This is a genomic window from Alkalisalibacterium limincola (genome assembly GCF_008017755.1).
GTDB lineage: Bacteria > Pseudomonadota > Gammaproteobacteria > Xanthomonadales > Xanthomonadaceae > Alkalisalibacterium > Alkalisalibacterium limincola.
The window spans coordinates 398,820-613,806 of record NZ_VRTS01000001.1 but is presented as its reverse complement, the minus strand read 5'-3'; the positions used below and the strand labels follow the sequence as shown (position 1 = coordinate 613,806).

The window sequence follows — 214,987 nt, the reverse complement described above, 5'->3', positions numbered from 1 at the left end:
GCCGACGGCGCGCAGCGCCGGCAGCCGGCGCCGCCCCCTCGACGGGCTTCGCGGTGCAGCTGGGTGCATTCCGCTCCGAGGGCGATGCCGCGGCACTGGCGCCGCAGCGCGCGTCGGGCGGGTCGTCCGCGCCGACGGCGCGCAGCGCCGGCAGCCGGCGCCGCCCCCTCGACGGGCTTCGCGGTGCAGCTGGGTGCATTCCGCTCCGAGGGCGATGCCGCGGCACTGGTGAACCAGTTGCGTGGGGCCGGCTTCACCGTCTTCAGTGAACGCGTGCAGACCGCCAATGGCACGTTGCACCGGGTGCGCGTGGGGCCGGAGCTCGACCGGGCTGCGGCCGAGCGCCTGAAGTCCCGCCTGCCGGCGCCGCATTCGGCGAACGGCATGATCGTTTCGCACCCGTGAGCCGTGGGGTCGCGGTAGCGGACCGCGCCCCGGAGAACCGCCAGCGATGCTGAACTGGGCCGACCTCGTACTGCTGGGCATCCTGGCGATATCCACGCTGGTCGGGCTGTGGCGCGGCTTCATCGTCGAGGTCCTCTCGCTGGTCGTCTGGGTCGCGGCGTTCTGGCTCGCCTTCCAGTTCGGCGCCGCCGCCGCGGCGATGTTCGATACTGTCGTGGAGACGCCCTCGGCGAGGCTGTTCCTGGGCTACGGCCTGGTGTTCATCGCGGCACTGGTGGTCGGTGGCCTGGTCACCTGGCTGGTGTCCAGGCTGGTGTCCTCGACAGGCCTGTCGGGCACCGACCGCATGCTGGGCCTGGGCTTCGGCCTGCTGCGCGGCGCCGCGCTGTGTTCCGTGCTGGTGCTGCTGCTGGGCTTCACGCCGTTGCCGCAGGACGCGTGGTGGCAGGAATCCCGGCTGATGCCCGGTTTCCAGGGCTCGGCGGAATGGATGCGTGGATTGCTGCCGGATTCGGCGGCGGAATACCTGAATTACAAACCGGTCTTCCCGGCCCCGGCGATGTCCGCCGATGCGGTCGACGCGACGACCCGAGGAGAGTAGGTCCATGTGTGGAATCATCGGCATCGTCAGCACGACCGAAGTCGCGGCATCGCTTTATGACGGCCTGACCGTGCTGCAGCACCGGGGGCAGGACGCGGCCGGCATCGCCACGGTCGACGGACGTCGCATCGTTACCCAGAAGGGCAACGGGCTGGTCAAGGATGTGTTCGGCGAGGCGCAGATGCGGCTGCTGACCGGACGCATCGGCATCGGCCATTGCCGCTACCCGACCGCAGGCTCGGAAGGGTCCGACGAGGCGCAGCCGTTCTACGTCAATTCGCCCTACGGCATCGCGCTGGCGCACAACGGCAACCTGATCAACACCGACGCGCTGCGCCAGCAGGTGTTCGAGACCGACCGCCGCAACATCAACACCGAGTCGGACTCCGAGGTGATGCTCAACGTGTTCGCGCACGAGCTGCAGCACCAGAAGGAGCTGACGCCGGCTGCTGCGATGGAGGCGGTGCGCGGCGTGAACCGGCGCTGCATCGGCGGCTACGCGGTGGTTGGCGTGGTGCTGGGCCTGGGCCTGGTGGCCTTCCGCGATCCGCACGGCATCCGTCCTCTGGTGATCGGCCGGCGCGAGGCGGTCGACGGCGTGGAGTACGCGGTGGCCTCGGAAAGCGTCGCCCTCGACATCCTCGGCTTCCAGCGCGTGCGCGACGTGGCCCCGGGCGAGTGCGTGGTGGTGACCGCGCGCGGCGACCTGTACGCCGAGCCCTGCGCCGAGCCGGCTGCGCACACCCCGTGCATCTTCGAGTACGTCTACATGGCCCGCCCGGACTCGATGATCGAGAACATTTCCGTGCACAAGGCGCGCATGCGCATGGGCGTCGCGCTGGGCGAGAAGATCAAGCGGATGCGGCCCGACCACGACATCGACGTGGTGATCCCGATCCCCGACACCTCGCGCACCTCGGCGCTGGAGATGGCCCATGTGCTCGACGTGAAGTACCGCGAGGGCTTCATCAAGAACCGCTACATCGGCCGCACCTTCATCATGCCGGGGCAGGGTGAGCGGGTGAAGTCGGTGCGCCGCAAGCTCAATCCGATCCCGCTGGAGTTCAAGGACCGCGTGGTGCTGCTGGTCGACGACTCGATCGTGCGCGGCACCACCAGCCGGCAGATCATCCAGATGGCACGCGAGGCCGGTGCGCGCAAGGTCTACGTGGCTTCGGCCGCGCCTCCGGTGCGGCACCCGAACATCTACGGCATCGACATGCCGGCGCCGGACGAGCTCGTCGCCCACGGGCGCACCGACGAGGAGGTCCAGGACCTGCTGGGCTGCGACTGGCTCATCTACCAGGACCTCGAGGACCTCGAGGAGGCCGTGGCGGGTTCGAAGAAGTACGTCAGCCGCTTCGACTCCTCGTGCTTCAGCGGTGAATACGTGACCCGCGTGGAGCCCGACTACTTCGAACGCATCCGCCAGCAGCGCTCGGACGACGCCAAGTCCACGCGGCGCCAGGCGTCCTGAGGCCGGTGGCGGGGAGCCTGTTCGACGCGGCACTCGCCTGCCTGCGGGCGGCGTCCCCCGAGGACAAGCTGGCCGCGACCGCGCAGGCGGGCGAGGCGTTCGCGGGGGGGGCTGCTGCACGTGCCCGCCGACGCCGCGGCCCCCTTGCCGATCACCCAGCCCGGCCGCCCCCCACGGCCCCGGCTGGTCGAGCCGCGCGCATTGCCTCGGCGCGGCCTGGGCAGTGACGAGGGACGGGCCGCCTTCCTGCATGCCATCGCCCATATCGAGTTCAATGCGATCGACCTGGCCTGGGACGCGGTGTACCGGTTCCGCGGCATGCCCGATGCCTATTACGCCGACTGGGTCGGCGTGGCCGTCGACGAGGCCCGCCACTTCCGGCTGCTGCAGGAGCGCATGGCGCTGCTGGGCCATCGTTACGGCGACTTCGACGCCCACAACGGACTCTGGGACATGGCGGAGAAGACCGCCGGCAGCTGCCTGCAGCGCATGGCCCTGGTGCCGCGGGTGCTCGAGGCACGTGGGCTGGATGTCACGCCGGGCATGATCGCGAAGCTCAGGGGCTTGGGCGACGAGGCGTCGGTGGCGGTGCTGGAGGTGATCCTGGCCGAGGAAGTGGCGCACGTGGCCGCCGGGTCGCGCTGGTTCCGGCATTGCTGTGCACTCCAGGGTGTCGATCCCGGCCTGACCTTCCGCGAGTTGCTCCGTCTGCATGCCGGCCCCGTGCTTCGCGGTCCGTTCAATACCGAGGCGCGGGTGGCGGCCGGATTCGACGAGGGCGAGCTGGAGATGCTTTTCGCGTTCGATGAGGTACGCTGATCAGCTGTTAATGGGCTGCACGCCCCGCTAACATCCACCGCAGCCAGGATCCGGTCACTTCCGGAACGGCCCCCGAAATGAAGCAACAAGGAGATCCCTGCATGTCCCGATACATTGCCCCGAGCCTGTTGGCTGCGAGCATCGCACTGACCCTCGTTGCCTGCGGACCATCCGAGCAGGAGCGCCAGCAGGCCGCCCAGCAGCAGGCCGCACAGGCAGCCGAGACGCAGGCCGCCGAGCAGTACGCGCTGTACGAAGAGGCGCGTGCGGACGGCAACTGGGAGGTTGCGCTCTCCTACGCCGAGTTCATCCGCCAGACCTACCCCGAGAGCAGCATCGCCGCCCAGGTCGAGGCCACCTACGACGAGGTGGCCGCACAGGCCGCCGGCATTCGCGAGACGCGGCGACTCGAGGGCCTGTGGGTCTATCACGCGGTGGAAGAGGAAGGCGCGCTGGCGCGCACCGCCTACATCTACTCCGAGGCGCCCGGTCGCGGCATCTCCCCGGTGCGCCTGGTGCTGCGTGCCCATCCCGAGTGGGGCGACAGCGTCTACCTGTTGCCCGAGGGCGAGACGCCGCGCTTCAGCTGCGACAACCCCTGCGAGGTGCCGGTGCGCTTCGACGACGCCGACGCCCGCGACTTCGAGGCGGTGGTGTCGGAGCCGACCGAGAACCATGCGATGTTCATCGACGACTTCGACGCATTCGTGGAGGCCATGGATTCCGCCAGCCGCGTGGTCGTGACGACCCAAACCGAGGATGGCGAGGGTGTGGAGCTGACCTACGAAGTGGGTGGCTTCAGCCGTGAGAGGTTCGAAAGCGAGGGCGAGGCGGACGGCGCGACCGAGTAAGGTTCGCGACGCCACGAGGGGGCATCCGGTTCGCCGGCATGTTTCCAGGAGCGGGGCGGGGTGCCAGGCATCCCGCCCCGTTTTTGTTTCAGGATGCGCCTATCGCCAGTCGATCGAGCGACCAGCCGCCGGCGCCGACCCGCAGCACCGAGCCCTGGTCGTACCAGTCGCCCAGGACGACGCGCGTGCGTCCCCTGCCACCCGCGTGCAGCTCATGGACCGCCGGGCGGTGGGTGTGGCCGTGGATCATCCGCTGCACCCCGAAGCGCACGAAGGTGGCCTCCACCGTGTCGGGGCTGACATCGGTGATCTCCTCGGCCTGGCCGGCGGACACGACCGTGGCGTGGTGCGCACGGCTGGCCTCGCGCGCCTTGGCGGCAAAGGCGTGGCGGGCGGCCAGTGGCTGGGCGAGGAACTGGCGTTGCCACGCCGGATCGTGCACCTGCCGACGGAAGTCCTGGTAGGCCAGGTCGTCGGTGCACAGCAGGTCGCCGTGCGTCAGCAGGACCGGTTCGCCCTGCAGGCGCACCACGCACGGGTCGGCGAGCAGCCGCATGCCGCAGCGCCCGGCGTACGCCTCGCCGAGCAGGAAGTCGCGATTGCCGCGCATGAAATGGACCGCGACCCCGGAAGCCGAGAGCCGCGCGAGGGCACTGGCGACGCTGGCGCCGGGCTCGGAGGTGTCATCGTCGCCGACCCAGGCCTCGAAGAGATCGCCCAGGATGTACAACGCATCGGCCTGGCTGGCTTCCCCGGCGAGGAAGGCGAGGAAGGCCGCGGTCGCCTGGGGTCGGGAGGCATCGAGGTGAAGGTCTGAAACGAAGAGTGTCGTTGGCTTCGCAGTGCGGGGCGACTCACTCGGCATCGCTTTCGTCCGCGCCGTCGTCCAGGACGTCCACCCGCTCGATCAGCACCGGCACCCGCGGCACGTCGCGCGGCAGGCTGCCCTGCGCGCTGGTCTCCACCGCCCGGATGCGGTCGACCACGTCCATGCCCGACACCACGCGACCGAACACCGTGTAGCCCTGCCCGAAGGGACTTTCGGCGTCGCGATAGTCGAACCGGGGGTTGTCGACGACATTGATGAAGAACTGGGTGGTGTGCGAACCCGGGTCGCTGGGCGTGCGGGCCGCCGCCACCGTGCCGCGCAGGTTCGACATGCTGGCTTCGGCTTCATGGGCGACCGGCGACCGCGTCGGTTTGGCTTGCAGGTCGGGAGTGAGTGCTCCGCCCTGGATGAGCATGTTCTCGATGACACGATGGAAGATCGTGCCGTTGTAGAACCCCTCGCGGGCGTACTCCAGGAAGTTCGCGACCGTGCCTGGCGCCCGGTTGATGTCCAGCGCCAGGGTGATGTCGCCCATGCTGGTGCGCAGCACCACCCGCGGTTCGACCAGGTCCTCCTCCGCGGCGGCTCCTCGCCGGGCTGTCCTGCCGGAACCGGCGGTGCCTGGCCGGACGCAGGAACGGGCTGGAAGGCCAGCAGGGTGGCGGCGAGAAGGGCAAGGATTCGGTTCATCTGGCGGGCCCACAGCCTTCGTCCGACGGGGGCGCCATCTTAGCAGGCCGGCCGCGGCCTGCGCCGCGCGCCCGCGCGCGTTAAAATCGCCGCCCCGTCTCCCCCTATGGCCCCTGCATGAGCTGTCGCACCCGCTTCGCCCCGAGTCCCACCGGTTTCCTGCACATCGGCGGCGCCCGCACCGCGCTGTACTGCTGGCTGGAGGCACGCCGCCGCGGCGGGCAGTTCGTGCTGCGCGTGGAGGACACCGATCGCGAGCGCAGCACCCAGGAAGCCGTCCAGGCGATCCTCGACGGCATGTCCTGGCTGGGCCTGACGCACGACGAGGGGCCGTTCTACCAGACCCTGCGCCAGGACCGGTACCGCGAAGTCGCCGAGCAGTTGCTGCGCGCCGGCAAGGCCTACTACGCCTACGAGACCCGCGAGGAGATCGAGGCGATGCGCAACCAGGCCATGGCCGAGGGGCGCAAGCCGCGCTACAACGGCCACTATCGCGACCGCGACGAGCCGTTCCGGGAGGACCCCAACCGCGTCGTCCGCTTCAAGAACCCGACCAGTGGCAGCGTCGTGTTCCACGACAAGGTCAAGGGGCGCATCGAGTGGAGCAACGAGGAGCTCGACGACCTCGTGCTGATCCGTTCCGACGGGTTCCCGACCTACAACTTCGCCGTTGTCGTCGACGACCTCGACATGAAGATCACCGACGTGATCCGCGGCGACGACCATGTCAACAACACCCCGCGCCAGGTCAACATCTACGAGGCCCTGGGCGCCACCGTGCCGGCCTTCTCGCACCTGCCGATGATCCTCGGCCCGGACGGCACCAAGCTGTCCAAGCGCCATGGCGCGGTCAGCGTCATGCAGTACCGCGATGACGGTTTCCTGCCGCAGGCGCTGCTGAACTACCTGGTGCGGCTGGGCTGGTCGCATGGTGACCAGGAGATCTTCTCGCGCCAGGAGATGATCGAGTTGTTCTCGGTCGGGGACGTCAACCAGTCCGCATCGCGATTCGATTTGGACAAGCTGAGCTGGCTCAACCAGCACTACTTCCGCCATGCCGACCCCGGCGAGGTGGTGCCGGAACTGGAGTGGCACCTTCGTCGTGCCGGGCTGGACCCGGAGCAGGGCCCCGCGCCGGCCGACGTGCTGGTGGCGCTGGCCGACCGGGTCAAGACGCTGGACGAGATGGCCGCGCGTGCCGCGGTCTGGTACCGGCCGCTCAGGGAATACGACGATGCCGCGGTGCGCAAGCACCTCGTGCCCGCCGCGGAGGCCCCGCTACGCGAAGCGCGGCGCGTGCTGGCCGGGCTGGCGGGCTGGAGCCCGGAGCTGATCGACCAGGCGCTCAAGGACGCGGCCGCGGCGCTCGAGGTGGGCATGGGCAAGGTGGCCCAGCCGCTCCGGGTGGCGATGACCGGCACCCAGGTGTCCCCGGGGATCGACCAGACCGTGTACCTGGCCGGGCGCGAGGAGGCGCTGCGACGCATCGACGCGGCACTCTCGCGCATCGACGCTGCCTGAACGTGTCGTGGCACCGGGAGCGGGGCGCGCTGCCCCGGACCCCGGGCGCTGGTAGGATCATTCGATGAGCGAGACACACGACTGCACCCACCCCGAGCACCATGTGCACAGTACCGAGGGTTTCGTCTCCGAGGTCGAGGCCGCCTGCGTCGAGCGCGGGCTGCGCCTCACCCCGCTTCGCGCCGAGGTGCTGCAACTGGTGGCCGAGGCCGATGGCCCGGTCAAGGCCTATGACCTGCTGGACCGGATGAAGTCATCGCGTGGTGGCAACGCCGCGCCGCCGACGGTCTACCGGGCACTGGATTTCCTGCTCGAGCACGGCTTCATCCACAAGCTCGCCTCGGTCAATGCCTTCATCAGTTGCCACCACCCGCGCTCGCGCCAGCACCAGGTGCCGTTCCTGATCTGCGACGGCTGCCACATGGCGGTCGAGCTCGAGGACGAGCAAACCGCACTGCAGCTCGAAGCGCAGGCCCGGGCGCTGGGTTTCCAGCCCCAGGGGCATACGCTGGAAGTGCACGGACTGTGCGCGAAATGCGTCGCCTCCGGGAAATGAGCACCTGCCGGTTCGCGGCTGTCGTCGCGCTCGCCCTCGGGCTGGGTTCACCGGCGCTGGCGCTGGATGCCGCCGAAGACGTCATCGCGCCGCCGGAGGACGCCGGGCGCCTGCCGATGCAGCGCGAGCCGGTCGAGACCGATCCGGCCCGGCTGGACCTGCCGCCACCGCCGGAGGCCGGCGAGGCGGGCCAGGTCGAACCGTTGGTGATGCTCGACGATATCGTCCTGCCCGGCACGCGGGCCATGCTGTCGTGGAACAGCAGCCAGAACTTCGCCGGCAACGACGTGTCCGTGCCGGTGATCGTCGCCCACGGCGCCCGCACCGGCCCTGCCCTGTGCCTCACTGCAGGGATCCACGGCGACGAGATCAACGGCATCGAGATCGTGCGCCGCGTGGTCAACGCGGTGCATCCCGAGCGGCTGTCGGGCACCGTGATCGGCGTGCCGGTGGTCAACCTGTTCGGATACCAGCGCAATTCGCGCTATCTGCCCGATCGCCGCGACCTCAACCGCTTCTTCCCGGGCTCGGCCACCGGCAGCATCGCCTCGCGCATCGCCCACAGCTTCTTCCAGAACGTCGTCGAACACTGCGACGTGCTCATCGACTTCCATACCGGTTCGTTCGACCGGGCGAACCTGCCCCAGGTGCGGTCGGACCTGCGAAATGCGCGCGTACTGGAGTTCACTCGCGCCTTCGGGGCGACGGTGGTGCTGCACAGCCGTGGTTCGCCGGGCATGCTCAGGCACGCCGCGACCCAGGCCGGCGTGCCGGCGGTGACCTTCGAGGTCGGTGCCCCCACGCGGCTGGAGCCTGAGGAGATCGATGTCGCGGTGCGTTCGGTGAAGGCCTTGCTGCACAACCTCGGCATGGAGGACATCGATGCCGGCGAACTCGAGCCGCAACCGGTGTTCCTGGTATCGCGCTGGATCCGCGCCGATTCCGGTGGCCTGCTGGTCAGCCAGGTGCAGCTGGGCGACCAGGTGGAGAAGGGCCAGGAACTGGGACGCGTGGTCGACCCTCTGCGCAATACCGAGGACCCGATCGTGTCCCCCGTGCGCGGCCGCGTGATCGGCCAGGCCCAGAACCAGCAGGTGCTTCCGGGCTTCGCCGTGTACCACCTGGGCGAGGAGACCAGCGAGCAGCGCGCCGTCCACGACGCCGCCGCCGGGCGCAACGAAACCCCGCCGAGCGAGAGGGTGCGGTGCCCGAGGACACGGGTGCCGACTGAAGGTCGTCGGCACGGTTCGGCGGCGCGCGTGAGTCAACGCAAAAGGGGCCCTCTCGGGCCCCTTTTGCGTTCCAGACCGACTGGATGGGTCAGAAGTGCATGCGCAGGCCGAAGGCCAGGGAACGGCCCGGCAGCGGCGCCAGGTCACGCAGGAAGGACGTGTGCGGGCGAGCCTCGGTATTGGTCAGGTTGCGACCGTCGAGGAACACTTCCCAGCCCATGTTGCGCATGTCCCAGTGGTAGGCGAGGTTGGCATTGACCAGCGTGTAGCTGTCGCTCGGGTCTTCGAACTGGGCCACGCGGTCCTGGCTGGTGTAGTGCACGGCACCCACGCCTGCGCGCCAGTGGTCACGGTCCCAGTCCAGGCCCACGCCGACGCGGCCCGCGGGAATGCGTGGCAGGGCACCATTGAGGTCGAGGTCGACCGTGTGGTTGTGGAAGTGGTTGCCGTGCGGGATGGCGATGTCCACGGTGCGGCTCTGGTCACCCTTGAAGCTGGCGCGCACGTAGTCGCCGAACACGCGACCCTGCCAGCGGCCGGCCTGGTTCTCGAGCAGGGTGAACCGAGCCTCGATCTCCGCGCCGGTGAAGCGCGTGTCGGCCTGCGTCCACAGGCGCACCGGCAGGTCATCCTCGACCACGCCGGTGTCGGCGAGATAGATGAAGTCGCTGAAATCGGTGTGGTAGACCGCACCGGTCAGGTCGAAGCGCTGGCCGTGCCAGTGGAAGCCGAGCTCGGCGCGGTTCGCCTTCTCCCGGCCCAGGTTCCAGTCGCCGAGTTCATAGCTGCGGGTGGCCACATGCACGCCATTGGACAGCAGCTCCTCGGCCGCCGGTGCACGCTGCACGTGGTCGAGTCCACCCAGAAGGTGGAAATCGTCCGTGAGCTTGAAGCGGCCGGCGACCGAAGCACTGCCGGTGGTGAAGCCGCGGCTGACCGTGTCCTCCGGCTTCACGCGGGTGCGATCGACCCGGCCACCCAGCTCGAGCTTCAGGCGGTCGAAGGTCTTCTCTTCCAGCACGAACACGCCGAGGTCGCGGGTGATGCTCGCCGGCACGAAGGCCTCGTCGCCGAAGGCATTGAAGTCCCGGCGCCCGTACTGCAGGCCCCAGGCGCCGCGCCAGCCGGCGAATTCATGGTGGGTCGCTTCGAGACGGGCCTCGAGGCCCTCGTTCTCGAACACCGTTTCCGGGTGGCCGTCTTCGAACTCGGTATGCGTGTAGTCGGCGCGCGACACGCGGAAGGTCAGCGAGTCGTGGCCGGCGAACGGGTCGTACACGCCCGCCTTGAGGTCGACGCGGCGCTGGCGAAGGTCGGCGTAGACCTCCTCGCCGTCGTGGTCGTCGTGGTGGTCGTCGTCGTCATCGTCGTGGTGGTCGTCATGCCCATGCCCATGCCCGTGGCCGTGGTCATCATGGTCATCGTGGAAGTGGCCGGGGAGGCCGAATCGGGTATCGAACATGCTGAATGCCGTTCCGACGAAGCCGCGCTCGCCGATCAGCGACGCGCCAAAGCTTGCCGCCCGGGTGCGCAGTGCACTGTTCTCGAGTCGACCGTGGCCATGGTCGTCGTGATGGTCATCGTCGTGATCGTCGTCGCCGTGGTCGTCGTCATGGTCATCGTGATGACGCTCCGCCTCGCCGGGGATCTTGAAGTCGCTCGTGTCGCGGCTGAGCAGGTTCACGTTGAACGCGAAGTTGCCGCCGCCGCCGTCGAGCCGGACCATGCCGGTGCGCTCGTCGTTGACCGTGTTGCCGCGCAGCTCGGCGCGCCCGGTCAGCCCGGAATCGGCATCTGGCACCTGCTCCGGGATCCGGCCGTCCACCACGTTCACCGCGCCGCCAAGCGCGCCGCTGCCGTACAGCAGGGTGCCGGGACCCTTGAGCACCTCGATCTGGTCGGCCAGGAACGGCTCGATGGAGGTGGCGTGATCCACGCCGATCGTCGACACGTCCAGCGCGGACATACCGCCGGCCAGGACCTGGACGCGGCCGCCTTCGAGGCCACGGATGATCGGCCGGCCCACGCCGGGGCCGAAGTAGCCCGCGTGCACGCCCGGGATCGAGTCCAGCGTCTCACCCAGCGTCACCGACTTGCTGCGCTCCAGCTCGGCGCCGGTGAGCACTTCCCAGGGCCGGGCCAGGTCCTCCGCGCTCTGCTGCAGTGGCGTACCGGTCACGATCAGCGTGTCCAGGCGGACGGCCTGTTCGGGCGGATCAGCCAGGGCGGTGCCCGGCAGTACCAGGGCAATGGCGAGGGCGAGGGGTCGTGCGGCGAACGGGCGTGAATTCATTGTTATGATGTAACCATATCGGATCAGAGTCGGGAATGTTATACTGTTTCGGCAATACCGCAACCCAACCGATGGCACCCATCACCCATGTCGACCCCGAACCCCACCGCCAGGCCTGCCCTGCTGACCCGCGCAGCCGATCGCATCGGCATGACCGGGTCGGTGCTGTGTGCAGTGCACTGTGCCGCGATACCCGTCGCCATCGCGCTCGTGCCGGGAGTGGGGCTGGGGCTGTTTGCGTCCGAGGGCCTGGAAGCGGGGTTCGTTGTATTCGCCACCGTCCTCGCGCTGGCTAGCCTGTGGATGGGCTACAAGCGCCACCGCAGCTTCCGTGGATGGCTGTTCCTGGTGCCCGGACTGGCTGCGGTGTGGGCGGCGATCCTTTACCCACCCCTGCACGATTCCATCGTGCGCATGCGGTGACGATGGCCATTGGCGGCACGCTGATCGCCGTCGCACACGTGCTCAACCTGCGCCTGACCCACAGCCATGTGCAGGACGCCTGTTGTCACCACCACTGCCCATCGGCGGACGGAGCGGGGCACCACCACCACTGAGTGCTGTGGTTCCGATCGCCCGCGGTGGTATTCTGGTCGGTCACGACATCAAATTATCTGGAGACATCATGGGCAAGGGCGATCGCAAGACCGCGCGCGGCAAGCGCAACATCAGCAGCTACGGCAATTCCCGCCGTCATTCGGCCAGCAAGGCCGCTGCCGCCACGGCACCGGTGGCGAAGAAGACCGCGACGCGCAAGAAGGCCTGAGCCTTCCTGCGGTCGGGAACAAGCCCCGCAGCGCGGGGCTTTTTCGTGCCTGCGGTTCAGCTTCGCGGGTGCAGTTCACGTCCTGCGGCCCACACGCCGACGTTGAGCCCGCCACCCAGCCAATAGGCCAGCTCCGCCGGCTGCGCCACGTTCCAGGCCGCCAGGTCGGCGCGCAGGCGACTTCCAGTCGGCCCCGGTCGTGGAGTCCGAGCGCGCGCGCAGCGTGCACGGTGCAGCCACGGAGGGCTTCTTCGGGCGTCAAACGGAACTGGGCACAGGCCATGGCCAGTCCCAGCCGGAGTGAGCGCAGCGGCGAGGTGCCCGGGTTCAGGTCGGTCGCCACGGCCATCGCCACGCCATGGCGGCGGAACGCATCGATCGGCGGCAGGCGGGTCTCGCGCAGGCAGAAGAAGGCACCCGGCAGCAGCACCGCGACGGTGCCGTTCGCAGCCATCGCCGCCACGCCCTCTTCGGAGGTGTACTCGACATGGTCGGCGCTCAGCGCGCCAAAGCCTGCGGCCAGCGCGGCGCCGCCGAGGTCGCTGAGCTGGTCGGCGTGCAGCTTGACCGGCAGGCCGAGGTCGCGGGCGCGCTCGAACACGCGCCGCGTCTGCTCCGGGCTGAAGCCGATGCCCTCGCAGTAGGCGTCCACCGCATCGGCCAGGCCCTCCGCGGCGATGGCGGGGAGCATGTGCCCGCACACCTCGTCGATATAGGCGTCGCTTCGACCGGCGAACTCCGGCGGCAGCGCATGGGCACCCAGGAAGCTGGTGCGCACCTGGATGCCAAGTGCCGGCGCCAGCCGGCGTGCGGCACGCAACATCCGCAGCTCGCTCTGCGTGTCCAGGCCGTAGCCGGACTTCACCTCCAAAGTCGTCACGCCGTCGGCCACCAGGTCGCGGGCACGGGGCAGGGCGGAAGCCAGCAGCTCGTCCTCGCTGGCGGCGCGGGTGGCGCGCACGCTGGAGACGATGCCTCCGCCGGCCCGGGCGATGTCCTCGTAGCTGGCGCCACCCAGGCGCTGCTCGAACTCACCGGCCCGGCTGCCGCCGAACACCAGGTGGGTGTGGCAATCGACCAGTCCAGGGGTCAGCAGCGCGCCATCCAGCGAACGGGTTGCCGCCGCGGTCAGGCCGGAGGGCAGTGCCGCGCGCGCGCCGACGTGGCTTATGCGCCCATCGCTGACGGCCAGCGCGCCGTCCTCCACCAGTCCGTAGCCGGACTCGCCGGCGAGCGTGCACAGGGTCAGGTCGGTCAGCAGAAGATCGCAACGGGTGTCGTCCATGGCGGCCACGATACCAGCGTCGCCGCAAGACCGGTTCCCGCCCGCCGGCCAAAAGGGGACAATCACCGCATGGGCATCATCAACGCAGACCACGCCTGGTCGGAAGGCGAATGGACCGCGCCCGCTGCGGTCGCGATCGGTCCGGGAGGGCGCCTGACGCAGCCCGTGGACGCGGCCCCCGCGGGAGGCTCGCGCATCCTGCTGCCCGGCATGCACAACCTGCATTCGCACGCGTTCCAGCGCGCGATGGCCGGCCGCGCCGAGCGCCGGTCGCAGGCGGGTGGAGGCGACAGCTTCTGGACCTGGCGCGAGCAGATGTACGCCGTGGCCGGACGCATCGATCCCGACGCGTTGCGCGTCGTGGCCACGCAGCTGTATGCCGAAATGCTGGAAGCGGGCTACACCAGCGTGTGCGAGTTCCACTACCTGCACCACGACCCGCGGGGCGACCAATACGAGGACCCCGCCGAGATGTCCCGGGCGATCATCGACGCCGCGCGCGAGGCCGGCATCGGCCTGCTGCTGTTGCCGGTGCTTTACATGAGCGGGGGCTTCGACGGCCGGCCACTGGCCAGCCACCAGCGCCGCTTCGGCCACGAGGTCGATGACTACCTTCGTTTGCTGCAATCCCTGGGGGGGGGAATGCGATGCCCAGGTGGCGCTCGGGATCGCGTTCCACAGCCTGCGCGCCGTGCCTGAAGCCGCGATGCGCGAAGTGCTCGAGGCCACGTCGGGGGCGCTGCTGCCGGTGCATGTGCATATCGCCGAGCAGCTGGCCGAAGTGGAAGACTGTGTCGCGACCCGCGGCCGGCGACCCGTGCGCTGGCTGCTCGACGAGATGCCGGTGGATGATCGTTGGACGCTGGTGCACGCCACCCACCTGGAGGCGGGTGAGGTCGAGGGTATCGCCCGTTCCGGCGCCACGGTCGCGCTTTGTCCAACCACGGAGGGCAACCTCGGCGATGGCCTGTTCCCGCTGCGCGAATTCATCGACGCCGGGGGCTGCTGGGGCATCGGTTCGGACAGCCACGTCTCGGTGTCGCCGGTGGAGGAGCTGCGCTGGCTGGAGTACGGGCAGCGCCTGACACGGCACGGTCGCAACATCGCCGCCACGAAGGCGCAGGCGTCCACCGGCGAGTCGCTCTATGCGCAGGCGCTGGCGGGCGGTGAGCGCTCGTCGCGGCGTGGAGCGGGCCACCTGCGCCCGGGGGCGCTGGCCGACCTGGTGGTGCTCGATGGTGCGCACCCGCAGCTCGTGCCCTGCGGCCCGGAGGGCTGGATCGACGGCTGGCTCTTCAGTGGCAACCAGCCGGTGGTGGCGGAAGCCTGGGTGGCTGGCCAGCAGCAGGTGGGCGACGGCGGCCATCGCCATCGCGAGCGCTACCGGCAGGACTTCGCCCGCGTGCTGGCCGCGCTGCTGGACTGAGGGCCGGGTTCATCGGCGCCTGCGACCCGCCAGCGCCGGGTCGAGCACCGCCGCGTCCCCATCCACGTCCGCCAGCGGCGCGATGCCCAGCAGGCGCAGCAGGAAGGGTTGCACGTGGATGGCCTCGAAGGGCTCGACCACGCGTCGCTCGGCGATGTCCGGGCCGGCGGCAATGAACAGTGCGCGCATGCTCGGATCGGCCGGGTCGAAGCCATGCGAGCCGAGGTTGAAGCCGGCCTCCCAACCGCCGGGCCGGCGCGCGGCGCGCTCCCGCGAAATGAAGCGCCAGCCGGTGTCGGCCTGGCACATCAGCGCGGGCACCCGCGGGTGGCTGCCGAAGTGCCAGCGCGCAGGCATGTCCTCGCGCCGCCAGCACTCGAAACGCTCGTGCCGCCCCAGCAGCGCCGCCTCGAGCTCTTCGGCGCGGCCCTCGCGCGGGTTCAGGCCCAGCGCGCTGCCGATGCTGACGATGCTTGCACTGCCCGGTGGAATCAGCTCGTCGACGAAGACCACCCGTTCCGGACTGGTCTGCGCCATGCCGTGATCGGACACGAACACGAGGTTGACCTCGTCCTCCAGACCGCGCGCGGCAATGCCCTGCAGCAGGTTTCCCACCGCGGCGTCTACATCGCGCACCGCGGCCTCGATCCTTTCATCCTCGGGGCCGACGGCGTGTCCCACCGAGTCGACGTGCTCGAAGTACAGCGTCATGAAGTGTGGGCGCTCGCCGGCAGGCAGGTCCAGCCATGCCAGGAGCTGCCCGACCCGGTCGTCCTTCGCCACGCTGCCGTCGTAGGGATGCCAATGGTCGGGGTGGCGGCCGGCGATGTCGGCCTCCGAGCCCGGCCAGAACATCGTCGCGGAGCGCAGGCCGTGGGCGTTCGCCGTGATCCACACCGGCTCGCCGTCGCTCCACCAGCGACCGTCGCCGACTGCGTCGCGGTTGGACAGCCAGAAGCCACCCAGTTCCGGGTCCTGCATCGTGTTGTCGACGATGCCGTGCCGGTCAGGACGCAGGCCGGTGACCAGCGTGTAGTGGTTCGGGAAGGTCAGCGTCGGGTAGGCCGGCTGCATCCACCGGGCGCGAACGCCCCGTTCGGCCAGGGCATCCAGATGTGGGCTGTTGCCGCGAAACAGGTAGTCGGGGTGGAATCCGTCCAGCGACACCAGCACGACGGCGGGCTGTCCGAGGGGAGGTTCGTCGACGATGGGCGGCGGTGCGGCGGTGCAGGCGGCCAGCAGTGGGGCCAGTGCCAGGCTGAAGGCGAACATGCGTGGATTCATGGGTGGCAATGATGCCACGTGCCTGCCTACGACCCGATGACAGTCCGCCAGGCTCAGCCCCGCGCCGCGCTCCGCGCCGCGCTGGCGCGTCGTCCTCGCCAGCGCGCATGCCACGAGGGCTGCTGCATGAAGAACCGGTACAGCGTCGGGATGACGAACAGGGTCAGCAGGGCCGAGAAGCCCAGTCCCCACACGATCGCCGAGGCCACCGGCCCCCACAGCAGCGACTTCCCACCCAGTCCCACGGCCAGCGAGAACAGGCCGGCGATCGTCGTCGCGGTGGTCATCATCACCGCGATGACGCGACGGCGGGCGGCATAGATCGTGGCGTGCAGGGTGCGCATGCCGGCCGCGCGACGGTCGTTGGCCGCGCTGATCAGGACGATGGCGGCGTTGACGGAGATGCCGGTCAGCGCCACCGCACCGTACAGCGTGTACAGCGATACCGGTTGGCGCGACACCATCACGCCGATCACGACGCCGATGAAGGCCAGCACCACCGACACCAGGATCAGCAGGGGCTGGAAATAGCTTCGGAACTGGGCGGCGAGGATCAGGTAGATCAGGCCGATTCCGAGCAGGAACAGCCCCCCCATCGCGTTGAGCGATTCCTCGATGTCGTCGAGCTGGCCGGAGAAGTCCAGGTCCGTGCCCGGGAACTGGCCGCGAATCGCTTCCCATTCATTCACCAGGATCCGGTTCGCGGCCACCGCGTCGATGCCGTCGGGCGCGAGGTCGGCCTCCACGGTGATCGCCCGGCGAAGGTTCCAGTGGCGGATCTGCCCCGGGCTGCGCAGCTCCTCGGCCTCCACCAGCGCGCCCAGCCGGGTCATGCTGCCATCGGGCAGGGCGACCGGGTCGGAAAGCAGGCCACGCACCTGGTCCAGTGTCCGTGGCTCCGCCCGCACCCGCAGTTCCAGCTTCTCGCCGCGGTCGCGCATGTCGGCCACCACCTCGCCGTCGGCATGCAGCCGCACCAGGCGCGCCACCGCCCCCGGGTCCAGTCCGGCATTGCGTGCGGCCAGCACATCCACGCGCAGGCGCAGCTCGTCGCGCCCCGGGTCGTCGTCGTCGGTGATGTCGAGCGCGTCGGGGATGCCGGCGACGATCTGCTTGACCGCCTCGGCGGCACGGCGCAACTCGTCGAAGTCATCGGCTCGCACCTTCACGCTGACCGCCTTCCCGGCTGGCGGCCCACCGGACATGCGCAGGAACGAGATCTCCGCGCGCCCAGGCGTGGCCTCCACGGCCTCGCGCATGCCATCGATGATCTCGTCGTACCCGCGCATGCCGCGCGCATCGGGGCTCAGCGACACGGCGATCTGCCCGTAGCGGTCGCCATAGACCGGCTCGACGTCGGTGAACTTGATGCCCGCCATCGACACGACCGAACGCACCTCCTCGTCGCGGAGGTGGCTGCGCACCACCTGCTCGACGGCCAGCGTCTGCCGCAACGTGTCCTCGATCGGCGCGTCGGGTGGCATGTCGACGTTGACGTAGTAGATGCGCAGCGGGTCGAAGGAGAAGAACTGGAACTTCACCACCCCGCTGCCCAGCGCCATGACCGCGGCCAGGAACAGGCCCAGCGCCACCAGCAGGTACCGCCCGGGCGAGCGCATCACGCGGATCAGCGCGCGCGTGTAGTTGATGCGCACCCAGTGCGTGTACTTCTCACGCAGGACCTGGCTGCGCGAGCGGCTGATGGCATGGCGGCCCAGCGTGCCCACGTGTGCGGGCAGCATCCAGTAGGCCTCGACCAGGCTGACCAGCAGCCCGATCGTGACCACGAACGGGATCACGAACATGAACTTCCCGACGATGCCCGGCAACAGCATCAGCGGCAGGAAGGCCGCGATCGTGGTCGATACCGCGGCCAGCACCGGAAGGCCCACTTCGCGCAGCGCCTGCATCGACGCCTCCAGCGCCTCCATGCCGCGCTGCATCCGGTAGTAGATGCCCTCGACCACCACCACCGCATCGTCGACCAGCATGCCCAGAACGATGACGATGCCCAGCAGCACCGAGATGTTGAGCGTGGAGCCGGTCATCGACAGGATCCAGAACGTGCCGGCGATCGAGAACACCACGCCGAGCGCCACCAGGCTGGCGATGCGCGAGCCCAGGAACACCCAGCACACCGCCAGCACCAGCAGCAGGCCGATCAGCGCGTTGTTCTGCATCACGCCCAGCGCGGTGCGCGTGGGGATGGTCTGGTCGTCGCTGAGCAACAAGTGCAGGCCGGTACCCTCGAGCACCGTGTTCTGCTGGTCGATGTAGGCGCGGATGTCGTCGACCAGGTCGAGCGTATTGATGCCGCTGGCCTTGGTGACGCTCATCAGGACTGCCGGCTGGCCGTCCATGCCTGCCAGCTGGCGGGGGATCTCCCTGCCGCGACGGACCGTCGCCACCGCATCCAGCGGCACGCGGGCCTGCGCGCTTCCCGGCGCCTGCAGATGGAAGCCGGCCACGGCTTCCGGGTCGGCGGTGGTGCCGACCACGCGCACCAGCCATTCGCCGCCGCTGGTGCGCACCTTGCCGGCGAACGTGTCCTGGAACCAGGCACGCAGGCCGTCGGCCACGTCGACGCGGTCAGGCCGCGCGAGGCCAGTGCACCCGGGTCGAATTCGACCTGCAACTCGGGCTCCTGGAAGCCCAGTGCCAGCACGTTGTCCACGCCCGGGATCTGTTCCAGGTCGTCGCGCACCGTGCGCGCGGCATAGCGCAGGTGTTCGTCGTCGGCCTGCCCGGTCAGCACCACCATCGCGGTGGGAAAGCCGTTGGACGTCGTGATCTCGAGGATGTTGGGGTCGATCACCTCGACCGGCAGTTCGGTGTTGGCCTTGTTCTGGATTTCCCGGCGCAGGTCGTTGACGCGCTTGTCGAAGGTGCGCTCGTTGATGTCGAAGAAGCGCACCAGGATGTTGCTGACGCCCTCGCGCGAGGAGCTGACCACCCAGCGCACGTCCTGCACGGTGCGGATCGCGTCCTCCAGCGGGTTGGTGACGCGCTCCTCGACATCCTCGGCGCTGGCACCGGGCAGCACCGTGGTGATGTTGACCCAGTTGAAGTTGATCTCCGGGTCCTGCTCGCGCGGCATCGACAGGTAGGCCATGAGGCCCATCGCGATGACCACGACGAAGAAGATGTTGGCCAGCGGATGGTTGCTGATCAACGCACGCAGCAGCCCCATCTCAGCCGGCCTCGCCCTGCGGTCGCGTCGACACGGCCTGGCCGTCGTTGAGACCTTGCTGGCCGCTGGTCACCACCTGCGCGCCCGACGGCAGCTCGGCACGGAACGGTCGACCCTCGCTCGCCCCCGGCACAGGCACGAAGCGGGCGCTGTCGTCCTCGACGATGAACACCCCCAGCTCGGCACCCCGGCGCACCAGCAGCGAAGCCGGCAGCTGCGTGGCCGGTAGCTGCCAGCGAAGTGTGCCGGTGCTGCCGGTCGGTGCGCCGGCGCCGTCGAAGCCGAAGCGGGCCACGCGGGTGCGGGCACTGCGCTCGACCACGCTTGTGACCCGCAGCAGGTGCACCGGGTGCTGGCGACCTTCGCTTTCGAACACCAGATCGTGCGCCTGCGCCAGGCTGTCGGCATCCTCCGCCTGCAGGCTGGCCTCGACCTCGGCCTCGGCCAGGTCGACCAGGCGCAGCAGTGGCGATCCGGCCGGGGCCAGGTTGCCGACCTGGGCGATGCGCTCGAGCACGACGCCATCGAACGGCGCGGTGACCCGGCACTTCTCGACATTGCGCGCGGCCACACGCCGGTCGGCCTGCGCGACGGCCAGGTCGGCCTGCGCCGCCTGCAGCTCGGTATCGAGCGCAGCACTTCGTCCTGGGAGATGAACTGGCGTTCGACCAGGGCCAGGCCACGCTCGTGCCGCTGCCGCGCCAGGGCGACCCGGGAGCGTGCCGAGGCCACGCGGGCATCGGCCTGCGCCAGGGCCAGGCGGTAGTCGGTGTCGTCGAGTTGCAGCAGCAGGTCGCCCTCGGCCACCGTCGCCCCGACATCGGCATGGATGCGCTGGACACGTGCGCTGATGTCGGAGGACAGTTCGCTCTCGTTGCGGGCCTCGACGCTGGCAGGTGCGCTGACGCGCCGCGGCTGCAGCACCTGCTTCAGCGCCTGGACCTCGACTTCGGCGGGACCCGGTGCGTCCTGCCCGGTTTCATTGCCACCCCGCTCGCCACAGGCGACCAGCAATACGACGAGAAGTACGCACGCAACGCGGCGGTGGTTCGACATGGGCGCGTCCGGAGGGGGTGTCGGATCGAGAGTCCGGAACTTTAACCCACCGCGGCGTGACGTGGTGTGCGTCGTTTGCGCTCGGGTGTGGACACTGTGTCCCACGACGCCGGCCCGGGCGAAGGCTCAACCCGGCTGCAGGTGGGCGTAGGGCCCCCGCTGCCGACGCCCCGAGCCGGGACGGCTGGAGCGGGAGAAGCCATCGGGATAGGGCATGGGCGGACTGGCAGAGGCGTCCTTGCGGGAGGGGGATGCATGAAGGCGCCCGCCGGTTTGCCGGCAGGCGCGCCCGCGGCGCTGCCAGATGGCCTCGAGGCCTTCGAAGGATGGCGATGCGAACGTTTCGACCCCATCGCCTGCGTCGGCACGGGTCACCAGGATCGCCTTGAGCCGCGGAAGCCTGCCCACCACCGCCGCCAGCAGGGCCCGGTGGCGTTCCAGGTTGCGCTCGCCGATCCGCACTGCGATGACCCTTGGGGCGGGCAGGGCGTCGAACACGCCGAGCACGCTACGGCGTGAATTGCCACAGACCGGCAGCGGGCGATCCAGGTCGAGCACGATGCCGCAGTCCGCGGCCTGCGCCACTTCGCAAAGGAACTGTCCGTCGTTGAGTTCCCCCGGCCGCGGCGCACGGGGACTCGCGGTGTTCTCCACGGCGACCAGGAAACGGTTGCCCTCGCGCAAGCGCAGCAGGTGCCCGGCGGCGATCATCGCGATGCCGCGCGACTGCACCGGAGGGAGCGCCAACCCCTGCAACTGCCTGACCGGCTCCGGGTCGATGCGGTGGAAATCCAGGGCAACGGAATGCCACGGTAGCGGGCGTGGACCCGAGGCCGAAAGCATGAGGCCCGGCGATGCCGCGCACACGGCGACGACTCCCAGTTCGGGAAGGTCGTGCAGGTCGCCGTGGTTGGCATCGAGCATTGCATCGCCTCCGTGGCATGCCGGACCTTCAGCATGGTCCGCTGCCAAGCCGGGCGGCATCGGCCGGCGACCCGGGTTCGTGTAGGACCAGGCTGGATGGGCGTGTAGGAAAACTCCTACCCCCGAGCCGACCCGGGACGTGCCGCCGGCTGGCCCTTGCCCGGTCCGTGGCGTCCGGGCAGGGCGAGGGGCGGGTCCTTATACTGATGGGCTGATTCGATGTCCTTGCCGGAGCACCCATGTCCCTGATCGACGAAACCTGCATCACCCGGGCGGACGCGGCCGACCCGCGCCACGACGCCTCGCGCCGCATCAGCGCGCCGCGTGGCAGCGAGCGCAGTTGCAAGTCCTGGCTCACCGAAGCGGCGTTCCGGATGATCCAGAACAACCTCGATGCCGAGGTGGCCGAGCGGCCGGAGGACCTGGTCGTCTACGGTGGCATCGGCCGCGCGGCCCGCGACTGGGCCAGCTATGACGCGATCCTGGACGCGCTGCGCAGCCTGGACGACGACCAGACCCTGCTGGTGCAGTCGGGCAAGCCGGTCGGCGTGTTCCCCACCCACCCCGATGCGCCGCGCGTGCTGATCGCGAACTCGAACCTGGTGCCGGCCTGGGCCAACTGGGAGCACTTCCACGAGCTCGACCGCAAGGGCCTGATGATGTACGGCCAGATGACCGCCGGCAGCTGGATCTACATCGGCAGCCAGGGCATCGTGCAGGGCACCTACGAGACCTTTGTCGAGATGGGCCGCCAGCACTACGCCGGCAACCTCGCGGGCCGGTGGATCCTCACCGCCGGACTGGGCGGCATGGGGGGGGCGCAGCCCCTGGCGGCCAGCCTGGCGGGTGCCTGCAGCCTGAACATCGAATGCCAGCAAAGCCGCATCGATTTCCGTCTCAAGACCCGCTACGTCGACGAGCAGGCCGACGACCTCGACGACGCGCTGGCGCGGATCGAGCGCTACACGAGCGCCGGGGAGGCGAAGTCGATCGCGTTGCTGGGCAACGCCGCCGACGTGCTGCCGGAGCTGGTCAGGCGCGGCGTGCGGCCCGACGCGGTGACCGACCAGACCTCCGCCCACGACCCCGTCCACGGCTACCTGCCCGCGGGCTGGAGCGTGGAGCAGTGGCTCCAGGCGCAGAAGGACAGCCCGGAGCAGGTGCGCGATGCCGCGAAGCGCTCGATGCGGGTCCATGTCGAGGCGATGCTGGCCTTCCACCAGATGGGCGTGCCGACCTTCGACTACGGCAACAACATCCGGCAGATGGCGAAGGACGAGGGTTGCGCGAACGCGTTCGATTTCCCCGGCTTCGTGCCGGCCTACGTGCGCCCGCTGTTCTGCCGCGGCGTTGGCCCGTTCCGGTGGGTGGCGCTGTCCGGGGACCCCGAGGACATCTACAGGACCGACGCCAAGGTCAAGGAGATCATCCCCGACGATCCCCACCTGCACCGCTGGCTGGACATGGCGCGCGAGCGCATCGCCTTCCAGGGGCTGCCCTCGCGCATCTGCTGGGTGGGCCTGGGCCTGCGCCACAAGCTGGGCCTGGCGTTCAACGAGATGGTGCGCAACGGCGAACTCAAGGCCCCGGTGGTGATCGGGCGCGACCATCTCGATTCGGGCTCTGTCGCCAGTCCAAACCGCGAGACCGAGGCAATGAAGGACGGCTCCGACGCCGTGTCGGACTGGCCGCTACTCAACGCGATGCTGAACGTGGCCGGCGGCGCCACCTGGGTCAGCCTGCACCACGGCGGGGGCGTGGGCATGGGTTACAGCCAGCATTCCGGCGTGGTGATCGTGGCCGATGGCTCCGAGGCCGCCGACCGCCGCCTGGCGCGGGTGCTGTGGAACGATCCGGGCACCGGCGTGATGCGGCATGCCGACGCCGGCTATCCGGAGGCGCAGGCTTGCGCGCGCGAGCAGGGGCTGGATCTGCCGATGCTGCGCGACTGACGCCCCGGGTCCAAAGATGAAGCCTGGCTGACACCGCGGCGCGGCTTGACGGCATGCATGCGCCAGCCGTGATAAGTATTGGTGTAGGTCCGACTGGAGGAAACCGCCATGAAACGCATCGTTTGCACGCTCGTACCCGCCGTGGCGCTCGCCTGGGCGGCAGCAGCCATGGCGCAGCCCCAGGTGCAGCCGCAGGCGCCGATCCAGTCCGCCTCGGAGCGTGACGAGGCCGACAGCAAGGACAAGGACGCCGCGAAGGCGGGTGGCTGTGTCCGCGAAACCGGTACCCGCCTGCGCAACCATGCACGTCTGGAGCAGGAACGCTGCCTGTCGGGTCGCGCGTTCGACCGTGACGACATCGACCGCACCGGCGAGATGGACCTGGCCCGCGCGATCCGCAAGCTGGATCCGTCGATCCGCTGAGGCAGGGGCCTTTCCGATCCAGGCTTCCAAACCCTGACCAGGGTCGAGGGGCGCATCCGGGAGGGTGCGCCTCCTGCTTTTCGGGAGACTGGTTTCCGCCTGTGGAGGCGGCGATCCATCATCGCGTCGATTAAACTTCCGCGATGAAACCACCCTCCCAGATTCCGGCCCCGGGCCGCTGGCGCGATCTCATCATCGCGGCCGAATTCACCTTGCTCGGCATCATCTGGGGCGGCTCCTTCCTGCTGATGCGCATCGCCTCGCCCGAGATCGGCTCGGCGTCCCTGGCCTTCATCCGCGTGGCCTGTGGCGCGCTGGTGCTGTTGCCGTTCCTGTGGCTGGGGCGCCGCCAGATCGCTCCCCACTGGTGGCGACTCGGGGCCATCGGCATCCTCAACTCCGCGCTGCCGTTCGTGCTCTTCGCCTGGGCGACCGCGCGCGCGCCGGCGGGCATCAGCGCGATCGCCAACGCGACCACGGTCATGCTCACCGCCGTCGTGGCCTTCGTGATGTTCGGCGAGAAGATCGGGCTCAGGAAAGGCATCGGCCTGCTGTCGGGCTTCGCCGGCGTGGTCGTGCTGGCCGGCGGCAATGCGGCGGGCATGGACGTGACCACGGCGGCGCTGGCCGGCGTGGCGGCGTCGCTGTGCTACGCGGTCGCGGCGAACCTGGTGCGGGTCTACCTGGCCGGCCTGCCGCCGATCGCGGTGGCCGCCGCGACTTTGCTGGGCGCGACCGTGTTCCTCGCGCCCTTCGCGCTGTGGCACTGGCCCCAGGCACCGGTGTCGCTGCCGGCGTGGGGCGCTGCAGCACTGCTGGGCTTCGTCTGCACCGGCATCGCCTATGCGTTCCTGTTCCGCCTGATCGGCAAGGTCGGGCCCTCGCGCGCGGTCATGGTGACCTACCTGGTGCCGCTGTTCGGCGTGGCCTGGGCCTGGCTGGTGCTCGACGAGGCCCTGACCGTGCCGATGGCGATCGCCGGCGCGCTGATCCTGGGCGGCGTGGCGGTGGCGCAACAGCGCCGCGCGCCCTCCGGTGCCCCGGTCCGGGCCACCGAAGCCCCATGCGAAACCGGTCGCGATGCCGCAGCCGCCGAGCAGGGGCTGCCGCCGCCTGAGGACGACAGCCCGCGCTTCAGCCGCCCCAGGCCTTGAAGTTCAGGAACTCGCGGCGGGTCTTCGGCCCATAGGTCAGGAAGCTGGGGTCGGGTCGCTGGCGGTACTCCGCTCGCGCCCGGGCGATCGCATCGCCGGGCAGGTGCTCGCGCAGCACCGACTCCTCGACCGGATAGATGCCGAGCGCATTGAGGCCGAAGATCTTCGCTCGGATCTCCGGCGTGATCGCCGGGTAGCCGTAGCGCTCCTGGAACTCGTCGGAGATCTGGAACGTGCGGAAGGCCTGGATCTGGTCCTGCGGGCTGCCGTACCAGATCGAGTCGGTGCCCCACAGGATGTTGTCCGGGCCCAGGTGCTTGAGCAATTTGCCCATCGTATGCGCGGCAGAATCCGGGTCGCGCATCAGGAAGCGCCAGGTCGAGCCCAGCTCCGCGTACACGTTGCTGCCCGGGCCCAGGCCGGCTTCCAGCACCGAGGTGATCAGCGAATCCACGCCGTCGCTGCGCTGCGGGTCGTAGGGCCCCTCGGCCTGGTCGGTGACGAAGCCGGAGTGGTAGATCAGGAAGTTCACGTCCGGGAAGCGCTTCGCCACCCGGCCGACGTCGGCGCAGGTGCTGTGTTCATAGCTGCGCCGGCCGAAGGGCAGGCCCTTGTGGATGGCGATGTTCTTCACGTCCAGCGCCCGGGCGCGCTCGATCATCGCCAGGCCGACATCGTCGTCCATCCAGAAGCCGCTGGCCCCGTCCGGACCCCACTGGGTGTAGGTCTTCCACGCGCTGATGCCGAACTCGCGCGCCAGCCGTTCCATGTCCTCCAGGTCGCCGGGCTGGTTCGGGTTCACGCGGCCGTGCAGGAACATCCGGTGCGTGCCCTTCATGCCCTCGACGATCGCCGCGGTCGCTGCGGCTTCCTCGATCGTCAGGGGCTCGCCCTCGCGCGTGGACGGCACGAACGACAGCACCATCAGCGAGGTGTCGGAATCCATGAAGATGTCGCGCAGGAAGGCGTCGGGGCCGAAGCACTGCAGCCGATCGAGGTTGCCGGGGAGTTCGGCGGCCGCACAGAATTCGGTTTCGAAACTCGACAGCGGCGTGGCGCCTTCGGGCAGCCGGCGCGTCCAGGTACCGGTCGGGTTCACGAAGTGGCCTTGCACGTCGAAGATGAACTCGTTCCCGTTGACCGACGCCGCCGCGGCATCGGCGTCCAGGCTCGCCTCGCCGGCAAGCTGGAAGAAGCCGCCGCGCTTGCCGACCGCCGCGTAGGCGGTGTTCATCGCCAGCAGCGTGGTGGCCGCACCGCAGGCCGACACCAGGAAGCCTCGGCGTGACAGGCCAAGCCGTTGTGCGTTGGCCTCGGCCGCTTCCCGCGCCAGCCGGTTGGCGTGGTGGTGTTCCGGGGCCAGCGGCACCGGCGTGAACTCGCCATTGCTGGTCGTGTCGATCTTGATCGGCAGGCGGGTGCCGTCGGGGTCGTTGGCATAGCGCATGGGGCCTCCACAGGGTCTGGCTCACGAACCCCGATGCTAGCGCCCGTCGGTCGGCGATGCGTTAGCCGGTCTTCACGGTTTCCCGGCGATCGCCGGCCCCAGTTCATCGCGGCGGAAGTCCCTCGCAGCCAGGCTGCGGGTCAGCCTGAACACGCCACTGCGCACGATGCGCTGCAGGTGGATGTCGATGATCGTGGTCTGGTTGGGCTGGATCCATTGCAGCAGGCCACCCATGTCCGAGGTGTAGGCGGCCTGCCAGGTCTCCACGAAGCGCTCCTGCACGCGCGGATCCAGGCGCAGGCCATAGGGCGGGCGCGGGATCAGTTCGCCCCGCGCCACGCGGCCATCCGGGCGCAGGATCGGCTCGCAGCCGGCCAGCACGGCATGGTTGAACTGGAAGCACACCGCGCCGCTGCGCCGGTTGCCCTGGCGGTCGCGCAGGAAGCCCGACGGCAGCTGGTTGGGGTCGTCGGCCGGTCCGGCGGTCAGCAGCAGGTCGACGTCGTCCACGCGTGCGCCCTCCTGGTCGAACAGGCGGAAGATCACCATCGCGTGCGGGTCGGTGATGTGCGCCCGGTCTGGCAGCACCGGGATGCGCTCCATCTCGACGCGGCGCTGGGGCGTCTGGTGCAGTTCGTTCTCGGCGTCGAATTCGTTGCACAGCGCCTGGTAGGTGGCGTGGTCGCGCACGGCCAGGCAGCGCAGGATCGCATCCACGGTGGGGTGCGGGCGGTCGTCGTTGGCGACGCTGCGCATGATGCCCATCGCGTCGCCGGAGTGCGCGGTGCCGGGGATGATGCGGAACGCGGTGCGTTCGGCGCGGGCGTCGTCGACCGGTTCAAGCGAGCGCAGGCGCTTGCGCGCGCTGGGCAGCGCCTCGCCTTCGCGGGTTCCGGGCTGCCTGAGCACCAGGTGGCAGGCGTTGAGGTTGGCCGAGGACACGCGCACCACGCCATCCGAACCCGGCTCGCCGGTGTAGGAGTTCACGTGGTCGTAGAGCTTGCGGTCGATCGCGTCGCCGGTCAGCACGAACTGGAACAGCGGGTTCGCGCTGCGGGTGAGCTTGAGTTTGGGATAGTCGTGGATCCAGCGCAGGTTGAGCGCGTTCGCCTCGGAGCTGCCCAGTTCCAGCCAGTCGAGCACGCCCTGTCCGGGTTCGATGCCCTGGAACCACGACTTCAGCGAGGCGATGCGGGTCTTGCCCAGCTGGGCGAGGGCGGAGCCGAAGTTGGCCGGTGCCAGCATGACCAGGTGGCTCATCGGACAGGTGTCGAGGCGCTTGGGCTGGACGAAGAAGCGCTCGACCCATTCGCGCAGCACCGGGCCGCCGGTGGAGTGGGTGATGCACACGAAGCGGCGGTTTCCGCCGGCCTCGGCCAGCACCGGGGCCAGCGCGGCATCGAAGGCGCGGGCGATGTCGGCCACGCGGACTTCGTCGCGAAAGCTCACGTACTGGCCCAGGTAGACGTGGTGGATGTCGAGCGCAGGGCCGCCGCGACGCTCGGACTCGGCGCGCAGCCGCGCGGGCAGCTGGCCGTAGGTATCGGTGCTGGTCACGCTCCAGCCATGGACGAAGATCACGAGTGCTCGGGACATCGGGGACTCCCTTCGGTTCGGACGTTCGCGGCGTGGACGCGCATTCAAGGGTACCCAAACGCCGCTGTCGGGGTTTGCCGGCCACCGCCTTGGGCTGCGGTTCAAGCATCGGCACGCCGGATCGGCGACAATGTCGGCCTGCAAGCGGCCCGGGGCGATACCCAAGAGACTTCGACCTGCCGCGATCCTGCCGACCGAGCGTCGGCCTGTGACGGAGTGTCCATGTCTACTCAAGCCCCCACGTCCGGCGACGCGCCGGTGCGTTTCGCCGATCTCGAACTGTCCGCGCCGCTGATCCAGGCGCTGAGCGACGTGGGCTATGAAAGCCCCTCACCGATCCAGGCGGCCACCATCCCGCAGCTGCTGTCGGGCCGCGACGTGCTGGGCCAGGCCCAGACCGGCACCGGCAAGACCGCGGCCTTCGCGCTGCCGGTGCTTTCCCGCCTGCGCCTGGATGGCAGCAAGGCACCGCAGGCACTGGTGCTGTGCCCTACGCGTGAACTGGCCCTGCAGGTGGCCGAGGCGTTCCAGCGCTACGCCGCGCACATCCCCGGTTTCCACGTGCTGCCGATCTATGGCGGCCAGAGCTATGGCCCGCAGCTGGCGGCGCTGCGTCGCGGCGTTCACGTCGTGGTGGGCACGCCGGGGCGTGTGATCGACCACCTCACCCGCGGCTCGCTCGACATCTCGGCGCTGACCACGCTGGTGCTCGACGAGGCCGACGAGATGCTGCGCATGGGTTTCATCGACGATGTCGAGACGGTGCTGGCGAAAACGCCGCCGGGCCGCCAGGTGGCATTGTTCTCGGCCACGATGCCGGCGCCGATCCGGCGCATCGCCCAGACCCACCTCAAGGATCCTGTCGAGGTCACGATCAAGAACAAGACCACCACCGCGGCGAACATCCGCCAGCGCTTCTGGTGGGTGTCGGGCGTGCACAAGCTCGATGCGCTCACGCGGATCCTGGAGGCGGAGCCGTTCGACGCGATGCTGATCTTCTCGCGCACCCGGCAGTCCACCGAGGAGCTGGCCGAGAAGCTGACCGCGCGTGGCTTCGCCGCCTCGGCCATCCACGGGGACGTGCAGCAGCAACAGCGCGAGAAGATGGTGCAGCGCCTGCGCGACGGGCAGCTGGACATCCTGGTGGCCACCGACGTGGCCGCGCGCGGACTGGACGTGGAGCGCATCAGCCACGTGCTCAACTACGACATCCCCTACGACACCGAGAGCTACGTGCATCGCATCGGCCGCACCGGCCGTGCCGGGCGCAGCGGCGAGGCGATCGTGTTCGTGACCCCGCGCGAGAAGGGCATGCTGCGCGCGATCGAGCGCGCCACCCGGCAGCCGATCGAAGAAATGCAGCTGCCCAGCGTGGACGTGGTCAACGACCAGCGCGTGGCGAAGTTCCTCGAGCGCATCGACCAGGCCCTGGCCAGCACCGACCTGACCCTGTTCCGTGGCCTGGTGGAGCGCTACCAGAACGAGCGCAACGTGCCGGCGCTGGACATCGCCGCGGCACTCGCCCAGCTGGTGCAGGGCGATTCGCCGCTGCTGCTCAAGCCCGAGCCCAAGCGCGCGCCGATGGAACGTGGCGAGCGGCCCGAGCGGGCGCCGCGCCACGACGGCCCGCGCCACGAGGGCTCTGCGCGCGAACCGCGTGCACCTCGCGCGAACAAGCCGCCGATGCAGCCGGCTGCACCGGGCTTCACCACCTACCGGCTGGAGGTCGGCTACGCGCACGGCGTGAAGCCGGGCAACATCGTCGGAGCGATCGCCAACGAGGCCGACATCGAGAGCCGCTACATCGGCCGCATCGACATCCGCGACGACTACAGCCTCATCGACCTGCCCGAGGGCATGCCCGCACCGGTGATGCAGCACCTCAAGAAGGTGTGGGTGGCCGGACAGATGCTGCGCATCCGCGAGGCCGATGCCGCCGACATGGATGGCAGCGCCGAGACGTCGCCGCGGCCGGCAGGTGCGTTCCGCAAGGGCCCGGGCTTCAAGCCGCCGGGCGCGCGCAAGGGAGGCAAGTTCGCCGCCAAGCCGCACCGCAAGGGCCCGCCGAAGGAGTGAGTCCGGGATGGCCGCCGACGATCCGGCCCCGGCCGGAGCGGGACGGCGCCCTGCGCTAACATCGGAGCGTGCCGCCCGCGGGTGGCCTCGACCTTTCCTTCAAGGTGCGCCCGATGACCAAGACGCTCAAACCCTTCCTCGCCCTGGTCGCCTTGCTTGCGATCGCGCTGGCGCTGACCGCCTGCGGTCCCGCACGCACGACCGGCGCCGACGAGCCCCGGATCGCCGGCCCCGGCCAGCCGCAGGACTTCGCGGCATTCTCCGAAGACCTGATGATGCGCATGCTCGCGCGCAGTCCGGAATGGTCGATCTTTGCCGGCCGCTACGACGACGCCGGGGAGGTCACGATTCCCGATGCGGCGCAGCGGCAGGACGAGCTCGCCTTCGTCGAGGCGTCGCTGCAAGCCCTCGCGGCCTGGGATCCCGAGGCATTGACGCCCGACCAGCGCATCGACCACATGCTGCTGGTCAACCGGCTGGAATCCACGCGCTGGTACCAGACCACGTTCCTGGGATGGCAGTGGATGCCGTCGAGCTACAACGTGGCCGGCCCGATCGGCTTGCTGCTCAACACGCCCTATGCCTCGGAGGAGGAGCGTCTGCGCACGGTGATGTCGCGCCTGCGGCAGGTGCCGGCGTACTACGCTGCCGCCCGGGCGAACATCGACGGCCCGACGCTGGAGCACACGCGCCTGGCGATCACCCAGAACCGTGGTGCGCTGGGCCTGCTGGGCGATTCACTGAGCGAACGGGTCCAGGCTTCCGGGCTGGACCCGTCGGAGGTCGGCGAATTCGAGGGCGTGCGCACGGCGGCCGTCGCGGCGATCGAAGGCTTCGTGTCGCACCTCGAGCAGCTCGCCGATCGTCTCGAGGGCCGCGACGACGTGCGCTCCTTCCGCATCGGTGCCGAGCTGTACGAGCCCAAGTTCAAGTACGACATCCAGTCGGGCTTCAGCGCGCGCGAACTCCACGAGCGCGCACTGGCCGAGAAGGACCGCCTGCACGGTGACATGGACGCGGTGGCAGTGCAGTTGTGGCCGAAGTATTTCCCCGACGCACCGATGCCCGGGGATCGCCTGGACCGCATCGGCCGGCTGATCGACCACCTGTCCAACCGGCACGTGGCGCGCGAGGAGTTCATTCCCGAGATCAAGCGGCAGATTCCGCTGCTGGCGGCGTTCGTCGACGAGCACGGACTCGTCGAGCAGGACCCGAGCCGCCCGCTGGTGGTGCGGGAGACGCCGGAGTACATGCGCGGCGGCGGCGCCGGCGCCTCGATCAGCGCGCCCGGGCCGTTCAACCCGACCGCCGACACCTACTACAACGTCACGCCGCTGGACGGCTACAGCGACGAAGAGGCGGCGAGCTACCTGCGCGAGTACAACCACTGGGTGCTGCAGATCCTCAACATCCACGAGGCGATCCCGGGGCACTACACCCAGCTGCTGCACGCCAACAAGTCACCCAGCCTGATCAAGAGCCTGCTGCGCAACGGCGCGATGATCGAGGGCTGGGCGGTGTACTCCGAGCGGATGATGCTCGAGGAGGGCTGGGGCAACGACGAGCCGGAGATGTGGCTGATGTACGGCAAGTGGAACTTGCGCGTGGTGACCAATGCGATCCTCGACTACGCCGTCCACGTGGAGGGCATGGAGCGCGAGGCGGCGATGGACCTGCTGATGCGCCAGGCGTTCCAGGAGCGCACCGAGGCGGAGAACAAGTGGCGCCGGGTGACGCTCTCGCAGGTGCAGCTCACGTCCTACTTCAGTGGCTACGCCGAGATCTACGACTTCCGCGAGCGGGTGAAGCAACAGCAGGGCGACGACTTCGACCTGCGCGCGTTCCATGATCGCTTCCTGAGCTTCGGCAATGCGCCGGTGCCGGCGATCATCGAACTCATGGCCGAGTGAGCAGAAGCCGCGGCGTGGAGGGCCCCACGCCGCGGTTGTTTTCGCGATACGGATCGAGCAGTACGACGTTACTTCGGACCGAAGATCGCCCACAGGATCAGGCCGAGCAACGGAAGCAACAGGATCAGGACGATCCACAACACCTTGGCGCCCGTGCCTGCCGAGGAGCCGACGATCTTCACGATCGCGTAGATCGCCAGGATCAGCCAGAGCAGGCCGAGGATGCCACCGACTTCGATGCCCATGCAGTTCTCCTTTTTCCGTTCGAATGGAAACAGTGGTGCCTCGAAACGCTAGCACGACGGAACGAGAAGGGTAGAGGAGGCGAACGATGACCCCAGTGGACGTGCTGTTCGCGGGCGCCACGGGGCTGGTGGGGGCGCAGGCCTTGCCGGTCTTGCTGCGACGCGCCGACGCCGAGGGCTTCCGGGTGTTCACCGTGGGGCGCCGGCCCCCGCTGGTGACCCACGACCGACTGGTGGCCCTGGAATGGGTCGCGCAGGCGGGCGCGGCGGGCCACCGGGTATCGGCGGAGCTGGAGCGGCATGGCGCGCGACTTGGCAGTTTCGTCTGCGCCCTGGGCACCACGATCAGCCAGGCGGGTTCACGCGAAGCCTTCGCAAGGGTCGACCATGACCTCGTCGTGTCGCTGGCCCGTGCTGCCCGCGGGCGGGGTGCCACGCAGGCCGTGGTGGTGTCCTCGGTCGGTGCCGATGCCGCCGCATCGAACTTCTATCTATCGGTGAAGGGGGACATGGAATGCAGCGTGCTCGGGCTCGGCTTCATGCGCTGCGATTTCCTCCACCCGGGGCTGTTGCTGGGCCAGCGCGATGGTCCCTCCCGGCCCGCGGAATGGCTGGGGCAGCGCGTTTTCCCGATGCTGCGGCCGCTGCTTCGGGGTGGTCTTCGGCGTTACCGGGCCATCGATGCGGCACAGGTGGCGGCCGCCCTGGCAGCGCTGGTGGGACGCCAGGCGCATGGGGTGTTCGTCCACAACAACGGCGCGATCGAGGAGATCGCGCAGTCGCACGGCCACGGTTCCGGAAACCATCACCCCGAATGATCACGAGCATGGCTAGACTCCTTCCATGAGCGATCACCACTCCAGCGACAGGTCCCGGGGCCCCACCACCGGGGCACGCCGGCCCATCGAATGGGGCCTGGCGGGGCTGCTGCTGGTGCTACTGGTGGTGACGCTGGCCTGGGACTGGAACTGGCTGAAGCGACCGATCGAGCGACGCGTGGAGGCGCTGACCGAGCGCAGCTTCGACATCGACGGCGATATCGAGGGGCGATTCGGCTGGCGTGTCTCGCTGGTGGCGCATGACCTGCGCCTGGGCAATCCGGAGTGGGCGCGGCGTGACCACATGGGCCTGGCCGACAGCCTGCGGCTGGAGTTCACGCTTGGGCAACTGATGCGGCGCGAGGTCGACATCGTCGAATTGCAGCGGCCGCGGCTTTCACTGCAGCGCAGCGAGGACGGCGAGGCGAACTGGATCTTCCCCGAGCGGAGGAGTCGCGGCTGGAACATCCGCGACCTGCTGGTTGAGGACGGCCGCATGGAGCTGCGCGAACCCAAGCTGGAGACCGACCTGCGGGTCGGACTGCGCAGCGGCAGGCCGCGCGAGGAGCTCGAGCGCAGGCCGCTGCTGGTCGACGGCGAAGGGACCTACCGTGGCGTACCCTTCAGCGTCGAGGGCGGCGTGGAGTCGCCGCTGGAGCTGCGCGACCAGGACCGTTCCTTCCGCGTTGCGCTGCGCATCGTGGCCGGTGACACCCGGGCGGACATCCGCGGCCAGCTACACAGCTGGATCGACCTGCGGGCCTTCGACCTGGCGCTGGAGATGGAGGGCCAAGACATGGCCGACCTGTATCCGCTGTTGGGCATCGCCTTCCCGACCACCGCGCCGTACGAACTGGAGGGACGTCTGGTGCGCGAGCGCGACTACTGGGAATACACGGAGATCGAGGGCAACGTCGGACGCAGCGACATTGCCGGCCAGGCGACGGTGGACGCCGGGCGCGAACGGACGCTTTTCACCGCCGACCTGGAGTCGGAATCGATGCACTTCGGTGATCTGTCCGGCTTCATCGGCATGCGTCCGGGCGGTGGTGCAGAGCAGGCCCGGCAGCAGGGGCGGCTGTTCCCCACCGTCGAACTCTCCGGCGATGGTCTGCGCGCGATGGACGCCGAAGTGAGGTTGCGTGCGCGCAGCCTCACGGGCGCACCCTTCGATGCCGAGCACATGGACGCCAGCCTGCTGCTGGAGGCCGGCGAACTCACCCTGGACCCGCTGGTGTTCGGCATCGCCGGCGGCGAGGTCGATGCGGTCGTGCTGATGGACGCGCGGGAACTGCCCGCGACGGGATCGATCAGCGCCGAGCTGTCGGGCCTGCAACTGGAGCGCCTGATGGGCCAGGACCTGGGCGATGGCACCCGCGGGCCGATCGTCGGGCGGGTGGTGATGGAAGGGCGCGGCAACTCGGTGGCCGGGCTTATGGGCGGCTCCACCGGCGAGATCCAGCTGGTCCTGGGGCGTGGGCACGTCGGGCGCGCCCGGCTGGAGGCCTGGGGCCTGGATGGCGGCCTGCAGCGGCGCGCGCTGGGCGTCGAAGAGGGTGGCCTGACGATCAATTGTGGCGTCGCCGATTTCGCCGTCAACGGCGGGGTGGCCGAGGCGCGCTCACTGGGCGTGGATACGCCCAGCACGGTGGTCGTGGGCGAAGGACGCATCCACATGGGCGAGGAGCGGTTCGAACTGCGCATCGACACCAAGCCCAAGTCCACCGGCCTGATGGCACTGCGTGCGCCGGTGGAGATCAGGGGCACGTTCCTGGACCCGGATGTGGGTATCGACGCCGGACCCTTGTTGCTTCGCGGCATCGCCGCGGCGGCGCTGTACGCGTTGACGCCTCCGGCGGCCCTGCTGGCGCTGGTTGAGACCGGCGATGAAAACGGCGAGGGTTGCCTGGGCGACCGTTAGGCGGTCAGCGCCGGAGAGGGCAGGGGCCAGGGACGCAGGCCTGCGGCGATCTGCCGCTTGGCCGGTGGTGCCAGCCGCTTGATCGCAGCCTCCACCCGCAACGCATCGCCATGCCCACCCACCTGCACGGTCGCCAGCAGGCGCAGCGGGGGGGTGGGCGCGTGTGAAACGGGCGCCGGTCCCGGCGGCATGCGCGCGCAGGCGCTGCTCCACGTCACGGGCGACACCGGTGTAGATGCGGCCGCCCCGGCACTCCAGCAGGTACACCCACCAGCCCGTGGCGGCTTCAGCCGCCATGCGTGCGCACCGGCAGCGGCACGTTGCACAGTTCCACGCGGCCGACCGGGTCGATGAACCAGTCCTCGTTCCGGTGGCGCCGCGCACGGATCAGTTGCTCGAAGGTTTCGGTGTCGGTGCGCAGCACCTGCAGCCCGAGGCGCTCGGATGCGGGAAGATCGGCGGCCATCACCACGCGCGTGATCGGTACCCGCTGCCCGGGTTCCTCGTAGAAGCCCAAGGCCCCGGTGCCACGCGGCAGGGCGCTGAGGTGTTCAATGCCGCTCAGCACGCGGCCGACGACGGTGATGTTGCGGTCCAGGTGGCGCGGCGAGTGCCCGGTGACCGCGTACAACTGGCTGCCATCGCTGCTGTCGGCGGCCATGCCGCGACCGGCTCCGACCATGCCGTAGCAGTGCGCCAGCCAGGCACGCCCGGTGGCGGGGTCGCGCGCGGCCGGGAAGCCATCGACCCAGCCCACCTGCGGGGCGTAAACGTCGCCATCCTCCAGGCTGGTCCAGCCCAGCCCGTCCAGGGCACGGTCGAACTCGGCGGGGACATGGTCCAGCGCTTCGCCGCGATCGCCGGCCTCGACATCGTCCGGCCGACCCCACTGGGCGACGTAGTTGTCCTGCGAGCGGGTGATGAGGGCGCCGTCGAACCAGCCTGCGCGCACCAGCGCCTGGATGTTGGCGGCATGCCGCGGGGCGAAGCCCGGGGCCAGTTCGATCACCACCCGGGCCCCGTCTGCGAAGTCCATGTACAGCGTGTGCCCCGGATCCACGCCGCGCCAGTCGGCCTCACTGGCGGCGGCCAGTACGCTGGCGGTGGTAGGCAATTGCTCGCTGGATTGCCGCTCCGGCGTGTCGGCATGGGAGCACCCGGTGGCGCCCAGGGCCAACACGAGGGCGGCAGCCCCGCATGCGCTTGCGACGTTGAACCTGGATGCCATCGAACCGCCCCGTGGCCGAGTGAAGTGCTGCCACTCTACAACGGCCCAGGGCCGCGGTTTCGTCCTGCCGGCCTCAATCGGCGTGCCGCTGGCGCTCCATCTCCTGCTGGTAGCTGTGGGCCAGTCCCGACTTCTTCGCATCGGAAAGCACCTTGCCTGCCATCTGGAACAGCTCGTGCTCCTCTTCCTCGAGATGGTGCTCGACCTTGTCCTTGAGTTCGCGTGCGGTCTGCAGCCAGGCCGGCGCATCCCATTCGTACTGCTCGAGTTTCTTTAGCAGGCAATCGATCTGGAAGTGCTCGGCCACGCCGTGGCGCGACTTGTCCTGGGTGAGGTCCTCGTGCATCAGCGGGGCGTAGAACTCGCGTTCCTCGGCCGCTGCATGCGCTTCGAGCTCGGTCTTGAGCCTCGAGAACAGCGCCTTGCGTTCATCGCTGGCGCCTTGGGTCGCCACCAGCTTTTCGAGGAGGTCGCGCTGGACCTCGTGGTCTGCGCGCAGGGCCTGGAAGATGTCCATCGGGTCACTCCTGTTGACGGGGTTCAGCGTTCCTGAAGCACCGACAGCTGCTCCTGCAGCTGGCCGATCAGGGATTCGAAATGTCGCGGTGAATCAAACCAGCCGAACGCCGCCGGGAAGGCAGGGTCCGCCCAGCGGCGTGCGATCCACGCGTTGAAGTGCAGCATGCGCAGGGTCCGCAGGGGCTCCACCAGGGCCAGCTCCGCGCGATCGAACGCGCGGAAGGTTTCATAGCCCTCCAGCAGCCAGTCCCGTTCGGGCGCCTGCGGATCGGCTGGCATCAGCATCCACAGGTCCTGGATGGCTGGGCCGGAAAGCGCATCATCGAGGTCGACGAAGTGTGCCTCGCCGGGCTGGCCAGGCGGCTCGCGCCACAGGATGTTGCCGGGATGGCAATCGCCGTGGAGCCGCAGCGTGCGGGGTTCCACGTCCTCCCAGGCGTCTTCCACCAGATCAAGCAGGCGCTCGCCCAGGCGCTCGAAGTTCTCCTCGATGTCGGGGGGGATCCAGTGTCCGTCGAGCAGCGTGTCGAGCGCGTCATGGCCGTAGCTTTCGACATCGATGCGGATCCGGTGCTGGAAGGCTGACGCGGCCCCGACGTTGTGCATGCGTGCCAGCGCCTGGCCGAGGCGTCGGAGCGTCTCGCGCTGGCCAAGCTCCGGCGCGCGGCCGCCGCGAAGTGGGAACAGCGCAAAGCGGAAGCCACCGAAGTGGTGCAGCGTGTGGGCGTTGAATTCCAGCGGTGCGACCACCGACACACCGCCATCCAGGAGCTCCCGGGTGAAGTGGTGCTCCTCCTCGATGGCCGCGTCGCTCCAGCGGCCGGGTCGGTAGAACTTCGCAACCACCGGCGCCTGGTCCTCCAGTCCGATCCGATAGACCCGGTTCTCGTAGCTGTTGAGCGCGAGCACGTGGCCATCGCAGCGGCAGCCAAGCGACTCGAGCGCGGCCAGCACGGTGTCATGGCCCAGCCCCGCGTAGGGCTCGTCCGGGCGCGCGGGGCGGGGGTCCCCGGTGTCGGTCTGGATCTCGTGGTCGTTCATCGGCGCACTCCGTCGCGGCGCCGTCGATGCTACGGCAAAGCCGATCGCGCGCCCACGCGGCTCGCTCCAGTGGGGCGGACGGGGCCGCGCAAACGAAGGGAGCGGACCCGAAGGCCCGCTCCCGACGTGCGGCTTGCGCAGGAACCGGAGTTCCGGTGCGCTTACTCGGCCGGCTCGCTGTCGACGTGGTCCTCGCCGGCATAAAGCTCGAACTCGGCACGGCTCAGGCGGCCGTCGCCATCGAGGTCATACTGCGCGAAGAGGTTCGACAGTTCGTGGTCGGCCGGGACATCGGCCTGGTGGATATAGCCGTCACCATTCACGTCAAGCTCCTCGAAGCTCACGTCGGCGCCGGTGTCGGTCTCGCCGTGATAGCTCGGCTCCGGGTCCTGCAGCCAGTCGTCATCGGCGGCGATCGCGGTGGCCGAAAGGCCCAGGGCGAAGGTGGCGGCGATCATCGAGGCGGAAAGCTTGTTCATCTTCATCGTCAGTATCCTTTGTGGAACAGGGGGGGTGGGGCCGTGGGGGCGACCCGCAATGGATGCACCTGCACACTCCGTGCCACACCCGGTCCAGGCCCTTTTCCAGCCGCAAGTCACTGATCCCTGGCCCGCGCTAACGATTCGATTACGGGATCTTGCACGGCCTTTGCGTGCCTCTACTGCAGGCTGCACGTGTGCGCGGCAGAGGGCGATAATCCGGGGTTTGCAGACAGAGGAAGCCACCCCATGAGCGTGTTCGTCCTCGACCACCCCCTGGCCCGCCACAAACTGGGCCTGATGCGCGACGCCGCCGTGGGGCACCGCGAGATGCGGGCCCTGGCCGCCGAGCTGTCCGCGATGCTGGCGCATGAGGCTACCCGCGACCTGCCCGTGGGCAGGACAACGGTGAAGGGCTGGGCAGGGCCCCTCGAGGTGCCTCGCGTGGACGAAGCGGCGGTCACCGTGGTGCCGATCCTGCGGGCCGGTCTGGGCATGCTGTCGGGGGTGCTGGGCCTGCTGCCCGGGGCGCGTGTGGGCGTGGTCGGCCTGCAACGCGACGAGCACACGCTCCAGGCGCAGGCCTACTGCAGCAAGCTCGGTGAACGACTCGACGGGCAGGTGGCCCTGGTCATCGACCCGATGCTGGCGACCGCAGGCACCGCCATCGCGACGATCGACATGGTCAAGGCGCGCGGCTGCACGCGAATCAAGACGCTGTTCCTTGTTGCCGCCCCGGAAGGCCTGGAGCGCTTGCGCCAGGCCCACCCGGAAATCGCGGTGCATGTCGCCGCGATCGACGAGCGGCTCAACGGGGCCGGCTACATCCTGCCCGGCCTGGGGGATGCCGGCGACCGGATCTTCGGCGTGCGCGGGTAAGGCCCGCGCGGGAGCTGCTATTTCGCGCCGCGGATGAAGGCCTTGACCTCGGGATAGACCTTGTCGCGCCAACGGCGGCCGCTGAAGATGCCGTAGTGGCCGGCGCCCTTCACCTCGAAGTGGCGCTTGCGCGCCGGCTTCACGCCGCTGCACAGGTCCAGCGCCGCCCGGGTCTGGCCCAGGCCGGAGATGTCGTCGAGCTCGCCTTCGATGGTCAGGATGGACGTGTTCGTGATGTCCTGCGGACGCACCCGCTCGCCCGCCACGTCCCACTCGCCCCGCGGCAGCAGGTGGCGCTGGAAGACCACCTCGATCGTGTCCAGATAGTAGGTCTCGGGCATGTCGAGCACGGCGTTGTACTCATCGTAGAAGCGCCGGTGACCGTCGGCGTCCTCGAGATCGCCGCGCACCAGGTGACCGTAGAAATCCCAGTGCGACTCGAAGTGGCGGCTCGGGTTCATCGCGATGAAGCCCATGTGCTGCAGGAAGCCCGGGTACACGCGGCGCCCGTGGCCGGGGTAGTTCGACGGCACGATGTGGATGAGCTGGCTGCGGAACCACTGCAGCGGCTTCGTCGTCGCGAGGCTGTTGACCTGGGTCGGGTTGTTGCGCGGGTCGACCGGGCCACCCATCAGCACGAGGCTGCGTGGCGTGGTCTCGCCGGCCGAGGCCATCAGCGACACCGCCGCCAGCACCGGGACGGTCGGCTGGCAGACCGCGATGACGTTGAGGTCCTTGGCGCCGATCTCGGCGATGAAGCGCCGGATCGTGGCGATGTAGTCGTCCAGCCCGAAATCGCCAGCCTGCAGCGGCACCATGCGCGCATCGCGCCAGTCGGTGACATAGACCTTGTGGTCCTGCAGCAGCGTGCGCACGGTGTCGCGCAGCAAGGTGGAGTGGTGGCCCGACAGCGGCGCCACGACCAGCACCACCGGGTCGTTCTTCATTGCATCGATCGTGGACGGGTCGTCGCTGTAGCGCTTGAAGCGCAGCAGCCGGCAGAACGGGTCGTCGACCACGGTCTGCTCGATCACGGCGATCTGCTGGCCGTGCGCGGTGGCCTGGTGCAATTCGAATTCGGGCTTCTCGTAGTCCTTGCCCAGCCGATGCATCAATTCGTAGCTGGCCGCCACGCGCTCGGCGCCGGGCAGCCGCGACATCCAGCTGCCGGATTCGGAGAACATGCGTGCGTTGGCCTGCGACCAGTACACGAACGGGCTCAGCAGGGAGCGGGTGGTCTCATGGAATTGGTAGAGCATTGGCGTGGACGCCTCTATTGGTGCACCGCAACAAGTCTAGCCCAGCGCCGTCCCCGGCGTGTGACCGCCCGCACAATTCACGAATCCCGCGGGAAGCGCTCCAGTGCCGCCGTTACGCCCTCGATGGCGGGGCTGAGGTAGGCGTGGCTGCCGCAGGCCACCAGGCCGTATTCACTGAACACCTTCCTGTACCAGCCTGCGGGCCGGGCGTGGAAGCCCTCGGTATCGCCGCTGAATCCGTCACCGCGGCAGAACAGGTCGATGAACGCGACGCCGCGGCACAGTTCCCCGAAACCCGACAGTCCCCGACGCAGTTCCCGGGCGTCGAGGTAGTGCACCACGTCGGAGCACACCAGCAGGTCCACCGGTTCGCCCGGCCGCAGCACCTCGAAATCACCGAAGTGGGCAAAGCGGATGTTGCGCGTGAGTCCATGGCGGGCGACCACATACTCGCTGCTGTCGAAGCCCAGGTAGTCGACATCGGGTCGGAGCCTGCGCAGGGGCTTGCGCCACGCGCCTTCGCCACAGCCGATGTCGAGCACGTTGCGCAGGGGTCGGTCGAGGTGGTACTCGGCCATGGCCACCGCCAGCGCGACTTTCCTCTCCAGACGCTCGCGCGCCTTGCGTGGCTGGCTTTGCTGGCGGTACCAGCGCTGGAAATAGTCGCGGTCGTAGTTCTTCATCGGGTCGATCATAGCCGCCGGTCGCCTGCCCAGGACGCCGGGGGGTCGGCAGTCAGCTTCCAGGTGCGTGAAGACGCTAGACTTCAGCGGGCCGATGGGCTGCATGGAGAACGGACTCACGCATGGCGAAGGCGAGACGCAGCATTCAATTCGTGGGCGGTGGCGACGAGGAGACCGCGCTGCTGAGGCTCCTGCTTCGCCAGGGTCGCTCCAGGCTGGAGGCGCAGTGGCGGCTGGACGATGAAGGTGGCGAGCCCGATCTCGTCGTCGTCGACCCCTCGACCCTGTCCGGCGATGCGGCGATCACCCAGGCGCGCCAGGCCGGCCGCCCCTTCGTGTGCGTGGTGGACACGGGTACACCCGACAGCGGCGACTGGCAGCTGCGCCGCCCGCTCAAGCTCGACGCGGTGGTGCGGGTGTTCAATGCGCTCACGCCCTCCCAGGAGCCGGCGCCCGGGTCCTGAGCCACGGCGAGGACTTCTTCACCGCCGACCTCGACGAAGGCGAGGCCCCCGAACTGCTCGACATGGACGTGCTCGCGTCGATCCCGACCGGAGCGGCGCGCAGCCGCGATGAAGGAGAGCGCTACCGCTGGGAGGAAGAGGACGACGCACTGTTCCGGCGCGACCCCGATGCCGACGATGTCGATCGCATCGTCGACATCAAGCTCGATGCCGACACCTCGTTCGAGCGCGTGGACGCGCGTTCGGCCCGAAGCGAGTCGCGCTTGCAAGCCGCCGAGGACCGGGTGGGCCAGGGGACGGCCGGGGATGGATCGCGCCAGCTCCGCTCGGGCGAGACCGCACGCCGCGACCTGCGCGTGCTTCCACTGATCGACTATCTGCGGCACGACATCCTCGGCGGACCGTGCCGAACCACCCATGGCGGGGTGCACCCGCTGGTGCTGGACCCGAAGCTGCGCGTCTTCCACGCCGACGTGGATCTCGCCGAGTTGGAACTGCACTGCCTGCAGTCATTCCCGGTGGAGTCCTTCGAGCAGCTGACGATGGCCGAGATCGAAGCCGTGCGCGCCAGCCAGCCGGCACGGCCGATGGTGAAGCTGCAATGGCTGTGTGCCCTGGTGAACGGGAACGGGCGCCTCGCCGACCACCTGGACCCGGGGGGGCGCTACTGGCTGAGCCGCTTCCTGGAACTGGCCAAGGACTACCCGCAGCAGTACAAGGTCGCGGCCAAGCTCTCGCAGCCGCGCAAGATCAACGAACTGGCCGAGCTGACGAACTCGCGCATCGAGGAGATCTACAACGTCCTCAATGCGTTTGATGCCATCGGCTACCTGGAATGGGAGCTTCGCGACCGCCTGCGTGGTGTCGAGTCGCCGGCGCGGGCCGCGGACGAGGTCCCCGGGCCGGACGGGGAGGCGCCGGAACCCAAGGAGCCTGGCGGCGATTGACCCAAGTGCCGGTCGGCACGGTCCACAGCCGCTAAACTGCGCGGCTCCGTCTACTGCAATCGTGTCGTGAACGCCGTCTCTTCCGCCTCCACCACCAAGGTCGCACCGCCCGTGCGGCGGGCCGCGCTGGTCTTCATCTTCTTCACCGTGATGCTGGACATGCTGGCCTTCGGCGTGATCATCCCGGTGCTGCCGCAGCTCATCGAGGCCTTCCTCGGTGGCGACCTGGGCCGGGCCGCGTTGTGGGTGGGTTTGTTCGGCACCGTGTTCGCGCTGGGCCAGTTCCTGTTCGCGCCGGTGCAGGGCGCCCTCTCGGATCGTTTCGGCAGGCGGCCGGTCATCCTGATCTCGTGCCTGGGCCTGGGCCTGGACTTCATCCTGCTGGCGGTGGTGAACACGCTGCCGCTGCTGATGATCGGACGCGTCATCGCCGGCATCACCTCGGCCAGCGTGTCCACCGCACACGCCTACATCGCCGATACCACCGCGCCTGAGAAGCGCGCGGCCGCATTCGGGCTGCTGGGTGCGGCTTTCGGCCTGGGATTCATCCTCGGCCCGGCACTGGGCGGCTTCCTGGGCGAGATCTCGTTGCGTGCGCCATTCTGGGCCGCCGCTACGCTGGTACTGGCGAACTTCTGCTACGGCCTGTTCGTCCTGCCCGAATCGCTGCCCGCGGAGCGACGCGCCGCGCGCTTCGATGCGCGGCGCGCGAACCCGCTGGGCGGCATCGCCCTGCTGCGCTCGCGGCCGGGCCTGATGGGCCTGGCGCTGGTGCAGATCACCTCGCAGCTGGCGCACTACGTGCTGCCGGCGGTGTACGTGCTGTACGTCGGCTCCCGCTATGGATGGAGCTCGCAGACCATCGGCCTGGTGCTGGCGGCGGTTGGCGTGTGCAGCGTCATCGTGCAGGCCGGGCTGGTGCGCGTGGTGGTGCCGCGCATCGGCGAGCGCCGCGCGATGCTGATCGGACTGGTGTGCGGTGCGGCGGGCTTCATCATCTACGGCCTGGCGCCCACTGGCGCCGTGTTCGTCGCCGGCATCCCGATCATGGCGCTGTGGGGCATGGTCAGCCCCTCGGTCCAGTCACTGGCCACGCGTCGGGTGGATCCGGGGCACCAGGGGCGGCTGCAGGGCGCATTGACCAGCCTGGGCAGCCTGGCCGGCGTCTTCGGCCCGGCGATGTTCGCTGCGGTGTTCGCGTTCTTCATCTCCGACCTCGCGCCGGTCCACCTGCCGGGTGCCGCGTTTCTCCTGGCCGGAGCGCTGCTGCTGGCTGGCGCGGTGCTGGCGGAGCGGGTGACTCGCTGACATAGTGCGTGGCGATGAGCGATGCCGCGCCCACCACCCGTCCCGCCCTGCATCAACGCGTCGGCCTGTGGCTGGGGCCGCTGCTGGCCGTGCTGGCATGGTGGCTGCTGCCGGCGGGCGAGGGCGCCGGCGACGGGCTGACCCATGCCGGCCGCGTCACCGCCGGCATCGGCGTATGCATGGCCACGTGGTGGATGACCGAGGCGCTGCCGCTTCCGGCCACCGCGCTGCTTCCCATCGTCGCCTTCCCGCTGCTGGGCGTGGCGCCACTCGCCGACACGCTGCGGCCCTTTGCCAGCGACATCATCTTCCTGTTCATGGGCGGCTTCATGCTGGGCCTGGCGATGCAGCGCTGGGGCCTGCACAAGCGCCTGGCGCTGTGGATCATCCTGGCCGTCGGCACGCGGCCACTGCGGCTGGTGGCCGGCTTCATGCTGGCCACGGCCTTCCTGTCGATGTGGATCTCCAATACCGCGGCCACGATCATCCTGTTGCCGGTGGGCGTGTCGATCATCGCCATGGTGAAGCGCGAGGGAAGCGGCGTGCCGAGGGAGGCCGCGGCCGCATTCGGCACCTGTCTGATGCTGGCCATCGCCTACGCCGCTTCGATCGGAGGCAGCGGCACGCTGATTGGCTCGCCTCCCAACCTGGTGGCCGCCAGCTTCATCCGCAACCAGTACGGCTGCGAGGTGTCGATGCTGGACTGGATGCGCTTCGGCGTGCCGATCGTGGCGGTGTTCCTGCCGATCGCCTGGCTTTACCTGACGCGCCTGGCCCATCCGATCCGCATAGAGGAACTGCCGGGTGGCCGCGAGGCGATCCGTGGTGAAATGCACGCGCTGGGAGCGATGCAGCGCCCCGAGCGGCTGGTGGCGATTGTATTCGGCAGTGCCGCCATGGCGTGGATCCTGCGACCCCAGCTGGTGGCGTGGACGGGGCTGGCCGGCCTGAGCGACGCCGTCATTGCCGTGGCTGCCCCCTTGCTGTTGTTCATGCTGCCCACCGGCGACGGTCGCCGCGTGCTGGACTGGGAAACGGCGGTGAAGCTGCCCTGGGGCATCCTGCTGCTGTTCGGCGGCGGGTTGAGCCTGGCGATGGCGGTGTCGCTGCACGACGTGGACGCGTTCATCGCCGGTGGCCTCGGCGGCCTGGCCGGCATGCCGATGCTGCTGGTGGCGTTCGCCGTGGCTGTGCTGGTGGTCTTCCTGACCGAACTGACGTCGAACACGGCGATGGCCACCGCCTTCGTGCCGGTGGTTGCCGCCGTGGCGCTGGGCCTGGGCGTCGACCCGATCCCGCTGCTGCTCGCCGTGGGCCTGGGAGCCAGCTATGCGTTCATGCTGCCGGTGGCCACGCCGCCCAATGCGATCGTGTTCGGTTCGGGAGCGATCACGATCGGGCAAATGGTGCGGGCGGGGATCGTGTTGAACCTCGTGGGCATCGTGCTGGTGACGGTGGCGGTGAGCCTGGTGCCGGCAGGGATTTGCGGGGGTGGGGCGGGGTGATGGAAACTGCAGGCGGTCGGGGTCGAAGTCGGGCACCAAGAGGGAGGTCGTCCGCAATCATGAAGCGCGGCAACCTATTCGCCGACACCCAGGCGCCGCCCACCGGCGAGCGCTTCGACAGCTTGCTGGCTCACCGCAATCTTGTCGTCGAGCGCATTGTCAGCTCTTCGAGCTCGTCTCCCGCCGAGTTGGTCCAAGCCCAGGACGAATGGGTGGTCCTCCTGCGCGGCGAGGCGACTATCGAGGTCGCCGACGAGCGCGTTGCACTCGCTTCCGGCGATTATGTCTTCCTGCCTGCCGGTGTCCGCCACACCGTCACGTCCACGTCCGATGGCGCACTTTGGCTTGCCGTGCATCTGCACCCGCAGGTGCCGGGTGGCGACGCTGGCCGTCGAACCTGATCCCTTGTCCGGAGATCAAGAAGTTGAAATGCACCGCATGCAAGACCGGTCGTTTGGTTCCAAGCTTCCTGGAGGCACAGTTCAGGTGCCACACGTGCGAAGAGTGCGGAGGAAACTGGATACTGATCGAAGATTACGTCAGCTGGAAAGAGCGCAATCCAACGTTCGAATTCAAGGCGGGTTGTGTCGAGGAAATCGTTGCCGACGATACGAGGGAGGCCTTGCTGTGTCCTGTTACCGGCGGTCTGATGAGGAAGTTTCGTATATCGAAGGATATCCCTCACCGCATGGATTACAGCGCACGGGTGGGTGGCGTGTGGCTGGACAAGGGGGAGTGGGAGCTTCTGGTGGCGGAGGGGTTGGCTGGGAGCTTGAACGCCGTACTCACCGAGCAGTGGCAGCAGAAGGTAAAACTCGACAGCTCCAGGGCCGCTTTGACGCAGATGTATCGCAACAAGTTTGGCGATGACGATTACGAAAGAGCCAAGGAAGTGAGGGACTGGATAAACAACAACGCGAACAGCGAGGAGTTGCGTCGATTCATCTTGCTCGATCCTGAAGCCGCCTGACTCGCATACGCAACCACAACCTGCCCAATCGAGCAGATTTGCCCGCGATCTCCAGCTGCTGGGGTCTGCTTGGTCACTACGAGGACATCGTGGACATTCGAGGTCGAACGGTGGGGTCGAGCGTAGCGTTGGTTGCGCTGGCCGCCTTCTTCTGGGGCGTCTCCGGCGGTATCGGCGGCATCCTCATGGCCGATGGCTGGGATGCGTTCGTGGTTTCGTTCTACCGTGGTGCGGTCGGGCTGCTGTTCGTGCTCGGCTGGCTCGTGCTGCGCCCGCACGGCAGCGGACTGGCAAGTGGTCGGCTGTGGTTCTGGTCAGCGGTTGCCGGCCTCGGTGTGGCAGGCAACTTCACCTTCTATTTCCTCAGCATCGCCGAGGGTAGCGTCGCCGTGGCGGCCACGTTGATGTACTGCGCGCCGGTGTTCGTCTACCTGGTCTCGTTCACGCTCCGGCTCGAGAAACCTACGGCGGCGAAATGGGTGGCCATCGCACTGGTGATGCTCGGCATCGTGTTGCTCACCCGCATCCACGACATCGGCGCGGGCAGCGTCACGATGGTCGGGCTGGGTGCCGGGCTGCTGGCCGGTCTGTGCTACGCGATCTTCATCTTCGGCTTCAAGTATGCGGCGCCGCATGGCAGCCCACAGGCGATCCTGGTGATCGCTTTCGCGGTCCTGGTCCTCCTGCTGGCCTGGCCGGGCGACGACGAGCAGAGGCTGTCCGTCCTCGGTGCGCCGGATTGGCCACTGTTCGCAGCGCTGGGGGTGCTTGGTGCCGGGCTGTCGTTCGTGCTCTATGTCACCGGTTTGAAGCATACGACGCCGGCCCTGGCCTCGATCGTTGCCATGGTCGAGCCGGTCACCGCATCGCTGTTCGGCATCGTGGTGTTGAACGAGTATCTGGCGGGTTCGCAGATCTTCGGCATGGGGCTGGTATTGATCACCGTGACCGCGTTGAGCGTCCATTCGAGCGCCGGCCGCTGGCGAGGTGCGCGTGGGTGATGCACGACATGCGCTTCGGGGCCCTGATGCAAGTCCGCTTCCTGGACTGAGCTGCCGTCGCCGGACAGGGCTATGATCGTGGTGGACCCGGGAGGGCCAGATGGCATTGTTTCGTACTGGCGATTCTCCGTTTCTCCGAATTCGTGTACTCGCGTTCGCCGCGCTTGTGCCGATCGCCGCGGCATGGTCGTCCACTGCCAGCCACGACGTGGATGCCCGGTCGGCCACGGCTTTCGGGGAACGCCAGCTCCCCGGCCTGGCCATCACGGTCCTGCGGGGCGACGAAGTCCTGTTCGCGAAGGGCTACGGGCGCGTCGACACGGCACGCGGGGGGACAGTGGACGGCGCGACGGTGTTCCAGCTCGGCTCGATCAGCAAGCAGTTCCTCGCGGTGCTGGTGCTGTCGTTGGCCGAGGAGGAGAGGCTGTCGCTCGACGATTCGGTACTCGACCATCTCCCGGACCATGCGCAGCTGCCGCCGGGTCTGACCGTGAGGCACCTCTTGAACCATACTTCCGGCCTACGGGAACTGCTCACCGTTCCCGAGGCGCACGCGGGATTCGACGACCTGACGCGGAGCCGCGCCGAGCTCGTGGCGCTGGTGCGCCAGCTCCCGGTTGATTTTCCTCCCGGGACGCGATGGTCCTACAGCAACACCAACTACACGCTGCTTGCGCTCATCGTGGAGCAGGTCACCAGGGAGCCTTACGAGGACGCGCTGGCCGAGCGCTTCTTCCGGCCGCTGCAGCTGTCATCCATGCGCCAGTGCCTGTCGCGACCCAGGCCACCTGCAGACGCAGTTGGACACGAATGGCACGAGGGCGGCAACGTCGAGGCAGCGGCAGAGAACATGAACTGGATCCGCGGCGATGGCGGACTGTGCGGCAGTGCAATCGACGTGGCGCGCTGGACGCGTTTGCTCGCGACCGGCCGGGTGGTGCCAGCTGCTGTGTACGAAGGAATGACTGCACCGACCCAGCTGCTGGGCGGTAGCCTTGCGGAATACGGCTTTGGCCTGTCGCTGGTTGACCTCGAGGGCCGGCAGCGGGTGGGCCACAACGGTGCGATGCGGGGCTTTTCCGCCACGGCTGCCTACTATCCGGACGCCGCGATCACCATCGTGGTCCTCGCCAACCGCGGGGACGTGAGGACCGAATCGATCGAACGGCCGATCGCGCGCCAGCTGCTCGGCCTGCCCGAGGCCAGGGTCCGCGAAGCGCCACTCTCCCCGGAGCAGCGGCACAGGTACCTGGGCGAGTACGACATCGGCATCTTCGACGTGCAGGTGCTGGAACGCGATGGCCAGCTGTGGCTCGAGATGCCGCGACCCGGCCCGACGACCTCACTCACCCACCTCGGGAACCACACGTTCGCGGGGGATGCGGACCCGGACGCGTACAGCGTGACCTTCGACGGCACGGACGGGGCGGCGCAGTCGCTGCGGTTGCTGATGGGCGGCATGCGCTGGCATGGACTTCGCAGTGTGGGCGACGAACCCGTGGCCACACCGGAGGACGATTCGCGCACTCGTTGAGATCAAAACCCGCCTTTCTCTGGCGGGGCCTCCCAGGTCGCAGGCTGCGGCGCCCAGGCTTCGGGAGCGTCTGCGTCCAGGATCGATGCGACATACGTACCCAGGTCGATGCCAAAGGCCCGGCGCGCTGCCGCGGCGCCCGCGTCGTCCCGTCGAGCAGCCAGGACGAACTCCTCGAACCGGGGCCACTCGCTTCCCATGGCCTCGACCAGGATGCGGCCGAGGTCGTAGGACAGTTCGCTGCCTTCGTCCGGCCTCAGGTAGGCGCGTCCCGACCAGAAGCCCTGGATGCGTTCAGGGCACCAGAAGGCCCGATGCCGGCCCATCAACTCGCGCTGCTCCGGGGCATCCGGCGCGCCACCGGCGAGGCGCTGCTCGGCGTTGACCGCCATCCCCTCGTTCACCCAGGCGGGAAGCGGCAGGTGGGCCACCATCGCATGGCTCATCTCGTGGACGATGACCGGCTCGACGGCACCCAGGTCCCTGTCCACCGCAACGAAATGACCGCAGCCGTGGTTGATGAACATGCCAGAGCTTGCGGTGATGTCCTCGCCCGGGGGTTCGAAGGCGCTGACGTAGCGGTAGTAGCTGTCGGTGTCTTCGAGCAGCATGAGGATTTCCCTGCCCCATTCCGGCACCCGGGCGATGCGGCCCAGGACCCGTTGCACGCGCTGGCTGGTGCGGGCGATGAACGCCAGCGTCAGGTCGGCGCGCCGGTCGTCCTGGCAGGTCAGCAGCAGCGCGACGCCGGATTCCACGAGCCGGTAGTTCCCGCCCAGGGCATCGCGAAGGTGCAACAGCCAGGCGCGTTCGCAGGCCAGCCACGCCTCGCCGCCGTGCACCGGATCCGCAAACGCCTCGCACCAGTCGTGCACCTGCTCCCAGTCGACATGTGGCAGTCCATCGACGAGGTGGATGAGTACGTGGAAGTCCAGCGTTCGGCCGGCCAACTCGATCGTGGCCGGCGGCGCGCCTTCCACCAGCGTGCCCGGCCGCGGCGCTTGTGCGCTGCGGCGCGTGAACAGCGATGACAGGGTTCGGATCACGGGCATTCCACGAGTGTCGCGAATCCGGGATTATCGCCTGCCGATCGGGCCGCGCGTCCCCCTGGAACGGGTGCAACGTTTCCTTGATGCAGCGTTTTGCAAAGGTAAGCTGGGCCGGTGAAAAACGGGCGGAGGACCGAACATGGGCGAGCAGGGTTATCGGCGGCATCCGGACCAGATCGACATGGCGCGCGCGGAGCGTTGCATTCGCCAAGCCGGGCTTGTCAGCCTCGTGCTCCTGGCCGCCGCGGTGCCGATCGGCTATTTCGTGTTGCCACTGGTCTTCACGTTTCCCGAGGCGCTCGCCGAGCGGATGGCGTTCGCGGCCCAGGCCAGCGTCTTCGTGCTGCTGTGCGTGGTGGTGGCCATTGGCATGGTGTCCACCGGGCGCCGGTTCTCCGCCGCGACATCGGTGGGTCCGCGGCGGGCCCTGCCAGCGCGAAGATCGCCGTGCGGGTGGCCTTCCTCGACAACACCATCGAGCAGGCGGTGATCGCGGTGGGCCTGTACCTGGCCCTCTCGACACTGGTCAGCGGTGCCTGGCTGTCGCTGATCCCCGTCGGCGTCCTCTTCTTCCTCGTCGGCCGGGTGCTTTTCCTTCGGGGTTATCCGAAGGGCGTGGAGGGGCGGGCGCTTGGCATGACGTTGACGATGATGCCGACGGTGCTCGGCTACGTCCTGGTGCTGGTGCTTCTTGCGGTTCGATGGCTCTAACCGGGTAGAGCAGGCCGCTCGGGGGCCGGCACTGCGTTGTTCAGATCGCGACCCTGGGGAATTTTCGATGAACCTACGATTGGCCGATTTCATTCGAGCGCAGATAGAACCGATCCTGCAGAATTGGGAGGAGTTTGCCGAAACCCTCCTCAGCGCCGGGGACATGAACACGCCCCAGCTTCGCGACCACGCCCGGGAGATGCTCCTGGCGATTGCCGATGATCTCGAGCGCGATCAGAGCGAGTCCGAGCAGACGGCCAAATCGAAAGGCCATGGGCCGCATGCGGACGAGGCGGACGAGGCGGGCCAGGGGGATTCGAAATCCTGGGCGGAAGTACACGGTGGCGACCGGCAGACCAGCGGCTTCAGCGTCATGGAGGCCGTTTCCGAGTTCCGGGCATTGCGCGCGAGCGTGGTGTCGCTGTGGACGCAAGCCCATTCAACGCTCACCGGGCAACAGCTCGAGGACCTGACCCGATTCCACGAGGCGATCGACCAGGCTGTCGCTGAATCGCTGGAGCGCTACGCGGACGCCAAGGAGATGGACACCCGGCTTTTTGGCGCCGTTCTCCTCGCATCGCCCGACCCGATCCATGTGCTGGACCTGGAAGGCCGGTTCGTTTACGCGAACAAAGCCACATGCGACCTGTTTGGCCTGGCGTCCAGCGAGATCATTGGAAAATCCACTTTCGACCTCGGCTTCCCCTACGCGTCGGACTTCCAGCGCAACCTCGAGAAGGTGATCGCGGAGCGGTCCAGCTATCGGGGCAGGTTCGTGCACACGTTCGCCTCCGGCCAGGGGGATCGGTTCGAGTACCTGCTCGCGCCTGTGCTGGGCGAGGACGAAAGGACCGAGGCGGTGGTCTGCATCTGCCGGGACGTGACCACGCAGGCGCTCGCCGAAGAGGAGGCGTGGCACAACGCCCACCACGACCTGTTGACCGGGCTGCCCAATCGACGGCTGTTCATGGACCGTCTCGAGCAGGAGATCAAGCACGCGAATCGCAGCAGCCTGCCGCTCGCCGTGCTGTTCATGGACCTGGACGGGTTCAAGGACGTTAACGATTCGCAAGGCCATGAAGCGGGCGACCGCTTGCTGTCCGACGTGGCGCAGCGCCTGGCCGATTGCGTGCGCGATGACGATACGGTGGCCCGTCTGGGCGGCGACGAGTTCTGCGTGATCCTTGTCGACGCCAAGCAGCGCAGCGGTGTGGAGCTTGTCGCCCAGACAATCATCGAGGCACTCGCGATGCCCTTCGACATCGGGCCGAAGCCGGTCCACGTTTCCGTCAGCGTCGGCATCGCGTTCTATCCAGGGGACGCGGCCTGTCCGAACGCGTTGCTGGAGGCCGCGGACCGGGCCATGTACAGCGCCAAGAAGGCGGGTTCAAGCCGGATGTGCTTCCTTGACGAGGTCGATCCGAGGCATGCGCCTTCCAGGAAGCGGGCTTGAGCGGCTCACGTCGCCGGGGCGGTGGCGCGGCCTTCCCGACATCGCAACTTCACGCCATAGACGCCAGACTGGCGGAATGGACGTCAAGGTCAGCGGGCTGACGAAGCGCTACGGTGGGCAGGCGGTGTTCGACCGGCTGGCGCTGGACGTGGCCGAGGGCGAGTTCGTCGCGCTGGTGGGTCGCAGTGGTGCCGGCAAGTCGACGCTGCTGCACCTGCTCTCGGGCATCGATGCACCCGACGCCGGACGCGTGCAGCTGGGGGACACCGATATCACCGCCCTTGACGAGCCTTCGCGCACCGCGTTCCGCCGTCGCCATCTGGGCCTGGTGTTCCAGGCCTACAACCTGGTGCCCAGCCTCAGCGCGATCGACAATGTCCGCCTGCCGATGGAACTGGTCGGCATGTCGCCGGCACAGGCACGAAGCGATGCGCAGGCCACATTGGAGGCGCTGGGACTGGCCGCGCTGGCACAGCGTTTCCCCGAGCAGCTCTCCGGTGGCGAGCAGCAACGCATCGGCGTGGCACGTGCCCTGGCGCATTCGCCGGGGCTGGTGCTGGCCGACGAGCCCACCGGCAGCCTGGACCTGGACAACGCGGTGGCGGTGATCGACCTGCTGGCCGCGGCCTGCCGACAGCGTGGCGCCACGTTGCTGCTGGTGACCCATTCGCAGGACGTGATGGACCGAGCCGACCGGCTGCTGCGGCTGGTGGAGGGCCGGCTGGTGCCGGGCTGACATGGGCCGCCTGTGGCGCAGCCTGTTCAACGCGCACCGCCAGCACCCTTCGCAGGCGCTCCTGGTGCTGGCCGGCCTGGCCTTGAGCATCGCGGTCGTCGTGGCGATCGACCTGACGATTGCCAGTGCGCGTTCCGCTTTCGAGTTGTCGCGGCAGGCGCTGGGCGGGCAGGCCAGCCACCAGTTGCTGGCCGAGGGCGGGTTCGTGGCCGAGTCCGATTACGCACGACTGAAGCTGGCGCACGACCTGCGCCAGGCCGCCCCCGTGCTGGAGGGAAGCGCGGTGGTGGCCGACGGGGAAAGACGCGTGCAGGTGTTGGGCGTGGATCCTGTGGCCGAAGCCGGGGTGCGGCCCTGGGTCGGACAGGCGCTGGGCGCCCCGGGGGGCGGCGCGGATGGCGACGCGGGCGGCGGTGCACTGCCTCGGCTGCTGGGCCGGGCCGACGTGGCGATGCTGCCCGAGGCGCTGGCCATCGCGCTGGGCGTGGGCGAGGGCGATGTGCTGACACTGCGTAGTGGTGGCAAGTCCACGAGGCTGGAGGTGGTGGCGGTGCTCCCTGCAGGCCGTACACCGCAGGGTGCGGAGGATCTGGTGCTCATGGACATCCCGGCCGCACAGCGGGTCCTGGGTCGACCGGGGCAACTGTCCCGCGTGGACCTGGTGGTCGACGATGCCGGTGCGGCCAGGCTCGCTGCGGCACTGCCGGTGGGGCTGGAGGTGGCCGCCACACTGGAGCGCGATGCGGCGCTGGGGGCGATCAGCGCAGCGTTTGAAACCAATCTGCGGGCGCTGAGCCTGCTGGCCCTGCTGGTGGGCGTGTTCCTGGTGTTCCAGACGCTGGGATTCATGGCACTGCGCCGGCGCGGGCTGATCGGGCTGTGGCGGGCCATGGGCGTGTCGCGTGGCGAGCTCGCGCGGTTGTTCCTCGCCGAGGCGCTGTTGCTGGGCCTGGTGGCCGGGCTCATGGGCATGGCCCTGGGCGTGCTGATCGCGGGGCAGTTGCTGGAAACGGTGACGCGCACCTACAACGACCTCTACTACCGCGTGGCGGTGGGCCAGCTGGCGCTGTCGCCGGGGGTGTTCCTCAAGGCCGGGCTGCTGGCGCTTGGCGGGGCGCTGGTGGGCGCGGCCTGGCCCTTGCGCGACGCGCTGGCGGTGCCGCCACTGGCGAACCTGCGCCGTGCCGGGCAGGCGCTGTCCACGGCGCGACGGGTGCGGCGCGGTCTGTGGCCGGCGCTGGGCTTGATGCTGGTCGCGGCGCTGGTGCTGTGGCTGGCGCCGCCGACGCTGGGCGTGGCCTTCGTGGCGATCTTCGCGATGCTGATGGCGGCACTTGGGTTGGTGCCGGCGCTGGCGCTGGGGCTGCTGGTCTTTGCGGAGCGCGTGCTGGGCCCGAGGTTGCCGGTGCTGGGACGGCTGTTGATCTCCGGCACCCGTCTTGGATTGGACCGCACCGGAATCGCGTTGGCCGCGCTGGCGCTGGCGATCGCCACGCTGATCGGCATGAGCACGATGATCCACAGCTTCCGCGAGGGGGTGTCGGACTGGATTTCGCTCAGCCTGCAGGCCGACCTGTACCTGTCGCACCCGTCGGGCGAGGATGGACTGCCCTCCGGGTTGCCCGAGCGGCTCCTCGCGATCGACGGCGTGGAAGCCCTCACCCTGAACCGGCGCCGCAGCGTCATGGCGGAGGACGGACCGATGGCGGTGCTCGCGGTGGACATGCCCGCGCGCGGCATCGACGGCTACGATTTCGTGGAAGGATCGCCCGAGGCGGCGTGGGCCGGGTTCCAGGCGGGGGAACTGCTGGTCAGCGAACCGCTGGCGACGCGCCTGGGACTGGCGGTGGGCGACCGCTTCGCGCTGCCCACGCCGGGCGGGCCGGTGTCGCGCCGGGTGGCGGCGGTGTATCGCGACTACACCAGTAGCCAGGGCGTGGCGACGCTGTCGCGCGCGCAGTACCTGCAGTTGTATGACGACCCCCGGATCAATGCGATCGGCGTGTACGCCGAGGCCGGGCGAGCCGAAGCGCTGGCCGTTGCGGTACGCGCCGAGGTGGGCAGCGGCGAGGGCGTCTCGCTGGTCACCGCCGAGGCCATCCGCGAGGAGACCCTGCGCGTGTTCCAGCGCACGTTCGCGGTCACCGACCTGCTGCGCTTGCTGGCCGGGGTGATCGCGGTGGTGGCGGTGCTGGGCGCGTTGCTGGCCTTGCAGCTCGAGCGCCTGCGCGAGGTGGTGCTGATGCGCGCGATCGGTGTGGGCGCAGCGGCGCTGGCACGCTTGCAGCTGTGGCAGGCGATGTTGCTGGGCGCGCTGGCCGGGGTGCTGGCGATTCCGCTGGGGGTGATGCTGGCCGCGCTGCTGATCCGTGTCATCAACCGTCGCTCGTTCGGCTGGAGCATGCCGCTTGAACTGCCGCTGGGACAGATCGCTTTCGCGGTGGGCCTGGCGTTGGCGGCATCGCTGGTCGCGGGCCTGCTGCCTGCGCGTCGTGCGGCACGCATGCCACTGGCGCCAACGCTGCGGGAGCAGGCGCTGTGAGCGGGATGACCCAGTGGTCGCGCGGGCGCGGGGCCCTGCTGTCCGCGCTGGTCGCGCTGTCCGCGCTGGCGCTCGCCGGCTGCGTGGGCGACGACGCGAGCCCGCGCAATGGTGGCCAGGACCTGTCGCAGTTGCTGGCCGCCGAGGCCGCCACCGCCTTCGCCCCGGTGACACGGCCGGCACGCCTCGAATTCCCGCGCGACCACGGCCCCCACCCCGCGCACCGCATCGAGTGGTGGTACTACACCGCCAACCTGCGCGGCCCCGGGGACGAGGCGTTCGGCGTGCAGGTGGCGTTGTTCCGCTTCGCGCTGCGCTCCGGAACCGAAGCGACGGGCTGGGAGGCGGGCCAGCTCTACATGGCGCACGTGGCGATCAGCGAACTGGATGGTGGGCGCTTCCACGTGGACGAGCGACTGGCGCGACCCGCCGCCGGGCTGGCGGGAGCCCAGTCCGAGCCATTCGCGGCGTGGGTGGAAACCTGCAGCGCGCGCGGGCTGTCGGCCGGCGGAATGTTCCCGCTTCGGCTGTCGTGCCCGGGCCGCAACGCCGATGGCGAGGCCTTCGGGCTGGAGCTGGAACTGGTGGCGGACAAGCCCAGGGTGCTGCATGGCGAGGACGGTTACAGCGAAAAATCCGATGTGCCCGGTGGCGCCTCGTACTACTACGCCTATACGCGACTGGCAGCACGAGGGGAGCTGCAACTGCCGGGGCGCGACGCCCCGGTGCCGGTGAGCGGTTCGGCCTGGTACGACCACGAGTGGGGCAGCATCGGCCTTGGCGACGAACAGGCGGGTTGGGACTGGTTTTCGCTGCAGCTCGACGACGGCCATGAGCTGATGTTCTTCCACATCCGCGACCGCGATGGCCGCCCCGTGTCGCAGCGCGGCAGCCTGGTGGCCCCGGACGGGGCCGTGCGGGCGTTCGCCGAGGGCGTGGTCGATGCGCGGCCGCTGCGCACCTGGCGCAGCCCGCACAGCGGGGCACAGTACCCGGTGGCGTGGAGGCTGCAATCGGACGCCCTGGACTTTTCGCTGGAAGTGCACGCGCGAATGGACGACCAGGAGATGCGCACCGCGGTGCAGTACTGGGAAGGCAGCATCCGCGCCGAGGGGCATCACCGCGGTCGGCCCGTGGCGGGAGAAGGCTTCCTGGAGCTGACCGGTTACCGCTGAACCTCGGCAAGCCTCAGCCCATGGCGCCGAACAGCCCGCCGGCGAAGTGCGTCACCGTCATCGCCAGGGCGCCCCAGAACGCCACGCGCGCCGAGCCGTGCCACGCCGGCGCACCGCCGATGCGTGCCGCAAGTGCTCCCATGCCGCCGAGCGCGGCGATGCACGCGCCGAACAGCCCCCAGGGCAGCATCGTTGCCGGAGCGAAGACGAGGAGGGCCAGCGGGAAGCCGGCACCGAGCGAGAAGGCGATCGCCGACGCGACCGCGGCCTGCAGCGGCCGCGCGCGCTGCAGGCGGTGCAGGCCGAGTTCGTCCCGGGCGTGCGCCTCCAGCGCGTCGTGCCGGGTCAGTGCCTCGGCGGCCTGGCGGGCCAGTGCCGGCGGCAGCCCCCGCTGCACCTGAAGCTGGGTCAGTTCCTCGAGCTCGAGTTCCGGTTCGGCATCGAGGGCGCGTTGCTCGCGCTCCAGGTCGGCGCGCTCGCTGTCGGCCTGTGAGCTCACCGACACGTATTCACCGGCCGCCATCGACAACGCACCGGCCACCAGCCGGCGAACCCGGCCACGACGGCGGCGTCGTGGCCGGTCGCCGCCGCCACGCCCAGGATCAGGCTGGCGGTGGAGATCATCCCGTCGTTGGCGCCCAGTACCGCGGCGCGCAGCCATCCCAGCCGGTTGACGTGGTGGTGTTCGCGCGAGGGCATGGGCTGGCCTGGTGCAGCGCCGCGATGGCGGCCTTGATGCAAGGGTAGCGCCGATGCCCATGTACAGGTGGGTGTGCGCGTGGGCATGGGCTAAAGTGCGCCTTGCCCTTCGACCCGTCCCGCCATGCCCCCGACGCCCGACCGCCCGCGCACCGTCTTCCTTATGCTGTGGGGCTTGCTGTTGTTGCTCAAGCTGGTGGTGGTGCTGCGCTTGCCGCTGTTCGGCGACGAGGCGTTCTATTGGTGGGAGTCGACTGCGCTGGACTGGGCCTACGCCGAGATCCCGGCCGGCACGCCGTGGCTGATCTGGCTGGGCACGCTGGTGGGCGGGGATACGTTGCTGGGGGTGCGCTGGCCGTTCCTGGTGATGGGCGCGGCGATGCCGTGGCTGGTATGGCGCATCGCGCGACGCTGGTTCGGCGACACGGTGGCGTGGCAGGCGGGAACGCTGGCGCTGGCGATGCCGTTGCTGGCGACGATGGGCGCGTTGGCGCTCCCGGACGTGCCGCTGACGTTCGCGACACTGGTCTGCCTGGATGCGGGCGCGATGCTGCTTGGGCGGGTATCCCGGCGTGGATTCGCCTGGCTGGCCTTCGGTCTGGTGCTGGGGGCGCTGGCGCACTATCGATTCCCTGCGGTCATCGCGGCGGGATTCGTCGGCCTGATGCTCGAGCCCCGTGGCCGTGCGCTGTTGCGCGAGCCGGGCCTGTGGCTGGCACTGCTGGCCGGCGCGCTGGCCTGGTTGCCGCTGCTTTGGTGGAACATGGAGCATGCCCACGCGGGATTGAGCTTCCAGCTGGTGGACCGGCATCCGTGGCGGCCGCAGCTCAAGGGGGCGCTGCTGCCGCTGGTGCAGTTCGTGTTCGTGACCCCGCTGCTGTTGGTGCTGCTGCTGGGAACGCTGGTGCACGCGTGGCGGCGATGGCGCGCAGGCGATGATGCGATGCCCTGGGGCTATGTGCTGGGGACCGCCGCGGTGCCGCTGCTCGGGCTGGCGGTGCTGGGGGTGTTCGCCGATACCCAGCGCGTCAGCTTTCACTGGATGCTGCCGGGCTACCTGCCGTTGCTGGCAGTGGCGCCAGTGCTGATGGCCGGCTGGCGGAAGGTCTGGCGCGTGCTGCTCCATGTACTCGCCGCGGGCGGCGTCCTGCTGGCCCTGGGTTACCTGGTGGTGGCGCAGTCGCCGGCACTGCGCGAGCGCGCGGTGGCCGGCGCGCTGCCTTACCCGACCAACTTCGCCGGCTGGGATGAGATCGGAGTGCACGTGCGCGGGCGCCTGGCGGAGTTGCCGCCCGATACCCGGGTGGTGGCCGACAATTTCATGCTGGCCGCGCAGCTGGCCTTCGCACTGGACCGCCACGACGTGGGGGTGCTCGACCACCCGCTCAACCACAAGCACGGCCGTGCGATGCAGCTGGATGTGTGGGATGCGATCACCACGCCTCGCGATGCCACTCGCCCGACACTGCTGGTCCTGGCCGAGGACGCGACACCGCCACGCGAGGCACTGGGCTGGCACCGTGAGATTTGCATGCTTGCCGGAGGGCTGCCACCGGCCGAGGTCTTCAGTGTGGATCGTGGCCGTTTGCGCTTCCTGCTCTTTCCGATCATGGGCGGCGAGCCTCCGCGCGTGGCGGCCGAGGACTGCGCCCTGCCGGCACTGCTCGATGTGTACGCGCCGCGCGATGGCGAGCACGTGGGGTCGACCTTCGAGCTGCGTGGCTGGGCGTTCAAGGACGGTGCGGGAATCGCGCGCATCGAGGTCCTGCTCGATGGCGACGTGGTCGGGGACGCCCACTACGGCCTCGAAGCGGGGCACGTGGGGACGTTCTGGCAGAACTCGCTCGACCCCGCGCACCCGTACGTCGACTTCGCGCACACGTTGCAGCTGCCGCCGGGCCAGGGCGGTTGGCACTGGCTGGGCCTGCGCGTGCATGGGCGCGACGGCAGCGTGGAGGACCAGCGCCAGTGGCGCATCCACGTCCGCGAATGAGCCGTCGCGCCAGCGCCATTCACCCGGCACGGGCGGCGTGGCATGCTGCGGCGACCGCCCATGGAGTCAAACCGTGATCTATCTCTGGACCAAGACCTTCCACCTGCTGTTCGTGATCGCCTGGATGGCGGCGGTGTTCTACCTGCCGCGGATCCTGGTGAACCTGTCGGAATCACGTGGCGAGGCTGCGGTGCAGCAGCGGCTGGTGCTCATGGGACGGCGGCTGTACGGCTTTGGACACGTGATGTTCGGACTCGTTTTCGTGCTCGGAGCGCTGTTGTGGTTCGGCTTCCGGGTGATGCCGGCGGTGTATCCGCCGGTGACGGCCGGCAGCGGCTGGATGCATGTGAAGTTCCTGCTGGTGCTGCTGCTGCTGGGTTTCTTCATCTGGAGCGGGAAACTGCTCAAGCGCGCTGCCGCCGGGGGTGCGCTCCCCTCGGCCAAGGCGCTGCGCTGGTTCAACGAGCTGCCGATCCTGCTGGCGCTGGGCGCGATCTTCCTGGTCGTCGGCAAGCCGTTCTGACCCCGTTTCCGCGCGAGGCCTGAGCCAGGATGGAGCAGAACCCGCTGATCTCGATCGGCCTGCCGATCGCACTGATCATCATCATGGCCGGCATCGGCCTGAGCCTGCGGCCACGCGATTTCCTCCAGGTGGCCCACCGTCCGCGCGGCCTGGTATGGGGCAGCGTGGCGCAACTGGTGCTGATGCCGGCGGCGGCGTTCGCGCTGGCCTGGGCGCTGTCGTTGCCGCCGCTGGTGGCGGTCGGCCTGGTCATCCTGGCCGCGTGCCCGGGTGGCACGTCCTCGAACCTGATCACCTACCTGGCGCGGGGACACCTGGCCCTGTCGATCTCGCTGACGGTCACCGCCAGCCTGGTGACCATCGTGAGCTTGCCCTTGTTGACCAACCTGGCCCTGCGTGGCTTCGTCGGCGAGGGCCAGCAAGTCGAGCTTCCCGTGCTGCGCACGGTGGCGATGCTGGCGGTGATCACCGTGATCCCGGTGGCGGTCGGCATGCTGGTGCGCTGGCGTTCGCCCGGGGTGGCAGCGCGTGCGGAGCGCGCGGTGGGACTGTTCGGGGCCATGGTGCTGGCCGCGCTGATCGTTGCGATCGCGGTGCGGATCGGAGACAGGCTGCCGGAGTTGTTGCTGCAGGCCGGGCCGGCCTGCGTGGCACTCAACCTGCTCGGCATCGGCCTGGGCTTGTTCGCCACGCGCGGGCTTGGGCTGTCGCCGGTCGACGCACTGACCGTGGCCGTCGAACTGGGGATCAAGAACGGCACGCTGGGCCTGCTGGTGGCGATGACGCTGCTGGATTCGCCGGAGATGGGCGTGCCGTCGGCCGTGTACGGACTCTTGATGTACTTCTTCGGCGTCGGCCTCATCTGGCTGGGGCGGCGACGCTTCGCAGCCTGATGCGCAGGCTCAACAGCGATTGACCGACCACGACACCAGCTGCCCGTCGCGGTAGGGCATGACGCCGTGGAAAGGCCGCGGATCGGCGTCGAAGACCAGGGGCAGGAAATGCCGGTCGCCCTCCCACAAGGGCAGGTCCCCGAGCCGGTCGATGCGCTCCCAGGACAGCTCGCCCTCGGGGTTGGTTGCATGCGGCTCGCCCTCGAATGCGGTGACCAGGAACACGAACCCGAACCAGTCCTCGCCGCCCTTGCCGAAGCCGGGCCAGCTGATGGTGCCGCGCAACTGCAGTTGCGTGCAGTCGATGCCCGCTTCCTCTTGGATCTCGCGGCGCATGCCGGCGACGATGTCCTCGTCGGGCTCGAGCTTGCCGCCCAGGCCGTTGTACTTGCCCAGGTGCTGGTCGCCGGGGCGGGCGTTGCGGTGGACCATCAGCACGCGGCCGCGGTCGGGGCTCAGTACGTAGCCGAGCGTGGCGAGGATCGGGGTGTAGGGCATGGGCGTGGCGCGTGCCTTCGGGAACCGCGTCAGGATAGCCGGAGCCGGCCGCACGGTGCTGGTGGTGCCGGGCGTGCCGCGCTTGGAACACAGTGTCGCGTCGGCTCCGCTTCCCCGGCGCGGGCGAGTGGTTACCCTGCGTGATTGAAACTCGGATGGTCGATCATGACTTGGGTCCAGGCTTGGCTTCGCATCCCGTTCTGGAAGCGGGTCATGGGCGCGTTCGTGCTGGGCGCGTTGGTGGGCTGGCTGTGGGGCGAGCCCGCGGCCACCTGGCTGCAACCGCTGGGCGACCTCTACATCACGCTGATCCGCATGATCGCAACGCCGCTGGTGTTCTTCGCGGTCATCAATGCGGTGGCCAGCCTGCACGGGCAGAAGTCGATCGCGCGCCTGGGTGGGCGCACCTTCGGATGGTTCGCGTTGACCGCGGTGCTGGCGGTGCTGGTGGGCCTGGGCGTGGCCTGGGTGACGAATCCGGGCGCGGGGGTCGGTGAGTTGCCCATCGCCGAGGACTACGTGGTGCGCGAGGTGCCCACGCCTGTCGAGGTGGTGCTGGACGTGGTGCCGGCGAATCCGTTCATGGCTCTGGCCGAGGGCCGCATCCTGCAGGTGATCTTCTTCGCCGGGCTGCTGGGGTTCGCGCTGGTGAAGCTGGGCGAGCGCACCGCGGGGTTGCGTCGGCTGGCCGGCGAGGCCAGCGATGTGATGATCCAGGTGACCCGCTTCGTGCTGGAATTCACGCCCCTGGGAACGTTCGGGCTGATCGCGGCCCTGGTGGGCAGCTATGGGTTCGAGCGCCTGTTGCCGCTGGGGAACTTCGTGTTCGCGCTCTACCTGGCCTGTGCCCTGCACATCGTCTTCGTCTACGGCGGGTTGCTGCTTGCGCACGGACTCAATCCGCTGAAGTTCCTCCGTGGCGCCGCACCGGGCATGCAGGTGGCTTTCGTGAGCTCGTCGAGCTTCGCCTCGATGCCGGTGGCGCTGCGCAGCGTGACCCACAACCTCGGCGTGGACCGCGACTACGCGGCGTTCGCCGTGCCCCTGGGTGCCAGCATCAAGATGGACGGTTGCGGCGCGATCTACCCGGCACTCGCAGCGGTGTTCATCGCGCAGTACTACGGCATCGACCTGAGCTTCGCCCAGTACGCCGCCATCATGATGGCGTCGGTCCTGGGCAGTTTCGGCACCGCCGGCGTGCCGGGAACCGCCGTGGTCATGGCGACGGTGGTGCTGTCGGCGGCGGGGGTGCCGCTGGAGGGGCTGGGCCTGCTGCTGGCGATCGACCGGGTGCTGGACATGATGCGTACGATGACCAACGTGACCGGGCAGATGCTGGTGCCGGTGCTGGTGGCGCGCGAGGAAGGATTGCTGGACCTGGAGACCTACCAGGCGGCCTCGAGCAACGTGGGGATCGAGTCGGACGACGCCCGGCCGGTGGCCTAGGACGCTCGCTCAGTCCGACGTGGCGTGGGCCCGCGGGCTGCGCACCAGGCGCAGGCTGCCATCCTCCACCAGCGCCGCGGGATCCTGCGCCAGCATCCGTGCCAGATGGTCCTCGTCCGCGTCGGCTGCCGGCTCGAACGTCGCCCAGTCGTTTCGATTGTCACGCTTGACCTCGTAAAGTGCGCGATCGGCCAGGTCCACCAGGCCTTCCCACTCCACTGGCCCGGTCTTGCCGCCCTGCAGCGGAAAACGCGTGAAGCCGATCGAGCAGGTGACGGGGAGCGAGGTGCCGTTGCCCAGGTGGAACGGCTCGTCGGCGACGGCGCGGCGCAGGCGCTCGATGAGGCGCGGGGCCTGCTCGTGCGGCATCGGACGCATCACCAGCAGGAACTCCTCGCCGCCCCAGCGCACCACGTAGTCCCCATGGCGGACCTGCGCCAGCAGCCGGGCCGAGAACTCGCAAAGCACCTCGTCGCCGGCGAGGTGGCCGTGGCGGTCGTTGATCGCCTTGAAGTGATCGATGTCGATGATCGCCAGCACCATCGCCTGTCCATCGGCTGCGGTCGTACCGCGCTCGCGGGCATAGAAGGCGAGGTCGTGCGGCAACTGTTCACGGAGATAGCGACGGTTGTGCAGCCCGGTGAGTGCGTCGGTGAGGCTGGCGGTCGCCAGCCGCGCGTTGGCGGCCTCCAGGTCGGCGGTGCGCACGTCGATCAAGCGCTCCAGTTCGCGTTGTCGCTGCCGCAGCAGCCGGTTGCGCACCCGCGACACGCCTCCGCCCAGACCCGCGCCCGCGAGGATGATCAAGGCATAGAACCAGAAGGTTTCATGGAAGCGTGGCCGGACGGCGAACCCGACCCAGGCGGTCTCGTCGCTCCACCGGCCGGAATTGTTGGCCGCACTGACTTCGAACAGATATTCGCCGGGCGGCAGGTTGGTGTAGGACACGCTGCGCCGGGAGAGGTCCTCCAAGGTGTGCCAGGCGTCGTCGTAGCCGGCCAGGCGGTAGCGGATCTCGACGCTGTCGGGCTGTTGCAGGCTGGTGGTGGTGAACTCGATCGATACGTCCCGGTTGCGACCGGGCAGCTGGCCCAGCGTCTCGCCCGAAGCCACGCGCAGGACCTCTCCGCCGTGCGAAATCCGTTCCACCACGGCCTGGGGTGGCACCTCGTTGTGGTGCACGTCCTCGGCCGCGATCGACACCAGGCCATCGCGTGAAGGCAGCCACAGGCGGTCCTCGTGCATGAAGCCCTTGGCCAGGCCGGCGCCGTTGCAGCAATACCCCTTCTGTCCACCGCGGTAGATGCCGCGTTCGTTCATCAGCATTTCCGAAGCCAGCCCCCGGCTCGGATCTTCGCGGAAACGGCGCAGGTCCGAGGCCTGGAAGCGGTAGATGCCGCGGATTCCGGCCACCCAGATCCAACCGTGGGAGTCCTCCGCCATGAAGAACGCGGCATTGTCGGGGAGGTCGCCCGCCTGGCTGATCTCAAGCCAGCTGAGCCCGTCGAAGTGGAAGAGCCGCTCCGAGATGGTGCCCAGCAACAGGCCGCCGTCGTCCAGTCGTGCCACGGCGGTGATGTCGAGATTGGCGGGGAGGCCCTGGTCGGTGCCTTCGTCTTGGCCGACGCCGTCACGAAAGCGCACCAGGCCGGACTGCGTGCCCAGCAGCAGCCCTTCGGGGCCTTCGTCGACGATGATGCGCACACGCGGATCGCCCAGGCCGTCGGCGGCCCCGAACCGTGTCAGCGCGTCGCCGTCGAAGCTGAACAGCCCGCCGGTCGTGGCGATCCACAGGGGGCCTGCGCCGCTGCGCAGGAAGGCGTTGATCTGCAGGCCCTGCAACTCGCGAAAGGCGCGCGGAGTGGACAGGGCGTCCCCCTCCATGAGCACGGCGCCACCTCGCGTGCCGATCCAGGTGCGCTCACCTTCCGCCAGCAACGTGTAGACGTGCGGATGGGGCAGGTCCGAACCGGCCAGAACGGGTGTGATGCGGCCCTCCCGCATGACGCTCAGGCCGTCGCTGCTGCCCATCAGGATGCGACCATCCGCTGCGCGCGTCACCGACCACAGCACCGGGTCATGCAGTCCCTCGGGCTGGCTGTAGCGGTAGGTCCAGCCGTCCCACAGCCTGAAGAGACCCTGCGATTGGCTGCCCAGCCAGAGGTTGCCTTCGGTATCCTCGAACAGCGAACGCACGTTGGCGGGCACATTCGGATGGCCCGGGCCCGCCAGCTCGACCTGCTCGCCGTCGCGAAGGCGTACGAGATGGTCGATCGTCGACACCCAGAGGCTTCCGTCGCGGTCCTCGAGCAGGTCGCCCACGGGCTGTCGGAACACGGCATCGGCCGGGGCGTGGGGTACGAGGTTGCCCGCTTCCAGCCGGAACAGGCCACGCGCGGTGCCGGCCCAGAACCGCCCATCGGAGTCGCGCAGCAGGCGGGTGACCGCTGCTCCCGAGGCCGCGTCCGGCAGCGGCATCCACGTGGCGAACGCGCCGTGGTGTCGCCAGATGCCACCCGCGACACCGACCCAGAGCGCGTCTTCCTCGCGCAACACCGCGTGGCTGGGCTCGGCTTGCGTGCCGTGAATGCGCTGGAGCTCGCCGTCGCGGACTTCCAGGGTGCCCAGCGAAGTGGCCGCTTCCACGGTATCGCCATGGGGCGTGAGCGAAAGCACGTCGACTACGGGGTGGCTTCCTTCGCCCATCTCCGCGGACAGGGGCACGGCCCTCAGTCGCCCCTGCTCCCAGACCGAAAGGCCCTTGTAGGTTCCGACCCAGATGCGCCCGTCGGCGGTGGCCGCAAGGGCCTGCACCATGGCGCCCTGCAGCTCGGGGTGGTCCTGGAGCACGTAGGGAGTGAACCGGTTGCCGTCGAACCGGGCCAGGCCCGCCTGGGTCCCGACCCACAGGTAGCCCTGCGCGTCCTGGGTGATCGCGCTGACGGTGATCTGCGGCAGGCCGCGCTCGATCGACCAACCGTCGTTGACGTACTGGTGCAGCCGCTTGCTTGGGTCCAGGGCGTGCGCGGGCGCGGCCAGCACCAGGACGGCGCACACCGCGACCCACGACCAACCCGGGCGCAGGCCTTCGCTCACGAACGCATCCGTTCGAGGGTGTCTTGGAAGCTCAAATTCGCACCGGATCTACTGCGTGGACCCCGATCTTCTCAGGATGCCGCGCACGAAGGTGAGACACACGGCGCACAACCGCGCACAGCCTCGTGCACCCCGCCCCGACGCATGGGGACGATACACTCGGGCTCACCCGACCAATCCCGAGGACCCCATCGTGAAAGTTCGAGCTGCAGTCGCATTCAAGGCCGGCGCGCCCCTGAGCATCGAGACGGTGGACCTGGAGGGCCCGCGGCAGGGCGAGGTGCTGGTCGAGATCAAGGCCACCGGCATCTGCCACACCGACGAGTTCACCCGCTCGGGTGCGACCCCGAGGGCCTGTTCCCGGCCATCCTCGGGCACGAGGGCGCTGGCGTGGTGGTCGACGTGGGGCCGGGAGTGGGCTCCCTGAAGAAGGGCGACCACGTCATCCCGCTCTACACGCCCGAATGCCGGGGTTGCGAGTACTGCCTCAATCCCAAGACCAACCTCTGCCAGGCCATCCGCGGCACCCAGGGGCAGGGATTGATGCCCGACGGCAGCAGCCGTTTCTCGCTCGATGGCGAGAGGATCCACCATTACATGGGCACCTCCACGTTCGCCAACTACACGGTGGTTCCGGAGATCGCGCTGGCGAAGATCCGCGAGGACGCGCCGTTCGACAAGGTCTGCTACATCGGCTGTGGCGTCACCACCGGCATCGGTGCGGTCATCTACACCGCCAAGGTCGAGGTCGGCTCGAAGGTTGTCGTGTTCGGCCTCGGGGGGATCGGTCTCAACGTGATCCAGGGCGCGCGACTGGCCGGCGCCGACATGATCGTCGGCGTCGACCTCAACCCGTCCAAGAAGGCGCTGGCCGAGAAGTTCGGCATGACCCATTTCGTGAATCCCAGCGAGGTCGAAGGCGACCTGGTGCCTTACCTGGTCGACCTCACCAGGGGCGGTGCCGACTACACCTTCGAGTGCATCGGCAACACCAAGGTGATGCGCCAGGCCCTGGAGTGCGCGCACAAGGGCTGGGGCACCAGCGTGATCATCGGCGTGGCCGGTGCCGGGCAGGAGATCTCCACGCGACCGTTCCAGCTGGTGACCGGGCGCAACTGGCGCGGCTCGGCCTTCGGTGGCGCGCGCGGCCGCACCGACGTGCCGAAGATCGTGGACTGGTACATGGAGGGCAAGATCGACATCGACTCGCTGATCACCCACACGCTGACGCTCGACCAGATCAACGAGGGCTTCGACCTGATGCACCGCGGCGAGTCGATCCGGTCGGTGGTGGTGTACTGATGGCTTCTTTCGAGACGATCTCGGAACAGCGCTGCTTCGGCGGCGTGCAGGGCTTCTACCGCATGGCTTCGGGCGAGTGCGGCCTGCCGATGCGTTTCGCCGCCTACCAGCCGCCGCAGGCCGCTAACGGTCCGGTGCCGGTGCTGTACTTCCTTGCTGGCCTCACCTGTACCGAGGAGACGTTCGTCATCAAGGCGGGTGCGCAGCGCATGGCGGCCGAGTTGGGCCTGATGCTCGTGTGCCCGGACACGTCGCCACGCGATACCGGTATCGAGGGGGCGGCCGACGACTGGGAGTTCGGCGAGGGCGCGGGCTTCTACGTCGACGCGGACCAGCCGCCGTTCTCGCGCCACTTCCGGATGTACAGCCATGTGGCGGCGGAGCTTCCGGCGTTGGTGGAGGAATCGTTTCCCGCAGCCGAGGGGCGAGCGGGCATCTTCGGACACTCGATGGGCGGGCACGGCGCACTGGTGGTGGGCCTGCGCAACCCGAAGCGCTTCCGCTCGATCTCGGCCTTCGCGCCGATCGTGGCGCCCAGCCGCGTGCCCTGGGGCATGAAGGCGTTCCCCCGCTACCTGGGGCCGCAGCGCGAAGCCTGGCTCGCCTACGATGCGTGCGAACTGGTGCGGCGCGAGGCGGTCGATTCGACCATCCTCGTCGACCAGGGCGAGCAGGACCAGTTCCTGGCCCGGCAGTTGCGGCCCGAGCTTTTCGAGGAGGCCTGCGCGAACGCGGGCCAGTCCCTGGTGCTGCGTCGCCATGCCGGCTACGACCACAGCTACTATTTCATCCAGAGTTTCGTCGAAGACCACCTGCGCCATCACGCCGGCATCCTCCATGCCTGAGGAGGGGCCGGCGTGCCGGCGGCGCGTCAGTCGACGCGGGGCGGTTCGATCAGCCGTTCGATCGCCAGCGGCAGGTAGCGGCGGGCGTACAGGGCTTCCCGACTGCGCAACAGCGCCTCGACCTTCTCGCCGTCCTCTTCCTCGGGGGTGTAGACGAACAGGAATGCGGCGCCCCGGCGGGCGTGCTCCAGGTCGAGTTCGATGAAGCGGGTCTCGGTGCCGACCACATCGGCGATGCGGGTCTTGACCTTGTCCAGCCAGCTCTTGTCGTGGTCGGTTTCAAGCTCGTTGACCATGAACTGGCCATCGACCGCACGCACGTCCTCGGCCGGGTAGCCGGCGGCACGGGCGGCATCGGCGGCGGCATCCGCGGCAGCGCGGTCGGCGAATGCCGCCACCGTGTAGTGCTCGGGATAGAAGACGCCGTAGGAAGTGTCGCTTTCCTTGAAGAAGTCCCAGCGCTTGTTGTCGCTCATTTCGGCTCCTTTGCCCGGGGGCATGTCATCGATTGCAGATCCAACCCTAACGTGGCCTGGGCAAGCCTTTCGTGAATGGACGGCCGACCGGCCTAGGGCAGCAGCGCAAGCTTGCCCAGCGTTTGCCCGGATTCGATGCGTCGGTGCGCCTGCGCGACGTCCTCCAGGGGATAGGATTCCACCGGCAACGGACGCAGCGCACCGGACTCGAAACGGGTCAGCAGCCAGTCCATGCCCTCGCGGAGCTCCAGGGCATGCGACTGCAGGAAGCTGAGGTTGGCGGCGACCACGCTCTTGTTGGACTGGGTCATGTCCATCGGGTTGAAGCGGGGCGTGCGCAGCCAGTCCCAGGCCAGCCGCAGCCAGTTCACGCGCCCGCTGCGTGGCAGCATCGAGTGGAAACCGTAGACCGCCAGCACACCGGTCGGAGCCAGGTGTGCATAGCTCTGCCCGAGCGTGCCGACCCCGTTGGCGTCGAATATCGCCTGGTAGCCGCCGGGGGCCAGTTCGCGGGCGCAGGTCCAGAGGTCCTGCGAAGACTTGTCGATGACGCTGGCACCCAGCGAGCGGCAGTAGTCCACCTTGTGGCTGGCGCCGACGACGCCGACCACCTCGCACCCGGCGAGGCGGCCGAGTTGCACGAGCGCCGAGCCCACGCCACCGGCCGCGGAGTGGACCAGCCAGCGATCGCCCGGGCGTGCATGGACCTGGCGATGGGCCATGAACCAGGCGGTCAGGAAGACGGTGGGCAGGGTGGCGGCCTGGGCGGCGTCGAGCGCGGCCGGGCAGACGAACACCCCAGTGCGGCCGACCACCAGGTGGCTGGTGTAGCCATTGAACAGCGAAAGGGCCAGCACGCGCTGGCCCAGCTCGAGATCGTCCACACCGGGGCCCAGGGCCAGCACGCGGCCGGCCACTTCGAAGCCCGGTGTGATCGGATAGCCGTGCAACTGGCGGGCCGATGCGTAAAGGCCCATGCGGATTATCGCATCGGCGTAGTTCACGCCGCAGGCCTCCACGGCGACCAGCACCTCGCCCGGCCCCGGCACGGGGTCGGGGCGGGAGAGGACCTTCAGGGCCCGGTGGTCACCGGGCGCATCGACCACCACGCAGCGCATGCGGGCTTGATAGCACGCCGGCTGCGCGGGTGTCGCCGGTCAACCGCGCTGGCGGGTCCGCTGCGGGAGCGTCACGCGTGCCGTGCTTCTTCGGGCCGGCGTGCGGCTGCGCACCGGCATTGCGTGCCGGGTGGCCGCGGCGGGCGTGCTTGGTCGGCGCCCGGTTGCCGGCCGGTCGGACATTGTCCGGACGGTCGTTGCCCATGCGCAGCGTGCGCTTGGGGGTGAAGCCCGGGACTTCCTCGACGTCGACGTTCTTGCCCAGCAGGCGCTGGATCGCGCGCAGCAGGCTGACCTCGGCATCGGCCACCAACGACAGGGCCAGGCCCTCGGCGCCGGCGCGGCCGGTGCGACCGATGCGGTGGACGTAGTCCTCGGCCACCATCGGCAGGTCGAAGTTGATGACCACCGGCAGCTGGTCGATGTCCAGGCCGCGTGCGGCGATGTCGGTGGCCACGAGTACCGTGGCGCGACCGGTCTTGAAGTCCTTCAGGGCGCGCGTCCGGGCGCCCTGGGTCTTGTTGCCATGGATCGCGACGGCATTGATGCCCGCGTCCGCGATCTGCTTGGTCAGGCGGTCGGCGCCATGCTTGGTGCGGCTGAACACCAGCGTCTGGCGGCGTGTGTCCACCGACAGCAGGTGGATCAGCAGGTCGCGCTTGCGCTCGGCGTCCACCGGGTGCACGCGGTGCGTGACGGTGGAGGCGATCGTGTTGTTCGGCGCCACCTGCACTTCACGCGGGTTGCGCATGAACTGCTGGGCCAGGTCCTTGATGCGAGCTTCGAAGGTGGCCGAGAACAGCATCGTCTGGCGCTGCTTGGGCAAGGTGCCGAGGATGCGGCGGATGGCGGGCAGGAAGCCCATGTCCAGCATCCGGTCGGCTTCGTCGAGCACGAGTACCTCGACACCCGAGAGGTCGACGCTGCGGCGGTCGAGATGGTCGATCAGGCGGCCGGGCGTGGCCACCACGACGTCGACGCCACGGCGCAGCTGGTCGAGCTGTGGACCCATGCCCGCACCGCCGAAGATGGCGGTGGCGTGGATGGACAGGTGGCGGGCATAGGCGCGCAGGTTCTCGTGCACCTGCAGGGCCAGCTCACGGGTCGGGGCAAGCACCAGCGCACGCGGGCGGCGTGGGCCACGGGCAGGCGTCTGGGCGGCGAGCCGCTGCAGCAGGGGAAGGGCGAACGCGGCGGTCTTGCCGGTGCCGGTCTGGGCGCCGGCCAGCAGGTCGCCGCCGTCGAGCGCGAGCGGAATCGCCTGCAGCTGGATCGGGGTGGGCGTGGTGTAGCCCTGGTCGGCGAGCGCACGCAACAAGGCGGGCGAAAGCCCGAGGGATTCGAAAGACATGGTGGAGCTCCTGAGCGGTGGTCCCCGGAGCGTTCCTTAATGAACCGCGCTGCCGGCATCCTGGTTTGGCGGACGACCACCCTTGTGGTGGTTGGGTCCGGTCGGGAGCGACAGCCACGTGCGGCGTTCAGCCGGTGGGCGGGGGACCGCTTCCGTTGCATTCGCAGGGGAGGGTCGCGCCGTCGGGTCGAAGCTAAGGAGTTCGGACGGCTGGAGCTCTGGATCGCGGTGGATGCTACGCGATCGCGGAGCCCGGCGCCATCGAAAGATGCACAGACGATGGCGCCGGTTCAGATCAAGGGTCTTGATCAACGCGGTCCGATCAACGGAACGGGATCGTCCGCGCCAGGACCGAGGCCTCGCCGATGACGAGACCTTCCTCGAAGGCCTCGACCTCGAAGACGGCGTTGAGCAGGTCGGCGGCCGCGGCCGTCAGGGTGAGGCCGACGCCCGGCAGCGGCAGCTGGCCAAGGCGCGACGGGCGCAGCGGCAGCGTCAGGCCGGCGGGCAGCTCGAGGTCGAACAGGGGCGCACGGAACAGGAGGTCGTTGTTGGCCTTTACCAGGCCGGTCAGGACCGGAGATTCGCCCGTGGTGTCGATGATGAAGGTGCTCAGCGTGACGGTCAGGTCGCCTGCGGTGAGCGTGATGCCGCCGGTGTGGACGATCTCGCCGGCAGCGGTCTCGAGGTCGATCTCGCCGGCCGGAATCGGGAAGCCGACGCCGCAGCACCAGCGCGGGCGTCCCGGCCAGGCCCAGCTCGACGCCGAGGGAGGCAAGTGCGCCAGTGAAGCCGGCATCGAGTTCGACAGTGGTGGTGCCGCCGTAGGTGCCGACGGTGGGGGCGGCTTGGACTGCGCCAGCGAGGCCGAGGCCGAACGCGCAGGCGGAAGCGAGAAGCAATTGGCGAGCAGTGGTCATGGTCGGGCGCTCCATCTGTTCGGAAGGGGATATGGACGTCGCCACAGGGGTCGTGGCCGACGGTCCAAGTACACGCCCGGACGGGTGATTACCGCGTATAGCTCCCATTCATGTCCCGTTGACATGTCCTTGTTTTCACCTTCATCCAGCGGCATCCGTGTCTTCGCCGCGCACTACCAGCACATCGCACTCGACCTGGCCCAGGAGCCAGCCGCTGACGCTGCCCAGCATCAGGCGCTCCAGGCCACCCCGGCCATGGGCGCCCATCGCGAGCAGGTCCGCCCCGCATTCGCGGATGTAGTCGGGCAACACCTCGCTGGCCACGCCGTCCCGGATCGCGCCGGTGGCACGAAGCCCCATGGCATCCAGGCGGGAAAGCTCCTGCTCCAGCGATCGCGAGGCCTGGCCGGAGGCATGGCGTGAGTGGCGTTCGCGATCGGTGGCCGGTGCGCCGGAATAGGCCGCCAGGTGTTCGTAGAGGTCCTCGTGCACGTGGACCAGCAAGCGCTCGGCCGACCCGGCGAAGCGGCCCACGGCATCGGCCGCGGCGAGCGCCGGCCCCGAGAAGTCGGTGGCGATGACGGCGCGACGGTAGTCGTGGCTGCACGGCGTGCGCACCACGAGCACCGGCACGTGCACGCTGCGCAACATCCGCTCGGCGGTCGAGCCGAGCAGCCTGCCCAGTTTGAAGCCCTGCCCCCTGGAGCCCACCACCACCAGCTGGGCACCGATGGCGTCGGCCACGCCGACCAGCCCACGGTGGGTGGCGCCGCTGCTGACGTGGGGTTTGGGACGGTCGCCATGGGCCGCTTCGACCCGGTCTGCTTCGGCTTCGAGGGCCTCGTAGGCGGCGTCGATGATCGCGTTGGCGTCGATCCAGGCGCCGCCCCCCGGGGTCGCCCCAGGCGGGAATGACCGTGGGCAGAAGCGCGGCATGCGCGATATGCAGGTCTGCGCCGAGGTCGTGCGCCAGTCGCGCCGCGCGATCGACGGCCAGCCTGGAACCGTCGGAAAAGTCGGTGACGACCAGGATCGTCTCGACGGTTGGGGTGTCGGCTGCGCTCATCGGCATGCTCCCTGCGGGATTCCGGTTCGGGGGTCAGGAGGAGGTGTGCGGCACCACGAGTACGTCGCATTCGGCCTCGGCGACCGCATGCGCACTGGTGCTGCCCAGCATCCAGCGTTCCAGGGCCGGATGCGGTTCCGAGCCCAGGCAAAGCAGGTCGGCTCCGACCTCGTGCACCAGGACCGGGAGTTCCTCGCTGGCACGGCCGTCGCGGACGATGATCCCTGCGCCATCGTGGCCCATGCGGGCGGCGAGCGTTCCCAGGCGGTCTCGCGTCGCCTCGCGCGCTTCCTGCAGTTTCGTCGCCCGGGTCAGCTCGTCCAGGCCCAGGGCGGGCTCGATACGGCTCCGGGGCGCATCGAGCGCGCTGAAGAAGACCGTGTTTGCGCCCGGGGCGAGGGCCAGGCCCTCGGTGACGGCCGCATCGGCACCCTCGGAGAAGTCGGTCGCGAAGACAACCTTGCGGTAGTCGTTCTCGGCCCGGTTGCGTACCACCAGTACCGGGACGTGCGATGAGCGCAACACGGCCTGGGTGGAGGAGCCGAGCAGGCGCCGGGCCACCGCGCCGGCACCGGTGGCGCCGAGGACGATCATCCGTGCATGCGTCTTGGCGGCGTGGGCGGTGAGGACGGCTGCCACCGAACCCCGCAGCTGGGTCGTGGCGACCTCGATGCCGTATTCGGCGGAGAGTCGCTTGGCGAGGTCCTGCAGCCGCTCCCGACTGCGACGCGCAAGGACTTCATCGTCGTCGTCGCGCAGCGACTCGCTCCACCACGCCGTCGAGCCGAGCCCATGGAGCACGTGGACGATCTCCAGCCGTGCCTTGTGCTGGGCGGCGAGGAGGGCGGCCCTCCGGACTGCGGAATCCCCGCGGGCGGAGAAGTCGGTGGCGGCAAGCAGGGTCCTTGGCGACGTCGTCATGCGCGTGCTCCTCGGTCGGGCGATGTGTCGAGCATGTCCGTTCGAACGGCCCGGTGGCCTGATCTGGGTCAAATCATGGCATGACGGGACTTGGTTTTCCGGGGGGGCGGCCTAGACTGCGTGCATGTCCCGCGGTCTTTCCCCTAATCCGTTGGTGCGCCTGGCCTGGCTGCTCGCCGCATGGCTGGCGCTGGGCCTGGCGGTGGTCGGCGTGGTGTTGCCGGGCCTGCCCACGGTGCCCTTCGTGCTGCTGGCCTCGTGGTGCGCGATGCGTGGCTCGCCGCGGTTGCACGGCTGGCTCGCGGCCCATCCCCGGTTCGGGCCGATGATCACCGAGTGGGAGCGAAACGGCGCGGTGTCACGACGCGCCAAGCGAATCGCCGTGGCGATGATGCTCCTGGCCTCCGGCGTGATGTGGTTTTCGCCGGCACCCTTCCTGGCGTGGGTGCTGGCCAGCGCGACCATGCTGGTGGTCGGGACGTGGTTGTGGCGGCGACCGGAACCGGGTGGCCGGCTGGCCGACGCCTAGCGCAGCACCCGTCGCGCCTGCAGGTAGGTGTCGCGCCAATAGTGGCCGTCCAGTGCGTCAAGGCGCACCGTGCCCCCGGTACTGGGGGCGTGCACGAACCGGCCCTCGCCGACGTAGATGCCGGCGTGATTGACCCGGTTGCGTTGGCCGAAGAAGACCAGGTCGCCGGGCTGGAGCTGTTGCCGGGCGACACTGGGGCGGTCCATCTCGGCCAGTTGTCGCGTGGTGCGTGGCAGTGCCATGCCGGCGGCGTCCTGGAAGACGAAGCCGATGAGGCCGCTGCAGTCGAAGCCTCCCGCAGGCGTGTTGCCCCCATAGCGGTACGGCGTGCCGACCAGTCCGATGGCCCGCATCAGCACGTCGTTGGCCATGGCCGGCGGAGGCGGCGGAACACTGCTGCGGCGCTCCGGGCCGGAGCAGGCCAGCAGCATCGCCAGCAGCAGCGCAAGGAGAAGTCGCGGCCAGCGCGCTGGCGCGCACGGGCACGGGTCGGGATAATGCAGGGTCCTCATGTCTCCGGGATATTGCCCGAACCGGCCCCCGGCTGCATCCCGATTCCGTTGAAAGCGAGCTGCGTTGATGAAGATCGAGAACAATTGCGTCGTGCGATTCCACTATTCGGTGGCCGAGCCGGGCCAGGCCCCCACCGAGTCGTCCTTCGACCGCGAGCCGATGGCCGTGCTGGTGGGCAAGCAGCAGGTGATCGCCGGGCTGGAGGAAGCGATGATGGACCGCGAGGCGGGCGATCGCTTCCAGGTGACCGTCGAGCCCGACAAGGCCTATGGCGAGCGTCGCGAGGGGCAGGTGCAGCGACTGCCGAAGAAGTACTTCGGCGACCGGCGCATGGCGCCTGGCGACCAGGTGGTGCTGCAGACGAAGTTCGGCCCGCGGGCGGTGACCGTCATGAAGGTCGGGATGTCGGTGGTCGATGTCGACCTCAACCATCCGATGGCGGGCAAGACGCTGGAGTTCGACGTCGAGATCGTGCAGGTGCGCGAGGCTTCGAAGGAAGAACTCGAGCACGGCCACGCCCACGGCGAGGGTGGCGTGGAGCACTGACGCTCAGCCGACCGGCCATCGTGCGCCGGCGGTGATCGTTCATCGGGGAGGATGGGCATGGACCGGATCGGGGTTTCGGGTGCCGTGGCACCGGTGGCGGCGGCCGAGCGCCTGGAGGCGCTCGATGTGCTGCGTGGATTCGCCCTGCTGGGCATCCTGCTGATGAACATCGAGGCCTTCGTCGCCCCCCTGATGGACGCGTTGACGGGAATCGACCCGTCCTTGAGCGGGGCCGACCTCTGGGCCGATGCGGCGATATTCATCCTCGTGCAGGGCAAGTTCTACGCCCTGTTCTCGCTGCTGTTCGGCATGGGCTTCGCCATCATGCTCGATCGCGCCGCCCGTTCGGGCAGTGCGGGCACGGTGCTTTACCTGCGCCGCCTGCTGGTGCTGCTCGGCATCGGCGCGGTGCACGCGCTGCTGGTGTGGTCGGGCGACATCCTGCTGGTCTACGCGACGATGGGCCTGGTCATGCTGGCGTTCTTCCGTTCCACGCCGGCCGCGCGGCTGCGCTGGTGGGGCCTGGGCATCTTCCTGGTGCCGATCGTCATCACCTGGTTGTTCGCGCTGTCGGTGGAGGCGGCACGCCACGACCCCGAGGCGGCCGAGGCGATGTCCCGGTCGCTCGCCGCGCAGTCGCAACAGTTCCAGGCGCTGGTCGAACTCCAGCGCGAGGCCTACGGGCCCGGTGGCAGCTACGTGGCGTCGGTCGAGGCGAATGTCGCGACGGTGGCGATGATGTTCGCCGGCTACCTGCCCATTTTCGGTCCCACGATCCTCGGCCTGTTCCTGATCGGTGCGTGGTTCATCCGTTCCGGAGCGATCGCCGATGCGGATGCGAACCCCGCCCTGTTCCGCAACCTGGCCATGCTGGGCGGATTCATCGGGCTGCCACTGGTCGTGCTGGGGGCCTGGCTGATGCCGACCATGGATCCGGGGCGCATGGACTTCGTCGTGGCGGCAGCGTCCACCGCCAACCTGCTGGGCAGCCTGCTGATGGCGTTGGGATACCTCGCCGGCGTGGTCTTGCTGCTGCAGGTGGGGCGCTGGGCCCCGTGGCTCGCCGTGCTGGCCCCGGCGGGTCGGATGGCGCTGACCAACTACCTGATCCAGTCGGTCGTATGCACACTGGTGTTCTATGGCTACGGACTGGGATTCTACGAGCAGTTGCCGCGCGCGTGGCAGGTGCCGTTCGTGCTGGCACTTTTCTGCGCGCAGGTGGTGTTGAGCCACTGGTGGCTGGCGCGATTCCGTTTTGGTCCGGCGGAATGGATGTGGCGGTCCCTGACCTATCTCCGGCTGCAGCCGATGCGCCTGGACCGGGTTGCCGGGCATACAGCGCCGTGACCCCCTCGGCACGTAAAATGCCGTGATGGATTCCAGAGCTGACGACGTATTGATCATCGGTGGCGGGGTGATCGGCCTGGCCTGCGCCTGGTACCTGCTCAAGGCCGGGCGCCAGGTGCGGGTGGTCGAGCAGGGCGCGGTGGGCAGCGGCAGTTCGTACGGCAATTGCGGCACGATCACGCCGAGCCATGCGGCACCGCTGGCCGCGCCGGGAACGATCGGCGAGGCCCTGAAGTGGATGCTTCAGCCCGACGCCCCGTTCTACATCCGGCCGCGCTTCGACCCCGAACTGGCGGCCTGGCTCCTGCGTTTCGCCGCACGCTGCAACCGGCGCGACTATCTCGAGGCCGGACGCGCCAAGGGTCGCCTGCTCAATGCCTCGCGGCTGCTGCTGGCGGACCTGGTCGAGGACGCCCGCGTGGCTTGCGACTTCGAACCCAGCGGGTTGATCCATGTCTATCGCGACGCGCGCCGCTGGGAGCATGCCGCGGCGGTGGTCGAGGAGGTCCAGGGCTTCGGCATCGAGGCCGAGGCGTGGTCGTCCGGGCGCCTGGCGCTGGAGGAACCGTCCCTGCTGCCCGACATGGCGGGGGGGCTTTACTTCCCCGGCGACGCCAGCCTGCGCCCCGACCGTCTCGTGGTCGGACTGGCGCAGGCGGTGCGGGAGGCCGGGGGCATCATCGACGAGCGCTGCCGGGTGACGGGGTTTTCACGCGAAGCAAGCGCGATCGGCCATGTGGACACCGAGCGCGGCCGCCTGCTGGCGCGCGAGGTCGTGCTGGCCTCCGGGGCCTGGTCGGCCCCGATGGCACGCGGCCTTGGGCTGCATGTCCCGGTGCAGCCCGGCAAGGGCTATTCGATCACCTACAGCCGGCCCAGCCTGGCGCCACGTCGCCCGCTGGTGCTAGAGGAACGCAGGGTGTGCGTGACGGCCTGGAGCGACGGCTTCCGGCTCGGCAGCACGATGGAGTTCTCCGGATACGACAGTCGCCTCAATCCGACGCGGCTCAGGGCGCTGGTCCGTGGGGCAGGCGAGTACCTGCGCGAACCCGAGGGGCCGGTGCACGTGGAGGACTGGTACGGCTGGCGTCCCATGACCTGGGACGACCTGCCCATCATCGGCCGCGTGGCGGGCCTCGACAACATGACGCTGGCCACCGGCCACGGCATGCTGGGTGTCAGCCTCAGCGCCGTCACCGGGCACCTGGTCGCCGACCTGCTGTGCGGGCGCGAACCGGTCGTCGACCCGCGACCGTCCAACCCGGGCCGCTTCCGTGGCCTGGCCGCATGACCCGGATCGGATGACAGCGGCCGGGGCTTGCTGCACTCTCGAAGCATGGAAAACTCCGAATTCGACCTGATCGTCCTGGGCGCGGGCTCGGGTGGCATCGCGGCAGCCATCCGTGCGGCCGAACACGGAGCCCGGGTGGCCCTGCTGGAGCCCCACGAGCTCGGTGGTACATGCGTGAACGCCGGCTGCGTGCCGAAGAAGGCGATGTGGCTCGCCGCCGAACTGGCCTTGATGCAGAAGACCGCCACGGCGCTGTGCTTCAGTGGCGATGAGCGCACGCTCGACTGGCCACGTTTCATCGAGCACCGGCAGCGATACATCGGCAACATCCATGCCAGTTACCGCCAGCGGCTCGACGACCTAGGCGTCGTAACGCTGCGCACCCGGGGTCGGCTCGTCGGTCCCGGCCTGGTGACCTGCCTGGACGGGGCGCATAGCGGCTGGGAGCTCGCCGGCCGGGGCGTCCTGCTCGCCACCGGGGGCCGTTCGCGGCGGGCATCGATCCCCGGCGGCGAACTCGGCATCGATTCCGACGGCTTCTTCGACCTGGCGCAGCCACCGCCGAGCATCGTCCTGGTGGGCGGTGGCTATATCGCCGTGGAGCTGGCCGGCATCCTGAGTGCATTGGGCAGCAGGGTATGCATGCTGGTCCGCGGCGAGCGCCTGCTGGAACATTTCGACCTCGACCTCAGCGAGGCCGCAGCCTTGCACCTCAGGCATGTGGGCGTCGACCTCCACTTTGGTGTCGAGGTCGAGGGCGTGACCCGGTCCGGGGCGTGCTATCGCCTGCGCAAGCGGGGTTCGGCCCCCGAGGGTGAGGTCGACGAATTGCTCTGGGCGATCGGGCGGGCGCCCAACACCGAGGGCCTGGGGCTCGCCGGACTCGGCGTGGCCACCACCACGGACGGTCGGATCGAAGTCGACGCCCACGGACGCACCAGCGTGCCGGGTGTCTTCGCGATCGGCGACGTGGCCTCGCTGGGGCCACAGCTCACCCCATTGGCCGTGCGGGCAGGGCGCGCGCTGTCGGACCAGCTTTTCGGTGGCGCGCTGGCGGGGCCCCTGCTGGATGGGCCGGTGCCCACGGTGGTGTTCGGCCGTCCGCCCCTGGGCAGCATCGGCGAGTCGGAGGCGCGCGCGAAGGAGCTCTGGGGCGATGGCGCCGTGCGCGTATACCGTGGCCACTTCCGGCCGATGCTGGCGGCACTGGCCGGCAGCGAGTTGCGCGCGCTGGTGAAGCTGGTGTGCGTGGGTGAGGAGGAGCGGGTCGTGGGCCTGCATGTCGCGGGCCCGGCCGCCGACGAGATGCTGCAGGGCTTCGCGGTCGCGATGCGCATGGGCGCGACCAAAGCCGACTTCGATGCCACCGTGGCGATCCACCCGACGGCCGCCGAGGAGCTGGTCCTGCTGCGCTAGCCTGCGGCGGTGTGGCGCCCCGTGAGCCGGTCGAGAAGCTGCAGGCAGGCTGGCTTCAACGGGGACCTGACGGCTGTCGATGTCGGCGGCGGGGAAGACGCGGCGCACGGAGCCCTTCAGCTCCAGCAGGGGCAGGCGTGATGGCCGCATGTGGCAGGGGTCGTGGAGGGGACTGTCTCCAGCCGCTCTGCCCGCTATGCTGTGGCGATGGAACCGGTCTTTTCCCTCCACCAGGGCTCCGTCCCGTTGCTGGTCAGCCTGCCGCACGACGGGATCCTCGTTCCCGACGGGTTTGCCGATCGCCTGACCGAGGCCGCGCGCGGCGTTCCCGATACCGACTGGCACGTCTCCACCCTGTACGCGTTCGCCCGCGAACTGGGTGCTTCGCTCCTGGTGCCGCGTTACTCGCGCTATGTCGTCGACCTCAACCGCTCGCCGGAGGACACGTCGCTGTACCCGGGTCAGAACACCACCGGACTGTGTCCGACCCGGCGTTTCGACGGTGGGGCCGTGTATCGCGAGGGCGAGGAGCCGGGAGCGGAGGAAGTGGCGGACCGCATCGAGCGGTACTGGCAGCCCTACCACGATGTCCTGGCCGCCGAACTCGCCCGCCTGCGCCGCGCGCACGGGCGCGTGGTGCTGTGGGAAGGCCATTCGATCCGTGGCGAGGTGCCGTGGCTGTTCGAGGGCCGGCTGCCGGACCTCAACCTGGGCACCGCCACCGGCCACAGTTGCAGCGCGGCACTACAGGGCCGTCTCGAGGCGGTGCTGGCGGGGCAGGACGCGTTCGACTGGGTGGCCAACGGCCGCTTCAAGGGCGGCTACATCACCCGCCACTACGGTCGCCCCGGCGAAGGCGTGGAGGCGGTGCAACTGGAGACCAGCCAACGCACCTACATGGACGAGGACCGGTTCGAGTACCTGCCGGAAAAGGCGGCGAGGCTGCAACCGGTGCTCGAGCGCCTTCTGCAGGCCTGCCTGGAATAGGGCGTGCCAGGGCCCGTGGGTCCTCAGACCTCCAGCGTCGCCAGGTCGCCCTTGTCCTCCAGCCAGGCGCGGCGGTCGGAGGCGCGCTTCTTGCCCAGCAGCATGTCCATCAGCGCGTCGGTGCCTTCGGCGTCCTCGACCGTGAGCTGCACCAGCCTGCGGGTGTCGGGGTGGATCGCCGACTCGCGCAGCTGCGGCGGGTTCATCTCGCCCAGGCCCTTGAAGCGCGTCACGCTGACCGGACCGGACATGCCCTTCTTGTTCTCGGCCTTCTCGCGCTCGATCTTCTCCAGGAGGATGCGCTTTTCCTCTTCGTCGAGCGCGTAGAACACCTGCTTGCCCACGTCGACGCGGAACAGCGGCGGCATCGCGACGAACACATGGCCGGCGGCGACCAGTGCCGGGAAGTGTTTCAGGAACAGCGCCGAGAGCAGGGTGGCGATGTGCAGCCCGTCGGAGTCGGCGTCTGCAAGCACGATGACCTTGCCGTAGCGCAGGCCGGTGATGTCGTCCTTGCCCGGGTCGCAGCCGATCGCCACCGCCAGGTCGTGCACTTCCTGCGAGCCGAGCACCGCGCTTGATTCGACCTCCCAGGTGTTGAGGATCTTGCCGCGCAGCGGAAGGATGGCCTGGAAGTCCTTGTCGCGTGCCTGCTTGGCGCTGCCGCCGGCGGAGTCGCCCTCGACCAGGAACAACTCGGTGCGCGAGAGGTCCTGGCTGATGCAGTCGGCCAGCTTGCCCGGCAGTGCGGGGCCCTGGGTGACCTTCTTGCGCACCACCTGCTTCTCGGTCTTCAGGCGCGCCGCAGCGCGGTCGATCGCCAGCTGCGCGATCTTCTCGCCCAGCTCCACGTGCTGGTTGAGCCACAGCGAGAACGCGTCGTGGGCCACGCCCTCGACCACGCCGGCCGCCTGGCGCGAGCTCAGCCGTTCCTTGGTCTGTCCGGAGAACTGCGGGTCGGTCATCTTCAGGCTCAGCACGTAGCTGACCCGGTCCCAGACATCCTCGGGCGCCAGTTTCACGCCGCGTGGGAGCAGGCCGCGGAGGTCGCAGAATTCGCGCAGCGCATCGGTCAGGCCCGAGCGCAGGCCGTTGACGTGGGTGCCGTGCTGGGCGGTCGGGATGAGGTTGACGTAGCTTTCCTGCACCAGCTCGCCGCCGGCCATCTCGCCCGGGGGCACCCAGGCCAACGCCCAGTCGACGGTTTCGGTTTCCTTCGCCATCGCGCCGATGAACAGTTCCGGCGGCAACAGTTCCCGGTCGGCCAGTTGCGCAGCCAGGTAGTCGCGCAGGCCGTCGGCGTAGTGCCATTCGTTGCGCTCGCCACTGGCCTCGTCGAACAGCTTCACGGTCAGGCCCGGGCACAGCACCGCCTTGGCGCGCAGCAGGTGGCGCAACGGGCGCAGCGCGAACCTGGGCGTGTCGAAGTACTTCGGGTCGGCCCAGAAGCGCAGGCGGGTGCCGGTGTTGCGCTTGCCGACGGTTCCGGTCTCGGTCAGGGCGCTGTCGGTCAGGCCGTCGCGGAACGCCATGTGGTACTCGCTGCCCTCGCGCTTGATGTACACGTCCACCCGCGTCGAGAGCGCGTTGACCACGCTGACGCCGACCCCATGCAGGCCGCCGGAGAAGGTGTAGTTGCGGTTGGAGAACTTCCCGCCCGCGTGCAGGCGGGTCAGGATCAGCTCGACGCCGGGAATGCCCTCCTCGGGATGGATGTCGACCGGCATGCCGCGGCCATCGTCGGACACTTCGCAACTGCCATCGGCGAAAAGCGTGACTTCGATCGTCTTCGCATGGCCTGCCAGGGCCTCGTCGACGGAGTTGTCCACCACTTCCTGGGCCAGGTGGTTCGGGCGGGTGGTGTCGGTATACATGCCCGGGCGGCGCTTGACCGGGTCCAGGCCGGAAAGGACTTCGATATCGGCGGCGTTGTAGCGGGTATTCAAGTTCGACGGCCTTCAGCGGGGGCGGGCGCGCGATCGTGCGCCGGAGGCGGCAGGATGGCGGCGGGCCCGGGCGGGGTCAAGACGAAAGTCCAAGGCCGGGGAGGGGAGGGACGTCACCATCCTCACCTGCGGCGCGATAGACTCCGGAGAGCCGACCTGCCGGGAGAAACCCAGATGCGCAGCAGCCTGATCAGCCTTTTCGCGAGCCTGTCCGTATTGACCCTGGCCGCCTGCGGGCGGGAAGAGCCGCCGCCGCCGCCGCCCGAGCAGCCGGCACCCACCGCCGCCCAGGCGGCCCCCACGTCGGCCTCGCCGTCGATGGGGCCGATGACGCCGACCGGGCCCGTCGCCGAGCGCGAAGTCGACACCGATGGCGACCTGACGCCGCAGGAGCGCGCTGCGATCGACTCGCAACGCGCCGGCGGCGAGGCCACCACCGACGAAGACGGAACCGACGCGAAGGGCAATGTGCGCACCCACATGGAATCCGAGACCGCCCTGGCTGAAGAGACCGACACGCCGGAAGAGCACGAGATCGACGACGATGACGATCGGCACGAGTGATCGGGCGGTTCGGGGCGGTCGAGTGGGGATCCGCTGCCAGTAGGCGGGTCCGGCGATCGCCGGCCCCGCCGCAGGGCACGCCTGCGGCACGGGATGAACGCCTTCTCCCGCCGGTAGTCGCGGTGGCGGCGGTCACTCGGTAGAATAGGGTTTTCCGGCACCCTAGATCCCATGACTCCCCTGATCTTCGTTACCGGCGGTGTGGTTTCTTCCCTCGGGAAGGGCATCGCGTCGGCGTCGCTTGCCGCCATCCTCGAGGCCCGTGGCCTCCGTCCCACGTTGATGAAGCTCGATCCCTACATCAACGTGATCCGGGCACGATGAGCCCGTTCCAGCACGGCGAGGTCTACGTCACCGACGACGGGGCCGAGACCGACCTGGACCTGGGCCATTACGAGCGCTTCGTGCGCGTGCGGCTGACCCGGAAGAACTCCGTCACCACTGGACGCATCTACGAGAACGTGATCCGCAAGGAGCGCCGCGGCGACTACCTCGGTGCGACCGTCCAGGTGATCCCGCACATCACCGACGAGATCAAGCGCTGCATCGACGAGGCCACGGCCGGCTTCGACGTCGGCCTGGTCGAGATCGGCGGCACCGTGGGTGACATCGAGTCGCTGCCGTTCCTGGAGGCGATCCGCCAGATCCGCACCGAGCGCGGCCCGGACAAGGCGATCTTCATGCACCTGACCCTGGTGCCATGGATCGCCGCCGCAGGCGAGCTCAAGACCAAGCCGACCCAGCATTCGGTCAAGGAACTGCGCTCGATCGGCATCCAGCCCGACATCCTGGTGTGCCGCTCCGAGCAGCCGCTGCCGGAGTCCGAGCGCCGCAAGATCGCCCTGTTCACCAACGTGCAGGAGAAGGCGGTCATCAACGCGCTGGATGTCGACGACATCTACAAGATCCCGCTGTGGCTGCACAACCAGGGCCTCGACGACATCGTCGTGGAACGCCTGCGCCTGCAGCCCAGCCGCGAGCTGGACCTGTCGGACTGGCAGGAAGTGGTCGACGCCAACCAGAGTCCGGTCGACGAGGTCACCGTGGCGGTGGTGGGCAAGTACGTCGACCACCAGGACGCCTACAAGTCGGTCGCCGAAGCGCTCAAGCACGGTGGCCTGCGGCAGCGCACCAAGGTGCGGCTGAAGTGGCTGGAGTCCGAGGAGATCGAGAAGCAGGGCACCGGCCTGCTGGAGGACGTCGACGCGATCCTGGTGCCGGGCGGCTTCGGCGACCGGGGCTTCGAGGGCAAGGTGCTCACGTCGAAATACGCCCGCGAGAACGGCGTGCCGTACTTCGGCATCTGCTACGGCATGCAGGCGGCGGTCGTGGATTTCGCTCGCCACGTGGCCGGGCTGGAGGGCGCCAATTCCACCGAGAACGATCGCCACAATCCGCATCCGGTGATCGGGCTGATCACCGAGTGGCGCACTTCCTCGGGCGAGGTGGAACGCCGTTCGGAGGATTCCGACCTGGGCGGCACGATGCGCCTGGGCCTGCAGGAATGCCGGCTCAAGCCCGGCACCCGCGCGCGCGCGATGTACGGGCGCGACATCGTCGCGGAGCGCCATCGCCACCGCTACGAGTTCAACAACCGCTACCGCACCCAGCTCGAGGACGCCGGCCTGGTGATCTCCGCCAAGTCGATGGACGACCTGCTGGTGGAGATGGTCGAGCTGCCCGACCACCCGTGGTTCGTGGCCTGCCAGGCGCACCCGGAATTCCAGTCCACCCCGCGCGACGGCCACCCGCTGTTCGTCGGCTTCATCCGCGCCGCGCGCGAGCGACGCGCCGGTGGCGCACTGCTGAAGGAGGCCCAGGCCTGATGAGCGATCGCATGAACCTGTGTGGCTTCGAGGTCGGCCTGGACCGGCCGTTCTTCCTGATCGCCGGCCCGTGCGTGATCGAGTCGATGCAGTTGCAGCTCGACACCGCCGGTCGGCTCAAGGAAATGACCGATGCGCTCGGCATCCCCTTCATCTTCAAGTCCAGCTTCGACAAGGCCAACCGCAGCTCCTCGACCAGCTTCCGCGGCCCGGGCATGGAGGAGGGGTTGAAGGTGCTGGCCGAAGTGAAGCGGCAGATCGGCGTGCCGGTGCTCACCGACGTGCACGAGTACACGCCGATGGACGAGGTCGCCAGCGTTGTCGACGTGCTGCAGACGCCGGCCTTCCTGTGCCGGCAGACCGACTTCATCCAGAACGTGGCCCGTGCCGGCAAGCCGGTGAACATCAAGAAGGGCCAGTTCCTGGCGCCCTGGGACATGAAGCACGTGGTCGAGAAGGCGAAGGCGGTCGGCAACGGGCAGATCATGGTCTGCGAGCGGGGTGCCAGCTTCGGCTACAACAACCTGGTCTCGGACATGCGCTCGCTGGCGGTCATGCGCGAGACGCGCTGCCCGGTGGTGTTCGATGCCACGCACTCGGTGCAGCTCCCCGGCGGCCAGGGTGCCAGCTCGGGCGGCCAGCGCGAGTTCGTGCCGGTGCTCGCCCGCGCGGCGGTGGCGGTCGGCATCGCCGGGCTGTTCGCCGAAACCCATCCGGACCCGTCCAAGGCCTTGTCCGACGGCCCCAACGCGTGGCCGCTCGACCAGATGCAGGCGCTGCTCGAGACCCTGGTCGCGATCGACCGGGTCACCAAGAAGAACGGCTTCCTGGAGCAGGCGTGAGCGAAGACTCACCGGCGGTGCAGGCCGCGCGCGATGAAGCAGCGCGTCGTCACGCCGCCTATGTGCGCCTGAGCCGGTGGCTGCCGCTGCTGGCCCTGCTGGCGGTGCTGCCACTGGCGGCCGGGACGTTCTTCGACCTGGCGCTGCCGCGGCCGTTGCTGCGCACGCTGGCCGTCATGGTGCTGGCGGCCGTGGCCGGCGTGGCCGGCCTGATGGTGTGGCGCTTCCAGGCCAGCCGGCGGCTGGTCGCCGCACTCCGGGAGCAGCGGCTCGCCCGGCTGCAGGGCGAACTCAACCAATCCGTGACCCAAGGAAAGACAACAAGATCATGACCACGATCAGCACGATCCATGCACGCGAAGTCCTCGACTCCCGGGGCAACCCCACCCTCGAGGCCGAGGTGACCCTGGGCGACGGCAGTTTCGGCCGGGCCCTGGTGCCCTCGGGTGCATCCACCGGCACCCGCGAGGCGGTCGAGCTGCGTGATGGCGACCAGGCGCGCTACCTGGGCAAGGGCGTGCGCAAGGCCGTCGGCCACGTCAACGGGGACATCGCCCGCGCGCTGTCGGGTTTCGACGCCGCCGACCAGGCCGGCCTGGACGCGAAGCTGATCGCGCTCGACGGCACCGAGAACAAGGGTCGGCTGGGCGCCAATGCGCTGCTGGGCGTGTCGATGGGCGCCGCCCATGCGGTGGCCGCCTCTCGCCGGCTGCCGCTGTGGTGCCACCTGGCCAGCGGACGGGAAGTGGCGCTGCCGGTGCCGATGATGAACATCATCAACGGCGGTGCGCACGCCGACAACAATGTCGACATGCAGGAGTTCATGATCCTGCCGGTCGGCTTCGACCGCTTCTCCGAGGCGCTGCGCGCCGGCACGGAGATCTTCCACGCGCTGCGCTCGGTGCTGCGCGAGCGCGGACTGAGCACCGCCGTGGGCGATGAAGGCGGTTTCGCGCCCGACCTGCGCTCCAACGAGGAGGCCCTGGAGACGATCCTGGAAGCGGTCGAGAAGGCGGGTTACACCGCCGGTGACGACATCCTGCTGGGCCTGGACGTCGCCAGTTCGGAGTTCCACTCCGAGGGCCGTTACCACCTGGCCGGCGAGGGCAAGCGGCTCGACGCCGGGCAGTTCGTCGACTTCCTCGAGGACTGGTGCGACAAATACCCGATCGTGACGATCGAGGACGGCATGGACGAGGCCGACTGGGAAGGCTGGAAGCTCCTCAGCGACCGCCTGAACTCGAAGGTCCAGCTGGTCGGCGACGACCTGTTCGTGACCAACCCGAAGATCTTCCGCGAAGGCATCGATCGCGGCATCGGCAACGCCATCCTGATCAAGGTCAACCAGATCGGCACGCTGACCGAGACGCTGGAGGCGATCGCGATGGCCGACCAGGCCGGCTATGCCGCGGTCGTCTCGCACCGCTCCGGCGAAACCGAGGACACCACGATCGCCGACATCGCCGTGGCGACCACGGCCACGCAGATCAAGACCGGATCGCTGTGCCGCTCCGACCGCGTGGCGAAATACAACCAGCTGCTGCGCATCGAGGAGGCGTTGGGCGCCAAGGCGCGCTATGCCGGCCGCGATGCATTCCTGCACATGAAGCGCTGAGGGAGCCTACGCCGCCGTGATGCGCCTGCTCGCCGTGCTGCTGGTCGCGCTGCTGATTGCGCTGCAGGTGCGCCTGTGGAGCGGTGCGACCGGTCGCGGCGAGGTGGACCGCCTGGGGGAGGCTGTGGCCACCCAGTCGCGGGAGAACGATCGGCTGAAGTTGCGCAACGACGCGCTGGCGGCGGAAGTCGACGACCTCAAGGAAGGCGAGGATGCGGTGGAGGAGCGTGCACGCGCGGAACTGGGGATGATCCGGCCCGGTGAAGTCTTCTACCGCATCGTGGAGGACGCGCCCGCGCCCGCTCCGGAGCGGCGACGGTGAGCTGGGTGGTGGTCCCGGCGGCAGGCCGGGGCCTGCGCTTTGGCGCCGAGGTGCCCAAGCAGTACCTGCCGCTGTTGGGCGAGCCCTTGATCGCGCACACGCTCGACCGCCTGCTCGCGCATCCCCGCATTACCGGCGCGATGGTGGTCCTGGCACCCGGGGACGCCCATTGGCCGGGGTGGCGCGATCGTGTCGGAAAGCCGGTGCTGACCGCGCCGGGTGGCGGTGAGCGCGCCGACTCGGTGCTGGCCGGCCTGCAGGCGCTGCCGGCCACGGTGGCCGACGAGGACTTCGTCCTGGTGCACGATGCCGCACGCCCCTGCCTGGCCCGCGTCGATCTAGACCGTCTGTTCGAGCGCGCCGGGCGGCATCCGGTGGGTGGCCTGCTTGCGGCCCCGGTGCGTGACACGCTCAAGCGGGCCGACGAGGCGTGCCGGGTCGTGGCCACCGAGCCCCGCGAGTCCCTCTGGAGGGCGCTGACGCCGCAGATGTTCCGGCGCGGCGGATTGCAGCGAGCGTTGCTGGCCGCAGCCGCCGCAGGCGTGGTGGTGACCGACGAGTCGATGGCGATGGAGCGGCTCGGCCTCAAGCCGCTGCTGGTGGAAGGGCGCGAGGACAACATCAAGGTCACCACCCGGGCGGATCTCGCCCTTGCCGCCTTCATCCTTTCGCGTTCGGGAGAGTCCCATGGCTGATCGCCACCCCCGCATCGGTACCGGATTCGATGTCCATGCCTTCGGTGAGGGCGACCACGTGGTCCTGGCAGGTGTGCGCATCGCCCACGACCAGGGCCTGTTGGCGCATTCCGATGGCGATGTGGCCATCCACGCGCTGTGCGATGCGATGCTGGGCGCGCTGGCCCTGGGCGACATCGGGCGGCATTTCCCGCCCAGCGATCCGCGCTGGCGCGATGCCGACAGCCGCAGTTTCCTGAGGCACTGCCTCGCGCTGGTTCGTGGGCAGGGCTATGCGCTGGGCAATGCCGACCTGACGATCATCTGCGAGCGGCCCCGGGTGGGCCCACGTGGCCGCGATGCGCGAGGTGCTGGCCGCGGACCTGCAGGTCGATGCCGGCGTGGTCAGCGTCAAGGCGACGACGACCGAACGGCTGGGCTTCACCGGCCGCGGCGAGGGCATCGCCGCGCAGGCGGCCGTGCTCCTGGTGCCGGCGTGAACGATTTTTCGCTGGTCCGGGCCTTCGGTCCGCCGTTGCTGACGGGGGTGATGCGAAGCGAGCCCGAGGACTTCCGGGTGGAGGAACTGCCGGCCTTCGAGCCCAGTGGCGAGGGCGAGCACCTGCTGCTGGAGGTCGAGAAGCGCGGCATGAACACCGCGTTCGTCGCGCGCCACCTCGCGCAGTGGGCCGGGGTGCCGGAGCATGCGGTCGGCTACGCCGGCCTCAAGGACCGGCACGCACTCACGCGGCAGCGCTTCAGCGTGCACCTGCCCAAGCGGGTGGCTCCCGAGCTTTCCGGCCTGGAGCTCGATGGAATGCAGGTGCTGTCGAGCACCTGGCATGCGCGCAAGCTGCCGCGCGGTGCACTGGCCGGCAATCGCTTCGTGCTGACCCTGCGCGAGGTGGAAGGGGACCGCTCCGCGCTGCAGGCGCGGGTGGAGCGCATCCTCGCCACCGGCCTGCCCAACTTCTTCGGTGAACAGCGCTTCGGGCGCGGCGGCGGCAACATCGAGGCGGCGCGCGCGATGTTCGCCGGTCGTCGGGTCAGGCGCGACCAGCGCTCGATCCTGCTCTCTGCCGCCCGGTCGGCCGTGTTCAATGCGGTGCTGGCGCGTCGTGTGCTGGAGGGTGACTGGGCCACGGGCGGCGAAGGCGAGGTGTGGATGCTCGACGGATCGCGCAGCGTCTTCGGTCCGGAGCCGCTGGATGAGGAGTTGCGGGCGCGGGCGGCGTCACTGGACATCCATCCCACCGGCCCGTTGTGGGGCCGGGGCGAGCTGCGCAGCGAGGATGCGGTCCGCGCGCTCGAGGAGGCGGTGGCCGCCGGTTTCAGCGACCTTCTGGAGGGGCTGGAAGCCGCCGGCCTCAAGCAGGAGCGTCGGGCGCTGCGGATCCGGGTGCCGTCGATCCGCCTGGAGTGGCTGACCGGGCGGGTCTTGCGCCTGGGCTTCGACCTGCCGCCGGGGGCCTATGCCACGGGCGTCCTGCATGAGCTGGGCGATGTGCGTGGTGCGGCATCCGGGGCGGGCGGCGAGGCCCGGGAAGGGGACGGCCAGCGGCACGATCGGGGCGATGGACGGTCGTGATCGACACGCCGGAAAAGGCGTATGCTGAACAGACACCCCTGAATGGAGCCCAATGGTGGGGTGTGGATCGATCCGGAGGTCATATGAAGACGTCTCGTCCGATGCTGATTTGCTTGCTGGTCGCCGCAACGGCGCTCCTGGCGGGTTGCGCCACCCCGCAAACCGCCCACACCGAGCCCCAGCCGGGCCGCTACTACGTCGACGGTGCCTACGTGCAGGCGGTCGAACGGGCGGCCCGCACGCGGGGAGTGACCGTGCACTGGATCAACGCGCCTGAAAGCAAGGCCGGCGACCAGCGCACTGGCAACTGACCGCGCTCAGCGGCCCTGGCGGCCGCCGAGCAGCACCAGCACCGCCCCGGTGCCTCCCTGGCGCGCCGGAGCGGACACATAGGCCAGCACGTCACCGCGCTGGCCCAGGGTCCTGTCGACCAGCAGTTTGAGGACCGGGGTTCCGAATTCGGAGTTCCGGCCTTTGCCGTGGATGATCCGCACGCAGTGCTGGTCGGACTGGTGGGCCTGCGCCAGGAATTCGCGCAGCACGGTTTCCGCCTCGGCGACGCGCAGGTGGTGCAGGTCGACTTCGTCCTCGACGGCGAACTCGCCGCGCTTCAGCCGCCGGAAGAGCCGGTCGGGGAAGCCGGGGCGACGGAAGGACAGCGGTTCGCCCGGGTCGGCAAGGCTGGCGTCGAACGGCCGCTGCCGCAGGTCGCGGATCGCCTCGGCCTCATCGTGTTCGCGTTGCCGCGGTCGCGGTGCCGGTTTCGGACGCTGCGGCGGTGGCGCGGGCGGCTCCGGAAGCGCCCGCACCGGGCCGATCGCGTCGCGGAACAGTCGCGCGTCCTCGGGGTCCGGGGCGGGGCCCGCACACGGCTGGGAGGCTTCGGTCGCTTGCTCATGGGGCCAGACTAACCGGCCGAAGCGGGAAAGGCATGCCAGCGAAAGCGGTGTCCGGGCTGGTATCATCCTCGGCTTTGGCGGAAGCAACGATGCGTGTACTGGTCAGCAACGACGACGGCGTGGATGCCACCGGCATCAAGGTGCTCGCCGCCTGCCTGCGCAAGGCCGGGCACGAGGTCGTCGTGGTGGCGCCTGACCGCGACCGTTCGGGTGCCAGCAACTCGCTGACGCTCGACCAGCCGATCCGCGCGGTTCGCGTCGACGAAGACACCTGGCGCATCGCCGGAACGCCCACCGACTGCGTCCACCTGGCGCTGTCGGGCCTGCTCGACTTCGACCCCGACATCGTCGTGTCGGGCATCAACAACTTCGCCAACCTCGGCGACGACGTGATCTATTCCGGCACGGTCGCCGCGGCGATGGAAGGGCGTTTCCTCGGCCTGCCCGCCATAGCCATCTCGCTGGCGACCGGCGACCACAAGGGACGCCATTTCGAGACCGCGGGACGTGCGGCGGTCGAGATCACCGCGCGCCTGCTGGTGGACCCGTTGCCGGCCGACACCATCCTCAACGTCAACGTGCCCGATCTGCCGTGGAAGGACGTCCGGGGCTTCGAGGTGACGCGGCTCGGGCATCGGCACCGCGCCGAGGCCTGCATCCCGATGGAGGATCCACGCGGGCGTACGGTCTGGTGGATCGGTCCGCCTGGCGCCGAGCAGGATGCCGGTGCGGGCACCGACTTCCATGCCGTGCGCACCGGGAACATCTCCATCACGCCCATCCACGTCGACCTGACCCGTTACCAGGCGCTCGACAAGGTGGCCAGCTGGGTCGGTGGCCTGGGCGAGGCAGTGAAGCAGGGCCAATGAATCCAAGGTTCCGACTCAACCCCGAGGCCGCCGGACAGGGCATGACGTCCCAGCGCGCCCGCGACCGCATGATCGAGCGCCTGCGCGAGAACGGTATCCGCAACGAGGACGTGCTGGCGGCGATGCGCTCGGTGCCGCGCCATCTGTTCATCGACGAGGCACTGGCGTCACGGGCCTACGAGGACACGGCGCTGCCGATCGGCTGCGGCCAGACCATTTCCCAGCCCTGGGTGGTGGCGCGCATGACCGAGGCGCTGCTGGAGTTCGGCCGGCCGGCGCGGGTGCTGGAAGTGGGGACGGGCTCTGGCTACCAGGCCGCCGTGCTGTCGCTGCTGGTCGAGCAGGTGCTGACCGTGGAGCGGATCGACGAGCTGTTGCGGCCCACGCGGCGGCGGCTGCTGAAGCTGGGCATGCGCAACGTGCGCTGCCGGTACGACGATGGCCGGGTCGGCTGGCCCGATGCGGCCCCGTTCGACGCGATCATCGTGACGGCCGGCGGGGCCGCGCTGGAGCAGGCGCTGTTCGACCAGCTCAATCCGGGCGGCGTCCTGATCGCGCCGGTCGGCGGGCCATCGGCCCAGCAGTTGCTGCGCTTCCATCGAACCGGGGATGGCCTCGTGCAGGATGACCTCGGCCCGGTCGTGTTCGTGCCACTTCTCTCGGGCCTGGGCTGACACCTTGAAGATCTTCGGACCCATCTACGACCGCTGCCTGCGCCTGGCAGCCCACCGCCACGCGCCTGCCTACCTGGCCGGCGTGAGCGCCAGCGAGTCGGTCATCTTCCCGGTGCCGCCGGACGTCATGCTGGCGCCAATGGCGCTGGCGCAGCCGAAGAAGTGGTGGCGATTCGCGCTGATCTGCACGGTGGCGTCCGTGCTGGGTGGCTTGCTTGGCTACGCGCTGGGCAGCCTGGCGCTCGAGGCGGTGTGGCCGTGGATCGAGCGCGCCGGCAAGGTCGAGACCTTCCACGAAATCCAGGAGCTGTTCACGCGCTACGGGTTCTGGATCATCTTCGTCGCCGGCTTCACCCCGATCCCCTACAAGGTGTTCACCGTCGCCGCCGGCGCGGCCGGCATCGGGCTGGTGCCGTTCACCCTGGGCTCACTCGTCGGGCGGGGCATGCGTTACTTTCTCGTGGCGGGCCTGGTGGCCTTCGGTGGGGAGCGCCTGGAGCGACTGATCCGGCGTTACGTGGAATGGTTGGGCTGGGGCGTGGCCGTTGCGGTGCTCCTCGCCCTGGTGTGGCTGGAGGTGCGTTGATGGGTGCAGTCGGGCTGCGTGCGGTCGCGGTTCTCGTCGTGCTGGCTTTGTTGGCCGGATGCGGGCGCTCGAACGTGGTGCGTCGCGAGTCCGGGGTCCAGGCACCCAGGACCTCGCAGCCGGCCGCCAGGCCGGCTGCCGGCGCGACGCAGGCCGAGGCGGTCGTGGCGCGGGGCGAAACGCTCTATGGCATCGCGTTCCGGCACGGTCTGGACTATCGGGAAGTCGCGCGCTGGAACGGGATCGGCGCGCCCTACACGATCTACCCCGGGCAGCGCATCCGCCTGCAGCCGCCTGGCGGGGCGCCAGCGCCGACACAGACGGCTGCTGCGCGTCCCGCGGCGCAGCCTGCGCCGGATACGCGTTCCTCGAGGGCGACCGCGGCGTCCTCGCGGCGCGGGCAGGCGGCCACCAGCCCGTCACCGGCCACGCCCGGCACCACGCCCGCCACGGGACAGGCCACGGCTCCGGCGGCTGCCACCCCTTCCACCGGCGCCTCGGGCGTGTCGGCCCCGGCACCGGTGGTCGCCACGGGTCCGGTCGCATGGCGGTGGCCCGCCGACGGCCAGCTGGTCGGGCGCTTCGTCGATGGCGAGAGCACGCGGCAGGGCATCGACATCGCCGGCCAGTCCGGGCAGGAAGTCCGTGCCGCCGCGGATGGCGTGGTGGTGTACTCCGGCTCGGGTCTGGTGGGCTACGGGGAGCTGATCATCATCAAGCACACCGACGAATGGCTGTCGGCCTACGGCCACAACCGGCGCCGGCTGGTCGAGGAAGGCCAGTCCGTTCGTGGTGGCCAGCAGGTGGCCGAGATGGGGCGAAGCGGCGCGAGCCGCGACATGCTGCACTTCGAGATCCGCCGCAACGGTCGCCCGGTGGACCCGCTGCAGCACCTGCCGCGTCGCTGAGGCTCGGGCTCAGCCCGGCAGCAGGAACGCCGCGACGACGCTTCGGCCTTCGGCGGCGAGCACATTGTAGGTACGTGCCGCGGCGGCGTTGTCCATTACTTCGATGCCGACACCCCGGGTGAGGCAGGCGGCCATGACGGCCTGGGAGGGGAAGCGCTGCACCGGGCCGCTGCCCAGCAGCACGACTTCCGGTGCCAGCGACAGGGCCTGTTCCAGGTGGCCCGGCTCAAGGCTCGGGCAATCCAGCGGTGGCCAGTCCTCGATCAGCCCGGAGGGGTAGACGATGAAGCTGCTCGCCAGGGAACGATCGTTCACCTCGATCGTGCCGGCCTCGACGCGCCGCACGACGTAGCCTGCCGGATTGCTGTCCTGTTGCAGTTGCATCGCGTCAGCGCGGCAGGACGACCTGCGGCTTCTTTTCGCGGCCGCGGTACAGCACTGCGGTGTTGCCGATGCGCTGCACCAGGGACGCGTCGGCGCGCGTGGCCAGGTCGGCGATCCAGGCGTCGCGCGTTTCGCGATCCTCCGCGGCCAGCTTGACCTTGACCAGTTCGTGGGTATCCAGGACCAGGTCGAGTTCGGCGACCACGCCTTCGGTGATGCCCTTGCCGCCCACCAGCAGGACCGGCTTGAGGCCGTGGGCCAGGCCGCGAAGGTAGCGCTTCTGGGTGGGGGTGAGTTGGGTCGGCATGGTCGGGTTCAGGGCGGGGCAGGGGGCGGAAAGGGTATCATGGGGAACCGTTTCGACGACTGGCACCGCCCTCCCATGGCCCGCAGCAAGAGCAGCCAGCAATGGCTGCAACGACATTTCTCCGATCCCTACGTGAAAAAGGCGCAGGCGGAGGGACTGCGTTCGCGGGCCGCGTTCAAGCTCGAGGAGCTCATCGACCGCGACCGGCTGGTCAAGCCGGGGATGGTCGTGGTCGACCTCGGCGCGGCCCCGGGGGGCTGGTCGCAGCTGGCCCGCAACCGCCTGGGCTCGACCGGCCGGGTGATCGCGCTCGACATCCTGGAGATGGCTTCCATAGCCGGTGTCGAGTTCCTTCACGGCGACTTCAGGGAGGCGGAAGCACTTTCTCGGCTGAAGGCTTTGCTGGGCGATGATGAGGCCGACCTTGTGCTTTCGGACATGGCCCCCAACTTCAGTGGCGTGGAGTCGGTGGACCAGCCCCGATCGATGTACCTGGTGGAGCTGGCCCGCGATTTCGCCCAGGACCACCTCAGGCCCGGTGGCAGCTTCCTGGCGAAGCTGTTCATGGGCGTTGGATTCGACGAATTTGTCCGCGACCTCCGCACACGCTATGGCAAGGTGGTGGTTCGCAAACCCAAGGCCTCCCGCAGCCGCTCCCCGGAGGTTTACGTGCTGGCGACCGGCAAGCGCTGAGAGGAATGATGTAGATGAACGATCTGGCCAAGAATCTGTTGCTCTGGGTAATCGTCGCCGTCGTGCTGATGATGGTCTTCCAGAGCTTCAACACCCGCGAGCAGCAGCCGGTGCTCTACAACGAGTTCGTGGCCCAGGTGCGCGCGGGCGAGATCTCCAAGGTGGTGATCGAGGACGCGGGCCGTACCCGCACGATCACCGCGCAGCGGCGGTCGGGTGGTTCGTTCACGGTGATCGCGCCTCAGGACGACAAGCTGGTCGACGACCTGCTGTACCACGAGGTCGCTATCCAGCAGGAAGAGTCGAGGATGACCTTCGGGATGATCTTCCTCAGCCTCCTGCCCTATATCCTGTTCATCGCGATCTTCATCTTCTTCATGCGCCAGCTGCAGTCCGGTGGCGGCGGCAAGGGCGCGATGAGCTTCGGCAAATCGCGCGCGAAGATGCAGAGCGAGGACCAGGTCAAGGTCAACTTCGGCGACGTGGCGGGTTGCGACGAGGCCAAGGAGGAGGTCGGCGAACTCGTCGAGTTCCTCCGCGACCCGGGCAAGTTCCAGAAATTCGGCGGCAAGATCCCCCGCGGCGTGTTGATGGTCGGCCCCCCGGGCACCGGCAAGACGCTGCTGGCGCGGGCGATCGCCGGCGAGGCCAAGGTGCCGTTCTTCTCGATCTCCGGCTCCGACTTCGTCGAGATGTTCGTCGGCGTGGGTGCCAGCCGGGTGCGCGACATGTTCGAGCAGGCCAAGAAGCACGCGCCGTGCATCATCTTCATCGACGAGATCGATGCGGTGGGACGTCATCGTGGTGCCGGCCTGGGCGGCGGACACGACGAGCGCGAGCAGACCCTGAACCAGCTGCTGGTCGAGATGGACGGCTTCGAGGGTGGCGAGGGCGTCATCGTGGTCGCGGCCACCAACCGTCCCGACGTGCTCGACCCGGCCCTGCTGCGCCCGGGCCGCTTCGACCGCCAGGTCGTGGTCGGCCTGCCCGACGTGCGCGGCCGTGACCAGATCCTCAAGGTGCACATGCGCAAGGTGCCGCTGGCCGACGATGTCGAGCCGATGGTCATCGCGCGCGGCACCCCGGGTTTCTCCGGTGCCGACCTGGCCAACCTGGTCAACGAGGCGGCGCTGTTCGCCGCGCGCGAGAACGCGCGCGACGTGCGCATGGACCATTTCGACAAGGCCCGCGACAAGATCCTGATGGGTGCCGAGCGTCGTTCCATGGCGATGAGCGAGGACGAGAAGAAGCTCACCGCCTACCACGAGGCCGGCCACGCCATCGTCGGCCGCGTCGTGCCCGAGCACGATCCGGTCTACAAGGTGACGATCATCCCCCGCGGCCGTGCGCTGGGCGTCACGATGTACCTGCCGGAGGGCGACAAGTACTCGATCAACAAGGTCGCGATCCGCAGCCAGCTGTGTTCGCTCTACGGCGGTCGCGTGGCCGAGGAGCTGATCTTCGGCGACGACCAGGTGACCACCGGCGCGTCCAACGACATCGAGCGCGCCACCAAGATGGCCCGCAACATGGTCACCAAGTGGGGCCTTTCCGACGAGTTGGGCCCGATCGCCTACAGCGACGACGAGGACGAGGTGTTCCTGGGCCGCTCGGTGACCCAGCACAAGTCGGTGTCCGACGACACGGCGCGCAAGATCGACGAGGTGGTGCGATCAATCCTCGACAAGGCCTACGAGCGCACCCGCGAGATCCTGACCGAGAACATCGACAAGCTGCACGTGATGGCCGAGGCGCTGCTGCAGTACGAGACGATCGACGCCAAGCAGATCGACGCGATCATGGAGGGCCGCGAGGTGCCGCCGCCGGTCGACTGGAGCAATACCGGTCGCGGCGACAAGCCCAGCGACGGCGAGGGCGGGGGCAAACCCGCCGCCGGGCCGATCGGCGGCCCGCACCGCAGGTCTGAGCCACGCGGACATGCGCCAGGCGACGCCCCTCCAGCGAGGGGCGTCGTCGTTTTCGCGCTACGCTGTGGCTCCCTCGGCCGCGCATCCTCCTTCCATGTTCGACGATCCCTCCGTGCCCCGACTCGACTGCGCCGGCCGCGTGCTGGTGCTCGACCGCCCGCGCATCATGGGCATCGTCAACGTGACGCCGGACTCGTTCTCCGACGGGGGGCGGCTGGACACGCCGGAGGCGGCTATCGCGCACGGCCTGGCCTTGGTCGAGGCCGGTGCGGACCTGCTCGATGTCGGTGGCGAGTCCACCCGCCCCGGGGCGCAGGATGTGTCCGGGGACGATGAGCTGGCACGGGTGTTGCCGGTGATCGAGGGCCTGCTGGCGCGCACCAGCGTGCCGGTCTCCGTGGATACCTCGAAGGCCCCGGTGATGCGTGCGGCACTCGCCGCGGGGGCAGGCCTGGTCAACGATGTGTACGCGCTGCGTCGCGAGGGTGCGCTGGAGGCGGTGGCGGAGGCCGGCGTGCCGGTGGTGCTGATGCACATGCAGGGGGAGCCACGCAGCATGCAGGAGGCTCCCGAGTACCACGACGTGGTGGCCGAGGTGCACGCGTTCCTGGCGCAGCGGGTCTTTGCCTGCGAGATGGCGGGCATCCCGAAGAGTCGCCTGGTGCTCGATCCGGGGTTCGGGTTTGGCAAGACGCTCGAACACAACCTGGCCCTGCTGGCGCGGCTGGACCGGTTCGGCGACCTGGGCTGCCCGGTCCTGGCGGGCCTTTCGCGCAAGCGCATGATCGGGGAGTTGACCGGGCGGGAGGTGGACGACCGCATCGCGGGCTCGACCGCAGCCGCATTGATCGCCGTGCAGCGCGGCGCGAGGATCCTGCGCGTGCACGACGTGGCCGCGACGCGCGACATGTTGCAGGTATGGGTGGCGGTTGACGGCCAGCCGCTGCCTCGCGTGTCGAAGGCGTCCGCTGCGCCGCGCTGGCCCGACGACGAGTAGCCCTCGGGCGAACGGCGTGGTCATGGCATCGCCACAGCGGCGCAAGTGCGTGCCCACGAAGCAACTTCGGGAGCTGTCCACAGGCTTTCCCCATGGCTTGTCCACACGTTTTGTGGATAGCGCGGAGCTGGGTGGTCATGGAATCGTCAAGTCGGCCGACAGCCGCGCCAGCATTGGTTGGTGGGGTTCCATCCACAGGCTTTCCCCACCGCTTTTCCACACCTGCTGTGGACAAGCGCCGGGTCGGGCGGGGTTCGGTTCGCGGCGACAACTGCGTTAGGCTGTCGCGCTTTCGCCGTACTGGAGTTGCATGAACGTATCCACGCCGACCTACGTAGCCTTCGCGCTGTACATGCTTGGCCTGGTCGTGATCGGCTACTACGCCTGGCGACGTACGAACGATTTCGACGACTACATCCTCGGCGGGCGCAAACTCGGACCGACGGTCACCGCGCTGTCGGCGGGTGCTTCCGACATGAGCGGCTGGCTGCTGCTTGGCCTGCCCGGGGCGATCTTCCTGAGCGGCCTGTCGGAAATGTGGATCGGCGTGGGCCTGGTGGCGGGCGCGTGGCTGAACTGGACGCTGGTTGCCGGACGCTGCGCGCCTATACCGAACGCGCGAACAACTCGCTGACGTTGCCGGACTACTTCACCCACCGGTTCGAGGACCGCAGCCGCCTGCTGCGGGTCGTGCCCGCGCTTGTCATCCTCGTGTTCTTCGCCCTCTACGTCGCCTCCGGCGTGGTCGCCGGCGGCCGCCTCATCGAGGGCGTGTTCGGCGTGCCCTACGCCACGGCGATCTGGATCGGTGCCGGCGTGACCATCGCCTATACGCTGGTGGGCGGTTTCCTGGCCGTGAGCTGGACCGACACGGCGCAGGGACTGCTGATGTTGTTCGCGCTGGTGGTGACGCCGATCACCGTGGTCTATTTCAATGGCGGCTTCGCCGATTCCGTGGCGCTGGTGCGCGAGGTCGACGTGGCCTACCTCAGCCTGGTCGGGGCTGGCGGCTGGGTGGCCATCGTGTCGGGCCTGGCCTGGGGCCTGGGCTATTTCGGCCAGCCGCACATCCTGGTGCGTTTCATGGCCGCCGAATCGGTGGCATCCATTCCCACCGCGCGGCGCATCGGCGTGGGCTGGATGTTGCTGTGCCTGTTCGGTTCGCTGGGCGTGGGCTTCTTCGGCATCGGCTGGTTCGCCAACAATCCCGAGTTCGCCGGGCCGGTCCAGGAGAACGCCGAGCGCGTGTTCCTGTCGCTGGTCACGGTCGTGTTCCATCCTTGGATCGCCGGCATCCTGCTCTCGGCGATCCTGGCCGCGATCATGTCCACGCTCAACAGCCAGTTGCTGGTGTGTTCGAGCGCGCTGACCGAGGATTTCTACCGCGCCTTCCTGCGGCGCACGGCCAGCCAGGTGGAACTGCTCTGGGTCGGCCGCATCACGCTGCTGCTGGTGTCGCTGGTGGCGATCTGGATGGCGCGCGACCCCGACGCGCGCGTGCTGCAGCTGGTCAGCTACGCCTGGGCCGGCTTCGGCGCCGCCTTCGGGCCGGTCATCGTCCTGTCGCTGCTGTGGCGGCGCATGACCCGCGATGGCGCGTTGGCCGGCATGCTGGTGGGCTCGCTGGTCGTGCTGGTGTGGAACCGCTTTGGCTGGTTCGGGGTGTACGAGATGATCCCGGGCGTGGCGCTGGCCACGCTTGCGATCGTCGGCGTCAGCCTGTTGGGCCGGCCGCCTGCGACCTCGGTCGACGACACCTTCACCGGGATGGAAGGCGACATGCGCGACGCCAGGGGTGTTTGAGCGGAACCTGCCGATGCATGCCAGGACTCCCATCGCGATCGCATTGATGGGCCCGACGGCCTCGGGCAAGACGGCATTGGCCGCCGACTGGGCGGAGCGGCTGGGCACCGAGGTCGTCAGTGTCGATTCGGCGCTGGTCTACCGCGGCATGGACATCGGCACCGCCAAGCCCGATGCGGCCCTGCTGGCGCGCGCTCCCCATCGGCTGATCGACATACGCGACCCGCACGAGGCCTATTCCGCGGCGGAGTTCGCCGTCGATGCCGCGCGCGAGATGGAGGCATTGCACGATTCGGGATGCATCCCGCTGCTGGCCGGGGGTACCGGGCTGTACTTCCGTGCCCTGCTCGATGGCCTGTCGGCGATGCCTTCTGCCGACCCGGTCGTGCGTGAGGCCATCGCGGACGAAGCCCGCGAGGCTGGATGGGAGTCGATGCACCGAAAGCTGGCGAAGGTCGATCCGGTCGCGGCGGGGCGGATCCATCCCAACGACCCGCAACGAATCTCGCGCGCGCTCGAGGTCTGGCGCATCAGCGGTCGGCCGATCAGCGACTGGCAGGGCGAGCGTCCCGTCGCGCCGAGCCGGTTTCGTGTGTTGAAGCTCGCGCTGGCCCCCGCCGAGCGTGCGGTGCTGCACCAGCGCATCGCCGAGCGTTTCGACCAGATGCTCGAACAGGGCTTCCTGGACGAGGTGCGCCGCCTTCGGGAGGACCCCAGGCTGCATCCGGACCTGCCCTCGATGCGCGCCGTGGGCTACCGCCAGGCCTGGGCCCACCTGGCCGGCGACCTCGATGCGGAGCAGTTCCGCAGCGCCGCGATCGCCGCCACGCGCCAACTGGCGAAGCGGCAGTTGACCTGGCTGCGCGGCCAGCCCGGCGTGACCTGGGTTGACCCGGTGGCGGCCCGCCCCCGGGCCGACGCGCTGATCGGCCGATACCTCGGCACGGCGTGACCTTCGGCCGTCGCCGGGGCAGCGCCGCGGATGTACCATGGGTGGGATTGAACGAACTTCCGGCCCAGGGGTCCTTTGGCCGGGTCTCCCGCTGCCTTGGCGGGCCATAACTAAAAATGCGGAGTACGCATGTCCAAGGGTCAATCCCTCCAGGATCCTTTTCTCAACGCCCTGCGCCGTGAGCGCATCCCGGTCTCGGTCTACCTGGTGAACGGCATCAAGCTGCAGGGCACGATCGAATCCTTCGACCAGTTCGTGGTGCTGCTGCGCAACACCGTCAGCCAGATGGTCTACAAGCACGCGATTTCCACCGTGGTGCCGGCGCGCAACGTGCGCGTGGGCCCGGGTGGTGGCTCGGTGGAGTCGGCGCACGCGCCCTCCGGCGACCACGAGGAGGGCTGAGCACTCCGTGTTCGAGCGATCAAAAGGCGGCGAGAACGCACTCCTGATCCACCCGCACCTCGTGGGGCCCCGGGGTGGCGGGCACGATCCCGAAGCGGCCGAGGAGTTCGCCGAACTGGTGCGTTCTGCGGGCGCCACGGTGGTCTCCGAGATCAACGCGCGGCTGGACAAACCCAGCCCGTCCCTGCTGATCGGCAGCGGCAAGCTCGACGAGGTCAAGGCGGTCATCGCGGCCACCGGTGCCGACCTGGTGCTGGTGAACCACGCGTTGAGCCCCGTGCAGGAGCGCAACCTGGAGCGCGAGCTCAAGTGCCGGGTGGTCGACCGGACCGGCCTGATCCTCGATATCTTCGCGCTGCGCGCCCGTACCAACGAGGGCAAGCTGCAGGTCGAACTGGCCCAGCTCAAGCACCTGTCCACGCGGCTGGTGCGGGGCTGGACCCACCTGGAGCGGCAGCGTGGTGGCGCGATCGGCCTGCGCGGCCCCGGCGAGAAGCAGCTCGAACTCGACCGGCGCATGCTCCAGACCAAGCTGGAGTCGCTGCAGCGCAGGCTCGACAAGGTCGAGGTGCAGCGCACCCAGATGCGCCGGGCGCGCATCCGCAACGAAGTGCCCCGGGTGGCGCTGGTGGGCTATACCAACGCCGGCAAGTCCACCCTGTTCAATGTCCTGACCGGCTCCGGCGTCTACGCCGCGGACAAGTTGTTCGCGACACTGGATCCCACCGTGCGCAGGGTGGAGGGACTGGCCTGCGGGCCCCTGGTGCTGGCCGACACGGTGGGATTCGTACGCGACCTGCCGCACGAACTGGTCGCCGCGTTCCGCTCCACGCTGGCCGAGGCGCGCGAGGCGGACCTCCTGTTGCACCTGGTCGACGCGGCCGATCCCCAGCGGCTCGACCGCATCGACCAGGTCGATGGCGTGCTGGAGGAAATCGGCGCCGGCGACATCCCGCAGGTGCTGGTGTTCAACAAGATCGACCGGGTCGAGGGGGCCGTGGCGCGACGCGACGAGCCCACCGGCGGGGTCGAGGCGGGCGGGCGCGAGCGGGTCTGGATCTCGGCCCGCGATGCGACGGCCTGGATCTGCTGCGCACGGCGCTGGCCGAGCGCTTCGCCAACCACCAGGTCCGGCTCGTCCTGAGGCTGCCTGCCGGGGCGGGGGCGCCTGCGTGCGCGACTGCATGAACTGGGGGGCGTGCTCCAGGACGAAGCCGACGACGAGGGCTGGCGGATCGAGGTGGAACTGCCGCGCGGCGTGCTCGAGCAACTGGCCGCCGGAAGCGACGGGGAACCGTTGCGCGCGCCTTTGCTTGCCGCTCACGGGCCGCCTTCCTACAATGACGAGTTCTGAACGCGCGGCCGGCTGCCGCGATGCAAGTGGAATTTCCGCAGGGGGCCCGGCCCGGGCCGCCTGCATCGAAGCCCGGCCATGGTGCCGGCGCGGGAGTAGTTGATGGCGTGGAACGAGCCCGGAAAGGGTGGCGGCAACAGCAATGGCGGTGGCGGCAAGGACCCCTGGAAGCGGAAGGATGGCGGCGGCGACGACGTCGAGATCTTCCTCTCCAAGCTCAAGGCCAACCTCGGCAAGGTGTTCGGTGGCGGCGGTGACGGTGGTTCGCCCCGTGGTGGCTCGGGATCGGCCGGGTTCGGCGCGATCATCGGCTGGGTGGTGCTGGCAGTGGCCGTCTGGCTGGTGTTCGACAGCTGGCAGATGGTCGACGAGCGCCAGCGCGGCGTGGTGCTGCGCTTCGGCGAGTTCACCCGGTTCATGGACCCGGGCCCGAACTTCAAGTGGCCGCGTCCCATCGAGTCGGTCACCAAGGTCAACGTGACCGACGTGCGCCGCATCTCCGAGCAGGTGCGCCTGCTGACCCGCGACGAGAACATCGTCAACATCACCTATGAAGTGCAGTACCTGGTGTCGGACCCGCGCGAGTTCCTGTTCGGTACCCGCGAGCCCGATGAAACCATCAAGCAGGCGGCCGAGAGCGCGATCCGCGACGTGATCGGCGGCAACGAGATGGACACGGTGCTGACCGGCGAGCGCGCCCTGCTGGCCGGCGAGGCCAGCCAGCGCCTGCAGACCACGATCGACAGCTATCCGACCGGGCTGCAGGTGACGACGCTTAACCTGACCGACGCGCGTCCCCCGCAGGAAGTGCGCCAGGCCTTCGACGACGCGATCAGCGCCCGCGAGGACAAGGAGCGCCTGGAGAGCGAGGCGGAGGCCTACGCCAGCAAGATCGTTCCCGAGGCACGCGGCGACGCGGCCCGGATCCGCAACGAGGCCGAGGGCTATCGCGAGGCCGCGATCGCGCGTGCCACCGGTGACGCCGACCGCTTCACTCTGCTCGTCGAGCAGTACCGCGAGGCCCCCGGCGTGACCCGCCAGCGCCTCTACCTGGAGACGATGCAGGAGGTCCTGGCCAACAACCGCAAGGTCTACGCCGGCGACGGCGGCAACGTGCTCTACCTGCCGATGGGAGGCGAGGGCGCGATGCAGCCCAATGCGCCGCTCAACCGGCTCCCGGCCGCCACCAGCACCGGTGGCACGTCCGCGATACCGCCTGCGCCAGGGTCGACAGACCCCCGCCAGCAGGGCCGTTCACCCCGCTCCACCCGCGAGGATCCCCGTCGATGAGAAACATCATCCTTATCGCACTGGCGCTCCTCGTGCTGCTTGGCATGGGCGCGGTGTACCAGGTCCAGGAAAGCCAAGTCGCGTTGCGCCTGCAGTTCGGCCGCGTCATCGAGGAAGGCATCCAGCCGGGCCTGCACTTCAAGTTGCCGGTGGTCCAGGACGTCATGCGCTTCGATCGCCGCATCCTGACGCTGGATTCGCGTCCGGAGCGCTACCTCACGTTCGAGAAGAAGGACGTCAATGTCGACTTCTTCGTCAAGTGGCGCATCTCCGACGTCCGTCGCTACTACCAGAGCACGGGCGGCAACGAGGAGAACGCGCGCGAGCGCCTGCGCCCGATCGTCACGGAGACGATCCGGAACGAGATCGCCCAGCGCACGCTGCAGGCCGTTGTGGCCGGCGAGCGCGCCGACCTGGCCCAGCGTTTCATCGAGGTGTCCAACCGCGGTGCCGAGAGCCTGGGCGTGCAGGTGGTGGATGTGCGGATCAAGCGCATCGACCTGCCCGAGGACAGCCAGGTGATCGAATCGGTGTTCAACCGCATGCGCGCCGAGCGCCTGCGGGTGGCCAACGAGCTGCGCGCCGAAGGCCAGGAAGTGCTGTTGTCGATCACTTCCGAAGCCGACCGGGCGGTGACGGTGCTGTTGGCCGATGCCGAGCGCGATGCCCAGCGGCTGCGCGGTGAGGGCGATGCACGGGCGGCGGAGATCTATGCTTCGGCGTTCGGCGCCGACGCCGAGTTCTATGCCTTCTACCGCAGCCTCGAGGCCTATCGCGGTGCGTTCGCCGACGGCCAGGGCGTGATGGTCCTGGACCGTGACGCGGAGTTCCTGCGCTACTTCGAGGATGGCCCGCGCCGCTGAGCGGGCGGGCCCGGGAACACCGCATGGACCTGTTGATGGCCGCCTTGTGCCTGGTCCTGGTGATCGAGGGGCTGCTGCTGTTCATCGCTCCGGGTGGATGGAAGCGCATGGCGGCGGAGGCGCAGAAGCTCGAGGACCGGCATCTGCGCCGCTTCGGCGGCGTCATGGTCGTGGTCGGGCTGGTGGCGTTGCAACTGGTGCGTTGACGGCCGGGCCTGCATTCGCCGGTGTTTTGGGGGATAATTTCGCAAAGCCGGGGCGCGTCCCCGGCTTTGCCGCGTCTGGACGCCGGGAGCCCCGGTGCCGCGCGAGTCCGCACAGTGAAGGAGCAGTGAGATGGGTCAGTCGGTAGTGGTTCTGGGTGCCCAGTGGGGCGACGAGGGCAAGGGCAAGATCGTCGACCTGCTGACCGAGCGCGTCAGTGCGGTGGTCCGGTTCCAGGGCGGCCACAATGCCGGCCACACGCTGGTGATCGGCAACGAGAAGACGGTGCTGCACCTGATCCCGTCGGGCATCCTGCGCGAGGGCGTCCAGTGCCTGATCGGCAACGGCGTGGTGCTCAGCCCGGCGGCGCTGAAGAAGGAGATCGGCGAACTCGAGGCCAAGGGCGTGGAAGTGCGCTCGCGGCTGAAGATCAGTCCGGCGACGCCGCTGATCATGCCGTACCACATCGCGCTGGACCAGGCGCGGGAGAAGGCGGCTGGTGGCAAGGCCATCGGTACGACCGGCCGCGGCATCGGTCCGGCCTACGAGGACAAGGTGGCCCGCCGTGGCGTGCGCGTGGCCGACCTGAACTACCCCGAGCAGCTGGCCGAGAAGCTGCGCTCGACGATCGATTACCACAACTTCGTGCTGACCAAGTACCTGGGTGTCGAGGCGGTGGACTACCAGGCGGTGCTCGACGAGGCGCTGGCCTTCGGCGAGTACGTCGACCCGATGAAGCACGACGTGGCCGGCCTGCTGCACCAGTTGCGCAAGGACGGCAAGCGGATCCTGTTCGAGGGCGCCCAGGGCTCGCTGCTCGACATCGACCACGGCACCTATCCGTACGTGACCTCCTCGAACACCACCACCGGCGGCGCGCTGGCCGGCACGGGCGTGGGCGCGGATGCGATCGACTACGTGCTGGGCATCGCCAAGGCCTACGCCACCCGCGTGGGCGGTGGTCCGTTCCCGACCGAGCTCAACGACGAGATCGGCGAGGACATCCGCAAGCGTGGCCAGGAGTTCGGTGCCACGACCGGCCGTCCGCGCCGCTGCGGCTGGATCGACATCGTGGCGCTCAAGCGCGCGGTGGCGATCAACGGTATTTCCGGGCTGTGCGTGACCAAGCTCGATGTGCTCGACGGGCTGGAAAGCCTGAAGATGTGCATCGCCTACCGCTACCGCGGCAAGGAAACCGAGTACCCGCCGCTGGACGCGGCCGGCTGGAACGAGATCGAGCCGGTCTACCTGGAGTTCCCGGGCTGGAGCGAGTCCACCCACGGCATCACCGAGTGGGACCGGCTGCCCCCGGCCGCACGCGCCTACCTGCGCTCGCTCGAGGAACTCGTGGGTTGCCAGCTGGCCATGGTGTCCACCGGGCCTGACCGGGACGCGAACATCGTCCTGCAGGATCCGTTCGCCTGAGGCCGGATTGCAGCCGGTCACGAAAAAGGGCGGCCAGTGGCCGCCCTTTTTCGTGGTGCGTTCCCCGTCATGAGGAACCTTTGCTGGCTGGAGCGAGGGGTGTTACTCGGCGTCCTCGGTGTCCAGCGGCTGCTCGGCGACGATCGTCGCGGTCGATGCGTCGATCTGCACCAGGACATGCTCGCCCTGCGGGTTGACCGCCTCGGCGCTCCACATCGGTGCATCGACGTCCACGTTCTCGATCTCGCTGTAACCCACCTGTTCAAGCGCGGTACGCAGGTCGGCCTCGGTCACCTGGGTCTCCGGCATGGCACCGGCGGTGTCGTCGACGGGCGGCATGCCATGCTCGGGCATCGGCTCTGCGGGCATGGTGGTGTCCGTCGGCGGAGTCATGTCCTCCTGCGGCGGCTCGACCGGCTGCTGCGCGAACGCCGCACCGGAAAAAGCGAAAGCGGCGGCGGTGGCAGCGGCGATCAGGGTCTTGGACTTCATCATGCGAATCCTCCTTTAGTGCCCGAACGGTGGGTCCGGACTTCCATGAATTCGGGATCCAGTCTAACGACCGGAACGTAAAGGGGTCATTAAATCGGCGTTGCGATGAAGTTCGCGTGCCGAAATGTTCAGCGCGGGGACAGTCCCCGGGAGGGGGCGGTTCAGTGCGATGCCCGGCGCGTGAGGGCGTCGTGCATCGCGCACTGCAGGAGCAAAAAAAAACGGCCCGCCGGAGGCAGGCCGTTCTTTCGGTGTGTGGTGCCCAGGAGAGGACTCGAACCTCCACGGTTTTACCCGCTAGTACCTGAAACTAGTGCGTCTACCAATTCCGCCACCTGGGCTTCGCGCGAGCTTGTGGGCGTCGGCGAGCCGCATAAGTTACTGGCGATGGCCCCCGGTGTCAACGGGTTCATGGCGCACCTTCGTGTACCATGCGCCGATGACTGAAAAATCCAAGAAGAACAAGACGGGAGGGCGATCCACCTCGGCCCCGAAACGGCCGGGCTGGATGCCCGATTCGATGCCCACCAGCGGCTCTGGCCCGGACGCGGCAGCCCCTCCTGGAAAGCGGCGGGGAAAGCAGGGCACTTCCGCCCCCGGCGCGGCGAAGAAGCCGAAGGACCAGCAGCCAGGTGGCCAGAAGGCCAAGGGCCGGAAATCGGCGGATCCGGCGCGCTCCCAGGGACCGTCGCAGGCCGCCGGCAAGGGCGGAGGCCGAGCTGGTGTACAGGATCCCCATGCCGCGCGCGAGGCGCGCCGCTACGAGAATCCCATCCCCAGCCGGGAAGTGATCCTCTCCGTGCTGGGCGAGGCGGACGGCCCGATGAGCGTGGAAGGCCTGGCGGCGGCCCTGGAACTCACCACTGCGGACCGGTTCGATGCACTGGGCAAGCGCCTTGGCGCCATGTTGCGCGATGGCCAGCTGCTCGCCAATCGTCGCGGCGGATACGCCGTGGCCGAAAAGCTCGACCTGGTGCCGGGCACCGTCATCGCCAACCCGGAGGGTTTCGGGTTCCTGCGGCCCGAGGCCGGCGGCGACGACCTGTTCCTGCCGCCCAAGGAGCTGCGCAAGGCGATGCATGGCGACCGCGTGCTGGCCAGCGTCACCGGCGTCGACCGGCGCGGCCGCAAGGAAGGCGCGATCGTCGAGGTGCTCGAGCGCCGCCTGAGCCGGGTCATGGGCCGCTTCGAGGAACGCAATGGCGTGGCCTACGTCACGCCGGACGACCGGCGCGTGCTGCAGGACGTGATGATCCCGGCCAATGCCCGCGAAGGCGCGCGCGACGGCCAGCTGGTGGTGTGCGAGATCACCGAGCCGCCGACCCAGCATCGTCCGCCGTTCGGCCGCATCCTGACCGTGCTGGGCGACAAGCTGACGCCGTCGCTGGTGGTCGAGGCCGCGATCCATGGCCACGGCCTGCCACACGAGTTCCCGCAGCCGGTGCTCGACGAAGCCACGGCGACGCCGACGGAGGTTTCCCCGGCCCAGATCGGCAAGCGTGCCGACCTGCGCCAGTTGCCGCTGGTGACGATCGATGGCGAGGACGCCAAGGATTTCGACGACGCGGTGTATTGCGAACCCGACGGGAAGGGTTTCCGGCTGGTCGTCGCGATCGCCGACGTGTCCAACTACGTCAAGCCGGGCATGGCGCTCGACGAGGAAGCGCAGGACCGCGCGACCTCGGTGTACTTCCCCGGCTTCGTCGTTCCGATGCTGCCCGAGACGCTGTCCAACGGGATCTGCTCGCTCAAGCCCAAGGTCGACCGGATGTGCTTCGTGTGCGACATGCGCATCGACCGCGACGGCGAGGTGGTGTCCTCCGAGTTCTACGAGGCGGTGATGCGTTCGCACGCACGCCTGACCTACACCCTGGTGTGGAACGCGATCGGCGAGGACGACGAGAACGCGAAGGCGCAGATCGGCGAGCTCATGCCGCAGGTCAAGCAGCTGCACCAGCTCTACGGCGTACTGGCACGGGCCCGGGCCAAGCGCGGGGCGATCGAGTTCGAGTCCGGCGAAACCCGCTTCGTGCTGGGTCCGGCCGGCGAGGTGGTCCAGGCAGGCATGCTCCAGCGCAACGATGCGCACAAGCTCATCGAGGAGTGCATGATCGCGGCCAACGTCGAGGCCGCGCGCTTCCTGCTCGAGTCGGGGGTGCCTGCCCCCTACCGCGTCCACGAGAGCCCCCCGGAGAACAAGTACGAGGACCTGCTGGAGTTCCTGAAGGAATTCAACCTGAGCCTGCCGCCGCTGGGCCGGGTGCGTCCGCGCGACTACACGCAGTTGATCCGGAAGGTGCGCGAGCGTCCCGACGCCGCGCTGCTGGAGTCGGTGCTGCTGCGCTCGCAGGCCCTGGCGGTCTACACGCCGGAGAACAACGGTCATTTCGGCCTGGCGCTCGATGCCTATGCGCACTTCACCTCGCCGATCCGGCGTTACCCGGACCTGCTGGTGCACCGCGCGATCAAGCACGTGCTGGCCGGGGGGAGTGCGGAGGACTTCCGCTACGCCCGCCACGACATGGCGACGCTGTCGCTGCAGTGCTCCGAGCGTGGCCGCCGCGCCGACGAAGCTTCGCGCGAGGTTGACGAGCGCTACCGCGCCGCCTGGATGGAGCAGCACGTCGGCTCGGAGTTCGACGGCGTCATCAGCGGTGTCACCAGCTTCGGCCTGTTCGTGGAGCTCAAGGAGTCCAAGGTCAACGGCCTGGTGCACGTCACCCAGCTGCCCAACGACTATTACCATTTCGATCCGGCCCGGCGGACCTTGGGCGGAGAGCGCGGCGGGCTGGTCTTCCAGCTCGGTGATGCGGTCCGCATCATCGTGCTCAAGGCCAGCCTGGAGGAGCGCAAGATCGATTTCCGGCTGGTGCTGTCGGACAAGGCGGAGTTCGGGAGTTTCGTCCCGCCCACGCCGCCGAAGGCGAAGAAGGGCGGCCGCCGCTGAGCGGGGCCACTGATCCAGGAAGAAGACGCACATGAGCAACGGACAGGGTCGCTGGGTCGCCGGCATCAACGCGGTGGCCTCGGCGCTGGAGCACGACGCGGAGAACGTACGCGAGGTGCTGGTGGAGCCGGGGGCGAAGAACCCGCGGCTGCAGGAGATCGTCAAGGAAGCGCACGAGCGCGGCATTCCCGTGCGCAAGGTCAACCAGCAGGCGCTGGACGGCGTCGGCGGGGGCGTGCGCCACCAGGGCGTGGTGGCGCGCTACGACGCGGTGCGTACCTGGGACGAGGGCGACCTCGCCGAGCTGGTCGAACAGGCCGCGGGCAAGGCCCTGGTGCTGGTGCTCGACGGCGTGCAGGACCCGCACAACCTGGGTGCCTGCCTGCGTTCGGCCGCCGCCGCGGGCGCGACGGCCGTGGTGATTCCCAAGGACCGCTCCGCGCCGGTCAACGCGACCGTGCGCAAGACCTCCTCCGGTGCGGCCGACCGGATTCCGGTGGTCCGGGTGACCAACCTGGCGCGCACCCTCAAGGCGATGCGCGACATGGGCGTGTGGGTCTACGGCCTGGCCGGTGACACCAAGGCGACCCTGTTCCAGCTCGACCTGAAGGGCAACGTGGCCCTGGTGCTGGGCGGGGAAGGCGAGGGCATGCGCCGGCTGACGCGGGAGCATTGCGACGGCCTGGCCTCCATTCCGATGCCGGGCGACATGGAGAGCCTCAATGTCTCCGTGGCCGCCGGTGTGGCATTGTTCGAAGCGGTCCGACAGCGCGGGGAGTGAGCATGGGCATGCAGTGGCACGACTTCGTCGGCCTGGCCGGCGTGGCTTTCGTGGTGGGCGCGTTCTTCCTGCTCCAGGCCGACAAGCTCGGCGCGCACTCGATCGGTTACCAGCTGGCCAACCTGTTCGGTGCGCTCTTCATCCTGTTGTCGCTGTACTACGCGCCCAACCTGTCGGCGATCCTGCTGCAGCTGGTGTGGATCGCGATCAGCCTGTTCGGCCTCGTGCGTGGCTTCCGGTTGCGGCGTGCGCGCCACGCTGAAGCCAGGGCCAGGCCTCCCGCCTGATCCCGGGCGCGCCTCACTCGCCGCTGGCGGCCTCGAACTGGCGCCACCGGTTCAGGACAAGACAGAACAACTCGGCCGTGCGCTCGGTGTCGTAGATGGCCGAGTGCGCCTCGGTGTCGTCCCAGTCCAGGCCCGCGGCCTGCACGGCCTTGCTCAGCACGGTCTGGCCGTAGGCCAGGCCGCCCAGCGTGACGGTATCGAACGTGCTGAAGGGGTGGAACGGGTTGCGCTTGTGCCCGGTGCGTCGCACCGCGGCGTTGAGGAAGCCCAGGTCGAAGGAGGCGTTGTGCCCGACCAGGATGGCGCGCTGGCAGCCATGGCGCTTCACCGCCTGGCGTACCTTGGCGAACACGTGGTCGAGCGCGGCGCGCTCCTCGCGTGCCATCCGGAACGGGTGGTCGAGCACGATGCCGGTGATTTCCAGCGAGCGGGGGTCGATCTCGGCGCCCGGGAAGGGGTCCACGTGCGATGCGACCACCTCGCCGGGGCGGTAGAACCCGGACTCGTCGAGCTCGATCGGGATCGCCGCGATCTCCAGCAGCGCGTGGCGTTCGCAATCGAAGCCGCCGGTCTCGACATCCACCACCACGGGCAGGAAACCGCGAAACCGGCTGGCCATCGGCGGCCGCTCGGGCGTTGCAGCGGCTTCGGGATTGGGGTTGGGGGAGGAATCCATCGGCGCAAGGATAGCAGGCGGGCCGAGGCTGTCCGGCCCACCGGAGGGACCACCCACCGCTGGCGGGTACAAATATGACCGGCTGCAACACAACCGCAACATTCACTGTCCAGACTTCTCCTCGTCGTCAGGGCGGGGTCGTCCCCGCCTGGCATCGCCGGTCTCTACACCGTCAACTACCGAGGAACCCAGGAAATGTCCTTCTCCGGATTCAACAAGCTCGCACTTGGCGTCGCCGTAGCCGCCGCCCTCGCGCTGCCCGCTGCCGCGTTCGCACGTGACAACATCCAGGCCGCTGGCTCCTCCACGGTGCTGCCGTTCTCGTCGATCGCCGCCGAAGAGTTCGGCAACAACTACGCCCAGTTCCGTACCCCCGTCATCGGGTCCGGCGGCACGGGTGGTGGCATGCGCCAGTTCTGCGCCGGCGTGGGCACCGACACGATCGACATCGGCAACGCCTCTCGCGCAATCACCGACGCCGAGAAGGCCGCCTGCCGCGAGAATGGTGTGACCGAAGTCATCGAGGTCAAGTTCGGCTACGACGGCATCGTGTTTGCCTCGCGCTCGGATTCGGGCACCTTCGCACTCGAGCCCAAGCACGTGTTCCTCGCGCAGGCCGCGCAGATCCCGCGTGACGGCCAGATGGTCGCCAATCCCTACACCCGCTGGAACCAGATCGATCCCAGCCTGCCCGACCAGGAGATCGTGCTGGCGATCCCGGGTAGCAACCACGGTACCCGCGAGGTCTACGACCTCAACGTGGTGCGCGCTGGCTGCAACACCTTCGACGAGGTCAAGGCGTTGGAGGGCGATGCCCGCAACCAGTTCTGCGACGCGATCCGCACCGATGGCCGCATGATCGAGATCGCCGGCGACTACACCGAGACCCTGGCCCGACTGGCGGCCCAGCGCGACGCGTTGGGAGTGTTCGGCTTGAGCTTCTACGAGAACAACCGCGACCGCCTGAAGGTGGCTACGGTTTCCGGCGTCACGCCCTCGGTCGAGGCGATCCTCTCCGGCGAATACCCGGTGTCCCGCCCACTGTACTTCTACGTCAAGGGTGACCACATCGGCGTCATCCCGGGCCTCCAGGAGTTCGCGCAGTACTTCGTTTCCGATGCCCTGTCGGGCGAAGGCAGCCCGCTGGAAGAGGCTGGCCTGATTCCGCTGTCCGACGAAGAGCGTGCCGAAGTGATGGAGAACATCCGCAGCCGCAACTCGGTGCTGTAAGCAGCTCAACGCGGCGCGCACGGGGCTCCTCGCCGCAGGAGGCCCTGTGCTTGTGCAACCGCCGGTTCTCGCCGGTCATCGAAATGTCGGGATCTCCGCTCAATGGGCAACTACGGACTGCTATTGCTGCTGCTCGGCCTGATGGTCGTGGGTTACCAGATGGGGCTGGTGCGCAGTCGCGCGATGGCGCACGGCGGGCGCGAGGCGGGTCTTGCGCGGATGCATTCCAGGCCGCAGCACCACGGGGTGCGCCTCGCCTTGCTGGCCGGGGGGCCGGCGTTGCTCCTGGTGGTGGCATGGCTGGTGTTTGCACCGACGGTCATCGACGCCAGCATCTCAACCCAGATCAGCGTCGAACGGCCCGGCCTTACCGACAACGAGATGCGGGTCGCCCTGCGGCGCATCCATGCACTGACTGGCGAACGAGGCTTCGTCCAGGGTGCGCAACCCTGGGAGCTGGCCGCAGCCGAGCAGCTGCGCGCCCTGCGGCGCACCAGCGCATGGCTGTTGACCGGGCTCGCTGCGGGCCTGGCGGCGGTGGGACTGCTGTTCGGCTTCCGGCGCATGAATCCGGCACTGCGCGCCCGCAACCAGATCGAACGCGTCGTCCAGGTCGCCCTGATGCTCAGTTCGGCCGTCGCGATCCTGACCACGATCGGCATCGTGCTGTCGATGGTCGGCGAGACCTTGAAGTTCTTCCAGTTCATCCGCCCGGCCGACTTCTTCTTCGGCACGGTCTGGAACCCCGTCTTCCATGTCACGGAAACCAGTGGCTACGGTCGTTACGGCATGTTGCCGCTGTTGGGCGGCACGATGCTGGTGGCGGCAATCGCCATGGCGGTCGCCATCCCGATCGGCCTGTTCGCGGCGATCTACCTGGCCGAGTACGCGTCGAGCTGGGTGCGCAGTTTCGCCAAGCCGGCGCTGGAAGTGCTGGCGGGCATACCCACGATCGTCTATGGCTTCTTCGCGTTGGTCGCGGTCGGACCGTTCCTGGCCGGGCTGGGGGACATGGTGGGGCTGAACATCCGGGCGACGTCGGCACTGACTGCGGGCGTCGTGATGGGGATCATGCTGATCCCCTTCATCTCTTCGCTGTCCGACGACATCATCACCCAGGTGCCGAAGTCGCTCCGCGATGGGTCACTGGGCCTTGGAGCCACCCGCTCGGAGACGATCCGTCGCGTGGTCCTGCCTGCCGCCTTGCCCGGCATCGTCGGTGCGGTGCTGCTGGCGGCCAGTCGCGCGGTCGGGGAAACGATGATCGTGGTGCTCGCGGCCGGCAACTCACCCGTGCTGACGGCCAACCCGTTCGACGCCGTGTCTACCATGACAGTGACGATCGTCAACCAGCTCACCGGCGATTCCGATTTCGCCGGACCGCAGTCGCTGGTGGCCTTCGCATTGGGCCTGACCCTGTTCGTGATCACGCTGTTCCTCAACGTGATCGCCCTGATGATCGTCCGCCGCTACCGCGAGCAGTACGACTGACATGAAGACGACCTCCTATTCGCCGGACCGCAGCAGCCTGCCGCCAAGTGCAGTGCAGGACCGCGTCAACAAGTCGCTCTCCCGCCGTCACCGCCAGGAGAAGACCTTCAAGGCCATGGGCCTCGGGGCGATGTTGCTGGGCCTGGCCTTCGTCGTGATCCTCTTCGTCCACATCTTCAGCAAGGGGCTGCCCGCCTTCTGGCAGGCCTCGATCACGCTCGACGTCTACTTCGATCCGGCCGTGGTGACCATCGATGCGGCCCCTGATCGAGAACCAGGCGAGGATGCCAATGCCTTCCGCGAGCGCCGACTGGAGTGGGAGAACTCGGTTGGCTTCATCAACTTCAACCGCCTGATCGTCGCCGCCCTGTCCGAGCACATTCCCGACATCGCCGAGCACGGTCGCGATGCCACCCGCCTGGTCACCTCCGGCGAGCGCATCCGCCTGCGCGACATGGTGGTCGACGACCCGTCGATCGTCGGCCAGACACGGAGGGTGAACCTGCTCGCCGATGCCAACGTGGACGTGTGGCTCAAGGGGAACATCGACCGCGACCTGCCCGATGCGCAGCAGCAGCTCAGCCCTCGGGTCAGGTCGTGGATCGACCAGTTGCATGCCGACGGCCTTCTCGACCTGCGTTTCAACCTCGCGCTGTTCACGAACCCGGATTCGCGGTCCTCGCTGGCGTCCGCCGGCCTGGCCGGCGCGTTCATGGGTTCGCTGTACATGATGATGATCGTGCTGCTGGTGGCGGTACCGATGGGCGTGGCCTCGGCGATCTACCTGGAAGAGTTCGCCCCGAAGAATCGCATCACCGACATCATCGAGGTGAACATCAACAACCTCGCCGCGGTGCCATCGATCATCTTCGGCCTGCTCGGTGCCGCGGTGTTCATCCAGTATTTCAAGCTGCCGCTCTCCGCCCCGGTCGTCGGCGGCCTGGTGTTGAGCCTGATGACGCTGCCGACCGTGATCATCGCGACGCGCGCCGCCCTCAAGGCGATCCCGCCATCGATCCGCCAGGCCGCACTTGGCGTCGGTGCATCCAAGACGCAGGCGGTCTTCCACCATGTGCTCCCGCTGGCGCTGCCCGGCATCCTCACAGGCTCGATCATCGGTCTGGCCCAAGCGCTTGGCGAGACGGCGCCGCTGCTGCTGATCGGCATGAATGCGTTCGTCGCATCGATGCCGACCGGGCCGTTCGACCAGTCCAATGCGCTGCCGGTGCAGATCTACCTGTGGCAGGGCAACGAACTGCGAAACTTCTTCGAGGCACGCACATCGGCCGCGATCATCGTGCTCCTCGCACTGATGCTGTCGCTCAACGCGCTGGCGATCTGGCTGCGCAGAAAATTCGAAAAGAGGTGGTAAGTCGATGAACAAGCAGGTCCAGGTTCCGCTGGGGGCTCCTGTGCTGGATGCGCACTCGCCGTCGAAATCCACCGGGCGGGTGAAGATGTCCGCCCGTGACGTGAAGGTGTTCTACGGCGACACGGAGGCGATCAAGGGGGTGTCGATGGACATCTTCGAGCACGAGGTGATCTCGTTCATCGGCCCGTCCGGCTGCGGCAAGTCCACGTTCCTGCGCAGCTTCAACCGCATGAACGACACCATCGAATCCGCGCGGGTCGAGGGAGAGATCCTGCTCGACGGCAAGGACATCCACGCCTCGTCGCTGGATGTCGTGCTGCTGCGTGCCCAGGTGGGGATGGTCTTCCAGAAGCCGAACCCGTTCCCGAAGTCGATCTTCGAGAACATCGCCTACGGCCCGAGGTTGCATGGTCTGGCCCAGAACAAGGCGGAGCTGGTCGACATCGTCGAGTCCAGCCTGCGACGTGCCGGGCTCTGGAACGAGGTCAAGGACCGTCTGGACCAGCCCGGCACCGGTCTTTCCGGCGGCCAGCAACAGCGGCTGTGCATCGCCCGCGCGATCGCGGTCAGCCCAGAGGTGATCCTCATGGACGAGCCCTGTTCGGCGCTGGACCCGATCGCCACCTCGATCATCGAGGAGCTGATCGACGAGCTCAAGGCCAACTTCACCATCGTCATCGTGACCCACAACATGCAGCAGGCCGCACGGGTGTCGGACCGAACGGCCTTCTTCCACCTCGGCGAGCTGGTCGAGCTGGCCGACACCAGCGATCTGTTCACCAATCCGCGCACGAAGCGCACCGAGGACTACATCACCGGCCGTTACGGCTGATCGGAGTGGGCGCCATGAACAAGCGAAACGAGCACATCGTCAAGAGCTACGACGAGGAACTGGCGCGACTGCGCGGCGAGATCCTCGGGATGGGGGAACTCGCACTGGAGCAGATGAGCGGGGGCATGCGTGCGCTGCGCGAGGGTGACGGGGCCCTGGCGGAAGAGGTCATCGCTGCCGACGCGCGCATCGACAAGCTCGAGCTGGAGGTGTCGGGCGATGTACTTCGCCTTCTGGCCCTTCGTCAGCCGATGGCCGGCGACCTGCGAGGGGTCCTTTCGTCCTTGCGCATTGCCGCCGACATCGAGCGGATCGGGGACTATGCGGCCAACGTGGCCAAACGCTCGCTCGCCTTGTCGGAGGCGCAGCCGCGGGCTGCCGTCAATGGCCTGTCGGAAATGGTCGAGTTCGCGTCCGGCATGCTGCGCGAAGTACTGGATGCCTACGCCGCCGGGGATGCAGTACGTGCACTCGATGTCCGCGACCGTGATGTCGACCTGGACGCCCGCTACAACAGTCTGTTCCGCGAATTGCTGACGTACATGATGGAAAGCCCGAGCGTGATCGGCACCTGCACGCACTTCCTTTTCATCGCCAAGAACATCGAGCGCATCGGCGATCACGTGACGAACATCGCGGAGAACATCTGGTTCCAGGCCGAAGGCGAGCTGCCGGCGGATGAGCGCCCCAAGGGCGACAACACCAACATCCCCCTGACGCCCTGAAGCATTTGCGCCGAGACGGTTTCGGTGCAAACTACCGTTTAATAATTCCATGATATTGGAAATATCAAAATGAATTCGACCGATTCAATGACCGAGGACGCGGCCCTTCAAGCGTTGTCGGCCCTGTCGCAGCGCAGTCGCCTGGCACTGTTCCGACACCTCGTGCGCCATGCCCCGGTAGGCGACTGCCCCGGCGAGATGGCCGTCGCCCTCGACTTGAGCCCGCCAACCCTGTCGTTCCACCTGAAGGCACTGGTATCAGCCGGGCTTGTCGAGGCAGAGCCGAAGGGCCGCCACATCACCTATCGCGCCCGGCTGGATGCCATCGCGGCCCTGGTGGGGTTCCTCGGCGAGAACTGCTGTGCGGCCAGTGGGGCGAGTTGCGAGACTCCGGCGCGTCGCGGCGCCGTCCAGGCCCGTTGCGCATGAGCATCCGGATCGGCATCAACGGTTTTGGCCGCATGGGTCGGCTGCTGCTTCGTGCCGCCTGGGGACGCCCCGGATTCGAGTTCGTGCAGGTCAACGACCCCGCCGGCGACGCGCCCACCTACGCCCACCTGCTGGCCTTCGATTCGATCCACGGACCCTGGCCGGTCCCGGTGTTCCACGAGGACGGTGACCTGGTCGTCGATGGGCGGCGGATCCGTTTCGGTGGCGAGAAGACGCTGGAGGCCACCGACTGGTCGGGTTGCGACGTGGTCGTCGAAGCCTCGGGCAAGTTCAAGAAGCAGGCTGTGCTGCAGCCCTACCTCGACCAGGGCGTGAAGCGCGTGGTCGTGACCGCGCCGGTCAAGGAGGCCGGTGTGCTGGACGCGGTGGTTGGGGTCAACGGCGACCTGTTTGATCCGGCGATCCATCGCATCGTCACCGCGGCCTCGTGCACCACCAACTGCCTGGCGCCGGTGGTCAAGGTGATCCACGAAGGCATCGGCATCCGCCACGGCAGCCTGACCACGATCCACAGCCTGACCAACACCCAGACCATCATCGACGCGGCGCACAAGGACCTGCGCCGCGCACGGGCCTGTGGCAGCAGCCTGATCCCGACCTCGACCGGCTCGGCCACGGCGATCGCCGAGATCTTCCCGGAGCTGCGTGGCCGCCTGGACGGCCTGGCCGTGCGCGTGCCGCTGACCAATGCCTCGCTGACCGACTGCGTGTTCGAGGTCGAGCGCGACACGACGGTGGAGGAGGTCAACAGCCTGTTGAAGTCCGCGGCCGAGGGCCCGTTGAAGGGCGTGCTGGGCTACGAGGAACGCCCGCTGGTGTCGATCGACTACCGCACCGACCCACGTTCCTCGATCGTCGATGCGCCCTGCACCCGGGTCGTCAACAAACGCCAGGTGAAGATCTACAGCTGGTACGACAACGAGTGGGGCTACGTGAACCGCGCCGCCGACCTGGTCGCGCGGGTCGGGGCGGCGAAGGACTGACATGCTCGCCAATGCCTCGCCGGCGGTCCGCCAGTACGCGGTCGTCACCGGCAACTACTGGGCCTTCACCCTGACCGATGGCGCGCTGCGCATGCTGGTGGTGCTGCACTTCCACCAGCTGGGCTACAGCCCGCTGCAGATCGCCATGCTGTTCGTGTTCTACGAGGTCTTCGGGGTGGTCACCAACCTCGTCGGTGGTTGGCTGGGCGCGCGCATCGGGTTGAACCGCACGATGAATATCGGGCTCGGGCTGCAGATCGTGGCGTTGGCGATGCTGGCGGTGCCGGCCGCGTGGCTGGCCGTGCCCTGGGTGATGGCGGCCCAGGCGATGTCGGGCGTGGCCAAGGACCTCAACAAGATGAGCGCGAAGAGCAGCATCAAGATGCTCGTGGCCGAAGGCGAGCAGCGCACGCTGTTCCGCTGGGTGGCAGCGCTGACGGGGTCGAAGAACGCGCTCAAGGGCGTGGGCTTCTTCCTCGGGGGGTTGTTGCTGGCATCACTCGGATTCACCGGAGCCGTCCTGGCGATGGCTGCTGGACTGGCGCTGGTGTGGCTTGCGAGCCTGCTGTTGCTCAAGCGTGACCTCGGGCGGGCCAGTGCCAAGCCGAAGTTCAGCCAGATGCTGTCCAAGAGCCGGGCGATCAACGTGCTGTCGGCGCGCGCCTGTTCCTGTTCGGCGCGCGCGACGTGTGGTTCGTCGTCGCGCTGCCGGTGTTCCTGGCGTCATCGCTTGGCTGGGACCATTGGCGGGTGGGTGGCTTCCTGGCCTTGTGGGTGATCGGCTACGGGATCGTCCAGGCCAGCGCACCCGGGTTCACGAAGTGGCGCGGAGATGAGGTCCCCGGGGCTGGCGTGGTGGCCGGCTGGGCGCTCGTGCTGGCAGGTGTGCCGGCCGTGATCGCCGTGGCTATGGGCATGTTGCCGGCAGCACCCGTGCTGATCGTCGGTCTTGCGTTGTTCGGGGTGCTGTTCGCCATCAACTCCGCGCTGCACAGCTTCCTGATCATCAGCCACGCGCGCCACGACGGTGTGTCGCTGGACGTCGGCTTCTACTACATGGCCAATGCCATGGGGCGCCTGCTGGGTACGGTGCTGTCGGGCTGGCTGTACCAGGCCCACGGGTTGGAGGCCTGCCTGTGGGTGTCGGCTGCGTTCCTCGTGCTGGCTGGTGTTCTTTCGCTCGCGCTCCCCTCGCGAGATGCATTTCCCACCCGACAATCCTGAGGCCTTTCTCCAAAGGAACAACCATGTCGCTGCGCACGCTTCCCGATCCCGACCACCTGCCCGCGCTGGACCGGCGCCACTTGCGCCTGGACGGGCTGGGCCCCGACATCCCCGGCCATCCGCCGCGCATCCTGGTGCTGTACGGCTCCTTGCGCGAGCGCTCGTACTCGCGGCTGGCCGCGGAAGAGGCCGCGCGCCTGCTGCGGCTGTTCGGCGCCGAGGTGCGGATCTTCGACCCCTCGCAGCTGCCGCTGACCGACAGTCCGGGCTTCCAGGACCATCCGGCGGTGCGCGAGCTGTTCGAACTGTCCCTGTGGTCGGAGGGGCAGGTGTGGTGTTCGCCGGAGCGTCATGGGCAACTTACGGCGGTGATGAAGCTGCAGGTCGACCTGCTGCCGCTGTCCCACGGTGCGCTTCGCCCGACCCAGGGACGCACGCTCGCGGTCATGCAGGTCAGTGGGGGTTCGCAGTCGTTCAATGCGGTCAACACGATGCGCCTGATCGGGCGCTGGCTGCGGATGCTGACCATCCCGAACCAGTCCAGCGTCGCAAGAGCCTGGCAGGAATTCGACGAGGAAGGGCGCATGCGGCCCTCGCCGTACTACGAGCGCATCGTCGACGTGATGGAGGAACTGGTGCGCTACACCCTGCTCAATCGCGCCGCCCAGCCGCGGCTGGTGCAGCGCTATTCCGAGCGTGCCGAGGCCGAGCGGGCGGCCCAGGCCCAGGCGCTCGCCAGCGCCTGAGCCGGCCTGGAAAAACAAAGCCCCGCTTTCGCGGGGCTTTGCCTGACGCCGGAGAGAAGGCGGATCAGAAGTCGTAGCGGAAGCCGACGGAGAAGCCCTGCGGATTCTCGCCCGGGGCCGCCGGGGCCAGCTGCGCGCCATGGCCGCCGCGGGCCATCGAGTAGCGCGCCAGGTCGTCGTTGCTGGTGGCGGCGTAGGCGAACATCAGGCGGAACGGACGCGCGATGCGGTAGTCCAGTCCGACCACGGCCATGTTCGCGTCACGGTCGCTGCCGTCGGCGCTGAGCCAGTAGTACTGGCCCTTCAGGGTCAGCTTGTCGTTGAGCGCGTAGCTGCCGCCAAGGCCCCAGGTGGTGACGTCCTGGTCGGCCACCAGGGTGGAATCCTTGATGGTGGCAAACTGCGCCAGGCCGGCGATCGTGAACGGTCCCGCAGTGTACTTGGCACCGAAGCGCAGGGCGTCGGAGCTGGTCTCGTTCTTCACCTCGTAGGCACCGGCCAGGTAGAGCGCGCTGGTGCTGTAGGTGGCGGCGATGCTGATCGCGTCGTTGTCGTTGTCGGTGGTGATGCCGGAATCGGTGTTGGTGGAGTAGTGCACGTCCACGTGCACGTTGCCGAACTTCGGCGTCTGGTAATGGATGCCGTTGCGGAAGCGGGTGTCGAAGTCGTAGTCGCCACCGCTGTAGCCGTCGCGCAGGCGGGTCAGGTTGCGACCGTCACCGATCTGGTCGCCGAACATGTCCACCTGGCCGCGGACGATCTTCAGCGGGGTGTCGAAGAAGCCCAGGCGCAGCATGCCGAAGTCGCCCTGCAGGCCGATGAAGCTGTCGCGGCTGGCCCAGCTGCCGGCGCCGTTCTCGTAGCGCACTTCCTGCTCGACCTGCATGATGGCCTTCAGGCCCTCGGTCAGTTCGTGGTTGGCCTTGAAGCCGATGCGGCTGGAGTTCGAATTCACGTTGAGGCCGTCTTCCTGGCCATCGTCCAGCCAGTCCACCGAGAGGTGCGCGCGACCGTAGAACTCCCAGTTGGGGTTCGCGAACGCGGCCGCCGGGGCCAACAGGGAGGCCGCCACGACGGCGGACAGCAGCTTCTTGTTCATCGGTGTCTCCGCAGAGAGGTAAGGGGTGGAAATCGAATGCGCGGCGGTATGCCCTGCCGAGCGGAATTCTGGGCGGAAGTGATGACACATCGATGACAGTTGCGCGACGATTTGAAGAGCTTGAACGAAATCTTCAACTGATCTTAACAAGTCGTTGTCCAAAAAAGGCTTCTGGAACAACAGGATGTGCGCTTTTCTGAGTTTTCGTCGGGCGGCGCTTTGTGTAACCACCCGTGCGCCTCGACTTCACGCCGCATACGACAGCGTGCCCGGGGAGCGGGTCCTCAGGCGCCCTCCGCGTGTCCCGGCGTCTTGTCCGGGTAGCGGCACAGGTCGCGGATGATGCAGTTCGGGCAGTCCGGCTTGCGTGCCTTGCACACGTAGCGGCCGTGCAGGATCAACCAATGGTGCGCGTCCAGCAGGTATTTCCCGGGGATGCGTTCGAGCAGTCGGTCCTCGACTTCGCGCACGTCCTTGCCGGGCGCGAGGCCGGTCCGGTTCGACACACGGAAGATATGGGTGTCCACCGCCATGGTCGGCTGGCCGAAGGCGGTGTTGAGGACGACGTTCGCGGTCTTGCGGCCCACCCCGGGCAGGCGTTCGAGCGCCTCGCGCTCCTCCGGCACTTCGCCTCCGTGCTCCTCGACCAGGATCCGGCAGGCCGCGATGACGTTGCGCGCCTTGGCGTTGAACAGTCCGATGCTCGAGATGTAGCGCTTGAGCCCTTCCTCGCCCAGCGCCAGGATCGCGGCGGGGGTGTTGGCGACGGGGAACAGGCGGCGCGTGGCCTTGTTGACCCCGACGTCCGTGGCCTGGGCCGACAGCGTCACCGCCACGAGCAACTCGAACGGCGTGCCGTACTCCAGTTCCGTGCGGGGCTTGGGGTTGAACGCGGCCAGGCGTTCGAACATCTCGCGACGGGCGGCTTCACCCATGCCGCGGGGTCGGGGGGACTTCCTCTTCATGTGGTTCCAGCGGCGGTCGAAGGGTCGCGGACAGGCTCGGGCGCACGCTGCAGGCGGTTGCGCAGTGCGATCAACAGGGCCAGCACCACGAACGCACCCGGCGGCAGGAGTGCCACCAGGAAACCGCGGTAGTCGGGGATCGCCGTGAGTTCCAGCCACGGCATCTGCAGCAGGGCCCCGGCGCCGGCAAACACGGTGCCGGCCCCGAGCAGCTCTCGGGTGACACCGATGGCCAGCAGCACCCACAGGAAGCCAATGCCGATCGCGAAGCCGTCGAGCGCGGCGCGTGCAGGGTCGGTGCGCGAGGCGAATGCCTCTGCCCGGCCCATGATCGCGCAGTTGGTGACGATCAGGGGCACGAACAGGCCCAGCACCGCGTGCAGCTCGGGGAGGAACGCGCGCATGGAAAGCTCGATGGTCGTCACCACCGAGGCGATGACCATGACGAAGGCCGGGATGCGAACGTCGCGACGGGTGATGCGCCGGATCATCGACACCACGGTATTGGTGGCGACGAGTGCCAGCACGGTGGCGATGCCCAGCCCCAGCGCGTTCACGGCGTTGTTGCTGACCGCCAGCAGCGGGCACAGGCCCAGCAGCTGGACCAGGCCGGCGTTGCCGCTGGACAGGCCGTACTCCAGGATCGTGCGCGGATTGGGCGAAGGGTTCATGGGCGGGGCAATGGTGGCGGGCCGCCGTCGAAGACCAGGGTTTCGCCGGCCGGGGCAGCATAGAGCGCCGGGCCGTGGGCCTCAACGAAGGCCAACGTCGAAGCGACCGCGGCGACGACCGCGCGCGGGGTGATCGTCGCCCCGGTGAACTGGTCGAAGTCGCCACCATCGCGGCGCACGCGCCAGCGCCCCAAAGCGGGGTCGCCGAGACTGCGTCCGGTGAACCGGTCGATCCACCCGCTCCGCCGTGGCTCGATCGCATCGCCCAGTCCCGGCGTCTCCTGATGGCGCGTCACCCGGACCCCGACCACCTGCCGGGCGTCGTCCACGCCCACCAGCAGGTCTATGGGGCCGCTGTAGCCACGCGGGGCGACGGACTGCACCACCAGCTGCACCGGCGACCCGGCGCGGCGGGCGCGCCACACCACGAGGGCCTTGTCGCTGCCAAGCCAGCCCGGTGCCACGACATTGATTGCGTCGTCCAGGGGCCGGTTGTCGTAGCTGCCCACCGGCATCACTGCTGCGAGGGCCTGCAGCTGGGCTTCGTATTCGGCTGCGGCGATGCGCTCCCGGGTCATCGACTCCACGACCACCAGCACGCCCACGGCCAGCAGCGCGGCCAGGCCCAGCAGCAGGCCGCCTGCAGCGCGCTGCGCAGGGCCGGCTTCATCGCGGCGCCTCCGGCCGAGGCGTGGCGGGGGGGCTTGAATCTTCCCCGTAGATGCGCGGCCGGGTATGCCGGTCGATCCACGGTGCCAGGCAGTTCATCAGCAGCACCGCGAACACGACACCGTCGGGATAGGCGCCCCAGCGCCGGACAGCCAGCGTGACCACCGCGACCCCGGCGCCGAACAGCAGTCGTCCACGCGGTGTGGTGCAGCCCGACACCGGGTCCGTGGCGATGAAGAAGGCGGCCAGCACGAGCCCGCCCGACATCACGTGCTGAAGCGGAAACGGGTGCACATCCGGGTCCCAGGCCCAGAACGGAAAGCTGAGCAGGACGACCGTGCCCAGCGTGGCCACGGGCACCTGCCAGGGGATGATCCGGCGCGCCAGCAGCACCACGCCACCCAGCGCGTAGGCCGCGGCGATCCATTCCCAGCCGTGCCCGCCGAACCGCCCGAACACGGGGTCGTTGCGGATTTCCAGGAGTGTCTCGCCGCCTATCGCCAGCGTGCGCAGTGTGTCCAGCGGCGTGGCCCGCGTCAGCGCATCCCAGTCCATGCCCAGCGGCGGCTGGCCGGCAAGGATGGCGCGCAGGCTGTCGAGCAGGCCCGGGACCTCGCCCAGCCCTGCGGGCGCCAGCCACTGCGTCATCTCGCGCGGGAAGCTCACCAGCACGACGGCGTAGCCGACCATGGCCGGATTGAACAGGTTGTGGCCAAGGCCGCCATAGAGGTGCTTGGCGAACACGATGGCCGCGGCCATGCCGACCAGCGCGACCCACCATGGGGCCAGTGGTGGCAGGCACAGTGCGAACAGCACCGCGGTGACCGGGGCGCTGAGGTCGCTCATGAAGGGCTGCAGTCCGGTGCCCTTGAGCTTGAGCATCATCGCTTCGAAGCCGACGGCGAAGCCTGCGGCAAGGGCGATCTGGACCAGGATGCCGGGACCGAAGAACACCACGTGCGCGACGACGCCGGGCACCAGGGCGAGCAGCACCCAGCCCATCATCGTTTGCACCGAGCGACGCGCTGGCAGGTGTGGGGCGGGGCCGGTGTCGAAGGTCCTCATGGGTCGGATTTCCGTGCGCGGGCGCGTTCGATCGCGGCCTTGACCGCATCGCTGGAGCTCAGTGCCGTCTTGCGCGCCGCTGCGCGTTCGGCCTGCTGCGCCTCCAGGCGTCGCATCCGCGCTTCCCGGGCATCGTGGCGTTCGCGCGCCGCACGCGCCTCGGCGCCTTCGCGTTCGGCTTCGCGCAACGCGGTCTTCGCGTGGCGGAAGTGCTGGGTCAGCGGAATCTGGCTGGGGCAGGCCAGGTCGCAACAGCCGCATTCGATGCAGTCGAACAGGCCGTCCTCGCGGCCGCGATCCAGCGCCCCGGCGCGTACGTCCCAAAGCAGTTGCTGGGGCAGGAGCCTGGCCGGGCACACGCTGGCGCACTCGCCGCAGCGGATGCATGGCAGTTCGGGTGCCGTGGCGCGCAGGTTTTCGACGCCCAGCACCACCACCGCCAGGCTGGACTTGGTGATCGGGAAACTGTCGTCGGGCAGGGCGTGCCCCATCATCGGCCCGCCCAGCACCAGCCGCGCTGCGCGTGGCGTGTACCCGCCGGCGGCCTCGACGAGGTCCGCGACCGGGGTGCCGATCGCCACTTCGAAATTTCCCGGCCGCGCCACGCCCGGACCAGTGACGGTCACCACGCGCGAACACAGCGGGGTCCCCTCGGTGACGGCGCGCCATGCAGCGACAGCCGTGGCCACGTTGTGGACCAGTACCCCGAGGTCGCGCGGCAGGCCGTCGCGGGGGACCTCGCGACCGGTCAGCGTCTGGATCAGCTGGCGCTCGCCACCCTGCGGGTAGCGGCTGGGCACCAGGGCCAGTTCGAGATCCGGCGCTTGAACCTGGTCCAGCGCTTCTCGCAGCGCCGCGGCCGCTTCGCCCATGCAGTCCTCCACCGCGATGAAGACGTGCTCCGCACCGACGATGCGTTGCAGCAAGCGGCTGCCCTGCACGACCCGGACCGCGTTTTCCCGGATCAGCCGATCATCGCAGGCGACGTAGGGTTCGCACTCGGCGCCGTTGATGACCAGCACGCTGCGTGGCACCGCCAGCTTCTCGGCGGTCGGGAAGCCGGCGCCGCCCATGCCGGCGACACCCGCTTCACGGATGCGCTCCAGGAGTGCCTGTCGCGGAGCGGTCCACGGATCCAGCGCGGGCAGCGGCCTGGAGGGCAGGGGCGTCGGCGCCGCCTGGCCGTCATCGAGGTCGAGCACGATGTGCGGAGCGGCGATTCCGGCCATGCCGGGCAGGGGGCGTGGCTCGACGCTGCGCACACGCCCCGCCGCGGGGGCGTGCAGGTGCGCGCCACGCTGATGGCTCACCCGTGCGATGCACTGGCCGGCCACCACCTCGTCACCGGCCTGCACCAGTGGCTCGGCCAGTGCACCGGCATGCTGCAGCAGGGAAAGCACCAGCGTTCCGGGCAACGGGCAGGGCTGGATCGCGTCGGCCGTGGCCTCGTGCTTGTGCGTCGGCAGGCTCAGGCCGCCATGGAACGGATGCAGGCGCCGGGCCATGGCGGCGTGACGGGCTCAGAGGCCCTTGAAGTCGGGCTTGCGCTTGTTCAGGAACGCATCGGTCCCCTCGCGCATGTCCTCGGTCGCGAACAGGAGCCCGAACGCCTGGGTTTCGAACTCGAGGCCACTGTCGATGCTGCCTTCGCCACCCAGCAGCACCGTGTCGAGGATCGCGCGCAGCGCCTGGGGCGCGGCGCGTGCCATCCGCTCGGCCTCGGCCAGGGTTTCGGCTTCCAGGTCGCCTTGGCCACGACCCGGCCCACCAGGCCCAGGGCCTGCGCACGTTCGGCGTCCACGGGCTTGCCCGACAGGGTCAGCGCAAGGGCCGCGCTTCGGCCGGCCAGGCGCAGCAGGCGCTGGGTGCCGCCAAAGCCGGGCAACAGGCCCAGCGTGATCTCCGGCAGCCCCAGCTTGGCGTCGTCGGAGGCGATTCGCAGGTGGCAGGCCATCGCCAGTTCCAGTCCTCCGCCCAGTGCGTAGCCGTCGATCATGCCGATGACCGGCTTGCCGAGGCGCTCGATCTTCGACATCAGGCGCTGGCCGAAGCGCGAGAAGTCGCGCGCCTGCACCGGGCTGAGGCCTGCCAGTTCACTGATGTCGGCGCGGCGACGAAGGCGCGGTTGCCGGCCCCGCGCAGCACCACCACGCGAACGGCGTCGTCGCCGGCGGCCTGGTCGAAGGCGATGTGCAGCTCCGCCAGGGTCTGGCGATTGAGCGCGTTGAGCTTGTCCGGGCGATCGACGCAGATGATGCGGACCGCGCCGCGGTCTTCGGTGCTGAGGGTGGTGAAGGCCATCACTGACTCCATGGGCTGAAGGGTGCCGGCTGGAACCGCCGGGGCGGTGGCCGGTGTCCGGGAACTTGCGCGTTTCTCCCGGGGTCTGTCCGGCTGGCAGTAGATTCGGCCGCCGCGTATGCTAACGCGTTACCCGGGACGGTATCGACCGTTCCTTCCCACTGGAGGTTATGGAATGAAGTTGCGACTGCTGGCAGCCCTTGTGGCCACCCTCGGCGTCGGGGTTGCCTCGGCCCAGGACTACAGCTCCGAGAAGAACAAGCTCAGCTATTCCATCGGATACGAAATCGGCCGTGATCTCGCCGAGCGCGGCATCGACGTCGACGTCAATTCCGTCGTTCGGGCGATGCAGGACGGCTACGGTCGTCGCGACCCGGCCGTGCCACCCCAGGAGATGGCTGCCTCGCTGCAGGCGATGACCGAGCGCATGCGCGCCCAGGCCATGGCCGAGTTCGAGCGGGTGTCCAGCGAGAACAAGGCTCGCTCCGACAGCTTCCTGGCCGAGAACCGCGGCAAGCAGGGCGTCACCGTGCTGCCCAGCGGGATCCAGTACCGGGTGATCGAGCAGGGCACGGGCGCGCGTCCGGCCGCGAACGCGAACGTGCGCGTGCACTTCCGGGCCTCGCTGACCACCGGGCAGGACTTCGCCAGCACCTACTCCAGCGTGCAGCAGCCGGGCCAGGAGCCGCAGCCGGCCACGGTCAACGTGTCCGAGGCCTTCATGCCTGGCCTGAGCGAAGTGCTGCCGCTGATGGCCACCGGTTCGCGCTGGGAAGTGTTCCTGCCGCCCGACCAGGCCTACGGCAACGACCCGCGCTCGCCGATCGGCCCGAACCAGGTCGTGGTGTTCGACCTCAAGCTGGTCGCGATCGACTGATCCGGCCCCGCGCCCCGCGTCGCCGCGACCAGGTCGCAGCCACGCGGGGACGCCTGCTGCATATGAGCACCCCGGCCATCCTCACCCCCTGCATCGGCGTATGCAGCCTGCGACTCGACGGGCTGTGCGACGGCTGCCTGCGCACCACCGACGAGATCGCACGCTGGTCGACGATGAGCGAGGCCGAGCGCGAGCGCGTGATGGAGCTGCTCCTGCCCGCGCGCGAAGGTGCACGGGGATGACATCCCTGCGGGGGCGCGACGTCTCCGCGGAACGGCTGCTGGAACGCTTGCAGCCCGCCTTGCATCCGGTGTCGCCCCTTCCGGGGATCCAGCCCTGGAATCGCCACGAGATCGACGACCTGGTCCCGGCGCGCCTGCGCGAAGCGGCGGTGTTGTTGCCGCTGATTCCGCGCGGCGACACCCTCAACATCCTGCTCACCCACCGCCACGAGGACCTTCGCCACCATGCCGGCCAGGTCAGCTTTCCCGGAGGTCGCGTCGAGCCCGACGATGCCGGTCCCGTGGCTGCGGCGCTGCGCGAGGCGCAGGAGGAGGTTGGCCTGTCCGGCGCGGTGCCGCTGGGGCTGCTCGATCCCCTGGTCACCATCAGCGCGTTCCATGTCTGGCCCGTGGTGGCACGGGTCCCGATCGACTTCAGCGCGGTCATCGACCCGTCGGAAGTGCAGGCGGCCTTCGAAGTTCCGCTCGCGTTCCTGCTCGACCCGGGCAATTGCCGTCGTGTCGAAGCCGACTACCAGGGGCGGCGCCGGCACTGGTTCGAATTCGCCTGGGAGGGTCACCGCATCTGGGGTGTCACTGCGGCGGTACTGGTGAATCTGCGCGAACGGATGCACGCTGTAGGCTGAGTGACCGCAGGCAGGGAGTGCGTGCATGGAGACCGAATGGACGGCGCTGGTGTCGGCCGTGGAGCTGGCGGCCAACCTTGGCGATCGCGACGTGGTGGTCGTGGACTGCCGCGCATCGCTGGCCGACCCTGGTCAGGGTCGGCGTGACTGGTTGTCGGCGCACATTCCCGGCGCCCGGCATGCCCGTCTCGAGGACGAACTGTCCGGACCTGCTGCGGCTGCCGCGGGACGCCACCCGTTGCCCGCTTCAGGGGCCCTGTGTGCCCACCTGGGCGCCTGGGGCATCATGCCCTCCACGCAGGTGGTGGCCTACGACGCCGCCGACGGCGCGATGGCCGCTGCGCGCCTGTGGTGGTTGCTGAGGTCGCTGGGCCATCGTCGTGCGGCGGTGCTCGACGGTGGCCTGGCCGCATGGCGCGATGCCGGCCTGCCACTGCAGGAGGGGGAGGAGTCGTGGCAGCCCGCGCTCTATGCGGACCCGGGTTACCTGCCCGGTGAATGGTTGGACTCCGATGAACTCCGGGCGCGACTGGACCACACAGGCCATTGCCTGGTCGATGCACGCGCAGCGGAACGTTTCCGTGGCGAGGTCGAGCCGATCGACCCGGTCGCCGGCCACATACCCGGGGCCCGCAACCGCCCCTACACGGCGAATCTCCAGGACAGCGGGCTGTTCAAGCCGGCCTCGCAGCTGCGCGAGGAGTGGGAAGAGTTGATCGCGCCCAATCGCCCGGCCGACGTGCTGCTGATGTGTGGCTCCGGGGTCACCGCCTGCCATCACCGGCTGGCCATGGCCCATGCGGGCCTGGAAGGGGCCCGTGTGTACGCGCCGTCCTGGAGTGGCTGGATCTCCGACCCGGCCCGGCCGGTGGCGACCGGCCAGGCCTAGCGTCGGGGCCTCAGGCGGGCTTGCCGGCCTTGCCCGCCTTGAGCCGCGCCACCATCGTCTGCAGCACCGACTGGGTCTCGGGTGAGAACCAGTCGTCGATGAAACGGTCGATGTTCATCCGCTTCGGATCGTCCAGGGCGTCCACCAGGTCGGCACGTGCCAGCCGCCGGGTGGCCAGCATCGGGGCGGAGGGCTTGGCCAGCAGGTCCTCGAGCCAGATGCGCGCACGCAAGCCGACATGCTCGATCTCGGTGGTCTCGTCGACCAGGTTGATCGCCAGCGCAGCCTCGGATTCGACCATCGCGCCGGACACCATCAACCGCTCGGCACGGTAGGGGCCGACGACCCGGCGCAGCAGGTGCTGGATGCCGTCGGGCACGACCACGCGACCTCGACCTCGTTGAGGCCGATGCGGAACGGCCCCTGTGCCATGACCCGGTAGTCGCAGCACAGGGCCAGCACGCAGCCCCCGGCGGGGCTGTGGCCACCGATCGCGGCGGCCACCGGTATCGGGCTGCGGGCGATGCTGCGGGCGCATTCGAAGAAGCTGTGCCAGGACGCGGCCAGGGCGTCGCGCTCCAGCGTGAGCAGGTAGGGCACGTCCAGCCCGGCGGAAAAGACCGTCGGCCCGCCGCTGAGGATGAGCGCGCGCACGCCGTCGCCGGGTGCGGCCTCGACCGCGCCACGCAGCGCTTCGAGCAGGTCCGGGTTCAGCGCATTGACCGGAGGCCGTGCCAGCCGGAGTTCAAGGATGTCGCCGCTGCGGGAGGATTCGATCATGGCTGCGCCTTTCAGGGGACTCGGACGTCGGGAGCCCAACGATACCGCACCGTATAGGTCAGCGTGGCTTCCCCGTCGGCGGGCACATCGACGTCGAAGCGCACCGTCTGCGCATCGGTCTTCTCGTGCGACTGCGAGGCCTCGAGAATCTCCCAGTCGGTCCAGCGCGGCAGTGTCTCGTGCACCTGGATCCGGGCGGGCTGGCCACCGCCGTTGCGCAGGGTGAGCTCGAAGCTTTCCGTCATCTGTCGGCCGCTGCGGTCGAGGGTGAAGTCGGTCGAGCGCCGTTCGGCACCGAGGTCGAAGACAGTGCCCAGCACCAGGTCGACCCGGGCATTGACCGCCGTGTGGGCCAGTGCGGCCTCGCCGAGCAGGTCGCCGTCGTCGAACACCCTTACCCGCCCGGCCGGAAGCGGCTGCCCGAGACCCTGCGCCTGGCGGTTGTCGAAGCTCAGGTTGATGGTGACCGGCAGGTCGCCGGTATGCCCGTATTCGGGCTGGACGACCGGAGTGCGGTGGCCACGCCACATTCGCGGCGTGCGCACCTCGTAACGGCGCTGGCAGGCGACGGCGTCGGCGGTCGCGATCAACGGCACCTGCTGGATGCTGCCATCGGGCAGGGTGGTCCGGCCGGGCAGCGTGTAGGCATGGTACTCGCCCGAGCGCTCCGGAGCCGGCGGCGGCGGCGCGGCCGGACGACTGGCGTACGCCCTGGCCATATCCATTTCCGCTCGCGGTGCAGCGTCATGCACCCGCCGCGGTTCGCCGGCCACGAGCGTGAGTTGCGTGTCCGCGAAGGCCTTGCCGGAGCGATTGGCCACCTGGGCCTGGCCGGCAAGGCGCATGGCGCATTGGCGGCCGCTGGAGAGGTCGGCGCGGTACTCCGCGCGCCACGCAAGCCCGGCGGTCGGGTAGTCGAGCTGGAAACGTTGCGAACCGCCACCGCTGCGCACCTCCCATCGCAGCCCGGGCTTGGCGCTGAGCCGTCGGGCAACTCGTTGAGCTCGAAACCGGAGAAGCTCGACAGCACCCGCACGCGGCCATCGGGCAGCGCCAGCGTCAGGCCGTTGCCGGCGGCGAGAAGCGTGCCGGTATGGCGTTCGCGCTCGTTGCCGACGGCCTGTTCGACGGTCACGGTCCGACCGATCGATCGCCGCAGCAATTCCTCCTGGCCGGCGAGCGCGAAGTCGAAGCGCTGGCCCAGCACCTGGGCATTGCCGAGCGGCTGCAGGTCGACGCCGGCCACGTCGATCTGGGTCGGCAGGCCCGACATATTGATCGTGTCGACACCGCTGGCCAGCCGGAAGACGTGCTCCTCGCGCACCAGCGCGTAGCCTTGGCTGCCGTCGCCATACTGGCTGAGTCCTTCGTAGCCGCCGCTGTAGATGGTGAGCGAGGCGTTCTCGGGTTGCGCGGTGGCGTGGGTGGCCGCAAGCGCGGCGACGAGGGCAACGAACAGCGGGGCAGGCTTCATGCGGGGCTCCTGGGGTCCGGCGGGGTCGAGCCGCTCGACGCGGCACGACGACGCCTACGTTTACCCCAGGAGTGCGCCCGGCTGCACGCAGGCGGTGCCCGGCGTTTAGCCGGCAGCAGGCTCGCAGCCGCTGCGCACGGCGTCGGGAAGCGGTACCGGACGGCCCGAGCGGGGGTCGATCCACACGGTCACCACGTGCCCGTCGCAATGCAGTTGCCCACCGGATTCGTCGAGGATGCGGTGCGACAACGTCAGGCTCGACGATCCCAGGCGCTCGACCGCCAATTCGACCTGCAGCGTCGCTGGCCACTCGATCGGTCGCCGGTAGTTGAGCTGGGAGGCGGCCAGCACCGGGGCAGCGCCCTCGCTGATCCACTCGCCCTCGAGCGCGTCCAGCCACTGCAGGCGCGCTTCCTCCAGGTAGGTGAGGTAGGTGGCGTTGTTGACGTGGTTGAACGCGTCGAGATCGCTCCAGCGCACGGCGATGCGCGCGTTGAACAGCGGGGTGCTCATGCGCGGCCCTCCGCCTTGCGGCTTGCGGCTGCCTTCTTGCGGGGCGCAACCGTCTTCTTGCGCGGCGTGCCCGAGCTTCCCTTCGCCACCTCGAGCATGCGCGCGAGGAACTGCCCCGTGTGCGAACGCGGGTTCGCGGCCAGGTCCTCCGGCGTGCCGGTGGCGATGATCTCGCCGCCGCGGTGGCCGCCCTCCGGCCCCAGGTCGACGACCCAGTCGGCGGTCTTGATCACGTCGAGGTTGTGCTCGATGACGACGATCGTGTTGCCGTCGTCGCGCAGCCGGTGGAGCACTTCCAGCAGGTGCTCGATGTCGTGGAAGTGCAGGCCGGTGGTCGGCTCGTCGAGGATGTAGAGCGTACGGCCGGTGTCGCGACGCGAGAGCTCCTTGGACAGCTTCACCCGCTGCGCCTCGCCACCCGAAAGCGTGGTCGCCGACTGGCCGAGCTTCACGTAGCTCAGGCCGACATCGATCAGCGTCTCCAGGCGGCGGGCGATCGCCGGCACCGGCTGGAACAGTTCCAGCGCGTCCTCGACGGTCATTTCCAGCACGTCGTGGATCGAGTAGCCCTTGTAGAGGATCTCCAGCGTCTCGCGGTTGTAGCGCTTGCCGTGGCACACGTCGCAGGGCACGTAGACGTCGGGCAGGAAGTGCATTTCGACCTTGATCAGGCCGTCGCCCTGGCAGGCCTCGCAGCGGCCGCCGCGCACGTTGAAGCTGAAGCGGCCGGGAGCGTAGCCGCGGGCGCGTGCCTCCGGGACCTGGGCGTAGAGCTCGCGCAGTGGTGTGAACAGGCCGGTGTAGGTGGCCGGGTTCGAGCGCGGCGTGCGGCCGATCGGGCTCTGGTCGATGTCGACGACCTTGTCGAACAGGTCCATGCCGTGCACCTCGCGGTGCGCGGCCACGCTGTGGCTGGCACCGTTGAGCTCGTTCGCCGCGAGGTGGTACAGGGTCTCGTTGATCAGCGTCGACTTGCCCGAGCCCGATACGCCGGTGACGGCGACGAACAGGCCTGCCGGGATCTCGAGGTCGACGTCCTTGAGGTTGTTGCCGCTGGCGCCCAGCAGCCGCAGGGTCATGTCCTTCCTGACCTTGTGGCGCTGCGTGGGCACCTCGATGCGGCGGCGGCCGGCGAGGTAGTCGCCGGTGACCGAGCGCGGCGAATCCATCATGTCCTGCACGCTGCCCTGGGCGACGATCTCGCCACCGTGCACGCCGGCCCCGGGGCCGATGTCGAGCACGTGGTCGGCCAGGCGGATCGCGTCCTCGTCGTGTTCGACCACGATGACGGTGTTGCCGAGGTCGCGCAGCCGCGTCAGCGTGCCCAGCAGGCGTTCGTTGTCGCGCTGGTGCAGGCCGATCGAGGGCTCGTCGAGCACGTACAGCACGCCGACCAGGCCGGCGCCGATCTGGCTGGCCAGGCGGATGCGCTGTGCCTCGCCCCCCGACAAGGTGTCGGCCTGACGCTCGAGCGACAGGTAGTCCAGGCCGACGTCGACCAGGAAGCGCAGGCGGTCGCCGATCTCCTTGATGATCTTCGGCGCGATCTCGCCGCGCCATCCATCCAGCTTCACGCCATTGAAGAAGGCCAGGGCCTCGTCGATCGGCAGCCGGGTGATCTCGTGCAGCGGCCGGTCGGCGACGAACACGTTGCGTGAGGCCGCGTTGAGCCGCGCGCCGCCACAGTCGGGGCAGGGCCGGTCGGAAATGTACTTGGCCAGTTCCTCCCGCACCGCCGAGGATTCGGTTTCGCGGTAGCGGCGCTCCAGGTTGGGCACGATGCCCTCGAAGCGATGCTTGCGCTGGGTCTTGCCGCCCGACTCGGTGAGGTAGGTGAAGGTGATCACCTCCTCGCCGCTGCCGTAGAGCACCGCGTTGCGGGCGGTGTCGCCCAGCTCCTGCCACGGCGTGTCGATGTCGAAGTGGTAGTGCTTGGCCAGCGAGGCGACGAGCTGGAAGTAGTAGGCGTTGCGACGGTCCCAGCCGCGCACCGCGCCGGCGGCGAGGCTCAGGTCGGGGTGCACCACGACGCGCGAGGGGTCGAAGAACTGGCTCACGCCGAGGCCGTCGCAGGTCGGGCAGGCGCCGACCGGCGAGTTGAACGAGAACAGCCGCGGCTCGAGTTCGGGCAGCGAGTAGTCGCAGACCGGGCAGCTGAACTTCGACGAGTACAACTGCTCCGGAGCCTTCGGGTCGTCGAGGTCGGCGACGATCGCCAGGCCGTCGCCGAGCTTGAGCGCCGTCTCGAAGCTTTCCGCCAGCCGCTGCTTGAGGTCCTCGCGCGGCCGGAAGCGGTCGATCACCGCCTCGATCGTGTGCTTTTGCCGTAGCGCCAGGGTCGGCACCGCGTCGAGTTCGTACACCTCGCCATCCACGCGCGCCCGGACGAAGCCCTGCGCGCGCAGCTGGTCGAACACCTGCACGTGCTCGCCCTTGCGGTCGCGCACGACCGGCGCCAGCAGCATGAAGCGTTTCTCCTCCGGCAGGGCCACGACCTGGTCGACCATCTGGCTGACGATCTGGGCGGCCAGCGGGAAGTCGTGGTCAGGGCAGCGCGGGATGCCCACGCGCGCGTAGAGCAGGCGCAGGTAGTCGTAGATCTCGGTGATCGTGCCGACGGTCGAGCGCGGGTTGTGCGAAGTCGACTTCTGCTCGATCGATATCGCCGGGCTCAAGCCCTCGATGTGGTCGACATCGGGCTTCTCCATGACGCTGAGGAATTGCCGGGCATAGGCCGACAGCGATTCCACGTAGCGCCGCTGGCCCTCGGCGTAGATCGTGTCGAAGGCCAGCGAGGACTTGCCCGAACCCGACAGGCCGGTGATGACAATGAGCTTGTCGCGCGGCAGGTCGAGGTCGATGTTCTTGAGGTTGTGGGTGCGCGCGCCGCGGATGCGGATGGTGTCCATGCGGTTCCGTAGGGGGCGGTGGCCGGAACACATCAGCATAGCAGTGCGCCCGCGGCAGGCGGTCCCCTGGGCACGCCGGACGTTTCGGGGGCGTTCGGCCTGGCCTGGCTGGCCGGGCCGGCGCGCGCCAGTCTCCGCGCGTGCCCCCTGGCGTGGCTGCCGGGGAGTTGCTTTCAGGTCCGGATTCGGAGACAATTCCGCTTCTGTCCCGCCACTTGCGGGGCGACTGGCCTTGCCAGCAGTTCGTAACACGACAGAATAACTACAGAGGAATCAGTCATGTACGCAGTCATCGTCACCGGCGGTAAGCAGTACCGCGTGATGAAGGGTGAATACCTGCGCGTCGAGAAGCTCGACGGCGAAGAGGGTGACACCATCAAGATCGACAACGTGCTGATGATCGGTGATGGCGAGTCCATCACGGTCGGCAGCCCGAAGGTGGACGGCGCGCTGGTCGAGGTGCGTATCAAGAGCCACGGTCGCCACGACAAGATCCGGATCGTCAAGTTCCGCCGGCGCAAGCACCATCGCAAGCAGATGGGCCACCGGCAGCACTACACCGAGATCGAAGTCACCGGCATCACGGCCTGAGCGTTAGGAGAGTAAGTCATGGCACAGAAAAAGGGCGTAGGCTCGACCCGTAACGGCCGCGATTCGAACCCGAAGTACCTCGGTGTGAAGATCTACGGCGGTCAGGCGATCGAAGCCGGCAACATCATCGTGCGCCAGCGCGGCACCCAGTTCCATCCGGGTACCGGCGTCGGCATCGGCCGCGACCACACCCTGTTCGCGCTGGCCGATGGCCACGTCGAGTTCGCGGTGAAGGGTCCCAAGAAGCGCCGCACCGTCAGCGTCGTCCCGGCCGCCTGAGTCCAGGCGCCCGACGCTGTACCGGAGAGCCCCGCGTGATGCGGGGCTTTTCGTTTCTGGCACCACGCGGTGGCGTGTTTTTCGGCCGCGGATGGCCCGTTCCGGCCCGCAGGTCGCCACCTTCCCGTGGCAGGGTTGCCGCGTGGCCGGGCCCCTTGCGTGGCGAGCGGCTAGAATCGGGCGTTGCGCCCCTTCCTTTTTCCTTCGGGCAGTACTGACCATGAAATTCGTCGACGAAGCCGTCATCACCGTCAGCGCCGGCAACGGCGGCAACGGTTGCGTGAGTTTCCGCCGCGAGAAGTTCATCCCGCTCGGCGGCCCCGACGGCGGCGACGGCGGCAACGGCGGCAGCGTGTGGCTGGAGTCCGACGAGAACCTGAGCACGCTGGTCGACTTCCGCCACCTTCGCCGCTTCAACGCCCAGCGCGGCGAGAACGGCATGGGCCGGCAGATGTACGGCAAGGCCGGCGAGGACATCACGATCCGCGTGCCGGTCGGCACCGTGGTCTACAACGTGGCGACCGACGAGGTGATCGGCGACATGACCCAGCACGGCGACCGCCTGCTGGTGGCCCAGGGTGGCAAGGGTGGGCTGGGCAACATCCATTTCAAGTCCTCGGTCAGCCGGGCGCCGCGCAAGGCCACGACCGGCACGCCCGGCGAGGAGCGCGAGATCCGGCTGGAGATGAAGCTGCTGGCCGATGTCGGGCTGCTGGGCTTCCCGAATGCCGGCAAGTCGACGCTGATCCGTGCGGTTTCCGCGGCCACGCCGCGGGTGGCGGACTACCCGTTCACCACGCTGTATCCGAACCTGGGCGTGGTGCGCATCGAGGCGCACCGCAGCTTCGTCATCGCCGACATCCCCGGCCTCATCGAGGGCGCCGCCGATGGTGCCGGGCTGGGCAGCCTGTTCCTGCGCCACGTGCAGCGCACGCGCCTGCTGCTGCACCTGGTCGACATCGCGCCGATGGACGACCACACCGACCCGGTCGAGCAGGTGCGTGCGATCGAGGCGGAACTGCGCAAGTACGACCCGGGCATGCTGGACAAGCCGCGCTGGCTCATCATGAACAAGGTCGACCTGTTGCCGGAGGAGGAGCGCCAGCCGCGCGCCGAGGCGGTCGTGAAGGCACTGGACTGGCAGGAGCCCTGGTTCGTCGTCTCGGCGATCTCGAAGGAGGGCACCTGGCCGATCATGCAGCAGGTGATGGCGTTCTTCGATTCGCTGCGCGAGCAGGCCGACGAGGCGGCGGCCGAGCAGGCCTACACGGCCCAGAACGCCGCGAAGGTCCCTGGTCCGGACTGGCCGGAGCGGGGTTGAGGCCGGCCCCGCGGCCCCCCGGGGGACGGGCATGCCGATGACGCCTTCGCCTGCCGGGTCCGTGGCAGCGGTGGCCGGCACCCGGAGGGGGTGGTCGTCCGTCGGCCCAACAAAAAAGCCAGCCCCGGGGGCTGGCTTTTTCGTTTACCGATCCGGAACCCGATCAGGCGGCCTTGATGGCCTTGATGCGGGCGTTGATGCGGCTCTTGTGGCGGGCAGCCTTGTTCTTGTGGATCAGGCCACGGGCGGCGTAGCGATCGAGGATCGGCACGGCGGTGGCGTAGGCGGCCTCGGCGGCGGCGACGTCATTGGCCTCGATGGCCTTGATGACCTTCTTGACCGAAGTGCGCAGCATGGAGCGCTGGCTGGCGTTGCGCGCATTGCGGACAATGGTCTGACGGGCGCGCTTCTTGGCGGACTGGATGTTTGCCACGGCTGTTTCCTGGAAATTGAGGATCGGTGGATCGTGTTGACTGGGGAAATGGGCGCGCAGGCGCGCACGCAAATCAAGACCGGAAATTATGGGTCATCCATGCGATTGAGTCAATTGGGTCGGATGAATGCCGGCCAGCGGGGGGCGTGCGCGTGAGCCGGCCCCGTCTGCTTCGTTCCACCGCGGTGTTCAGCGCGATGACCTTCCTCTCGCGCATCGCCGGATTCGCCCGCGACGTGGTGCAGGCGGCGCTGTTCGGCGCCGGCAGCGCCACGGATGCGTTCACCATCGCCTACCGCATCCCGAACTACCTGCGGCGGATCTTCGCCGAGGGCTCGTTCGCGATGGCCTTCGTGCCGACCTTCTCGGCCATCAAGGAGTCGGGCGACCGTGCCGCGCTGAAGGATTTCCTCGACCACATCGCCGGCGCCCTGTTCGCGGTGGTGTGGCTGGTCAGCGGCCTGGGCATGCTTGCCGCGCCGCTGATCGTCGGCGCGATCGCCCCGGGCACGCTCAACGAGCCGGGCAAGTTCGAGCTGGCCTCGGACATGTTGCGCATCGTGTTCCCGTACCTGGGCTTCATCTCGATGGTGGCGCTGGCCGGTGGCGTGCTCAACAGCTTCGGGCGCTTCGGGCTGCCGGCGGTGACGCCGGTGCTGCACAACCTGATGCTGATCGCGGCGATGCTGTTCTTCACCGGCTATTTCGACGTGCCGATCATGGCGCTGGCCTGGGGCGTGCTGGCGGCGGGCTTCGCCCAGCTGCTGCTGCTGTGGCCGGCGCTGGGGCGGCTGGGGCTGGCACCGCGGCCGCGGATCAACTTCAGGCACGAGGGCGTGCGCCGGGTCTTCAAGCTGATGCTGCCCACGCTGTTCTCGTCCTCGGTGGCGCAGTTCAACCTGATCGTCGGCACGCTGTTCGCCTCCTTGCTGGTGACCGGCAGCCAGACCTGGCTGTGGTACTCCGACCGCCTGGTCGAGTTCCCGCTGGGCCTGTTCGGCGTGGCGCTGGGCACGGTGATCCTGCCGCACCTGTCCAGCCGCTTCGCCGCCACCGATGGCGCCGGCTTCTCCAGTGCCCTGGACTGGGGGCTGCGGCAGGTGCTGCTGCTGGCGCTGCCGGCGGCGCTGGGCCTGGTGCTGCTGGCCGAGCCGGTGGTGACGACGGTGTTCGAGCGCGGTGCCTTCACCGCGCTCGACAGCACCATGACCGCCTACGCGGTCATCGCGATGAGCCTGGGAATCCCGTTCTTCATGCTGACCAAGGTGCTGGCGCCGGCCTTCTTCGCCCGCCAGGACACGAAGACGCCGATGAAGGCGGCGATCGCGACGGTGGTGGCCAACGTGGTGCTGACCATCGCGATCACCACGCCGCTGTGGTTGACCGGTACCCCGGGCGCGCATGCCGGCATCGCGCTGGCCACGGCGATCGCCGGCGCGGTCAACGCGGCGCTGCTGTGGCGCTACCTCAAGCGCGACGGCCTGTACCAGCCCTCGCCCGGCTGGGGCCGGCACCTGCTGCGCCTGATGGCCGGCTGTGTGGCGATGGCGGTCGTGGTACTGGCGCTGCGCGCCTGGATCGGCGAGTTCAGCGCGCTCGGCGAATGGATGCGCTGGGGCGTGCTGCTGGGCGTCGTGGGCGCGGGTGCCGCGGCCTATGGGGCCGGGCTGCTGCTGACCGGCTGGCGCCCGCGCGAACTGCGCTTCGCCGGCTGAGAAGCGCCGGCACCATGCCGCTATACTTGAACGGATGAGCAGGCTTTTCAGGGACGTCGACGGCGGGTGCGTCAGCCCGCGGGGCAGCGTGGTCTGTATCGGTGCCTTCGACGGCCTGCACCTGGGCCATCAGGCGCTGGTCGGCCGCGTGGTCGGCCGTGCGCACGAGTCCGGGCTGGCAGCCGCGGTACTGAGTTTCGAGCCGCTGCCGCGGGAATTCTTCGGTGGCGACCGTGCGCCGGCACGCCTGACGCTGCCACGGGCCCGCATCGAGGGCCTGCTGGCGCTGGGCGTGGACGTGATCGGGCTGTTGCGCTTCAACGCCGCGCTGGCGGCGATTCCGGCCGAGGACTTCGTGCGCCGGGTGATCGGCCAGCGGCTCAACGCGCGTGAAGTCTGGGTGGGGCCTGACTTCCGCTTCGGCCGTGGCCGCAGCGGCGACATCGACACGCTGCGCGGCCTCGGGGCGGAGCTGGGCTTCGAAGCACGCGTCATGGACCAGGTCGACATCGGCGGCAGCCGCGTGTCGGCCAGCCGCATCCGCGCGCTTCTGGGCGAGGGCGAGCTGGACGTGGTGGCGGAGATGCTGGGCCACGGCTACCGGATCTCGGGCCGCGTGGCTCGCGGGCGCCAGCTCGGGCGGCAACTGGGCTACCCGACCGCCAACCTGCGATTGGGCGGCAAGGTACCTGCGCTTCGCGGTATCTTTGCCACCCGCGTCCACGGCGTGGGCCCGGTGCCGATGCCGGCAGTGTCGAGCCTGGGCACGCGGCCGACCGTCGATGGCGCCGAGCCGCTGCTGGAAACCCATGTGTTCGACTTCGAGGGCGACCTGTATGGGCGCCGCATCGGGGTCGAATTCGTCGCAAAGCTTCGCGACGAAGAGAAATTCGACAACCTGGATGCGCTGGTTGCGCAGATGGACCGCGATGCCGCGGCCGCCAGGAACCTCCTCAACGTACACAAAACACGGGCCTCGCAGTGAGCCAGGACTACAAGCACACCATCCACCTTCCCGCCACGGAATTCCCGATGCGCGGCGACCTGCCCAAGCGCGAGCCAAAGGCACTCGAGCAGTGGTACGCCGACGACCTGTACGGCCGCATCCGCGAGAAGGCGCGTGGACGCGAGCCCTTCGTGCTGCACGACGGGCCCCCGTACGCCAACGGCACGATCCACATCGGCCATGCGGTCAACAAGATCCTCAAGGACGTGGTGGTGAAGTCGCGGCTGCTGGCTGGCTTCGACGCCGGCTACGTTCCCGGCTGGGACTGTCACGGCCTGCCGATCGAGGTGGCGATCGAGAAGAAGTTCGGCAAGGTCGGCACCAAGCTCGACGCCGCCGGCTTCCGTCAGAAGTGCCGCGAGTACGCCGCCGAGCAGATCGACCTGCAGCGCGCGGACTTCAAGCGCCTGGGCGTGCTGGGCGAGTGGGACAACCCGTACCGGTCGATGGACTCCGCCTACGAGGCCGACATGCTGCGCGCGCTGGCGAAGATCGTCGAGCGCGGGCACCTGGTGCGCGGCGCCAAGCCGGTGCACTGGTGCTTCGACTGCGGCTCGGCCCTGGCCGAGGCCGAGATCGAGTACGCCGACAAGCAGTCGCCGGCCGTGGACGTGGCCTACGACGCGATCGATCCTGCGGTGCTGGCGGCGAAGTTCGGTGCCGAGGCAGGCGACGCGATCGTGGCACTGCCGATCTGGACCACCACGCCGTGGACGCTGCCGGCCAGCATGGCCGTCACCCTGGGCGCGGAGCTGGACTACGTGCTGGTCGAGGGGCCGTTGCGCAACGGTCGCCGCGTGCTGCTGGTGCTGGCCGAGGCGCTGGCGGGCCCGGCGCTGAAGCGCTACGGCGTCGATGCGGTGAAGGTGCTGGGCCATGCCAGGGGCGCGGCGCTGGAGCACCTGGCGCTGCAGCACCCGTTCTACGCGCGACAGGTGCCGGTGATCCTGGGCGACCACGTTTCCGCCGAGGATGGCACCGGCGCGGTGCACACCGCGCCCGGCCACGGCCAGGAGGACTTCGCGGTCGGCAAGGTCTACGGACTGGAGGTGCTCAATCCGGTCGCCGGCAACGGCACCTACCTGCCGGGCACGCCGAAGGCCGGCGAGCACGAGATCGCCGGGGTCCACCTGTGGAAGGCGAACCCGCTGATCACCGACGCGCTGGCGAAGAGCGGCCACCTGCTGGCACAGGAGACGATCACCCACAGCTACCCGCACTGCTGGCGGCACAAGACCCCGGTTGCCTTCCGCGCCACCGCGCAGTGGTTCATCTCGATGGAGAAGGCCGGCCTGCGCCGCGACGCGCTGGCGGCCATCGACAGTGTGCGCTGGGTGCCCGGCTGGGGCCGCGAGCGCATCGCCGGCATGGTGTCGGGCCGCCCGGACTGGTGCATCAGCCGGCAGCGCACCTGGGGCGTGCCGATCGCGCTGTTCTCGCACCGCGAGACCGGCGAGCCGCATCCGCGCTCGGTGGAACTGATGCGCCGCGCCGCCGACCTGGTGCAGCAGGGCGGCATCGACGCCTGGTACGCGCTCGACCCGGCTCAATGGCTGGGCGGGGACGCCGACGATTACGAGAAGGTCACCGACATCCTCGATGTCTGGTTCGACTCGGGCGTCACCCATGAGGCGGTGCTGGCGGCACGCGGCATCGGCAAGCCGGCCGACCTGTACCTGGAGGGCTCCGACCAGCACCGGGGCTGGTTCCAGAGCTCGCTGCTGACCGGCGTGGCGATCGATGGGGTGGCACCGTACCGGCAGTGCCTGACGCACGGCTTCACCGTCGACAAGGACGGCCGCAAGATGTCCAAGTCGGTCGGCAACGTGGTCGCCCCGCAGAAGGTGGTCGACGCGATGGGGGCCGACGTGCTGCGGCTGTGGGTGGCCGGCGCGGACTACCGCAACGAGATGTCGGTCAGCGACGAGATCCTCAAGCGTTCCGGCGACGGCTATCGCCGCATCCGCAATACCGCGCGCTTCCTGCTGGGCAACCTGGCCGGCTTCGACCCGGCCCGGCACGTGGTGCCGGCGGCGGACATGGTGCTGCTGGACCGCTGGATCGTGCACCGCGCGCACGCGCTGCAGGCGAAGATCGAGGCGGCCTACGAGCGCTACGACTTCGCCGAGATCGTGCAGTCGCTGGGCAACTTCTGTTCGGTCGACCTGGGCGCGCTGTACCTGGACGTGACCAAGGACCGCCTCTACACGATGGGCGAGGACAGCCGCGGCCGGCGCTCGGCGCAGACCGCGATGTACCACGTGGCCGAGGCGTTCGTGCGCTGGGTCGCGCCGATCCTGAGCTTCACCGCCGAGGAGATGTGGGCGCACCTGCCCGGCGAGCGCGGCGACAGCGTGCTGTTCGAGACCTGGTACGACGGCCTCTCGCCGTTGCCCGACGACGCGCCGTTGTCGCCGGCGGACTTCGACGCGCTGCTCAAGCTTCGCGAGGCGGTGTACGCGGTGCTGGAGCCGATGCGTGGCGCCGGGCAGCTCGGCGCGGCACTGGAGGCCGGGGTCGAGGTGTGCGCGCCCGAGCCCCTGGTCGCGAAGCTCGCGCCCATGGCGGACGAGCTGCGCTTCCTGTTCATCACCTCGAGCGTGGCCCTCAAGCCGGTGGCTGAGCGTGCCGGGGACGCGGTGCGTCCCGGCGAGGCCGACGTGTGGGTGCGGGCGACCAGGAGCAGCCATGCCAAGTGCATCCGCTGCTGGCATTACCGCGACGACGTGGGCGCGAACCCGGAGCACCCGGAAATCTGCGGCCGCTGCGTCGACAACATCGAGGGGGCCGGCGAGGATCGTCGCTGGTTCTGAGCCCAAACGGCGCGGCCCGCGCTGCGCCGATCCGGAGAATGCCGTGAGTGTTAAACCCAATGCCCTTCCGTGGCTGTGGCTGTCGCTGGCCGTGATCGCGCTGGACCTGGCCACCAAGTACCTCGCCCTGGACCTGCTGGAGCCCTACCGGCCGGTGGCGGTGATCGAGGGCGTCTTCTACTGGACGCTGGTGTTCAACGAAGGCGCGGCGTTCAGCTTCCTGGCCAGCGCCTCGGGCTGGCAGCGCTGGTTCTTCTCGGTCGCCGCGATCGGCATCAGTGCGATGCTGGTGGTGTGGCTGCGCAACACGCCGCGAAACGACTGGCGCACCGCGCTGCCGTTCGCGCTGATCATCGGCGGCGCGCTGGGCAACCTCTACGACCGGCTGCGCTGGGGGCATGTGGTCGATTTCGTCGACGTCTACATCGGCAGCTACAACTACCCGGCCTTCAATCTGGCCGACTCGGCGATCGTGGCCGGTGCGATCGGTATCGTCGTGTTCGGGTTCCGCCAGCAGAAAGAGGGATAATGGGAGCCATGGACCTGCTGCTCGCCAACCCCCGCGGCTTCTGCGCCGGCGTCGACCGGGCGATCGAGATCGTCAACCGCGCCCTCGACACGCTGGGCGCGCCGATCTACGTGCGCCACGAGGTGGTGCACAACCGCTACGTGGTCGAGGAGCTGCGCGCGCGCGGAGCGGTGTTCGTCGAGGAACTCCACGAGGTGCCCGATGGCGCCACGGTGATCTTCTCGGCGCATGGCGTGTCGCAGGCCGTGCGCGCCGAGGCGGAGCGTCGTGGCCTGAAGGTGTTCGACGCGACCTGCCCGCTGGTCACCAAGGTGCACCTGGAAGTGGCGCGGCACTGCCGCCAGGGCGACGACGTGATCCTGATCGGTCATGCCGGGCATCCCGAGGTGGAAGGCACGATGGGGCAGTGGGCCAGGGATGGGGCCAAGGGCCGCATCTACCTGGTGGAGGACGTCGCCCAGGCCGAGGCCCTGGAAGTCGAGCAGCCCGACGCCATCGCCCACACCACCCAGACCACGCTGTCGGTCGACGACACCCGGCAGATCATCGACGTGCTCAAGCGCCGCTTCCCGGCCATCCAGGGGCCGCGCAACGACGACATCTGCTACGCAACGCAGAATCGCCAGGATGCCGTGCGCGAGCTGGCCTCGCGTTGCGACCTGGTGCTGGTGGTGGGTTCGGCCAACAGCTCCAATTCCAACCGCCTTGCCGAGCTGGCAGAACGCCAGGGCGTGCAAGCGCACCTGATCGACGACGCCAGCCACATCGATCCGGCCTGGGTGAAGGGTCGCCGCTCGGTGGGCGTGACCGCGGGCGCCTCGGCCCCGGACATACTGGTGCGCGGCGTCATCGACCGCCTCCAGGCGCTTGGGGCGGGGGCGGTCACCGAACTGTCGGGCAAGGAGGAAAACATGGTTTTCGCCTTGCCCAAGGAGTTGCGCATCGCGCTGGTCGATTGACCCCGGGCGGCCACGCGCCTAGAATTCCGCCCCTCGCCGCAATAGCTCAGTTGGTAGAGCAACTGATTCGTAATCAGTAGGTCGGAGGTTCGACTCCTCTTTGCGGCACCAAACCGGAAAGGCCGTGGATACGCTCCACGGCCTTTTTTCGTGGCCGGGAGTTTTTCCGTCTCGCCGGGCGAGACGGGCAGCGGTTACCCTGCGCGCTGCGATGAGAAGGAGCGATGCCCCGATGGCCAAGGCCAAGACCGCCTACGTGTGTTCCGAGTGCGGGGCCAGCTTCACCCGCTGGCAGGGCCAATGCGGGGAGTGCGGGGCCTGGAACACGCTGAGTGAATTCGTCATCGAGCCTGCCAGCAGCGCCAAGTCCGGTGCCGGGCAGGCGCGCAGCAGCTGGGCCGGACGGGTCGATGCGGCCGAGGTGACCGCGCTGAGGGACGTCAGCCAGGACGAGCAGGCACGCGTGTCGACGACGATAGGCGAGTTCGACCGGGTGCTGGGCGGTGGGCTGGTCGAGGGCTCGGTGGTGCTGGTCGGAGGCGATCCGGGCATCGGCAAGTCCACCCTGCTGCTGCAGGCGCTGGCGCTGATGTCGGCCACGCAGCCAGCCATCTACGTGACCGGTGAGGAAAGCCTGGCCCAGGTGGCGGGGCGGGCCCGCCGGCTCGGCCTGCCGCTCGACGACCTCAATGCGCTCGCCGAAACCTGCGTGGAGAAGATCCTCGCCCGCGCCACCTCGGCCAAGCCACGCCCGCGCCTGCTGGTGGCGGATTCCATCCAGACCCTGTGGAGCGACACGCTGACCTCCGCACCCGGTTCGGTCAGCCAGGTGCGCGAATCGGCGGCGAAGCTGGTGCGCTTCGCCAAGGAGACCGGCACCTCGGTGTTCCTGGTCGGGCACGTCACCAAGGAGGGTGGCATCGCCGGCCCGCGGGTGCTCGAGCACATGGTCGATGCGGTGCTGTACTTCGAGGGCGAGTCCGGCAGCCGCTTCCGGGTGCTGCGGGCGTTCAAGAACCGTTTCGGCGCGGTCAACGAACTGGGCGTCTTCGCGATGTCGGACAAGGGGCTCAAGGAAGTCCCGAACCCGTCGGCGATCTTCCTTTCGGGCAGCTCCACGGCGCAGCCGGGCAGCGCGGTGATGGTGACCCGGGAAGGAACCCGTCCCTTGCTGGTCGAGGTGCAGGCGCTGGTCGACCAGAGTCCGTTGGCCAACCCGCGCCGGGTCACGCTGGGCCTGGAGCAGAACCGGCTGGCGATGCTGCTGGCGGTGCTGCACCGCCACGGTGGGGTTGGCGTGTTCGACCAGGATGTGTTCGTCAACGTGGTCGGTGGAATCCGGGTACAGGAGACCGCGGCGGACCTGCCGGTGTTGTTGGCGGTGCTGTCGAGCCTGCGTGACCGGCCACTGGCCGAGAAGACGGTCGCATTCGGCGAGGTGGGGCTCTCGGGAGAAATCCGCCCGGTGCCGAACGGGGAGGAGCGGCTCAAGGAAGCCGCCACGCACGGGTTCAAGCGGGCGATCGTGCCGAAGGCCAACGTACCCAAGCCCGGACAGTTCAAGGGCCTGGAGGTGATCGCGGTGGAACGGCTGGCGCAGGCGCTCGACGCCGCTGGCTAGCCTTCAGTCGGCGCGGCTGTCGGGCCCCGGGGGCGTGGGCAGGCCGTTGGACGAGCCGGGGGTGACCGGAGGCATCACCCGCACGCGCCGGACCACGTTGTCGCGCACCAGCTCGATGCGCATGTGGTAGTCCTCGATTTCCAGCTCGGTCCCGGGCATCGGCAGGGTCTCGAGCTGGCTGACGATCAGGCCGCTGAGCGTGCGCGCCGGGTCCGTGGGGAGGTCCCAGTCCAGGCGCCGGTTCAGGCTGTGCACCGGGATCCGGCCGTCGACCATGACGCTGCCATCGCTCTCGTGGTGGATCAGGCGGGTGTTCTTGCCCGGTTCGGTGGTGAACTCGCCGACGATCTCCTCGAGGATGTCGGCCAGCGTGACCAGTCCGACGATGTCGCCGTACTCGTCGACCACCAGGGCCAGCCGGCGCTCGGTGCGCTGGAACTCCAGCAACTGCTGCGGCAGGCGCGCCCCCTCGGGGATGAAATAGGGCGCGCGCATGCGCGCCTCGATCAGCGCGTGGTCGACCGGCTGGCGGCCCTGGACGTCCACCAGCGTGCGGATGTTCAGCGTGCCGACGATGTTCTCGATGCTGTCGCGATACACCACGACGCGTCCGAACGGACAGTTGGCCAATTCCATCCGGAGTTCCTCGATCGACACGTCCAGGTCGATGCCGTGGATCTCGTTGCGCGGCACCATGATGTCCTCGACCCGGGCCTCTTCCAGCGCCAGGATGTTGAGCAGCATGCGCCGATGGCTGTCGGGGATCAGTCCGCCACCCTCCTGCAGCAGCGTGCGCAGCTCCGCCTGCGACAGGGCCTGGTCGTCGCCGGGCATGCGCCGGTGCCCGAACAGGCGCAGCACCAGCCCGGCCAGGAAGTTGATGACCCGGACCACCGGGTAGAACAGCCTCAACATCGGGTACAGCACGTAGGAGGCCGGCAAGGCGACCCGTTCGGGCTTGAACGCCGCGAGCGTCTTGGGCGCCACTTCGGCGAAGATCAGCACCACCACGGTCATCACCACCGTCGCCACCAGCACGCCGGCCTCGCCGGCCATGCGCACGAAGGCGACCGTGGCAAGCGCCGAGGCGAGGATGTTGACGAAGTTGTTGCCCAGCAGGATCAGGCCGATCAGGCGGTCGGGCTGCTCGAGCAGGCGCTGCGCCAGCATCGCGCCGCGATGGCCTTCGCGGGCGAGGTGCAGAAGGCGATAGCGGTTGATCGACATCAGCGCCGTTTCGGAACCCGAGAAGAATGCCGAGAACAGCAGCAGTACGCCCAGCGCACTGAACAGGGCTGTCAGCGGAATCGCGTCCATGCGTTCAGGCCCGGGTGCCGAGCACGAGTTCGAGCACGAACTTGCTGCCGAAGAACGCCAGGCCCAGCAGGGCCATCGCGCCCAGGGTCAATTGGGCGGCGTGGCGACCACGCCAGCCCCGGCGCCAGCGCCCCAGCAACAGGATGCCGAAGACCAGCCAGGCCAGCAGCGAAAGCGTGGTCTTGTGCGCCAGGTGCTGGGCAAACAGGTCGGAGACGAACAAGACGCCGCTGAGCAGGGCCAGCGTCAGCAGCACGAACCCGGCGCCGATGGTCCGGAACAGGAGCGTTTCGACCAGGGTCAGGGGCGGGAGCAGGCGCAGGGCGGTGATGCGCTTGTGGTGCCGCAGCGCCACGTCCTGGAACCACAGCAAGCTCGCAAGGATGGCCGCCAGGGCCAACGTCGCATAGGCCAGCAGCGCCAGCCAGGCGTGCATCTGGATGCGCCAGTCGACCACCGGGGGTACCGCGTGCGGTCCAGCGACCAGGTAGGCGGCAAGGCTCAGCGCCGCAAGCGGGAACACCACGACGCCCAATGCCTCCATGCGCTGCATCTGGCTGGCCACGAGGGTCAGTGCCGCCATGCCCAGCCCCACCAGGCTCAGGGCTGCGAAGAAGTGCAGCGGCATGCCGCCGGCAACCCGCCACGCGTCCGCGTGCACGGCGAAATGGATCAGCACCGCGATGGCGCCGAGGAACAAGCCGGCCTGGCGGGCCTGTTCGGGCTCGCGCGCATGCTTGAGTGATCGGTGTGTGGCGATCAGGTAGGTCGTGATCGCGGCGAGGGCAGTCATCATCGGGCCCAGTTTGGCATAGCGCGGGCGTCCGGAGAATGACACGCATGGGCCCCGGGGATGCGGTCCGGAGGAGGATGCCTCCCGGCCTGCGCTGGCGGCCGGGGCCCCGGGGAGGCGCGCGCGATATACTTGCCGGCCCTGATTGATCCAGACCGGTCCCGCCCATGTTCGAGTCGCTTACCCAGCGCCTGTCTTCCACCGTCCAGCGCCTGCGTGGGCGCGGTCGCCTCAGCGAGGAAAACATCCGCGAGGCGCTCGCGAGGTGCGCATCGCGCTGCTGGAAGCCGACGTGGCGCTGCCGGTGGTGCAGGCCCTGGTCGAGCGCATCAAGGTGCGCGCCGTCGGCCAGGAGGTGCTGTCGAGCCTGACCCCGGGCCAGGCGCTCATCAAGATCGTGCGCGACGAGCTGACCGTGGTGATGGGCGGGCAGGGTGCCGAGCTCAACCTCAACGTCCCCGCGCCCGCGGTCGTGCTGATGGCGGGCCTGCAGGGCGCCGGCAAGACCACCACCGTGGGCAAGCTGGCCAAGCACCTCAAGGAGCGGCGCAAGAAGAAGGTCATGGTGGTCAGCTGCGACGTCTACCGACCGGCGGCGATCCAGCAGCTCCAGACCCTGGCCGAGCAGGTCGATGTTCTGTTCCACCCGTCGCTGGGCAGCGACAGCCCCGAGGCGATCGCGCGCTCGGCGATCGATGCGGCGCGGAAGAACCATGTCGACGTGCTGCTGGTCGACACCGCCGGCCGCCTGGCGATCGACGAGGCGATGATGGACGAGATCAAGGCGCTGCATGCCGCGATCAACCCCGTCGAGACCCTCTTCGTGGTCGACGCGATGACTGGCCAGGACGCCGCGACCACCGCCAAGGCATTCTCCGAGGCGCTGCCGCTTACCGGCGTGGTGCTGACCAAGACCGACGGTGACGCCCGCGGCGGCGCCGCACTGAGCGTGCGCTACATCACCGGCAAGCCGATCAAGTTCATCGGCGTGGGCGAGAAGCCCGACGGCCTGGACGTGTTCCACCCCGACCGCATCGCCAGCCGCATCCTCGACATGGGCGACGTGCTGTCGCTGGTCGAGGAGGTCGAGCGCAAGGTCGACCAGGACAAGACCGCAAAACTGGCCGAGAAGGTCCGCAAGGGCAAGAAGTTCGACCTCAACGACATGCGCGACCAGCTCGACCAGATGCAGAACATGGGTGGGCTGGGCGCGTTGATGGACAAGTTGCCCGGCATGGGCCAGATCCCCGACTCGGTGAAGGGCCAGGTGACCGGCAAGGAAGTCCCGCGCATGGTCGCGATCATCGACTCGATGACCAAGCAGGAACGTCGCCATCCGGCCGTGCTCAACGGCTCGCGCCGGGCGCGCATCGCGCGCGGCTCGGGCACCACCCCGGCCGACGTCAACCGCCTGCTCAAGCAGTTCCAGCAGATGGAGAAGATGATGTCCAAGCTCTCCCGCGGCGGCATGAAGGGCCTGATGCGCGGCATGAAGGGCATGATGGGCAAGGGTGGTCCGGGCTTTCCGATGCGCTGAACGGCGATCGCCAGCCCCGGGCGGGTGCGGGCTTTTATTTCAGGCCGGGGCCGGGCTATAATTCGCAATTACCCGCGCCAGAAGTGTCTCCTGCGCGTTCCGCGTCATTGCGACCTCTCCCAAGAACTACAGAGCAAACTCACATGGTCAAGATCCGTCTGACCCGCGGTGGCGCCAAGAAGCGCCCCTTCTACCACATCATCGTCACCGACGGCCGCAACAAGCGCGACGGTCGTGCGCTGGAGCGCCTGGGTTACTACAACCCGGTGGCCTCGGGCCAGGACAAGCGCATCGAGCTCGACACCGCGCGCGTCGACCATTGGGTCGGCCAGGGCGCGCAGATGTCCGACAAGGTCCGTGACCTGTACAAGCAGGCCAAGCGTCCGGCGGCCGAAGCCGCCTGATGCCCCGGTCGCCGCCCAAGGCCGGCCCCGCGTCCGTCATGAGTGAAGAGCGCCGGATCAAGCTCGGCAAGGTCGTGGGCGTCCATGGCGTCCGCGGCGAGCTCAAGATCGAGTCGCACACCGATCCGCGCGATCGGCTGTTCCGCTACCAACCCTGGATCCTGTGCCACGCCCGGAGCGAGCGCATGGTCGAGGGGGTGCGCGGGCATGACAACGGTCGCAACGTCCTGGCGGTGTTTCCGGATGTCGAGGACCGCGACCAGGCCCAGGCGCTGATCGGTGCCGAGATCTGGGTGCCCCGCTCGGCCCTGCCGCCACCCGCGCCCGGGGAATACTACTGGGTCGACCTGGAGGGCCTGCCGGTGCGCACCGTCGACGGGATCGAGCTGGGCACCGTGTCGCACATGCTCGAGACCGGTGCCAACGACGTCATCGTCGTGCACGGCGAGCGCGAGCGACTGATCCCGTTCCTCAAGGAGTCGGTGGTGAAGTCGGTGGACATGGACGGCGGCGGCATCGTCGTCGACTGGGATCCGGACTTCTAGCCCGCGCATGCGCATCGATGTCATCACGCTGTTCCCGGACTTCATCCGCTCCTGCGCCGAGGTCGGCGTGGTGGGGCGGGCCGGCGAGCGGGGCCTGATCAGCATCGAGGCGTGGAACCCGCGCGACCATGCGCCGGGAAACTACCGGCGCGTGGACGAGCGACCCTTCGGCGGCGGGCCGGGCATGGTGATGATGATCGAGCCGTTGCGCGACTGCCTTGCGGCAGCGCGCGCAGCGCTGCCGGGGCCGGCGCGGGTGGTCTACCTGAGTCCGCAGGGCGCACCCCTGGACCAGGACAAGGTGCGCGAGCTGGCGGCATTGCCGCGGTTGATCCTGCTGTGTGGCCGTTACGAAGGCGTGGACGAGCGCCTGCTGGCGGCCGAGGTCGACGAGGAACTGTCGATCGGCGATTACGTGCTGTCCGGTGGCGAGTTGGCGGCAGCCGTGGTCATCGATGCGGTCGGTCGCCTGCAGGAGGGTGCGCTCAACCACGCCGGGTCGGCCGCGCAGGACAGTTTCGAGGACGGTCTGCTGGACTGCCCGCACTACACCGGCCGGTGGAGCATGAGTTCGGCACGGTGCCGGAGGTGCTGCGCGGGGGCGACCATGCCGCGATCGCGCGCTGGCGCCGCAAGCAGTCCCTGGGTCGCACCTGGCTGCGGCGTCCGGACCTGCTGGCCCGGTTGAGCCTGGGCCCGAAGGACCAGGTCCTGCTGGAGGAATTCCAGCGCGAACACGAGGGAAACGGGGCCGGTCCGGCCTGATTCCCGGATTCAACCCGGGGCTGGCATTGCGGCAGAAAAGCCAGCTATAATGTGCGACTACGCGTCGCCCGCGTCATTTCTTCAAGAACCTTATTTTGGTGCAACCATGAGCAATCTTCTGCAGGAATTCGAAGCTGAGCAGTCGCAGCGCAAGCTGCCCGAGTTCAGCCAGGGCGACACCGTCGTCGTCAACGTCAAGGTGAAGGAAGGCAACCGCGAGCGCGTGCAGGCCTACGAAGGCGTGGTCATCGCGATCAAGAGCCGCGGCCTGAACTCCGCCTTCACCGTGCGCAAGATCTCGCACGGCTTCGGCGTGGAGCGCGTGTTCCAGACCCACAGCCCGATGATCGATTCGGTCGACGTCAAGCGTCGCGGCAAGGTCCGCGCCGGCAAGCTGTACTACCTGCGTGGCCTCGAGGGCAAGAAGGCGCGCATCAAGGAGGATCTGGCCGCCCAGGCCAAGTTCGCCGCCGAGGCTGCCGCGGCCAAGTAAGCCGCAGCGCCCCGCGTCACGCCAGACGGCCACCTTCGGGTGGCCGTTTGCGTTTGCGCTGGCCTTGAATCGGCCCTGGATCCACCCCATGTCCGACGCATCCGCATCATCTGCCATGAGGGCGACATGAGCACTGAAACTCCCGTTGAAACCCACGAATTCCAGGCCGAGGTCCAGCAGGTCCTGAAGCTGGTCATCCATTCGCTTTACTCCAACAAGGAGATCTTCCTGCGCGAGCTGGTCTCCAACGCGTCGGATGCCTGCGACAAGCTGCGCTTCGAGGCGCTGCAGGATGCCTCGCTGGCGGGCGGGGGCGAGCCGGCGATCGAGCTGCGCGTGGACGGCGAGGCGCGCACGCTGAGCGTGATCGACAACGGCATCGGCATGAGCCACGACGAGCTGGCCGCCAACCTCGGCACGATCGCACGCTCCGGCACCCGCGAGTTCCTCGAGCGGCTCGAGGCCGGGCAGAAGGCCGACGCGCAGCTCATCGGCCAGTTCGGCGTCGGCTTCTACTCCGGCTTCATCGTGGCCGACCGGATCAGCGTGACCTCGCGCCGCGCCGGCAGCGAGGAGGTCTGGACCTGGGAGTCCGCCGGCGACGGCCGCTTCACCCTCCAGCAAGCGCCGGCCGACACGCCGCGTGGCACGCACATCACGCTGCACCTGCGCGAGGGCGAGGACGAGTTCCTGCAGGACTGGAAGTTGCGCTCGCTGGTCAACACCTACTCCGACCACATCGGTTTCCCGATCCGTATGGCCAAGCGGGTCGAGGGCGACGACAAGGACGCCGGCGGGGAACTGGAGACGATCAACCAGGCCGCGGCGCTGTGGACGCGATCCAAGGCCGACATCGGCGACGACGAGTACCAGGCCTTCTACAAGCACGTCTCGCACGATTTCAACGACGCCCTGGCGTGGACCCACAACCGGGTAGAGGGCAACCAGAACTTCACCTCGCTGCTCTACCTCCCGAAGCAGGCACCGTTCGACTTCCAGTACAACCGTGAAGAGCGCAAGGGGCTGAAGCTCTACATCAAGCGGGTCTTCATCATGGACGCGGCCGAGCAGATGCTGCCGGCCTACCTGCGCTTCGTGCGCGGCGTGGTCGATTCCGACGACCTGCCGCTCAACGTCAGCCGCGAGATCCTGCAGAACAACCGCCAGGTCGAGCGCATCCGCGGGGCGCTGGTGAAGCGCTCGCTGGACCTGCTGGAGAAGCTGGCGCGCGAGGAAGCCGAGAAGTACACCGGCTTCTGGAACGAGTACGGTTCGGTGCTCAAGGAAGGCGTGGCCGAGGATGCGTCGAACCGCGAGCGCGTCATGAAGCTGCTGCGCTTCCCGTCGACCAGGAGCGACACCGCCGACCAGCTGGTGTCGCTCGACGAGTACATCGCACGCATGGCGGCGGGGCAGGAATCGATCTACTACCTGACCGCCGACGGCTTCAACGCCGCGCGCAACAACCCGCAGCTCGAAGCGCTCAAGGCACGCGGCATCGAAGTGCTGCTGATGCACGAGCGCATCGACGAATGGGTGGCCGGGTACCTGTCCGAGTACGAGGGCAAGCGCCTGCGCAACGTGGCCAAGGGCGAGCTCGACCTCGACACGCTCGGGGGTGGCGAGGAGGACAAGGCCAAGCGCGAGGAATCGGCGAAGGCGGCCGAAGGCGTGGTGGCCAGGCTCAAGGGCATCCTCGGCGAGAACGTGCGCGAGGTGCGCGTGTCGGAGCGCCTGACCGAATCGCCCTCGTGCCTGGTGCTCGAGGAGTACGACATGGCCCTGCACATGCAGCGCCTGCTCAAGGCGGCCGGACAGGAGGTGCCGGGTGGCCAGCCGGTGCTGGAGATCAACCCCGCGCACCCGCTGGTCCAGCGGCTGGACGGGGAAGCCGACGAAGCTGCGGCGGCCGATCTGGGCCAGCTGCTGTTCGAACAGGCGCAACTGGCGGCCGGTGGCCAGCTCGACGACCCGGCGGCCTTCATCGCGCGCACCAATCGCCTGCTCTCGGGCGGTGCGTCGGCCTGATGGCGGAGGCGGGCGCCGACGCCGGCGAAACGGGCGTGCGCATCGACGTGTGGCTGTGGGCGGCACGGTTCTTCAAGACCCGCGCCCTGGCCAAGGATGCGCTCGGCCACGGCCGGGTGCAGGTCAACGGCCAGCGCTGCAAGCCCTCGCGCCTGGTGCGGGTGGGTGACGCGATGGAGGTGCGTCGCGGCGACGAGCGCTTCGAGATCCAGGTGATGGGCCTGAGCGACAAGCGCGGCCCGGCACCGGTCGCGCAGCAGCTCTATGTCGAAAGCGAGGAGAGCAAGGCTTCCCGCGCCGCCGAGCGTGAGCAGCGGCGCCTGGCCAGCGCGGCCACGCCGCGCCCGGACTCCAAGCCCGACAAGCGCGACCGGCGCAAGCTCAAGCAGGCCAACGAGGGCAGGGCGGACGGGAAGCTGCCGCCCTGGTTTCCGCAGTAGGGGAGGCGGGCTAGCGCTTCGAGCGCAGGTCGTCTTCACGCAGGATCGCCAGCTCCGTGTTGCGCCGGAACTCGAAGATCAGCCGCGTCTCGATGTGGGCGACTTCCTTGCGCTCTGTGAACGCACCGAGCGCGAAGTCGCGCAGGTGGTTGCTGTCGCGCACGCCGACGTGCACGAGGAAGTCGTCGCTGCCGGCGACGTGGTAGAGCGCCAGGACCTCGCGCAGCCCGAGGAGGTGCTCGCGGAAACTGTCGAAGCCCCTGCGCGAGTGCCGCGCCAGCCGGATCGACACCATCGCCTGCAGTCCGATGCCGACCGCGGCGGGCGCGACTTCGGCATGGAAGCCCTGGATCGCCCCGAGCTGGCGCAACCGGCGCACCCGCTCCAGCGCGGTCGAGGCGGCGATTCCCGCGGCCTCGGCCAGCGCCTTGTTCGGCATCCGTGCGTTCTTCCGCAGCAGGGTCAGAAGTTCGAAGTCGGTTCGGTCGAGCTGCATATTTTGCGTCATCAGGCGAATAATATTCGGATTCTACGCCATGAAATAATCATGCGTTCCGGATTGTCGGAAATACACGAATTGGAGCGCCCCATGTCCCGCATCGAGACCCTTGCCGTCCACGCCGGCCGCGAAGACTTCGCCGAGCTCGGCGTGCATGCGCCCCCGATCGACCTGTCCACGACCTATCCGGTGCGCGACCTCGACGAAGGCACCGCCAGCTTCGATGCGCTGGTGGGTGGAGCGGCCAGCGCCGGGAATTCGATCTATGCGCGCCTGCACAACCCGACCGTGGACCGCGTCGAGAAGGCGATCGCCCGTCTCGAAGGCACCGAGGCCTGCGTCGGCTACGGATCGGGCATGGCGGCCCTGACCGCGATGCTCATGGACGCCCGCTCGCGGGGCGGCCACGTGCTCGTCGTGCGTCCGCTGTACGGGACCTCCGACCACCTCCTGGCCAGCGGCCTGTGCGGCATCGAGGCCGAGTTCGTGGACGCCGGCGAGATCGCGCTGCGCAAGCGTGCCGACACCGCGCTGGTCATCATCGAGACGCCGGCGAATCCGACCCTGGACCTGGTCGACATCCGCGCGGTCGTCGCGGCGGCCGGCCACGTACCGGTGCTGGTGGACTCCACCTTCGCCACGCCGGTGCTGCAGAACCCCGCCGAGCTGGGGGCGGCCTACGTGATGCACAGCGCCACCAAGTTCCTGGGCGGACATGGCGACGTGATCGCCGGCGTGGTGTGCTGCAGCGAGGAACGCGCGAAGCCGCTGCGCGTGGTGCGTGCGGCCACCGGCGCGCTGATGCATCCGCTGGGCGCCTACCTGCTGCATCGCGGTCTGGCCACGCTGGCGCTGCGCGTCGAGCGCGCGCAGGCCAACGCCGAAGATATCGCCCGTCGCCTGGCCGCGCACCCGGCCGTGGCGAAAGTGTTCTACCCGGGGCTGGGCACGACCCGCAACGCACACCTGGTCGGCGAGCAGATGCGCGGTCCGGGCGCACTCATGGCGTTCGAGATGGCCGAAGGCTATGGTGCCGCCGCGGCGGTCATGGCCCACGTCGGACTGATCACGCCGGCGGTGAGCCTGGGTTCGGTCGACAGCCTGATCCAGCACCCCTCGGGCCTGACCCACCGCGTCGTGAGCGAGGCGGCCAAGACGGCCACCGGCATCACCCCCGGCCTGCTGCGCCTGTCGGTGGGCATCGAGGCGGTGGACGACATCTGGGCCGACCTCGACCAGGCGATGCGTCGCGCCGGCATGTCGCAGGTCGCCTGACCCAGGCCTACCCGTGGGATCCGAAGCAGGGGGCTACAGCAGCCCCTTGAGTCGGTACAACGCCTCCAGCGCCTGCTTCGGGGTCAACTCGTCGGGGTCGATGTCGCCCAGCGCCTCCAGGGCCGGCGAGGGCACGTTGAACAGGCCCATCTGCGCCGGCTTGTCGAGCGCCTCGGGCCGTGTGTCCGGTGCGACCGGCCGTGCCTCGAGTTCGCCCAGATAACGCTTCGCCGCGCCGACCACGGCACGCGGCAGGCCGGCCAGTGCGCCCACCTGCAGGCCGAAGCTGCGGTTCGCCGGCCCGTCCTTGACCGCATGCATGAACACCAGCGACTCGCCGTGCTCGACCGCGTCAAGGTGCACGTTGGCGATGCCGCTGCCGGCTTCGGCCAGGCTGGTGAGTTCGAAGTAGTGCGTCGCGAACAGCGTGTAGGCGCGGTTGTCGCGCGCCAGGTGCAGCGCGCAGGCCTTGGCCAGCGCAAGGCCGTCGTAGGTAGAGGTTCCGCGGCCGATCTCGTCCATCAACACCAGCGAGTGCTCGCTGGCGTGGTGCAGGATGTAGGCCGTCTCGCTCATCTCGACCATGAAGGTCGATTGTCCGCGGGCCAGGTCGTCGCCGGCGCCGATGCGGGTGAGGATGCGGTCGATCGGGCCGATCTCGGCGCGCGCGGCCGGCACGAAGCTGCCGATGTGCGCCAGCAGGACGATCAGCGCGTTCTGGCGCATGAAGGTCGATTTGCCGCCCATGTTCGGGCCGGTGATCACCAGCATCCGCCGCTCGGGGTACACGTGCAGGTCGTTGGGCTCGAAAGGCTCGCTGCGCACCGCCTCGACCACCGGGTGGCGACCGCGTTCGATGTCGATGCCCGGCTCGGCGCGCAGTCGTGGGCGCGACCAGTCCAGCGCCAGCGCGCGCTCGGCGAAGCCGGCCAGCACGTCGAGTTCGGCCAGCGCCTGGGCACAATCGCGCAGTGGCTCCAGGTCCTCGTTGAGGGCGTCGAGCAGTTGCTCCCACAGCAGCTTCTCGCGGTTGAGCGAACGCTCGCGTGCCGACAGTACCTTGTCCTCGAAGCCCTTGAGCTCCTCGGTGATGTAGCGCTCGGCGTTGGTCAGCGTCTGGCGGCGGGTGTAGTGGGTGGGTGCCTTCGCGCTGTGGGCCTTGGAGACTTCGATGTAGTAGCCGTGCACGCGGTTGTAACCGACCTTCAGGGTCGGGATGCCGCTGGACTCGCGCTCGCGCGCCTCCAGTTCGACCAGGAACTGGTCGGCGTGGGTGGACAGCCGGCGCAGTTCGTCGAGCTCACCGTCGAAACCGTCGGCGATGACGCCGCCATCGCGCAGCAGCACCGGGGGCTGGGCCTGTACCGCTTCGGCCAGCAGGCTGGCGGTGGCGGCGTGCTCGCCCATCCGGTCGGACAGTTCGCGCAGGGCGGGCGCGTCCAGCGGCGCCAGCAGGCTGCGCAGCGCTGGCAGCAACTGCAGGCCATCGCGCAGCGTGGACAGGTCGCGCGGGCGTGCCGAACGCAGCGCGACGCGGGTCAGGATGCGCTCGATGTCGCCAACGCCGCGGAACTGCTCGCGCAGGTCGTCGGCCACGCGACTGTCGAGCAGGGCCTCGACCGCCTGGTGGCGCGCGGACAGCAGGACCTGGTCGCGCAGCGGTCGGTGCAGCCAGCGCCGCAGCAGGCGCCCGCCCATCGGCGTGACGCTGGAATCCAGCACCCCGGCCAGCGTGTGCTCGCTGCGCCCGTCCACCCGTGAGTCGAGCTCGAGGTGGCGCCGGGTCGCGGCATTCATCGCGATCGTCTCGTCCCCGGCCTCCATCGCCAGCCGCCGCAGGTGCGGCAGCTGCTGCTTCTGGGTCTCCTCGACGTAACCCAGCAGCGCGCCGGCGGCAGCGACCGCCAGTGGCTTGCCCTGGACGCCGAAGGCTTCCAGGTCGCGCGTGCCGAAGAAGCGGGTCAGCTGGCGCTGTCCGCCCTCGGCGTCGAAATGCCACGGGGCCCGGCGACGCAGGCCGGTGCGGCCGAGCAGGAAGGCCGGCCAACCGTCCTCGTCGGGCAGCAGCAGCTCGGCAGGCTCCAGCCGCGCCAGCTCGGCGGCCAGCTGCTCCTCGTCGCGCGCCTCGCCGACCAGGAAGCGGCCGCCGGCCAGGTCGGCCCAGGCCAGTCCGTAGCCCTGCCTGCCGCGAGCCACGGCCATCAGCAGCGTGTCGCGGCGCTCCTCCAGCAGCGCCTCGTCGGTGACGGTGCCGGGCGTGACCACGCGCACCACCTTGCGTTCGACCAGGCCCTTGGACGCGGCCGGGTCGCCGATCTGCTCGCAGATCGCGATCGACTCGCCCATCGCCACCAGCCGCGCCAGGTAGCCTTCGCAGGCGTGCACCGGCACACCGGCCATCGGAATGGGTTCGCCGCCTGAGCTGCCGCGCTGGGTCAGGGTGATGTCGAGCAGCTTCGCCGCCTTGCGCGCGTCGTCGTAGAACAGCTCGTAGAAGTCCCCCATGCGGAAGAACAGCAGGATATCGGGGTGCTCCGCCTTGGCGGCGAAGAACTGCTTCATCAACGGGGTGTGTTCGGCGGGCTTGCTCATAGCGCACGCATTCTAGAGGTCGCGGGGCAGGGCTGCCGAGTCCAGGCCCCATGCCCGGGCGCCACCGCCCTCCCCGGGGGGGAACACGCGCCCGCGACCCCGGCTGCGCCTACAATCAGCGCTGGCTCCCGTGGACACCCCCATGCCCGACATGCCCGTCGCCGCCCCGGCAGATTCGATCGACGACCCTGGCCTGCACTCGCTGGCGGAGGAGCTGGGCCGCCAGTTGCAGGCCCACCATGACATGCTGGTGACGGCTGAAAGCTGCACCGGGGGTTGGATCGCCAAGACCGTCACCGACATCGCCGGCAGCTCGGCCTGGTTCGACTGCGGCCTGGCGGCCTACAGCTACGAGGCCAAGCAGCGCCTGCTGGGCGTTCGTCCGGAGATCCTGCTGCACCATGGCGCAGTCAGCGAGGAGACCTGCATCGAGATGGTGTCCGGGGCGCTGATCAACTCCGGCGCCAGCGTGGCCGTGGCCGTGACCGGCATTGCCGGACCCGGCGGCGGAACCGCGGACAAGCCGGTTGGCAGTGTCTGGATCGGCTGGAAGCGCCGCGGTGGCTATCCGCGTGCGCAACTGTTCCAGTTCGACGGTGATCGCGAGCACATCCGCCGCCAGACGGTCGCGGCCGCGATCAAGGGCTTGCTGGATATTCTTACAGAATGATCGGAGCCGTGAGCACGGCGCCGGAAGGGGCTGTGGGATACTGTCGGCCTCGGACCACGGGAACTCTTCCCGCGCGTCTCACTCCCTGAGATACCGCCCTGCCAGGCTGTGTCCGTACCCCAGTGAGGAACCACGATGGATGACAACAAGAAGCGCGCGCTGACCGCCGCGCTGGGCCAGATCGAGAAGCAGTTCGGCAAGGGCGCGGTGATGCGCATGGGCGACAAGAACAACGAGCCCGCCGAGGTCTACTCCACCGGCTCGCTGATGCTCGACATCGCGCTGGGCATCGGCGGCCTGCCCAAGGGCCGCGTGATCGAGGTCTACGGCCCGGAATCCTCGGGCAAGACCACGCTGGCGCTGCAGACCATCGCCGAGTGCCAGAAGGCCGGCGGCACCGCCGCGTTCATCGACGCCGAGCACGCGCTCGACCCGATCTACGCGCAGAAGCTGGGCGTGAAGCTCGAGGACCTGCTGATCTCGCAGCCCGACACCGGTGAACAGGCGCTGGAGATCGCCGACATGCTGGTGCGCTCCAACGCGGTGGACATGGTGGTGGTCGATTCGGTCGCAGCACTCACCCCGCGCGCGGAGATCGAGGGCGAGATGGGCGACCAGCTGCCCGGCCTGCAGGCCCGCCTGATGAGCCAGGCGCTGCGCAAGCTGACCGGCAACATCAAGCGCTCCAACACGATGGTGCTGTTCATCAACCAGCTGCGCATGAAGATCGGCATGATGATGCCGGGCCAGAACCCGGAAGTGACCACGGGCGGCAATGCGCTGAAGTTCTATGCCTCGGTGCGCCTGGACATCCGCCGCATCGGCGCGATCAAGAAGGGCGACGAGATCATCGGCAACCAGACCAAGATCAAGGTGGTCAAGAACAAGATGGCGCCGCCGTTCAAGCAGGTCATCACCGAGATCCTGTACGGCGAAGGCATCTCGCGCATGGGCGAGCTCATCGAGATGGGCGTCACCGCGAAGCTGGTCGACAAGGCGGGTGCCTGGTACAGCTACGGCGAGGAGCGCATCGGCCAGGGCAAGGAGAACGCCCGCCAGTGGCTCAAGGACAACCCGGACAAGGCGAAGGAGCTCGAGCTCAAGATCCGTGAGACCTTCCAGCCGGCATTGGTGATCGGCGAGGACGCCGATGACGACGGTGCCGATGCGGGCGACGACAAGCCGGCGGCCAAGGCGTCGAAGAAGACCAGCGAGAAGACCGAGGCCTGAGTTGGCTCCGGGTTCGGACGAGGACGACGACCGGAGTACCGGCGAGGGCGGCGGCAAGCCGTCCCGCCAGCGCACGGCACTGAACCCGTACGAGCGCGCGGTGGGCCTGTTGGCCCGTCGCGAGCACTCCCGCCGCGAGCTCGAGCGCAAACTGGTCGCCAAGGGTGTCGATGCGGGCGAGGCCCACGACGCGGTGGAGCGCCTGGCAGGCCAGGGCTGGCAGGATGAACAGCGTTTCGCCGGCAGTCTGGCCCGGAGCCGCGCGATGTCGGGCTACGGGCGGTCCGCATCCGCGCCGAGCTGGGCACCCACGACCTGCCCGCGAACGTCATCGAGGCGGCCCTTGATGAGCTTGAGTCCCAGCATGACTGGCGCGAGGCCGCGCGCGAGCTGCTGCAGCGGCGGCTGGGCGAGGTCGCCCCGGCCGATCCGGCCCGCCGGAGGAAGGCGCAGTCGCTGCTGCTGCGCCGGGGTTTCGACAGCGAAACCGTGTTCTCGCTGACCTCCGGACGCGACGCCGACTGACGGCCAGCGGCAGCGGCCCCTTGCGCTATCGGGCCACAGCCACCATGGTTTGACGGATAATCTTCCGCTTTCCGCGCCGATGGAGTCCCGGCGGCGCGGGCCTCGTCCAGTCTTCCGGTGTCCAAATGAAATCCACAGCCGAGATCCGCAAGGATTTCCTCGAGTTCTTCCGCGAACGTGGCCACGAAGTCGTGCCGTCCGCACCGCTGGTGCCGGGCAACGACCCGACGCTGCTGTTCACCAATGCCGGCATGGTGCCGTTCAAGGACGTCTTCCTGGGTGCGGAGAAGCGCAGCTACACGCGCGCCACCAGTTCCCAGCGCTGCGTGCGCGCCGGCGGCAAGCACAACGACCTCGACCAGGTCGGCTACACCGCACGCCACCACACCTTCTTCGAGATGCTGGGCAACTTCAGCTTCGGCGACTACTTCAAGCGCGACGCGATCGTCTACGCCTGGACCCTGCTCACCGAGGTGTGGAAGCTGCCGCCCGAGCGCCTGCTGGTGACGATCTACCACACCGACGACGAGGCGTTCGCGATCTGGAACACCGAAGTCGGCGTGCCGGCGGAAAAGATCATCCGCATCGGCGACAACAAGGGTGCGGCGTTCGCTTCGGACAACTTCTGGCAGATGGCCGACACCGGTCCGTGCGGGCCGTGCACCGAGATCTTCTACGACCACGGCGCGACATTCCCGGGGGCCCGCCGGGATCGCCGGACGAGGACGGTGACCGTTTCATCGAGATCTGGAACCTGGTGTTCATGCAGTTCGACCGGGCTGCCGACGGCACGCTGTCGCCGTTGCCGGCGCCGTGCGTGGACACCGGCATGGGCCTGGAGCGCGTTGCGGCGGTGCTGCAGCACGTGCACTCCAACTACGAGATCGACCTGTTCAAGGCGCTGATTGCCGCCGCGCAGGAGATCAGCGGCTGCGAGGACGCGGGCAACAAGTCGCTTCGGGTGATCGCCGACCACGTACGCGCGTGCAGCTTCCTGGTGCTCGACGGCGTGCTGCCGTCCAACGAGGGCCGTGGCTACGTGCTGCGCCGGATCATCCGCCGCGCGGTGCGCCACCTGTGGAAACTGGGCGGCCTGCAGGCCGATGGCAGCTTCTGGCGCATGGTCGAAGCGCTGGTGGCGCAGATGGGCGAGGCCTACCCGGACCTGGCCAAGCGCCAGTCGTTCATCGAACAGGTGCTCCGGTCCGAGGAGGCCGCCTTCGTGCAGACCCTGGACGCCGGCATGGTGCACCTCAACGACTTCCTTGCCGCGGCTTCCGGCGAGCTGGGCGGCGAGGCCCTGTTCCAGCTGCACGACACCTACGGATGTCCGCCCGACCTGATCGCCGACATCCTGCGCGAGAAGGGAGCGCACCTGGCCGAGGGCGCAATGGCCGAGTACGAGCAGGCCATGCAGGCGCAACGCGAGCGCGCCCGGGCGGCCAGCAAGTTCGCCGGGGCCAGCGGCTTGCCGGCCGAACTCGTGGCGCGCCTGAAGGCCACTGCATTCTGCGGCTACGAGGGTACCGAAGCCGAGGACTGCGAGGTCGTGGCCCTGCTGCGCGACGGCATGCCGGTGGAGTCGCTGGCGGTGGGCGAGCAGGGCGTCGTGATGCTGGATCGCACGCCGTTCTATGCCGAGTCCGGTGGCCAGGTGGGTGATGCCGGCCGGCTCTGCGGCCACGCCGGCAGCGACTTCGAGGTGCTCGATACGGTGAAGCTTTCCGGGGTCTTCCATGGCCACTCCGGGCGCCTGGCGGCGGGTGTGCTGCGCGTGGGTGACCGCGTGCGTGCCAGCGTCGATGCCGAGCGTCGCCGCGGCACCGTGCTCAACCATTCCGCCACCCACCTGCTGCATGCCGCGCTGCGCCAGGTGCTGGGCGAGCACGTGCAACAGAAGGGATCCCTGGTCGCGCCCGACCGGTTGCGTTTCGATTTCTCGCATTTCCAGGCGGTCAGCCGCTCCGAACTGGCGACCATCGAGGCCATGGTCAACGCCGAGATCCGTCGCAACGCCGAGGCCGAAGTGCACAACATGGGCATGCAGGAGGCGCTGGACTTCGGCGCGCTGGCCCTTTTCGGCGAGAAATACGGCGAGAACGTGCGCGTGCTGCGCATGGGCGCCTTCTCCACTGAACTCTGTGGCGGCACCCATGTCTCACGTACCGGTGACATCGGATTGTTCAAGATCGTCTCCGAGGGTGGCGTGGCCGCAGGCGTGCGCCGCGTCGAGGCGGTGACCGGAGAGGGTGCGATGGCGTTGGTGGCGGAGAACGAGGGCAGGCTCGACGAGGTGGCGTCCCTGGTGGGCGGTGGCCGCGGCGAAGTGGCCGAGCGCATCCGCCAGATGCTGGAGCGCAACAAGCGGCTGGAGCGGGAACTCGAGTCGCTCCGGGCGCGCGCCGCCGCCGAGGCGACCGGTGACCTGGCGGGTTCGGCCGTGGACGTGCAGGGCATCAAGGTCGTCGCTGCACGGCTCGAGGGCGCTGACGGCAAGCAGTTGCGCGAGGCGATCGACCAGCTCAGGAGTGCGCTCGGTGACGCGGTCATCGTGCTGGCTGGGGCGAGCAACGGAAAGGTCGCGCTGGCCGCCGGCGTGAGCGGTTCGGCCCAGCAGCACGTCAAGGCCGGGGAAATCCTGGGCCATGTAGCGCGGGGCATCGGTGGCAAGGGCGGCGGACGCCCGGACATGGCGCAGGGGGGAGGTGACGATACTCCCGGGCTGCCGGCGATCCTCGAAGGGCTGCCGCGCTGGGTTGAAGCCCAGCTGACCGGTGGCGACAAGTAAACTAATGGCCGATTGCGTGCAGTGTTCACGCTTGGCTACCATGCTCCACGTCGCGATGTCGCGACAGGGGACCGCCGAACACATCGGCGACCGGACGTTCCGGCAGTGACCGGGACGCACGGACGAACCGGGCCAGGAGACTTGGCATGTTGATTCTTACGCGTCGCGTAGGCGAAACCCTGATGATTGGCGATTCCGTGACGGTGACCGTCCTGGGCGTCAAGGGCAATCAGGTCAGGATCGGTATCACGGCGCCGAAGGATGTCGCCGTGCACCGCGAAGAGATCTACCAGCGCATCCAGCGCGACGGGGACGCGGGCCCCAGGGACCCGTCCGCGGATTGAGGTTTGCCAGCGCGGTACGCGTCGGCTATCCTTGCGCACCTCCCGGCTCGCGCCGGGACTGCTTCACGGAGAGTTGCCCGAGCGGCTGAAGGGGCTCCCCTGCTAAGGGAGTATAGGGTTTATAGCTCTATCGAGGGTTCGAATCCCTCACTCTCCGCCATACTTCAAAACGCCGCCTTCGGGCGGCGTTTTTCGTTGGCTGCGAGTTCGGGGTTTCCTGCCCGCGCCAGCGCGCGGGCGCTGCGCGCCACCACGAAGCGGTGCTTCGTAAGCGGTGGTGCTCGCCCCTCACTCTCCCTCGCCTGGCCTTGCCCTGTGGGCGGATCAGGGTAGAAGAGCAGCAAAAAGCTGAAGAAAAGTTCGCCGGGGGTGTTGACGATCGGGGAGGGGTTGTCCATACTTCCGCTCCTCGCAGCGCCCGTAGCTCAGCTGGATAGAGCACCAGGCTACGAACTTGGGGGTCGGAGGTTCGAATCCTTCCGGGCGCGCCAGAGATGCAACAGGAGTGCTTCGGCACTCCTTTTGTTTTTGCGGGGCAGGAATTCTCTCGTTGACGGGCTCGCCCGGGAACACTAGACTTTTCTGCTCTTCGGGGCGCCTTCGGGTGTTTCGGAATTCGATTCCTCCGGGGTATAGCTCAGCCTGGTAGAGCGCCAGCTTTGGGAGCTGGATGTCGGGGGTTCGAATCCCTCTGCCCCGACCAGTCGCCAGGGCCGGCGCTACAGGCCGCGGCGGTTGGATGGCCCACGGGGGCGGATGCTTCCGGTAAAGTACGTGGCTTGCAGGTGGACAACCGGCGCCCGTAGCTCAACCGGATAGAGCATCGGCCTTCTAAGCCGACGGTTACAGGTTCGATTCCTGTCGGGCGCGCCACCCGCGGGAAGCCAGGCGATCGGTTGGTTGGCCAGGCACACAGTTTCGTCGGTGGATGTAGCTCAGTTGGTTAGAGCATCGGATTGTGATTCCGAGGGTCGCGGGTTCGAGTCCCGTCTTCCACCCCAGTTCAAAGATGCGGCATAATGCCGCGTCGCAGCCGCTCCGGCGGGAAGATTTCGGGCCGTTAGCTCAGTTGGTAGAGCAGCTGACTCTTAATCAGTAGGTCCTAGGTTCGAATCCTAGACGGCCCACCATCTTCCCATTGGATCGACCCAGCGCGGCGTGCGAAAGTGGCGGAACTGGTAGACGCGCTGGATTTAGGTTCCAGTGGGGCAACCCGTGAGAGTTCGAGTCTCTCCTTTCGCACCATCCGTCCAGGAAGGCGCGCGGGATGACGACTGGATTCCACGGGTTTTTTATTGGCCGCGCGACACCGATCGCGGGGCATCGCAGGAGTAGACATGCAAGTTTCGGTTGAGAACGTCTCAAACCTGGAGCGCCGCCTGAAGGTGAGCGTGCCCGCCGAGAAGCTGGACGGCGAGGTCTCCTCGCGCCTGCGCCACCTCGGTCGAACCGCCAAGCTCAAGGGCTTCCGCCCGGGCAAGGTGCCGGCCAAGGTGATCGAGCAGCGCTACGGCCAGCAGGTCCGCAGCGAGGTGTTGTCCGACCTGATCGGCCGCAGCTTCAACGAGGCGCTGCAGCGCGAGAGCCTGCGCCCGGCGGGCCAGCCCGATATCGAGACCGATGGCCAGAGCAAGGACGGCGAGTTCAGCTTCACCGCCACCTTCGAGATCGTCCCGGACTTCGGCAAGATCGATGTGTCGACGCTGAAGATCACCAAGGTCACCGCCGAGATCAGCGACGAGGACATCGACAACATGATCGACACGCTGCGCCAGCAGCGCCGATCGTGGGAGCCGGTGGAGCGTGCGGCGAAGCAGGGCGACCTGGTGTCGATCGAGATGGTCGCGACCACCGATGGCGAGCGCGTGCCGGCCGAGGGCGTGGACCGCGGCACCACCGTGATCGGCGCAGGCGTCATGCTGCCGGCCATGGAGTCGGTGCTCGAGGGCATGTCCAAGGACGAGTCCAGGACCACCGAAGTCGAGTTCCCGGCCGACTGGCGTGTCGAGAAGCTGGCGGGCAAGAAGGCTTCGGTCGAGGTCAAGCTGGTGCGCGTGGCCGAGCCGAAGATCCCCGAGGTCGACCAGGCCTTCGTCGAGAGCTTCGGAATCGCCGGTGGTGACATCGAGACCTTCCGCAGCGAGGTTCGCTCGAACCTTTCGCGCGAACTCCGCGGCACCTTGATGAACCGGCTGCGCGCCGAGGTCATCGACAAGCTGGTGGCTGCGCACGAAGGCACCGAGATGCCGAACAAGCTGATCGAAGCCGAGGCGCGCGGCCTGGCCCGCCAGGCCGAGAAGCAGGCCGCCGAGCAGGGCCAGGGCGACGTCAAGATCAACGACGACACCTTCCTGCCGCAGGCGCGCAAGCGCGTGGCGGCCGGCCTGCTGGTGACCGAACTGGCCCGCCAGAACGAGATCCGCCTGGACCCCAAGCGCCTCAACGAGACGCTTCAGCTCATCGCCTCGACCTACGAGGAGCCGCAGCAGGTCATCGACCTCTATCGGCAGGACCAGCGCCTGATGCAGGGCCTGCAGTCGCGGGTGATGGAGGAGCAGGTGATCGACTGGATCACCGAGCACGCCGACGTGACGACCGAGTCGAAGAGCTTCGCCGAGGTGATGCGTCCGGGTCAGTAAGGCCGGCGTATCATCCCTGTATGACGAGTCCCCTGGAGAGAAACATGATGAACGCGCCGGTAGGCCTGAACCTGGTTCCGATGGTGGTCGAGCAGACCAGCCGCGGTGAGCGCGCGTACGACATCTACTCGCGCCTGCTCAAGGAGCGGGTGATCTTCCTGGTCGGACCGATCGACGACAACGTCGCGAACGTGATCGTGGCCCAGCTGCTCTTCCTCGAGGCCGAGAACCCCGAGAAGGACATCAGCCTGTACATCAACTCGCCGGGTGGCATCGTCACCGCAGGCATGGCGATCTACGACACGATGCAGTTCATCAAGCCCGACGTGAGCACCATCTGCGTCGGCCAGGCGGCCTCGATGGGTTCCTTGCTGCTGGCGGCTGGCGCGAAGGGCAAGCGCTATGCGCTGCCGCACTCGCGGGTCATGATCCACCAGCCGCTGGGCGGCTTCCAGGGCCAGGCCAGCGACATCGACATCCATGCCCGCGAGATCCTGTTCCTCAAGGACCGCCTCAACGGCATCCTGGCCGAGCACACCGGCCAGTCGATCGAGACGATCGCCGCCGACACCGACCGCGACAACTTCAAGAGCGCCGAGCAGGCCCGCGACTACGGCCTGATCGACGAGGTGCTGCAGCAGCGGCCCAAGGACGCAGCCTGAGGCAGCAGGCTGCCCCGGCCCCCGGGCCGGTCCCACCCCCTCGCACGGACCCTGCGGGTGCCGTCCCACCGTTCGTCGGTGGCGACCGGGCGCTCGCACGGGCTATGTTATTCTGCGATCCGACTGACTCCATTCAGGTTTCCATAGCATGACCGACGACCGCCAGGGCCGTTCCAGCGACAGCGGAAAGATCCTGTACTGCTCCTTCTGCGGGAAGAGCCAGCACGAGGTTCGCAAACTGATCGCGGGCCCGAGCGTGTTCATCTGCGATGAATGCGTGGAACTGTGCAACGACATCATCCGCGAGGAGCTCGAGGAGAAGGCGCAGGCCGCGCGCAGCCACCTGCCCAAGCCGCGCGAGATCCTCGACGTGCTCGACCAGTACGTCATCGGCCAGCCGCGCGCCAAGCGCACGCTTTCGGTGGCCGTGTACAACCACTACAAGCGCATCGAGAGCCGCCAGAGGAACGACGAGGTCGAGCTGGCGAAGTCGAACATCCTGCTGGTCGGTCCGACCGGCTCGGGCAAGACGCTGCTGGCCGAGACGCTGGCGCGACTGCTCAACGTGCCGTTCACGATCGCCGACGCGACGACGCTGACCGAGGCGGGCTACGTTGGCGAGGATGTCGAGAACATCATCCAGAAGCTGCTGCAGAAGTGCGACTACGACGTCGAGAAGGCGCAGCAGGGCATCGTGTACATCGACGAGATCGACAAGATCTCGCGCAAGTCCGAGAACCCGTCGATCACCCGCGACGTGTCGGGCGAGGGCGTGCAGCAGGCGTTGCTGAAGCTCATCGAGGGCACCGTGGCCTCGGTGCCGCCGCAGGGCGGCCGCAAGCACCCGCAGCAGGAGTTCCTGCAGGTCGACACCAAGAACATCCTGTTCATCTGCGGCGGCGCGTTCGCCGGGCTGGACAAGATCATCGCGCAGCGCAGCACGGACGCCAGCGGCATCGGCTTCAGCGCCAAGGTCAAGGCCAAGGACGCGAAGCTGGAGACCGGCAAGCTGCTGGCCGAGGTCGAGCCGGAGGACCTGATCAAGTTCGGGCTGATTCCCGAGTTCGTCGGTCGCCTTCCGGTGGTCGCCACGCTCGAGGAGCTCGACCAGGAAGCGCTGGTGAAGATCCTCACCGAACCCAGGAACGCGGTTACCAAGCAGTTCCGCAAGCTGTTCGAGATGGAGGACGTCGAGCTGGAGATCCGGCCCGACGCGCTGGCGGCGATCGCCCAGAAGGCGCTCAAGCGCAAGACCGGTGCCCGTGGCCTGCGCACGATCCTGGAGTCGGTGCTGCTCGACACGATGTTCGAGCTGCCGTCGCTGGAGAATGTCTCCAAGGTTGTCGTGGATGAATCGGTCATCAACAACCAGGCCGAGCCCTATCTGATCTACGAAAGCGCGCCGGCCCAGCCGAAGGCCGCCTCGGAGTAGCGTTCCGGGCTGCCAGGCGCGAAAGCCACGCGCAAGTCATTGATGCAAAAGAAACCCGGCCCGGTCTTCGCGCCGGGTTTCTTTTGCTTCTTGCAAGCTGTCGGCGCGGCCCCCATAACCTGAACCCATAGGGCCGGCGAGACTGCCGGCGTCAAGAGGTCCCGCGCTGGCGGCACCAGGAGAACAAGATGTCCGAGAACACTTCCACCCGCCTCGAACTGCCGGTCCTGCCGCTGCGCGATGTCGTGGTCTATCCGCACATGGTCATCCCGCTGTTCGTGGGTCGCGAGAAGTCGGTGCACGCGCTCGAGCAGGCGATGGAGTCCGACAAGCAGATCCTGCTGGTGGCCCAGACCAGCCCCGACGTCGACGATCCGGGCTCGAAGGACCTGTTCGAGTTCGGCACGCTGGCGCATGTCCTGCAGCTGCTCAAGCTTCCCGACGGCACGATCAAGGTCCTGGTCGAGGGTGTGTCGCGCGTGCGCATGCAGGGCTATTCCGAGAACGAAGGTGCCTTGACCGGCACCGCCGACGTGGTCGACTCCACGACCGCCGGCGAGCAGCGCGAGGTCGAGGTGACGATGCGCTCGCTGCTGTCGCTGTTCGAGCAGTACGTCAAGATGAACCGCAAGCTGCCGCCCGAGTTGCTGACCACGTTGTCGGGCATCGAGGAGCCGGGTCGCCTGGCCGACACGATCGCCGCGCACCTCGCGATCCGCCTGGCCGACAAGCAGAAGCTGCTCGAGACCATCGACATCGGCGCGCGCCTGGAGATGCTGATCGGCTTCGTCGACGGCGAGATCGACGTGCAGCAGCTCGAGAAGCGCATCCGCGGCCGGGTGAAGTCGCAGATGGAGAAGAGCCAGCGCGAGTACTACCTCAACGAGCAGATGAAGGCGATCCAGAAGGAGCTCGGTGAGCTCGATGACGTCCCCAACGAGCTCGAGGAACTGGCGAAGAAGGTCGCCGAGGCCGGCATGCCCAAGGACGTGGCGACCAAGGCCAAGGCCGAGCTCAACAAGCTCAAGCAGATGTCGCCGATGTCCGCCGAGGCCACGGTGGTGCGCAACTACATCGACTGGCTGGTCGGGGTGCCCTGGAAGAAGAAGTCCAAAGTGCGTCGCGACCTCAAGGCCGCCGAGGAGGTGCTCGACGCCGACCACTACGGCCTGGAGAAGGTCAAGGACCGAATCCTGGAATACCTGGCCGTGCAGGCGCGGGTGAAGCAGATGAAGGGGCCGATCCTGTGCCTGGTCGGGCCGCCGGGCGTGGGCAAGACCTCGCTGGGGCAGTCCATCGCGAAGGCCACCAACCGCAAGTTCATCCGCATGAGCCTGGGCGGAGTCCGCGACGAGGCCGAGATCCGCGGCCACCGTCGCACCTACATCGGTTCGATGCCGGGCCGCATCGTGCAGAACCTGTCCAAGGCCGGCACGAAGAATCCGCTGTTCATGCTCGACGAGATCGACAAGATGAGCATGGACTTCCGTGGCGACCCGTCCTCGGCATTGCTCGAAGTGCTCGATCCCGAGCAGAACAACACCTTCGCCGACCACTACCTCGAGGTCGACCTGGACCTCTCCGAGGTGATGTTCATCGCCACCTCGAACTCGCTCAACATCCCCGGGCCGCTGCTCGACCGCATGGAGGTCATCCGGATCCCCGGTTACACCGAGGACGAGAAGATCAACATCGCCACGCGCTACCTGCTCGCCAAGCAGCTCAAGGCGAACGGCCTGCGCGAGGAGGAGCTCGCCATCGCGGAGAGCGCGATCCGCGACATCATCCGCTACTACACCCGCGAGTCGGGCGTGCGTGGGCTGGAGCGCGAGATCGCCAAGATCTGCCGCAAGGTGGTCAAGGAAATCGCACTGGCCGGCCCGCAGCCGGAGAAGAAGTCCGCCAAGCGCAAGCCGCTGGCGGTGACGTCCAAGAACCTCGACAAGTACCTGGGCGTGCGCCGCTTCGACTTCGGCCGCGCCGAGCAGGCCAACGAGATCGGCCTGGTCACCGGCCTGGCGTGGACCGAGGTGGGTGGCGAGCTGCTGCAGATCGAAGCCACTCCGGTCCCGGGCAAGGGCCTGCTGACCCTGACCGGCAAGCTGGGAGACGTGATGCAGGAGTCGGTCAAGGCGGCCTTGAGCGTGGTGCGCGCGCGCGCGGACGTGCTGGGCCTGCCCGAGGACTTCCATCAGAAGCTCGACCTGCACGTGCACGTGCCCGAGGGCGCCACGCCGAAGGACGGCCCGAGTGCCGGCATCGGCATGGTCACCGCGCTGGTCTCGGCGCTGGCGAAGGTGCCGGTGCGCGCCGACGTGGCGATGACCGGCGAGATCACGCTGCGCGGCCGGGTGCTGCCGATCGGCGGGCTGAAGGAAAAGTTGCTCGCCGCGCTGCGCGGGGGCATCACCACGGTGATCATCCCGGAGGAGAACGAGAAGGACCTCGCGGACATTCCGAAGAACGTCACCCGCGACCTGAAGATCATTCCGGTCAAGTGGATAGACCAGGTGCTTGACGTGGCGCTGGAGCGTCCGCTGACGCCGCGGGCCCGTCGTCCGACGGCGAAGACAGCACGGGATCGAAGTCCAAGGGGCGTCAGGGCGGCAAGGAAGTCCGGCCCCATTGAGGCCGGATCCTCGCGGGTCGTGCCGGGGCTTGACAAGCGCGTTGCGGTTGGATGGGCTGAAACCCGCGAAATTCCTAGCGTTCCGGGGAATTTTCGTGTTGCACGCCCTGAGGGGCACTGGTATAAAACGTGGGCACCGCGGTGTTGGTGGCGACACCACACCGCGGCCTAGGTCGATCGGACGAACCGCCGGGTAAGGCACAGGGGGGAGTCCGGTTGGTTACGATCGCGGGGAATCCGCTCAGGGAGTCAATAATGAACAAAGCCGAATTTGTTGCTGCGGTGGCCGATACCGCCGAGCTGTCCAAGACCGACGCCGGCAATGCCGTCGACGCAGTGGTCGAAGTCATCAAGAAGGCCCTGAAGAAGGGCGACACCGTCACCCTCGTGGGCTTTGGCACCTTCCAGGTTCGCAAGCGCGCCGCGCGCACCGGTCGCAACCCGCGCACCGGCGAGAACATCAAGATCAAGGCCTCGAAGGTTCCGGGCTTCAAGGCTGGCAAAGCCCTCAAGGATGCCGTAAACTAAGCGGCTCGCACGTAAGGGGTGCTTAGCTCAGTGGTAGAGCGTCGCCCTTACAAGGCGAGGGTCGGGGGTTCGAAACCCTCAGCACCCACCAAAAAGTTCAAAGCGCGGAGTGGTAGTTCAGTCGGTTAGAATACCGGCCTGTCACGCCGGGGGTCGCGGGTTCGAGTCCCGTCCACTCCGCCACTATCCAGAGGGCGCCCGACAAAGGCGCCCTCTTTTTTTGTCCACCAGCCCGGTCGCTGCCGGGCCTCGCACCGACGGGCCTAGACAACCATGCTCCTGAAACTGCGCGACAAAGTGACCGGCGGCAAAGTGGCCGTCGTCATCGTGGTGCTGCTTGCGATTCCGTTCGCATTCTTCGGCATCGGCAACTACTTCAGTGCCACGGTCGATACCAACGTGGCCCGCATCCAGCTGCCCGGCAAGTGGTACAGCGTGGGTCCGATCGGCCGGGAAACGCGCGAGATCAGCGAGCAGGCCTACCGGAGCCGACTCGACCAGGCCCGCATCCAGATGCGCCAGGTCATGGGCGAGGAATACGACGGGTCGATGTTCGAAGACCCGGCGGTTCGTCGGCAACTGCTCGACCAGATGATCGAGGAAGAACTGCTGGTGATCGCTGCGCAGCGAGACGGCCTGGTCATTTCCGACGCCCAGGTGGCCGCGGAGATCCGCGCGATCCCGGCCTTCCAGGTGGAGGGGCAATTCGACCCGGACCGCTATCGCCAGGTCCTGAGCACGCAGCAGCCTCCGCTCTCGCCCGGCCAGTTCGATGCGCGCCTGCGCGCGGAGATGATGCGCCAGTTGATTCCCTCCGAGATCGGCGAGACCGCGTTCGCGACCGATGCCGAGGTGGATGTCCTGCTGCGGCTGCGTGACCAGCGCCGCGACTTCAGCTACCTCGCCATCCAGGCTCCCGAGCTCGAAGTGGCCGAGCTCGAGGCAAGCGAGGTCGAGTCCTGGTTCGAGCGCAACCAGGACCGGTACCGCACCGACGAGACCGTGGCGATCGAATACCTGGAGGTCCGGGGCAGCGAGCTGACGGTGCCCACGACGATTTCCGAGGACACCCTGCGCCAGCGCTTCGAGGAGCAGCGGATGCGCTATGGCACCGAGGAGCAGCGCCTCACCTCGCACATCCTTCTGGCGGTGGACCCGTCGGCGGACGACGCGGAGTGGCAGGCCGCGCGTGAGCGGGCGGATGCGCTCAAGGCCGAGCTCGAGGCCGGAGCGGAGTTCGAAGCCGTGGCGAGCGAGCATTCCGACGACAGCGGTTCGGCCGACACGGGCGGTGACCTTGGCTGGATCGAACGCGGCACGTTCGGGAGTGAATTCGACGAAGGCCTGTTCGCGGCATCCGAAGGCGAGGTGGCCGGGCCGATCCGCACGATCGACGGCTACCACCTGGTACTGGTGCGCGAGATCCGCGAGGGCGAGAGCGTGGCCTTCGAGGACGTGCGCGACGAAATCGAGGCGGAGGTGTTGTCGGGCGAGCGCGAGCGCATGTTCAGCGACCGCGCCGGCCGCTTGATGGACCTGGTCTACCGGGATGGCACCTCCCTGGCGCCGGCAGCCGACGAGATGGGCCTGGAAATCCAGCGCACCGGTCATTTCGGGCGCGACGGCGGCGACGGCATCACCTCGCATCCGGAAGTGCTGCGAAACGCCTTCGCTTCCCAGATGCTGGCCGGCGACGAGGTCAGCGGTGCGATCGAGATCGCGCCCGACCACATGGTCGTCATCCAGGTGGCCGAGCATCGTCCGTCCGAGCCGCGGCCGCTGGCCGAGGTCCGCGAGGAGGTCGAGCAGACGATCCGGGCCGAGCGCGCTGCTGCGGCGGCCCAGGAAGCGGCCGACGCGCTGCTGGCCGCGGCCCGCGACGGCGCGGCGCTCGAGGACCTTGCCGGGCAGGCGGGCAACGAGGCCCAGCGCCGCGAGGACGTGGCCCGCACGGGTGCAGGCATCGATCGCACGATCGTGGAAACGGTGTTCTCCATGCCGCGTCCGCAGGAGGGCGAGCGATCGCTGACGCTGGCACGGCTCGGCCAACGCGACTTCGCACTCGTCGAGTTGCATGCCGTTTCCCGGGGCGATGACCTGGTGATCGATCCCGCCGAGCGTGCCCAGTTGCGGATGCAGCTGGGTCGTGCCCGGGCCGATATCGAGGCGCGGGCCTTCGTCGACGCACTGCGCCAGCAGTACCCGGTCGAGGTGGTTGAAAGCCGCCTGTGACGCACAGGTCGCAGCGATGAAAAAGCCCGGCGGATGCCGGGCTTTTTTTCTGGGTATCGCGGCGCCTGTCGAGGCACCGCATCGGGCCCGCTCAGTCGACGTCGATGCCGGTCATCCCGAGGATGCTGTACCCGCAGTCGACGTAGGTCACCTCGCCGGTGACGCCGGCGGCCAGGTCGGAACACAGGAACGCACCGACATTGCCGACGTCATCGATCGTCACGTTGCGACGCAGCGGGGCGTACTGCTCCACGTGCGAAAGCATCTTGCGCAGGCTGCCCACGCCTGACGCGGCCAGGGTCTTGATCGGACCCGCCGAAATCGCGTTCACCCGGGTGCCCTCGGGTCCGAGGTTCATGGCCAGGTAGCGCACCGAGGACTCCAATGCGGCCTTGGCGACGCCCATCACGTTGTAGTTCGCCAGCGCGCGCTCCGCCCCGAGGTAGGACAGCGTCAGGATCGAGCCCTTTCGGCCCTGCATCATCGGCCGCGCGGCCTTGGCCAGCGCGGCGAGGCTGTACACGGAGACGTCATGCGCGATCTGGAAGTTCTCCCGGGTGAGGTTGTCCAGGAAACCGCCTTCCAGCGTCTCGCGCGGGGCGAAGCCGACCGAGTGCACGAGGATGTCGAAGCCGTCGCTCCAGCGCTCTCCCAGGGCCTTGAAGACGGCATCGATCTGCGCATCCTCGGCCACGTCGAGCGGCAGCACGATGTCGGAGCCGCAGTCTGCGGCACAGGCTTCGACACGCGACTTGAGCTTGTCGGTCTGATAGGTGAAGGCCAGTTCCGCGCCTTGCCGGTGCATCGCCTCGGCGATGCCGCTGGCAATCGAGCGCTGGCTGGCGACGCCGACGATGAGCGCCCGCTTGCCCTGAAGAAAACCCATGTTGCCTCCCGAATGGTGTGCTGAGGTGCCGGGGCCGGCGGTGGCCGTGCCCAACAGCGTGAAGTTTGACGCCTGCGCGCTCAGGGTTCCAGTTTCAGCACCTGCCCGGGGCGGATGATGGACTGGGCGGAGAGTCCGTTGAGGCTGAGCAGGCGGGCCAGGGCGAGTCCGTGGCGCCTGGCGATCACCGAGAGCGTATCTCCGGGCCGGACGGTGTAGCGGCCACCGGCTGCGGCCACCGTCGCGGAGGGCACGCTGCTGGGCGCAGGAACGGCCTGCGCCGCATGCTCGGCCAGGAGTCCCGGCAGTTCGGGTCGCCCGTGCGCAGCCTGCATCGGCAGCAGGAGGCGCTGCGGTGAGCGCGCGTCGATGCGCCCGTTGCGGTATCCGCCATTGAGCATGCGCACGGTGGCTTCGTCGAGGTCGAGCACGCGAGCTACCGTGTCGAGTCGGCCACTGAACTCCTCGACATCGACCACCGCCAGACGTTCCACCATCAGTGAATCAGGCAGCGGGATGCGTCGCTGGCCGGGGCCCGCGAGCAGGCAGGAGAGCGCCTTGATCTTGCTGATGTATTCGTACGTCGTACTGGCGAGGCCGGTCGGCTGGCGGGATTCGCCGGAGGCCACCAGTTCGCTGCCATGGCTGCGGATGGCCTGGGCGATGCGGAACTCGCCGGCGTTGTAGGCCATTGCCGCCAGTCGCCAGTCGCCGAAGCGCTCGTGCAGGTCGGCCAGGTGGTCGAGCGCGGCGTGGGTCGCGTCGAGCGGCGAGAATCGCCCGTCGTAGCCTTCGGTGATGAGGATGCCGTTGCCGCGCGCGGTGGCCGGGATCATCTGCCACATGCCCGCCGGGCCACCGCTTGCCACCGCCTCGGGGCGGTACCAGCTCTCCACGATCGGGATGAAGGCGAACTCGCCGGGCAGTTCGCGCGCCTCGATTTCCTCCAGGACGAAGGCGAGCAAGGGCAGGACGCCCTCGATCTGGGTGGCGAAACGCGCCGGGCTGCCGGCGTAGCGGCGCTGCCAGTGCCGCGCGCGCTCGCCGCCGTCGCAGGTGTCGTCGTCGAGCTGCTGGCGCAGGCGTGCCATGACGTCCGTCGCCGCGACGACGAGCGGCTCCGGGGCCGGGGCGGCCGGGCGTGGCGTCGCACGTCGCCGTCGCGGCTTGCGTTCGCCCTCGGCCACGCGGGTGTCCGCTTCGGCGGCCCGGGGAGGTGCCTGGGTTTCCTGCGGGAGCGTTGGTGCCACGGGGCCTGCGGTCTGGCAGCCCGCGGTGAGCAGGGCCAGCAGCGTACCGGCGAGCAGTGTCCGCCAGGCCCGGGTCCGATGCGTCGTGCTCATGCCCTGAAGTCGTCCTTCCAGGCGCGCAGCGCGCGAATGCATCCAGGCGGTCTTCCACGTCGTTGCCGTCGCGCTGGGCCAGGCGTTGCCGGATCTGCGGACGGTCGGCGTTGAGGAACGGATTCGCGGCGCATTCGCTGGCCAGTGTCGAGGGAAGGGAGGGTTGGCCGCGCCCGCGCTGCCGGGTGGCTTCGGCGATACGCGCGTCGAGGGCCGCATTGCCGTGGTCGACCGTCTTCGCGAAGCGCGCGTTGTCGAGGGTGTACTCGTGGCCACAGCACACGCGATATTCCCCGGGCAGTGCAGCGATGCGATCGAGCGAATCGAGCATCTGTGCGGGCGTGCCCTCGAAGAGTCGACCGCAGCCCAGCGAGAACAGCGTGTCGCCGCAGAACAGGTGGCCGTGGCCGTGGAACACCACATGGCTGAGCGTATGGCCGGGCGTGGCCATGACGTCGAAACCCAGTCCGAGCTCGGGTATCTCCACCCGGTCTCCTTCACCGACGCGTTCGTCGGCGTGGGGAATGCGCGGATCCTCGGGTGCATAGCAGCGCAGTGGCCACCTTTCGCGGATCCCGTCCGCACCACCGATATGGTCGGGGTGGTGGTGGGTCAGCAGCATCGCCACCGGAGTGATGCCCTTGGAGGCCAGGTCGCATACCGGTGCCGCCTCGCCGGGATCCACGACCAGGGCCCGGCCCCGCTCGTCGACGAGCAGCCAGATGTAGTTGTCGGACAGTGCCGGCAGGGCATGGAGGGTCAGGGGCATGGAAGGCTTGTTTTGCGGGGCGGGGTTTTCCCGCACAATCCCCAACATGCCCGCCAGCGCTTCCGCCCGTCAACTCGAGCATTCCGCCTGCCCCTGGTTTCGTAAGCCAGCTGTTCAGCAAGTGGTGCGTGAGGAGATGCGCCAGGCGGCTCCGGAACTCGAGGGTGCCTTCGGCCGCCGGGGGTTGCTGGTGCGGGGCTGCCAACCGCTCCCCGGTGAGTTGCAGGGGCATCGCCTGCACACGCTGCACGATACCTGGCTGGGCCCGGAGGGCCTGGAGGGAGAGTTCCGAGCCGACGAATCGCGACTGCCGGTGTGCTCGGCGAGCATGAGCCTGGTGTTCTCGCTGCACGCGCTGGAGTGCGCGCGTGATCCAGCCGGCCTGGTCGCCGAATGCGCGCGCACGCTCGAACCCGACGGCACGATGCTGGTGCTTGCGCTGAACCCGTTCAGTCCATTCCATCTGCGCTGGGCGCGGCAGGGCCTGCAGGCGTTCAGTGGTGCGCAGGTTTCGCGAATGCTGCGTTCCGCGGGCCTGGAGGTTCACGCCTGCCGTCCGGTTGGCGTATGGTGGCGGGCCCGCGACGCCTTGGCCGACACCCGCACGCCCCGATTGCCGATGCTGCGTTCCTCGAACCTGCTGCTCGCGCGGCGCCGCGAGCACGGCCTGACGCCACTGCGCCTGCGGCGTCGACCCGTGCCGCTGGGTGCGAGCGCCAGCCCCGGATGAAACGGAACCCGAACCAGTGAAATCCATCGAGATCCATACCGACGGCGCGTGCCTGGGCAATCCCGGTCCTGGGGGCTGGGCGGCGCTGTTGCGCTTCAACGGCCGCGAGCGCGAGCTGGTCGGCGGCGAGTTGGACACGACCAACAACCGCATGGAGATGATGGCGGCGATCCAGGGCCTGGAATCTTTGAAGGAGCCGTGCAGCGTCAAGCTGTTCACCGACTCCCAGTACGTGCAGAAGGGCTTCGTCGAGTGGCTGCCCGGGTGGGTGCGTCGCGGCTGGAAAACCTCCGGCGGCGAGCCGGTGAAGAACCAGGACCTGTGGCAACGCCTGCAACGCGCCGCGCAGCCGCACCAGGTGCAGTGGCAGTGGGTCAAGGGCCATTCCGGCGACCCGGACAACGAGCGCGTGGACGAGCTGGCGCGCACAGCGGCCGAGCAGTTGCGCGATGCGCCCGGCGTCGGGGTGCGCTGACATGCGGCAGATCGTGCTGGATACCGAAACCACCGGGCTGTCCTGGGAGAAGGGCAACCGGGTGGTGGAGATCGGTTGCCTGGAGATGCTGGAGCGCCGGCCCACCGGGCGGCATTTCCACTACTACCTCAACCCCGACCGCGACATGGAGCCGGGGGCGGAGGAGGTGACCGGCCTGACCCGCGAGTTCCTTTCGGACAAGCCCCGCTTTCCGGAGATCGCCCGGGAATTCCTGGAGTTCATCGAGGGGTCGGAGCTGGTCATCCACAACGCGGTGTTCGACGTCGGCTTCCTCGACTACGAACTCTCGCTGCTGGGCCCCCAGTGGGGGCGGGTGACCGACCGGGCGATGGTGCTGGACTCCCTGGCGATGGCGCGCGAGCGCTTCCCCGGCCAGCGCAACAGCCTTGACGCCCTGTGCCGCCGCCTCGGCGTCGACAACGCGCACCGCAAGCTGCACGGGGCCCTGCTCGACGCCGAGCTGTTGGCCGAGGTCTACCTGGCGCTGACTTCCGGCCAGAGCGAACTCGGATTCGATGCTGGCGCCGACGAGGCCGCCAGCCCCGTGTTCATCGACCTCGAGGTCCCGCAGGTGGCGGGGAAGGTGTTGCGCGCCGATACGACCGACATCGGGCGCCACCAGGAGCGACTGGCGTCGATCGCCAGGAAGGCCGGTGGCGAGGCGTTGTGGTCGACGCTGCAGCCGGACTGATCAGGACGCGCGCAGCAGTACGACGGTGATGTTGTCGCTGCCGCCGTGTTCGAGTGCCGCCATGACCAGGTGGTCCACGCATTCCTGGGCCGACAGGTCGGTGCGACCGACGATGCGGGCGATGTCGGCATCGCCGACTTCCTCGGTCAAGCCGTCGCTGCACAGCAACAGCTGCATGCCGGGCTCGAGCCGGCCGCTGATCGTCTCGACTTCCAGGTCGTCGGTGCCGGTGACGCCCAGTGCCTGGGTGACCACGTTGCGGTGCGGGTGGCTGCGCGCCTGTTCGGCGGTGATCGCCCCGCGCTCGACGAGTTCCTGCACGTAGCTGTGGTCCTGCGAGAGCTGGCACAGCTGGCCGTTCCAGACGTAGGCGCGGCTGTCGCCAACCCAGGCCACCTCGAAGCGGCGGTCGAGGATGCGCACGGCGGCCACGGTCGTACCCATGGGCAGTGCCTCGCGGCGCTGGCGGGAGTGGCGGATGATCTCTTCGTCGGCGCTGCGGATCGCCAGGTCGAGCGACTCGCCCCCGCGGACCTTTTCCACGATCACCTCACGCGCCAGCGCGCTGGCCACTTCCCCGAACTCATGGCCGCCCATGCCGTCGGCCACCAGCCACAGCCCCAGGTCGGCATTGGCGTAGTAGGTGTCCTCGTTGAGCTCTCGTCGCAGTCCCACGTGGCTGAGGTGGCCGAACTCGATCATGGGTATCCAGTCATGTGCGCCCGTTGGGCGCTGCTATCGGGGACAACGCAGGATGCCCATGATGCAGGTCGCGTGCCGGCCGCGGCAAGGACGAAGCGACGTCGGTCCGGGCCCGGCAGGCAGGCCAAAGCAAACGCCCCCGCGAGCGGGGGCGTTTGGGTGTTGGCGGAGAGGGTGGGATTCGAACCCACGGTGCCCGTTAAGGCACGCCTGATTTCGAGTCAGGTACATTCGACCACTCTGCCACCTCTCCGGGTCGAGCACGGCATAATACGGACTCGGCCGCGGCAGTTCAAGGCGGCGCAAGCATGGCTGGGAGCCCGAAGTGAGCGAAATTTCAGTACCGGTGTCGTTTGGCGAACTGCTCGACAAGATCGCCATCCTCCAGATCAAGTCAGAACGCATGTCCGACGAGGCCAAGCTGGCCAACGTGCGCCGTGAATTGCAGGCCCTGGAGCGCACCTGGATGGGCTCGGCGCCGCTTCGGTGGACATCGCCCGGCTGCGCGAAGGCCTCAAGGCGGTCAATGAGCGCCTGTGGGTCATCGAGGACGACATCCGCGTCAAGGAGAAGGCCCAGGCCTTCGACGAGGAGTTCATCCGCCTGGCGCGTTCGGTGTATTTCGAGAACGACGAGCGTGCCCGGATCAAGCGCGAGATCAACCAGGCGCTGGGTTCGACCTACGTCGAGGAGAAGTCCTACCAGGACTACGGCGCGGGCAAGGGTGCCTGAGTCGCGGCGAACGCGTCGAAGCGCTCGATGACTTCCTCGACTGCAATCAGGTCCATCGCGCCTTCGAACTCGACCCGCTTGCCCCAGCGCAGGGCGCTGCCGGGCTTGCCAAGGAAGCGTCGCGCGGCTGCGTCGTAGCGGTCGATGGTCCATTCCAGGCTGGAATAGGGCCCGCTGCGGGTCGGGTCGGTGCAGGCGTACAGCCCAAGCACCGGCGTCCCCACCGCGTTGGCGATGTGCACCGGCCCCGAATCCGGGGCCATGACGGCATCGGCGCGCTCGAGCAGCGCAATGAGCTGCTTGAGGGTGTCCCGGCCCACCAGGTCGAGCGCGGGCTGGGACATCGCGGCGAGGATCGCGTCGGTGGTGACGCGTTCGAGCTCGCTGCGGCCACCACAGATCGCCACGCTCCAGCCCCGGGACACGGCGTGGTCGGCGACCGCGGCATAGCGTTCGGCCGACCAGTTGCGCAGCCTGTGGCTCGAGCACGGCGACACCAGCAACCAGCGGCGGCCGGGGGCGAGGTGGCCGGCGGCCCATTCGCGCTCGGCGGCGGCCAGCGGCAGGTTCCACTCCACCCGGTCCTGGCGGACGCCGAGCGGTTCGCAGAAGCGGCCCAGCACGTCCAGCACGTGCTGGCCACCCGGGTCGATGCGTTCGTTGACCACCAGGCCGTGGCCTTCCTTGCTGCGGGCGCGGTCGTAGCCGATCCGCCGGCGCGCCCGGATGCCCGCGGCCAGCAGGTTCGCCCGGGCCGCCAGCTGCATCTGCAACAGGACGTCGAAGGGCTCCTTGCGCAGTTCCCGCCACAACGCGCGCATGCCGGAAAGGCCGCTGCGCTTGTCGTAGACCACGAACCGCACGTCCTCCAGGCCGGCGAGCAGCTTCGCCTCGCCCGGGCCGATGACCCAGGTCAGCCGACACCCGGGGAGTTGCCGCTGCAGCGTTCGCACCACGGGCACCACGTGGGTGGCGTCGCCCAGGGCGGAGAGGCGCAGCAGGCAGATCGATGGGGTCTGGCTCACGGTGCTCCGGGGTCTGGCCGACTTGGGCGACGGGGTTGCTAGACTGCCGTGATGCAAGTCCCCACAGGCCCAGCCAATGATGCGGTGACGGAGGAGAGGATCCGCGTCCAGGGCGCGGGTGGCGTCGGAGCGATTGTGTTCGACGCCGCGCGCCTGCCGCAAGCCGGGCCGGAACTGTTTTCGCCCAGCGGGCTCGGCGAACGGGCCCGTCCGGTCGCCGAGGGGGGGCGCGGCGCGGCCTGGTTCGTCGAGCTCGATGGGATCGATGGCGTGCTTCGCCACTACCGTCGCGGCGGAATGGCCGCGCGCGTGAGCCGGGAGCGCTACCTGTGGCGGGGCGAGGCGCGCACGCGCAGCATCGCCGAGTTCCGGCTGCTGGACTGGCTCCGACGCCAGGGCATGCCGGTTCCCCCGCCACTGGCCGCGATGTACCAGCGGCGTGGCCTGACCTACACCGCGGCACTGATCGTCGAGCGCATCCCCGGGGCGCGCAGCCTGGCGCAGCGCCTGCCGGACGGCGAAGGCCCACCGCCGTGGACACGCATCGGCGCGACGATCGCCCGCATGCACCGGCTTGGCGTGGATCACGCCGATCTCAATGCGCACAACATCCTGCTTGATCGCGAGGACCGGGTCTGGCTGATCGACTTCGATCGTGGCAGCCGGGACGGTTCCAGCGGTTTCGGCGAACGCAACCTGCGTCGCCTGCAACGGTCCCTGCGCAAGCTCGCACCGGACTCCCCGGGCGTCGAGGTGGGGTTTGCCAGCCTGCGCGAGGGGTATCTGGCTGCAATCGGACGGGAGGCTTGATGGACTGGAAGTTGCGCTTCCTCGGCGTCGGCAACGCCTCTGCGGTGGAACTGGGCTCGGCCTGCGCGGTCGTCGAGCGCGGGTCCTCGCCGCTGCTGATGATCGATTGTGGCCAGGAGGCGATGACCGCCTACCTGGAGGCCTACGGCGAGCCGCCCGGCGCCGTGTTCATCACCCATGTCCACCTCGACCACGTCGCGGGGATGGAGCGGCTGTTCGTCGACGCGTTCTTCGACGAGTCGCGGCGCGGGCGCATCCGCCTGTACGTGCCCGTCACGGTGCTGCCCCACCTGCAGGCGCGGGTGGCGGACTACCCCGGCGTCCTCGCCGAAGGTGGCGCGAATTTCTGGGACGCGTTCCAGCTGGTGCCGGTGCGCAGCGGCTTCTGGCATGAGCGCCACTGGTTCGAGGTCTTCCCGGTTCGCCATCACCAGCCGGAAACGGCCTGGGGCCTGCGTCTTCCTGGCAGCTTCGTGTACACCGGTGACACGCGGCCGATCCCCGAGGTGCTGGCGTACTATGCCGACGCCGGGGAATTCATCGCCCACGACTGCGCGCTGCACGGCAACCCCTCGCACTCCGGCATCGACGACCTGGAGCGCGAGTACAGTCCCGAACTGCTGGCCCGCCTGGCCCTCTACCACTACGCGTCCGCCGACGAGGCGCGCGTGCTGCGCGAGCGCGGCCACCGGGTGCTCGAGCCCGGCGAGGGCGTGGTGTTGCCACCGCCCCGCGACCCCAGGGCACCCCTTCCGAGTTGAGCCCACCAGCAGGAGTGATGGCGTGTCGAAGAAGAAGCAGGCGAAACCCGGACTCACCCACGTCGACGCCGAGGGCCGGCCGACGATGGTCGATGTGTCTGCCAAGGAGGTCACGGTGCGCGACGCGCGCGCGCAGTGCCAGGTGCGCTTCCCCGCCGACGTCGCGGCGGAGCTCAGGCGCCATGGCATGAGCACGAAGAAGGGCGCGGTGATCGATACCGCGATCATCGCCGGGACCATGGCGGTCAAGCGCACCTCGGAGCTGATCCCGTTCTGCCACCCGCTGCCGATCGATGGCTGCCGCATCGGCATCGACTGGAGTGGCGAGAACGTGCTGCTCGTGGAGTGCGACGTGCGCACCACCCACCGCACCGGCGTGGAGATGGAGGCCCTGACCGGGGCCACCGTGGCGGCGCTGACGATCTACGACATGTGCAAGGCGCTCAGCCACAAGCTGGTCATCGGTCCCGCGAGGCTGGCGGGCAAGCGCGGCGGAAAGCGCGATTTCGGCAGGGTCGATTGAGCGCCGGGTCGCCCGGCCACGTCCCGGGCACGAAAAGGCCGCGCAAAAAGAACAAGGGCGCCCAATGGGCGCCCTTGTGGTGTTGGCGGAGCGGACGGGACTCGAACCCGCGACCCCCGGCGTGACAGGCCGGTATTCTAACCAACTGAACTACCGCTCCAGAACTTTCCCCCGCGCTGCGGGGCGCGAGAGTATACCCAATTTGCAGCGGGGTGGTAGCCCCCGCCGGCGACCTCCGGCGCCCGAATCGGCCAATACCGTTGCTTCCTTCCGGACCTGGCGGAGTTTTCGGCTTATCGTCGCGGAGAACCGACGGGGACCACCATTGAAACCGCCCTTCGCACACCGTGTGGTGGCGCCGGGCAACAGGTGGAATCAGATGGCGGAGAGGGCGGGATTCGAACCCGCGAAACGGGGTTTAGCCGTTTACACACTTTCCAGGCGTGCTCCTTCAACCACTCGGACACCTCTCCGCTGGAACCTGATTTTCGCGCGTGGGCCGGGGCCCGCGTGCGCCTTTCCGGAACACGTCCGGTCAGGGGGCGCAAGGATACCCGCCACTGGCCCCGGCCACAAGCGAACGCGGTGTCGCTTGGCCCCGGCTGGGGGGCTTGGCACAATGAACCCCTATCCCGGAAGGCCTGCCCATGTCCTATCTCGTCCTCGCCCGCAAATGGCGTCCGAAGCGTTTCGCCGAGCTGGTGGGGCAGGAACACGTGGTGCGGGCGCTGAGCAACGCGCTCGAGACCGGCAAGGTCCACCATGCCTTCCTGTTCACCGGCACCCGCGGCGTGGGCAAGACCACGATCGCGCGGATCTTCGCCAAGAGCCTCAACTGCGAGCGGGGCACCGGCGCCGATCCGTGTGGTGAGTGCAGTGCCTGCGTGGACATCGACGCCGGCCGCTTCGTCGACCTGCTCGAGATCGATGCCGCCAGCCACACGGGCGTGGACAACATCCGCGAGTTGATCGACAACGCCCAGTACATGCCCTCGCGCGGCCGCATCAAGGTGTACCTCATCGACGAGGTTCACATGCTGTCCAAGCCGGCGTTCAACGCACTGCTCAAGACGCTCGAGGAGCCACCGGAGCATGTGAAGTTTCTGCTGGCCACCACCGACCCGGACAGGCTACCCGTCACGGTGCTCTCGCGTTGCCTCCAGTTCAACCTCAAGCGGCTCGAGGAGGAGCAGATCAGCGGCCAGATGCAGCGCATCCTGGAGGCCGAGGAGATCGCGGTCGAACCCGGCGCGCTGGTGCAGCTGGCGCATGCCGCCGATGGCAGCCTGCGCGACGGACTCTCGCTGCTCGACCAGGCCATCGCGTTTACCGGCGGGCGGCTGGAAACCGCGCTGGTGGCCGACATGCTGGGCACGGTCGACCGCGGCCAGGTCGGGGAGCTGGTCGCCGCACTGGCGGCCGCGGATGGGCCCAGGCTGATGGCGCAGGTGGAGGTCATGGCGGGTTTTTCACCGGACTTCGCGGCAGTGCTCGATGCGCTCGCGGCAGCACTGCACCGCATCCAGCTGCGACAGCTGGTGCCGGGCCTGGCCGACGCGCGGCTGGTCGGCATGGCCGACGAGGGCGAGGCCACGCTTGCCACGCAGGTGTCGGCCGAGCTGGTACAGCTGTGGTACCAGATGGCGCTCAACGCACGACGCGACCTGCCGGTGGCGCCCAGCGCCCGGGTCGGCTTCGAAATGGCCTTGCTGCGCATGCTGGCCTTCCAGCCGGCCGACGCGGCCGCTCCGCCACGCGCGACGGGCGGTGGGCGGGCGATGCCGGCCGGCCCGTCGCACGCTGCGGTCGCCGCCACCGTCGGAGGCGAGGGCCCCCCGCGCTCCCAGGCGGGGCAATCACACCCGGCGCGGCGCGACGCTGCCGCTGCGCCGGTCGCGGCTGCGACTCCGGCCTCCGCGCCCGCAGCCACGGCCGGTACGGTGCCAGGCGAGGCCAGCCGCGGGAAAGGCCCCGCCATGGGGCAGCCGCCCGCTCCGGTGGCGTCGGCGCGATGCGAGCCACGTCCGCTGGGCTCGTCCCAGGAATGGATCGACCTGGTGGCCGGCCTGACGTTGCGCGGCCCGGTGGCGATGTTGGCCGGGCATTCGGGCTTCGTGGCTTATTCTGGGGGGCAGTTGACGTTGTCGCTGCCGGCCCAGGACGAGCATCTGCGCAGTGAGAAGCTGGTCGCGCAGCTCGCACACGCGCTCGAGTCGCCGCTGGGGCAGCGCCCGGTGATCCGCCTGGAGACAGCCCGCGCCGCGGGCGGGGCGACGCTACACGAGCACAACCAGCGCGCCGCCCAGGCCAGGCAGGACGACGCCGAAGCCGGCTTCCTGGCCGACCCGGCCGTGGCGCAACTGATCCGCGAACACGGGGCCCGCGTGGTTCCGGACTCGATCCGACCCAACGAGGACTAGACCATGATGAAGGGACAGATTGCCGGCCTGATGCAGCAGGCCCAGAAGATGCAGGAGAACATGAAGCGCGCCCAGGAGGAGCTGGCGTCGCTGGAGGTGACCGGACAGGCCGGAGGTGGCCTGGTCAGCGTGACCCTGACCGGTCGCATGGAAGCGCGCAAGGTGCGCATCGACCCCTCGGCGCTGGCCGACCCGGAGATGGCCGAAGACCTCGTGGCGGCCGCGATCAACGACGCGGTCAACAAGGTCAACGACCTCAGCCAGGAGCACATGGCCAAGGCCACGGCAGGCATGCCGATGCCGCCGGGCATGAAGATGCCGGGCCTGTTCTGATGCCACGTGCCGCCCGGGCCGAGCCGCAATGAGCACGGCCCCGCTGCTCGAGCAGCTCATCGAGGCCTTGCGCTGCCTGCCCGGGGTGGGCCAGAAGAGCGCGCAGCGCATGGCCTACCAGCTGCTGGAGCGGGATCGCGACGGCGGCCGGCGGCTGGGAGTGGCGTTGGTCGCGGCGGTCGAGGGCGTCGGCCATTGCGAGCGCTGTCGCGATTTCAGCGAGCTGCCGGTGTGCCCGGTGTGCGCCAGCGCGAGTCGCGACACGCACCTGCTGTGCGCGGTCGAGTCGCCCGCCGACCGCTTGGCGATCGAGCAGGCGACCGGCTACCGGGGCCTGTATTTCGTGCTGCAGGGGCGACTGTCGCCGCTGGACGGCATCGGTCCGGCCGAGTTGGGCCTCGACCTGCTGGCACGTCGGTTGGCGGAAGGCGGCGTCGGCGAACTGATCATCGCCACCAATCCCACCGTGGAAGGCGAGGCGACGGCCCATTACCTGGCGCAGCTGGCCCGCGAAGCGGGGGTGCGGCCCAGCAGGCTGGCACACGGCCTGCCCCTGGGTGGCGAGCTGGAGTACATCGATCGAGGCACCCTGGCCCACGCGTTCGGCACCCGCCAGGAGGCGGGGAACTGACGCTGGCGACGTGTTCGCGAAGCATGGAGGAATCCGATGTCAAAGACCCTGTTCGACAAGATCATCAGCCGGGAAATCGCCGCCGACATCGTCCACGAGGACGAGCACGTGCTTGGCTTCCGCGACATCAATCCGCAGGCGCCGGTGCACGTGCTGTTCATCCCGAAGCGGCCGATAGCCACGCTCAACGACCTCACGCCCGACGACGCCGAGCTCACCGGCCGGCTGGTGCTGGCCGCAGCGGCATTCGCCAAGGCGCAGGGATTCGCCGAGGACGGTTACCGGACCGTGTTCAACTGCAACCGCGACGGCGGACAGAGCGTGCACCACATCCACCTGCACCTGCTGGCCGGTCGACGCCTGGCCTGGCCGCCGGGTTGAGCCCGCGGCCCTACCAGTACCAGGGGCGATAGCCGGGCGAGTAGATGATCGTGTCGCGGCGTTGGGGCCACAGGTAGATCCGGTCGGCGTCCACGCGCGGGTGCCGGTAGAGGTAGGCACCGATCTCGCGATCCACGCTGCCGTCGATCCGGCCGGTGACCGTCAGTTCGCGCCCCTCCACGAACACCGCCGGGTCGTAGAAGCCTTCGCGGCAGGCCAGGAACGGCCGGTGGTCTGGTCGGTATCCATGGGGCGCGCACTGTCGCCCATCGGGCGCCCCACCACCTGGAAGCAGGTGTGGTCCGCGGCAGGTTCCACCGCGGCGATCGTGCCGCCCCAGCGCACCATGGCGCCGGCGTGGCCTGGCGCGTCGACCGGATCGATCGCCAGGAACTCGCCACGCAGCGGCTGCGGGGCCGTCACGCAGCCGGCCAGCAGGGCAAGCAGGGGGCACGGCAGTCATCAGGCGCGTCATCGTCGATCTCCACGGGGGCGGGCGGGGCGGAACGCCGCGAGTTCACGCGCCAACTCGGCGCGCGAGGCGACATCCAGGGTTTCAGCATACCGGGCGTCCGAGAAACGCCGGCTGAGTGCGCGGATCGCTCCGGCGGAGTCGGGCAGGGCGGTGGCAGCCCGTTCGCCGAACGCCAGCGGGGCCTCGTGGGCGGCGCGCTCGACGCCGGCGCGCTTCAACCGGCGGGTGAAGCGCCGGTAGGCGGCCATCAACGCGTCGTCCTCGCGCTCGCGTTCCCTGAGCAACAACCACAGGGTGAGCAGCAGTGCGGCACCGGCACCCAGCACGAACAGCGCGCCGACCTGCCACTCCCGCGGGTTGTCGATGCCCAGGCGGCGCAGCATGAGCATCTGGCTCTCGGCGTTGAAGCCCAGCACGGCGTCGTTCCAGCCGCGGCGGACGTAGTCGGCCAGGTCCTGCAGGCCACGCAGGGGCCCGTCGCGCCGTCCCAGCGTACCGAGCCCGAGGCCGCCCTCGCCGGCGCCCCGGCCATAGCGCTCGAAGATCCGCGTGGGGTCGACGGCAGCCGTGGGATCGACCCGCAGCCAGCCTCTGTGCGGCAACCAGACTTCCGCCCAGGCATGGGCATCGGACTGCTGGATTCGCCAATGCTCGCCCATCGGGTTCAGGTAGCCACCGACATAACCGGTCACTACGCGGGCCGGAATGCCGGCCTCGCGCATCATGAACACGAATGCCGAACTGAAATGCTCGCAGAACCCCTCGCGGGTGTCGTACATGAACTCGTCGACGGAGTGTCGCCCCAGCGGGGGGGCGGCAAGCGTGTAGCTGAAGTCCCGGTTGAACCATTCCAGGCTGCGCTCGACCACGGCGATGTCGTCGAGGCCCTCGGCACGCCAACGGGCCATCTCCTGGCGGATGCGCGGATTGAAACCGTCCGGCAGACGCGTGGCTGCGGACCGTATGCGGTCCGGAAGGTCGACCTCGAAGCGCGCCGGGGCCACGGCCTCGAGACGGTACCTCACCAGCCGGTTCACCGGTCGCGATGCCATGGGCGTCAGGTCGCCCTCCAGCCGGGCGCCTTCCGGGGCGCTGGTCGGCAGGTCGAGGGCGAACATGAAGCGCCGTTCGGACGGCTCCATGGTCAATTCGTAGTCGTAGCGGCCATCGGCAGGTTCGACCTCCGGCAACGGCAGCATCGCCGTCCAGTTGGAACGCGTCCAGGTGCGGCCATTGAAGTCCCACAGAACCGGACCGCGCCAGTAGAGTTCCCGGCGCGAGGGCGTGTCGCCAAAGAAGCGCACGCGGAACGCGACGCTGTCGTCGGACATGACGTCGAGCCAGTCACCGGGTGACATTTCGCCGCTGATGCCGGGCCTGGCGATGGCGTTCTCCGGAACGCCCCACAGCGGGTTTGCCAGTCGCGGGAACAGCCAGAATCCCGCCAAGGCCAGCGGCAAGGCCAAGGCAAGCGCCAGGGCAGTGTCCGCCAGCCGCCGGGACCAGCGTCGCCGCCTCGACATGCCCGCTGCGTCCTCGGTCATTCGTGCGCTGGCCACCAGCATCGCGGCCACCGCCGGTACCGCCAGTAGCAGCGTCAAGGGGCCCTGGTCCTGGAGGAACGCGGCGAAGGTGGCGAACAGCGCGAAGCCGATCAGGGCCCGACCGTCGCGCACCCGGGAGCTCTCGCCGAGCTTCAGCACCAGCATCGTCAGCAGCAGCGCGCTGCCGGTGTCGCGGCCGAAACGGAATTCGTAGGCGGCCAGCACCAGCGCGCCGGCAGCCAGGGTCAAGGGCACCAGCACCCACGCCGGGACCGGTCGGCGGATGCTGGCCCAGGCCAGCACGGCGCCGAGCACGACCAGGCAGGCCCCAAGCCATGCCGGCATCAGGCGCAGCAGCGGCAGCGCAGCCAGTGCCGCCGCAAGCAGGCAGAACGTGCGGGCGTCTCCGCCCAGCGGCGTTCCTCGCGGCTGCCTGGGGAGCAGGACTTCAGCCATCGGGCATCAGCGCCAGGGCGCGCAGGCAGGCGTGGCGGTGCTCGGGTCCGTGGGATGGCCCGACCGAACGCGCCGGCAACAAAAGCAGGTAGCGGGTTCCGGCCCGCTCCGCCTCAAGCACCCAGCGGGTCAGTCGGCGGATGCGCGCCTCGACCGGCAGCCCCTCGAGCGCATGCCAGTCGAGCACCACTTCGCTGCCGCGGGTGCTCTCGTACTCGCGCACCAGCAGGCGGTCGTTGCGCGCAGAGCTCTTCCACGCGATCTGCCGCAGCGGGTCGCCCGGACGGTAGTCGCGCAGGTGGTGAAGCTCGCTGCCGAGGGGGTCGCGCCTGGACCGGCGCCCCTCGCCGGCATCGGCAGGAAGCGGGGGGGCGTGGGTTTCCGGGGCGGGGTAGACCAGCAGTCGCTGTTCGGGCCAGAACCAGCACCAGGCCACCGCCAGCCCCAGCGGATAACGGGTGGCCAGGCGCAGGCGTGGGACAGGCAGCCAGCCGCGACGGTGCGTGGGCAGGTCGAGGCAGGCCTCCTCGCGCTGGCCGGGACGCAGCTCGAATGCCGGCAGGCCCTCGAGCTGCAGCCCGGGACGCAGTCGCGAGCCCTCCGATTCGAACACGCAGCGAAGCCGCATGGTCGAGCCGGCGTGCACCGGCTCGGCATGCACTGCAGCCAGTGCCGTGCCGCTGATGTTGAGGTGCGCACGCACCAGGCTGTTGTGGATGGCGGCAGCGAGGACGAAGGCCAGCAGCAGCGCAGGATTGTTGTTGTAGTTGAGTGCACCCAGCAGCATCGCGCCCACGACCGCGGAAAAGAACAGGCCGAATCCGGACGGAAGCACGTAGACCCGGCGACGATCGATGCGGACGGGCAGCGGCTCGCGGGTGCGGGGCCGGGCAAGCAACTGGAGCCGGCCCCACAGCCGCTGCGACCGGCTCGGGGTGGCGACCGGCGTCGTGGCCTCGGCCACCTTCAATGCACCGCCACCGCCTTGAGGATCGTGCCGGCCAGCTCGACGCGGTCGCCGGCCTCCGCTTCCGGCACCAGCCGGTGGGCGGCAACTTCCGCGAACAGGGCCTGCACGTCCTCGGGCACCACATGCTCACGCTCCAGCAGCATGGCCCGCGCCTTGGAGGCACGCAGCAGCGCCAGGCCCGCTCGGGGCGACAGGCCGACCTGGACGCCGGGGTGCTTGCGGCTCTCCGCCAGCAGGCGCTGGATGTAGGACACCAGCGCATCGCTGGCCCGCACCTGCTCCACGGCCCGGCGCAGCGCCAGGACGTCCTCGGAAGACAGCACCGGCATGAGGTCGGCGATCAGGTGGCGCCGGTCCTCGCCGGCGAGCATCTCGCGCTCCGCATCGGCATCCGGGTAGCCCAGCCGCACCCGGAACAGGAAGCGGTCGAGCTGCGAGTCCGGCAGCGGGTAGGTGCCGGTGAGGTCGACCGGGTTCTGGGTCGCGATGACGAAAAAGGGTTGCGGAAGGGCGTGGGTCACGCCATCGACGCTGACCTGGTGCTCGGCCATCGCTTCGAGCAATGCGCTCTGGGTTCGCGGCGGCGCGCGGTTTATCTCGTCGGCAAGCAACATCTGGGTGAACAGCGGGCCGGGATGGAAGCGGAACTCGCCATGGGCCTGCTCGAACACCGAGACGCCGATGATGTCGCTGGGCAGCAGGTCGGAGGTGAACTGCATGCGCTGGAACTCCAGGCCCAACGTGACCGACAGGGCGCGCGCCAGCGTGGTCTTGCCCAGCCCCGGCAGGTCCTCGATCAGCAGGTGGCCACCCGCCAGCAGGCACGCGAACGCCAGTTCGATCTCCCTGGGCTTGCCCAGGACCATCGCGTTGACCTGGCCCATGGCCGCGCGCAGGCGTCGTTGCGTGGCTTCGCTGTCGTCGGTGCGGGAACGAAGGGTGGCTTCCATGGGCAGGTTCCGTTGCGGGGTCCGATGCGTCCCATGCTGCCATGATGTCGCCTGCGCGTGCCGTGAACGCACCCCGGGCGGTCAGGGCAGCTCCAGGCCCGCCGAGCGCAGCATCCTGGCCAAGGCGATGAGCGGCAGGCCGACCAGTGCCGTGGGGTCCCGGGATTCGATCGCCTCGAAAAGGGTGATGCCCAGGCCCTCGGCCTTGAAGCTGCCCGCGCAGTCGAGCGCCGGTTCCTGTGCCAGGTAACGCTCGATGACGTCCGCCGAAAGCGCCCGGAAGCGCACGCGGGTCAGGTCGCAGTGCGCCTGATGCAATCCGTCCGGCCCGAGCAGGCAGACGGCGGTGTGGAAGTCCACGACCTGCCCGGAACTCGCGGCCAGCTGCCCGCGCGCGGCCTCCAGCGTCATCGGCTTGCCCAGTATCCGGCCGGCACAGTCCGCCACCTGGTCGGAGCCGATGACCCAGGCGTCGGGCCTGGCGGCGTGCACCGCAGCCGCCTTGAGGTGGGCCAGCCGGCGCGCCAGCTCCCTGGGCGGCTCGTCCGGCAGCGGTGACTCGTCCACGTCGGGTGCTTCCGACTCGAAGGCGAGGCCCAGCCGCCCCAGCAGCCCGGCACGGTAGGCCGAGCCCGAGGCAAGCCACAGGCCACGGCCCTCCCGGGGAGTCATTTGGCGGGTCGGCGCAGTTCGGGGGGGTTCGCGCTCGGCGGCGGCCAGCGCGGCCTCCGTGGCTTCATCGAGCTCGGCGCCGGCACGGTCCAGGCGTGCAAGTTCGGTGCTGATGCGGTCGCGGGCCTGGTCCATCGCGATGCAGGCCGCGTCCAGCTCTTCCTGGCTGGCGCTGGCTCCGTGGCGCTGGATCCACAGGCGGTGCTGCAGGAGTTCCTTCAGCGCCTCCTCGACCTGGCGGTCGGGTCGCAGGGAGGCACGGGCCTGGGCGCCGATGTCGTCGGGCACGCGCTGCACCACCCCTTCCATGGCGCGCATCCGCTCGCGGGTCCGCGAGAGCAGCCGCTCCATCTCGTCGGCACCGGTCAGCAGGTGGGTCAGCGCGCTCTGGCGCAGCCGCACCTGGCGGTGCTTGAGCAGCACCACGACGGCCACCAGGGCCAGGACGACGAGTACAATGGCAAGGATATTCACACGCGGGTCGCAACAGGACGTTGATCCGCAGTCTGCCGTGGTGCGACCGGGGCGGCAAATGCCACGCGGCAGCCCGCCAATTCATTGACAATCGGCTCGATTTCACCGTATCCTTTCGCGCTTATGTCCGCGACCTTGCCCGAAGTACTCGACGCGAAGCGCATGATCGCCTCGCGGCGGATCTTCGAGGGCTCGCTGCCGCTGGCCTCGTTCGAGCGGCTGCAGCCTTTCCTCGACGATGCCGAGGGCGAGTGCCGCTACCGGCTGGAGTTCGATACCGACGCGTTGGGAATCCGCTACCTGGAGATCCGCGTGCAGGCTTCGCTGCCGCTGCGCTGCCAGCGCACGCTGCAGCGGTTCGAGTTTCTGGTCGACGCGGTGCAGAGGCTGGGCCTGATCAGCAACGAGGCCGACGAAGCGGGCCTGCCCGAGGGGTATGAGCCGCTGCTGGTCGACGCCGATGCGATGGTCCATCCGGCGCAGCTGGTCGAGGACGAATTGATTCTGGCGGTACCGGTGATTCCGGTGGCGCCGGGGACCGAAGCGGTGGTGCTTGACGTGCCGCCGAGCGCCGATGAAAAGGCGGCAGCAAATCCGTTCGCCGCGCTGTCGGCGCTCAAGAAAGACAAACAGTAAGCCGGAGAGACACCCATGGCAGTCCAGAAATCCCGCGTTTCCCCCTCCCGCCGTGGCATGCGCCGCGCGCACGATTCGCTCACCGCCAAGCAGCTGGCGACCGACCCGAAGACCGGCGAGACCCACATCCGCCATCACGTGACGGCCGACGGCTTCTACCGTGGTCGCCAGGTCATCGAGCCGAAGGTCGAGATCGTCGACGAAGAGTAAGCCCGGGCGCTTGCCCGGCAAGCGCGTGCCGGTGAACGGCCCGCGTTCCCCCAGTGCCTGCACTGCGGGGCGTCCAGCGGCGGGCCCTTGGCCCGCCGCGTTCGTTTCGGGGCTGGGTCTGCGCGCGCGTACGTGCGACAGTTCCGGCCCCGGGGTCCGCCAGCGGGCGTCGCCACCACCAGACGTCGTGAATCCACGCGGCGCCGCAGGAGAGAAGCATGAGTGCACAGGTCTTCGCACGTATCGCCGGAACCGGCAGCTACCTTCCAGAGAAGGTCCTGACCAACGATGACCTGGCGCAGTTCGTCGAGACCAGTGACGAGTGGATCCGCGACCGCACCGGCATCCGCCAGCGCCATATCGCGGCCGACGGCGAAACCACCTGCGACCTGGCCGAGCAGGCCTCGCGCCGCGCGCTCGAGGCCGCCGGCGTCGATGCCTCCGAGCTCGACCTGATCATCGTCGGCACCACGACCCCGGACATCATTTTCCCCTCGACCGCCTGCCTGCTCCAGCATCGCCTGGGTGCGAACGGCTGCGCCGCATTCGACGTAAACGCCGCCTGCTCGGGCTTCATCTACGCGCTGGCCGTTGGTGAGAAATTCATCCGCTCCGGCACCGCGAAGAAGGTTCTGGTTGTCGGCGCGGAGACCCTCTCGCGCATGCTCGACTGGAGCGACCGCAGCACCTGCGTGCTGTTCGGCGACGGCGCCGGTGCGGTGGTGCTGACGGCGGATGCCGAGACCGGGATCCTGTCGACCCACCTGCACGCCGATGGCGGCAAGAAGGAAATGCTCTACAACCCCGTCGGCGTCTCGGTGGGCTTCAAGCCCGAAGAGAAGAACGCGGGCGTGCGCGTGCTGATGGCCGGGAACGACGTATTCAAGTACGCGGTGAAGGCGCTCGACTCGGTGGTCGACGAGACCCTCGACGCCAACGGCCTGCAGCGCGGTGACATCGACTGGCTGATCCCGCACCAGGCCAACCTGCGCATCATCCAGGCCACCGCGAAGCGGTTGGCGCTGTCGATGGATCGCGTCATCGTGACCGTCGACCGGCACGGCAACACCTCGGCCGGATCGGTTCCGCTGGCGCTGGACGAGGCGGTGCGTTCGGGCCGCGTGCAACGCGGCCAGCTGCTGCTTCTCGAGGCGTTCGGCGGTGGCTTCACCTGGGGCTCTGCGCTGCTACGCTACTGAGCAGTCGGGCTGTGCTCCAGCTCGCGCGGGAGGCATGCGATGGTCGAACAGCAGACGGTCGAACGTATCGATGTCGACGGCCAACCGGCGTGGGCCAAGCGCTACGGCAACGAGCTCCGGCGGTTCAGGCTGGCGCTGCTCGATGCGGCCGTGCGCCTGCTCGGCGTGCCTGCCCTGCGGCCGCCGCCGAGGCACGCCGGCGACGATGCGCGTGCAACCGAGCAGCGCAGGATCCTGCAACTGGCGGGTGCCGATGTCGTCGTGCCGGGAGTCTTGCATAGCGGCGAGGCCACCCTGGTGTTGGCCGACATCGGCAGGACGCTTGCCGCGCACCTGCGCGAGGTCGATGCAGCCGGGGCCGAGCGCCTGTTCGCCGACGCGGCCGAGGCGATCGCCTGCGTGCACGCGGCAGGCCAATACCTGGGGCAGCCGCTGCCACGCAACATAACGATCGATGCGATCGGGCGAATCGGCTTCCTCGATTTCGAGGAGGACCCCGGCGAGGTCATGGACCTCAGGCACGCGCAGGCGCGCGACTGGCTGGTGTTCACCTCGGGCGTGGCGAAGTACCTGCCGTTGGACGAGCAGCGCATGGGCAAAATCATTGCCGACGCGATGGCGAGCGTGCCGGCGGTGACGCGCGATGAAGTCGCGCGATCGGTGGCGAGGCTCGGTTTCCTGGAGACGCTCACGCGCCCCCTGGGCCGCCGCGCTGCCAGCCTGGGCAAGGCGGTCGCCGCGCTTCGGGCCGCGCTTCGGACTGCGCTCACCCCGCGGGCCTGAACGCCGCGCTGGAGCGCTTCGCTGGAGGGCCCCGGGATGATGTCGCCACCCTACGCCCGAGTACAGACGCAGGCGCACCAGCCTCGCGTATCATGGCGGGCTTCGTCCTGAGTGATGCCATCGCCGATGTCCGACACGCTCGCATTCGTATTCCCGGGCCAGGGTTCCCAGTCTGTGGGCATGCTGGCCGATCTTGCCGAGCGTGACGCACTGGTGCGCGAGACATTCGAGGAGGCCTCGCAGGGTGCGGGCGCGGATCTGTGGCTCATCGCGCAGGAAAACCCCGACGACCAGCTCAACCAGACCGAGTTCACCCAGCCTGCGCTGCTGGCGGCCGACATCGCGGTGTGGCGCTTGTGGCTCAAGGCGGGTGGGGAAAATCCCGGCCGCCTCGCCGGGCACAGCCTGGGCGAGTACGCGGCGCTGGTGGCGGCGGAGGCGATCTCGCTGCACGACGCCGCCCTGCTGGTGCGCGAACGGGGTCGCCTGATGCAGGCTGCGGTTCCCGCCGGTACCGGGGCGATGGCCGCGGTCATCGGAGCCGAGGACGAGCAGGTGGCGACGATCTGCCGCCAGGCCTCGGGCGAGGAGGTCGTGGTTCCAGCGAACTTCAATTCCCCGGGGCAGGTGGTCATTGGTGGCCATGCCCCGGCGGTGGACAGGGCGCTGGAGCTGCTGGCCGCGCAGGGCGTGCGAAAGACGGTCAAGCTGGCCGTGAGCGTGCCCTCGCACACTCCGCTGATGCGCGAGGCGGCCAACCGCCTGGGTGAAGTCATGGGTCGCTGCAGTGGAATGCGCCGAAGATCGAGGTGGTGCAGAACGTCGACGCCGAGGTGCACGGATCGATCGAGTCGATCCGCGACGCCTTGCAGCGGCAGCTGTTCCTGCCCGTGCGCTGGACCGGGTGCGTGCAGGCCCTGGCGGGCCAGGGCGTGACGCGCCTGGGCGAGTGTGGCCCCGGCAAGGTGCTGGCCGGCCTGGCGCGCCGCATCGACAAGTCGCTCGAGGCGCGTGCGCTGGGCAGCGTGGGCGACTTCGATGCCGCGCTCGAGGCGTGGCGCGCCTGATCAAGCGACCAAATCCTTTTCTGGCAGGACACGAGGAATCGACATGAGTCTTCCGCTTTCAGGCGAAATCGCGCTGGTGACCGGCGCCAGCCGCGGCATCGGCTCCGCCATCGCCGACCGCCTCGCTGCGTTGGGCGCCACCGTCATCGGCACCGCCACCTCGGAGTCCGGTGCCGCTGCGATCGGGGGGCGCCTCTCGGCCCTGGGCGGGCACGGGCGCGTGCTCGACGTCGCCGATCCGGCCTCGGTCGACGCGCTGCTCGACGAGGTGGCCAAGGCCTTCGGCCCGGTCTCGATCCTGGTCAACAACGCCGGCATCACCCGCGACCAGCTGCTGATGCGGATGAAGGACGAGGACTGGGATGCGGTGATCAACACCAACCTCAGCTCGATCTTCCGCACCTCCAAGGCGGTCATGCGCGGCATGATGAAGGCGCGCCGTGGCCGCATCATCAACATCGCCTCGGTCATCGGCCTGACCGGCAATGCCGGCCAGGCGAACTACGCCGCGGCAAAGGCAGGCATCATCGGCTTCTCCAAGTCGATGGCACGCGAGGTGGGCAGCCGTGGCATCACCGTCAATGTCGTGGCACCCGGCTTCATCGAGACCGACATGACGCGCGACCTTCCGGAGGCGCAGAAGGAGGCGATGCTGGGCCAGATCGCGCTGGGCCGCCTGGGTTCGCCCGAGGACATCGCCGAGGCGGTCGCGTTCCTGGCCGGTCCCGCGGGCGCCTACATCACTGGCGAGACGCTTCACGTCAACGGCGGCATGTACATGTCCTGAAGCGACGCCCCCGGGCGTTGCGCGTTATCCTTTCACCCATGTCCGGGACCGGCGGCAAGGCGCGCGACGGTTTCGGTCGCCGTCCTGACACAGGGCGGCGAAACTCCACTACAATGCGCCCGCAGATACCTACGGGAGGTTTGAACCCCATGAGCAGCATCGAAGAACGCGTCAAGAAGATCGTCGTCGAACAACTCGGCGTGAAGGAAGAAGAAGTCACGGCCAACGCCTCGTTCGTTGACGACCTGGGCGCGGACTCGCTGGACACCGTCGAGCTGGTCATGGCGCTCGAGGAAGAATTCGAGTGCGAGATCCCTGACGAAGAGGCCGAGAAGATCACCAGCGTCCAGCAGGCGATCGACTACATCAACGCCCACGTCAAGGGCTGAAACCTTCGCGGTTTCGCAACGCCGGGGCCGCCATGCGCGGCCCCGTGCGTTTGTACCGCTGATTGCCGGGCCGCGTTGCACGCGAGCCCCGACCCATGAGGACTGAGTGATGAGCAAGCGTCGCGTCGTCGTAACGGGCATGGGGATCATCTCCCCGGTTGGAAACGACATGGCCACCGCCTGGGACAGCATCGCCAATGGCCGTTCGGGCATCGGCCCGATCACCCATTTCGATGCCTCCGCCTTCACCACGCAGATCGCTGGCGAGGTCCGCGACTTCGATGCCTCGCAGTGGATGCCGGCCAAGGACGCCAAGAAGATGGACCCGTTCATCCATTACGGGGTGGCTGCGGCGTTCCAGGCGATGGACGATGCCGGGCTCGAGGTGACCGAGTCCAACGCCGAACGCATCGGCGTCATGATCGGCTCGGGTATCGGCGGCATCCTCGGCATCGAGCAGCAGACGCAGAAATACCTCGAAGGCGGACCGCGCAAGATCTCCCCGTTCTACGTGCCCAGCACGATCATCAACATGCTGCCGGGTCAGGTCAGCATCCTGAAGGGCCTGAAGGGCCCGAACTTCTCGGCGGTCTCCGCCTGCGCGACGGCCAACCATTCCATCGGCATGGCGATGCGCATGATCCAGTACGGCGATGCCGACGTGATGGTCGCCGGTGGCGCCGAACGGGGTGCCTCGCCGACGTCGGTGGGCGGCTTCTGTTCGATGAAGGCGATGTCGACCCGCAACGACGACCCCACTGCGGCCAGCCGGCCCTGGGACGAGGCCCGCGACGGCTTCGTGCTGGGTGACGGCGCCGGCGTGCTGGTGCTGGAGGAGTACGAGTCGGCCAAGGCCCGTGGCGCACGCATCTACTGCGAGCTGGCCGGCTTCGGCGCCAGTTCCGATGCGTGGCACATGACCGCGCCCAGCGAATCCGGCGAGGGTCCGGCGCGCTGCATGGCGATGGCGATGCGCGATGCCGGGATCAATCCCGAGCAGGTGGACTACCTCAATGCGCACGGCACCTCGACGCCCCTGGGCGACCTGGCCGAGACACTGGCCATGAAGATCGCGCTGGGTGAGCACGCGCACAGGATCATGGTCAGCTCGACCAAGTCGATGACCGGCCACCTCCTGGGTGCCGCCGGTGGCGTCGAGGCGATCTTCTCGGTCAAGGCGCTCGAAACCGGCGTCATCCCGCCGACCATCAATCTCGACAAGCCCAGCGAAGGCTGCGACCTCGACTACGTGCCCAACGTGGCCCGCGAGAAGCGCATCGATGTGTCGATGTCCAATGGCTTCGGCTTCGGTGGCACCAACGGCACCCTGGTGTTCCGCCGTCTCTGAGGCGGAACCCTCCGGGCGCGTCCGGGCCACCGCCCGGACCTGCCCCGGGGCGGCCGGCCCGGGAGTCCTCCGATGATCACCCGCCCGCTGCCCGCCGACACCGACCTGCTGGACCTGCACCGGCTGGACCCAAAGCGCTACCCGATGCTGCTGGAAAGCGCGGTCGGCGGCAGTCCGCGTGCGCGCTGGGACATGCTGCTGGCCAGCGACGGCACCGGCGTCATCCAGCAGCCCGGGCAGCAGGCCAGGCGCCTGGACGGCGACGTCCTCGGGCCGGGCTTCCTGGCGGCCCTCGATGGCGAATTCAGGCGTCTCCAGCGCCCGCGCGAGCACGAAAGCCTGCCGTTCCGGGGAGGCTGGGGCCTTTTCCTCGCCTACGAGCTGGCCGCACAGGTCGAGCCCCGTTTGCGCCTGCCGGCTCCCCCGGCGCCGCTGCCGGTGGCGCTGGCGCTGCGCAGCCCGGCCGCGGTCCTGCACGACCGCTTCAGCGGCGAGGTGCTCGCGGTTGCCGAGGACGACCAGTCGGCGTGGCTGGAACGCATCGCCACCGACGCACGCCGGGCCAGGGAACTGCCCGCCATGGATCCCTGGCAGCCACCCGAGACGGTCGAGGAAGATGCGCCGGAGCGTTATCTGGAAGGTGTCTCGAGGATCCTCGACTACCTGGAGGCCGGTGACGTTTTCCAGGTGAACCTCTCGCGGGCCTGGCGTGCGCGGTTCCGGCATCCGCCGCAGCCGGCCGACCTCTACCGGCGGCTGCGCGAAGCCAACCCCGCACCGTTCGCTGGGCTGCTGGTCCATGACGACTGGGCATTGGCGAGTTCCTCGCCAGAGCGCCTTGTGGCGATCCACGGCGACCTGGTGCAGACGCGGCCGATCGCCGGAACGCGCCCGCGGCTGGCGGGAGACGACGCGGGCGAGCGTATCCAGGAGCTCGTGGGGCATCCCAAGGAACGCGCCGAGCACGTGATGCTGATCGATCTGGAACGCAACGACCTCGGACGCATCTGTGCTCCGGGCAGCGTGGAGGTCGACGAGCTGATGGCGGTGGAGAGCTACACCCACGTCCACCACATCGTCTCCAACGTGCGTGGCCGGCTGCGCCCCGGCATCTCGCCAGGGCAGGTGGTCGCCGCGGTGTTCCCCGGCGGCACGATCACCGGTTGTCCCAAGGTGCGCTGCATGGAGATCGTCGCCGAGCTCGAAGGCGTCGGCCGGGGGGCCTATACCGGGGCGATGGGCTACCTCAACCGCGATGGCGACATGGACCTGAACATCCTCATCCGCACCGCGTCCCTGGCGGGCACGGCACTCGAGTTGCGCGCCGGGGCCGGCATTGTGGTCGACTCCGATCCGCAGCGCGAACTCGAGGAGAGCCGTGCCAAGGCCCGTGGGCTTCTGCGCGCGCTGGGGGTGGAGTGAGCCGGGTCCGGCTGTTTCGCGGCGAACAGGCCATGCCCGCGCTGGCGGCGGACGAACGCGGCCTGGCCTATGGCGACGGGCTGTTTGAAACCATGCGCATCGACCGGGGTGGGGTGCCGTGGTGGCCGCGGCACCGCGCCCGGCTGTCCGACGGCGCGCGCCGGCTTGGCATCGTTGCACCGCGTGAGGCGTGGCTCGATGCGCGCATCGCCGAGCTGGCGGCCGATGTCGACCAGGGGGTGCTCAAACTGGTGCTGACCCGGGGGGCGGGTGGGCGGGGGTACCTCCCGCCGGACGGCTGGCGCCGACCGTGTTGCTGTCCGTGCACGCGCTGCCCGAGTACGCCCGGCAGGGCCTGGACGTGGCCTGGAGCACGATCCGCCTGGCGGTCCAGCCTGCGCTGGCCGGAATCAAGCACCTCAACCGGCTCGAACAGGTCCTGGCACGCCGTGAAGCGGCCGCCGCGGGTGCCGACGAGGCGCTGATGCTGGACATGGACGGGCAGGTCGTCTGCGCCACGGCGGCCAACGTGGTGGTGCTGCGCGATGGCTGCTGGCTGACGCCACCGGTGTCCGGAAGCGGTGTGGCAGGCATCTGCCGTGGCTGGCTGATCGAGCAGGGACTTGCCAGCGAGACTGACGTGCTCCCCGAACAGGTCGAGGCTGCCGAGGCGGTTATCCTGTGCAATGCCGTGCGGGGTATCCTGCCGGTCGCACGGTTGGGTGGTCGCGAGCTTCCGCGACCACCAGCCATTGATTCGATCCTCGGCGAGCTGCATGCGGCCATGCCGGCCTTTGCACGCTGACCGGGAGCACACGATGGACGGATTCGGGTGAGAGCACAGTCGGGATGGATCGTCCGCACGCTGGCGCTGGTATTGCTGGTGGCGGTGGTGGTGGCGGCCGGTGTGGGCGCCGCGCTGTGGCAGCAGTACCAGCGCTTCGCCGATGCGCCGCTGGTCATCCAGGAGGACCGGGTGGTGGTGCCGGTCGAGCGCGGGGACTCCTTCCGCAGGGTGCTCACGCGGCTGCGCGCCGCCGGCATCAGCCAGGCGCCCGATGTCTATTGGCAGGCGCTGGCCTGGCAGATGGACGTGATGCGGCGCATCCACGTGGGTGAGTATGCGATCGAGCCTGGCACGACACCGCGCCAGTTGCTCGCCAAGATGGGATCCGGACGCGTGATCCAGTACCGCTTCACGATCGTGGAGGGCTGGAACTTCCGCGAGCTGCGCCAGGCGCTGGATCGCAGCGAATCGCTCCAGCCCACGATCACCGACATGGACGATGCACAGGTGATGGCCGCCCTCGGTCGCGAGGGGGTCCACCCCGAAGGCCGCTTCCTCCCCGAAACCTACAACTTCACCCGAGGCACGACCGACCTGGAGGTGCTGGCGCGGGCGATGCGGGCGATGGACCGGGTGCTGGAGGAGGTCTGGGAGGCTCGTGCCGAAGCGCTGGCGGTGGATTCCGCCGAGGAGGCGCTGATCCTGGCCTCGCTGATCGAGAAGGAGACCGGCCAGGCGGGCGAGCGCCGCGAGATCGCCGGAGTCTTCACCCGGCGCCTGAACATCGGCATGCGCCTGCAGACCGACCCCAGCGTGATCTACGGCATGGGCGAGCTCTACCAGGGGCGCATCGGCCGTGCCGGACTCGACACCGACACGCCCTACAACACCTATACGCGCGGCGGCCTGCCGCCGACGCCGATCGCGATGCCTGGCCGCGCGGCGCTGGAAGCGGCAGTCGATCCCGCCGACGGCGACACGATGTACTTCGTCAGTCGCGGTGATGGCAGCCACCATTTCTCGCGCACGCTGGCCGAGCACAACCGTGCCGTGGCGCGATACATCCTGGGTCGCGGCCGGAGCAGCACCGATGAGTGACCCGCAGGCCGACGCGTCGCGGGGCTTCCTGATCAGCCTCGAGGGCGGCGAGGGTGCGGGCAAGTCCACGGTGCTGGCCGCGATCACCGCCCGGCTGGAGGGTGTCGGACGCGAACTCGTGGTGACGCGGGAGCCCGGCGGCACACCTGCCGGCGAGCGGATCCGCGAGCTGTTGCTGGACCCGGCGCAGGTGTTGTTCGCCGAAACGGAGCTGCTGCTGATGTTCGCCTCGCGCGCGCAGCTGGTGCGCGAGACGGTGCTGCCGGCGCTGGAGCGTGGGGCGATCGTGGTCAGCGACCGGTTCACCGACGCCAGCTTCGCCTACCAGGGCGGCGGCCGCGGCCTGGATGCCGGCCACATCGCCGAGCTCGAGCGCTGGGCGGCCCTGGTGCGCCCGGACCTGACCTTCCTGCTCGATGTGGACGTGGCCGAAGGCCTGGCGCGCGCACGCGCGCGGGGCGAGGGCGCGGACCGGATCGAGTCCGAGCGCGATGCATTCTTCGAGCGTGTCCGCGGGGCCTACCGGCGGCGCGCGCAGGCCGAGCCGGAACGCTTCCGGGTCATCGATGCCTCGCAGCCGCCCGACCGGGTGCGTGCGGACGTCCTCGAGGCGCTGGAAGCCCGACTCGCCGGGAGCGGCCTGGCATGAGTGGGGGGCTTGCACCATGGCAGGAGACGGTGCTGGAGCGCCTGGTGGCCGCACATGAGGCGGGCAGGCTGGGCCACGCGCTGCTGCTGACCGGCGCCCAGGGCCTGGGCAAGCACGCCGTGGCACAGGCGTTGGCGGCAAGGCTGCTGTGCGCCACGCCAGAATCGGGCCGCGCCTGCGGCCGGTGCCGCCACTGCGTCCTGCTGGCCGCCGGGACCCATCCCGACTTCCAGCACGTCACGTTCGAGATCAACGAGAAGAGCGGAAAACTGCGTACCGAGGTCATCATCGACCAGATGCGCCGCCTGGGGGAGTGGTTTGCGCTGACGCCCCAGCTGGGTGGCGCGCAGGTCGCACTGATCGATCCGGCCGATGCGCTCAATCGCAGCGCCGCGAACTCCTTGCTCAAGACGCTCGAGGAGCCCTCCGGCAACCGTTTCCTGCTGCTCGTCAGCCATCGGTCGCACCAGTTGCCGGCCACGATCCGCAGCCGCTGCCACCGCTTCGAACTGCGCATGCCGACCCGCGAGCAGGGGCTGGCCTGGCTGCAGGCACAGGGCGTGGCCGGTGCGGCCGACGCCCTGGATGCGGCGCGGGGCAATCCGGGGCTGGCCGCGCAGTGGGCCGCCTCGGGAACCCTGGAACTGCGACGCGAGGTGATGTCGGAGCTGGCCGCGGTCGCCGGAGGCCGGGTGGCGCCGCTGGATCTCGGCAAGGCCTGGGCTGCGGACGACGCGCTGGACCTGCGGCTGCAGCTGGCGGCCGAGCACGCGCAGCGACTGTGTGCCTCGATGCAGGGGCTGGCCGAGCCGGATCGCTTGACCGCCACGGCGGATTTCCAGAAGCTGTCGACATGGTTCGATGCGGCCAACCGGTCGCGGCGCCTGCTGGGCACGACGGTCCGACTGGACCTGGCCGTGGCCGGCCTCCTGCGCGACTGGCGTTCGGCCTGCGTGGGGCAATGACCTACCGGAGCAGCACATGAGCGGAGCAGCTGGGGCACGACAGGGCATCCTGTCACTGGCGATCAAGGACAAGAGCGCGCTGTACAACGCGTACATGCCCTACGTGAAGGGCGGCGGCATCTTCGTGCCCACGACCAAGCGCTACATGCTGGGCGATGAAGTCTTCATCCTGCTCACGCTGATGGAGGACAAGGACCGCCTGCCGGTGGCCGGCAAGGTGATCTGGGTGACGCCCCCGGGCGCGCAGGGCAACCGGGCAGCCGGCATTGGCGTGCAGTTCGCCGACACCAACGAGGGTGAGACGGTGCGCGGGAAGATCGAGACGCTGCTCGCGGGCACCCTCACCGCGGACAAACCCACCCACACGATGTGAGGTCGGCCCTCCGCAGCGCCAGAAAAAAGCCCCGGCGTCGACCGGGGCTTTTTCGTTGCACCTCGGCTCCGGGGCTCAGGGGCCTGGGGAATCCGTCCCGGCGGCGATCAGCTCGTCCCAACCCGGTCGCGGCGCGAAGCGGTCGCCATGGCGACCGGCCAGCTGTTCCAGCCGGGCCTTGAGCTTGGCCGGACCGGCGCTGCGTGCGTAGGTGATCGGGCCGCCGCGGAACGGGGCGAACCCGGTGCCGAAGATGACGCCCGCGTCGAGCAGGTCGGCGTCTTCGACCACACCTTCGTGCCAGCACGCCACCGCCTCGTTGACGAAGGGCAGGATCAGCCGGTCCTCGAGGTCCTCCGGGGCGCGGTATTCCTTCGGCACTTCGGGCTTCTTCGCCTTGCCGTCCTCCCACACGTAGAAGCCTTCGCCGTCCTTGCGGCCGCGCTTGCCATGCTCCAGCTTGGACTCCAGTCCCTTGGGAATCGGCAGGCCGAGGAAGTCGGCGAGGATCTTGCCGACGCTGGCGGCGACGTCCAGGCCCACCGTATCGGCCAGTTCGATCGGGCCCATCGGCATGCCGAACTTCACCGCGGTCTTGTCGATGACCGGGCCGGGCACGCCCTCGGAATGACAGGTCATCGCCTCGAGCAGGTAGGGCATCAGGATGCGGTTGACCAGGAAGCCGGGGCTGCCGGCCACCGGCACCGGCAGCTTGCCGATCGCGCGGCAGAAAGCCGCCAGCCGCTTCTGCGTGGCCTCGTCCATCTTCTCGTGGCGCACGATCTCCACCAGCGGCATCATCGATACCGGGTTGAAGAAATGCAGGCCGGCGAACCGCTCCGGGGCCTTGAGGTCGGCGGCGAGTTCATCCAGAGCGATCGAGCTGGTGTTCGAGGCGAGGGTCGCGTCGGGCTTGAGCGAGGCTTCGGCCTTGGCGTACAGCGCCTGCTTGGCCTCCAGGTTCTCGAAGATCGCCTCGATCACGAGGTCGGCCTTGGCCACGCCCTCGCCGGCGACATCGGCCACCAGGCGGGCACGCGTCTCGCTGCGACGGGCATCATCCTTGACCTTCTTGGCATACAGCTTGTCGGCGCGCTGCAGGGCCGGCTCGATGTATTTCATCTCGCGGTCCTCGAGGGTCACGTCGAAGCCCTTGAGCGCGCTCCACGCAGCGATGTCGCCGCCCATGACGCCGGCGCCGACGACGTGCACGTGCTGGATCCCATGCTCCTTGCCGCCCAGCCCCTTCAGGCGCTCCTGCAGGAAGAAGACGCGCACCAGGTTCCGCGCGGTCGGCGTCTGGGCGAGCCTGGCCACCGACTTGGCCTCCGCCTTGAGCCGCGCATCGACGGTGCCGCCGCTGCGGCGCCAGGTCTCGATCAGGCTGAACGGAGCCGGGTAGTGCTCCTTGCGTGCCTTGCGCGAGACCTGCTTGACAAGGATCGGCGCCAGCACCTGTCGCGTCGGCCAGATGTTGGTGGCCCAGCCCAGCGCGCGTTGCTTGAACGGGCGGGTGGTGCCGCGCCGGCCCAGCTCGATCGCAGCGTCGAGCAACACGGCCGGCTCGACCACCTTGTCGACCAGGCCGATGCCACGCGCCGCCTTCGCGCTCAGGCCGCGGCCGGTGAGCATCATGTCCATGGCCGCCGGCGCGCCCACCAGGGGCGGGAGGCGAACACTGCCGCCCCAGCCCGGGTAGATGCCCAGCTTCACTTCCGGGAGTCCGATCCGGGTGGATTCGTCACTGGTCGCGATGCGGTAGTCGCAGGCCAGCGCCAGCTCGGTGCCGCCGCCCATGCAGTGGCCGTGGATCGCGCACACCGTCGGCACCGGCAGCTCGGCAAGCTTTTGCAGGATGCCCTGGCCGGCGCGGATCCGGTCATGGACGATGCCCTTGGCATCGAACTCCTGGAATTCCGAGATGTCGGCACCCGGCACGAAGCCCGCCTGCTTGCCGGAGATGATCACCACCCCCTTGGGCTTGCCGATCGCGATGCGCTCGACCGCCTGCTCGAGCTCCTCGAGCACGGCTGCGGACAGGGCATTGACGCGCTGGTCTGCACGATCGAGAGTCAGGACGACGAAACCATCGTCGCGCAGCCGGGGCTGCCAGTGCTGGAATTGGAGTCCATCGAACATACGGGGGTCCATCCGTCACGGTATGGGGAAAGACCGTATCATCCCGGCTGCGCGCCGGCAGGGCAACGTCCCCCGGATGGATGCCATGCCGTGAACTTTCCAGGCACCGCCCGGTCACAGTGACCAGCCCCGGTGCCGAGCCATAGGAGACCCGGCCCGGATGGCCGAAAACGAGTCCGACCAGATTCTGGTGCAACGCTTCCAGAAAGGCGACAACGCGGCGTTCGACCTGCTGGTGCTGAAGTACCAGCACCGCATCACCGCGTTGATCTCCCGCTACATCAACGACTGGAGCGAGTGCCAGGACGTGGCGCAGGACGCGTTCATCCGCGCCTTCCGGGCGCTTCCGAATTTCCGCGGAGACGCGCAGTTCTATACCTGGCTATACAAGATCGCAGTGAATACCGCCAAGAACCACCTCGTGGCACGCAACCGCCGGCCGCCCACCGACGACATCGATGCCGGTGACGCCGAACAGTACGCCTCGGGCGAGCGCCTGCGCGAAACCTCGACGCCGGAGCACGAACTGCTGCGCGACGAGATCGAACGCATGGTCGCGCGCACGGTCGATGCCTTGCCCGAAGAGCTGCGCGTGGCGATCACGCTGCGCGAGGTCGAGGGCCTGAGCTACGAGGAGATCGCCGAGCGCATGGGTTGCCCGATCGGCACGGTGCGATCGCGCATCTTCCGGGCCCGCGAGGCGATCGACACGAACATCAACCCCCTCCTCGAGAACGAGCGAGTCCGACCATGAGCAAGCCAAGCACCCACGCGATCGATCCCGAACTGGGCGAGCAGCTGTCTGCGCTGATGGACGGCGAGCTCGATGCCGAGCGCAGCCGCTTCCTGCTCCGGCGCCTGGAAGGCGACCCGGCCTTGCGCGCCGCCTGGGAGCGGTGGCAGTTGGTCTCGGGCAGCCTCAAGGGCCGTCTGGCACTTCAGGTGGATGCCGGCTTCCTGGCGCGGGTGCGCGACGGGATCGAGGCAGGCCGCCATGCCGACGAGCCGATGGCCGAGGTGGGCGAGGACGGCGCCGGACACGCACCGGCGCCAGCGCCAGCCGCGGTCTGGCTGCGCTGGGCGGCGGGCGGCGCGATCGCCGCCAGCGTCGCCGTGGTCGCGGTCATGGCGACCCAGCCCCAGGCGCCCGTGGCGGAGCCTGGACAGGGGCTGGTGGAGGCAACGCCGGCGGAACCCTATATCGTCGCGCCGTCGCCGCTCAGCGAGGCCGACCTGCGGCCCCGCCTGCGGGCGCCCGCCCAGGCGGTCTCGGTGCAGCAGCGCGGGCCCCTGCTGCAGGCGCAGGGCGGAATGCAGACGATCGATCCGCGGGTCCCGGCCTACCTGGTCATCGTGGATGGGCGCCTGCAGGGCGGTGGCCTCGGCGACTTCATGCCCTATGTCGAGGCCGCCGAAGGTCGCCAGCAGGCGGTCCCCGTCGAACTCGAGACCCACTGAGCCCGTGGTTGGTCCCGGGCGGCTTTGATGGCTGAGCGCGACGCGCGGGTCACCGGCATCGCGCAGGACAACGTCCGCCTGCGCCCGGATGCGGCGGCGTGCCGCGGCTGCCGGATCGGTTGCGGGGGACGGTGCAATGTCCTGCGCTCCGATGAGTCCGGCGAGATCACGCTGCCCTTACCCGCCGGCGCGCACCTTGAGGTTGGAGACCAGGTCCGCCTGGCGGTCGACGAACTGGCGCTGCGCCGCGCCGCCTTCGCCGGCTACGGCCTCGCACTCGCCGGCCTCGTCCTCGGTGCCGGGCTCGGTTTCGGGCTGTCCCTGCTGACCGGCCTGCCGCGCGACCCATCGACGCTGCTGGGCCTGTTGGCGGGAACTGTGTGGATGCTGCGGCGCTCAAAGCGGCACGAATTCCAGCCGCGGCTTGAGAAGCTGGAAGCAAACCCATACCCAATCGATGACACCCCCCCACCTTTGCAGAGCAAGCCCAGACCATGAAACTTTTGATGCGATCGATGCTTACCCTGGCACTGGCGCTGGTGGCCACCCAGGCCTCGGCTGTCTCCAACCTTCCCGACTTCACCGAACTGGTGGAGCGCAGCAGTCCCGCGGTGGTCAACATCGAGGCGACGCGCAGCGCGCAGACGTCCCGCCGCAGCGGCCCGTCGCAGGACGAGCTGCCGGAGTTCTTCCGTCGCTTCTTCGGTGAGCCCGGAATGCCGATGCCACCGCGCGATTCGGTCTCGGGCGGCTCCGGCTTCATCATCTCCGCCGACGGCGAGGTCCTCACCAACCACCACGTCATCGATGGCGCGGACACCGTCATCGTCCGGCTGCCGGACCGGCGCGAATACGAGGCCGAGGTGATCGGCTCGGACCCGCAATCCGACGTGGCCCTGCTGAGGATCGATGCCACCGGGTTGCCAACGCTGCCGCTGGGTGATTCGCGCACGCTGCGCGCCGGCCAGTGGGTCATCGCGATCGGCTCGCCGTTCGGCTTCCTGGAGAACACCGTGACCGCCGGCATCGTCAGCGGCACCGGCCGGCAGAGCCGGATGCAGGGCCAGAACTACGTGCCGTTCATCCAGACCGACGTGGCGATCAACCGGGGCAACTCCGGAGGCCCGCTGCTCAACGTCGACGGCGAGGTGGTCGGCATCAATTCCCAGATCTTCTCCAACTCGGGTGGCTTCATGGGCGTGAGCTTCGCGATCCCGATGGATGTCGCGATGAACGCCGCCCGCCAGTTGCGCGAGACCGGCGAAGTGCGCCGTGGCCAGCTGGGCGTGCTGGTGCAGCAGGTGACGCGCGAACTGGCCCGCGAGCTGGGCATGCAACGCTCCATCGGCGCCCTGGTCGCCAACGTCGAGCCCGACAGCGCCGCGGCCAAGGCCGGCGTGCGTCGCGGCGACGTCATCGTTGCCTTCAACGGCGTTGAGGTGAGCAGCTCGGGTGACCTCCCGCCGATGGTGGGCAACATCGCACCCGACACCGAGGTGCGGATCACCGTGCTTCGCGACGGGCGCGAGCGCGAACTCCGGGCGACGCTGGGCACCGCCGCGGGCCAGGCCTCGGCCACTCCGCCGCGCCGCGCGGGCGCCGAGGCGGCACCCGCGGAGACCGGCCCCCTGGGGCTGGCCGTGGAAGAGCTTTCCGCCGAGGACCGGGCCGGCATGGGCCTGGGGAGCGGGGAGGGCGTGCGCATCACGGCGGTGACCGGTGACAGCGCCCGACGCGCGCAGATCCGCCCAGGCGACGTGCTGCTGATGGTCGGGCAGGCCGATGTCGGCTCGGTGGCCGACGTGCGCCGCCGCACCGGCGAGTTGGAGGCCGGGGACACGGTGATGGTGCTGGTGCGCTCCGGCGACGGCCAGACCCGCTTCGTGACGCTGACCGTCGACGCCGACCGCTGACACCCTGCACGGCCACCGGGCCGCCCGAGGGGCGCCCGTGGCGGCCGGTCGGAGCCCAGCCCGCCGGGCATGTGCGATAATGCGTCGTTTGTCCCCGCGCGATTCCCAGGCCCCGACTCCCCCATGCAGCACATCCGCAATTTCTCGATCATCGCCCACGTCGACCACGGCAAGTCGACGCTGGCCGACCGCATCATCCACCTGTGCGGTGGCCTGACCGAGCGCGAGATGGCCGAGCAGGTGCTCGATTCCAACCCGATCGAGCGCGAGCGGGGCATCACGATCAAGGCGCAGTCGGTCTCGCTGCCCTACACCGCGCTGGACGGACAGACCTACCAGCTCAATTTCATCGACACGCCGGGGCACGTGGACTTCAGCTACGAAGTGAGCCGTTCACTGGCGGCCTGCGAGGGCGCCCTGCTGGTGGTCGATGCCGCCCAGGGCGTGGAAGCGCAGTCGGTGGCCAATTGCTACACGGCCGTCGAGCAGGGGCTCGAAGTGGTCCCGGTGATCAACAAGATCGACCTGCCAACGGCCGACATCGACAAGGTCAAGGCCGAGATCGAGTCGGTCATCGGCATCGACGCCGAGGACGCGATCGCGATCAGCGCCAAGACCGGCCTCAACGTCATCGACGTGCTGGAGGCGATCGTCAAGCGTATCCCGCCGCCCAAGCCGCGCGACACCGACAAGCTGCAGGCGCTGATCATCGACTCGTGGTTCGACAACTACCTTGGCGTGGTCAGCCTGGTGCGGGTGATGCAGGGCCAGATCAAGCCCGGCGACAAGGTGCTGGTCATGTCGACCGGCCGCACCCACCAGGTCGACAACGTCGGCGTGTTCACGCCCAAGCGCAAGGAGCTCAAGCAGCTCGGTGCGGGCGAGGTGGGCTGGATCAACGCCTCGATCAAGGACGTGCACGGTGCGCCGGTCGGCGACACGCTGACGCTGGCGTCGGACCCGGCCACCACCCAGCTGCCCGGCTTCCAGAAGATGCAGTCGCGGGTCTTCTCGGGCCTGTTCCCGGTGGCCGCCGACGACTACCCGGCGCTGCGCGAGGCGCTGGAGAAGCTCAAGCTCAACGATGCGGCGCTCAACTTCGAGCCGGAGAGCTCCGAAGCGATGGGCTTCGGCTTCCGCTGCGGCTTCCTCGGAATGCTGCACATGGAGATCGTGCAGGAGCGCCTGGAGCGCGAATACGACCTCGACCTGATCAGCACGGCGCCGACCGTGATCTACGAGGTGCTGCTGACCGACGGCTCGATCCTGGCGCTGGACAACCCGGCCAAGCTGCCGCCGTCGAACAAGATCGAGGAAGTGCGCGAGCCGATCATCCGCGCCAACATCCTCACCCCGCCGGACTACGTGGGCAACGTGATCACGCTGTGCGAGGAGAAGCGCGGCAGCCAGGTCGGCATCAACTACATGGGCAGCCAGGTCCAGATCAGCTACGAGCTGCCGATGGCCGAGGTGGTGCTGGACTTCTTCGACCGCCTGAAGTCCGTCAGCCGCGGCTACGCTTCGCTCGACTACCACTTCGTGCGCTTCGAGGCCGGCCCGTTCGTGCGCCTGGACGTGCTGATCAACGGCGAGCGCGTCGATGCGCTGTCGATGGTCACCCATCGCGGCCTGGCCGACCGGCGCGGCCGCGACCTGTGCGAGAAGATGCGCGAACTGATCCCGCGGCAAATGTTCGACGTCGCGATCCAGGCGGCGGTGGGTTCGCAGATCATCTCGCGCTCGACGGTCAAGGCGATGCGCAAGAACGTGCTGGCCAAGTGCTACGGCGGCGACATCAGCCGCAAGAAGAAGCTGCTGGAGAAGCAGAAGGCCGGCAAGAAGCGGATGAAGCAGGTCGGTCGCGTGGAGATCCCGCAGGAGGCCTTCCTGGCCGTGCTGCAGGTGGACAACAAGTAACGCGCGCAGGCGCACCGAGGCGGGAAGCCCATGCTGTTATTCGAAATCATCCTGGTGGTGCTGAGCCTGGTCACCGGCCTGGTGTGGCTGATGGACCGGCTGCTGTGGCGCAAGGCGCGCCAGCCCGATGCCGAGGGCCAGGTCCACGAGCCGGTGCTGGTGGAGTACTCGCGCTCGCTGTTCCCGGTCATCGTGATCGTGCTGATCCTGCGCAGCTTCATCGCCGAGCCGTTCCGCATCCCGTCGAGTTCGATGATGCCCACGGTGTTGATCGGCGACTTCATCCTGGTCAGCAAGTTCAGCTACGGCCTGCGCCTGCCGGTCACCTACACCGAGATCCTCGACACCGGACGTCCCGACCGGGGCGACGTGGTCGTGTTCCGCTACCCGCCCGATCCGCGCCAGAACTACATCAAGCGGGTGGTCGGATTGCCCGGCGACGAGGTGGTCTACCGCAACAAGGTGATCTACGTGAACGGCGAGCCGGTGCCCCAGCAGGCGGACGGTCGCTACGTGGGATCGGGCAGCGGGCGTGACATGACGGGTGCCTCGGTGCTGCTGGAGACCCTCGGGTCGACGCCGCACGAGATCCTGCAGCTGGACTTCCGCCAGCGCGACGAGCAGCGCTGGGTGGTGCCCGAGGGCGAGTATTTCGTTATGGGCGACAATCGGGATAATAGCGAGGACAGCCGGGCCTGGGGCTTCGTGCCCGAGGGCAACCTGGTCGGCCGGGCGTTCGTGGTCTGGATGAGCTGGGACAATGGCGGGGTCGAGTTCTCGCGGATCGGCACGGTCATCCGCTAAGCTGTCCGCCAGTGCGTCCCGACAGGGACCGAAAGGGGAGTGACATGGGGAAGCAGCAGGTAAACAGCTCGACCGGGATGGGGCGCGCCCGGGGCATCACCTTCCTGAGTTTCATCATCGTACTGGTCGTCGTGGGCTTCTTCGCCTACATGGCGATGCGGCTGGTGCCGGTCTACCAGGAATACTTCAGCGTGCGCCAGGCGATGAAGGCGGTGGCCGAGGAGGCCGGCCCGAACACCAGCCCCGCCCAGATCCGGCAGTCGCTGGCGCGCCGCTTCGACATCAGCTATGTCGAGAACGTCCGGCCGCAGGACATCCGTGTCATCCGCGACGCGAGGGGCACGCAGCTCAACATCCAGTACCAGCGCGTCACACCGTTCCTGTACAACATCGAGTTCCTGATCAGCTTCGACGAGACCGTCGAGCTCAGCAGCCGCCAGAGTGCCGCGAACTGATCCAATCGGGCACGGCTTCCGGGACCCCGGCCTGCTCGAGCAGGCCCTCACCCACGCCAGTGCCGGTTCGCGCAACAACGAGCGCCTGGAGTTCCTTGGCGACGGCCTGGTCAACCTGATCATCGCCGAGGCGCTGTTCCAGCGCTGGCCCCGGGCCGATGAGGGCGCGCTGACCCGGGCCCGTGCCGAGCTGGTACGCGAGCGGTCCCTGGCCCAGGTGGCGCGGCACCTCGATCTGGGGCCACGGATCATCTTCGGCCCGGGTGAACTCAAGAGCGGCGCCCACCGTCGCGATTCGATCCTGGCCGACGCCGTCGAGGCAATCATCGCCGCCATCTACCTGGACGCCGGGTTCGAGCGTTGCCGCGAGGTGGTGCTGGGCTGGTTCGAGGAGGCCATCGAAGCGCTTCCTGTGGGCAAGGTCGAGAAGGATGCCAAGACGCAGCTGCAGGAATGGCTGCAGGCCCGGCAGCGGCCGTTGCCCGTCTATACGTTGGTCGAGGCCAGCGGCGAGGACCACGAGCGTCACTTCCGCGCCTGCTGCGCACTCCAGGACGATGCGCTTTCAGGGGAAGGCGAGGGCGCTTCCCGGCGCGTGGCCGAACAGGCGGCGGCGAGCGGGGTGTTGCAGCTGCTCAAGGATGCCGACGCCAAGGCCAAATCTGAACGGGCGGGGCGTCGCGGCCGCTAGCCGCATTTGCCCCCCGCGCCCGCGCGCCGGACAATCACCGGATGAACGAAACCGCTTTCCGCGCCGGCCCGGTGGCCGTGCTGGGCCGACCCAATGTCGGCAAGTCCACGCTGGTCAATGCGCTGGTGGGCGCAAAGATCTCGATCGTCTCTCCGCGCGCACAGACAACGCGCCACCGCGTGCTGGGCATCGCCACGTTTCCCGAAGGGCAGTTGCTGCTGGTCGACACGCCGGGGCTGCACCGCAAGGAGG

At 68.8% G+C, this 214,987-nt stretch carries 191 protein-coding genes, 14 tRNA genes, 1 other RNA gene and 26 pseudogenes (1 of these 232 running past the window's edge); 162 read left to right on the top strand and 70 right to left on the bottom strand.

The window, feature by feature from the left end; genetic code table 11:
• The first annotated feature begins 84 nt into the window (after window positions 1-84).
• The 5 genes and pseudogenes from FU658_RS14265 (at window position 85) to FU658_RS02945 (ending at window position 4,153) form a co-directional block, all read left to right on the top strand.
• Window positions 85-405 carry an SPOR domain-containing protein gene (locus tag FU658_RS14265; protein ID WP_255505374.1) on the top strand — a complete coding sequence of 107 codons (321 nt, stop codon included), beginning with the start codon at window positions 85-87 and terminating at the stop codon, window positions 403-405.
• 46 nt (window positions 406-451) lie between these two features.
• Window positions 452-1,006, top strand: a complete 555-nt coding sequence (locus FU658_RS02960) for a CvpA family protein (protein WP_147890703.1) — start codon at window positions 452-454, stop codon at window positions 1,004-1,006.
• A 4-nt stretch (window positions 1,007-1,010) separates the two neighbouring features.
• Window positions 1,011-2,483 (top strand): amidophosphoribosyltransferase, encoded by a 1,473-nt coding sequence (purF, locus tag FU658_RS02955; RefSeq protein ID WP_147890702.1) that lies wholly within the window; start codon window positions 1,011-1,013, stop codon window positions 2,481-2,483.
• Window positions 2,480-3,302 (top strand): annotated as a pseudogene (locus tag FU658_RS02950) (ferritin-like domain-containing protein). Before purF ends, FU658_RS02950 begins: the two are co-directional and overlap by 4 nt.
• A 101-nt stretch (window positions 3,303-3,403) precedes the next feature.
• Entirely contained in the window at window positions 3,404-4,153 is a 750-nt protein-coding gene (locus FU658_RS02945; protein ID WP_147890701.1) for a hypothetical protein, read from the top strand.
• Window positions 4,154-4,241: 88 nt separating this feature from the next.
• On the opposite strand, the gene lpxH is transcribed toward FU658_RS02945, so the two are convergent.
• Together lpxH and FU658_RS02935 are read right to left on the bottom strand one after the other, a co-directional pair.
• Window positions 4,242-5,018: a UDP-2,3-diacylglucosamine diphosphatase gene (gene lpxH / locus FU658_RS02940; protein WP_147890700.1), complete on the bottom strand. Its 777-nt coding sequence runs from the start codon at window positions 5,016-5,018 to the stop codon at window positions 4,242-4,244.
• On the bottom strand, window positions 5,008-5,532 hold the full coding sequence (locus tag FU658_RS02935; protein WP_255505363.1) for a peptidylprolyl isomerase: 525 nt from the start codon (window positions 5,530-5,532) through the stop codon (window positions 5,008-5,010). The genes lpxH and FU658_RS02935 overlap by 11 nt, the downstream gene beginning before the upstream one ends.
• Window positions 5,533-5,789: 257 nt before the next feature.
• Here FU658_RS02935 and gltX point away from each other — a divergent pair, with 257 nt between their 5' ends.
• The 3 genes and pseudogenes from gltX to FU658_RS14995 all read left to right on the top strand — a co-directional run.
• A complete protein-coding gene (gene gltX, locus FU658_RS02930; RefSeq protein ID WP_147890699.1) occupies window positions 5,790-7,193 on the top strand; it encodes a glutamate--tRNA ligase in 1,404 nt (467 codons plus the stop codon).
• Window positions 7,194-7,257: 64 nt separating this feature from the next.
• Entirely contained in the window at window positions 7,258-7,749 is a 492-nt protein-coding gene (locus FU658_RS02925) for a Fur family transcriptional regulator (RefSeq protein ID WP_147890698.1), read from the top strand.
• Window positions 7,728-8,597: pseudogene (locus tag FU658_RS14995) on the top strand (M14 family metallopeptidase); the annotation flags it as partial. The gene FU658_RS02925 and the pseudogene FU658_RS14995, both read left to right, overlap by 22 nt.
• 472 nt (window positions 8,598-9,069) lie before the next feature.
• Here the strand turns inward: FU658_RS14995 and FU658_RS02915 are convergent.
• Complete coding sequence (locus FU658_RS02915) at window positions 9,070-11,274, bottom strand: TonB-dependent receptor (protein ID WP_147890696.1); 2,205 nt, start codon at window positions 11,272-11,274, stop codon at window positions 9,070-9,072.
• Between the two features lie 87 nt (window positions 11,275-11,361).
• Here FU658_RS02915 and FU658_RS02910 point away from each other — a divergent pair, with 87 nt between their 5' ends.
• From FU658_RS02910 to FU658_RS02905, 3 genes are all read left to right on the top strand, one after another.
• Window positions 11,362-11,697 carry a MerC domain-containing protein gene (locus tag FU658_RS02910; RefSeq protein WP_425477564.1) on the top strand — a complete coding sequence of 112 codons (336 nt, stop codon included), beginning with the start codon at window positions 11,362-11,364 and terminating at the stop codon, window positions 11,695-11,697.
• Window positions 11,694-11,831 carry a hypothetical protein gene (locus tag FU658_RS15905; protein ID WP_425477563.1) on the top strand — a complete coding sequence of 46 codons (138 nt, stop codon included), beginning with the start codon at window positions 11,694-11,696 and terminating at the stop codon, window positions 11,829-11,831. Before FU658_RS02910 ends, FU658_RS15905 begins: the two co-directional genes overlap by 4 nt.
• A 68-nt stretch (window positions 11,832-11,899) precedes the next feature.
• Complete coding sequence (locus FU658_RS02905) at window positions 11,900-12,040, top strand: 30S ribosomal protein THX (protein WP_147890695.1); 141 nt, start codon at window positions 11,900-11,902, stop codon at window positions 12,038-12,040.
• 56 nt (window positions 12,041-12,096) lie between these two features.
• Here FU658_RS02905 and hutI read toward each other — a convergent pair.
• Window positions 12,097-13,325: pseudogene (gene hutI, locus FU658_RS02900) on the bottom strand (imidazolonepropionase).
• A gap of 69 nt (window positions 13,326-13,394) precedes the next feature.
• Here hutI and FU658_RS15705 point away from each other — a divergent pair.
• A complete protein-coding gene (locus tag FU658_RS15705) occupies window positions 13,395-14,024 on the top strand; it encodes an amidohydrolase family protein (protein ID WP_321167723.1) in 630 nt (209 codons plus the stop codon).
• The gene (locus FU658_RS15700; protein ID WP_321167722.1) at window positions 13,981-14,751 is read left to right on the top strand and encodes an amidohydrolase family protein; all 771 of its coding nucleotides are present in this window, start codon (window positions 13,981-13,983) and stop codon (window positions 14,749-14,751) included. Before FU658_RS15705 ends, FU658_RS15700 begins: the two co-directional genes overlap by 44 nt.
• 9 nt (window positions 14,752-14,760) lie before the next feature.
• Here FU658_RS15700 and FU658_RS02890 read toward each other — a convergent pair whose 3' ends face one another.
• The 3 genes and pseudogenes from FU658_RS02890 to FU658_RS14260 all read right to left on the bottom strand — a co-directional run bounded on the left by FU658_RS02890 (window position 14,761) and on the right by FU658_RS14260 (window position 19,796).
• Window positions 14,761-16,023 (bottom strand): alkaline phosphatase family protein, encoded by a 1,263-nt coding sequence (locus FU658_RS02890; protein WP_255505362.1) that lies wholly within the window; start codon window positions 16,021-16,023, stop codon window positions 14,761-14,763.
• Between the two features lie 65 nt (window positions 16,024-16,088).
• A pseudogene (locus FU658_RS14990) lies at window positions 16,089-19,147 on the bottom strand (efflux RND transporter permease subunit).
• Between the two features lie 79 nt (window positions 19,148-19,226).
• Window positions 19,227-19,796 carry an efflux RND transporter periplasmic adaptor subunit gene (locus FU658_RS14260; RefSeq protein ID WP_187265872.1) on the bottom strand — a complete coding sequence of 190 codons (570 nt, stop codon included), beginning with the start codon at window positions 19,794-19,796 and terminating at the stop codon, window positions 19,227-19,229.
• A 116-nt stretch (window positions 19,797-19,912) separates the two neighbouring features.
• Between FU658_RS14260 and FU658_RS16145 the strand changes: the two genes are divergently transcribed.
• Window positions 19,913-20,326, top strand: a complete 414-nt coding sequence (locus FU658_RS16145) for a hypothetical protein (RefSeq protein WP_255505361.1) — start codon at window positions 19,913-19,915, stop codon at window positions 20,324-20,326.
• Window positions 20,327-20,407: 81 nt separating this feature from the next.
• Here the strand turns inward: FU658_RS16145 and FU658_RS02875 are convergent, their stop codons facing one another.
• Window positions 20,408-21,205 (bottom strand): DUF692 domain-containing protein, encoded by a 798-nt coding sequence (locus FU658_RS02875; RefSeq protein ID WP_147890692.1) that lies wholly within the window; start codon window positions 21,203-21,205, stop codon window positions 20,408-20,410.
• 239 nt (window positions 21,206-21,444) lie between these two features.
• Here FU658_RS02875 and hutU point away from each other — a divergent pair, with 239 nt between their 5' ends.
• The 3 genes and pseudogenes from hutU to FU658_RS02860 all read left to right on the top strand — a co-directional run.
• Window positions 21,445-23,157 (top strand): urocanate hydratase, encoded by a 1,713-nt coding sequence (hutU, locus tag FU658_RS02870; RefSeq protein WP_147890691.1) that lies wholly within the window; start codon window positions 21,445-21,447, stop codon window positions 23,155-23,157.
• 108 nt (window positions 23,158-23,265) lie between these two features.
• Window positions 23,266-23,580 (top strand): hypothetical protein, encoded by a 315-nt coding sequence (locus tag FU658_RS02865; RefSeq protein WP_147890690.1) that lies wholly within the window; start codon window positions 23,266-23,268, stop codon window positions 23,578-23,580.
• A gap of 143 nt (window positions 23,581-23,723) precedes the next feature.
• A pseudogene (locus tag FU658_RS02860) lies at window positions 23,724-24,605 on the top strand (DMT family transporter); the annotation flags it as partial.
• A 109-nt stretch (window positions 24,606-24,714) separates the two neighbouring features.
• Here FU658_RS02860 and FU658_RS02855 read toward each other — a convergent pair.
• Window positions 24,715-26,181 carry an amidohydrolase family protein gene (locus FU658_RS02855; protein WP_147890688.1) on the bottom strand — a complete coding sequence of 489 codons (1,467 nt, stop codon included), beginning with the start codon at window positions 26,179-26,181 and terminating at the stop codon, window positions 24,715-24,717.
• 72 nt (window positions 26,182-26,253) lie between these two features.
• Window positions 26,254-27,777: an esterase/lipase family protein gene (locus tag FU658_RS02850; protein ID WP_147890687.1), complete on the bottom strand. Its 1,524-nt coding sequence runs from the start codon at window positions 27,775-27,777 to the stop codon at window positions 26,254-26,256.
• A 222-nt stretch (window positions 27,778-27,999) separates the two neighbouring features.
• Here FU658_RS02850 and FU658_RS02845 point away from each other — a divergent pair, with 222 nt between their 5' ends.
• Together FU658_RS02845 and FU658_RS02840 are read left to right on the top strand one after the other, a co-directional pair.
• On the top strand, window positions 28,000-29,853 hold the full coding sequence (locus FU658_RS02845) for a DEAD/DEAH box helicase (protein ID WP_147890686.1): 1,854 nt from the start codon (window positions 28,000-28,002) through the stop codon (window positions 29,851-29,853).
• A 113-nt stretch (window positions 29,854-29,966) separates the two neighbouring features.
• On the top strand, window positions 29,967-31,763 hold the full coding sequence (locus tag FU658_RS02840; RefSeq protein WP_147890685.1) for a DUF885 domain-containing protein: 1,797 nt from the start codon (window positions 29,967-29,969) through the stop codon (window positions 31,761-31,763).
• Between the two features lie 68 nt (window positions 31,764-31,831).
• On the opposite strand, the gene FU658_RS02835 is transcribed toward FU658_RS02840, so the two are convergent.
• Window positions 31,832-32,008 (bottom strand): PLDc N-terminal domain-containing protein, encoded by a 177-nt coding sequence (locus FU658_RS02835; protein WP_147890684.1) that lies wholly within the window; start codon window positions 32,006-32,008, stop codon window positions 31,832-31,834.
• A gap of 86 nt (window positions 32,009-32,094) precedes the next feature.
• Here FU658_RS02835 and FU658_RS02830 point away from each other — a divergent pair, with 86 nt between their 5' ends.
• Together FU658_RS02830 and FU658_RS02825 are read left to right on the top strand one after the other, a co-directional pair.
• Complete coding sequence (locus FU658_RS02830; RefSeq protein ID WP_147890683.1) at window positions 32,095-32,826, top strand: Rossmann-fold NAD(P)-binding domain-containing protein; 732 nt, start codon at window positions 32,095-32,097, stop codon at window positions 32,824-32,826.
• A gap of 25 nt (window positions 32,827-32,851) precedes the next feature.
• Window positions 32,852-34,747 (top strand): AsmA family protein, encoded by a 1,896-nt coding sequence (locus FU658_RS02825; protein ID WP_147890682.1) that lies wholly within the window; start codon window positions 32,852-32,854, stop codon window positions 34,745-34,747.
• Here the strand turns inward: FU658_RS02825 and FU658_RS14250 are convergent.
• The 6 genes and pseudogenes from FU658_RS14250 to FU658_RS02800 form a co-directional block, all read right to left on the bottom strand.
• Window positions 34,744-34,965 (bottom strand): GIY-YIG nuclease family protein, encoded by a 222-nt coding sequence (locus FU658_RS14250; RefSeq protein ID WP_255505379.1) that lies wholly within the window; start codon window positions 34,963-34,965, stop codon window positions 34,744-34,746. The genes FU658_RS02825 and FU658_RS14250 overlap by 4 nt on opposite strands.
• Window positions 34,934-35,044: pseudogene (locus FU658_RS14980) on the bottom strand (GIY-YIG nuclease family protein); the annotation flags it as partial. The pseudogene FU658_RS14980 and the gene FU658_RS14250, both read right to left, overlap by 32 nt.
• Window positions 35,034-35,975 (bottom strand): peptidylprolyl isomerase, encoded by a 942-nt coding sequence (locus FU658_RS02815; protein ID WP_147890680.1) that lies wholly within the window; start codon window positions 35,973-35,975, stop codon window positions 35,034-35,036. The gene FU658_RS02815 and the pseudogene FU658_RS14980, both read right to left, overlap by 11 nt.
• Window positions 35,976-36,048: 73 nt before the next feature.
• Complete coding sequence (locus tag FU658_RS02810) at window positions 36,049-36,492, bottom strand: hemerythrin domain-containing protein (RefSeq protein ID WP_147890679.1); 444 nt, start codon at window positions 36,490-36,492, stop codon at window positions 36,049-36,051.
• 23 nt (window positions 36,493-36,515) lie between these two features.
• Complete coding sequence (locus FU658_RS02805; RefSeq protein WP_147890678.1) at window positions 36,516-37,535, bottom strand: serine/threonine protein kinase; 1,020 nt, start codon at window positions 37,533-37,535, stop codon at window positions 36,516-36,518.
• 161 nt (window positions 37,536-37,696) lie between these two features.
• Window positions 37,697-38,020 (bottom strand): EF-hand domain-containing protein, encoded by a 324-nt coding sequence (locus FU658_RS02800; protein ID WP_147890677.1) that lies wholly within the window; start codon window positions 38,018-38,020, stop codon window positions 37,697-37,699.
• A 243-nt stretch (window positions 38,021-38,263) separates the two neighbouring features.
• On the opposite strand from FU658_RS02800, the gene upp reads away from it, so the two are divergent.
• A complete protein-coding gene (gene upp / locus FU658_RS02795; RefSeq protein WP_147890676.1) occupies window positions 38,264-38,893 on the top strand; it encodes a uracil phosphoribosyltransferase in 630 nt (209 codons plus the stop codon).
• A gap of 17 nt (window positions 38,894-38,910) precedes the next feature.
• Here upp and FU658_RS02790 read toward each other — a convergent pair whose 3' ends face one another.
• Together FU658_RS02790 and FU658_RS02785 are read right to left on the bottom strand one after the other, a co-directional pair.
• Entirely contained in the window at window positions 38,911-40,152 is a 1,242-nt protein-coding gene (locus tag FU658_RS02790; protein ID WP_147890675.1) for a polyhydroxyalkanoate depolymerase, read from the bottom strand.
• A gap of 77 nt (window positions 40,153-40,229) precedes the next feature.
• Window positions 40,230-40,847, bottom strand: a complete 618-nt coding sequence (locus FU658_RS02785; RefSeq protein ID WP_147890674.1) for a methyltransferase — start codon at window positions 40,845-40,847, stop codon at window positions 40,230-40,232.
• 110 nt (window positions 40,848-40,957) lie between these two features.
• On the opposite strand from FU658_RS02785, the gene FU658_RS02780 reads away from it, so the two are divergent.
• From FU658_RS02780 to FU658_RS02745, 8 genes are all read left to right on the top strand, one after another.
• Entirely contained in the window at window positions 40,958-41,299 is a 342-nt protein-coding gene (locus FU658_RS02780; protein ID WP_147890673.1) for a hypothetical protein, read from the top strand.
• 62 nt (window positions 41,300-41,361) lie between these two features.
• Window positions 41,362-42,246 (top strand): hypothetical protein, encoded by an 885-nt coding sequence (locus FU658_RS02775; RefSeq protein ID WP_147890672.1) that lies wholly within the window; start codon window positions 41,362-41,364, stop codon window positions 42,244-42,246.
• A 150-nt stretch (window positions 42,247-42,396) separates the two neighbouring features.
• Window positions 42,397-43,554, top strand: a complete 1,158-nt coding sequence (locus tag FU658_RS02770) for an MFS transporter (protein WP_425477568.1) — start codon at window positions 42,397-42,399, stop codon at window positions 43,552-43,554.
• Window positions 43,555-43,568: 14 nt separating this feature from the next.
• Window positions 43,569-45,059 (top strand): SLC13 family permease, encoded by a 1,491-nt coding sequence (locus FU658_RS02765; protein ID WP_147890670.1) that lies wholly within the window; start codon window positions 43,569-43,571, stop codon window positions 45,057-45,059.
• Window positions 45,060-45,118: 59 nt separating this feature from the next.
• Window positions 45,119-45,460, top strand: a complete 342-nt coding sequence (locus FU658_RS02760) for a cupin domain-containing protein (RefSeq protein ID WP_147890669.1) — start codon at window positions 45,119-45,121, stop codon at window positions 45,458-45,460.
• A 23-nt stretch (window positions 45,461-45,483) separates the two neighbouring features.
• Window positions 45,484-46,029: a zf-TFIIB domain-containing protein gene (locus FU658_RS02755; protein ID WP_147890668.1), complete on the top strand. Its 546-nt coding sequence runs from the start codon at window positions 45,484-45,486 to the stop codon at window positions 46,027-46,029.
• A gap of 110 nt (window positions 46,030-46,139) precedes the next feature.
• Complete coding sequence (locus FU658_RS02750) at window positions 46,140-47,030, top strand: DMT family transporter (protein WP_147890667.1); 891 nt, start codon at window positions 46,140-46,142, stop codon at window positions 47,028-47,030.
• A 100-nt stretch (window positions 47,031-47,130) separates the two neighbouring features.
• Entirely contained in the window at window positions 47,131-48,564 is a 1,434-nt protein-coding gene (locus FU658_RS02745; protein WP_147890666.1) for a serine hydrolase domain-containing protein, read from the top strand.
• 2 nt (window positions 48,565-48,566) lie between these two features.
• On the opposite strand, the gene FU658_RS02740 is transcribed toward FU658_RS02745, so the two are convergent.
• Window positions 48,567-49,610, bottom strand: a complete 1,044-nt coding sequence (locus tag FU658_RS02740) for a hypothetical protein (RefSeq protein WP_147890665.1) — start codon at window positions 49,608-49,610, stop codon at window positions 48,567-48,569.
• Window positions 49,611-49,752: 142 nt separating this feature from the next.
• Here FU658_RS02740 and FU658_RS14245 point away from each other — a divergent pair, with 142 nt between their 5' ends.
• The 6 genes from FU658_RS14245 (at window position 49,753) to FU658_RS02715 (ending at window position 56,230) form a co-directional block, all read left to right on the top strand.
• Window positions 49,753-50,103 carry a hypothetical protein gene (locus tag FU658_RS14245; protein WP_187265871.1) on the top strand — a complete coding sequence of 117 codons (351 nt, stop codon included), beginning with the start codon at window positions 49,753-49,755 and terminating at the stop codon, window positions 50,101-50,103.
• The gene (locus FU658_RS02735; protein ID WP_187265870.1) at window positions 50,067-50,324 is read left to right on the top strand and encodes a hypothetical protein; all 258 of its coding nucleotides are present in this window, start codon (window positions 50,067-50,069) and stop codon (window positions 50,322-50,324) included. The genes FU658_RS14245 and FU658_RS02735 overlap by 37 nt, the downstream gene beginning before the upstream one ends.
• 67 nt (window positions 50,325-50,391) lie before the next feature.
• Window positions 50,392-51,777 carry a diguanylate cyclase domain-containing protein gene (locus tag FU658_RS02730; protein WP_147890663.1) on the top strand — a complete coding sequence of 462 codons (1,386 nt, stop codon included), beginning with the start codon at window positions 50,392-50,394 and terminating at the stop codon, window positions 51,775-51,777.
• A gap of 76 nt (window positions 51,778-51,853) precedes the next feature.
• Window positions 51,854-52,513 carry an ABC transporter ATP-binding protein gene (locus FU658_RS02725; protein ID WP_147890662.1) on the top strand — a complete coding sequence of 220 codons (660 nt, stop codon included), beginning with the start codon at window positions 51,854-51,856 and terminating at the stop codon, window positions 52,511-52,513.
• A gap of 1 nt (window position 52,514) precedes the next feature.
• Window positions 52,515-55,055, top strand: a complete 2,541-nt coding sequence (locus FU658_RS02720; RefSeq protein ID WP_147890661.1) for an FtsX-like permease family protein — start codon at window positions 52,515-52,517, stop codon at window positions 55,053-55,055.
• A 5-nt stretch (window positions 55,056-55,060) separates the two neighbouring features.
• Window positions 55,061-56,230: a lipocalin-like domain-containing protein gene (locus FU658_RS02715; RefSeq protein WP_255505373.1), complete on the top strand. Its 1,170-nt coding sequence runs from the start codon at window positions 55,061-55,063 to the stop codon at window positions 56,228-56,230.
• Window positions 56,231-56,243: 13 nt separating this feature from the next.
• Here FU658_RS02715 and FU658_RS02710 read toward each other — a convergent pair.
• Window positions 56,244-56,929 (bottom strand): annotated as a pseudogene (locus FU658_RS02710) (VIT1/CCC1 transporter family protein).
• A 124-nt stretch (window positions 56,930-57,053) separates the two neighbouring features.
• On the opposite strand from FU658_RS02710, the gene FU658_RS02705 reads away from it, so the two are divergent.
• From FU658_RS02705 to FU658_RS02695, 3 genes are all read left to right on the top strand, one after another.
• Window positions 57,054-58,922, top strand: coding sequence for an ArnT family glycosyltransferase (locus tag FU658_RS02705; RefSeq protein ID WP_147890659.1), 1,869 nt, complete (start codon window positions 57,054-57,056; stop codon window positions 58,920-58,922).
• 73 nt (window positions 58,923-58,995) lie between these two features.
• Window positions 58,996-59,445 carry a CopD family protein gene (locus tag FU658_RS02700; protein WP_147890658.1) on the top strand — a complete coding sequence of 150 codons (450 nt, stop codon included), beginning with the start codon at window positions 58,996-58,998 and terminating at the stop codon, window positions 59,443-59,445.
• A 29-nt stretch (window positions 59,446-59,474) separates the two neighbouring features.
• Window positions 59,475-60,338, top strand: a complete 864-nt coding sequence (locus FU658_RS02695; RefSeq protein ID WP_147890657.1) for a bile acid:sodium symporter family protein — start codon at window positions 59,475-59,477, stop codon at window positions 60,336-60,338.
• Between the two features lie 9 nt (window positions 60,339-60,347).
• On the opposite strand, the gene FU658_RS02690 is transcribed toward FU658_RS02695, so the two are convergent.
• The gene (locus FU658_RS02690; protein ID WP_147890656.1) at window positions 60,348-60,836 is read right to left on the bottom strand and encodes an NUDIX hydrolase; all 489 of its coding nucleotides are present in this window, start codon (window positions 60,834-60,836) and stop codon (window positions 60,348-60,350) included.
• 165 nt (window positions 60,837-61,001) lie between these two features.
• On the opposite strand from FU658_RS02690, the gene FU658_RS02685 reads away from it, so the two are divergent.
• Window positions 61,002-62,282: a dicarboxylate/amino acid:cation symporter gene (locus FU658_RS02685; protein ID WP_147890655.1), complete on the top strand. Its 1,281-nt coding sequence runs from the start codon at window positions 61,002-61,004 to the stop codon at window positions 62,280-62,282.
• Window positions 62,283-62,291: 9 nt separating this feature from the next.
• Here FU658_RS02685 and FU658_RS02680 read toward each other — a convergent pair whose 3' ends face one another.
• Window positions 62,292-65,378, bottom strand: coding sequence for a ligand-binding sensor domain-containing diguanylate cyclase (locus FU658_RS02680; protein WP_147890654.1), 3,087 nt, complete (start codon window positions 65,376-65,378; stop codon window positions 62,292-62,294).
• Between the two features lie 193 nt (window positions 65,379-65,571).
• Here FU658_RS02680 and FU658_RS02675 point away from each other — a divergent pair.
• Together FU658_RS02675 and fghA are read left to right on the top strand one after the other, a co-directional pair.
• Window positions 65,572-66,680: pseudogene (locus FU658_RS02675) on the top strand (S-(hydroxymethyl)glutathione dehydrogenase/class III alcohol dehydrogenase).
• Window positions 66,680-67,525 (top strand): S-formylglutathione hydrolase, encoded by an 846-nt coding sequence (gene fghA / locus FU658_RS02670; RefSeq protein WP_147890653.1) that lies wholly within the window; start codon window positions 66,680-66,682, stop codon window positions 67,523-67,525. The pseudogene FU658_RS02675 and the gene fghA overlap by 1 nt, the downstream one beginning before the upstream one ends.
• A gap of 26 nt (window positions 67,526-67,551) precedes the next feature.
• On the opposite strand, the gene FU658_RS02665 is transcribed toward fghA, so the two are convergent.
• The 7 genes and pseudogenes from FU658_RS02665 to FU658_RS02635 form a co-directional block, all read right to left on the bottom strand.
• Entirely contained in the window at window positions 67,552-68,001 is a 450-nt protein-coding gene (locus FU658_RS02665; protein ID WP_147890652.1) for a hypothetical protein, read from the bottom strand.
• A 92-nt stretch (window positions 68,002-68,093) separates the two neighbouring features.
• On the bottom strand, window positions 68,094-69,119 hold the full coding sequence (locus FU658_RS02660) for a zinc-binding dehydrogenase (protein ID WP_147890651.1): 1,026 nt from the start codon (window positions 69,117-69,119) through the stop codon (window positions 68,094-68,096).
• Window positions 69,088-70,470: a DEAD/DEAH box helicase gene (locus FU658_RS02655; protein ID WP_147890650.1), complete on the bottom strand. Its 1,383-nt coding sequence runs from the start codon at window positions 70,468-70,470 to the stop codon at window positions 69,088-69,090. Before FU658_RS02655 ends, FU658_RS02660 begins: the two co-directional genes overlap by 32 nt.
• A gap of 322 nt (window positions 70,471-70,792) precedes the next feature.
• Complete coding sequence (locus FU658_RS02650; protein WP_147890649.1) at window positions 70,793-71,269, bottom strand: hypothetical protein; 477 nt, start codon at window positions 71,267-71,269, stop codon at window positions 70,793-70,795.
• Window positions 71,270-71,531: 262 nt separating this feature from the next.
• Window positions 71,532-72,326 (bottom strand): universal stress protein, encoded by a 795-nt coding sequence (locus FU658_RS02645; protein ID WP_147890648.1) that lies wholly within the window; start codon window positions 72,324-72,326, stop codon window positions 71,532-71,534.
• 43 nt (window positions 72,327-72,369) lie between these two features.
• Window positions 72,370-72,456, bottom strand: a pseudogene (locus tag FU658_RS15895) (hypothetical protein); the annotation flags it as partial.
• Window positions 72,457-72,489: 33 nt separating this feature from the next.
• Complete coding sequence (locus tag FU658_RS02635; protein WP_147890647.1) at window positions 72,490-73,377, bottom strand: universal stress protein; 888 nt, start codon at window positions 73,375-73,377, stop codon at window positions 72,490-72,492.
• Between the two features lie 124 nt (window positions 73,378-73,501).
• Between FU658_RS02635 and FU658_RS02630 the strand changes: the two genes are divergently transcribed.
• Window positions 73,502-73,906: a YbaN family protein gene (locus FU658_RS02630; protein WP_147890646.1), complete on the top strand. Its 405-nt coding sequence runs from the start codon at window positions 73,502-73,504 to the stop codon at window positions 73,904-73,906.
• Here FU658_RS02630 and FU658_RS02625 read toward each other — a convergent pair.
• Entirely contained in the window at window positions 73,903-74,418 is a 516-nt protein-coding gene (locus FU658_RS02625) for a C40 family peptidase (RefSeq protein ID WP_187265868.1), read from the bottom strand. The genes FU658_RS02630 and FU658_RS02625 overlap by 4 nt on opposite strands.
• A gap of 67 nt (window positions 74,419-74,485) precedes the next feature.
• Here FU658_RS02625 and FU658_RS02620 point away from each other — a divergent pair, with 67 nt between their 5' ends.
• The 5 genes from FU658_RS02620 (at window position 74,486) to hutG (ending at window position 80,006) form a co-directional block, all read left to right on the top strand.
• Window positions 74,486-74,965: an FKBP-type peptidyl-prolyl cis-trans isomerase gene (locus FU658_RS02620; RefSeq protein ID WP_147890645.1), complete on the top strand. Its 480-nt coding sequence runs from the start codon at window positions 74,486-74,488 to the stop codon at window positions 74,963-74,965.
• Window positions 74,966-75,022: 57 nt separating this feature from the next.
• Entirely contained in the window at window positions 75,023-76,312 is a 1,290-nt protein-coding gene (locus FU658_RS02615; protein ID WP_147890644.1) for a DUF418 domain-containing protein, read from the top strand.
• 25 nt (window positions 76,313-76,337) lie between these two features.
• Window positions 76,338-77,603, top strand: a complete 1,266-nt coding sequence (locus FU658_RS02610) for an NAD(P)/FAD-dependent oxidoreductase (RefSeq protein ID WP_147890643.1) — start codon at window positions 76,338-76,340, stop codon at window positions 77,601-77,603.
• Window positions 77,604-77,648: 45 nt separating this feature from the next.
• Window positions 77,649-79,019: an FAD-dependent oxidoreductase gene (locus FU658_RS02605; RefSeq protein WP_147890642.1), complete on the top strand. Its 1,371-nt coding sequence runs from the start codon at window positions 77,649-77,651 to the stop codon at window positions 79,017-79,019.
• A 207-nt stretch (window positions 79,020-79,226) separates the two neighbouring features.
• Window positions 79,227-80,006, top strand: coding sequence for an N-formylglutamate deformylase (gene hutG / locus FU658_RS02600; RefSeq protein WP_147890641.1), 780 nt, complete (start codon window positions 79,227-79,229; stop codon window positions 80,004-80,006).
• A 23-nt stretch (window positions 80,007-80,029) separates the two neighbouring features.
• On the opposite strand, the gene parE is transcribed toward hutG, so the two are convergent.
• Window positions 80,030-81,952 carry a DNA topoisomerase IV subunit B gene (gene parE, locus FU658_RS02595; RefSeq protein WP_147890640.1) on the bottom strand — a complete coding sequence of 641 codons (1,923 nt, stop codon included), beginning with the start codon at window positions 81,950-81,952 and terminating at the stop codon, window positions 80,030-80,032.
• A gap of 174 nt (window positions 81,953-82,126) precedes the next feature.
• On the opposite strand from parE, the gene FU658_RS02590 reads away from it, so the two are divergent.
• The 10 genes and pseudogenes from FU658_RS02590 to FU658_RS02545 all read left to right on the top strand — a co-directional run bounded on the left by FU658_RS02590 (window position 82,127) and on the right by FU658_RS02545 (window position 89,694).
• Window positions 82,127-82,516, top strand: a complete 390-nt coding sequence (locus tag FU658_RS02590) for a hypothetical protein (RefSeq protein ID WP_147890639.1) — start codon at window positions 82,127-82,129, stop codon at window positions 82,514-82,516.
• Window positions 82,517-82,687: 171 nt separating this feature from the next.
• Window positions 82,688-84,342 (top strand): annotated as a pseudogene (gene pyrG, locus FU658_RS02585) (CTP synthase).
• Window positions 84,343-84,353: 11 nt separating this feature from the next.
• Window positions 84,354-85,184: a 3-deoxy-8-phosphooctulonate synthase gene (gene kdsA, locus FU658_RS02580; RefSeq protein ID WP_147890738.1), complete on the top strand. Its 831-nt coding sequence runs from the start codon at window positions 84,354-84,356 to the stop codon at window positions 85,182-85,184.
• Window positions 85,181-85,516 (top strand): hypothetical protein, encoded by a 336-nt coding sequence (locus tag FU658_RS02575; protein WP_147890638.1) that lies wholly within the window; start codon window positions 85,181-85,183, stop codon window positions 85,514-85,516. Before kdsA ends, FU658_RS02575 begins: the two co-directional genes overlap by 4 nt.
• Window positions 85,513-86,799: a phosphopyruvate hydratase gene (gene eno, locus FU658_RS02570; RefSeq protein WP_147890637.1), complete on the top strand. Its 1,287-nt coding sequence runs from the start codon at window positions 85,513-85,515 to the stop codon at window positions 86,797-86,799. The genes FU658_RS02575 and eno overlap by 4 nt, the downstream gene beginning before the upstream one ends.
• A gap of 19 nt (window positions 86,800-86,818) precedes the next feature.
• A complete protein-coding gene (gene ftsB / locus FU658_RS02565; protein ID WP_147890636.1) occupies window positions 86,819-87,121 on the top strand; it encodes a cell division protein FtsB in 303 nt (100 codons plus the stop codon).
• Window positions 87,118-87,816: a 2-C-methyl-D-erythritol 4-phosphate cytidylyltransferase gene (gene ispD / locus FU658_RS02560; RefSeq protein WP_147890635.1), complete on the top strand. Its 699-nt coding sequence runs from the start codon at window positions 87,118-87,120 to the stop codon at window positions 87,814-87,816. The genes ftsB and ispD overlap by 4 nt, the downstream gene beginning before the upstream one ends.
• Window positions 87,809-88,295 (top strand): annotated as a pseudogene (ispF, locus tag FU658_RS02555) (2-C-methyl-D-erythritol 2,4-cyclodiphosphate synthase). Before ispD ends, ispF begins: the two are co-directional and overlap by 8 nt.
• Complete coding sequence (truD, locus tag FU658_RS02550) at window positions 88,292-89,383, top strand: tRNA pseudouridine(13) synthase TruD (protein ID WP_255505356.1); 1,092 nt, start codon at window positions 88,292-88,294, stop codon at window positions 89,381-89,383. Before ispF ends, truD begins: the two are co-directional and overlap by 4 nt.
• Entirely contained in the window at window positions 89,380-89,694 is a 315-nt protein-coding gene (locus tag FU658_RS02545) for a hypothetical protein (RefSeq protein WP_147890634.1), read from the top strand. The genes truD and FU658_RS02545 overlap by 4 nt, the downstream gene beginning before the upstream one ends.
• Before the next feature lie 6 nt (window positions 89,695-89,700).
• On the opposite strand, the gene FU658_RS02540 is transcribed toward FU658_RS02545, so the two are convergent.
• Entirely contained in the window at window positions 89,701-90,201 is a 501-nt protein-coding gene (locus FU658_RS02540; protein ID WP_255505372.1) for a Smr/MutS family protein, read from the bottom strand.
• Between the two features lie 170 nt (window positions 90,202-90,371).
• Here FU658_RS02540 and surE point away from each other — a divergent pair, with 170 nt between their 5' ends.
• Genes surE through FU658_RS02520 form a run of 4 tightly spaced genes read left to right on the top strand, consistent with a single transcriptional unit; the run spans window position 90,372 to window position 93,319 of the window.
• Window positions 90,372-91,151, top strand: coding sequence for a 5'/3'-nucleotidase SurE (gene surE / locus FU658_RS02535; protein ID WP_147890632.1), 780 nt, complete (start codon window positions 90,372-90,374; stop codon window positions 91,149-91,151).
• A complete protein-coding gene (locus FU658_RS02530; protein ID WP_147890631.1) occupies window positions 91,148-91,825 on the top strand; it encodes a protein-L-isoaspartate(D-aspartate) O-methyltransferase in 678 nt (225 codons plus the stop codon). Before surE ends, FU658_RS02530 begins: the two co-directional genes overlap by 4 nt.
• Before the next feature lie 4 nt (window positions 91,826-91,829).
• Window positions 91,830-92,411 carry a YqaA family protein gene (locus tag FU658_RS02525; RefSeq protein ID WP_147890630.1) on the top strand — a complete coding sequence of 194 codons (582 nt, stop codon included), beginning with the start codon at window positions 91,830-91,832 and terminating at the stop codon, window positions 92,409-92,411.
• Window positions 92,411-93,319: a peptidoglycan DD-metalloendopeptidase family protein gene (locus FU658_RS02520; protein WP_147890629.1), complete on the top strand. Its 909-nt coding sequence runs from the start codon at window positions 92,411-92,413 to the stop codon at window positions 93,317-93,319. Before FU658_RS02525 ends, FU658_RS02520 begins: the two co-directional genes overlap by 1 nt.
• A 9-nt stretch (window positions 93,320-93,328) precedes the next feature.
• Here the strand turns inward: FU658_RS02520 and FU658_RS02515 are convergent, their stop codons facing one another.
• Together FU658_RS02515 and yhbY are read right to left on the bottom strand one after the other, a co-directional pair.
• Window positions 93,329-93,703, bottom strand: coding sequence for an Mth938-like domain-containing protein (locus FU658_RS02515; RefSeq protein WP_147890628.1), 375 nt, complete (start codon window positions 93,701-93,703; stop codon window positions 93,329-93,331).
• Window positions 93,704-93,707: 4 nt separating this feature from the next.
• Window positions 93,708-94,010 (bottom strand): ribosome assembly RNA-binding protein YhbY, encoded by a 303-nt coding sequence (yhbY, locus tag FU658_RS02510; RefSeq protein WP_147890627.1) that lies wholly within the window; start codon window positions 94,008-94,010, stop codon window positions 93,708-93,710.
• Window positions 94,011-94,085: 75 nt separating this feature from the next.
• Between yhbY and rlmE the strand changes: the two genes are divergently transcribed.
• The 12 genes and pseudogenes from rlmE (at window position 94,086) to FU658_RS02455 (ending at window position 105,921) form a co-directional block, all read left to right on the top strand.
• Window positions 94,086-94,703: a 23S rRNA (uridine(2552)-2'-O)-methyltransferase RlmE gene (rlmE, locus tag FU658_RS02505; protein ID WP_147890626.1), complete on the top strand. Its 618-nt coding sequence runs from the start codon at window positions 94,086-94,088 to the stop codon at window positions 94,701-94,703.
• Window positions 94,704-94,717: 14 nt separating this feature from the next.
• Window positions 94,718-96,628, top strand: a pseudogene (gene ftsH / locus FU658_RS02500) (ATP-dependent zinc metalloprotease FtsH); the annotation flags it as partial.
• A gap of 97 nt (window positions 96,629-96,725) precedes the next feature.
• Window positions 96,726-97,628 (top strand): dihydropteroate synthase, encoded by a 903-nt coding sequence (folP, locus tag FU658_RS02495; RefSeq protein ID WP_147890625.1) that lies wholly within the window; start codon window positions 96,726-96,728, stop codon window positions 97,626-97,628.
• A 310-nt stretch (window positions 97,629-97,938) separates the two neighbouring features.
• Window positions 97,939-98,262, top strand: coding sequence for a sodium:solute symporter family transporter (locus FU658_RS14975; protein WP_255505355.1), 324 nt, complete (start codon window positions 97,939-97,941; stop codon window positions 98,260-98,262).
• Window positions 98,196-99,431, top strand: a complete 1,236-nt coding sequence (gene putP / locus FU658_RS02490) for a sodium/proline symporter PutP (RefSeq protein WP_255505354.1) — start codon at window positions 98,196-98,198, stop codon at window positions 99,429-99,431. Before FU658_RS14975 ends, putP begins: the two co-directional genes overlap by 67 nt.
• A 7-nt stretch (window positions 99,432-99,438) precedes the next feature.
• On the top strand, window positions 99,439-100,383 hold the full coding sequence (gene miaA, locus FU658_RS02485; protein ID WP_321167725.1) for a tRNA (adenosine(37)-N6)-dimethylallyltransferase MiaA: 945 nt from the start codon (window positions 99,439-99,441) through the stop codon (window positions 100,381-100,383).
• Window positions 100,384-100,512: 129 nt separating this feature from the next.
• Complete coding sequence (hfq, locus tag FU658_RS02480) at window positions 100,513-100,785, top strand: RNA chaperone Hfq (RefSeq protein ID WP_147890623.1); 273 nt, start codon at window positions 100,513-100,515, stop codon at window positions 100,783-100,785.
• Window positions 100,786-100,792: 7 nt separating this feature from the next.
• Window positions 100,793-102,139: pseudogene (gene hflX / locus FU658_RS02475) on the top strand (ribosome rescue GTPase HflX).
• Window positions 102,140-102,241: 102 nt separating this feature from the next.
• Window positions 102,242-103,429 (top strand): FtsH protease activity modulator HflK, encoded by a 1,188-nt coding sequence (gene hflK, locus FU658_RS02470; protein ID WP_147890622.1) that lies wholly within the window; start codon window positions 102,242-102,244, stop codon window positions 103,427-103,429.
• Window positions 103,426-104,292: a protease modulator HflC gene (gene hflC, locus FU658_RS02465; protein WP_147890621.1), complete on the top strand. Its 867-nt coding sequence runs from the start codon at window positions 103,426-103,428 to the stop codon at window positions 104,290-104,292. The genes hflK and hflC overlap by 4 nt, the downstream gene beginning before the upstream one ends.
• 23 nt (window positions 104,293-104,315) lie before the next feature.
• Window positions 104,316-104,498, top strand: coding sequence for a DUF2065 domain-containing protein (locus tag FU658_RS02460; protein WP_147890620.1), 183 nt, complete (start codon window positions 104,316-104,318; stop codon window positions 104,496-104,498).
• 130 nt (window positions 104,499-104,628) lie between these two features.
• Entirely contained in the window at window positions 104,629-105,921 is a 1,293-nt protein-coding gene (locus FU658_RS02455; protein ID WP_147890619.1) for an adenylosuccinate synthase, read from the top strand.
• 102 nt (window positions 105,922-106,023) lie between these two features.
• Here the strand turns inward: FU658_RS02455 and FU658_RS02450 are convergent, their stop codons facing one another.
• Together FU658_RS02450 and FU658_RS02445 are read right to left on the bottom strand one after the other, a co-directional pair.
• Window positions 106,024-106,416 carry a PepSY domain-containing protein gene (locus FU658_RS02450; RefSeq protein ID WP_147890618.1) on the bottom strand — a complete coding sequence of 131 codons (393 nt, stop codon included), beginning with the start codon at window positions 106,414-106,416 and terminating at the stop codon, window positions 106,024-106,026.
• Between the two features lie 253 nt (window positions 106,417-106,669).
• Window positions 106,670-106,754: transfer RNA gene (locus FU658_RS02445), tRNA-Leu, on the bottom strand.
• Window positions 106,755-106,852: 98 nt separating this feature from the next.
• Between FU658_RS02445 and rnr the strand changes: the two genes are divergently transcribed.
• Genes rnr through FU658_RS02430 form a run of 3 tightly spaced genes read left to right on the top strand, consistent with a single transcriptional unit; the run spans window position 106,853 to window position 110,428 of the window.
• A complete protein-coding gene (gene rnr, locus FU658_RS02440) occupies window positions 106,853-109,360 on the top strand; it encodes a ribonuclease R (protein WP_147890617.1) in 2,508 nt (835 codons plus the stop codon).
• Between the two features lie 31 nt (window positions 109,361-109,391).
• Entirely contained in the window at window positions 109,392-110,141 is a 750-nt protein-coding gene (rlmB, locus tag FU658_RS02435) for a 23S rRNA (guanosine(2251)-2'-O)-methyltransferase RlmB (protein WP_147890616.1), read from the top strand.
• Window positions 110,142-110,143: 2 nt separating this feature from the next.
• Window positions 110,144-110,428 (top strand): CBU_0592 family membrane protein, encoded by a 285-nt coding sequence (locus FU658_RS02430; RefSeq protein ID WP_255505353.1) that lies wholly within the window; start codon window positions 110,144-110,146, stop codon window positions 110,426-110,428.
• Window positions 110,429-110,441: 13 nt separating this feature from the next.
• Here FU658_RS02430 and rnt read toward each other — a convergent pair whose 3' ends face one another.
• Window positions 110,442-111,104 (bottom strand): ribonuclease T, encoded by a 663-nt coding sequence (gene rnt / locus FU658_RS02425; RefSeq protein ID WP_255505352.1) that lies wholly within the window; start codon window positions 111,102-111,104, stop codon window positions 110,442-110,444.
• Between the two features lie 195 nt (window positions 111,105-111,299).
• Between rnt and FU658_RS02420 the strand changes: the two genes are divergently transcribed.
• The 10 genes from FU658_RS02420 to arsH all read left to right on the top strand — a co-directional run bounded on the left by FU658_RS02420 (window position 111,300) and on the right by arsH (window position 120,157).
• On the top strand, window positions 111,300-112,334 hold the full coding sequence (locus FU658_RS02420) for a substrate-binding domain-containing protein (RefSeq protein ID WP_147890614.1): 1,035 nt from the start codon (window positions 111,300-111,302) through the stop codon (window positions 112,332-112,334).
• Between the two features lie 102 nt (window positions 112,335-112,436).
• Window positions 112,437-113,825 (top strand): phosphate ABC transporter permease subunit PstC, encoded by a 1,389-nt coding sequence (gene pstC / locus FU658_RS02415; protein WP_147890613.1) that lies wholly within the window; start codon window positions 112,437-112,439, stop codon window positions 113,823-113,825.
• A gap of 1 nt (window position 113,826) precedes the next feature.
• Window positions 113,827-115,197 carry a phosphate ABC transporter permease PstA gene (pstA, locus tag FU658_RS02410; RefSeq protein WP_147890612.1) on the top strand — a complete coding sequence of 457 codons (1,371 nt, stop codon included), beginning with the start codon at window positions 113,827-113,829 and terminating at the stop codon, window positions 115,195-115,197.
• 4 nt (window positions 115,198-115,201) lie between these two features.
• Entirely contained in the window at window positions 115,202-116,029 is an 828-nt protein-coding gene (gene pstB, locus FU658_RS02405) for a phosphate ABC transporter ATP-binding protein PstB (protein WP_147890611.1), read from the top strand.
• A 14-nt stretch (window positions 116,030-116,043) separates the two neighbouring features.
• Window positions 116,044-116,754 (top strand): phosphate signaling complex protein PhoU, encoded by a 711-nt coding sequence (phoU, locus tag FU658_RS02400; RefSeq protein WP_147890610.1) that lies wholly within the window; start codon window positions 116,044-116,046, stop codon window positions 116,752-116,754.
• 69 nt (window positions 116,755-116,823) lie between these two features.
• Entirely contained in the window at window positions 116,824-117,183 is a 360-nt protein-coding gene (locus FU658_RS02395; RefSeq protein ID WP_255505351.1) for an ArsR/SmtB family transcription factor, read from the top strand.
• Window positions 117,180-118,187: an ArsJ-associated glyceraldehyde-3-phosphate dehydrogenase gene (locus FU658_RS02390; protein WP_147890609.1), complete on the top strand. Its 1,008-nt coding sequence runs from the start codon at window positions 117,180-117,182 to the stop codon at window positions 118,185-118,187. Before FU658_RS02395 ends, FU658_RS02390 begins: the two co-directional genes overlap by 4 nt.
• A gap of 1 nt (window position 118,188) precedes the next feature.
• Window positions 118,189-118,965, top strand: coding sequence for an MFS transporter (locus tag FU658_RS14635; RefSeq protein ID WP_222708337.1), 777 nt, complete (start codon window positions 118,189-118,191; stop codon window positions 118,963-118,965).
• Entirely contained in the window at window positions 118,875-119,411 is a 537-nt protein-coding gene (locus tag FU658_RS14630; protein WP_343195868.1) for an MFS transporter, read from the top strand. The genes FU658_RS14635 and FU658_RS14630 overlap by 91 nt, the downstream gene beginning before the upstream one ends.
• Before the next feature lie 23 nt (window positions 119,412-119,434).
• Window positions 119,435-120,157 (top strand): arsenical resistance protein ArsH, encoded by a 723-nt coding sequence (gene arsH, locus FU658_RS02380; RefSeq protein WP_147890608.1) that lies wholly within the window; start codon window positions 119,435-119,437, stop codon window positions 120,155-120,157.
• Window positions 120,158-120,221: 64 nt separating this feature from the next.
• Here the strand turns inward: arsH and FU658_RS02375 are convergent, their stop codons facing one another.
• From FU658_RS02375 to FU658_RS02345, 7 genes and pseudogenes are all read right to left on the bottom strand, one after another.
• Window positions 120,222-121,256: a porin gene (locus tag FU658_RS02375; RefSeq protein WP_187265867.1), complete on the bottom strand. Its 1,035-nt coding sequence runs from the start codon at window positions 121,254-121,256 to the stop codon at window positions 120,222-120,224.
• Window positions 121,257-121,540: 284 nt separating this feature from the next.
• Window positions 121,541-122,221, bottom strand: coding sequence for an endonuclease III (gene nth, locus FU658_RS02370; RefSeq protein ID WP_147890606.1), 681 nt, complete (start codon window positions 122,219-122,221; stop codon window positions 121,541-121,543).
• Window positions 122,218-122,892, bottom strand: a complete 675-nt coding sequence (locus FU658_RS02365; RefSeq protein WP_147890605.1) for an electron transport complex subunit E — start codon at window positions 122,890-122,892, stop codon at window positions 122,218-122,220. The genes nth and FU658_RS02365 overlap by 4 nt, the downstream gene beginning before the upstream one ends.
• Window positions 122,889-123,521: an electron transport complex subunit RsxG gene (gene rsxG / locus FU658_RS02360; RefSeq protein WP_255505370.1), complete on the bottom strand. Its 633-nt coding sequence runs from the start codon at window positions 123,519-123,521 to the stop codon at window positions 122,889-122,891. Before rsxG ends, FU658_RS02365 begins: the two co-directional genes overlap by 4 nt.
• Window positions 123,522-123,558: 37 nt before the next feature.
• Entirely contained in the window at window positions 123,559-124,626 is a 1,068-nt protein-coding gene (locus FU658_RS02355; RefSeq protein ID WP_147890603.1) for an RnfABCDGE type electron transport complex subunit D, read from the bottom strand.
• Entirely contained in the window at window positions 124,623-126,131 is a 1,509-nt protein-coding gene (gene rsxC, locus FU658_RS02350) for an electron transport complex subunit RsxC (protein ID WP_147890602.1), read from the bottom strand. Before rsxC ends, FU658_RS02355 begins: the two co-directional genes overlap by 4 nt.
• Before the next feature lie 15 nt (window positions 126,132-126,146).
• A pseudogene (locus FU658_RS02345) lies at window positions 126,147-126,927 on the bottom strand (enoyl-CoA hydratase/isomerase family protein).
• Between the two features lie 175 nt (window positions 126,928-127,102).
• On the opposite strand from FU658_RS02345, the gene FU658_RS02340 reads away from it, so the two are divergent.
• From FU658_RS02340 to FU658_RS02330, 3 genes and pseudogenes are all read left to right on the top strand, one after another.
• Window positions 127,103-127,804, top strand: coding sequence for an FKBP-type peptidyl-prolyl cis-trans isomerase N-terminal domain-containing protein (locus FU658_RS02340; protein ID WP_187265866.1), 702 nt, complete (start codon window positions 127,103-127,105; stop codon window positions 127,802-127,804).
• A gap of 62 nt (window positions 127,805-127,866) precedes the next feature.
• A pseudogene (locus FU658_RS02335) lies at window positions 127,867-128,672 on the top strand (NUDIX hydrolase).
• 25 nt (window positions 128,673-128,697) lie between these two features.
• Window positions 128,698-129,561 carry a sulfurtransferase gene (locus FU658_RS02330; RefSeq protein ID WP_147890600.1) on the top strand — a complete coding sequence of 288 codons (864 nt, stop codon included), beginning with the start codon at window positions 128,698-128,700 and terminating at the stop codon, window positions 129,559-129,561.
• Window positions 129,562-129,571: 10 nt separating this feature from the next.
• On the opposite strand, the pseudogene FU658_RS02325 reads toward FU658_RS02330, so the two are convergent.
• From FU658_RS02325 to uvrA, 4 genes and pseudogenes are all read right to left on the bottom strand, one after another.
• Window positions 129,572-130,341 (bottom strand): annotated as a pseudogene (locus FU658_RS02325) (enoyl-CoA hydratase/isomerase family protein).
• Window positions 130,342-130,352: 11 nt separating this feature from the next.
• Entirely contained in the window at window positions 130,353-131,294 is a 942-nt protein-coding gene (locus FU658_RS14240; RefSeq protein WP_187265865.1) for a DUF4139 domain-containing protein, read from the bottom strand.
• Between the two features lie 626 nt (window positions 131,295-131,920).
• Window positions 131,921-132,328, bottom strand: coding sequence for an acyl-CoA thioesterase (locus tag FU658_RS02315; RefSeq protein ID WP_147890598.1), 408 nt, complete (start codon window positions 132,326-132,328; stop codon window positions 131,921-131,923).
• Window positions 132,325-135,237, bottom strand: a complete 2,913-nt coding sequence (uvrA, locus tag FU658_RS02310) for an excinuclease ABC subunit UvrA (protein WP_147890597.1) — start codon at window positions 135,235-135,237, stop codon at window positions 132,325-132,327. Before uvrA ends, FU658_RS02315 begins: the two co-directional genes overlap by 4 nt.
• Window positions 135,238-135,516: 279 nt before the next feature.
• Between uvrA and rplU the strand changes: the two genes are divergently transcribed.
• The 3 genes from rplU (at window position 135,517) to cgtA (ending at window position 137,428) form a co-directional block, all read left to right on the top strand.
• Window positions 135,517-135,828: a 50S ribosomal protein L21 gene (gene rplU / locus FU658_RS02305; RefSeq protein ID WP_147890596.1), complete on the top strand. Its 312-nt coding sequence runs from the start codon at window positions 135,517-135,519 to the stop codon at window positions 135,826-135,828.
• Between the two features lie 18 nt (window positions 135,829-135,846).
• A complete protein-coding gene (gene rpmA, locus FU658_RS02300) occupies window positions 135,847-136,107 on the top strand; it encodes a 50S ribosomal protein L27 (protein ID WP_147890595.1) in 261 nt (86 codons plus the stop codon).
• 220 nt (window positions 136,108-136,327) lie between these two features.
• Window positions 136,328-137,428 (top strand): Obg family GTPase CgtA, encoded by a 1,101-nt coding sequence (cgtA, locus tag FU658_RS02295; protein ID WP_147890594.1) that lies wholly within the window; start codon window positions 136,328-136,330, stop codon window positions 137,426-137,428.
• A gap of 163 nt (window positions 137,429-137,591) precedes the next feature.
• Here cgtA and rpsT read toward each other — a convergent pair whose 3' ends face one another.
• Complete coding sequence (gene rpsT / locus FU658_RS02290; protein ID WP_147890734.1) at window positions 137,592-137,861, bottom strand: 30S ribosomal protein S20; 270 nt, start codon at window positions 137,859-137,861, stop codon at window positions 137,592-137,594.
• Between the two features lie 152 nt (window positions 137,862-138,013).
• On the opposite strand from rpsT, the gene murJ reads away from it, so the two are divergent.
• From murJ to radA, 7 genes are all read left to right on the top strand, one after another.
• Window positions 138,014-139,576, top strand: coding sequence for a murein biosynthesis integral membrane protein MurJ (gene murJ / locus FU658_RS02285; protein ID WP_147890593.1), 1,563 nt, complete (start codon window positions 138,014-138,016; stop codon window positions 139,574-139,576).
• A 34-nt stretch (window positions 139,577-139,610) separates the two neighbouring features.
• Window positions 139,611-140,561 (top strand): bifunctional riboflavin kinase/FAD synthetase, encoded by a 951-nt coding sequence (locus FU658_RS02280; RefSeq protein WP_147890592.1) that lies wholly within the window; start codon window positions 139,611-139,613, stop codon window positions 140,559-140,561.
• Window positions 140,558-143,395 carry an isoleucine--tRNA ligase gene (gene ileS / locus FU658_RS02275; RefSeq protein ID WP_147890591.1) on the top strand — a complete coding sequence of 946 codons (2,838 nt, stop codon included), beginning with the start codon at window positions 140,558-140,560 and terminating at the stop codon, window positions 143,393-143,395. Before FU658_RS02280 ends, ileS begins: the two co-directional genes overlap by 4 nt.
• 43 nt (window positions 143,396-143,438) lie before the next feature.
• Window positions 143,439-143,924 carry a signal peptidase II gene (lspA, locus tag FU658_RS02270; protein ID WP_147890590.1) on the top strand — a complete coding sequence of 162 codons (486 nt, stop codon included), beginning with the start codon at window positions 143,439-143,441 and terminating at the stop codon, window positions 143,922-143,924.
• A gap of 8 nt (window positions 143,925-143,932) precedes the next feature.
• On the top strand, window positions 143,933-144,883 hold the full coding sequence (ispH, locus tag FU658_RS02265) for a 4-hydroxy-3-methylbut-2-enyl diphosphate reductase (RefSeq protein ID WP_147890589.1): 951 nt from the start codon (window positions 143,933-143,935) through the stop codon (window positions 144,881-144,883).
• Between the two features lie 35 nt (window positions 144,884-144,918).
• Window positions 144,919-144,994, top strand: a tRNA-Thr gene (locus tag FU658_RS02260).
• A 121-nt stretch (window positions 144,995-145,115) separates the two neighbouring features.
• Complete coding sequence (gene radA / locus FU658_RS02255; RefSeq protein ID WP_147890588.1) at window positions 145,116-146,504, top strand: DNA repair protein RadA; 1,389 nt, start codon at window positions 145,116-145,118, stop codon at window positions 146,502-146,504.
• A gap of 3 nt (window positions 146,505-146,507) precedes the next feature.
• Here the strand turns inward: radA and FU658_RS02250 are convergent, their stop codons facing one another.
• A complete protein-coding gene (locus FU658_RS02250) occupies window positions 146,508-147,821 on the bottom strand; it encodes an HlyC/CorC family transporter (protein ID WP_147890587.1) in 1,314 nt (437 codons plus the stop codon).
• A 4-nt stretch (window positions 147,822-147,825) separates the two neighbouring features.
• Window positions 147,826-148,617 carry a cytochrome C assembly family protein gene (locus FU658_RS02245; RefSeq protein ID WP_147890586.1) on the bottom strand — a complete coding sequence of 264 codons (792 nt, stop codon included), beginning with the start codon at window positions 148,615-148,617 and terminating at the stop codon, window positions 147,826-147,828.
• A gap of 164 nt (window positions 148,618-148,781) precedes the next feature.
• Between FU658_RS02245 and ffh the strand changes: the two are divergent.
• The 7 genes and pseudogenes from ffh to FU658_RS02210 all read left to right on the top strand — a co-directional run bounded on the left by ffh (window position 148,782) and on the right by FU658_RS02210 (window position 154,826).
• Window positions 148,782-150,151 (top strand): annotated as a pseudogene (gene ffh, locus FU658_RS02240) (signal recognition particle protein).
• 143 nt (window positions 150,152-150,294) lie between these two features.
• A complete protein-coding gene (gene rpsP / locus FU658_RS02235; RefSeq protein WP_147890585.1) occupies window positions 150,295-150,555 on the top strand; it encodes a 30S ribosomal protein S16 in 261 nt (86 codons plus the stop codon).
• Window positions 150,556-150,593: 38 nt separating this feature from the next.
• A complete protein-coding gene (gene rimM, locus FU658_RS02230; RefSeq protein WP_425477562.1) occupies window positions 150,594-151,100 on the top strand; it encodes a ribosome maturation factor RimM in 507 nt (168 codons plus the stop codon).
• A gap of 7 nt (window positions 151,101-151,107) precedes the next feature.
• A pseudogene (gene trmD / locus FU658_RS02225) lies at window positions 151,108-151,865 on the top strand (tRNA (guanosine(37)-N1)-methyltransferase TrmD).
• Between the two features lie 106 nt (window positions 151,866-151,971).
• Window positions 151,972-152,358: a 50S ribosomal protein L19 gene (gene rplS, locus FU658_RS02220; protein ID WP_147890583.1), complete on the top strand. Its 387-nt coding sequence runs from the start codon at window positions 151,972-151,974 to the stop codon at window positions 152,356-152,358.
• Between the two features lie 126 nt (window positions 152,359-152,484).
• Window positions 152,485-154,386, top strand: a complete 1,902-nt coding sequence (gene htpG / locus FU658_RS02215) for a molecular chaperone HtpG (protein WP_147890582.1) — start codon at window positions 152,485-152,487, stop codon at window positions 154,384-154,386.
• The gene (locus FU658_RS02210) at window positions 154,386-154,826 is read left to right on the top strand and encodes an RNA-binding S4 domain-containing protein (RefSeq protein WP_147890581.1); all 441 of its coding nucleotides are present in this window, start codon (window positions 154,386-154,388) and stop codon (window positions 154,824-154,826) included. Before htpG ends, FU658_RS02210 begins: the two co-directional genes overlap by 1 nt.
• A gap of 10 nt (window positions 154,827-154,836) precedes the next feature.
• Here FU658_RS02210 and FU658_RS02205 read toward each other — a convergent pair whose 3' ends face one another.
• Window positions 154,837-155,322, bottom strand: coding sequence for an Lrp/AsnC family transcriptional regulator (locus FU658_RS02205; RefSeq protein WP_147890580.1), 486 nt, complete (start codon window positions 155,320-155,322; stop codon window positions 154,837-154,839).
• Window positions 155,323-155,415: 93 nt separating this feature from the next.
• On the opposite strand from FU658_RS02205, the gene FU658_RS02200 reads away from it, so the two are divergent.
• Window positions 155,416-156,600 carry a trans-sulfuration enzyme family protein gene (locus FU658_RS02200; protein WP_147890579.1) on the top strand — a complete coding sequence of 395 codons (1,185 nt, stop codon included), beginning with the start codon at window positions 155,416-155,418 and terminating at the stop codon, window positions 156,598-156,600.
• A gap of 33 nt (window positions 156,601-156,633) precedes the next feature.
• On the opposite strand, the gene mutS is transcribed toward FU658_RS02200, so the two are convergent.
• The gene (gene mutS, locus FU658_RS02195) at window positions 156,634-159,192 is read right to left on the bottom strand and encodes a DNA mismatch repair protein MutS (RefSeq protein ID WP_255505350.1); all 2,559 of its coding nucleotides are present in this window, start codon (window positions 159,190-159,192) and stop codon (window positions 156,634-156,636) included.
• Between the two features lie 151 nt (window positions 159,193-159,343).
• Between mutS and FU658_RS02190 the strand changes: the two genes are divergently transcribed.
• From FU658_RS02190 to FU658_RS02165, 6 genes and pseudogenes are all read left to right on the top strand, one after another.
• Entirely contained in the window at window positions 159,344-159,862 is a 519-nt protein-coding gene (locus FU658_RS02190) for a CinA family protein (protein ID WP_147890732.1), read from the top strand.
• A gap of 135 nt (window positions 159,863-159,997) precedes the next feature.
• Window positions 159,998-161,092 carry a recombinase RecA gene (gene recA / locus FU658_RS02185; protein ID WP_147890578.1) on the top strand — a complete coding sequence of 365 codons (1,095 nt, stop codon included), beginning with the start codon at window positions 159,998-160,000 and terminating at the stop codon, window positions 161,090-161,092.
• Window positions 161,028-161,617, top strand: a pseudogene (locus tag FU658_RS02180) (regulatory protein RecX). The gene recA and the pseudogene FU658_RS02180 overlap by 65 nt, the downstream one beginning before the upstream one ends.
• A gap of 125 nt (window positions 161,618-161,742) precedes the next feature.
• Window positions 161,743-164,405: pseudogene (alaS, locus tag FU658_RS02175) on the top strand (alanine--tRNA ligase).
• A 146-nt stretch (window positions 164,406-164,551) separates the two neighbouring features.
• Window positions 164,552-164,749 (top strand): carbon storage regulator CsrA, encoded by a 198-nt coding sequence (gene csrA, locus FU658_RS02170; protein ID WP_147890577.1) that lies wholly within the window; start codon window positions 164,552-164,554, stop codon window positions 164,747-164,749.
• Window positions 164,750-164,816: 67 nt separating this feature from the next.
• Window positions 164,817-164,909: transfer RNA gene (locus FU658_RS02165), tRNA-Ser, on the top strand.
• A 4-nt stretch (window positions 164,910-164,913) separates the two neighbouring features.
• Here the strand turns inward: FU658_RS02165 and FU658_RS02160 are convergent.
• Window positions 164,914-165,147 carry a hypothetical protein gene (locus FU658_RS02160; protein ID WP_147890576.1) on the bottom strand — a complete coding sequence of 78 codons (234 nt, stop codon included), beginning with the start codon at window positions 165,145-165,147 and terminating at the stop codon, window positions 164,914-164,916.
• 16 nt (window positions 165,148-165,163) lie between these two features.
• Between FU658_RS02160 and FU658_RS02155 the strand changes: the two genes are divergently transcribed.
• The 14 genes and pseudogenes from FU658_RS02155 to FU658_RS02090 all read left to right on the top strand — a co-directional run bounded on the left by FU658_RS02155 (window position 165,164) and on the right by FU658_RS02090 (window position 174,871).
• Window positions 165,164-165,240, top strand: a tRNA-Arg gene (locus FU658_RS02155).
• A gap of 135 nt (window positions 165,241-165,375) precedes the next feature.
• A tRNA-Pro gene (locus FU658_RS02150) sits at window positions 165,376-165,452 on the top strand.
• A gap of 93 nt (window positions 165,453-165,545) precedes the next feature.
• Window positions 165,546-165,622 (top strand) — tRNA-Arg (locus tag FU658_RS02145).
• A gap of 51 nt (window positions 165,623-165,673) precedes the next feature.
• Window positions 165,674-165,750: transfer RNA gene (locus tag FU658_RS02140), tRNA-His, on the top strand.
• Between the two features lie 53 nt (window positions 165,751-165,803).
• Window positions 165,804-165,879, top strand: a tRNA-Lys gene (locus FU658_RS02135).
• Window positions 165,880-165,909: 30 nt separating this feature from the next.
• Window positions 165,910-165,994, top strand: a tRNA-Leu gene (locus tag FU658_RS02130).
• A 92-nt stretch (window positions 165,995-166,086) separates the two neighbouring features.
• A complete protein-coding gene (gene tig / locus FU658_RS02125) occupies window positions 166,087-167,388 on the top strand; it encodes a trigger factor (RefSeq protein ID WP_147890575.1) in 1,302 nt (433 codons plus the stop codon).
• A 47-nt stretch (window positions 167,389-167,435) separates the two neighbouring features.
• Entirely contained in the window at window positions 167,436-168,050 is a 615-nt protein-coding gene (gene clpP / locus FU658_RS02120) for an ATP-dependent Clp endopeptidase proteolytic subunit ClpP (protein WP_255505349.1), read from the top strand.
• 148 nt (window positions 168,051-168,198) lie between these two features.
• The gene (gene clpX, locus FU658_RS02115) at window positions 168,199-169,482 is read left to right on the top strand and encodes an ATP-dependent Clp protease ATP-binding subunit ClpX (RefSeq protein ID WP_147890573.1); all 1,284 of its coding nucleotides are present in this window, start codon (window positions 168,199-168,201) and stop codon (window positions 169,480-169,482) included.
• Window positions 169,483-169,670: 188 nt separating this feature from the next.
• Window positions 169,671-172,070, top strand: a pseudogene (gene lon / locus FU658_RS02110) (endopeptidase La); the annotation flags it as partial.
• Between the two features lie 296 nt (window positions 172,071-172,366).
• Window positions 172,367-172,639, top strand: coding sequence for an HU family DNA-binding protein (locus tag FU658_RS02105; protein WP_147890572.1), 273 nt, complete (start codon window positions 172,367-172,369; stop codon window positions 172,637-172,639).
• Between the two features lie 16 nt (window positions 172,640-172,655).
• Window positions 172,656-172,730 (top strand) — tRNA-Val (locus FU658_RS02100).
• Between the two features lie 15 nt (window positions 172,731-172,745).
• Window positions 172,746-172,822: transfer RNA gene (locus FU658_RS02095), tRNA-Asp, on the top strand.
• 90 nt (window positions 172,823-172,912) lie between these two features.
• Window positions 172,913-174,871, top strand: a complete 1,959-nt coding sequence (locus FU658_RS02090; RefSeq protein WP_147890571.1) for a SurA N-terminal domain-containing protein — start codon at window positions 172,913-172,915, stop codon at window positions 174,869-174,871.
• A gap of 91 nt (window positions 174,872-174,962) precedes the next feature.
• Here the strand turns inward: FU658_RS02090 and FU658_RS02085 are convergent, their stop codons facing one another.
• The 3 genes and pseudogenes from FU658_RS02085 to gloB form a co-directional block, all read right to left on the bottom strand.
• The gene (locus FU658_RS02085) at window positions 174,963-175,757 is read right to left on the bottom strand and encodes an enoyl-ACP reductase FabI (protein WP_147890570.1); all 795 of its coding nucleotides are present in this window, start codon (window positions 175,755-175,757) and stop codon (window positions 174,963-174,965) included.
• A gap of 80 nt (window positions 175,758-175,837) precedes the next feature.
• Entirely contained in the window at window positions 175,838-177,100 is a 1,263-nt protein-coding gene (locus FU658_RS02080; protein ID WP_147890569.1) for a transglycosylase SLT domain-containing protein, read from the bottom strand.
• Window positions 177,097-177,863, bottom strand: a pseudogene (gloB, locus tag FU658_RS02075) (hydroxyacylglutathione hydrolase). Before gloB ends, FU658_RS02080 begins: the two are co-directional and overlap by 4 nt.
• Window positions 177,864-177,993: 130 nt before the next feature.
• Between gloB and FU658_RS02070 the strand changes: the two are divergent.
• The 3 genes from FU658_RS02070 to dnaQ are packed head-to-tail and all read left to right on the top strand — an operon-like array spanning window position 177,994 to window position 179,786.
• On the top strand, window positions 177,994-178,599 hold the full coding sequence (locus FU658_RS02070; protein ID WP_187265864.1) for a methyltransferase domain-containing protein: 606 nt from the start codon (window positions 177,994-177,996) through the stop codon (window positions 178,597-178,599).
• A gap of 16 nt (window positions 178,600-178,615) precedes the next feature.
• Window positions 178,616-179,074, top strand: a complete 459-nt coding sequence (gene rnhA, locus FU658_RS02065) for a ribonuclease HI (RefSeq protein WP_147890567.1) — start codon at window positions 178,616-178,618, stop codon at window positions 179,072-179,074.
• 1 nt (window position 179,075) lies between these two features.
• The gene (gene dnaQ, locus FU658_RS02060) at window positions 179,076-179,786 is read left to right on the top strand and encodes a DNA polymerase III subunit epsilon (RefSeq protein WP_147890566.1); all 711 of its coding nucleotides are present in this window, start codon (window positions 179,076-179,078) and stop codon (window positions 179,784-179,786) included.
• Here dnaQ and FU658_RS02055 read toward each other — a convergent pair whose 3' ends face one another.
• Together FU658_RS02055 and FU658_RS02050 are read right to left on the bottom strand one after the other, a co-directional pair.
• Entirely contained in the window at window positions 179,787-180,488 is a 702-nt protein-coding gene (locus tag FU658_RS02055) for a PP2C family protein-serine/threonine phosphatase (protein ID WP_147890565.1), read from the bottom strand.
• 163 nt (window positions 180,489-180,651) lie between these two features.
• Window positions 180,652-180,741 (bottom strand) — tRNA-Ser (locus FU658_RS02050).
• Between the two features lie 72 nt (window positions 180,742-180,813).
• Here FU658_RS02050 and FU658_RS02045 point away from each other — a divergent pair.
• Window positions 180,814-181,220: pseudogene (locus tag FU658_RS02045) on the top strand (DUF6165 family protein).
• On the opposite strand, the gene FU658_RS02040 reads toward FU658_RS02045, so the two are convergent.
• Complete coding sequence (locus FU658_RS02040; protein WP_255505348.1) at window positions 181,196-182,245, bottom strand: glycosyltransferase family 9 protein; 1,050 nt, start codon at window positions 182,243-182,245, stop codon at window positions 181,196-181,198. The pseudogene FU658_RS02045 and the gene FU658_RS02040 sit on opposite strands and share 25 nt — an antisense overlap.
• Before the next feature lie 51 nt (window positions 182,246-182,296).
• Here FU658_RS02040 and FU658_RS02035 point away from each other — a divergent pair, with 51 nt between their 5' ends.
• From FU658_RS02035 to moaC, 3 genes are read left to right on the top strand one after another with little or no spacing between them, the layout of a single operon-like run.
• On the top strand, window positions 182,297-183,055 hold the full coding sequence (locus tag FU658_RS02035; protein ID WP_147890564.1) for a 3-deoxy-D-manno-octulosonic acid kinase: 759 nt from the start codon (window positions 182,297-182,299) through the stop codon (window positions 183,053-183,055).
• Complete coding sequence (locus tag FU658_RS02030; RefSeq protein ID WP_147890563.1) at window positions 183,055-183,816, top strand: MBL fold metallo-hydrolase; 762 nt, start codon at window positions 183,055-183,057, stop codon at window positions 183,814-183,816. The genes FU658_RS02035 and FU658_RS02030 overlap by 1 nt, the downstream gene beginning before the upstream one ends.
• A gap of 22 nt (window positions 183,817-183,838) precedes the next feature.
• Window positions 183,839-184,339 (top strand): cyclic pyranopterin monophosphate synthase MoaC, encoded by a 501-nt coding sequence (gene moaC, locus FU658_RS02025; RefSeq protein ID WP_255505346.1) that lies wholly within the window; start codon window positions 183,839-183,841, stop codon window positions 184,337-184,339.
• An 83-nt stretch (window positions 184,340-184,422) separates the two neighbouring features.
• Here the strand turns inward: moaC and FU658_RS02020 are convergent.
• The 3 genes from FU658_RS02020 to FU658_RS02010 form a co-directional block, all read right to left on the bottom strand.
• Window positions 184,423-184,499 (bottom strand) — tRNA-Asp (locus tag FU658_RS02020).
• A gap of 59 nt (window positions 184,500-184,558) precedes the next feature.
• Window positions 184,559-184,655: signal recognition particle sRNA small type (gene ffs, locus FU658_RS02015), an RNA gene on the bottom strand.
• 64 nt (window positions 184,656-184,719) lie between these two features.
• A tRNA-Ser gene (locus FU658_RS02010) sits at window positions 184,720-184,812 on the bottom strand.
• Window positions 184,813-184,986: 174 nt separating this feature from the next.
• On the opposite strand from FU658_RS02010, the gene dnaX reads away from it, so the two are divergent.
• From dnaX to FU658_RS01990, 4 genes are read left to right on the top strand one after another with little or no spacing between them, the layout of a single operon-like run.
• Window positions 184,987-186,759, top strand: a complete 1,773-nt coding sequence (gene dnaX, locus FU658_RS02005; RefSeq protein ID WP_147890562.1) for a DNA polymerase III subunit gamma/tau — start codon at window positions 184,987-184,989, stop codon at window positions 186,757-186,759.
• Window positions 186,760-186,765: 6 nt separating this feature from the next.
• Window positions 186,766-187,092: a YbaB/EbfC family nucleoid-associated protein gene (locus FU658_RS02000; protein WP_187265863.1), complete on the top strand. Its 327-nt coding sequence runs from the start codon at window positions 186,766-186,768 to the stop codon at window positions 187,090-187,092.
• A gap of 28 nt (window positions 187,093-187,120) precedes the next feature.
• A complete protein-coding gene (gene recR / locus FU658_RS01995) occupies window positions 187,121-187,723 on the top strand; it encodes a recombination mediator RecR (protein WP_147890560.1) in 603 nt (200 codons plus the stop codon).
• Window positions 187,724-187,759: 36 nt separating this feature from the next.
• Window positions 187,760-188,104: a histidine triad nucleotide-binding protein gene (locus FU658_RS01990; protein WP_147890559.1), complete on the top strand. Its 345-nt coding sequence runs from the start codon at window positions 187,760-187,762 to the stop codon at window positions 188,102-188,104.
• Window positions 188,105-188,114: 10 nt separating this feature from the next.
• Here the strand turns inward: FU658_RS01990 and FU658_RS01985 are convergent.
• From FU658_RS01985 to FU658_RS01965, 5 genes and pseudogenes are all read right to left on the bottom strand, one after another.
• Window positions 188,115-188,527: pseudogene (locus FU658_RS01985) on the bottom strand (Slp family lipoprotein).
• A 48-nt stretch (window positions 188,528-188,575) separates the two neighbouring features.
• Window positions 188,576-190,579 carry a transglutaminase TgpA family protein gene (locus FU658_RS01980; RefSeq protein ID WP_147890558.1) on the bottom strand — a complete coding sequence of 668 codons (2,004 nt, stop codon included), beginning with the start codon at window positions 190,577-190,579 and terminating at the stop codon, window positions 188,576-188,578.
• Entirely contained in the window at window positions 190,572-191,543 is a 972-nt protein-coding gene (locus tag FU658_RS01975) for a DUF58 domain-containing protein (RefSeq protein ID WP_147890557.1), read from the bottom strand. Before FU658_RS01975 ends, FU658_RS01980 begins: the two co-directional genes overlap by 8 nt.
• 2 nt (window positions 191,544-191,545) lie before the next feature.
• Entirely contained in the window at window positions 191,546-192,499 is a 954-nt protein-coding gene (locus FU658_RS01970) for an AAA family ATPase (RefSeq protein ID WP_147890556.1), read from the bottom strand.
• Between the two features lie 81 nt (window positions 192,500-192,580).
• On the bottom strand, window positions 192,581-193,171 hold the full coding sequence (locus tag FU658_RS01965; RefSeq protein WP_147890729.1) for a Maf family protein: 591 nt from the start codon (window positions 193,169-193,171) through the stop codon (window positions 192,581-192,583).
• 597 nt (window positions 193,172-193,768) lie between these two features.
• Here FU658_RS01965 and FU658_RS01960 point away from each other — a divergent pair.
• The 14 genes and pseudogenes from FU658_RS01960 to FU658_RS01895 all read left to right on the top strand — a co-directional run bounded on the left by FU658_RS01960 (window position 193,769) and on the right by FU658_RS01895 (window position 205,358).
• Window positions 193,769-194,281, top strand: coding sequence for a YceD family protein (locus FU658_RS01960; protein WP_147890728.1), 513 nt, complete (start codon window positions 193,769-193,771; stop codon window positions 194,279-194,281).
• A 15-nt stretch (window positions 194,282-194,296) separates the two neighbouring features.
• On the top strand, window positions 194,297-194,491 hold the full coding sequence (gene rpmF / locus FU658_RS01955; protein WP_147890555.1) for a 50S ribosomal protein L32: 195 nt from the start codon (window positions 194,297-194,299) through the stop codon (window positions 194,489-194,491).
• A gap of 218 nt (window positions 194,492-194,709) precedes the next feature.
• Window positions 194,710-195,690 carry a beta-ketoacyl-ACP synthase III gene (locus FU658_RS01950; RefSeq protein ID WP_147890554.1) on the top strand — a complete coding sequence of 327 codons (981 nt, stop codon included), beginning with the start codon at window positions 194,710-194,712 and terminating at the stop codon, window positions 195,688-195,690.
• 39 nt (window positions 195,691-195,729) lie between these two features.
• Entirely contained in the window at window positions 195,730-196,473 is a 744-nt protein-coding gene (locus FU658_RS01945; RefSeq protein WP_147890553.1) for a BUD32 family EKC/KEOPS complex subunit, read from the top strand.
• Between the two features lie 126 nt (window positions 196,474-196,599).
• A pseudogene (gene fabD / locus FU658_RS01940) lies at window positions 196,600-197,540 on the top strand (ACP S-malonyltransferase).
• 43 nt (window positions 197,541-197,583) lie between these two features.
• Window positions 197,584-198,327 carry a 3-oxoacyl-ACP reductase FabG gene (gene fabG, locus FU658_RS01935; RefSeq protein ID WP_147890552.1) on the top strand — a complete coding sequence of 248 codons (744 nt, stop codon included), beginning with the start codon at window positions 197,584-197,586 and terminating at the stop codon, window positions 198,325-198,327.
• Between the two features lie 149 nt (window positions 198,328-198,476).
• Window positions 198,477-198,716, top strand: coding sequence for an acyl carrier protein (gene acpP, locus FU658_RS01930; RefSeq protein WP_147890551.1), 240 nt, complete (start codon window positions 198,477-198,479; stop codon window positions 198,714-198,716).
• A gap of 109 nt (window positions 198,717-198,825) precedes the next feature.
• On the top strand, window positions 198,826-200,064 hold the full coding sequence (gene fabF, locus FU658_RS01925) for a beta-ketoacyl-ACP synthase II (protein ID WP_147890550.1): 1,239 nt from the start codon (window positions 198,826-198,828) through the stop codon (window positions 200,062-200,064).
• 72 nt (window positions 200,065-200,136) lie between these two features.
• Window positions 200,137-201,486 (top strand): aminodeoxychorismate synthase component I, encoded by a 1,350-nt coding sequence (locus tag FU658_RS01920; RefSeq protein WP_147890549.1) that lies wholly within the window; start codon window positions 200,137-200,139, stop codon window positions 201,484-201,486.
• Between the two features lie 32 nt (window positions 201,487-201,518).
• Window positions 201,519-202,291, top strand: a pseudogene (gene pabC / locus FU658_RS01915) (aminodeoxychorismate lyase).
• 27 nt (window positions 202,292-202,318) lie between these two features.
• On the top strand, window positions 202,319-203,371 hold the full coding sequence (gene mltG / locus FU658_RS01910) for an endolytic transglycosylase MltG (protein ID WP_255505345.1): 1,053 nt from the start codon (window positions 202,319-202,321) through the stop codon (window positions 203,369-203,371).
• Complete coding sequence (gene tmk / locus FU658_RS01905; protein ID WP_147890547.1) at window positions 203,364-204,020, top strand: dTMP kinase; 657 nt, start codon at window positions 203,364-203,366, stop codon at window positions 204,018-204,020. Before mltG ends, tmk begins: the two co-directional genes overlap by 8 nt.
• Entirely contained in the window at window positions 204,017-204,985 is a 969-nt protein-coding gene (gene holB / locus FU658_RS01900; protein WP_147890546.1) for a DNA polymerase III subunit delta', read from the top strand. The genes tmk and holB overlap by 4 nt, the downstream gene beginning before the upstream one ends.
• A 16-nt stretch (window positions 204,986-205,001) precedes the next feature.
• On the top strand, window positions 205,002-205,358 hold the full coding sequence (locus tag FU658_RS01895; RefSeq protein WP_147890545.1) for a PilZ domain-containing protein: 357 nt from the start codon (window positions 205,002-205,004) through the stop codon (window positions 205,356-205,358).
• A 75-nt stretch (window positions 205,359-205,433) separates the two neighbouring features.
• On the opposite strand, the gene FU658_RS01890 is transcribed toward FU658_RS01895, so the two are convergent.
• The gene (locus FU658_RS01890; RefSeq protein WP_187265861.1) at window positions 205,434-207,497 is read right to left on the bottom strand and encodes a 3-hydroxyacyl-CoA dehydrogenase NAD-binding domain-containing protein; all 2,064 of its coding nucleotides are present in this window, start codon (window positions 207,495-207,497) and stop codon (window positions 205,434-205,436) included.
• Window positions 207,498-207,657: 160 nt separating this feature from the next.
• Between FU658_RS01890 and rpoE the strand changes: the two genes are divergently transcribed.
• The 9 genes from rpoE to era all read left to right on the top strand — a co-directional run.
• Complete coding sequence (gene rpoE / locus FU658_RS01885) at window positions 207,658-208,251, top strand: RNA polymerase sigma factor RpoE (RefSeq protein WP_147890543.1); 594 nt, start codon at window positions 207,658-207,660, stop codon at window positions 208,249-208,251.
• Complete coding sequence (locus FU658_RS01880) at window positions 208,248-208,955, top strand: sigma-E factor negative regulatory protein (RefSeq protein ID WP_147890542.1); 708 nt, start codon at window positions 208,248-208,250, stop codon at window positions 208,953-208,955. The genes rpoE and FU658_RS01880 overlap by 4 nt, the downstream gene beginning before the upstream one ends.
• A 27-nt stretch (window positions 208,956-208,982) precedes the next feature.
• The gene (locus tag FU658_RS01875) at window positions 208,983-209,453 is read left to right on the top strand and encodes a SoxR reducing system RseC family protein (RefSeq protein WP_147890541.1); all 471 of its coding nucleotides are present in this window, start codon (window positions 208,983-208,985) and stop codon (window positions 209,451-209,453) included.
• Between the two features lie 8 nt (window positions 209,454-209,461).
• On the top strand, window positions 209,462-210,868 hold the full coding sequence (locus FU658_RS01870) for a DegQ family serine endoprotease (RefSeq protein ID WP_147890540.1): 1,407 nt from the start codon (window positions 209,462-209,464) through the stop codon (window positions 210,866-210,868).
• Window positions 210,869-210,991: 123 nt separating this feature from the next.
• Window positions 210,992-212,785 carry a translation elongation factor 4 gene (gene lepA, locus FU658_RS01865; RefSeq protein WP_147890539.1) on the top strand — a complete coding sequence of 598 codons (1,794 nt, stop codon included), beginning with the start codon at window positions 210,992-210,994 and terminating at the stop codon, window positions 212,783-212,785.
• Between the two features lie 30 nt (window positions 212,786-212,815).
• Complete coding sequence (gene lepB, locus FU658_RS01860) at window positions 212,816-213,589, top strand: signal peptidase I (protein ID WP_147890538.1); 774 nt, start codon at window positions 212,816-212,818, stop codon at window positions 213,587-213,589.
• A gap of 44 nt (window positions 213,590-213,633) precedes the next feature.
• Entirely contained in the window at window positions 213,634-214,044 is a 411-nt protein-coding gene (locus FU658_RS01855) for a DUF4845 domain-containing protein (protein WP_147890537.1), read from the top strand.
• A complete protein-coding gene (gene rnc, locus FU658_RS01850) occupies window positions 214,031-214,735 on the top strand; it encodes a ribonuclease III (RefSeq protein WP_147890536.1) in 705 nt (234 codons plus the stop codon). The genes FU658_RS01855 and rnc overlap by 14 nt, the downstream gene beginning before the upstream one ends.
• 41 nt (window positions 214,736-214,776) lie before the next feature.
• Window positions 214,777-214,987 carry the start of a GTPase Era gene (gene era / locus FU658_RS01845; protein ID WP_147890535.1) on the top strand. 686 nt of this gene lie beyond the right edge of the window, so only the first 211 of its 897 coding nucleotides appear in the window; it begins with the start codon at window positions 214,777-214,779; its stop codon lies beyond the right edge, outside the window.

Excerpts from the sequence above, each read along its gene's own strand:
- FU658_RS02730 (WP_147890663.1), top strand. The coding sequence starts at position 50,392 with ATGAACCTACGATTGGCCGATTTCATTCGAGCGCAGATAGAACCGATC.
- FU658_RS02355 (WP_147890603.1), bottom strand. The coding sequence starts at position 124,626 with ATGAGGACCTTCGACACCGGCCCCGCCCCACACCTGCCAGCGCGTCGC.
- fabF (WP_147890550.1), top strand. The coding sequence starts at position 198,826 with ATGAGCAAGCGTCGCGTCGTCGTAACGGGCATGGGGATCATCTCCCCG.
- FU658_RS02865 (WP_147890690.1), top strand. The coding sequence starts at position 23,266 with ATGAAACGCATCGTTTGCACGCTCGTACCCGCCGTGGCGCTCGCCTGG.
- FU658_RS01890 (WP_187265861.1), bottom strand. The coding sequence starts at position 207,497 with ATGTTCGATGGACTCCAATTCCAGCACTGGCAGCCCCGGCTGCGCGAC.
- cgtA (WP_147890594.1), top strand. The coding sequence starts at position 136,328 with ATGAAATTCGTCGACGAAGCCGTCATCACCGTCAGCGCCGGCAACGGC.
- lepB (WP_147890538.1), top strand. The coding sequence starts at position 212,816 with ATGCTGTTATTCGAAATCATCCTGGTGGTGCTGAGCCTGGTCACCGGC.
- FU658_RS02520 (WP_147890629.1), top strand. The coding sequence starts at position 92,411 with ATGGGTGCAGTCGGGCTGCGTGCGGTCGCGGTTCTCGTCGTGCTGGCT.
- FU658_RS02850 (WP_147890687.1), bottom strand. The coding sequence starts at position 27,777 with ATGTCCCGAGCACTCGTGATCTTCGTCCATGGCTGGAGCGTGACCAGC.
- recA (WP_147890578.1), top strand. The coding sequence starts at position 159,998 with ATGGATGACAACAAGAAGCGCGCGCTGACCGCCGCGCTGGGCCAGATC.
- recR (WP_147890560.1), top strand. The coding sequence starts at position 187,121 with ATGAGCACGGCCCCGCTGCTCGAGCAGCTCATCGAGGCCTTGCGCTGC.
- FU658_RS02200 (WP_147890579.1), top strand. The coding sequence starts at position 155,416 with ATGTCCCGCATCGAGACCCTTGCCGTCCACGCCGGCCGCGAAGACTTC.
- clpX (WP_147890573.1), top strand. The coding sequence starts at position 168,199 with ATGACCGACGACCGCCAGGGCCGTTCCAGCGACAGCGGAAAGATCCTG.
- FU658_RS15705 (WP_321167723.1), top strand. The coding sequence starts at position 13,395 with ATGGGCATCATCAACGCAGACCACGCCTGGTCGGAAGGCGAATGGACC.
- FU658_RS02875 (WP_147890692.1), bottom strand. The coding sequence starts at position 21,205 with ATGCTCGATGCCAACCACGGCGACCTGCACGACCTTCCCGAACTGGGA.
- FU658_RS14245 (WP_187265871.1), top strand. The coding sequence starts at position 49,753 with ATGGGCGAGCAGGGTTATCGGCGGCATCCGGACCAGATCGACATGGCG.
- FU658_RS02945 (WP_147890701.1), top strand. The coding sequence starts at position 3,404 with ATGTCCCGATACATTGCCCCGAGCCTGTTGGCTGCGAGCATCGCACTG.
- FU658_RS02460 (WP_147890620.1), top strand. The coding sequence starts at position 104,316 with ATGGACCTGTTGATGGCCGCCTTGTGCCTGGTCCTGGTGATCGAGGGG.
- pstA (WP_147890612.1), top strand. The coding sequence starts at position 113,827 with ATGAAGACGACCTCCTATTCGCCGGACCGCAGCAGCCTGCCGCCAAGT.
- csrA (WP_147890577.1), top strand. The coding sequence starts at position 164,552 with ATGTTGATTCTTACGCGTCGCGTAGGCGAAACCCTGATGATTGGCGAT.
- fghA (WP_147890653.1), top strand. The coding sequence starts at position 66,680 with ATGGCTTCTTTCGAGACGATCTCGGAACAGCGCTGCTTCGGCGGCGTG.
- hfq (WP_147890623.1), top strand. The coding sequence starts at position 100,513 with ATGTCCAAGGGTCAATCCCTCCAGGATCCTTTTCTCAACGCCCTGCGC.
- FU658_RS01980 (WP_147890558.1), bottom strand. The coding sequence starts at position 190,579 with ATGGCTGAAGTCCTGCTCCCCAGGCAGCCGCGAGGAACGCCGCTGGGC.
- FU658_RS02725 (WP_147890662.1), top strand. The coding sequence starts at position 51,854 with ATGGACGTCAAGGTCAGCGGGCTGACGAAGCGCTACGGTGGGCAGGCG.
- FU658_RS02910 (WP_425477564.1), top strand. The coding sequence starts at position 11,362 with ATGTCGACCCCGAACCCCACCGCCAGGCCTGCCCTGCTGACCCGCGCA.
- radA (WP_147890588.1), top strand. The coding sequence starts at position 145,116 with ATGGCCAAGGCCAAGACCGCCTACGTGTGTTCCGAGTGCGGGGCCAGC.
- rpmA (WP_147890595.1), top strand. The coding sequence starts at position 135,847 with ATGGCACAGAAAAAGGGCGTAGGCTCGACCCGTAACGGCCGCGATTCG.
- FU658_RS02840 (WP_147890685.1), top strand. The coding sequence starts at position 29,967 with ATGACCAAGACGCTCAAACCCTTCCTCGCCCTGGTCGCCTTGCTTGCG.
- FU658_RS02090 (WP_147890571.1), top strand. The coding sequence starts at position 172,913 with ATGCTCCTGAAACTGCGCGACAAAGTGACCGGCGGCAAAGTGGCCGTC.
- FU658_RS02645 (WP_147890648.1), bottom strand. The coding sequence starts at position 72,326 with ATGCCGCGCTTCTGCCCACGGTCATTCCCGCCTGGGGCGACCCCGGGG.
- FU658_RS01880 (WP_147890542.1), top strand. The coding sequence starts at position 208,248 with ATGAGCAAGCCAAGCACCCACGCGATCGATCCCGAACTGGGCGAGCAG.
- FU658_RS02815 (WP_147890680.1), bottom strand. The coding sequence starts at position 35,975 with ATGGCATCCAGGTTCAACGTCGCAAGCGCATGCGGGGCTGCCGCCCTC.
- FU658_RS02925 (WP_147890698.1), top strand. The coding sequence starts at position 7,258 with ATGAGCGAGACACACGACTGCACCCACCCCGAGCACCATGTGCACAGT.
- FU658_RS01855 (WP_147890537.1), top strand. The coding sequence starts at position 213,634 with ATGGGGAAGCAGCAGGTAAACAGCTCGACCGGGATGGGGCGCGCCCGG.
- rsxC (WP_147890602.1), bottom strand. The coding sequence starts at position 126,131 with ATGGCCCGGCGCCTGCATCCGTTCCATGGCGGCCTGAGCCTGCCGACG.
- FU658_RS02160 (WP_147890576.1), bottom strand. The coding sequence starts at position 165,147 with ATGGACAACCCCTCCCCGATCGTCAACACCCCCGGCGAACTTTTCTTC.
- rnt (WP_255505352.1), bottom strand. The coding sequence starts at position 111,104 with ATGGATTCCTCCCCCAACCCCAATCCCGAAGCCGCTGCAACGCCCGAG.
- FU658_RS02660 (WP_147890651.1), bottom strand. The coding sequence starts at position 69,119 with ATGCGCTGCGTGGTGGTCGATGCGCCCGGTGACCACCGGGCCCTGAAG.
- FU658_RS02340 (WP_187265866.1), top strand. The coding sequence starts at position 127,103 with ATGAAGTTGCGACTGCTGGCAGCCCTTGTGGCCACCCTCGGCGTCGGG.
- gltX (WP_147890699.1), top strand. The coding sequence starts at position 5,790 with ATGAGCTGTCGCACCCGCTTCGCCCCGAGTCCCACCGGTTTCCTGCAC.
- FU658_RS02280 (WP_147890592.1), top strand. The coding sequence starts at position 139,611 with ATGAGCAGGCTTTTCAGGGACGTCGACGGCGGGTGCGTCAGCCCGCGG.
- acpP (WP_147890551.1), top strand. The coding sequence starts at position 198,477 with ATGAGCAGCATCGAAGAACGCGTCAAGAAGATCGTCGTCGAACAACTC.
- FU658_RS02825 (WP_147890682.1), top strand. The coding sequence starts at position 32,852 with ATGAGCGATCACCACTCCAGCGACAGGTCCCGGGGCCCCACCACCGGG.
- rimM (WP_425477562.1), top strand. The coding sequence starts at position 150,594 with ATGAGTGAAGAGCGCCGGATCAAGCTCGGCAAGGTCGTGGGCGTCCAT.
- FU658_RS02800 (WP_147890677.1), bottom strand. The coding sequence starts at position 38,020 with ATGAAGATGAACAAGCTTTCCGCCTCGATGATCGCCGCCACCTTCGCC.
- FU658_RS02035 (WP_147890564.1), top strand. The coding sequence starts at position 182,297 with ATGCAAGTCCCCACAGGCCCAGCCAATGATGCGGTGACGGAGGAGAGG.
- FU658_RS01875 (WP_147890541.1), top strand. The coding sequence starts at position 208,983 with ATGGCTGAGCGCGACGCGCGGGTCACCGGCATCGCGCAGGACAACGTC.
- holB (WP_147890546.1), top strand. The coding sequence starts at position 204,017 with ATGAGTGGGGGGCTTGCACCATGGCAGGAGACGGTGCTGGAGCGCCTG.
- FU658_RS02685 (WP_147890655.1), top strand. The coding sequence starts at position 61,002 with ATGACTTGGGTCCAGGCTTGGCTTCGCATCCCGTTCTGGAAGCGGGTC.
- pstC (WP_147890613.1), top strand. The coding sequence starts at position 112,437 with ATGGGCAACTACGGACTGCTATTGCTGCTGCTCGGCCTGATGGTCGTG.
- nth (WP_147890606.1), bottom strand. The coding sequence starts at position 122,221 with ATGAAGAGGAAGTCCCCCCGACCCCGCGGCATGGGTGAAGCCGCCCGT.
- ispH (WP_147890589.1), top strand. The coding sequence starts at position 143,933 with ATGGACCTGCTGCTCGCCAACCCCCGCGGCTTCTGCGCCGGCGTCGAC.
- pstB (WP_147890611.1), top strand. The coding sequence starts at position 115,202 with ATGAACAAGCAGGTCCAGGTTCCGCTGGGGGCTCCTGTGCTGGATGCG.
- FU658_RS02245 (WP_147890586.1), bottom strand. The coding sequence starts at position 148,617 with ATGATGACTGCCCTCGCCGCGATCACGACCTACCTGATCGCCACACAC.
- FU658_RS02625 (WP_187265868.1), bottom strand. The coding sequence starts at position 74,418 with ATGAGGACCCTGCATTATCCCGACCCGTGCCCGTGCGCGCCAGCGCGC.
- FU658_RS02395 (WP_255505351.1), top strand. The coding sequence starts at position 116,824 with ATGAATTCGACCGATTCAATGACCGAGGACGCGGCCCTTCAAGCGTTG.
- kdsA (WP_147890738.1), top strand. The coding sequence starts at position 84,354 with ATGAACCTGTGTGGCTTCGAGGTCGGCCTGGACCGGCCGTTCTTCCTG.
- FU658_RS02000 (WP_187265863.1), top strand. The coding sequence starts at position 186,766 with ATGAAGGGACAGATTGCCGGCCTGATGCAGCAGGCCCAGAAGATGCAG.
- FU658_RS02715 (WP_255505373.1), top strand. The coding sequence starts at position 55,061 with ATGACCCAGTGGTCGCGCGGGCGCGGGGCCCTGCTGTCCGCGCTGGTC.
- FU658_RS02375 (WP_187265867.1), bottom strand. The coding sequence starts at position 121,256 with ATGAACAAGAAGCTGCTGTCCGCCGTCGTGGCGGCCTCCCTGTTGGCC.
- arsH (WP_147890608.1), top strand. The coding sequence starts at position 119,435 with ATGTCGCTGCGCACGCTTCCCGATCCCGACCACCTGCCCGCGCTGGAC.
- htpG (WP_147890582.1), top strand. The coding sequence starts at position 152,485 with ATGAGCACTGAAACTCCCGTTGAAACCCACGAATTCCAGGCCGAGGTC.
- rlmB (WP_147890616.1), top strand. The coding sequence starts at position 109,392 with ATGAGCAACGGACAGGGTCGCTGGGTCGCCGGCATCAACGCGGTGGCC.
- dnaQ (WP_147890566.1), top strand. The coding sequence starts at position 179,076 with ATGCGGCAGATCGTGCTGGATACCGAAACCACCGGGCTGTCCTGGGAG.
- dnaX (WP_147890562.1), top strand. The coding sequence starts at position 184,987 with ATGTCCTATCTCGTCCTCGCCCGCAAATGGCGTCCGAAGCGTTTCGCC.
- FU658_RS01950 (WP_147890554.1), top strand. The coding sequence starts at position 194,710 with ATGAGTGCACAGGTCTTCGCACGTATCGCCGGAACCGGCAGCTACCTT.
- FU658_RS02635 (WP_147890647.1), bottom strand. The coding sequence starts at position 73,377 with ATGACGACGTCGCCAAGGACCCTGCTTGCCGCCACCGACTTCTCCGCC.
- upp (WP_147890676.1), top strand. The coding sequence starts at position 38,264 with ATGAGCGTGTTCGTCCTCGACCACCCCCTGGCCCGCCACAAACTGGGC.
- FU658_RS02855 (WP_147890688.1), bottom strand. The coding sequence starts at position 26,181 with ATGCGCTATGCCAACGACCCCGACGGCACCCGCCTGCCGATCAAGATC.
- rnr (WP_147890617.1), top strand. The coding sequence starts at position 106,853 with ATGACTGAAAAATCCAAGAAGAACAAGACGGGAGGGCGATCCACCTCG.
- FU658_RS02810 (WP_147890679.1), bottom strand. The coding sequence starts at position 36,492 with ATGGACATCTTCCAGGCCCTGCGCGCAGACCACGAGGTCCAGCGCGAC.
- FU658_RS02690 (WP_147890656.1), bottom strand. The coding sequence starts at position 60,836 with ATGCCCTACACCCCGATCCTCGCCACGCTCGGCTACGTACTGAGCCCC.
- FU658_RS02315 (WP_147890598.1), bottom strand. The coding sequence starts at position 132,328 with ATGAGCACCCCGCTGTTCAACGCGCGCATCGCCGTGCGCTGGAGCGAT.
- rpoE (WP_147890543.1), top strand. The coding sequence starts at position 207,658 with ATGGCCGAAAACGAGTCCGACCAGATTCTGGTGCAACGCTTCCAGAAA.
- FU658_RS01965 (WP_147890729.1), bottom strand. The coding sequence starts at position 193,171 with ATGACTCCCCGGGAGGGCCGTGGCCTGTGGCTTGCCTCGGGCTCGGCC.
- hflC (WP_147890621.1), top strand. The coding sequence starts at position 103,426 with ATGAGAAACATCATCCTTATCGCACTGGCGCTCCTCGTGCTGCTTGGC.
- FU658_RS14635 (WP_222708337.1), top strand. The coding sequence starts at position 118,189 with ATGCTCGCCAATGCCTCGCCGGCGGTCCGCCAGTACGCGGTCGTCACC.
- FU658_RS02430 (WP_255505353.1), top strand. The coding sequence starts at position 110,144 with ATGGGCATGCAGTGGCACGACTTCGTCGGCCTGGCCGGCGTGGCTTTC.
- FU658_RS02695 (WP_147890657.1), top strand. The coding sequence starts at position 59,475 with ATGGAGCAGAACCCGCTGATCTCGATCGGCCTGCCGATCGCACTGATC.
- FU658_RS01920 (WP_147890549.1), top strand. The coding sequence starts at position 200,137 with ATGATCACCCGCCCGCTGCCCGCCGACACCGACCTGCTGGACCTGCAC.
- surE (WP_147890632.1), top strand. The coding sequence starts at position 90,372 with ATGCGTGTACTGGTCAGCAACGACGACGGCGTGGATGCCACCGGCATC.
- FU658_RS02760 (WP_147890669.1), top strand. The coding sequence starts at position 45,119 with ATGAAGCGCGGCAACCTATTCGCCGACACCCAGGCGCCGCCCACCGGC.
- tig (WP_147890575.1), top strand. The coding sequence starts at position 166,087 with ATGCAAGTTTCGGTTGAGAACGTCTCAAACCTGGAGCGCCGCCTGAAG.
- FU658_RS02830 (WP_147890683.1), top strand. The coding sequence starts at position 32,095 with ATGACCCCAGTGGACGTGCTGTTCGCGGGCGCCACGGGGCTGGTGGGG.
- FU658_RS02745 (WP_147890666.1), top strand. The coding sequence starts at position 47,131 with ATGGCATTGTTTCGTACTGGCGATTCTCCGTTTCTCCGAATTCGTGTA.
- FU658_RS02530 (WP_147890631.1), top strand. The coding sequence starts at position 91,148 with ATGAATCCAAGGTTCCGACTCAACCCCGAGGCCGCCGGACAGGGCATG.
- rplS (WP_147890583.1), top strand. The coding sequence starts at position 151,972 with ATGAGCAATCTTCTGCAGGAATTCGAAGCTGAGCAGTCGCAGCGCAAG.
- FU658_RS02210 (WP_147890581.1), top strand. The coding sequence starts at position 154,386 with ATGGCGGAGGCGGGCGCCGACGCCGGCGAAACGGGCGTGCGCATCGAC.
- hutG (WP_147890641.1), top strand. The coding sequence starts at position 79,227 with ATGGAACCGGTCTTTTCCCTCCACCAGGGCTCCGTCCCGTTGCTGGTC.
- FU658_RS02665 (WP_147890652.1), bottom strand. The coding sequence starts at position 68,001 with ATGAGCGACAACAAGCGCTGGGACTTCTTCAAGGAAAGCGACACTTCC.
- FU658_RS02610 (WP_147890643.1), top strand. The coding sequence starts at position 76,338 with ATGGATTCCAGAGCTGACGACGTATTGATCATCGGTGGCGGGGTGATC.
- hutU (WP_147890691.1), top strand. The coding sequence starts at position 21,445 with ATGTCCCTGATCGACGAAACCTGCATCACCCGGGCGGACGCGGCCGAC.
- FU658_RS02455 (WP_147890619.1), top strand. The coding sequence starts at position 104,629 with ATGGGTCAGTCGGTAGTGGTTCTGGGTGCCCAGTGGGGCGACGAGGGC.
- tmk (WP_147890547.1), top strand. The coding sequence starts at position 203,364 with ATGAGTGACCCGCAGGCCGACGCGTCGCGGGGCTTCCTGATCAGCCTC.
- FU658_RS02620 (WP_147890645.1), top strand. The coding sequence starts at position 74,486 with ATGAAGATCGAGAACAATTGCGTCGTGCGATTCCACTATTCGGTGGCC.
- purF (WP_147890702.1), top strand. The coding sequence starts at position 1,011 with ATGTGTGGAATCATCGGCATCGTCAGCACGACCGAAGTCGCGGCATCG.
- FU658_RS02080 (WP_147890569.1), bottom strand. The coding sequence starts at position 177,100 with ATGAGCACGACGCATCGGACCCGGGCCTGGCGGACACTGCTCGCCGGT.
- FU658_RS02030 (WP_147890563.1), top strand. The coding sequence starts at position 183,055 with ATGGACTGGAAGTTGCGCTTCCTCGGCGTCGGCAACGCCTCTGCGGTG.
- FU658_RS02390 (WP_147890609.1), top strand. The coding sequence starts at position 117,180 with ATGAGCATCCGGATCGGCATCAACGGTTTTGGCCGCATGGGTCGGCTG.
- FU658_RS01960 (WP_147890728.1), top strand. The coding sequence starts at position 193,769 with ATGTCCGCGACCTTGCCCGAAGTACTCGACGCGAAGCGCATGATCGCC.
- FU658_RS01945 (WP_147890553.1), top strand. The coding sequence starts at position 195,730 with ATGGTCGAACAGCAGACGGTCGAACGTATCGATGTCGACGGCCAACCG.
- FU658_RS02960 (WP_147890703.1), top strand. The coding sequence starts at position 452 with ATGCTGAACTGGGCCGACCTCGTACTGCTGGGCATCCTGGCGATATCC.
- FU658_RS02765 (WP_147890670.1), top strand. The coding sequence starts at position 43,569 with ATGAGCGATGCCGCGCCCACCACCCGTCCCGCCCTGCATCAACGCGTC.
- yhbY (WP_147890627.1), bottom strand. The coding sequence starts at position 94,010 with ATGCCGACCCAACTCACCCCCACCCAGAAGCGCTACCTTCGCGGCCTG.
- FU658_RS02365 (WP_147890605.1), bottom strand. The coding sequence starts at position 122,892 with ATGAACCCTTCGCCCAATCCGCGCACGATCCTGGAGTACGGCCTGTCC.
- FU658_RS14975 (WP_255505355.1), top strand. The coding sequence starts at position 97,939 with ATGAACGTATCCACGCCGACCTACGTAGCCTTCGCGCTGTACATGCTT.
- FU658_RS01970 (WP_147890556.1), bottom strand. The coding sequence starts at position 192,499 with ATGGAAGCCACCCTTCGTTCCCGCACCGACGACAGCGAAGCCACGCAA.
- hflK (WP_147890622.1), top strand. The coding sequence starts at position 102,242 with ATGGCGTGGAACGAGCCCGGAAAGGGTGGCGGCAACAGCAATGGCGGT.
- lepA (WP_147890539.1), top strand. The coding sequence starts at position 210,992 with ATGCAGCACATCCGCAATTTCTCGATCATCGCCCACGTCGACCACGGC.
- rlmE (WP_147890626.1), top strand. The coding sequence starts at position 94,086 with ATGGCCCGCAGCAAGAGCAGCCAGCAATGGCTGCAACGACATTTCTCC.
- FU658_RS01870 (WP_147890540.1), top strand. The coding sequence starts at position 209,462 with ATGCGATCGATGCTTACCCTGGCACTGGCGCTGGTGGCCACCCAGGCC.
- FU658_RS02590 (WP_147890639.1), top strand. The coding sequence starts at position 82,127 with ATGCGCAGCAGCCTGATCAGCCTTTTCGCGAGCCTGTCCGTATTGACC.
- mutS (WP_255505350.1), bottom strand. The coding sequence starts at position 159,192 with ATGAGCAAGCCCGCCGAACACACCCCGTTGATGAAGCAGTTCTTCGCC.
- clpP (WP_255505349.1), top strand. The coding sequence starts at position 167,436 with ATGAACGCGCCGGTAGGCCTGAACCTGGTTCCGATGGTGGTCGAGCAG.
- FU658_RS02905 (WP_147890695.1), top strand. The coding sequence starts at position 11,900 with ATGGGCAAGGGCGATCGCAAGACCGCGCGCGGCAAGCGCAACATCAGC.
- FU658_RS02515 (WP_147890628.1), bottom strand. The coding sequence starts at position 93,703 with ATGCAACTGCAACAGGACAGCAATCCGGCAGGCTACGTCGTGCGGCGC.
- FU658_RS02770 (WP_425477568.1), top strand. The coding sequence starts at position 42,397 with ATGCTGGACATGCTGGCCTTCGGCGTGATCATCCCGGTGCTGCCGCAG.
- FU658_RS02780 (WP_147890673.1), top strand. The coding sequence starts at position 40,958 with ATGGCGAAGGCGAGACGCAGCATTCAATTCGTGGGCGGTGGCGACGAG.
- FU658_RS02915 (WP_147890696.1), bottom strand. The coding sequence starts at position 11,274 with ATGAATTCACGCCCGTTCGCCGCACGACCCCTCGCCCTCGCCATTGCC.
- FU658_RS02785 (WP_147890674.1), bottom strand. The coding sequence starts at position 40,847 with ATGATCGACCCGATGAAGAACTACGACCGCGACTATTTCCAGCGCTGG.
- phoU (WP_147890610.1), top strand. The coding sequence starts at position 116,044 with ATGAACAAGCGAAACGAGCACATCGTCAAGAGCTACGACGAGGAACTG.
- FU658_RS02605 (WP_147890642.1), top strand. The coding sequence starts at position 77,649 with ATGGAAAACTCCGAATTCGACCTGATCGTCCTGGGCGCGGGCTCGGGT.
- rpmF (WP_147890555.1), top strand. The coding sequence starts at position 194,297 with ATGGCAGTCCAGAAATCCCGCGTTTCCCCCTCCCGCCGTGGCATGCGC.
- FU658_RS02085 (WP_147890570.1), bottom strand. The coding sequence starts at position 175,757 with ATGGGTTTTCTTCAGGGCAAGCGGGCGCTCATCGTCGGCGTCGCCAGC.
- FU658_RS02250 (WP_147890587.1), bottom strand. The coding sequence starts at position 147,821 with ATGGACGCGATTCCGCTGACAGCCCTGTTCAGTGCGCTGGGCGTACTG.
- eno (WP_147890637.1), top strand. The coding sequence starts at position 85,513 with ATGACCACGATCAGCACGATCCATGCACGCGAAGTCCTCGACTCCCGG.
- FU658_RS01990 (WP_147890559.1), top strand. The coding sequence starts at position 187,760 with ATGTCAAAGACCCTGTTCGACAAGATCATCAGCCGGGAAATCGCCGCC.
- FU658_RS02105 (WP_147890572.1), top strand. The coding sequence starts at position 172,367 with ATGAACAAAGCCGAATTTGTTGCTGCGGTGGCCGATACCGCCGAGCTG.
- FU658_RS02055 (WP_147890565.1), bottom strand. The coding sequence starts at position 180,488 with ATGATCGAGTTCGGCCACCTCAGCCACGTGGGACTGCGACGAGAGCTC.
- lpxH (WP_147890700.1), bottom strand. The coding sequence starts at position 5,018 with ATGCCGAGTGAGTCGCCCCGCACTGCGAAGCCAACGACACTCTTCGTT.
- rpsP (WP_147890585.1), top strand. The coding sequence starts at position 150,295 with ATGGTCAAGATCCGTCTGACCCGCGGTGGCGCCAAGAAGCGCCCCTTC.
- FU658_RS02330 (WP_147890600.1), top strand. The coding sequence starts at position 128,698 with ATGGAGACCGAATGGACGGCGCTGGTGTCGGCCGTGGAGCTGGCGGCC.
- FU658_RS02805 (WP_147890678.1), bottom strand. The coding sequence starts at position 37,535 with ATGAACGACCACGAGATCCAGACCGACACCGGGGACCCCCGCCCCGCG.
- uvrA (WP_147890597.1), bottom strand. The coding sequence starts at position 135,237 with ATGGACACCATCCGCATCCGCGGCGCGCGCACCCACAACCTCAAGAAC.
- FU658_RS02630 (WP_147890646.1), top strand. The coding sequence starts at position 73,502 with ATGTCCCGCGGTCTTTCCCCTAATCCGTTGGTGCGCCTGGCCTGGCTG.
- FU658_RS01895 (WP_147890545.1), top strand. The coding sequence starts at position 205,002 with ATGAGCGGAGCAGCTGGGGCACGACAGGGCATCCTGTCACTGGCGATC.
- FU658_RS02835 (WP_147890684.1), bottom strand. The coding sequence starts at position 32,008 with ATGGGCATCGAAGTCGGTGGCATCCTCGGCCTGCTCTGGCTGATCCTG.
- FU658_RS02845 (WP_147890686.1), top strand. The coding sequence starts at position 28,000 with ATGTCTACTCAAGCCCCCACGTCCGGCGACGCGCCGGTGCGTTTCGCC.
- FU658_RS02615 (WP_147890644.1), top strand. The coding sequence starts at position 75,023 with ATGGACCGGATCGGGGTTTCGGGTGCCGTGGCACCGGTGGCGGCGGCC.
- ftsB (WP_147890636.1), top strand. The coding sequence starts at position 86,819 with ATGCGCCTGCTCGCCGTGCTGCTGGTCGCGCTGCTGATTGCGCTGCAG.
- FU658_RS02705 (WP_147890659.1), top strand. The coding sequence starts at position 57,054 with ATGCCCCCGACGCCCGACCGCCCGCGCACCGTCTTCCTTATGCTGTGG.
- FU658_RS02655 (WP_147890650.1), bottom strand. The coding sequence starts at position 70,470 with ATGTCTTTCGAATCCCTCGGGCTTTCGCCCGCCTTGTTGCGTGCGCTC.
- FU658_RS02420 (WP_147890614.1), top strand. The coding sequence starts at position 111,300 with ATGTCCTTCTCCGGATTCAACAAGCTCGCACTTGGCGTCGCCGTAGCC.
- rplU (WP_147890596.1), top strand. The coding sequence starts at position 135,517 with ATGTACGCAGTCATCGTCACCGGCGGTAAGCAGTACCGCGTGATGAAG.
- FU658_RS14265 (WP_255505374.1), top strand. The coding sequence starts at position 85 with ATGCCGCGGCACTGGCGCCGCAGCGCGCGTCGGGCGGGTCGTCCGCGC.
- FU658_RS02890 (WP_255505362.1), bottom strand. The coding sequence starts at position 16,023 with ATGTTCGCCTTCAGCCTGGCACTGGCCCCACTGCTGGCCGCCTGCACC.
- FU658_RS02775 (WP_147890672.1), top strand. The coding sequence starts at position 41,362 with ATGGACGTGCTCGCGTCGATCCCGACCGGAGCGGCGCGCAGCCGCGAT.
- FU658_RS02790 (WP_147890675.1), bottom strand. The coding sequence starts at position 40,152 with ATGCTCTACCAATTCCATGAGACCACCCGCTCCCTGCTGAGCCCGTTC.
- fabG (WP_147890552.1), top strand. The coding sequence starts at position 197,584 with ATGAGTCTTCCGCTTTCAGGCGAAATCGCGCTGGTGACCGGCGCCAGC.
- FU658_RS02450 (WP_147890618.1), bottom strand. The coding sequence starts at position 106,416 with ATGATGAAGTCCAAGACCCTGATCGCCGCTGCCACCGCCGCCGCTTTC.
- FU658_RS02720 (WP_147890661.1), top strand. The coding sequence starts at position 52,515 with ATGGGCCGCCTGTGGCGCAGCCTGTTCAACGCGCACCGCCAGCACCCT.
- FU658_RS02190 (WP_147890732.1), top strand. The coding sequence starts at position 159,344 with ATGCCCGTCGCCGCCCCGGCAGATTCGATCGACGACCCTGGCCTGCAC.
- folP (WP_147890625.1), top strand. The coding sequence starts at position 96,726 with ATGTTCGACGATCCCTCCGTGCCCCGACTCGACTGCGCCGGCCGCGTG.
- FU658_RS02205 (WP_147890580.1), bottom strand. The coding sequence starts at position 155,322 with ATGCAGCTCGACCGAACCGACTTCGAACTTCTGACCCTGCTGCGGAAG.
- FU658_RS02650 (WP_147890649.1), bottom strand. The coding sequence starts at position 71,269 with ATGCCGGCTTCACTGGCGCACTTGCCTCCCTCGGCGTCGAGCTGGGCC.